Raw genomic sequence first — 230,686 nt, 5'->3', positions numbered from 1 at the left:
TGTCATGTTCGACGCTGAACATGGCTTCGCCCTGTTTCAGTTCGACACCGCGCCGGCCCTTTTCGTAGTGCACCGCGACGACGCTGCGGCTGTTGAGGTCCATCATCGAACCGTCGGGCAAGGCCACCTGGCGATGCTCGCCCAGGCGAGTGCTGAACTCGGCGCTGTAGGGTTTGGTGTGATCAAGCGCGCTGAATAGTCCCAACCCCAAGGCAGCGGCGACCACGCTGGCGGCGATACCATAACGCAAGATTGCCCGGCGCTCGGGGCGCTCGACCGGCTCATCGCACAGGGCCTGCAAACGGGCCTTGGGCAACAGGTCGGTGGCGCTCCACACGCCTTGCAGCAGGTCAAATTCGTATTGGTGCTCCGGGCATTCATTGCGCCAGGCGTCGAAACGTTGGCGCTCTTCGACGCTCAACTCGGCGTCTTGCAGGCGTACAAACCATTGCGCGGCTTCGTCGCGAGAACGGTTATCCATCATGGAAGATCCTGTTTCAAGGCGGGTCATGGGGCCATCGCATCCAGGCGGTCACGCAGATGCCGCAGGGTGCGGATCATATACTTTTCCACCATGTTTTTTGAAAGCCCCAGGCGTACGGCGATTTCCTGCTGGGTGAGACCCTCGATCTTCTGCCAGATGAAAATCCTGCGGCAGTTGACGGGCAACTCGGCCAAGGCCCGCTCGATGGAGTCCGCCAACTGGATCGCGTGCATGAAATGCTCCGGGTCGCCGCTGTGAGGCGAACGCTGATCAAAGGTTTCCAGCGCCAGCGCTTCACGGCGGTCTTCGCGGCGGTAAGCGTCTACGGCGATATTGCGCGCTGTTTGATGCAGATAAGCGCGCGGTTGCTCAACCTCGGTCGAACGCGACTCGAGCACCCGCACGAAAGTGTCGTGGGCCAGATCTTCGGCCTGCTGACGGTTTTTCAGGCGACGTGTCCAGGTTCCGATCAACTCTTCGTAATGCTCGAAAAAGCCTGTTCTGCGGGGCGGCTGAGGAATCATCGCGAGAGCACTGGGGAGGCGGGGCGTGAATAGTAATGCTTCCTATTAAGTGGGGCAATTGATTCCCGGCGTGCAGGTGCCGGGTGAACTTGTGCCCCGTCGCGTCAGTCAGCAGAAAGGACTCTCATAAAACGGTGGGTGGGCGATGCAGATTTCATTGCAACAACAAGTGGCCCTGGTCACCGGCGCCAGTTCCGGCATTGGTGCTGGCGCCGCCAAGGCCCTGGCTGAAGCCGGGGCGGCCGTGGTGCTCAATTACAATTCCCAGGCGGCACCCGCCGAAGCCCTCGCCGCTCAGATCAACGCCGACGGCGGCCGAGCGGTGGCCATCGGTGGTGATGTGTCAAAAGAGGCCGACGTGGAACGCCTGTTCGCCCAGACCCTCGACGCCTTCGGCCACCTGGACATTCTGGTCGCCAACTCCGGTTTGCAAAAAGACGCCAACCTGGTGGACATGACCCTCGACGACTGGAACACCGTGATCGGCGTGAACCTCACCGGCCAGTTCCTGTGCGCCCGCGCCGCCGTGCGTATCTTCAATCGCCAAGGCGTGCGCGAAGGCGTGTCGCGAGCGGCCGGCAAAATCATTCACATGAGTTCGGTGCATCAAATCATCCCGTGGGCCGGGCACGTGAATTACGCGGCCTCAAAAGGCGGGGTCGAGATGCTGATGCGTACCCTTGCCCAGGAAGTCAGCGAGCAGCGCATACGGATCAATGGCATTGCACCGGGTGCGATTCGTACGGCGATCAACCGTGCGGCCACGGAAGGCGCGGCGCAAAAGGAGTTATTGAAGCTGATTCCTTATGGCCGGGTCGGCGACGTGGAGGACGTGGCCAATGCGGTGGTCTGGCTGGCGAGTGACGCCTCCGATTACGTGGTCGGCAGCACCCTGTTCATCGATGGCGGCATGAGCCTTTATCCGGAGTTTCGTGGCAATGGTTGATTTCAAGAACGAACCCCAAAGCGCCATTGATGCCCACGGCATCATCGGTGATATGCGCAGTGCAGCGCTGGTCAATGACACCGGCAGTATCGACTTTTTCTGCTGGCCGGAATTTGACAGCCCGTCGATCTTTTGCTCGCTGCTGGACACACCTGAGGCCGGGGCTTTCCAGCTCACTCCCGACCTGCCCAACGCCCGCCGCGAGCAAATCTACCTGCCCGACACCAACGTGCTGCAAACCCGGTGGCTGAGCGATGAGGCGGTGGTGGAAATCACCGACCTGCTGGCGGTCACCGAAGAAATCGACGACCTGCCGCTGTTGATCCGCCGGGTGCGCGTTGTCAGCGGCAAGGCCACGATCCACCTGCGCTGCGCCGTGCGTCATGACTATGCCCGCTCGGCAACGCACGCCGCGGCCGACAAGGGCGGCGTGCTGTTCACTGCCGACGGCCAGCCTGGCCTGCGCCTGGTCGGCAGCCACCCGTTAAGCCTCGACGATCATTCGGCAGTCGCCAGCTTTACCCTGACCCAGGAAGAAGGCGCCGAATTTGTATTGGGCGGCGAGGACGATCCGCGCGTGACCAACCACTGTACCGACCTGTACCTGGAGCGAACCTTGAAGTTCTGGCGCGGCTGGATCGCGCAGTCGAATTACCGCGGGCGCTGGCGCGAAATGGTCAATCGCTCGGCGCTGGCCCTCAAGCTGCTGACCTCACGCAAACACGGCGCCATCATCGCCGCCGCCACCTTCGGCCTGCCGGAAACACCCGGCGGCGAACGCAACTGGGACTACCGCTACACGTGGATCCGCGACGCCTCGTTTACCGTCTACGCGTTCATGCGCCTGGGCTTTATCGAGGAAGCCAACAGCTACATGCGCTGGCTCAAAGGCCGGGTCAGTGACTGCTGCGGCCAGCCGACCAAAATCAACATCCTCTATGGCATTGACGGTCGCCAGGAACTGCCGGAAACCGAGCTGGACCACTTCAGCGGGCATGGCGGCGCCAAGCCTGTGCGCGTCGGCAATGAGGCCTTCGACCAGATCCAGCTGGATATCTACGGCGAGCTGATGGACGCGGTGTACCTGGTTAACAAATACGGTGAAGCCATCTCCCACGAAGGCTGGAAACACACGGTGGAAGTCGCCGACCAGGTTTGCGAAATCTGGAATCAGAAGGACGTCGGCATCTGGGAAATGCGCGGCGAGCAGCATCACTTCCTGCACTCACGCCTGATGTGCTGGGTGGCGCTGGACCGCGCAATCCGCCTGGCCTCCAAGCGCTCGCTGCCCGCCCCGTTCGCACGCTGGGACCAGACACGGCAGGCGATTTATGCCGATATCTGGAGCAACTTCTGGAATGAAGAGCGCGGGCACTTCGTGCAACATATCGGCAGCACCGCCCTCGATGGCTCGATGTTGCTGATGCCGCTGGTGCGCTTCGTCGCGGCCACTGACCCACGCTGGCTGTCGACACTGGAGGCGATCCAGAAAAGCCTGGTGCGCGACGGCATGGTTTATCGCTACCGCAACGACGACAGCCAGATTGACGGCTTGCAAGGCACCGAAGGCGCGTTCGCCGCCTGCTCGTTCTGGTACGTCGAGTGCCTGGCGCGGGCCGGTCAAGTCGAAAAAGCCCACCTGGAATTCGAACAACTGCTGCGCTACGCCAACCCCCTGGGTTTGTACGCCGAGGAGTTCGACAGCCAGGCCCGGCATCTGGGCAATACACCCCAGGCGCTGAGCCACTTGGCGCTGATCAGCGCAGCGACCTTTCTGGACCGCAAACTCAGCGGGGAGAAGACCGTCTGGCAACCCTGACCGGGACGCCACCAGGGAACCCCAGCCGGTGCTGAAAAACGCCGGCCTGCTGGCTACCCATCCCGGCGAGCAAGACTATTGCCCTCAAGTACATGCCGCATCGTCATTCGGTATCGGCTAGAGTTCCAGCACCTTCGGCCACCTCGTTCGAGCGCATCATGAACACATCCGCCCCGCTACTTTACGTGCGCACTTCCATGCTCGATGTGGCCTATGAAGCCCACGGCCCCGACGACGGTGAACCGGTTATCCTGTTGCATGGTTTCCCCTACGACCCACGCGGCTACGATGACATTGCGCCGGCCCTGGCCGAGCGCGGGTGCCGGGTGTTAGTGCCCTACCTGCGTGGCTATGGCCCGACGCGGTTTATCGATGAGCAGGTGATGCGTTCCGGCCAACAGGCGGCGTTGGCCAAGGACCTGCTGGATTTCATGGATGCGCTGTCTATCCAGCGCGCGACCCTGGCGGGCTATGACTGGGGTGGGCGCGCCGCCTGTATCGTCGCGGCGCTGTGGCCGGAGCGGGTGCGTGGGTTGGTGACCGGGGATGGCTATAACATTCAGGATATCGCCCAGTCGCCCACGCCGAGCGCACCGCAGACTGAGCATAGGCTGTGGTACCAGTTCTACTTTCACACCCCGCGCGGCGTAGACGGTCTGACCGCCAATCGTCGTGAGCTCTGTGAGTTATTGTGGCAGCTGTGGTCACCGACCTGGGCCGAAGGTCCGGCTCTGTATGGCCAGACCGCGCCGTCGTTTGATAACCCGGATTTTGTCGAGGTGGTGATTCACTCCTACCGCCATCGATTCATGTACGTCCCCGGCGACCCGACGCTGGAGTTCATCGAGCGGGCCCTGGCACTGCAGCCGCCGATTTCGGTACCGAGCATTTCGTTGTGCGGCGCCGATGATGGCGTGGGCCCGGCCCCGGTTGAGGATGACGATGTGGAACATTTCACCGGCGTTTATCGGCGCGAAGTCTTGGCCGGCGTCGGTCACAATATTCCCCAGGAAGCACCGCAGGCGACTCTTGCAGCGATTTGCGAATTGCTTGATCGGACGTGACGTCAGCGTGCAGCCACGACCCTGACACTGAAGACGTTACCTTGCCCTGCCCTGGCAACAGGCCTGGGCGAAACGAATCATTTCATCTTCTGAAAGCGCCGGCGCTGAAGGCGGTGCAATAACACATCACCTGGGTTCAAACCGGTACGTTTTCATTCAGGCCGGTTGGCAGAAGCGCTCGCGATAGGCCTGGGGCGTGACGTCCAGGGCCCGCAGAAAACTGCGTCGCAGGGTCTCCTCGCAACCGAAACCACACTGCACGGCGATGCGTTTGATCGAGGCTGTGCTGTCGGCCAACTGCCGGCGCGCGGCGTCAACGCGTATCAACTCGACCGCACGCGCCGGGGTTTGCCCGGTTTCAGCGCGATAGTGGCGTACAAAACTGCGTTCGCTCATACCCGCCTGGGCCGCCAGTGTGGGAATGTTCAGATCGAGGCTGAGGTTTTCGGCGATCCAGACGTGCAAATCGGCGAAGCGACTGTCACCTTTTTGCAGGGACAAGGCCGCGCTGAATTGGGATTGGCCACCCGGACGCTTGAGAAACACCACCAGATGCCGCGCCACTTCCAGGGCAACGGCCCGGCCGAGGTCTTCCTCCACCAGGGCCAGGCACAGGTCGATGCCGGCCGTTACACCGGCAGAGGTCCACACCGCGCCTTGCTGGATGAAAATCGGGTTGGACTCCACCGTCAGCAAAGGGTATTTGCGCGCCAGTTCGTCACAGCGAGTCCAGTGGGTGGCCACCCGACAGCCATCGAGCAAGCCGCTGGCGGCCAGCAAAAAAGCGCCGGTGCATACCGAGGTCATGCGCCGGGTGTGCTGGGCTTTTTGCTTCACCCAACCCACCAACTCGGCGTCTTCGGCGGCACCGTACACACCCCAGCCACCGGCGATCACCAATGTGTCGCACGGCGTGTCGGCTGCGGGCAGAGGCTCGGCCAACAGCGCCAAGCCAGCCGAGGTAATCACCGGCGTCGTCTGCGCGGCGATCACCGAGGCCGCGTAAGGCAACGGCAAACCGCGCTGACGCGCCAGGTCGTTGGTCGAGGCGAACACCTGCAACGGCCCGGTCACGTCGAGTACCTGTGCGTTATCAAAAGCGAGTACATGGATTATTCGAGTCATGGTTGGCGTAATTGGTGGGCTTAATGGCGTATACGCCAAAGCCTAGGCCTCTAGAGTGAAGCCGTCTACCTCCCCCGTAATCGGAGCTTCACTCATGACCTTGCAGATCGGTTTTCTCTTGTTTCCCGGTATCCAGCAACTGGACCTCACCGGTCCCTATGACGTGCTGGGCTCGCTGCCGGATGTGGAGTTGCACCTGCTGTGGAAAGACCTGGCGCCGGTCACTTCCAGCACCGGGCTGGTGTTCACCCCGACCATGACCTATGCCGATTGCCCGCGCCTGGACGTGATTTGCGTGCCCGGCGGGGCCGGTGTCGGCGCGCTGATGGAGGACCCGCACACCCTCGATTTCCTCAAGGACCAGGCACAGACCGCGCGCTACGTGACCTCGGTATGCACCGGTTCGCTGGTACTCGGCGCGGCGGGTTTGCTGCGCGGTCGCAAGGCCACCACGCATTGGGCTTACCACGACCTGCTCGCTCCGCTCGGCGCGATCCCGGTGCAGGCGCGGGTGGTGCGTGACGGCAACCTGTTTACCGGTGGCGGCATCACCGCCGGGATCGACTTCGCCCTGACGCTGGCCGCCGAGTTGTACAGCGAGGACGTCGCGCAACGGGTGCAACTACAGATCGAATACGCACCGGCGCCACCCTTCGACGCGGGCAGCCCGAAAACCGCCCCCAAGCACGTTCTGGAGGAAGCCAACAAGCGCACAGCGGAGTCGCATCGGGTACGTGCCGAGGTTGTGGCACGCGCCGCTGCACGGCTGTGCTGACCTACCCTGCCCCGCTGGACGCGACATCAGCGCCCGGCCCATTAATGGGGCTTGGCGCTGCGGGTAGCGCTCGAAGAAATGGCTGAATGCGTGAAGTCGATCATTTCTTCCACGTCATCCGCCCGAGAGCGCGACCGGTAAAGTAGTCAAATGGATACAAACAAAAAATTGCGCTGATACTTTTTTAATAAAAATGCCGTGGTCGGCGCCAGCTGCCTTTTGGACAACTTTATAACAAGGCACACGATTTTTACGCGTGCGTTTGAAAGGCCGCTCATACCCGCTCGAACGCCATTTTCAGGGCACTTGGGCCGCCTTTCAAAACCCTCCTTGTCCCTCTTTCCTACCTCCATTCAAAAAAGGTTTTCCCGCACGGCAGGAAAATTCTCACATTTGTTTCTACACTCAAAATCACACCCTAGGACCGAGTGAACCGACAAGGAAAGTCAACAAAATGACACACAAAAAGACTAAACAAGGTGTCTACGGCAGCCCATCCGAAAAAAAGTCAACTTATTGACAAGGTCAGAAAAAAGGCGTTTTCTCTCACTGACAAAGCCAATAACCGGAAAACTCCTTTAGCCACTGCCCCCACGCATTTCCTTCGTTTTGGAAGGGAAAGGCTTGCGTTTTACCCAGAGTTGCCATCGTTCGCCTGCCCTCAAAAGCAGCGAACAGAAAGCCTGGAGTGCAATGAGGGATGTTTTTATGCGAGAAAAGTCGTCAGTCGTAAGCCTGTTTCTAACCCGTGCGGGTTTTGTTGAGTTCTTTGTGGTTTTCGTCAAATTGGTACACGGCCTGACTGCTATCTTGCCACCGCTGGTCCTGGTATTTTTCTTCGACACAATGGACCCCCAATTGCGCCCCCATTTCCTCGGCCTGCTGCTGTTTTTTGCAGTGCTGAGCGTGATTCTTTTCCATGCACTGGGGATCTATTCAGAAGAGTTGTTCAGCAATCGTCTGCGCCTGCGGACCAGCATCGTGGCCTGGTCCTCCGCGTTCTGCATCTTGCTGTTCATGTACCAGATCCTGCAGTTTTTCCCGCAATTGACTCCGCGCAACCTGGTGGCGTGGTACTTCGCCAGCCTCGGGCTGTTCTGCCTTGAGCGCCTGGTGATGCTGCGCCTGTATCGCAACCTGATGCGCAAAGGCAAATACCTGCAACGCACGGTGATCCTGGGCTTCACCGACACGGCCGTGCACGTCGCCGACCACCTGCAACGCAATGGCGATATCCGTTCCGGCCTGATCGGTTTCATCGACGACCGTACCGAGCGCATTCCCAAGGAATTGAGCCACCTGCCCCTACTGGGCAATACCCGCGACCTGGAAAAGCTGATTCGTGCCGAACAGGTCAACCAAGTGATGATCTGCCTGCCCTGGGCCGCCGAAAAACGCATCCACGGGCTGGTCAATCGCCTGCGCCAGATGTCGGTGAACGTGATGCTGGTGCCCGACATGGCCGCCTTGCGCTATGGCCACAGCCGCATCACCGACGTGGGCGGCATTTTGATGTTCAACACCTCGCAGTTACCGCTGCGCGGCTGGTCGCCGTTCATCAAGCGCTGTGAAGACTTGCTGCTGGCCAGCCTGGCCTTGGTGGCGCTGTCGCCGGTGATGCTGCTGACGGCGATCGCAATCAAGCTCGACTCCAAGGGCCCGGTGCTGTTTCGCCAGAACCGGTTCGGCTACAACGACAACGAGATTCGCGTGTTCAAGTTCCGCTCGATGTTCACCGACCAGAGTGACTTCACCGCCGAGCAACAGACCACCCGCAAAGACCCGCGCATCACACGTGTGGGCCGCATCATTCGCAAGACCAGCATCGACGAGCTGCCGCAGTTGTTCAATGTGCTGCTGGGCAATATGTCCATGGTCGGCCCACGCCCCCACGCCACAGCAACCAAGGCCGCGGGTATTCCGTTCGAAGTCGCGGTGAGCGAGTACAGTTCGCGGCATCGGGTCAAGCCGGGCATCACCGGCTGGGCGCAGATCAACGGCTACCGGGGTGAAACCGATACCCTGATCAAGATCCAGAAACGTGTCGAGTACGACCTGGAGTACATCTCCAAGTGGTCGGTGTGGTTTGACTTGTACATCGTCTTCATGACGGTCCCGGCCGTCCTCTCCACCAAGGAAGTCTATTGATGAATACCCTCAACGGATTAATTCCCTGCATCATTTCCGGTGGTTCGGGCACACGGCTGTGGCCGGTCTCCCGGCAGAACATGCCCAAGCCTTTCATGCGCATGCGCGATGGCCAGAGCCTGTTGCAAAAAACTTTCCAGCGCGCCGCCAAACTGCCCGGCGTGGAAAGCGTGCTCACGGTGACCAACCGCGACCTGCTGTTTCGCACCCTGGATGACTACCGCGTGGTCAACAAGGCCCACCTGCCCCTGGACCTGTTGCTGGAACCATTCGGCCGCAACACGGCGGCGGCCATTGCAGTGGCGGCGCTGCACGTGCAAGAGCATTTCGGCGACCAGGCGCAGTTGCTGGTGATGCCCGCCGACCATTTGATTCTCAATGAGGTCGCGTTCGCCGAAGCGGTCACCCAAGCCCGCGACCTGGCCGAAGCCGGCTACCTGGTCACCTTCGGCATCAAGCCCGACCACCCGGAAACCGGTTTCGGCTACATCGAAAAAGGCGAAGCACTGGGCGACGGCTTCCGGGTCAAACGCTTTGTCGAGAAACCTGACCTGGCCACCGCGCAAGGCTACCTCGACGGCGGCAAGCACCTGTGGAACGCCGGCATGTTCTGCTTCAAGGCCAGCACCCTGGTGGACGAACTCGCCGCCCACGCCCCCGACGTGCTGACAGCGGCCAAAGCGGCACTGGAACACAGCCATGACCTGCAAAACAAAACCTCGCGCCAGCGTGAACTGGACCCGGACGCTTTCGGCAGCGCGCCGGATATATCCATCGACGTGGCATTAATGGAGAAGTCCAAGCAAGTCGCGGTCGTGCCCTGCGACATTGGCTGGAGCGACATCGGTTCCTGGGAAGCGCTGCGCCAACTCACGCCCAGCGATGCGCATGGCAACCAGGTCAACGGCGAAGCGATTTTGCATGACGTACACAACTGCTACATCGACTCGCCCAAGCGCGTACTGGGCGCCGTGGGCATACACGACCTGATCATCGTCGACACCCCCGATGCGCTGCTGATCGCCGACGCCCACCGCAGCCAGGACGTGCGCTTTATTGTCGCCGAACTCAAGCGCCAGAATCATCCGGCGTACAGCCTGCACCGCACCGTCACGCGGCCGTGGGGCACCTACACCGTGCTGGAGGAAAGCAGCCGGTTCAAGATCAAGCGCATCGTGGTCAAGCCCCAGGCGTCGCTGTCGTTGCAAATGCACCATCACCGCAGTGAGCACTGGGTGGTGGTCAGCGGCGCCGCACAGATCACCAATGGCGACCGCGAATTTCTGATCAACGCCAACGAGTCGACCTACATTCCGGCCGGGCACAAGCACCGCCTGACCAACCCCGGCATCATCGACCTGGTGATGATCGAGGTACAAAGCGGCGAGTACCTGGGCGAAGACGACATCGTGCGTTTTGATGACATCTATGGGCGCGCGCCCGCAGAAGTGAAAAAGTGACATGCGCACCTCGTTGATCATCCCGACCCGCAACGCGTCCAGTCACCTGGCGCGGCTGCTGCCTGCGCTGAAAATGCAGACCCTGCAACCGGACGAGATGCTGGTAGTCGACAGCGCCTCCAGCGATGACACCGTGGCACGGTTTCGCGACTTCGGCGCCCGGGTCGAGGTGATCGACGCCCGAGACTTCAACCACGGCGGCACGCGCCGCTGGGCCAGTGAACAGGTGGACGGTGATGCGCTGATCATGATGACCCAGGACGCGATCCCCGACAGCCCCGAGACCTTTGCCAACCTGCTTGACGAATTGCAGCAAGACCCGCGCAGCGGCGTGGCGTACGGCCGGCAATTGCCACACCCCGGCGCCGGTGTGCTGGGCGCGCAGTCGCGGCATTTCAACTACCCGGCCCAGAGTCGCAGCAAGAGCATGGCCGATGCACCGCAGTTGGGCATCAAGACCTGCTTCAGCTCTGATTCGTTTTGCGTATACCGACGCAGCGCATTGCAGGCAGTCGGCGGCTTCCCCGCCGATGTGATCGGCAGCGAAGACGCCTACGTCGCTGCGCGCATGCTCCTCCAGGGCTACACAGTGCGCTACGCCGCCACCGCGCGGGTGTATCACTCCCACGATTACCGACTCATGGATGAGTTTCACCGCTACTTCGACATTGGCGTGTTCTACGGTCGCGAGCCGTGGATTCGCCAGGCCTTTGGCGACGCTGGCGGTGAAGGTAAACGCTATGTACTGGCTGAGCTCGCGGCCTTGCGCGCAGCCGGTGCATTGCACCGCGTACCCGAAGTACTGGTGCGCAGCGCGTTCAAGTTGCTCGGCTATCGGCTGGGCCATCTGGAACGCCGGCTCCCCCTCGCCGTCAAGCGGCGCATCAGCATGTTCCCCGGTTATTGGAGGTGAGCATCATGACCCACAGGAAGTCCCCCTTGATGAAAAGAACCTTGCTCGTCCTGGCCATGATGGCGTTGGCCGCCTGCAATACGCCCGCACGCATCGTCCCTCCGGACGACAAGACCATCGAAGACGGCAAGCGCGCCCTCGACCAGCTTGCACAGCTGCCAGTGGCCGTGGAACGCATCCGCGTCGGCGACCAACTGCGTATCGTACGGGATGCCGGGGAGATGCCGACCTTGTCCGCGTTCAACGTCAGCACGATCTATGAGCTGACGCTGTACACGGTGCAAACGGACGGCAAGATCAACTATCCGTTCCTGGGCCCGATCCAGGTAGCCGGTCGCCAACCCTCGGAACTGGCCAGCGAGCTGACCAAAAAGCTGGCGCCGGTGTACCGCGAGCCACGGGTGACGGTGAACATCAACCAGGCACCGGCTAACTCGGTGATCGTCGGCGGCGCGGTGAATAACCCGACTGCGGTGCAGATCGGCACGGCCAACACCCTGGAGCAAGCCATTGTCGGTGCTGGCGGGGTGAACCCATCGGGCGATGCGAGCATGGTTGCACTGCTGCGTGAAGACGCCCAGGGCGCCTATCACGCCTATTTCCTGGATTTCAGCCAATACCTCAAACCCGGCCCCAACGGGCGTAAATCGGTGCGCCTGCAACGCGGGGATGTGGTGTTCGTGCCTAAATCCAACGTGGGCGAGCGTATCCAAGGGGTGGACACCTACTTGAACCAACTGATCCCGTTCACCAAGTCGATCGGGGTTGGCTACAACTACACGCGAACCAGCAGCAGTTCCAGTAACTAAAGGAGCGACATCCCATGATCGAGATCCGTTCTTTTCGTGATCTTCTGCGCCTGTTCTTCATCTTCCGGCAAGAGTTCAAACTGGCCGCCATCGCGGCGCTGGTGATCATCCTGCTGGGTGCATTTTTGCTGCCGGCCAAGTACGAATCCACCGCTCGCCTGCTGGTCAAGCCGGGGCGTGATTCAACCTTGCCGATCGAGATCAGCAACCGCCAGGCGCTGGTGATGCCCAGCACCCAGCGCGACCCGATTGTCGACGAGGAACGCTTGCTGACCGGGCGCCCGATCGTGCGCACCGTCGCCGAGCATTATCTGGAACTTATCGAAAACGCGCCGCCACCCGCAGGCTTCTGGAAGCGCACCAAGCACTACGTCAAGGCAGGCGTGGGTGCGGTGTTCGATGGCATTCGCGTGGTACTCGAAACCGTAGGCATTGTGGAAAAAACCACGCCGGTGGAGCGCCTGGCCGCGAGCCTGGAAAAGAACTTTGAGGTCAGCCACGCCGCAGGTTCCACGGTGATGGATATCAGCTTCAGGTGGGGCGACCCGGAAATTGCCCAGGCCGTGGTCAAGGACTGGATCGAGACCTATATCACCGAACGCACCCAGGCGCTGGGTCGCAAGAGCCTGTACGCGTTCTATGAAGGCCAGGTGAATACCAGCGCCACCGAGATCAAGAGCTATAAAGAGCAGATCCTCAAGCACTTGAATGAGATCGGCGCGGCGAGCATCACCGATCGCCTGGAAGACTTGTCCGAACGCATCAACGTGCTGCGCGGCGAGACCTTCAACACCACCCGCCTGATCGCCTCGTCCGACAGTGCGCTGCAGAGCACACGCGATCAACTGAAATCCCAACCCAAGGAAGTCACCACCGTACGCCAGATCGCGCTGAACCCGCAGCAGCAGGATTTGCGTCGCCTGCTGAACCAGAAGCTGCTGGAAAAAGCCGACATGATGCGCACCTACACCGACAACGCGCCGCCGGTCAAAGCCCTGGATGCGTCGATTCGTGCGATGCAAGCCCAGGTCGCCAGTGAAAGCAACACGGTGCAATCCTCCGAAAACCGTGCGCCAAACACCCTGGAAATCCACCTGCAGCGCGTGCTGCTGGACGAGTCGAGCAACAACCTGGCGCTGCGCACCCAGCTTGTACAGCAGCAAAAACAACTGCTGAACCTCGAAGCCCAACGCAAAGACGCCATGGAGATCGAACCGGAACTGGCGCGTCTCGCGCGCGAGCTGAGCGCTACCGAACGCAACTACGCGCTGTACGTGGACAACCTGGAAAAATCACGCATCGACCGTGAACTGGACAAGAGCCAGATCAGCAATATTGCGGTGATCGAAGAAGCCACCCTGAACCCGGGCCGCATCTTCCCGAAAACCCTGGTGATGCTGCTACTGGCGATTCCGTTTGCCATCGTCGTCGGTTTGCTGGTGATCTACCTGTGCTACCTGCTGGACCAGCGCATTCATGACGGCGGCCTGGTGGAGCGCAAGTTCGGTCTGCCACTGTGGACCACGTTGCCGGAGCTGGACACGAGCACTGCGCAAAGTACCAACGCGTTCAATGCGAGTATTTACCGGCTGTACGGGTTGCTGCAGTTGGACCGTATTGCCGAGCGAGGCATGACTCTGGGGCTGACCTCGGCACGTCATGGTGAAGGGGTGACCTTCGTGGTCGAGCAACTGCGCCAATTGCTGCAGGAAAACGGCATTGCCGTGCGGGTCGGCGGCGTGGAACCTGCTGCACCTGGCGAACTGGTGCTGCTGGATGCCTCCGCTCTGCTGGATAACCGCGATGCCTTTATCAACCTGCGCCGTGCCGACTTGATCGCCTTGGTGGTGGAAGCACAGAAAAGCACGGTGCCGGTGGTGGAACACGCGCTGTCGATCCTCAACACGGCGTTCGGCAAGGTGGATGGCATCATCATCAACCGACGCAAATTCGAAGTGCCGGCCAAGGTGCTTAAAACGATCGCCAAGTACCGAGGAGCGTTCTGATGCGCATCGCCTTGCTTGCGCCTTTGCCACCGGAAAAAAATGGGATCGCCGACTATGCGAACCATTTCAAGACGGCATTGGAACAGCTGGGCGTGACGGTGGCGACACCGTTGAGCGGCGCGGAAGGCACTACCGAAGCAATCAAGCAGGCTATCGCCGCATTCGACTGGCACAGCGTGGACCTGGTCCACGCCGAACTGGGTGGCGGCCGGCTCGGGGAGTTCCTGGCCCTGCGCGAGTTGCGCAAGGCTTACCCCAGGCTGCCGCTGACCGCCACCGTGCATGATCCGGAACGCATGGTGTGGCGGCGCGAGCACCTGCCCTTCCCGCTGAACCTGCTGCAACGTTTGCCCAGCCCATTGCCGCAGGCGGCCGTGGTGCTGGCCGATCCACTCACCTTGCGCGAAGAACGCCATGTTGCCCAAGGCCTGACGCGGCTGATTACCCTCACCCGCCTCGGCGCCGACTGCCTGAGCCAGCGCATGCACCTGCCGGCCGGCAAAGTGGCAGTTATCAACCACGCCAACCTGGCGATTGCACCAGCACCCTTGCCGCCGCTGGACACCTTGCACTTGCTGTATTTCGGCTTTATCTACCGTGGCAAAGGCATTGAAGACCTGTTGCAGGCCCTGGCCGATGTCTTCAAGCACGCCCCCGAATTGCGTGACCGTGTGCGCCTGACCCTGGCCGGTGGCACGGCCGCCGAAATGGCGTTTGGCGCGGGCGGCAACTACCTGGAGCAGTTGAACAGCCAGATCGCCGAACTCGGCCTGGCGGGCTCCATCGACTGGCGGCTGAACTTGCCGGCCAGCGAGATTGCCCAAACCATCCAGGCGCACCATGTGATGGTGCTGCCGTACCGCGAGTCGAAGAAGCTCGGCCTGCTCGGGCGCCAACGCGGCACCAGCGGCGCACTGTCCTGGGCCGCCGCATGTGGGCGCGGGGCTATTACGTCGGATGCGCGGGCGTTTGCCGAAGAAGTCGCCAGCGGCAATGGCGCGATCTATCCCCAAGGCGATGTGACAGCGTTGAGCGAACAACTCTTGCGCCTGGCGCGCGCACCGACATTGGCGCGCGAATGGGCCGAGCGTGCCGGGGAAATTGGGCGTGAACGCCTGTGGCCGTTGACCGCGCAGAAGTTCAAGCTACTTTTCGAGCAGGCGATTGCGGGAGCCCCTTATGGCGCGTAAACGGGCTTATCTCGCTATCCTCGCGGTGGTTGCCGCACTCGGCCTGACTGCCTTTATGTGGGGGCGCCAGGCCGACGCCGAGAACCATGTCCTCAAGGGCAACAAGGTGGTGGTGTGGAAGGACTTCCTGGGGGTGAACGCGCAGTTCCTTTGGTTCAGCCCCACGCTGTATCAGTTGCAGATCGACCGCCTCAAGGCCTTGGGCCTGCAATGGGTACGCCTGGATTTGCATTGGGATCAACTGGAACCAGCAGAGGGCCAGTATCAGATCGCAACCCTCGATCAGTTGGTGGGCAACCTGCAAGCCAACCAGCTCAAATCGGTGTTTTACCTGGTGGGCTCGGCGCCCTTCATCACCACCGCACCGGCCGGCGCGCCGTATCAGGACCAGTATCCGCCCAAGGACCCGAACGTCTTCGCCAACCGCATGGCACTGCTGTCGCAACGCTACCCCAGCGTGGATGCCTGGCAGGTCTGGAATGAGCCCAACTTGCTGGGGTTTTGGCGCCCGGCAGCTGACCCGGCAGGCTACGCCAGCCTGTTGACCGCCACCGCCGCGGCATTGCGAACTGTGGATGCGAACAAACCCGTGGTGGCTGCCGGCATGGCGTTCTTCAGCGAAATGCCCAATGGCCAGACCATGCTCGCGGCCCTCGGCGCGCTGGGTGTGACGAGCTTGAACACGGTCATTTCCTATCACCCTTACACCCAACTGCCCGAAGGCAACGACCCGGCGAACCTGGACTTTATCGCCAAGACCACCGCACTCAACCAGACCCTGCGCGCCGGCGGTGTAAAAACCCTGTGGAGCACCGAATGGGGCTGGTCGAATTACCCTGGGCCGAAAGACGCCCAGGACCTCATTACCTTGCAGGGCCAGGCCGATTACGTGGTGCGCCGCGTGGCGCTGATGAGCGCGATGGATTTCGACAAGATCTTCCTGTTCACCCTGAGCGACCTGGATCAACGCGCCAGCGTGCGCGACCAGTCTTACGGTTTACTCGACATCGACGCCAACCCCAAGCCGGTCTACACCGCCTTGAAGAATTTCCTCGACGTGAGTGGGCCACAACTCACGCCCGGCGACCCTCCCGCTGCCGACCAATTGCCCGACGGCCTGTTCAGCATCGGCTGGACCCGCGCCGATGGCCACAAGCTGTGGTTTTTCTGGTCGGCCCAGGGCGGTAACGCACACTTGCCCAACCTCACCAGCGCCACCCTGTACGACCCGTTGCGCGGCACGCAAACGCCGGTGAGTGGCACGAATGGGCTGACCGTTCCGGTCAAGTCGAACCTGCAAATTCTGTTATGGGATTGAAGCCCGCCATGCGCATTTTATGGATCCTGCCCTACTCGCCCTGGCCCGCCACCAGCGGCGGCAAGACGCGCCAGTTCCACCTGCTGCGCAGCCTGGCTGCGCGTGGGCATCGGATCACCTTGCTGCTGCATGACAAGCACCCGGTGTCGCTGACTGACCGCCAGGTGCTGGAAGCCTTCCTCGAGCAATTGATCGTACTGCCACGCCGCCCGCTGCGCAGCCTGAAAACCCTGGTGGCCGGGCTGTTTGCGCCCTACCCGCTGCTGGCCAGTGTGAATGGCTTGTCGGGCGCGCTGCAGGACACTTTCAATCAATTGCTCAAAGAGCACTGGGACGTGGTGCAGATCGAGCACACGTATGCCTTCCAGCCTTATGAAGACGCCCTGGCACGCAAATCCCAGCCTTTCGTGCTGACGGAGCACAATGTTGAATCGGCGCTGGGCGCGGCCACTTACGATCGCCTGCCGCGGTGGGCGCTGCCGTTCATTCGCTACGATCAATGGCGCTACGCGCGCTGGGAACGCCGCGTGATGCGCCAGGCCGCGCAGGTGGTGGCGGTCACCGAAAGCGATGCACAGGTGCTGACCAGGATCGCCGGCAAACCGGTGCCGGTAGTCGTCAATGGCGTGGACTGTGATCACTTTGCCGCCGCTCACCCCGACCCATCGGCGCGCCGAGTGTTGTTCCTCGGCAACTATGAATATGCGCCCAATGTGGACGCCATCGAATGGGCCCTGGATGAAATCCTGCCCAGGGTCTGGGAGCACTGCCCGGATGCGCGCATGAGTGTGTGCGGTTTCGGCATGCCCGACAGTTGGCGTGAACGCTGGAAGGACCCGCGTATCGAGTGGCAAGGGTTTGTGCCGAACCTGTTGAACCTGCAGTCGAGCTGTTCGGTGTTTCTGGCGCCCTTGCGCCATGGCGGCGGTTCCAAATTGAAAGTGCTGGAAGCGCTGGCTGCCGGGTTGCCTTTGGCGAGCACCGAACAAGGCGTGTCGGGCCTGGATCTGGTGGAGGGCCTGGATTACCTCGGCGGGCAAACCGCCGACAGCCTGGCGGACGCCGTGGTACGCCTGCTGCAATTTCCCGAAGCCGCCACGCCGATGGGTGAAGCGGGCCGTGCTTATGTGCGCCGGGCCCACGACTGGAGTGTCGCCGCCAGCCAACTGGAGCAGGTGTATGCAAGCCTGTCGCCGCTCAGTCAAAAGGAACCCGCATGCGTGTAGGCCTGGATTACCGCACCGTCGGCACCTCACCGCAATCGGGGATCAGTCGCCAGGTGTACGCGCTGGAAAATGCCCTGCGCGCGCTGCCGGATGTCGAGCTGGAACGGTTCACTGTGGCCCCCCTCGGCGATGAAACCCGCTTGCAGGCCCACTGCCCGACCTGGGGCTGCGCGAAGACGGCCATGCACCAACCGCAGAATCGCCTGCGGTTCGAGGCTGGTTTTCTGCCACGCGCGTTACGTGAGCAGCACATCGACCTGTACATCAGCACGTTCAATATGGGCCTTCCGCTCCCCCCCAAGCCGAAGGGTTTGCGTACCGTGGTGCTGTTGCATGACCTGTTCCAGATCACCCTGAACAACTACCACGCCAACCGTTTGAAGGCGCTGATCTACAAGACCAGCGATCGACTCTCGATCGCCTATGCAGTGCACAGCGCAGATCGGGTATGGACGCCCTCGCAGTACAGCGCCGATGAAACCGCGCGGCTGTTTCCCAAGGCGGCGGGCAAGATTCGCGTATTGCCTAATCAAGTGGAGGGTTTTGTCGAACTGGCTGCTGACCTGTCGGCGCACCAGTTGCCGGAACATTACTGGCTGCTGGTCGGCACCCGTGAGTTGCGCAAGAACGTGCCGTTTCTGGTGGACGCCTGGCAGCAGGCACGTCGCCTGTCTCCCGCCGTACCCGAGTTGGTGCTGGTAGGCAGCCTCGAACATCTGCCCGAAGCCCAGCGCAGCCTGCCGGGTATTCGCGCCCTGAGCGGTGTGTCAGATGCTCAATTGCATGGGCTGTACCGCAAGGCCTCGCGCCTGTGGCAGCCGTCCTATGCTGAGGGTTTTGGCTTACCGGTCATTGAAGCCCTCAGCGTCGGCACGCCGGTGGCGGTGGCCAGCGGCACGTCGCTGGATGAAATCACGCCGCCTTCGGCCCCGCGCTTTTCGCCCAGCGACGCACCCGCGCTGGTGCAATTGATGGTCGAGCTGGTGGGGCGCCCTACCGAAGATTCTCCCGAACAACGCAAGCTGTGGGCACAACGTTTCAACCACCAGGCTTATCGTCGACGTCTGGCCGAACTGATCGAGGAATTGAAATGAGACTCCCCCTGGCAAGCCTCGTCGCCATCCTCTTGGGCCTGTTGTTCGGCGCACTCGCCTTGATGCTGTCACCGGCCAAGGCCTTCCTCGCCGTGATCGGTCTGGCGGCGGCGGTAACCATCCTGCGCTTCCCGTTCTGGGGCTTGTTGCTGTTCGCCGGGGTCGCGACCTTTATGCCGTATTCGACCGTCAACCTGGGCATTCGCAGTACGGTGAGCGAAGCCGTCCTCGCGCTGACCTGGGGGGCAGTGGTGTGGCACAGTTTTCTGTCGCGCGTGCCTGATACACCCCGCCTGTCACGGCGCCCCACCGACCAGGCGCTGTTGTGGCTGATGCTGTTCAGCGTGTTCCCGTTTATCGTCGGCCAGGTCAGCATCCACGCCGACAGCAGCGGCACGGCCAACTGGCTGCGCTGGTTGCTGAACCTCTCGGGCGTGTTCCTTTGCGCCAAGTTGCTGACCGGCTACAAGCAACGCGAATCGCTGGTCATCGCCCTGCTGCTGGGCACGCTGACGATGCTGGTGCTGTCGATTGCAGTGTTTGTGCGCACCCGCTCGGGGGCGGGCATTGCGCCGATCCTGGCGGTGTTCAATTACGGCAACTTCGACATGTTGAAATTCGGCCTGGAGGCGATGGCGTCGCGCATGGGCTCGCCGTGGATGCACCCGAACGCCATCGGCGGAATCATGGCGCTGCTGCTGCCCCTGGCGTTCTGCTATGGCATGACCGAACAAGGCTGGAAGCGCGCGCTGGGCCTGGGCGTGGCGTGCCTGGGCGCTGCGGCCTTGCTGCTGGCGAGTAGCCGTGGCGCGATGGTCAGCCTGGCGCTGGTGCTGATGTGGATGGCGACACGCCGTGTGCCGTACACCGGGCGTCTGTTGATGATCGGCGCCGCGCTGACGGTGGCGCTGGTGATGGCTTATCCACCGTTGCAGGACCGCCTGGCGACGATCTTTTCGTCGGACAACGCCAGTACCGAAGTGCGCGTCGATGAATACCGCATGTTCCCGCAGGCGGTGGCGGCGTATCCGTTCGGCATTGGCTTCAAGGTCGACCCACCGGTGCCGGGCACTCTGTTGCTGGGGATCTCCAACCTGTGGCTGAACCTCATCTATAAGATCGGCATTGTCGGCATGCTGCTGTTTGTCGCCGTCACCGTGCGCTGGTGGCGTGAGGCGCGCCCGGAAAAAGGCCCGATCCGCCTGACCAAGGACAACGCGCTGTGGCTGGGCAGCACTGCCGGGATTCTCTCGGCGCTGGTCAGCGGTTTGTTTGACCACTACTTCAGCTTTGCGGTGGTGATGGTGGCGCTGTTTTGGCTGATGGTGGGCCTCAATGTGCTGGAGGCGCGCCGACTGTTTCCGGCACGCCTGCCGCAGCTCAAGACCGTGGCTTACCGCAAGCCGATCCTTGACGGCGCGCGGCCTTAACCATGCTCGGTTCTGCCGTCTGGCTGACGCTTGCGACCTTGCTTGGCCTGTGCCTCGGGTTTGCCCGCGAGTGGTTGCTGGTTGCCGCCTGGGGCGCGGGCGAACGCAGCGATGCGTTCCTGATCGCGCTGTTTTTGCCCGAGGCGTTGCGCATGTCGCTGGCCGGTGGCGTATTGAGCGCCGCCGCGCTGCCGCTGTACTTGGAACGCAAGGACGCTGAACGCCTGGATTGGCTGGCGGTGCTGTTCCCGGCGCTGATGCTGATCGCGCTGGTCACCAGCCTGTTGCTGACGCTGTTGGCGCCATGGCTGGTGCAATTACTCGGGCCAGGGTTGGCGGCCAGCGCGACGGCGCTTGCCGGTAGCAACTTACAGATCGTGGCCTGGTGCGTGCCGGGGTTGATGCTGCATGCACTGTTCAGTATTCCGTTGCAGGCCAGTGAGCGGTTTGTGCTAGCGGGCCTGGGTTCGCTGCTGTTCAACCTGCCGCCGGTGACGTACCTCGCCCTGGCGGGCACCGCGACTCAACCGCACACACTCGCCTTGGCGTGTGTGGCCGGGAGTCTGTTGATGCCACTGGCACTGCTGCCGTCGATCTGGCGTCAGGGCTGGCGGCCGTGGCGCTGGCAGTTGTCGTTCACGCCGTTGCGGGAACTGGGCCAACGCATCGGGCCGTTGCTGTTAAGCAATGGTGCCAGCCAGGGGTTGGCGTTGATCGAGCGCCTGGTGGCGTCGCTGCTCGGCGAAGGCGCCGTGACGTGGGTCAACCTCGCCCGCAAGCTGATGAACCTGCCGCTGATTGCACTGATGAGCCTCAACCAAGTGTTGCTGGGCATGATGAGCCGACGCCAGGGCGATGAGCGCCTGGCCTTGCTCAAACGCGGCCTGGAAACCGCCAGCGTGCTCACGTTGCCTGCCGGCGTTGGCCTGGTGGCAGCAGCACCCAGCCTGGTGGCGTTGTTGCTGCCCAAGCAATCGGCCGACTCGCCGTTGCCGCTGCTGCTGGCGTGGTTTGCCGTGCCGCTCGTATTCGGCGCGTGGAACGCGTTGCTGGCGCGTTATGCCTACGCCGCCGGCGATACACGCCAGCCGTTGCGTTGCGAGTTGCTGGGTAGCCTGGTCAATGTGCTGTTACTCGGCGCCCTGCCCTTTGTGTTTGGCCTGGCGGGTATTCCATTGGCCGCCTTGGCGGGCGTGATTTGCACCGCATTGCTGCTGATGCAGCGCCAGTCGTTGCTCGACGCCCTGCCCTGGGCGCGGCAATGGCTGCTCAGTGCAGGGCTGATGAGCCTGGCAGCGCTGGCGCTGTTTCGAATTCAAGGCGTGTGGCTGCAACTGGGGCTGAGTACCCTGGCCGGCGCCGTGGTGTTGTTGAGTATGGGGCTATGGCTGAAGCCGTGGCGCAAGGCATGAACGAGCAATTGGGGGTGATCACTTGAAACATCGTTGGATTCAGATGGATATTGCCAAAGGCATCGGCATCCTGATGATCGTGTATGGCCACAGTTGGTTTGTCGCTAACTCGCCGGACGTGCTCTATCCGATCATCGCCTCGTTCATATTGCCGTTGTTCTTTTTCCTGTCCGGGGTGTTCTTCAAGCCCGAGCAACCTTTTGTGGAAATGGCGATACGCAAGGCCGACGGCCTGCTCAAGCCGTTTTTCTTCACCATGCTGGTGTACGTGATCGTGCGCGCGGTGTTGCGCTGGCAACCGCTGCTGCCGGATATCGGCGGTGTGCTGTACGCCTCGGTGGACACCATTCCGTGGCAGGCCCTGTGGTTTTTGCCGCATTTCTGGGTGGCGATTCTGTTCAGTTGGTTGATGCTGCGACTGATCCAGCGTCTGAAACTGTCACTGCCGGTGAGCTGCCTGCTGATAGTGGTGCAACTGTTAATCGGTATTTGGGTATTGCCGTGGTTCTGGCAAATACCGGTGACCGTCGGCGGGCACACCTGGACGCTGCCCGGCCTCCCGTTCAGCCTTGAAGTCACCTTGATCAGCAGCACCTATTTCATCTACGGCTACCTGTTGCGCGACTGGCTGCGCAGGCATGAGGGCTCGCTGCTGACGGTGGTGATTGCGGTGGCATTGTTCGCCGCAGTGTTCCTCTACAGCCACGCCACCATGGACCTGGCACAACGGCGCTACGACCACTGGTTGTGGACCAGCCTGCTGGCGGTGATCGGCGTGTACGCGTGCTGGGCATTGGCGCGGGTGCTGATGGTGTCGGCCGTCATCACGCGGGCGATGACGTATATCGGCCAGTCGACCCTGATCCTGTTGATCTTCCATGGGGAAATCCAGCACAAGACCGTCGACCTGATGGAGCGCCTGGGTCTGCATCCCTTCCTGGCCGCATGCCTGGGCCTGGTGGTGGCGGTAGTCGTGCCGTTGCTGATCGGGGAAGTGATCAAGCGAGTGGCGTTCTTGCGGTTTTTCTACTTTCCGTTTCCGGTGCGTAAAGCCCCAAAAACTTGAAAAGGCTGCGACACACTTGCAGCAGCGGACTTGCCCACGATAGCGATGGGTCATTCAAAGGTGTATTGACTGACACTGCGTCATCGCGGGCAAGCCCGCTCCCACAGGGGTTAGGTATTTTCAATCATCCAGTTGTTGCGCGGCAGGCTTGTTGCCGGGTTTTGCGGGCTTGGCCGCTTTGGCGCCCTTGGCTGGAGCAGCTGCGGCAGGCTCCGGCTCGGCAGGCGCGGCAAGGTCTTTTTCAGCCTGCGGCATCTGGTCGATCGCGCTGAAAAACGCCTTCAGATCGAGGGTATCCGGTGGCACGGTTTTCTCGACTTTCTTTTCGCCGTCCTTCCCCACCAGGATCACTTTGGTGCCGCTGCCGGCGCCCAACTTGAGGGCGCGGATCAGCGCGTTGGTTTCAGGCGGCGTGAGCTTTTTGTTGTCCTTCGCGTCCTTGGCGAACTTCTCCCCTTCGGCACCGATACTGCCGAACTTCACGGTGTAGAAGACCATGCTGCGCTCTTCAAAGGACTGCTTGTTGGCAGGCTCGTCCAGCTGTTTCTTGAGGGTGGCCAGCGTTTCGTTGCCGGAATCCAGCTCCACCACTACCAGCGGGCGGGACTTGCCCAAGTCCTGCTTGAGCGGGTTGATATCATCCGCGGCCAACAGCGGCCCCGTAAAAGCCATCAAGGTAGCCAGGGTCAGCGACCGGATGAGCATGCGCACCTCCTTTGAATTCCATGCAGGGTTCTTGAGTTTCATGTCTGCGACAGTCAAATTCAAGGATGATTCCTACACCACGTTAAGAAGCGTAGGTCAGGACGCCCGCTACGCAAGGGGTTGAGTGGGGGCAACGGTCATTGTTTCTTCTGATTGCGGAAACATTACGAGACGTCCCATTCCGGCCAATGTCGCGCAAAGACGGGCGCCACGATGGGGTCGGTGTCCACCTGCACCAGTGTCTGGGCAAAGCCTGGCGCCAAGTTGCCCAACACCTCGCGCGCCTCGTCCCAGCGCGACACCGCTGCGGCCATGATGCCCAGTGCATTCGGCACGGCGTTCGGGGCGAACAACTGGTCGGCAAACTGTTCGGCGAAGACCACCCACGCATGATGCAGATAGCGACGCGTACCGGTGATCAATTGCGCCTGCACCGCTTCATCCGCATTGCCCAGCCAGCGCTGCGGATAGTCGATGATGCCGATTGCCGAGTAGCAATTGGCAGCGATGTACAGCAGGCCACGCAGGATCTGCGCGCGGTTGCCGGCCAGCAGGTCGGAAGCGGGAAACTCCAGGCCCAGGTGGATCAGGATGGCGGCGCTTTCGGTCAGCACCTGCCCATCGGGGGTGACCAGGGTCGGTATCTGTTTGAGCGGGTTGATCCGTGCAAGGGCTTCGCTGCCCTCGCTGTAGTCCCAGGAACTGGCGTCGATCCGTCGCCACGGCACCGCGCAACGCTGCAAGGCGATTTCGATCATGCAGGAGCCGGATTCATCAATGCCGTAGAGCGTGTACATGAGTGCTTCCTCCTTATCGCAGCAGCTTGGCCTGCAAATTGGCCTTCACCTGCGACCATTCCGAATCGATGATGCTGAAGCGCACCGAGTTGCGCTTGCGCCCGTCGGGCATGATGCGTTCGTGGCGCACAATGCCTTCTTGCACGGCACCCAGACGCAGGATGGCGGCGCGGGATTTTTCGTTGAGTTCATCCGTGGTGAACTGCACCCGCACACACTCCAGCACTTCGAAGGCGTAGGTCAGCAGCAGCAATTTGGATTCGGTGTTGACCGAGGTTTTTTGCGTCGATTGCGCCAAGAAGGTATGGCCGATCTCGAGCTTGCGGTTAACCCGGTCGACCTTCCAGAAGCGTGTACTGCCGAGCACCTGGCCGCCGTCGCGACGCACAATGGCGAACGGGATCATGGTGCCGGCCTCACGCCCGGCGATGGCGAGGTCGATGTACTTGGCGACGGTTTCGGGGCCCGGCACGTGGGTAACGTTGAGGTTCCAAAGCTCGCCGTCGGCGGCAGCCTCGACCAGTGCAGCCGCATGTTCACGTTGCAGGGGTTGAAGTTCGACCGTAGTGCCGGTCAGAGTGATCTGGTTCATGGAGAGGCGCGCCGTCCGAGGGGTCTTTAGAGGCCAAGAGTGCAGGCTCTCACGGCCTCCAGGCAAGCGTTTTAGAACAGGCCCATTTGCCCGCCGACCAAGGTGCCGAAATCATCATTCACGAACGGCAGGATCGCATCGGCCACCGGCTGCAATTGACGGGTAACGTAGTGGTCGTAGTCGATGGGTGCCTGCCGCACCTCCAGCGGTTCCGGGCCGTTGACGCTGATCACGTAGCTGATCCAGCCACCCCGCTGGTACTGACGTGGGCGCCCAAGACGGTCGTTGTATTCATCCGCCAGGCGCGCAGCGCGCACATGAGGCGGGACATTGCGCTCGTAGTCATCCAGTTGACGCCGCAGGCGTTTGCGGTAGATCAGCAGGTCGTCGAGTTCGCCGCTCAACGTTCGACGCACATAGTCGCGCACATAGTCTTGATGGGGCTGGCGATGGAAGATGCGCTGGTAGAGTTCCTGCTGGAATTGCCGGGCCAGGGGCGACCAGTCGCTGCGCACGGTTTCCAGGCCTTTGTAGACCATTTCTTCGCTGCCATCGGCGCGCACGACCAAGCCGGCGTAACGCTTTTTACTGCCCTCCTCCGCGCCGCGAATGGTCGGCATGAGGAAGCGGCTGAAGTGGGTTTCGTATTGCAGTTCCAGGGCACTTTGCAGGCCGAACTCATTGAGCAAATGCGCACGCCACCACGCATTGACGTACTGCACCAATTCCTGGCCGATACGGCTGGCGTCCTCTTGGGAATGGGCGCCGCCCAGCCAAACGAAAGTGGAGTCGGTATCGCCGTAGATCACCTCATAACCCCTGGCCTCAACCAGCTCCCGTGTCTGGCGCATGATCTGGTGACCACGCAGGGTGATTGAGGACGCCAGCCGGGTGTCGAAGAACCGACAGCCGCTGGAACCGAGTACGCCATAGAACGCGTTCATGATGATTTTCAGGGCTTGGGACAGTGGCGCGTTGTGTTCGCGCTTGGCCACTTCGCGCCCTTCGGAAACGCGTGCAACGATGGACGGCAAACAGTGCCGGCTACGCGAGAAACGCGCACCGCGAAAGCCTTCCACCGATTCGCTGTCATCGGGGTGCTTGAGGCCCTCAATCAGACCGACCGGGTCAATCAGGAAACTGCGGATGATCGACGGGTAGAGGCTTTTGTAATCCAGCACCAGCACCGATTCGTAGAGGCCGGGCCGCGAGTCCATGACAAACCCGCCGGGGCTGGCCTGGGGTGGTTTGTCGCCAAGGTTCGGTGCGACAAAGCCCTGGCGGTGCATCAATGGCATGTACAGATGGGTGAACGCGGCGACGGAGCCGCCGTTGCGGTCGGCCGGCAGCCCGGTGACGCTGGCCCGTTCCAGCAGGAACTTGAGCAGCTCGGTCTTCTCGAAAATCCGCGTGACCAACTCGCAGTCCTTGAGGTTGTAGCGCGCCAGGGCGGGCTTGTCCTCGGCGAACATGCGGTTGATTTCATCCATGCGCTGGTAAGACGTGGAGATGTCCTTGCCTTCGCCAAGCAGGGTTTGCGCGACGTTTTCAAGGCTGAAGGATTCGAAACTCCAGGTAGCCGAACGCAGGGCTTCGATGCCGTCGATAATCAGGCGCCCCGCGGCTGCCGCAAAATAGTGATTGCGGCTGCCATGTTCGCGCCAGGCCATGGCTTCACCGCCACGGCCCAGCAGCAAGGGCACGTTGAGGCGCTGGGCATGTTCGTGGAGTACACGCAGGTCGAACTGCACCACATTCCAGCCGATGATCGCGTCGGGGTCATGGGTGGCGAGCCACGCGTTGAGGCGTTCGAGCAATTGGCCGCGGGTGTTGCAGTAGTCGAGCTTGAAGTCGACGGCATCGGTCTTGTTCGGCGGACCGAGCATGTATACCTGGCGCTCGCCGCAGCCTTCGAGGGCAATGGAATACAGCTCGCCCTGGGCAGTGGTCTCGATGTCCAAAGACACCAGTTTCAGCGGCGGACGGTACTCGGGCGCGGGTTTCATGTGTGCGTCGAGCAGCGTGCCATTCACGTCCGGTGTACCACCGAACCACACCGGGGCGGTGATGAAGCGCTCCATCATGTAGCGCTCGGGCGGGCGCACGTCGCCTTCGTATACATCAACTCCCGCAGCGCGCAGGCGTTTTTCCAGGTCCATCATTTGGCGGTGCTGGCGGGTGTAGAGGCCCAGGACCTGTCGATGGTGGAAATCGCACAGCTGCAACGGGCGCAACTCGATATCGCGCTCGCCCTTGAGCAGCCAATCCAGATGCTTGCGATGGGCCTCGGGGATAAACATGACCGAGGTTTGCATGGGGAGACGGATGCACCGCGGCCCGAGGTCCGTGGCCAGCCAGAAACTGACCTCCGTGCCCGCCGGGGTGTCGCGCCAATGCCGGGTCAGGACAAAACCCTGCTGTAAATCCACCGTACCGCACCTCAGGAATCGCTTTCAGGGCGTGATTCTACTCGGCATCCGGCCAAACGCGGCACGTTAACGCGCGCCCAGACTGCAATCCCACAAATTTGTTGCAGAATGTTAATAACAATCACTATCATTTGCACCGGAGTCGTATCCGCGCAGCGAGGAAGCGCAACGTTGTTGCCCTTTTCCTCACATTGACGGTTCGCCGTCAGGATCGACCATGCCCACTTGCAGCCGACTTTCTGTACCGTTTCGCCCGACCCTGCTCGCCCTTTGCTGTTCTCTGAGCCTCACCGCTCATGCTGCATCCCCAGTCACCCCGCAGGATGCGAACAACCGTCAGGACGGCAACACACTGGAATTGGGCGCCACCAACATCAATGCCGAGGCGCCTGCGCCGAACGCCCTGCCCCCGGTTTACGCTGGCGGCCAGGTTGCACGCGGTGGCCAATTGGGAGTGCTGGGCAACCAGGACATCATGGATGTGCCGTTCAGCATGTCCTCCTATACCGAGAAATTGATTCGCGACCAGCAAGCGCAAACCGTCGGCGATGTGTTGCTCAATGATGCGTCCGTGCGCCAGGCATCGGGCTACGCAAACCAGGCCCAGGCCTTCGTGATTCGCGGCTTGCCACTCAATGGCGACGATATTTCGTTCAACGGCTTGTACGGCATCCTGCCGCGCCAGATCATGTCCACCGACGCCCTGGAACGGGTTGAAGTGTTCAAGGGCCCCAATGCCTTTATCAACGGTGTCACGCCCGGCGGCTCAGGCATTGGCGGCGGCGTAAACCTGCAACCCAAGCGCGCCGATGATCTGCCGCTGCGCCGTTTCAGCACGGATATCAGCAGTGATGGGCGGATGGGTGAACACCTCGACATCGGCCAGCGCTTTGGCGAGGACAACCGCTTTGGTGCGCGGGTGAACCTGTCCCAGCGTGAAGGCGATACTGCGGTCGACGATGAGAACCAGCGTTCGAAGCTGTTCTCCGTCGGGCTGGATTACCGCGGTGATGCACTGCGTTTGTCGGGCGACTTTGTTTATCAGAAGCAGCAAGTCAATGGCGGCCGCAATACGGTGTTGCTCGGCAATGGGCTGACCCATATCCCGAACGCCCCGTCCGCCGACACCAACTACGCGCCGAACTGGGGCACCACCAGCCTTGAAGATACCTTCGGCATGTTGCGTGGCGAGTACGACCTCAACGACAACTGGACTGCCTATGTCGCTGGCGGCGCCAAGCACACCAACGAGATCGGGCGTTACTCGTCGGTCACCCTGAACGACGCATTGGGTAATGCCACCGTCAGCGGTTCGAACATCGCTCACCAGGAAGACAACACCAGCCTGATGGCCGGCCTGAACGGCAAGTTCCAGACAGGATCTGTCAGCCACAAATTGAACCTGGGCTTGACCGGCATCTGGACCCAGGCACGCAACGCGTTTGACTTTGCCTCCGGCAGCCAGGCGACCAACCTCTATAATCCAGCCGACGTGGCCGCGCCGGCCAAGGGCGGCTACACCGCCGGCAGTGACCTGAACGACCCTGGCATCACCGCCAAGACATTCGCTCGCAGCGCGGCAGTGTCAGACACCTTGGGGTTCATGGATGACCGCCTGCTGTTCACTGCCGGTCTGCGCCGCCAGGAACTGGTGGTTCAGGGCTATGCATACGGCACAGGCACGCGCACCGCCAACTACGCCAAGGGCATCACCACGCCGGTGTATGGCCTGGTATTCAAACCCTGGGACCACGTGTCGTTCTATGCCAACCACATCGAAGGCCTGGCTTCCGGGCCGACTGCACCGACCACGTTCGGCAACGCCACCGTGACCAACGCCAACCAAACCTTAGCACCGGCTCGTTCGAAACAGACCGAGGCCGGCGTCAAGCTTGATATGGGCACCTACGGGGCGACCTTGGGTGTCTACCGAATCGAGCAACCGACTCAGGGCTACTCTCAACTGAACGCAGATCAAAGCGCGACCTTTGTGTTCCAGGGCGAGCAAGTCAACAAGGGCGTAGAACTGAGCGTCTTCGGTGAGCCGGTCAGCGGCCTGCGCCTGCTGGGCGGCGCGACCGTTATTCACACTGAAGTCAACGGCACGCAAAACGGCGCCAACGACGGCAACCGTGCCATCGGCGTGCCGACGTTCCAGCTCAACGCCGGCGTGGACTGGGATGTGCCCGGCCTGCAAGGCGTGACCGTGAACGGACGTATGTTGCGCACCGGCGGCCAGTACGCCGATGCGGCCAACAACCTGAGCCTGCCGACCTGGAACCGCTTCGACGTGGGGGCTCGCTACAACTTCAAGGTGGCCCAGCGCGATGTGACGGTGGGCGCCACCGTGGAAAACGTAGCGAATACCAAGTATTGGGAGTCGGCGTTGGGCGGCTATCTGACCCAAGGTGATCCGCGAGTAGCCAAGTTATCGGCGACGGTTGATTTCTAAAACCGTTACAACCGGGTGGGCCAGCGGATTGGCGCATCGCTGACCCACCACCCGATACAGGTGCAATTGATGACTACCCACATCGACCTGAAAAAAAACCGGTCACCCGGCCAATCACCACGGTTCACGAAGACTGATTGCAACGAAGGCGGGCATCCTCGAGATGCCCGTTTGGGTCAGGCGCGACGGGCCTGGCCGAGATAGGTTTCGATGTTGCTCATTTGCTCATCCCAGCCACGGGAATTCATCTTGAACGCTTTCTGGCGTCGGGCCTCGGGCACCGCGTCAAAGCCTGATTCGACCACCCGCAGCAGGATGCCGGGCGCGCGATCCTCGATGGTGAATTCGACCAGGGTCGGCGTTTCCTTGTCGTAGGGCACGTCCTTCTCCACCGCGTAAGGATGCCACCAGAAAGAGAACAGGGTTTGTGGCAGGACGCGTTCGATCCTGGCCTTCCACACGACATGTTCGTAGCCAGGGTAGGTTATCGGCGCCTCGATGGTTTCCCCAGCGGCAAAGGTTTTACCCTTGAGGGCGATGCCGAACCAGCTGCCGAACTGCTCGGCATCGGTGAGTGCTTCCCAGACCTGTTTGCGTGAAGCGTTGAGCAGGACCTTTCGTTCGATGCGATCTAATACGTGCATAAGTCACCTCCTCCATTGACAGTAGGCGACATCGACCAATGCGCAACCTTGGGTTGTGCGCGATGATGATGACCCTATCCTTGATCCGACAATACGTTTATGACTGACCCGTTGAATGGAAGTTGCTTCTGCAAAGCAGTGCGCTATCAAATTGACAGCCTGGATATGCCCATCAGCCACTGCCATTGCGACAGCTGCCGTAAGGTGCATGCAGCCGCTTTTGTGACCACAGCCGGGGTGATGCGTGAGCACTTTCGCTGGACGCAGGGTGAAGAACTGCTGTCGGCTTTTGAGTCATCGCCGGGCAAACTCAGGCATTTCTGCTCGCGCTGCGGCTCACACCTGGTGGCAGAGCGCGGGCATCAGCCCCATGTGATTGTGCGGGTGGCGACACTGGATGATGATCCGGGCGTCCGGCCCACCTCGCACATCTGGACAGCCCATGATGTGCCCTGGCTGGCTTATGAAAGCCTGGAACAATGGGACGAGTGGAAGGCCTGACTTAGACGTGCGGGTCACCTGGCGCTTTGGCCGGCGTCGCATATTGCGGCTTCAGGTGGCCTTCTTGATCGAGCAGCCAGGCATCCATGATTTGCCGCACCACAGGGCCTGCCACGCGGCCACCGGCCTCGCCGTTCTCAATCATCACCGAGATCACGATTTTCGGGTGTTCAGCCGGCGCGAAGCCAACGAACAGGGCGTTGTCACGATGGCGCTCAAGGGTCTTGTTACGGTTGTAGCGCTCACCTTGCTTGATTGCCACCACCTGCGCGGTACCACTCTTGCCGGCAATCCGGTATTGGGCGCCAAGCGCCGCCGCACGAGCGATACCACGCGGGTCGTGCATCACCAGTTGCATGCCGTGGTTGACCTGTTCCCAATCACGCGGATCTTTCAGAACCACGTTAGGCATCGGGTTTTCGTCCACGGGCGGCACGCCATTGATGGTCTTGGCCAAGTGCGGCCGGTTCCATACACCTTTGTTGGCGATCAACGCAGTGGCCTGCGCCAGTTGCAACGGCGTGACCTGCATGTAACCCTGGCCAATGCCGAGGATTACGGTTTCGCCCGGGAACCAGGGTTGACGCCGTGTCGCACGCTTCCAGGCCTGGGAAGGCATCAAGCCGGCCGACTCTTCGAACATATCCAGTGAGACTTTTTGACCCAGACCGAATTCGGCCAGGTAGTCGTGCAGGCGGTCAATCCCCAGTTTGTGGGCCAGGTCGTAAAAGTAGGTGTCATTGGAGCGCATGATGGCCGCGTCCATGTCCACCCAGCCATCGCCGCTGTGGTTCCAGTTGCGGTATTTGTGGTCAAAATCGGGCAACTGGTAGTAACCGGGGTCGAACACTCGTGTTTGCGCGGTCACCACACCACTGTCTAGACCCGCGATGGCCACTTCCGGTTTGATCGTCGAACCGGGCGCGTAAAGCCCGCGCAGTACGCGGTTGAACAGCGGCCGATCGATGGAGTCGTGCAGCGCAGCGTATTCCTTGAAGCTGATGCCGGTGACGAACAGGTTCGGGTCAAAGCTCGGCTTGCTGACCATGGCCAGCACTTCGCCGGTTTGCGGGTCAAGGGCGACGACCGAACCACGGCGATCGCCCAAGGCTTCTTCGGCGGCTTCCTGGAGTTTGACATCGAGGCTCAGGACGATGTTTTTGCCGGGGATCGGATCGGTGTGCTTGAGCACGCGTAATACGCGGCCCTGGGCATTGGTCTCGACCTCTTCATAGCCGACATGGCCGTGCAGTTCGGACTCGTAGAAGCGCTCGATACCGGTCTTGCCGATAGACTGGGTGCCACGGTACTCCACCGAATCGAGCGCCTTGGATTCTTTTTCATTGATCCGGCCGACGTAGCCAATCGAATGGGCGAAATGCGCACCCAGCGGATAATGACGCACGAATTGCGGCTCGACGTCGACACCGGGCAGGCGGAACTCGTTAACAGCCAATACGGCGATCTGTTCTTCGGTCAATTCGTAGAACAACGTAACGGGCACGAAAGGATGGCGGGCCTGCTTCAGCGCTTTGTCGAACACCGCGCGATCTTCTGCCGGCAAATGCAGCAGGTTGACGATGGCGTCCAATTCGCCCTTAAGGTCAGTGGTGCGCTCGCGAGTGATAATTAGGTTATAGCTGGGGCGGTTGTCAGCCAGAACCACGCCATTACGGTCATAAATCAGGCCGCGAGTTGGCGTAATCGGCAATACGTGGACGCGGTTGTTTTCAGAAATCGTCGAGTGGTAGTCGTACTGCACAACCTGCAGGAAATACATGCGCCCGACCAGGGCGCAAGTAATGCCAATTACCAACAGCGCGCAGGCGAACAAACGCTTGTTGACCAGACGGTTTTCTTTTTCGTGATCCTTGATCGGTATCGGTTCAGGCATTTCTACAGCATCTCGTTGAAGAAGGTCGACGCCGCGTCCTGCGGATGACAGATCAATCCTTGTGAAAATGTGCTGCACCATACCAAAAATGCAGAAACACTTTGCATCGATTTCCCCAACGGCATGCTGTTTTGTCAGGAGAGTACAGATTTTGGCTCCAGAAAGGCCTCCAAACCGAAAGTGCCATACTCACGGCCGATGCCTGATTGTTTAAAGCCACCAAAGGGCGCACGGGGCTCGTGGGCCAGGGTGTTGATTAACACGCGACCGGCATCGATGCGAGCAGCCAACGCGTGAGCCCTCGGCAGATCGGATGACAGAATGTAAGCCTGGAGACCGTAGGGCGTGTCATTTGCAATCGCCAGCGCGTCCTCCTCGTCGCTGTAAGTGATGATCGATAGGACAGGACCGAAAATCTCCTCACGGGCAATGGTCATCTGGTTTGTGACACGACTGAATACGGTGGGCCTGACAAACCAGCCGGCACCGAGGTCATCAGGCAAACCAAGACCGCCCGCCAGTAAATGCGCGCCCTCTTCGATGCCGATCTGAATATATCGCTGAACCCGCTGCCACTGCTTGAGACTGACCATCGGGCCGATACTCGTGTCGCTGTCATTGGGGTCGCCCGCTCGGATAGCGACCATTTCCTCGACGATCAGCGCTTCTACTTCAGCCACGCGGTGGGCAGGCACAAGCATGCGGGTACCGGCAATACACGCCTGGCCACTGTTCATGAATCCGGCTTGAAGTGCCATGGGTATGGCCTTTTTCAGATCGGCATCATCGAGTATCAATACCGGCGACTTACCACCCAACTCCAGTGTGATGCGCTTCAGCGTTTGCGCCCCAGCCATCAGGATCTGTTTGCCTACAGAGGTAGAGCCAGTGAATGAGACTTTGGCAATGTCGGGGTGCGCACTCAGCACGGTGCCTACGGTTTCACCACGCCCGGTGACAATATTGAATACACCGGGTGGCAAGCCTGCCTCGTGCAGAGCGCGCGTGACAATAGATGTCTGGATGGCGCTCATTTCACTCGGCTTGATCACTGTTGTACAACCGGCCGCCAATGCTGCGGCCAGCTTGCCGCAGATGAAGCCGGCGTTACTGTTCCAAGGGGTGATGAGCCCGGCAACACCCAGTGGCTGCATCGTCACATCAGCGATGCCGATGCGTCGCGTGAAGTCGTAGTCAGCAAGCACGGCCGCCGCGTCCAGAAGCACACTTGCTGCATGCTTGGCCATCCACCGTGCACGGGATACCGGGGCGCCGTACTCCTCGATGATGGCGCCTGTAAGTTCCGTCTCTATGGCTGCGACCGCGGCATGCATACACTTCAGATAATCGACACGCGCGGATTTTGTCGTGCGTGAAAACTCGGGAAATGCCTGTTTTGCGGCGCTGACCGCGTTGTTTGCATCTTGCTCATCAGCCAGGCGAACCTGACCAATACACTGGGCGGTCGCTGGGTTGAACAGGTCAAAAAGTTCTTCGCCGTGGGGCGTAACAAATTGGCCATTGATGTAGATCTGGTCGACCTGATGCATGAAGCCTCCGAGGGCACTCAGTTGGTATGCCTTACGGTAAGCCACTATGATTGACCTGATAATCCGCACAACGCCGCATGACTTGATGAGCGATCCAGGACAATGAACACATCCGGACTGAATGAACTGGAAGCGGTGCTGGCCGTTGCGCGACATCGCAGTTTCAGGGCAGCGGCGACCGAGCTGAATGTATCGACATCAGCGCTCAGCCACTCAATCGCCACACTTGAAGCGCGGATGGGCGTTCGACTGTTTCATCGTACGACGCGAAGTGTGTCGCTGACAGAAATAGGGACAGAGTTTGTCAGCACGATCACACCCGCCCTTTCGACTATCCGTGTGGCGCTTGAACAAGCGGGCAATAGTCAGGCGGCGCCGAGTGGCACATTACGGCTTAATACTTCAGCAGGTGCCGCCAAGCAGGTAATGCCGCTGCTGCTGGAGTACATGCGGCGTTATCCGCTGATGAACGTGGATATCGTCACTGAAGGTCGGCTGGTGGATATTGTGGCTCAAGGGTTTGACGCGGGCATTCGTCTTGGCGATAGCGTTCCACAAGACATGATCGCGATTGATATCAGCCCGCCTCAGAGGTTTGCCGTATTGGGTAGCCCAGCCTACTTTGCCAGGCACCCTGCCCCTTTGAACCCTTTGGATCTAAGCGCTCATGAATGTATCCGGAGCCGGATGCCAAGTGGCTCAATCTATCGCTGGGAGTTTGAGCGCCACGGCGAAACCATTGCAGTTGACGTACGAGGCGCGCTGACACTTGATAATCCAACGTTGATGCTTCAGGCAGCCAGAGCTGGAATGGGATTGACGTATCTAACGGAATGGAATGCCTCTGTAGACCTGGCGAAGGGGACGTTGGTGCGGGCGCTCGAAGAATGGACACCCCCTTTCGACGCTTTACGCCTCTACTACTCGGGAAGACGCCATATACCGGCCGGTCTGAGAGCACTAATTGAGCTGATCAAGCAGCAAGGATTTTAGGAAAAGCCGTAGCGCTTCACTTTTCGACCGCCCAAAACAAAACCCCTGTCTGCGTTAGCAAACAGGGGTTCTGGAATTTAATCTTGACGATGACCTACTCTCACATGGGGAAACCCCACACTACCATCGGCGATGCATCGTTTCACTGCTGAGTTCGGGATGGGATCAGGTGGTTCCAATGCTCTATGGTCGTCAAGAAATTCGGGTACTGAGTCGTGACCAGATGGCCTCGCTTCAGCAAATTGGGTATGTGACAGCTTTCGGTGTTTTGTGAGATTCGAACTTTCGGTTCTATCGTCTTCACACACCGCAATCTGGTCTCTTTCGCTTTTCAGCTCGGAGCATGCAAATTGCTTGGGTGTTATATGGTCAAGCCTCACGGGCAATTAGTATTGGTTAGCTCAACGCCTCACAGCGCTTACACACCCAACCTATCAACGTCGTAGTCTTCGACGGCCCTTCAGGGGACTCAAGGTCCCAGTGAGATCTCATCTTGAGGCTAGTTTCCCGCTTAGATGCTTTCAGCGGTTATCTATTCCGAACATAGCTACCCGGCAATGCCACTGGCGTGACAACCGGAACACCAGAGGTTCGTCCACTCCGGTCCTCTCGTACTAGGAGCAGCCCCTCTCAAATCTCAAACGTCCACGGCAGATAGGGACCGAACTGTCTCACGACGTTCTAAACCCAGCTCGCGTACCACTTTAAATGGCGAACAGCCATACCCTTGGGACCGGCTTCAGCCCCAGGATGTGATGAGCCGACATCGAGGTGCCAAACACCGCCGTCGATATGAACTCTTGGGCGGTATCAGCCTGTTATCCCCGGAGTACCTTTTATCCGTTGAGCGATGGCCCTTCCATACAGAACCACCGGATCACTAAGACCTACTTTCGTACCTGCTCGACGTGTCTGTCTCGCAGTCAAGCGCGCTTTTGCCTTTATACTCTACGACCGATTTCCGACCGGTCTGAGCGCACCTTCGTACTCCTCCGTTACTCTTTAGGAGGAGACCGCCCCAGTCAAACTACCCACCATACACTGTCCTCGATCCGGATAACGGACCTGAGTTAGAACCTCAAAGTTGCCAGGGTGGTATTTCAAGGTTGGCTCCACGCGAACTGGCGTCCACGCTTCAAAGCCTCCCACCTATCCTACACAAGCAAATTCAAAGTCCAGTGCAAAGCTATAGTAAAGGTTCACGGGGTCTTTCCGTCTAGCCGCGGATACACTGCATCTTCACAGCGATTTCAATTTCACTGAGTCTCGGGTGGAGACAGCGCCGCCATCGTTACGCCATTCGTGCAGGTCGGAACTTACCCGACAAGGAATTTCGCTACCTTAGGACCGTTATAGTTACGGCCGCCGTTTACCGGGGCTTCGATCAAGAGCTTCGCGTTAGCTAACCCCATCAATTAACCTTCCGGCACCGGGCAGGCGTCACACCCTATACGTCCACTTTCGTGTTTGCAGAGTGCTGTGTTTTTAATAAACAGTCGCAGCGGCCTGGTATCTTCGACCGGCATGAGCTTACGGAGCAAGTCCTTCACCCTCACCGGCGCACCTTCTCCCGAAGTTACGGTGCCATTTTGCCTAGTTCCTTCACCCGAGTTCTCTCAAGCGCCTTGGTATTCTCTACCCAACCACCTGTGTCGGTTTGGGGTACGGTTCCTGGTTACCTGAAGCTTAGAAGCTTTTCTTGGAAGCATGGCATCAACCACTTCGTCATCTAAAAGATGACTCGTCATCAGCTCTCGGCCTTAGAATCCCGGATTTACCTAAGATTCCAGCCTACCACCTTAAACTTGGACAACCAACGCCAAGCTGGCCTAGCCTTCTCCGTCCCTCCATCGCAATAACCAGAAGTACAGGAATATTAACCTGTTTTCCATCGACTACGCTTTTCAGCCTCGCCTTAGGGACCGACTAACCCTGCGTCGATTAACGTTGCGCAGGAAACCTTGGTCTTTCGGCGTGGGTGTTTTTCACACCCATTGTCGTTACTCATGTCAGCATTCGCACTTCTGATACCTCCAGCAAGCTTCTCAACTCACCTTCACAGGCTTACAGAACGCTCCTCTACCGCATCACTTACGTGATACCCGTAGCTTCGGTGTATGGTTTGAGCCCCGTTACATCTTCCGCGCAGGCCGACTCGACTAGTGAGCTATTACGCTTTCTTTAAAGGGTGGCTGCTTCTAAGCCAACCTCCTAGCTGTCTAAGCCTTCCCACATCGTTTCCCACTTAACCATAACTTTGGGACCTTAGCTGACGGTCTGGGTTGTTTCCCTTTTCACGACGGACGTTAGCACCCGCCGTGTGTCTCCCATGCTCGGCACTTGTAGGTATTCGGAGTTTGCATCGGTTTGGTAAGTCGGGATGACCCCCTAGCCGAAACAGTGCTCTACCCCCTACAGTGATACATGAGGCGCTACCTAAATAGCTTTCGAGGAGAACCAGCTATCTCCGAGCTTGATTAGCCTTTCACTCCGATCCACAGGTCATCCGCTAACTTTTCAACGGTAGTCGGTTCGGTCCTCCAGTTAGTGTTACCCAACCTTCAACCTGCCCATGGATAGATCGCCCGGTTTCGGGTCTATTCCCAGCGACTAGACGCCCTATTAAGACTCGCTTTCGCTACGCCTCCCCTATTCGGTTAAGCTCGCCACTGAAAATAAGTCGCTGACCCATTATACAAAAGGTACGCAGTCACCCAACAAAGTGGGCTCCCACTGCTTGTACGCATACGGTTTCAGGATCTATTTCACTCCCCTCTCCGGGGTTCTTTTCGCCTTTCCCTCACGGTACTAGTTCACTATCGGTCAGTCAGTAGTATTTAGCCTTGGAGGATGGTCCCCCCATATTCAGACAAAGTTTCTCGTGCTCCGTCCTACTCGATTTCATGACTAAGAGATTTTCGCGTACAGGGCTATCACCCACTATGGCCGCACTTTCCAGAGCGTTCCGCTAATCTCAAAGCCACTTAAGGGCTAGTCCCCGTTCGCTCGCCACTACTAAGGGAATCTCGGTTGATTTCTTTTCCTCAGGGTACTTAGATGTTTCAGTTCCCCTGGTTCGCTCCATACACCTATGTATTCAGTGTAAGGTAACCATCTTATGATGGCTGGGTTCCCCCATTCAGACATCTCCGGATCAAAGTCTGTTTGCCGACTCCCCGAAGCTTTTCGCAGGCTACCACGTCTTTCATCGCCTCTGACTGCCAAGGCATCCACCGTATGCGCTTCTTCACTTGACCATATAACCCCAAGCAATCTGGTTATACTGTGAAGACAACATTCGCCGAAAATTCGATAATACTCAATTACGAGTAACTCACAAATTTTACCTTAGCCTGATCCGTTACCAGTGAAAGTAACGTTCAGTCTATCTTTCTATCACATACCCAAATTTTTAAAGAACGATCTAATCAAAGACTAGAAATCAACATTCACCACCTTAACGATGGAATGCTCATTTCTAAGCTTTCAAAACTTCAGAAGCAGTAGTGGTGGAGCCAAACGGGATCGAACCGTTGACCTCCTGCGTGCAAGGCAGGCGCTCTCCCAGCTGAGCTATGGCCCCGTATTTCTACAGGCGTTTCCCACACAAAATTGGTGGGTCTGGGCAGATTCGAACTGCCGACCTCACCCTTATCAGGGGTGCGCTCTAACCAACTGAGCTACAGACCCAATTTCGGGCTGCTTCTTATCGTCTTCTTCAATGAATCAAGCAATTCGTGTGGGAACTTATGGAGCAGCTGATGTCGTCGATTAAGGAGGTGATCCAGCCGCAGGTTCCCCTACGGCTACCTTGTTACGACTTCACCCCAGTCATGAATCACACCGTGGTAACCGTCCTCCCGAAGGTTAGACTAGCTACTTCTGGTGCAACCCACTCCCATGGTGTGACGGGCGGTGTGTACAAGGCCCGGGAACGTATTCACCGCGACATTCTGATTCGCGATTACTAGCGATTCCGACTTCACGCAGTCGAGTTGCAGACTGCGATCCGGACTACGATCGGTTTTGTGGGATTAGCTCCACCTCGCGGCTTGGCAACCCTCTGTACCGACCATTGTAGCACGTGTGTAGCCCAGGCCGTAAGGGCCATGATGACTTGACGTCATCCCCACCTTCCTCCGGTTTGTCACCGGCAGTCTCCTTAGAGTGCCCACCATTACGTGCTGGTAACTAAGGACAAGGGTTGCGCTCGTTACGGGACTTAACCCAACATCTCACGACACGAGCTGACGACAGCCATGCAGCACCTGTCTCAATGTTCCCGAAGGCACCAATCTATCTCTAGAAAGTTCATTGGATGTCAAGGCCTGGTAAGGTTCTTCGCGTTGCTTCGAATTAAACCACATGCTCCACCGCTTGTGCGGGCCCCCGTCAATTCATTTGAGTTTTAACCTTGCGGCCGTACTCCCCAGGCGGTCAACTTAATGCGTTAGCTGCGCCACTAAGAGCTCAAGGCTCCCAACGGCTAGTTGACATCGTTTACGGCGTGGACTACCAGGGTATCTAATCCTGTTTGCTCCCCACGCTTTCGCACCTCAGTGTCAGTATTAGTCCAGGTGGTCGCCTTCGCCACTGGTGTTCCTTCCTATATCTACGCATTTCACCGCTACACAGGAAATTCCACCACCCTCTACCATACTCTAGTCAGTCAGTTTTGAATGCAGTTCCCAGGTTGAGCCCGGGGATTTCACATCCAACTTAACAAACCACCTACGCGCGCTTTACGCCCAGTAATTCCGATTAACGCTTGCACCCTCTGTATTACCGCGGCTGCTGGCACAGAGTTAGCCGGTGCTTATTCTGTCGGTAACGTCAAAACACCAACGTATTAGGTTAATGCCCTTCCTCCCAACTTAAAGTGCTTTACAATCCGAAGACCTTCTTCACACACGCGGCATGGCTGGATCAGGCTTTCGCCCATTGTCCAATATTCCCCACTGCTGCCTCCCGTAGGAGTCTGGACCGTGTCTCAGTTCCAGTGTGACTGATCATCCTCTCAGACCAGTTACGGATCGTCGCCTTGGTGAGCCATTACCTCACCAACTAGCTAATCCGACCTAGGCTCATCTGATAGCGCAAGGCCCGAAGGTCCCCTGCTTTCTCCCGTAGGACGTATGCGGTATTAGCGTCCGTTTCCGAACGTTATCCCCCACTACCAGGCAGATTCCTAGGCATTACTCACCCGTCCGCCGCTCTCAAGAGAAGCAAGCTTCTCTCTACCGCTCGACTTGCATGTGTTAGGCCTGCCGCCAGCGTTCAATCTGAGCCATGATCAAACTCTTCAGTTCAAACATCTTTGGGTTTTTAAGAAACCCTAAACTTGGCTCAGCAATCGTTGGTTACATCTTTGATTTCTCGCGGAGTAACTTGTGATGCTGATAATCTTGTTGACTATCAGTCTGACTCCACAAGCACCCACACGAATTGCTTGATTCAGTTGTTAAAGAGCGGCTGGTTAAGATCTTTCGTCTCAACCGAGGCGCGCATTCTACAGCAGCCTCATTTGCTGTCAAGTGATTATTTTCAGAAGTTTTCGAAGAATTCTTCAACAACTTCAACCACTTGCGCTTCCGATCTCTCGTTAGCGGGAGGCGAATTCTACAGCGTTACACGCTGCTGTCAACACCTCTTTTTCTCCGCTTTCGACCGAGAGGATCGAAACGTTAATAGAGCCAAACAACACTGCCCTACCAACTCCTTCTGGGCTTCGATGAACTGAAGCAACTCGCTGTCGAACCCTGCGTAACTCTTTGTTTACCAAGGAGTTTTCCGTTTCGACTGCGCCGGAAGTGGGCCGAATTATAGACTTCCAGAATTTGCCGTCAACCCTTAATTTGGATTCTCTATCAAACAGTCGAAAAACCTACAAACCCCTTCTATATAGAGAGCCAAAACGAACAGCTGAGCAATATATTGCTCAAAGCAGGTCAGTTAAGCATCATACGCGTTCTGCTTCTCTACTATGACTTCGGACGAACACCCCCAATGAACACCCCACCGCGCAGCCTGGCCTCGGCATTGTTTCCAGTCGGCCTGCTGTTGATCGCCATGGCTTCCATCCAATCCGGTGCCTCGCTGGCCAAAAGCATGTTCCCCATCGTCGGCGCGCAGGGCACCACCACCCTGCGTCTGATTTTTGCCAGTGTCATCATGCTGCTTCTATTACGTCCATGGCGCGCCAAGCTGACGGCAAAGTCCCTGCGCACTGTCGTCGTCTATGGAATGGCGTTGGGCGGCATGAACTTCCTCTTCTATATGTCCTTGCGCACAGTCCCCCTGGGCATCGCGGTAGCGCTGGAATTCACAGGCCCACTCGCCGTCGCCATCTACGCCTCTCGCAGAGCTGTGGATTTTCTATGGATTGGCCTCGCGATTGCGGGCCTTCTGTTGCTGATCCCAACGGGGGAAGCCAGCAGCGGTATTGATTTGATCGGCGTCGCCTACGCACTGGGCGCAGGTGTCTGCTGGGCACTCTATATTCTGTTTGGTCAGAAGGCCGGCAACGACAACGGTGTGCAAACGGCAGCACTCGGGGTAATGATCGCCGCCTTGTTCGTTGCGCCGATCGGCATCGTGCATGCCGGTAGCGCATTACTGACGCCTGCGCTGATTCCCGTCGCCCTCGGTGTTGCCATTTTATCCACTGCCCTGCCCTATACCCTGGAAATGATCGCTCTCACCCGCCTTCCTGCCCGTACCTTTGGCGCCTTGATGAGCATCGAGCCCGCATTCGGCGCGCTCTCCGGCCTGTTTTTCCTACAAGAATACTTGTCCCTCACGCAATGGATGGCGATCACTTGCATCATTCTGGCCTCCGTCGGCGCCACGCTGACCATGCGCAATGAATCCAAACCGCTGGTACCCGCGGATTGATCCTCATCGAAGGTAGCTCTGGCATTTGCCGCTCATTTAGGCCATGTTTAGGCCGTAAGCAAATGTCTTTCATGGAGAATTTCGACACGGACAGCTGAACGCTACAATCGAGAGCGCGTAAAGCCTGCATCGAGCCTTTTTGCGAAGCGGCTATTAAGGATAGTGATGAAACGAATTTTGATACTGTTAATGGTCGTGGGCATAGCTGGCTGTGCGGCGACCTCCAAGACAGAAGTGAAACGGGGCAAAAAAGGGCTGCATATCAACTGTTCAGGCCTGTCCTCTTCCTGGGACCAGTGCTACACCAGTGCAACCAATTCATGCGGTGCCAAGGGCTACCGGGTTATCGCCAAGTCCGGTGACAACTCCGAAGAGCCGGGGGACTATCCTTTCGGCATCAATCCTGCCGGCTACACCAGCCGCAGCATGATCGTCATCTGTAAATGACCGCCCGAGCAGTCCACGTCCGACTGCTCCCCCCTTCTTAAATTTCGCCCTCAACCCGGCCATTCGCGAAGCCGCGTCTACACTCCTGCTCGACAATCGAGCCAATGGAGTTTCCATGACACACAACAAGAAAATCGTATTGGTAGTGGGTGCCGGTGATGCAACCGGTGGCGCCATTGCCAAGCGCTTTGCCCGTGAAGGTTATGTGGCCTGCGTCACCCGTCGCAGTGCCGACAAGTTGCAGCCCTTGGTGGACAGTATCCAATCGGCGGGTGGCGAAGCTCATGGCTTTGCCTGTGATGCGCGTAAAGAGGAAGACGTGATCGCATTGATCGAACAGATCGAAACCGAACTGGGGCCCATCGAAGCATTCGTCTTTAACATCGGCGCCAACGTGCCTTGCAGCATCCTGGAAGAGACCGCCCGCAAATACTTCAAGATATGGGAGATGGCCTGCTTCTCCGGTTTCCTGAATGCTCGCGAAGTCGCCAAACGTATGGTGACCCGTAACCGAGGCACCATCCTGTTCACCGGCGCCACCGCCGGGCTGCGCGGTGCGGCAGGGTTTGCCGCATTTGCCGGCGCCAAGCACGGCATACGCGCCCTCGCACAAAGCATGGCGAGAGAATTGGGCCCCAGGAATATCCATGTCGCCCATGTGGTGGTTGACGGCGCTATCGACACCGACTTCATTCGCGACAATTTTCCGCAGAAATACGCCCTGAAAGATCAGGACGGCATCCTCAATCCCGAACACATCGCCGACAACTATTGGTACCTGCACAGCCAACCACGCGACGCCTGGACCTTTGAGTTGGACCTGCGCCCCTGGAATGAACCCTGGTAGGCGCGTCTACCGCCCAATAAAGAACAACAATAAGCAGCGAGTATCGACCATGAGTAAAACCCTGGAATTCTTCTTTGACCTCGGCAGCCCGGCCACTTACCTGGCCTACACCCAACTGCCGGCTTTATGCGCCGAAACAGGTACGCAACTGGTCTATCAGCCGATGCTGTTGGGTGGCGTGTTCAAGGCCACTGGCAACGCCTCGCCAATCACCGTGCCAGCCAAAGGTCGTTACATGTTCAATGACCTGGCGCGATACGCCAAACGCTACAACGTGCCGCTCAAGTTCAACCCGCACTTCCCCATCAACACCTTGGTGCTGATGCGAGCCGTTACCGGTATACAACTACGTCAGCCAGAACGCTTCCAGGCCTTCATCGACTGCCTTTTCCGCGCCCTTTGGGTCGAAGGTTGCAACCTGGGCGATCCGGCTGGCGTGGCTGCGGTTCTGACCGAAGCAGGTTTCGACCCTGAGGAAGTGCTGGCCCTGGCCAACGATGAAAGCGTAAAAACAGCCCTCAAGGACAAAACCGAAGAAGCCATTCAGCGCGGCGTTTTCGGGGCGCCCAGCATGTTTGTAGGCAATGACATGTTCTTCGGTCAGGACCGTCTGGAATTTGTACGCGAGGCCCTAAGCTAGACGTTGATAGCCAACCGACCTTGAACGCCGCTTGCGAGCAAATCGCAAGCGGCGCTTACCGATCAAATAGCCGCGGTACGCACCTGCAGCCACTCCAACGCAGCACCGCTGAGCAATGGGCTCAAACGCTCACGCACTTCGGCGTGGTAGGCGTTGAACCACTCGCGTTCGTCCACCGTCAGCAACGATGGCTCCAGGCAACGCGTGTCGATTGGGCACAAGGTCAGCGTTTCAAACTTGAGGAACTCACCAAACTCGGTCTTGCCGGCTTCACGGTTCAATACCAGGTTCTCAATGCGTACACCCCAACGACCTGGGCGATAAGTGCCCGGCTCAATCGAAGTAATCATCCCCGGCTGCATCGCCGTCTGCGGCGCAGTGGCGGCCTGGTAGGCGATCACCTGCGGGCCTTCATGCACATTCAAGAAATAGCCTACGCCGTGACCCGTACCATGGCCGTAGTCCACACCTTCAGCCCAGATCGGCGCACGCGCAATCGAATCCAGCAACGGCGACAGAATGCCCTTGGGGAAGTGTGCACGAGACAGCGCAATCACGCCCTTGAGGACCCGCGTGCAGTCGCGTTTCTGCTCCTCACTCGGCGTGCCGATCGGCACCATCCGCGTGATATCCGTGGTGCCGCCCAGGTACTGGCCGCCCGAGTCAATCAACAGCAAACCATCGCCTTCGATCAGCGCATGCTCTTCTTCAGTGGCGTGGTAATGCGGCATCGCACCGTTGGCATTGAATGCAGCAATGGTGTTGAAACTCAGCGATACATAATCAGGGCGACGGGTGCGTGCTGCCGTCAGGTGTTCATCGATGGTCAGCTCGGTGATGCGCTCGCGGCCCAACGCACTGTCCAACCAAGCGAAGAATTCGCACAACGCCGCACCATCCTGCTCCATGGCCCGGCGGATATGCTCCGCGTCAGCCAGGCTCTTGCGGGATTTGGCCAGCGTAGTCGGGTTCAGCCCCTCGACCAGTTTGACGCCCGCGTCGAGGTTCTCCAGCAACCCGGTGGTTACACGCGCCGGATCAACTTGCAAGCTGGCACCCGACGGCACGGCACGCAGCGCATCCGCCACTTCGCTGTAGTCGCGCAAGGTCACGCCATCCTGCTCCAGTATCGCGCGCAGTTCGGCATCGACCTTGCTCAGCGCGACAAACAAAGTGGCCTGCTGCTGATTGATCAGGGCAAAGGACACGAACACCGGGTTGAACGACACATCACCGCCACGCAGGTTGAACAACCAGGCGATGTCATCCAGGGTGGCGATGAAATGCCAGTCGGCGCCCTTCTCTTTCAGGCTGGCGCGCAGGGCGCTGAGTTTTTCGCCACGGCTGACGGTGGCCTGCGGGGGCAGATGTTGATAGATCGGCTGGGCCGGCAACGCGGGGCGGTCGTGCCAGGCTTCATTCAGCACGTCGATATCGGTACGCAAGCGCGCGCCGCGCTCCGCCAGCTTGCCGCCCAGGGTACGCGCCGAGGCCACGGCCATCACCGCACCATCCACCGCCACCACACCGCCTTCCGGGGTGTGTTCGGCCAGCCATTCCAGGGGGCCGGGCTGGCCCGGTTGCAACTTCACCAGCTCGATACCACTGCCCTTGAGTTCCTTGGTCGCCTGTTCCCAGTAACGGCTGTCGGCCCAAACACCGGCGAAATCTGCGGTGACAATCAACGTCCCTACCGAGCCATAAAAGCCGGACAACCATTGCCGCCCCTGCCAGTAACCCGGCAAGTACTCGGACAAATGCGGGTCGGCCGACGGCACCAACAGGGCGTTGATGCCCTCGCGGCTCATCAGTTCGCGGGTAAGCGCCAGGCGCTGGGGAACGGTTCCATGGGTCAAAGGCTGAGTGCTCATTGTGTCTCCTGCTAACCACTAATAATTGTTATGTACTGCGCATGACAAATCAGACGGCCCAGAACGCCGGTGCACTGGCGAGTGCGGCCTTGATCAATTGCACGGCCTGGTCGATGTCCTGCTCGGTGGTGAACCGACCCAGGCTCAAGCGAATGGTGCGGCCGGCGCTACGTGCGTCATGGCCAAGGGCAAGAAGCACGTGGGACGGCGCATTGCTCGCCGAGTTGCACGCCGAGGTTGCCGAAAAGGCGATGCCTGCGCTCAATGCGGAGGAATTGAATTCACCTTCACTGAACGTGAGGCTGAGCGTATGTGGAATGCGCTGCGTAGGGCTGCCATTGAGGCGCACACCCGCTACCGACTCCAACTGATCCAACAGGCGCTGACGCAAGGCGACGATAGTGGCCTTTTCTGCTGAGAACGACGCTGCCGCCAAAGCGAACGCGGTGCCCATACCCGCAATCTGGTGTGTCGCCAGCGTGCCGGAGCGCAACCCGCCCTCGTGGCCACCGCCGTGAATCTGCGCCAACACTTTCTGCTGGGCACGAGGGCCCACGTACAACGCACCGATGCCCTTGGGGCCGTAAAGCTTGTGCGCGGAAAACGACATCAAATCCACCGGCCACTCAGCCAGGTCGATCGCTACCTTGCCCGCACCTTGCGCCGCATCCACATGCAGCAACGCACCATGCTCACGCACCCGCGCGCCAATGGCGGGGATATCGTTCAGAGTGCCCAACTCATTGTTCACGAGCATCAAGGACACCAGAAAGGTGTCTTCGCGCAGCGCTTCGCTCACCGCTTCGGCGCTGATCAGCCCTTCGGCATCCGGCACCAGGTAGGTCACGGCCACCCCGGCTTCCTGCAGTTGCCGCGCAGTGTCCAGCGTGGCTTTGTGTTCGATCTGGCTGGTGATGACATGCCCACCTGCCACACCACGCGCCTGGGCCACGCCCTTGATCGCGAGGTTGTTGGATTCAGTGGCGCCGGACGTCCAGACGATCTGCTCGGGCTGGGCACCGACCAACTCGGCCACCTGGCGGCGCGACTGTTCAACCGTTTGCCGGGCCGCTTGGCCGAACGCATGGGAACTGGACGCAGGGTTACCAAAGTTGGCATTGAAGCCCAGGCACTCGACCATCACCTGGATGACCCGCTCATCCACCGGCGTGGTGGCGGCGTAGTCGAAATACAACGGACGTTTATTCATGACGTTTAAGACTCGCAGAGCGTATTCCCAAGAGCAGCGTCTCGGGGGCATGGACCGGAACAGAGGTCGTCAGGTTTAACCGATCGAATGCCATTAAAGAAGGACCACTTTATTTAAATGTGCGTAGGAACGCTCCTGAAATTCAGCTTAACAGGCTGAAGTAACCCCATGGCAAACAAAAAGCCCGAGGTTCCTTAAGGGAATCCTCGGGCTTTTTACCGCTCGGCGCGGGCTCAACTGGGACGACCATGCAACACCACACTACGTTCAGCGTTCATTTCAGCCTGGTGATCAAAGCCGAAGGGCTTCTGCGGCTGGCCGGTCAGTGCCGCGCGCTGCTGCTGATACTCATCAAAGGACAGGCCACGACGGCCCAAGGCCTCCAAAGCCAATTGCTTGGTTTCTTCTGCGGTGTAGGGGCGCGATTCTGGTGATGGATGGGTCGCACAACCGGCGAGGACGGAGCTGACAACTATTAAGGAAACAGCCAGAAAATGGTTCATGGTGAAGGCCCTGCGAAGGAGGTTTCGAGTCAATGAACACAGGCTACTCCCGCCCGCGCACGGTGAAAAATCACCGTCCGTGATAGTCGCTATCAACCATTCAGACCCCTTCGATAGGGCGCAAGGCATATTCATTTAAGATCTATAAATATGGAAATACGTTCATTTACGGAATAACCGTAAGCCTCTATAACTGGCTGCACGCCGACTAACACTGTTCGCCACGCAACTGTTGCCCACGCAACAGTCATTCAACAAAACACCAGGCCGACAACAGCAGCTTTTTTCAGCAGTGAGCGCGCAGCCCATGTAAATCAAGGCTTCCAGCCGTTGGTACAGCTCTTGCTCAAGACGTTTCACTTCTCTTGCAATGAACCACTGTTGAAAAAGGAACTGTTCATGACCCGTCCCCTGAATGTCGTTGCCCTCTCCGGCGGAACCTGGCGCCCCTCCCGCACATTGGTGCTGACCCAAGCCGTGCTGGCCGAACTGGCGAGCCTGCTGCCGATCCAGACCACACTGATCGAACTGGGCGACATCGCCCGGCCATTGGGCGGTGCCATGTCGCGTGATGAACTGCCGGCCGAGGTCGAATCCCAACTGTTGGCCATCGAACAAGCCGACCTGCTGATCGTCGCCGCACCGGTCTATCGCGGCTCCTACCCTGGCCTGCTCAAACACCTGTTCGATCTGGTCGGCCTGAACGCGTTGATCAACACACCGGTGTTGCTCGCGGCCACCGGCGGTAGCGAACGCCACGCACTGGTCCTCGAGCACCAACTGCGCCCGCTGTTCAGCTTCTTCCAAGCGCTGACCTTGCCGATCGGCGTGTATGCCACTGAAGCTGATTTCACCGACTACCAAATAACCAGCGAGCCCTTGAAGGGCCGCATCCGCCTTGCCGCAGAACGCGCAGCGCCACTGTTTGCCGCGCACTCTCCTTCTCTGCTGAAAATCGCTTAAGGATTTGTCATGGATGTTTTTTGGTTTCTGCCAACGCACGGCGACGGTCATTACCTGGGCACCACCCAAGGGGCACGGCCGGTCACCCTCAACTATCTGAAACAAGTCGCACAAGCAGCTGACAGCCTCGGTTACTACGGCGTGTTGATTCCTACCGGCCGCTCGTGCGAAGACTCCTGGGTTATCGCCTCAGCGCTGGTACCGCTGACTGAACACCTGCGTTATCTGGTCGCCATTCGCCCGGGCATTATCTCGCCCACGGTCTCGGCGCGCATGGCCGCTACCCTGGATCGCCTGTCCAACGGCCGCTTGCTGATCAACGTGGTAACCGGCGGCGACCCCGACGAAAACCGGGGCGACGGCAGTTTCCTCGACCACAGCGAACGCTACGAAGTCTCAGACGAGTTCCTGCAGATCTGGCGCCGAGTGTTGCAGGGCGAATCGGTGGACTTCGAAGGCAAACACCTGCGCGTACAGAATGCCAAGGCCCTTTACCCATCGGTGCAGAAGCCGTATCCGCCGCTGTACTTCGGCGGTTCTTCCGACGCCGCCCACGACCTGGCCGCCGAACAGGTCGACGTATACCTGACCTGGGGCGAGCCGCCCGCCGCTGTTGCGGAAAAACTCGCGGATGTCCGCGAACGTGCCGCCCGCCACGGCCGCACCGTGAAGTTCGGCATCCGCCTGCACGTGATCGTACGCGAGACCGAAGAAGACGCCTGGAAAGCCGCCGACAAACTGATCGAGCACATCAGCGACGAAACCATCGCTGCCGCGCAAAAATCCTTCTCGCGCTTTGACTCCGAAGGCCAGCGCCGTATGGCCGCCTTGCACGACGGGCGCCGCGATAACCTGGAAATCGCCCCCAACTTGTGGGCCGGCGTCGGCCTGGTACGCGGCGGTGCCGGCACGGCACTGGTCGGTAACCCGCAGCAGGTGGCCGAGCGCATCAAAGAGTACGCCGACCTGGGCATCGAGAGTTTCATCTTCTCCGGCTACCCACACCTGGAAGAAGCCTATCGCTTTGCCGAGTTGGTGTTCCCCCTGTTGCCGGAACCCTACGCCAGCCTTGCCGGGCGTGGCGTCACCAACCTCACGGGCCCGTTTGGCGAAATGATTGCCAACGATGTGCTGCCCACAACGAAGGCCTGAGCGCGCTGAATCTGCTTTATGGGGAAGCGGGCTTGCTCGCGAATACGTCAGTTCAGTTAATTCATTTGCCATCTGACACACCGCTTTCGCGAGCAAGCCCGCTCCCACATCTGGCCTTCATTGCCAAACCGATATTGAGGAACATCGTGTGACAGCCAAACCCCACAGCGTCCTGCCATCGCCGTTGCAGACCGCCAAACTGCTGGCCGCCGAATTTGCCCTCACCGCCGTCGAGCGCGATGAGCGTGGCGGCACACCGAAAACCGAACGGGACGCCCTGCGTCAAAGCGGCCTGCTGGCCCTGAGCATTCCCACCCAATACGGTGGCCTCGGTGCACGCTGGAGCGAAACCCTGGGCATCGTTCGCGAGTTCGCCAAGGTCGACAGCTCCATCGCGCACGTCTTTGGTTTCCACCACCTGATGCTCGCCACCGTGCGCCTGTTTGCGCGTCCGGACCAATGGCAGCCCTGGTTCGAACAGACCGCACGCAAAAACTGGTTCTGGGGCAACGCCCTCAACCCGCTGGACACGCGCACGGTGGTCAAGGATTTTGGCGGCTGGCGTGAATTCTCCGGCAAGAAGAGCTTCTGCTCCGGTGCCAGCGATTCGGAAATGCTGATTGCCTCAGCCGTGGATGAAAGCGCTGGCGGCAAACTGCTGATTGCCGCCATTCCCAGCGGGCGCAGTGGCATCACCCTACATAACGACTGGAACAACATCGGCCAGCGTCAGACCGACAGCGGCAGCGCCAGCTTCGAACGGGTACGCGTCGAGGAGTCGGAATTGCTGCTCGACCCAGGCCCACTGAGCACGCCCTTCGCCTGCCTGCGCCCGCTGATCGCGCAACTGACCTTCACGCATATGTTTCTCGGCATTGCCGAGGGCGCATTTGAAGAAGCGCGCCATTACACCCTGACCGAAACCCGTTCATGGCATAAATCCTCGGCCGACAACGTGCGCCAGGACCCTTACGTCCTGCACCATTACGGCGAGTTTTGGGTAGCCTTGGAAGGCGTGCGCCTGCTGGTGGAACGCGCTGCCGAGCTGCTCGATCAGGCCTGGGCCAAAGGCCCCAACCTCAGTGAACACGAACGCGGCCAACTGGCCATTGCGATCGCCACCGCGAAAGTCGCCGCCACCCGCCAAGGCCTGGAGTTGTGCAGCCGCCTGTTTGAAGTCACCGGCGCGCGTTCCACCCACGCCTCCCTGCGCCTGGACCGCCACTGGCGCAATCTGCGCACACAAACTTTGCACGACCCGGTGGACTACAAGCTCCACGAACTCGGGGACTGGGCGCTGAACCAGTCCCTGCCGATTCCAACGTTCTACTCTTAAGAGAGGTGCCCATGCAGCTTTTAACCTTACCGCCCTCGCCCGCCCTCGCGACGTCGATTCGCGCCACGGCCCAGGTCTTCGAAGACCCGAAATCCCAGGCGCTGCTCGATCACATCCAGCAAGTGGCACCCAGCGAAGCCAGCGTGCTGATCATCGGCGAGACCGGCACCGGTAAAGAGCTGGTGGCGCGCCATATTCATAACCTCAGCGCACGGCGCAACCGGCCGTTTGTGGCGGTGAATTGCGGGGCATTTTCCGAATCGCTGGTGGAGGCCGAACTGTTCGGCCATGAAAAGGGCGCCTTTACCGGCGCGCTCAGCGCCAAGGCCGGCTGGTTCGAAGAAGCCGACGGCGGCACTTTGTTCCTGGATGAGATCGGCGACTTGCCGATGGCGATCCAGGTCAAACTGTTGCGCGTATTACAGGAACGCGAGGTGGTGCGCCTGGGTTCGCGCAAAAGCATTCCCATCGACGTGCGCGTGCTGGCAGCGACCAACGTGCAACTGGAAAAGGCGATTAATGCCGGGCACTTTCGCGAAGATCTCTACTACCGCCTCGACGTGGTCAGCCTCGAGCTCAGCCCGCTGCGCGAGCGCCCCGGCGACATCCTGCCACTGACCCGGCATTTCATCGAAGCCTACAGCCAGCGCCTGGGCTATGGCCCGATCACCATCAGCCGCGAGGCCGAACACAAGCTCAAAAGCTACAGCTGGCCGGGCAATATTCGCGAGCTGGAAAACGTGATTCACCACACCCTGCTGATCTGCCGCAACGGCGTGATCGAACGCGATGATCTGCGCCTGTCGAACCTGCGCATCGAGCGCCAGGACGACAGCCAGCACGGCAGCGATAACAGCGCAGAAGCGTTGCTGGCGCGCGCCTTTCAAAAGCTGTTCGAGGAACAGGCCGGCGCCCTGCATGAAAAGGTCGAGGATGCGTTATTGCGCGCCGCCTACCGCTTCAGCCATTACAACCAGGTGCACACCGCCAGCCTGCTGGGCCTGAGCCGCAACGTCACGCGCACACGCCTGATCAAGATCGGCGAGTTGGCGGTGAACAAACGCCGCCCTGGGGAAAACGTGCAAGGCGAGCGGATGCTGCACTTATCCATTTAGGCGACAGTGCAACGCGTTGTCATGACTGCGCTCAAAGCTGCGCAGCACCTGGAACGAACCAAAGGTCACCGCCGTGGCCTGGTGGGCGCGAATCAGCGTCCAGAAATCTTCCTCGCCGTGCTCAAAACATTCAAACGCCGCCTCACCGTCCTCGCGGGAGCGCCATTGCAGGTAATTGAGCACCCGCCGCCCGTCTTCACTGACCTGCACACTCGCATTGATAAAGCCGCCGTGGCCTTGGGCCAGGCGCTCGCTTTGGGTAGACAAGGCCGCTACCAGGGCGAACTGCTGCCGGGGCTCGATCTGAAACTCGATCAATTGAGTGAAGCTGCGACTCTTCTCTGATACCTGCATGAACACTCCCCTTTCTCTGTAAGCAGAATTTTGCGATTCGATGCCACGCAGGGTAAAACCTCTAGTTAAGTCAAGGTCAAGCATTGATTCGGAGTGTTTCATGCTCACTAAAGAACTCACCGTCGGCCAACTGGCCGCCCGCAGTGGCGTAGCGGTCACGGCTCTGCACTTCTATGAATCCAAGGGCCTGATCAAGAGCAATCGCAATGCGGGCAACCAGCGGCGCTACCCACGGGATGTGTTGCGGCGGGTGGTGGTGATCAAGATTGCCCAGCGTTTGGGGATTGCGCTGGCGACCATTGGCGAGGCATTGCAGACCTTGCCGGATGAGCGCACGCCTACGAAGCAGGATTGGGAACGTTTGTCGGCGCTGTGGCGAGAGGACCTGGACGATCGCATCAACAAGTTGTTGCTGCTGCGCGACAAACTCAGTGGGTGCATTGGGTGTGGGTGCCTGTCGTTGGACGCGTGCCCCTTGCGTAATCAGGATGATCAACTCGGGGAGCGTGGGCCGGGTGCCCATTTGCTGGAGCCCACCACCGCATCTTGACTTGGGAATGCGATCAATGTGATTTGCCAGGCTCAGAAGCCTGGGGCAATCTGGCCTTTGTAGCGCGTCAAAATGAACTGGCGCACTGCCTCGGAATTCAACGCCTTGGCCAACTTCTGAATGCCCGGGTCGTTGATATTGTCCGGTCGCGCAACCAGGTACTCGACGTACAGCGATTTACCCTTCTCCACAATCAACGCGCTGTTGGTATCGATCCCCGCTTCCAACGCGTAATTGGCAAACACAAACGCCAGGTCCACCTGGCTCACCGAGCGCGCGAGCAAGGCGCCTTCCAGCTCGCGGATTTTCAGGTGCATGGGGTTCTGCGCGATATCGCGCGGTGTGCTCAAGGTGTTGCTTGGGTCCTTGAGTTTGATCAGCCCGGCTTCATCCAGCAGCACCAGCGCGCGCCCGGTGTTGACCGGATCGTTGGGGATCGACACGGTGGCGCCGTCCTTGAGCTCAGCAATGTTTTTGATCCGCGTCGAGTAAGCACCAAACGGCTCGATATGCACACCCACCACCGGCACCAGGTCGGTGTGGCGAGTCTTGTTGTAATCATCCAGAAACGGGCGGTACTGGTAATAGTTGGCGTCGATGTTTTTCAGCGCCAATTGCTGGTTGGGCTGGATAAAATCGGTGAAGACTTTGATTTGCAAATCCACACCTTCCTTGGCCAATACCGGTTTGACGAACTCGAGGATTTCCGCGTGAGGTACAGGGGTCGCGCCCACCACCAATTTCTCGTTGGCGAACGCATTGAACGACAGGACAGCAGCCAAAATGGCCAGGGACTTTTTCATGCATGCTCCAAGGTTAGCTTTATAAGAATTAACGGCGGCTATAACGCGCTACCAAACGGTCACCCGTCATCTGCAAGGCCTGCACCAGCACCAGCAAAAGCACCACGGTGACCACCATTACGTCGGTCTGGAAACGCTGATAGCCATAGCGAATCGCCAGGTCACCGAGGCCACCGCCACCGATCACACCAGCCATGGCGGTGTAGTCCACCAGCACAATTGCGGTCACGGTCACCGCCGCCAGCAACCCGCCGCGAGCCTCCGGCAACAGCGTGTGGCGGACTACCTGCCAGGTACTGGCGCCCATGGACTGGGTTGCCTCCACCACACCGCGGTCCACCTCGCGCAACGCGGTTTCCACCAGCCGCGCAAAAAACGGGGTGCAGCCCACCACCAGCGGCGGGATGGTGCCCGGCACGCCAAGGGACGTGCCGACCAGCAACGTGGTCAGCGGGATCAACACAATCAGCAGGATGATGAACGGCAGCGACCGCAGCACGTTGACCACCACTGACAGCAACCGATACACCACCAGCGCTTCGTGCAACTGGCGCTTGCCGGTGAGAAACAGCAGTACGCCGAGCGGCAACCCCAGCAGCACGGTAAAACCCAGCGCGGCGCCGAGCATGCTCAGGGTTTCCAGGCAGGCTTGGCCGATGTCAGCCCAATAGATGTTTTTAAATAACTCGGCCATGCGTTATGACCAGTCGTGACGTGGCGGCTTGGCGCCATTGAGCAACCAGTTGCCCACCACGTGGTATTTCCAGCGCACCGGGTCGTGCAGGGTGTGCACCCGTGCGTTGCGCCAGTGGCGGTCGAAGTTGTGCTTCTTCAGCGTCGAACGAGTACCGCCAAGTTCGAACAGTTTGTTGCTGGCTTCTATAGCGATTTCAGTCGTCAACACCTTGGCCCGAGCCACGGCCAGGGACGCGTGGGCGACGTTGTCTGCATTCGGTGCCGGGCGGGCGGCGTCCAGGGCAAACCCGGCGCGTTGCAACAGGGCTTCGGCGGCTTCCAGGCGAATATCCAGGGCGCCGACCTGGATGATGGTCAGCGGGTCTTCACTGGCTTTTTGCACCCCGGCGTCGATCCACGGCCGGGCAAATTGCTGCACGAACTGCACAGTGTCGCGCAACGCGGCACGGGCAATTCCGGCGTCGATGGCGGCGGTGGTCAGTTGTGCGAAAGGACCGGCCAGAGTCGGGGAATCGTAGGATTTATGTGTAGGAAACAGATTGAAAGCCGACACCCGCAGGTTTTCCGCGAGCACGCTGCCGCTGCTGGTGGTGCGCTGGCCCATGCTGTCCCAGTCGTCGACCACCACCAGCCCTTTCGTGCCACGCTTGACGAAGGCCAGTTGCGCATTTTGCTGCTCATCCAGCGCCAACACCGCCAACCAGTGGGCGTACAGCGAACCGGTGCAGTAACCTTTGCGGCCGTTGATCACATAACCGTCGCCTTCGCGTCGAATCGTGGCCTGGATGTCCTGCACGTGCTTGCCGCCGGTTTCCGACAGCGCATTGGCAAAACGATGGCCTTGCAGCGCCAGGCCGAAGAAATGCGCCTGCTGCTCGGGCGTGCCTTGCAGGCGAATATCCTCCAGCAGGCAGTAGTGGTTCTGCGGGATCTGCCCCAGCGATGGGTCGGCCGCCGAGATAATCGCAATCACCTGGGCCAGCACCGCATAGGAGACTTGGGCGCCACCAAACTCGCGCGGCACGCTGATGCCCCACAGGCCGCTGTTGGAATACAGGTCGACCACCTCGGCGGGGACCTGGCGGGTGCGGTCGCGTTCGGCGTCCTGCTCCAGCAGCACGGCGGCGACGCGATGGGCGACGGCAATCGCCTGGGCTTCATCGCGGATCAGTTAGGCATGGGGTGCGTGAATGGGGTAATCGGCAGATACAGGCAGTACAGACATACAACGCTCTCGGGCGAATGGTTTGTCTGCTCTATTGCAGCTTCTGTGCCGTGCCCCGAAACAGCCGGCCTGGCCGCCAAACCGGGATCGAAAACCGCCTTTGGCGCAGCAATCTGCCTGTTCACTGTTGCCTGGCCAACACCTCGTCGGCTGCCCGCAAGCCGCGCGATACGTGGCCTATAGTAAACAGCCCGTACCTCCATAACCACAATCAAGGAGAACGACATGAGTGCCAAATCTATCCCCGAGGGTTATCACAGCGTTACGCCTTATATGGGCATCGACAACGCCGCCGAAGCCATCGAGTTCTACAAGAAAGCCTTTGGTGCCACGCAAGTCATGCGCCTGGACATGCCCGACGGCAAGGTCGGCCACGCCGAACTGCGCATCGGTGACTCGGCGATCATGCTGGGCTCGCCCTGCGCTGAAATGGCATTGCGCAATCCGGACGAACACACCAGTGTCGGCTTGCACCTGTATGTGAACGACGTGGATGCGCAATTCGAGCAAGCCGTTGCGGCAGGCGCCAGTGTGGTATCAGAGCCCAAGGATCAGTTCTACGGCGACCGGTCGGCGAGCGTAAAAGATCCATTCGGCCATCTTTGGTTCCTGGCCACACGCAAGGAAGACCTGACCGAAGCACAGATCCGCCAGCGCGCCGAAGCGATGTTCAAGCAAGGCTGAGATCGCGCCTGCAATACACATCAAATGTGGGCGCTGGCTTGCCTGCGATGCAGACAGCTCGGTGTTTCAGGTACATCGCGTCGATACCATCGCAGGCAAGCCAGCACCCACAGGGGTCCTCATTGCCTGAGCGATCGGGGCCGGCCGGCAGGCTCCTACACACTTCATGAACAACCCCTACACGCTTTCCCCCTTGCCCCGAACGCTGCGTGATTCCAGGATGCAGGCAATCATCACAAGGAGTCATTCCATGTTCGCCGGATTCCAAAAAGACCAGTGCCACGTCAACGGCGTGGACATCAGTTACCGCAAAGGCGGTACAGGTCCCGGTCTGCTCCTGTTGCACGGGCACCCGCAAACCCACGTCATCTGGCACAAAGTCGCCGAACAGTTGGCCGAGCATTTCACCGTGGTGGCAGCCGACCTGCGCGGCTATGGCGACAGCAGCAAGCCGCCGGCCAACGATCACCACGGTAACTACGCGAAACGGGAAATGGCCCGCGACGGCGTCGAACTGATGAAGGCCCTGGGCTTTGACACGTTCTCGGTACTGGCCCACGACCGTGGTGCCCGGGTCGCCCATCGCCTGGCGCTGGACCATCCGAACGCCGTGCAACGCATGGTGCTGTTGGATATCGCGCCAACCCTGGCGATGTACGCCCAGACCGACGAAGCTTTCGCCCGCGCCTACTGGCACTGGTTCTTCCTGATCCGCCCGGCGCCGCTGCCGGAGGCTTTGATCGAGAGCAACCCCGAGCTGTACCTGCGCAGCGTGATGGGCAGCCGCAGTGCCGGGCTCAAGCCGTTTACTGATGAAGCCTTCGCCGAATACCTGCGCTGCCTGCAACTGCCAGGTACGGCTCGCGGTATCTGCGAAGACTACCGCGCTGCCGCCGGTATCGACCTTGAGCACGACCAGGCGGATATCGACGCCGGCAACCACCTGAACCTGCCGTTGCTGGTGATGTGGGGCGCCGAAGGCACTGTCGGCCGCTGTTTCGAACCGCTTGAGGAATGGCAGAAAGTCGCCACCGATGTCCGTGGCAAAGCCCTGCCCGCCGGCCACTACATCGCCGAAGAAGTCCCTGAACTGTTGCTTGGCGAAGTCCTGACCTTCCTGCGCTGAGCCGTATGACCCCGTGACCTGACGGACCCGCCTCGCCGGCTGAAAATGTCTGCGACGGGTTCGCTTTGCCCAAAAAAAGCCCCTCGAGATAATAACAATGACAATCCGAAAACTGCTGGGAACCCTGTACGTGCAGGTGCTCATCGCTATCGCGCTGGGTGTGTTGATCGGCCACGTATGGCCGCAAATCGGTATCGACCTCAAGCCTCTTGGCGACGGGTTTATCAAGCTGATCAAGATGATCATCGGCCCGATCATCTTCTGCACCGTGGTTTCCGGCATCACCAGCATGCACGATGTGAAACAGGTCGGCCGGGTGGGTGGCAAGGCGCTGCTGTACTTCGAGATCGTCTCGACCATCGCGCTGTTGATCGGCATTCTCGCTGCGCACCTGCTGCACCCGGGCGTCGGTTTCAATATCGACGTGAAGACCCTCGACAGTTCGGCCATCGCCGGCTTTGTCGGCCAGGCGCAGCACAGTGAAGGCGTGACCGGGTTTCTGCTGAATGTCATCCCAGCGACCTTTTTCGATGCCTTCGCCAAAGGTGAAATTCTACCGGTGCTGTTTATTTCCGTGCTGTTCGGCCTCGGCCTGGTGATGGTCGGTGAGAAAGCGCGGCCGCTGGTGAGCGTCATCAACCAGGCCAGCGAGGTATTTTTCCGCATCGTGGCGATGATCAGCCGTGTAGCGCCTATCGGCGCCTTCGGCGCGATTGCTTTCACCATCGGCAAGTACGGCGTGGGCTCATTGCTACCGCTGCTGAAACTGGTCGGCACCTTCTATATCACCGCGTTGTTTTTTGTCGCGGTGGTACTGGGTAGCATCGCCCGTTACGCCGGCTTCAGCATTTTCAAGTTGATGGCTTACATCAAGTCGGAACTGCTGATCGTGCTGGGCACCAGTTCGTCGGAGTCGGCGCTGCCGCAACTGATCCAGAAACTCGAAAGCCTCGGCGCGTCCAAAGGCGTGGTGGGCATCGTGGTGCCGACCGGCTACACCTTCAACCTGGACGGCACCAACATCTATATGACGTTGGCGGTGTTGTTCCTGGCCCAGGCCACCAATATCGACCTGCCGCTGGAGCAACAACTGACGTTGCTGGCCGTGGCCATGCTCACCTCCAAAGGCGCCGGTGCGGTGGTCGGTGCAGGCTTTGTGGCATTGGCTGCGAGCCTGGCGGTGGTGCCGACTGTCCCCGTGGCGGCAATGGTGCTGATCCTTGGCGTCGACCGCTTCATGGCTGAATGCCGCTCGCTGACCAATATCATCGGCAACGCCGTCGCCACGCTGGTGGTGGCCGCCTGGGAAGGTGAGTTGGATCGCGACAAGATGGCGCCGATTGCCCTCAAACATGGCCGGCATGCGCGTGCCGCGCAAGCGAAGATCGCTGCCGAATAAGCATTCACGCCCAGGCGTGCCGGAAGGTGCGCCCATCCGGTGCTATGCTGGCGGCTCATGCCGCCACGCTTGTTTTCTGATGACTAACAAGAAAGATAACGTGCCCCTACCCGAAGACCTGCGGGTGTTCCTGACCGTGATTCGCAAGGCGGGTTTCGCTGCCGCCGCCGATGAGTTGGGCCTGTCGCCTGCGTATGTCAGCAAGCGCATCCAGATCCTCGAAACTACCCTGGCCACTCGCCTGCTGCACCGCACCAGCCGGCGCATCGCCCTGACCGAAGACGGTGAACGGGTGCAGCGCTGGGCCGTGCGCATCCTCGAAGATTTCCAGCAACTTTCCGATGAACTCTGCGACGCCCACGACAGCCCCCGTGGGCATCTGCATTTGTGCAGCAGCTTCGGCTTTGGCCGCAACCATGTGGCGCCGGCCCTGTCGTTGCTGGCCGAACAATACCCGGACCTGGAAATCCGCCTGGACCTGTTCGACCGCGTGGTGGACATCGTCAGCGAAGGCTTCGACCTGGAGATTCGTGTGGGCGATGACATTCCCGGTCAACACATCGGCCGACGCTTGGTGAGCAACCGCCGAGTGCTGTGCGCGGCGCCGGCGTACCTGAAGCGCCGGGGCACGCCGCAACAGTTGAGTGACCTGGAGCAGCACGACTGCCTGGTGCTCAAGGAGCGTGACAACGCCTTTGGCATCTGGAACCTGGAGCGTGATGGCAGCGCGCAAAGTGTTCGCGTACGCGGGCCGCTGTCCTCCAACAATGGCGAGATCGTGTTGCAGTGGGCCCTGGACGGACGCGGGGTGTTGCTGCGCTCGATGTGGGATGTGAAGCCGCTGCTCGAACAAGGCAAGCTGGTGCAGGTGCTTCACGACTACACCCAGAGTGCCAACGTGTGGGCGGTGTACCCGACGCGGTTGGCGTACTCCGGAAAATTAAGAGCGTGTGTGGAATTTTTGCAGGAGCACTTCAAGGGGTTGTCGATCTGACGCCCCGATTGGCGCTGTAACCCAGCCATAAGCCCATGACCACCAGGGCGGTCAACGGCAGCCCGTGGAACAACACGATCACTTGGGACGGTGCCCATGTCAGGTAGAACGGCCCGACCACGAGCATGCCTACGCCAAAGCCGGCCATCTGGATCAGGGTCAATAAACTGAACAGCGGCAGGCGCAGGCTATCCGGTTCACTCTGCGCGCGGGAAACCAAGGCCACCTCGGAGACCCCATCGCCCAACCCCGCCCACACCACCCACACGAGTGCCAGCCACAGTTCGCTTTGTTGGAAGGTCAGGATAAAGCCGCTGGACATCAGCGCCACACCGGCCATAAACAGGCGCTCCATGCCTTGGGTACCTCGCGTTTTCAACACTGCACTGGCCAGCCGCGCGCCCACGAACTTGCCACAGGCCCAAACCGCCAGCAGGTACCCCATCACGGTTTTTGCCGTATCGGGCGAAATGTACTGCGACAGCACCGGCCAGCCGACGTTATGCGCCGCGCTGCCAAGGGTGTCGAGCATGCTGATCAACAACATCGCCGCCAGCACCGGCGCCCCACGCAGCCCTTGGGTCAGCTCGCGCCACTCAGCCGAAAGCCCGCGATGCGCGGCGACGGCCACTGTGTACAACACACGCAATGGCAAGATCAGGCAGGCCGCCAGGATATAGGTGCCGATATTCACGGCAAACACCGCCTCGAAGCCTCCCGTGGCAATCAGCAACCCCGACAGCAAACTGCCGAACACCGCGCCGGTCGCCGCCGCCGACGTGATCCACGCATTGGTGCTCACCCGCTGCTCAAGCGCCACCCATGTCGGTAACTGGCTGTTCAGGCCAATCGCAAACAACGAATTGCACAAGCCGATGCCAAACGCGATGAAGGGCAGCACGCTGAGCTGATGCGCCGGTATCAACACCAGCAGCGGCATCAGCAGTAATGCTCGGGCAAGGTCCAGCCCGGCCAACGTGCCACGCCCGGCAAAGCGCCTGAAAAAAGGAATACCGAACAGGCTCGCAATAATCCCACCGGTGACGCGGCACGCCAGGAAAACACTGACAAACACCACGCTTTGGCTGAGCCAGTAGACGTAAGTGGACAACGCCACCATGTTGAGGAACGCGCCGAAATCCGACACCCCGCGGGCGAAGATGATCAAGCGTGCATTGCGGGTCGACCGCGTTGATTCAGGATCAACGTTCAGCACGTCCATGTCAGACACTTCCTTTTCTTATAATGAGCCGACTTCCTTGTCGGTCCCACTTAAGTCTACGGCGCCCGGTGTGTCAACCGAGCCAGGGGTTGGCCGCCAGGTGCCTGCGCTCGAACGCCTGGATCTGTTCACTGCGCTGCAAGGTGCTGCCAATCGCATCCAGGCCGAGCAGCAACGCGGTCTTGCGCAAGGTGTCGATCTGGAAGGGGATCACCTCGCCGTCCGCCAAACGAATCTGCTGCGCCTGCAGATCCACACTGATCTGCGCCTGTTCAGGCTGGCTTACAGTCTGCCCGAGCGCCTGCAGCACCGCCTCGTCCAGGGTGATCAACAACACGCCGTTACGCTGGCAGTTGTCATAGAAGATGCCGGCAAAGCGGCTGCCGATCAGCGCGCGAATACCCATTTGCTTCAAGCCCCACACCGCATGCTCACGGCTGGAGCCACAGCCGAAGTTCGGCCCGACCACCATAAAGCGCGCGCCCTGCCAGGCCGGCTGGTTGAGCACGAATGCCGGGTTGGGCTCGCCTGACGCGAGGAAGCGCAGGTCGAAGAACAACCCACGGTCGAGGCCGCTGCGGTCGATACCCTTGAGAAACTGCTTGGGCATGATCACATCGGTGTCGATATTCGCCGCAAGCATCGGCGCGGCCTTGCCGGTAACCAGGGTGAACGGTTGCAGGCTCATGCGCGGTCTCCAAAGTGACGAATATCGGTGAGGCGGCCGGTGATGGCGGCAGCGGCGACCATGGCCGGGCTCATCAGGTGAGTGCGGGCGCCGGCGCCCTGGCGGCCTTCGAAGTTGCGGTTGGTGCTGGAAGCGCAGCGGTCGCCGGGGGCCAGCACATCGTCGTTCATCGCCAGGCACATCGAGCAGCCTGACTGGCGCCATTCGAAACCAGCGTCGATAAAGATCGCCGCCAGCCCTTCGGCTTCGGCCTGGTCGCGCACTTCGGTGGAGCCGGGGACGATCATCGCCCGTACGTGGTCGGCCACGTGTTTACCGCGCACGACACTGGCGGCGTCGCGCAGGTCTTCGATGCGGGCATTGGTGCAGGAGCCGATAAACGCATGGCTGATCACGATATCGCTCAGCGGCATCCCGGCTTCCAGGCCCATGTAATTAAGCGCGCGGCGCATGTCCTGGCGCAGGATCAGGTCGCTCACGTCTTGCGGGTCGGGCACGCGGGCGCCGATGGGCGCGGCCTGGTCGGGGCTGGTGCCCCAGGTGACCATGGGTTCCAGGGTGCTGGCATCCAGGTGTACTTCTTGGTCGAACACCGCATCGGCGTCCGAATACAGTTGGCGCCAACTCACCAATGCCTGCTCCCACACCTCGCCCTTGGGCGCGCGGGGTTTGCCCTTGAGGTAGGCGAAGACTTTTTCGTCCGGTGCCATGAATGCGCCGCGCGCACCGGCTTCCACGGCCATGTTGCAGATAGTCATGCGTGCTTCGACGCTCAGTGCATCAATGGTGGAGCCGCGAAACTCGATGGCATAGCCGGTGGCGCCGGACGCGCCAATCTTGCCGATCAGCGCCATGATCACGTCCTTGGAGGTGAGGCCGCGCGCCAGTTCGCCGTCAACGGTCACGCGCATGCTTTTCAGGCGTTTGTAAACCAGGGTCTGCGAGGCCAGCAGGTGCTCGATTTCCGAAGTGCCGATACCAAAACCGAAAGCGCCCAATGCGCCATAGGTGGTGGTGTGGCTATCACCGGCGGCGATCACCATGCCCGGCAGGATAAAGCCCTGCTCCGGCGCGATCACGTGTTCGATGCCCTGGCGCTTGTCGAGGATATCCAGCAGCTCGATGCCGAAGTCCCGGCAGTTTTCCGCCAGGTACGACACCTGCCGCGCGCCGCCCGCATCGGGCATCGCCGCAATACGCGTGGGCGTGGTGGGGTTTACATGGTCAACCACTGCCAGCGCCGTGCCGGGGCGCCAAACCTTACGCCCGGCCTCGCGCAAGCCGCTGAATGCCTGGGGGCTGGTGTATTCGTTGATCACCTGGCGGTCGATGTACAGAAGGACATGGCCCTGATCGTCCAGGGGGCACACCGTATGGGAATCGATGTGTTTGTCGTAGAGGGTTCTGGCAGTCATTTTTTCTTCGGGCTCACTCAACGGTATGCCCCCATCCTACGCAGCCCCCCGGCCCCATCAATGGCACCTGGGTGATGGCTTGGAACATGTTTCGTGTTCGATCAACGCCTGAAAGCACTGCGAATGTGAACCTGAAACATTTTCTTTCATATGCGGCCTGGGGATTTCTCATCCTCATCCGTCTTAACTTAGATACAGCCCGTCGCGTCAGCAAAAGCTACGACCGGCCTTTTCCGGGCCTCCATCGCCCTCCTCCGCTCAAGACCCGTATTCACATGTCAAACGTTCACCTGTCAAAGAAGTCACGTTCAAAGCTTTGGTTTCTTGTGCACAGCTGGCTGGCGTTGCCGATCTGGTTTTTTGTACTGATCGTCTGCGTCACCGGCACCCTGGCGGTGGTCAGCCAGGAAATCGTGTGGCTGGCCAACCCGGATATCCGCGCAAGCAAGCCGTCGGATGACGCCCGGATGCTGAGCTTTGACCAGGTGATCGCCGCGATCAAACGCGAAGAGCCCCAGGTGATCGTGCAGTCGATCATCCGCCCGGACGAAACGCACTTCGCCCTCAGTGTCGACCTCAGCTACCCGGATGGGCGCTCCGTTGAGGTCTACGTCAACCCCTACACCGGAGCGATCCAGGGCATCAGCCCAGCCTTCAACTTCAAGCAATTTACCCGCGCCCTGCACGGCTGGTGGCTGGTGCCGTTCACCAATGGCTTCAGTTGGGGCTGGTACCTGGTCTCGGCGCTCGGCCTGCCGTTGCTGGCGTCACTGGTGACCGGGCTGGTGGTCTACAAGCGTTTCTGGAAGGGTTTTCTGCGACCGACCCTGCGTATCCGCCACGGCGCGCGAATCTTCTGGGGGGACTTCCACCGCCTGAGCGGGATCTGGTCAATCTGGTTTATCGCGGTGATTTCCATCACCGGCACCTGGTTTCTGATCCAGGCGATTCTGGGGGACAACCAGATTTCCATCTCCAGCGAACCGATCGTCCCGGTGATCGCCCGTGAAAAGGTGCCGTTGTCCGCGCCCGGCGTGCCGGCACCGATGATCCCACTGGACGACGCCATCGGCATTGCCACCCAACGCATTCCCGGGCTGGATGCCACATTCGTGTTCCTGCCGCTCAACGCCTATAGCCACCTGCAAATCGGCGGGCGCGGCTGGTACCCGCTGATGTTCCAGACGGCCCAACTCAACCCGTACAGCGGCGAAATCGCGGTGTCGCACTTGCTGTCCGACCGCTCGACGCTGGAGTTCGTCACCGAGTCCATGCGCCCGCTGCACACCGGCGACTTTGGTGGGCTGTGGATCAAGCTGATCTGGGCATTCTTCGGCCTGGTGCTGAGCATGATGGTGTTGAGCGGCCTGCTGATCTGGACCAAGCGCACCGCCCTGGCCACCCTCAATGCGCTCAAGCGCGAAGCCAAGACGCAACGTGCGCCGGCCGCCGCCCTCGCCATGCAGGCTGAAACCTCGGAGGCCAACTCATGAGCAAGGTCGCTCGCGCTACGCCGCCTTCGCCGCTGCGCGCTTTTTGGCTGAAATGGCGGTTCCATATCAACATCCTGCTGTTGCTGGTGCCCCTGGGGTTCATGCCCAAATACTTCGCCGACGCCGCGTTGTTTCGCGGGGATACCGGCATTGGCGAGCGGGTCGTCGGCGACGTGCAGGTCGGCCCCTGGAGCCTGAAACTCGCCGAATTCCGCAACGAAGGCCCGAGCCCGGACCCGGCCGGCCCGATGAAATTCTTCAACGCCGCCCTGTGTGACACCTGCGCCGAGCAGGTCAAGGCCACCTACCTGCGTATCGGCAAACCGCGCAGCTTGCGCGCCGCCGGGGTGATCTTCTTCGGTACGCCCTACCGCATGGGCGCCGCATTACCAGTGCCTGAACGCACGCCGGTCGACGCCGAACTGTGGGTCACCATGGAAGGCTGGGACGGCACGATGCACCAGGGTTCCATCCCGCTGAGCCAGGCCTCGCCTGCCACCATTGCCTGGCTGAACAAGCAAGGAGTTAAACCATGACGTTCAAGCGTCTGACCCGCACCGCTGCGGCGCTGTTACTTTGCGCAGGTTTCAGTACCACCGCCCTGGCGCACAACCCGATGTGCGAATGCAAGGAAATACCCGGCGAGCAGATCCAGTGCACCGGCGGTTTCTCCGACGGCAGCGGCGCCCCGGGCGTGACCCTGGACGTCATCGGCTACGACGAAACCATCCTGCTGCCCGGCAAACTCGGCCAGGACTCAACCCTGACTTTCAAGAAGCCCGCGGCCGAGTTCTATGTGCTGTTTGACGCGGGCCCCGGCCACGTCGTTGAAATCGACCAAGCGGATATCCAGCCTCAATGAGCACGACACAGGTTGTACGCCCCGCCGGTGCCGGCCACGAAACCCTCTACGTGCTCCTGCTGTGCCTGATCATCCTCGCGGTGGCCGGTTCGGTGGTGGCCCTGCACGGTGAAACTCAGGAAGTCGCGGCGCTGCCCAGCCACCAGTTGGACGCCCGTCGCGACCTCAGCGCATCCGAACAAGGCATCTATGCCGACCTGCGGGTGACCCTGGATGAAATCCAGCTGCTGCAACAGGAGCAAAGCGCCCTGCCGACGCCTGCGCAACTGGCCGAAGAAGGTTTCGCACCGTTTGCCCAGGACGCCAGTTCGGTCAGCCGTGGCGACCACCGCTGGGCGTTGCTGGCGCCTGCTGCCTATTTGGGCTTGAGCCAGACGCCGAGCACCAGCGGCTCGCTGCTGATGCGCGTGCACGGTGCCGAACCGGATATCTGGCTCAACCGCCAACCCCACCTCGCCGCCCCTTCCGACCTCACTGACCAGGCGCTGATCGCTGCCGGCTGGCAGCAGGTGGTCGCGCAATTCGATGCCGGCGTTACGCGCCAGCACCGTCACTGAACGAGAAGACCAAGTGCCCATGTCTATTTCATCTCCCTTGTTGCGCCTGTTGCTGGTTAGCCTGTTCAGCCTGATGCTGGCGCCCTTGGCAAATGCCGAGGCGGCCAAACGCCTGCGTATCGGCATCACCCTGCACCCTTACTACAGCTACGTGGCTAACATTGTCGGCGACAAGGCCGACGTGGTCCCGCTGATTCCGGCCGGCTTCAACCCGCACGCCTATGAGCCCCGCGCCGAAGACATCAAGCGCATCGGCACCCTCGACGTGATCGTGCTCAACGGCGTCGGCCATGACGATTTCGCCGACCGTATGATCGCCACCAGTGAGCGCCCGGACATCCCGGTGATCGAGGCCAACGCCAACGTGCCGTTGCTCGCCGCCACGGGCAATGCCGCGCGTGGCGCGGGCAAGGTGGTCAACCCGCACACCTTCCTGTCGATCAGCGCGTCGATTGCCCAGGTCAACAACATCGCCCGCGAGTTGGGCAAGCTTGACCCGGACAATGCCAAGGCCTACACCCAGAACGCCCGTGCCTACGGCAAACGCCTGCGCCAGATGCGCGCCGACGCCCTGGCCAAGCTGACCAGCGCACCCAACCCCGACCTGCGCGTGGCCACCGTGCACGCCGCCTACGACTACCTGCTGCGCGAGTTCGGCCTGGAAGTCACCGCCGTGGTCGAGCCCGCCCACGGCATCGAGCCAAGTCCCAGCCAGTTGAAAAAAACCATCGACGAACTGCGCGCCCTGGATGTGAAGGTGATCTTCTCGGAGATGGATTTCCCGTCCACCTACGTCGAGACCATCCAGCGTGAATCCGGGGTCAAGCTGTACCCGCTGTCGCATATCTCCTACGGCGAATACACCCCTGAAAAGTACGAAGTGGAAATGACCGGCAACCTCAACACCGTGGTGCGGGCGATTCAGGAGTCGGGGGCATGACAGCCGCGGAACAACTCAAAGTGGCCAGCATCGGCCCAACCCTCGACTTCGACAAGGTGTCGTTGACCCTGGGCCGCACGGTGATTCTTGACGCTGTCAGTTTCCAGGTAGAACCGGGCAGCATCCATGCGTTGGTCGGCCCGAACGGCGGCGGCAAAAGTTCGCTGATCAAGACCCTGCTGGGGCAAACGCCGCACCACGGTCAATTGCGCCTGCAGTGGCCAAATACGCCCGGCACCATCGGTTACGTGCCCCAGGCGCTGGAATTCGACCGCGGCTTGCCGATGACGGTGGACGATTTCATGGCCGCCATGTGTCAACGGCGCCCGGCGTTTCTGGGCCTGTCCAAACACTACGCCGCCGCGATTGGCGAGGCGCTGGAACGGGTGGGCATGCAGGACAAACGCAAACGCCGCATGGGCGCGTTGTCCGGCGGTGAGCGTCAGCGTGTCTTGCTGGCCCAGGGCCTGATCCCGGCGCCACACCTGCTGGTGCTGGATGAGCCGATGTCGGCCCTTGATGAAGCGGGCATCCAGGTATTCGAGCGACTGCTGCATGACTGGCGGCTGGCCGGGATCACCGTGCTGTGGATCGAACACGACCTGGAAGCCGTCGGCCGTCTCGCCGACCGCGTCACCGGCCTGAACCGCCGCGTGCTGTTCGACGCCACGCCCAAAGAGGCATTGACCCCGGACCGCCTGCTGACCCTGTTCTCCACCCACCCTCGGAGCTCGGCGCCATGAGTTATGAAGCGTTTCGTTTGATGGTCCAGGGCTGGGCCTCGTCCGGGTACCTGCCGGAGGCGCTGGCCTATGGGTTTGTGGTCAATGCCTTGCTCGCCGGTTTGCTGATCGGCCCGGTACTTGGCGGCCTGGGGACGCTGGTAGTGGTCAAGCGCTTTGCGTTTTTCTCCGAGGCTGTCGGGCATGCTGCACTGACCGGCGTGGCCGTGGGCATTCTGCTCGGCGAACCCTACACCGGGCCCTATGGCGCACTGTTCGGCTACTGCCTGCTGTTTGGCATTCTGCTCAATTACCTGCGCAACCGCACAGGGTTGGCGCCAGACACCTTGATCGGCGTGTTCCTGTCGGTGTCGCTGGCGTTGGGCGCGAGCCTGCTGTTGATCCTGGCAGGCAAGATCAACGTGCATATCCTGGAAAACGTGCTGTTTGGCTCGGTGTTGACGGTTAACGGCAATGACTTGCTGGTACTCGCAATTGTCGGTTCGCTGGTGATGGCCCTGGCGCTGCCACTGTACAACCGCATCATGCTGGCCAGCTTCAACCCGCAGCTGGCAGCGGTGCGCGGTGTGGCCGTGAAGACGTTGGACTACCTGTTCGTGATCCTGGTGACGCTGATTACTGTGGCGGCCGTCAAGGTGATCGGCGCCATCCTGGTGGGCGCGCTGCTGGTGATTCCGGCCGCTGCGGCGCGCCTGCTGAGCCAGTCGCTCAAGGGGTTTTTCTGGGTATCCGTGATGATTGCCACGGTCAGCACGCTGTGCGGCATCCTGTTGCCGATCATCTTCGACCTGCCCATCCCCTCCGGCGCCGCGATCATTCTGGTGGCCGGTATCGCCTTCGCTTTCGCCGCCATCGCGCGCGGCACTGTGCCCAGCCTCAAAGGGAATCTTGGATAATGCGCCCTGTCTTTCGCCCACTGGCCCTGGCCATCGCTTGTTTGCTCAGCACCTCGGCGCTGGCCGTTGACGGCCTCGACCCCAAGGAGTTCAAAGTCAACCAAGGCCTCGGCCATGCCGCCCTGACCCAAACCAAAAAAACGGTCAAGGTCCTGGCGTCGTTGCCCATCACCTACGGGCTGGCCGAGGTGCTGCTCAAGGGCACCGACGTGCAGCTTGAGCGTGCTGCGCCGGCCAACCTGCCCGGCTCGCGCCAGGTGTCCTACTTCACGGGCCGTGGCGCCCCAGCGCTGAATACCCTGGCGCAGGATGCCGACGCCGCCATCGGCCTGCGCTCGCTGTGGGCGGACGACCCGCTGTACCCGGTGGCGCGGCGCAGCAATATCCGTATCGTCGAAGTCGACGCCGCGCGCCCGGTGGACGGCGGCTTGCCAGGCATCGCCGTGCAACCGGGCAGTGCCGATGGCTTGAACAGCCAGCCCTGGCAGTCGGGCAACAATATGGGGCGCATGGCCGATGTGATGGCCGCCGACCTTGGCCGCCTGGCGCCCAACGCCAAACCGAAGATCGACGCCAACCTGGCGGCCCTCAAGCAACGCCTGCTCAAGCTCAGCGCCGACAGCGAAGCGCGGCTGGCCAAGGCGGACAACCTGAGCGTGGTCAGCCTGAGCGATCACTTCGCGTATCTGGTCAGCAGCCTGAACCTGGAAGTGGCCGGTACCGATGCACGGCCGGATGCGGACTGGACGCCACAAGCGTTGCAGGCGTTAAGTGCCCGCTTGAAGGACAGCGACGTGGCGGTGGTGCTGCATCATCGTCAGCCAAGTGAAGCGATTAAAGCGGCGGTGGCGGCAGGGGGTGCGCAACTGTTGGTATTGAATGTCGACGGAGCGGACCCGGTGGCAGAGCTGGAAACCAATGTGGATCAGGTCATTAAAACCCTGATGCCATAGGCGAGCGACTCTTCAAGTCGAGATCGATTCAAGTGTGGGGGCTGGCTTGCCTGCGATAGCAACAACGTGGTCTGTGTGATGTACCGAGGCGCCCGCATCGCAGGCAAGCCAGCTCCCACATTAAGCTCGCGGTGCATCGGCTGATGGTCAGCCAGCCCGGCACCCGACTGTCAAACCACATCGACGCCGACATGAATCGCATCATGCCGCCAAAACTCCAGGTCGCAGTCGATCAACCGCTGATGCTGGTCATAGTTCACCCGTGCGATGCGCAAGCCCGGGCTGCCCACCGACACGCGCAATGCGCCGGCGGCTTCCACCGGCAATGACGTCGGTACGATTTCGAAGCGCACGCGGCCGTAATGCAAGTCGTACTTGCGCGCATACAGCTCGGTCATTGATTGATTCAGGTCGCATTCCAGAATCCCCGGAAAATACTGCGGGTTCAGGTAGTGCTCCACATACAACACCAGGCGCCCATCAATCCTTCGGCCCCGGCAAATCTGGATCACACTCGACAGCGCCGGCAATTGCAGCCATGCACACACCGCCGCCGACGCCGGTTGCAGGCGCGCAGAAATCACCTCGGTCGACGCCACCCGCCCCTGGTCGCTGACCATCGCGTGAAAGTGGCTGCGTTGCATCAGGTTGTAAGCCAGCCGTGGCGGCGAAACAAACCACCCGCGGCGTTCCTCGCGATAAATCTGCCCTTGGGCCTCCAGTTGTAACAAGGCTTCCCGCACAGTAATTCGAGTGGTACCAAACAACTCGCTGAGCTTGCGCTCGGCGGGCAATTTACTCGCAGGCGGCAACAGGCCGTGGTCAATCTGCTCTTGCAGCGCCAGGCCGATGGAGGTCACCGCCTTGATTGCCTCATCACGCATCAACATTACCTATCTGGACTAGACCAGCACCGTTCAAGTGCACAAACCGCGCTTTATTTGGGCTTCTGCTATTGCCTGCCAGCCTAGGCATTACAGATGACCGACAGATGACAGTCCCTGTCCAGGCCCTGCACCACACCCTGCAATACATCGGCCAAGTCCAGGGCCTGCGGGTACTTGAGCATGGTCTACGCTGAGTCTGCACTGAGCGACAAAAGCGATTTAAAAACGACACAGACATGAAACTGTCATCCATCGAGCCTAGATTGGCTCAGGTATTGCTCTGACCTAGACCAAAGGGGCGATTCATCACTGATTTCTTGGGGCGCGCCGGACCTGATTTTGTGCAGGGCAAGGCGCGAGGAGCGTGGTTTGGTTGTTCCAAATAAGCGACGAGTAACGCAGCCCTGCGCAAAATCAGGCCCGGCCCTTCGGGTTGCGCCTGAAAGCCGGCCAGGCTGTGTTGCAGTCCTTGGCAAGGAAACGACCCTTACCTGCGGACTGCGCCTAGCCCGGCCGGCTTTCAGGCGCAACGCGCCACAAGAAATCAGTGATGAACCGCCCCCCCCCGCAAACGTTCTTAAAAACGCCGCGTTGAAAACGCCCAAAGGAGCTTCGGATGAAAAAGCTTTTCCTGGCATCACTGTTAGGCTCGACCATTGCCATGTGCACCGCCGCCATGGCCGCTGATACCGATCTGAAAACGCTGGAAGCCGCCGCGAAAGCGGAAGGCGCCGTCAACAGCGTCGGCATGCCCGATGACTGGGCCAACTGGAAAGGCACCTGGGAAGACCTGGCCAAGACCTATGGCCTCAAGCACATCGATACCGACATGAGCTCGGCCCAGGAAATCGCCAAGTTCGCCGCCGAAAAAGACAACGCCAGCGCCGATATCGGTGACGTCGGCGCGGCCTTCGGCCCGATCGCGGTGAAACAGGGCGTTGCGCAGCCGTACAAGCCGAGCACCTGGGCGCAAGTCCCGGATTGGGCGAAAGATAAAGACGGCAATTGGGCCCTGGCCTACACCGGCACCATCGCCTTTATCGTCAACAAAAAGCTGCTGCACGGCTCCGAAGCCCCAAAAAGCTGGGCTGACCTGAAGACCGGCAAATACAAGGTTTCCATCGGTGACGTGAGCACCGCTGCACAAGCCGCCAACGGCGTGCTCGCAGCAGCCCTGGCCAATGGTGGCGACGAGAAGAACATTCAGCCTGCCCTGCTGATGTTTGCCGAGATCGCCAAGCAAGGCCGCCTGTCACTGGCCAACCCGACCATCGCCACCATGGAAAAAGGCGAAGTGGAAGTGGGTGTGGTCTGGGACTTCAACGGCTTGAGCTATAAAGCCAAGATGGCCAACCCGGATGACTACGTCGTGCTGATCCCATCGGACGGCTCGGTGATTTCCGGCTACACCACCATCATCAACAAATACGCCAAGCACCCGAACGCCGCCAAGCTGACCCGTGAATACATCTTCAGCGACGCCGGCCAGACCAACCTGGCGCGCGGCAACGCCCGTCCGATCCGTGCCGAGCACCTGACCTTGCCTGCCGACGTCCAGGCCAAGCTGCTGCCTAACGAGCAGTACAAGAAAGTCACGCCGATCAAAGATGCCGATGCTTGGGAAAAGACCTCCAAGGCACTGCCGCAGAAGTGGCAGGAAGAAGTCATCATCAATATGCAGTAAGGCCTGAGCTGTAAACACGGTCAGTGTGGGAACTGGCTTGTGTGGGAGCCGGGCTTGCCCGCGATGCAAACGACTCGGTGTGTCATGTAAGCCGAGGTGATGCTATCGCAGGCAAGCCAGCTCCCACATAAGCAAGCGCCCACATTTGATCCGGTTCCAGGATGAAACCGAGCCAAACCAGCCGTTGCGGAGCGTCTCCCCCTATGAAGCACAACGTCATCCTTGTGGTGCTCGACGGCCTGAACTACGAGGTTGCCCGACATGCCATGGGGCATCTCCAGGCCTATATCGGCGCAGGACGCGCAGCGCTTTACAAACTGGACTGTGAACTGCCGGCTCTGTCCCGGCCGTTGTATGAATGCATCCTCACCGGCGTGCCACCGATCGACAGCGGCATCGTCCACAACAATGTCTCGCGCCTGTCCAACCAGCGCAGCATTTTCCATTACGCCACCGACGCAGGTCTCACTACAGCGGCGGCGGCTTATCACTGGCTCAGCGAGTTGTATAACCGCACGCCCTTTGTTGCCGCGCGTGATCGTCATACCGACGACAAGGCGCTGGCGATCCAGCACGGACATTTCTACTGGAATGACCACTACCCGGATTCACACCTGTTCGCCGACGCCGAAAGCCTGCGCCGCAAACACGCGCCGAATTTCCTGGTGGTACACCCGATGAACATTGATGACGCCGGCCACAAGCATGGCCTCGATACGCCGCAATACCGCAACAGCGCGCGCTCGGCCGATATCATCCTCGCCGACTACCTGCAAGGCTGGCTCGATGCCGGTTACCAGGTGTTGGTGACTGCGGACCACGGCATGAACAACGATCGCTCCCACAACGGCCTGCTGCCGGAAGAACGTGAAGTGCCGCTGTTCGTGCTGGGCTCGGCCTTCAACTTCGACCCTTCTGCCAGCCCCAAGCAAACCGAACTGTGCGGCACCGTCTGCGAACTGCTCGGCGTACCCCACGACAAACCTGTATGCCGGGAGCTGCTGAAGTGAACTCCATCATCCGTGGCAAATGGCTGGCGATCCTCTGCCTGGTACCGTTTGCGCTGTTCTTTATCGTGTTTGAAATCGCCCCGCTGGTGTGGGTGATGATCAACAGCCTGCAATCGGAGGAGTTCGGCTGGGGCCTGGCCAACTTCACCAGGATCTTCAGTTCGAAGTTCTACCTGCAGGCCATCCAGTACAGCCTGGAGATCAGCTTCTATTCCAGCGTGTTCGGCATCATCATCTCGGTGCTCGGCAGCTACTCGTTACGCCGTGTGGATGGGCCGCTGCGCAACTTCGTGACCGCCTTTGCCAACATGACCAGCAACTTTGCCGGCGTGCCCCTGGCCTTCGCGTTCATCATCCTGCTGGGTTTCAACGGCAGCATCACCATCATGCTCAAGCAGGCCGGGATCATTCAGGACTTCAACCTGTACTCCAAGACCGGGCTGATCATTCTCTATACCTACTTCCAGATTCCACTGGGCGTGCTGCTGCTTTACCCCGCCTTCGATGCGTTGCGTGAAGACTGGCGGGAGTCGGCCTCGCTGCTCGGCGCCAACGGCTGGCAGTTCTGGCGGCACATTGGTCTGCCGGTGCTCACCCCTGCCCTGCTCGGCACCTTCGTGATCCTGCTGGCCAACGCCCTTGGCGCCTATGCCACGGTGTACGCGCTGACCACCGGCAACTTCAACGTGCTGCCGATTCGCATCGCGGCAATGGTCTCCGGCGACATCTCTCTGGACCCGAACATGGCCAGTGCCCTGGCCGTGGTGCTGGTGGCGCTGATGACGGTGGTCACCGTGGTCCATCAACTGCTGCTCAAGAGGAGCTACCATGTCTCGCGCTGAAGCCGGCTCGGCCTCCCTCTACCATCGGGTAGTGGTGTATGTGTTATTCGCGATCCTGGTGTTGCCGCTGGTGGGCACCTTTGTCTACTCCATTGCCAGCAGTTGGTCGGCAACGATCTTGCCGGCCGGTTTCACCGTCAAATGGTACGTGCAGCTCTGGAGCGACCCACGCTTCCTGGCTGCCTTCGGCCAGTCGCTGCTGGTGTGCGTGGGCGCACTGATCCTGTCGGTGGTGCTGATTTTGCCGCTGCTGTTCGTGGTGCATTACCACTTCCCCAAACTCGACGCGCTGATGAACATTTTGATCCTGCTGCCCTTCGCGGTGCCGCCGGTGGTGTCATCTGTGGGCTTGCTGCAATTGTATGGCTCCGGGCCATTTGCAATGGTGGGCACGCCGTGGATTCTGATCGGCTGCTACTTCACCGTGGCTCTACCGTTCATGTACCGCGCGATCACCAACAACCTTCAAGCGATCAACCTGCGCGACCTGATGGACGCCTCGCAACTGCTGGGTGCCAGCACCTGGCAGGCGGCGATCCTGGTGGTGCTGCCAAACCTGCGCAAAGGCCTGATGGTGGCGCTGCTGCTGTCGTTCTCGTTTCTGTTCGGTGAGTTCGTGTTTGCCAATATTCTGGTGGGCACCCGCTATGAAACCCTGCAGGTCTACCTGAACAACATGCGCAACACGAGCGGCCACTTCACCAGTGCCATCGTCATTTCCTATTTCTTCTTTGTGCTGGTGCTGACCTGGGCCGCCAATATCTTGAACAAGGACAAAAGCCAATGAGCTTCGTCAGCGTCCAACACCTGCAAAAAGGCTACGCCGGCACCCCGGTGTTCAGCGACATCAACTGCGAGATCGCCAAGGGCGAGTTCGTCACCCTGCTCGGCCCGTCCGGCTGCGGCAAGTCGACCTTGCTGCGCTGCATCGCCGGGCTTACGTCGGTGGACAGTGGGAAAATTCTGCTGGATGGCCAGGACATCGTCCCCCTGAGCCCGCAGAAACGGCATATCGGCATGGTGTTCCAGAGCTATGCGCTGTTCCCCAACATGACCGTGGAACAGAACGTCGCCTTCGGCCTGCGCATGCAAAAGGTCAACGCCGACGACAGCCACAAGCGTGTGCAGGAAGTGCTGCAACTGGTGGAACTCAAGGAACTCGCCGGTCGCTACCCGCACCAGATGTCCGGCGGCCAGTGCCAGCGTGTGGCACTCGCCCGCTCCCTGGTGACCCGCCCGCGCCTGTTGCTGCTGGATGAGCCGCTGTCGGCGCTGGACGCACGGATCCGCAAGCATCTGCGCGAACAGATCCGCCAGATCCAGCGTGAACTGGGGCTGACCACGATCTTCGTGACCCATGACCAGGAAGAAGCCCTGACCATGTCGGACCGCATCTTCCTGATGAACCAGGGCAAGATTGTGCAGAGCGGCGATGCCGAGACCCTCTACACTGCGCCGGTGGATGTATTCGCCGCCGGGTTTATCGGCAACTACAACCTGCTCGACGCCGACAAGGCCAGCCAATTGCTGCAACGCCCGATCAGCGGGCGCATCGCGATTCGCCCGGAAGCCATCGAACTGAGCCGCAGCGGCGAGCTGGACGCGCTGGTGCGCAGCCACAGCCTGCTGGGCAACGTGATTCGCTACCGCGTTGAAGCGCGCGGCGTGGAGTTGGTGGTCGACGTGCTCAACCGTTCCGCCGACGACCTGCACCCGGATGGGCAGCGCCTGGCACTTTCCATCGACCCGAGTGCGTTGTGTGAAGTAGCCTGACGCAACGATTTAATTGAGAGAGCATGACGGATGGCATTGGTAATTTTTGATCTGGACGACACCTTGATCCACGGCGACTGCGCCACGCTGTGGAGCGAGCAGATGGGTCGCCTGGGCTGGGTCGACCCTGAGTCGTTCATGCGCAAGAACAACGAACTGATGGACGCCTACAGCCAGGGCAAGCTGTTGATGGAGGACTTCATGGACTTCAGCCTGGAGCCGATGATCGGGCGCACGCCGGAAGAAATCGACCACTTGGTAGAGCCATGGGTCGAGGATGTGATTGAGCCGCTGATCTACAGCGACGCCACCAAAACCATCGCCCGGCACCGCGCGAATGGCGACCGGATTCTGGTGATTTCCGCCTCGGGTACTCACTTGGTTACGCCGATTGCCGCACGTATCGGTATCGATGAAGTGCTGGGGATTGATCTGGACGTCAGCCATGGCGCTTACAGCGGCCGTACCGTGGGTGTGCTGACTTACCGTGAAGGCAAGATCACACGGTTGCTGGAATGGTTGGAGCAGGAAGGTGAATCACTGGAGGGGGCGTATTTCTACTCGGATTCGCGCAATGATTTGCCATTGCTGCTGAAGGTCGATCACCCGCAGGTGGTGAACCCGGACCCGGTGTTGCGCGAGCATGCTGAAAAAGCCGGCTGGCCGATTCATCAGTGGGTGTGACCCCAACCTCTTTGAATTGAAATCCTATCAAAATGTGGGAGGGGGCTTGCTCCCGATAGCGGTATGACAGTGAAGAATTCTTCATCTGACACACTGCGATCGCGAGCAAGCCCCCTCCCACACTTGATTGCATCTCAACTTGAGATCAGACCAAGCTCTCGTCAATCACTAACACCAATTTCCCGGAAATCTGGTTGCTCGCCAACGCGGCAAAGGCCGCCTCGGCATCCCTGATCGAGAAGGTCTTGGCCAGTTGCGGGTTCAAGCGCCCCTCTGCAAACAGCGGCCACACCTGCTGGCTCAAATCACTCAACAGGTCCGCCTTGAACTCATCGCTGCGGCTGCGCAAGGTCGAGCCGAGTAACTGGATGCGCTTGCCCAGCACCTGAGCCAAGTCGAGCTGAGCGTCACGCCCGCCCATCAAGCCAATCAACACCCAACGACCATCCAGGGCCAGCAGCTTCAGGTCCAGGGCCGCGTAGTTGCCGCCAACCGGGTCGAGGATCACATCGAACGGCCCAAAATCGCGCAGCCCTTCAATACCGTCGGTACGTACCACGCCGCCCTGAGCGCCGAGCGCCTCGCAGTAGGCCAGCCGTTCCGCCGAGCCGACACTGACCCAGCAGGGGCTGCCAAATGCCTTGCACAACTGGATTGCCGCCGAGCCCACGCCGCTGGCGCCGGCATGCAACAACACTTTTTCACCGGGTTTAAGGCCCGCCAACTGGAACAGATTCAGCCATGCCGTGCTGTACACCTCTGGCAACGCCGCGGCTTCGGCCAGCGACAAACCTTCCGGCACGGGCAGCACGTGGCGGGCGTCCACCACCACTTCTTCGGCCATGCCACCACCGGCCAGCAGCGCGCAGACGCGATCACCGACTTGCCAGGACGAACCTGCACCCACTTCGCTGATTACCCCGGAACACTCCAGGCCGAGTACATGGCTGGCACCCGGAGGGGGCGGATAGAGCCCCGCGCGCTGTAACAAATCGGCGCGATTAAGGCCAGCAGCCGCCACACGAATGCGAACTTGGCCTACATCGCAGGTAGGACTGGGCTCTTCCAACCACTCCACATGACCTTCAACGCCTTGCAATGCTTTCACAGTGCCTCCATAGTGAGTCTGGACTGAGCCCGTAGCTGTAGCGCCGGGCTTTTTGCATTATGCGACCGGATCATATGGAACCGGCTCCCTCAAAGACGGCCTAATATGCGTTATCAATTGCCCCCGCGTCGAATCAGCATGAAGCATCTGTTCCCCAGCACCGCCCTCGCTTTTTTCATTGGTCTCGGCTTCGCGTCGATGTCGACCAATACGTTCGCAGCCAATAGCTGGGACAATCTTCAGCCTGATCGCGATGAGGTGATTGCCAGCCTTAACGTTGTCGAGTTGCTAAAGCGCCATCACTACAGCAAGCCGCCGCTGGACGACGCTCGCTCGGTGATCATCTATGACAGCTACCTCAAGCTGCTGGACCCGTCGCGCAGCTACTTCCTGGCCAGCGATATCGCTGAGTTCGACAAGTGGAAGACTCAGTTCGACGACTTCCTCAAGAGTGGCGACCTGCAGCCAGCGTTCACCATCTACAAGCGTTACCTGGACCGCGTCAAAGCGCGTCTGGACTTCGCCTTGGGTGAGCTGAACAAGGGCGTCGACAAGCTCGACTTCACGCAGAAGGAAACCCTTCTGGTGGACCGCAAGGACGCACCTTGGCTGACCAGCACCGCCGCGTTGGATGACCTGTGGCGCAAACGCGTCAAGGACGAAGTGCTGCGCTTGAAGATCGCCGGCAAAGAGCCGAAGGCCATTCAAGAGCTGTTGACCAAGCGCTACAAGAATCAGTTGGCACGTCTGGACCAGACCCGTGCCGAAGACATCTTCCAGGCCTACATCAACACCTTCGCGATGTCTTACGACCCGCACACCAATTATCTGTCGCCAGATAACGCGGAAAACTTTGATATCAACATGAGTCTGTCGCTGGAAGGCATTGGTGCCGTCCTGCAAAGCGACAATGACCAGGTCAAGATCGTGCGTCTGGTACCGGCAGGTCCTGCCGACAAGACCAAGCAGGTCGCCCCGGCGGACAAGATCATCGGCGTGGCCCAGGCCGACAAAGAGATGGTCGATGTGGTCGGCTGGCGCCTGGACGAAGTGGTCAAGCTGATCCGTGGGCCGAAAGGCAGCGTGGTGCGCCTGGAAGTGATTCCGCACACCAATGCGCCGAACGACCAGACCAGCAAGATCGTGTCCATCACCCGTGAAGCGGTGAAGCTCGAAGACCAGGCTGTGCAGAAGCAAGTCCTCAACCTCAAGCAGGATGGCAAGGATTACAAACTGGGCGTGGTGGTGATCCCGGCGTTCTACCTGGACTTCAAGGCGTTCCGCGCCGGTGACCCGGACTACAAGAGCACCACCCGCGACGTTAAGAAAATCCTGACAGAGCTGCAGAAGGAAAAAGTCGACGGCGTGGTCATCGACCTGCGCAACAACGGCGGCGGCTCCCTGCAGGAAGCCACCGAGCTGACCAGCCTGTTTATCGACAAAGGCCCGACCGTGTTGGTACGCAACGCTGACGGCCGTGTCGACGTGCTCGAAGACGAGAACCCGGGCGCGTTCTACAAAGGTCCGATGGCGTTGCTGGTCAACCGCCTCTCGGCCTCGGCTTCGGAGATTTTCGCCGGCGCCATGCAGGACTACCACCGCGCGTTGATCGTCGGCGGCCAGACCTTCGGTAAAGGCACCGTGCAGACCATTCAGCCGCTGAACCATGGCGAACTGAAGCTGACCATTGCCAAGTTCTACCGGGTTTCCGGGCAGAGCACCCAGCATCAGGGCGTACTGCCGGATGTTGATTTCCCGTCGATCATCGACACCAAGGAAATCGGCGAAAGCGCGCTGCCCGAAGCGATGCCGTGGGACACCATTCGCCCTGCGATCAAACCCGCTTCGGACCCGTTCAAGCCGTACCTGACGCAGCTCAAGGCTGACCATGACGCTCGCTCCGCCAAGGATGCCGAGTTCGTGTTTATCCGCGACAAACTGGCCCTGGCCAAGAAGCTGATGGAAGAAAAAACCGTCAGCCTTAACGAAGCGGATCGCCGTGCGCAGCACACCGACATCGAGAATCAGCAGCTTGTGCTGGAAAACGCCCGCCGCAAGGCCAAGGGCGAAGACCCGCTCAAAGAGCTGAAGAAAGAAGATGAGGATGCCCTGCCGACCGAGCCTGAAAAAACCAAGCCGGAAGACGACGCCTACCTGTCCGAGACAGGCCGGGTACTGCTGGACTACCTGAAAATCAGCAAGCAGGTGGCCAAGCAGTAAATGAAGTCAATTTAATGTGAGCGCTCCCAAGAGTGTCATCATATAGACATCATTCTGTCGTGAAATGAAGGACCGCAGGCTTAATGCCTGCGGTCCTTTTTTTTGATCGAGATCGCCATGACCATGACCGAACAGCTGAATGCATTGGGTTCAATCCTGGCTCAAGGCAGTTTGCACAGCTTGTTCCAACCGATCATTTGCCTGTCCGAGCGGCGCATCCTCGGCTACGAAGCCCTCAGCCGTGGCCCGTCCAATAGCCCGCTGCACTCCCCCGTCGCCCTGTTCTCGGTAGCCAGCCATGCCGGGCGCCTCAGTGAACTGGAAATCGCCTGCCGTGAAAGCGCATGCCGGCGCTTCAGTGAACAGAAACTGCCGGGCAAACTGTTCCTGAACATCTCGCCGGAATCCCTGATGGAGACGGCGCACCAGCCGGGCCGCACGCTGCAACTGTTGCGCGACTTCGGTATCCCACCCAGCCAAGTGGTGATCGAGCTCACCGAGCAGACGCCAACCGACGATTTCGACTTGCTGCAAACCGCGCTGCATCATTACCGCAACATGGGCTTCGCCATCGCTCTGGATGACTTGGGCGCCGGCTATTCCAGCCTGCGTTTATGGTCGGAACTGCGCCCGGATTACGTGAAGATCGACCGGCATTTTATCGACGGCATCCACCAGGACGCGCTCAAGCGCGAATTCGTCGGCTCCATCTTGCAGATCGCCAGGGCATCCCGCGCCCAAGTCATTGCCGAAGGTATTGAGCTGCCCGAAGAATTGGCGGTGTTGACCGAGATGGGCGTTGACCTGGTCCAGGGCTACCTGCTCTGCCGTCCACAGGAACAGCCTCCCCAGGAAGCACGCCTGATGCTGCCCAAACAGGACAACGCCAACCTCACCCTCAGCGAAGAAAGCAGCGACCTCAGCGCCCTGCTCAACGAACAACCTGCAGTGGATCAGGACACCGCCACGGCCCTGGTCCTGGAATCCTTCCGCCGCCAGGCCAACCTCAACTCCCTGGCTGTGCTGGATGGGCGCGGCCACCCGGTCGGCATCGTGCACCGGCATTCCTTGTCGGACGCGCTGCTCAAGCCGTTCGCCACTGACCTGTTCGCGCGCAAGCCCATCAGCCGCTTGATGAGCGATGACTTTCTGGCGGTGGAGTTGAGCCAATCCCTGCAGCAAGTCAGCCGCTTGTTGACCAGCCGCGCACGCCAGCGAATTGAAGAAGATTTCATCATCACCCTCAATGGCGATTACCTCGGCCTGGGTCGGGTCATTGATGTGCTCAAGCTGATCACCGAACTGAAGATCCAACAAGCGCGTTACGCCAACCCACTGACACTGCTACCCGGCAATGTGCCGATTCAGCAATGCCTGACGCGCCTGCTGCAACAACGGCGCGAGTCGGTGATCTGCTACGTGGATATCGACAGCTTCAAGCCGTTCAACGATATCTATGGCTACGGGCGCGGGGATGAGGTGTTGCTGTGCCTGGCGCAGTGCCTGAACGACCGGGTCGACCCGAGCCGCGACTTTGTCGGGCATATCGGCGGGGATGATTTTTTGCTGGTGCTCGGCCCGCAGGATTGGCGCAAGCGGCTCAACCAGTTGCTGGATGACTTCCACACGCAATGCCGACGCTTCTATCGCGCCGAACACCTCGACGCCGGCTGCTTCGTGGCGTTGAACCGCCAGGGCGCGCGCCAGGAGTTCGCCTTGCTGTCGCTGTCGATCGGCGTGGTGCATTTGTATCCACAGGCCTGTGGACAACTGGATGCCAGCCAGTTGGCGGAGATGGCCTCACAGGCCAAGCACCACGCCAAGGATGTGGCCGGTTACAGCATTCATGTCATCGACAGCATGGACAGCCTGCCCCAGGCGCTCTAAGCCTCGGCGGATTCCGGATACTCGTATTCGAACACTCGCACCACTTCCGAGGCATGCCAGGACGCGGCGGCCACACCATCGGATGGCCCGCTGAAACGCCCCAGGCGCTCTACACACTCAAAGAAACCGGTACGCGGCAAGCGACTGGCGCCCTGGCTGATGACCAGAGAGCTGCGCAAGGGCTGCTCGGCCTTGGCGTCCAGTGCGGCCAGGTGTTCAAGGGCTGCGGCCAGCGTCTGCATCGCCGGTGTGGGGAACTGCAGGCGCTCGAGCAGCGCGCGGTAGGTCAGCAGGTGGCGCTGGCGGCGCGCCTGGTCCAGTTCGTTGAGTAACCCATCCCAGTGTTGACGACTGATTCGTAGGCTCAAGATTCATCCCTCCAACCTGCAACGCCCAATTCCCAGGCCAGGCTGCGGCGTATGGCGGCATCCGGCTGGCGTTCACCACGTTCAATCAATCCAAGATATGACGGGCTGATACCCACCGTGCGGGCCAGGGTTTCGATGGCCAGGCCCTTGGCTTCACGCAGGCCGCTCAGGTCCGCGAGCGGGCGCAGGTCCTGGTCAATCGTGATGGGTGCGGCGGGGGAAGAAGCGGCTGTGGGTTGCGGCTGACCGGCGGCTTTTAGCAGCGCCTGGTACTGGTCCCATGGCAACACCGCATACTCGGGCTCGCCATTGCGTAAAATTATCTGAATATCCATGACTGCCCCGTAGGATAACAACACTTACTAAGTAAGTTCTTTCCTTAGAAGTGTAATCCTAACAGCCCCGAAGGTCGCAGGGGATATAAGAGTCATCAGTTTTTTTGTGGGTTTTCCTGGGCCAGGAGTGCAGCCGTCGCAGGCAGTCGCTCAACCACGGCGAGTTTTTCCGGGCGCTGGGCGTCGCGCCAGGCGCGAAAAGCGCTCAGCTCGCCGTTCAAGGTCTTCATGACCCATGCCAGCACAGCGATGTCATCGAGCATGCCGAATACCGGGATAAAGTCCGGGATCGCATCAATCGGGCTGAGGAAATACATCAACCCCGCCACCACCGAGATCAGCGCCTTGGGGCTGATCGCCCGGTATTCTCCGCGCCAGTAAGCCAGGCACAGGGCCTGGAGCAATTTGAGATCATCCTTGAACTTACCCAGCCGGTTGCCCTGGTTTGAGCCTTTGGCGGCAACGGCAAACAGCAGGGTAGGTAAACGCCCACGGCCCAGCAAGCGCGCAGCCATGGGCAGGAAACGGGTGAAATTGAAAGGTGGTTTCATGCGTCACTCCAGTTCCAGGCGACATAAAAGGTTATCCACACAAATTGTGGATAACCTTGTGAACAGAGCCTGTTTTATCGGCTGAAAGCCACGGACTACAAGGCTTTCAGTCAGATCGGGCGTTTTTTGCGCACATAAAAAAAACCCAAGATTTCATTGACTTGGCGCTTCGGTGCGGCTACCCGTGCTCGAGTCTAATATCAGACTGTTTCAGATTGCAGGGGTTCGTTTGGATTTGCATCGGGTTTGACTGGCGAGGTTTTGCCATACCCCAGATACGACAACGCCCCGTCGAAACGGGGCGTCGTGTGTTCAGCTGCCGATTACTTCTTGGCAGCCGGAGCAGCAGGAGCGTCAGGGGCTTCAGCCTTGGCTGGGTCCTTGATGGCCAGCAGTTCCAGATCGAATACCAGCACGGAGTTGGCTGGAATCGCAGGGCTCGGGCTCTGCGCGCCGTAGGCCAGGTCGGACGGGATGTACAACTCGACCTTCTCGCCCACGTGCATCAGTTGCAGGCCTTCGACCCAACCCGGGATCACGCCGCTGACCGGCAGGTCAATCGGGCTACCGCGATCTACGGAGCTGTCAAAGGTAGTGCCGTTGGTGAGCTTGCCGGTGTAGTGAACAGTCACCACGTCGGTCGGCTTAGGCTGAGCGCCATCGGCCTTCTTCACGATCTTGTACTGCAGACCGGAAGCCGTGGTCACTACGCCGTCTTTCTTGGCGTTTTCTTCAAGGAATTTCTTGCCGGCGGTTGCCGACTCCTCGCTCATTTTGGTCATGCGTTCTTCAGCACGCTTCTGCAGTGCGGCAAACGCTTCAACCAGCTCGTCGTCTTTGAGCTTCTGTTCTTTCTTGCCAACGGCATCTTCGATGCCCTGGGCTACTGCTTTGGAGTCCAGGTCATCCATGCCTTCTTGAGCAAGGCTTTTGCCCATGTTCAGGCCGATGCCGTAGGAAGCTTTCTGCGCCGGGGTTTTCAGCTCTACGCTGGTCTGCGAATCACAACCCGCAAGTACCAGGCTAACCAGGGCCACCGCCGCCGCCAACCGATGCTGTTTCATGCTATTTCCTTGTTCGTGCGCCAAAAGGGCATTCGAGTAAAGTCGCGAGCTTATCAGGCGGCCACGACCAATGGCTACCGGCATCTGAGCAGGAAACTTCTGATAAGTTCACGTGTTTAAAAGCATTTTCATTCATTATGACGTTCCGCGAAGGATCGCGGACTGCCTCTAACAGCCTACTGGCCACTTGCCGCACCTGTGGCGCAATGGCATAAGAACGCTACAACTCGACAAGGATAGTTATCTTGCGCATTTTTTCCCGTGTTTTACTCCTGATACTTGCAGTACTGGGCATTGCCCTCACCGTGGTGCTCTATTACACCGCCAACCCCAAGCTGCCGGACTACGTGCCCGTGGAGCAGGTGCACTACCAGGACCAATGGAGTGCGGCTGATCGCCAGACGTATTACTTCACGCCTCAGGGCACCCAGGTAAAAGGCCTGCATTACAACTGGTTCACCGCTCTGGAACTGCCGTTTTCGGAGCAGCGTTTTGCCACGCCCGAATACCTCGCGCGCTTTGGTTTCCTGGTCGATCCCAAGCAAGTCCCTACCGCGCAGAACCCCGGCAACCTGCCGGTAGGTTTCGCCCGGCACCAGAACGCCGGCAGCAATGTTGAATACCTGGATATCACCTGCGCCGCCTGCCATACCGGCGAATTGCACTTCAAAAACCAGGCCCTGCGCATCGACGGCGGCTCGGCCCAGCATGTGCTGCCCTCCAGCGTGCCGACCCTGCGTGGCGGCAGTTTCGGCCAAGCCCTGGTGGCCAGTCTTGCCGCCACCTATTACCTGCCGTGGAAGTTCGACCGTTTCTCCCGCAGCGTGCTCGGTCACGACTATGACGAGCACAACAAGCAACAATTGCGTCAGGACTTCAAAGCGTCGCTGAACCAGTTCCTCAGCGTTGCCTGGAACGACACCCACCGCGGCCTCTACCCTACCGAAGAAGGGCCGGGGCGCACCGATGCGTTTGGCCGCATCGCCAATGCCAGCTTCGGCGACGCCATTTCAGCAGAGAATTATCGCGTCGCCAATGCGCCGGTGGACTACCCACACCTGTGGGATATCTGGACCTTCGACTGGGTGCAGTGGAACGGCTCAGCCCAGCAACCCATGGCGCGCAATATCGGTGAAGCCCTTGGCGTTGGCGCCACCCTGGATTTCTTCGACAGCGCCGGCCAGCCCCTTCAGGGCGTTGCGCGCTACCCATCGAGCGTACGGGTGCGTGACCTCAACCGAATCGAGGAGACCCTGCAACGCCTCAAACCACCCGCCTGGCCGGAAGACCTGTTCGGTGCCGTCGACAAGCCCCTCGCCGCCCAAGGCCGTGCACTGTTCGCCGAGAACTGTGCCGGCTGCCACGTGCCCGCCGTCAATCAGGTCAATGGTCGCCCGGTGCAGCAACTGAAGATGCTGCCTGTGGAATACATCGGCACCGACCCCAGCGCCGCCACTAACATCGCCGATCAGCGCTACGACCTCAGCGCCCTGCAATGGGACGCGGCGGAATTGGCCACGCTCAACGTCGAGTTGCACCCCAAGCCGAGCGCCCCGCTGGATCTGCACAAAATGTCGGTTGCCCAGGGCCTCGCCTACGTCACCGCCTTCGTCGAGGACCACGCCTACCGTGCGGCCGGCGTGACCCCGGCCGAACGCCCAAGCCTGGACGGGTTCGGCCTGCCCATTGGCGTGCGCGAGTTGCGCGCCTACAACGCGCGGCCATTGGCCGGCGTGTGGGCCACCCCGCCGTTCCTGCATAACGGCTCAGTACCCACGATCTTCCAATTGCTCTCGCCTCAGGACGAGCGCAGCACCACCTTCTACAAAGGCACGTTCAACTACGACCCGCGCCACCTGGGCTTTGAGACTGGCGCCTTCAAAAATGCCTTTGTGTTCGATACCACAATCACCGGCAACCACAACAGCGGTCACGAATTCCGTGACGGCAAGCGTGGCAATGGCGTGATCGGCCGCGCCCTGCTGCCGCAGGAACGTTGGGCGCTGCTGGAATACCTCAAAGTGCTGGGCGGCCCGCTGGAGCAACAACTGCCATGATGATCCGATCTCAATACAAGCAACCTTCGATGCTCGCACGTCTGTGGCTGCGCCTCGGCGCATTTCTGGGTAAAACCCTGTTGTGGCTGGTGGGCCTGGGACTGCTGGGCTGGCTGGTGGCAACGGCCTGGTTTGCCTGGCAACACAGTGGCCCGGTTTCACCGGACGAGCAGGTCCCGCCCGGTGAAGCGACCATGAGCCAGGGCATCATTCAGACGGCGGTGCGTATCGTCGACCAGCATCGCGAAGGCACCCGCTACCTGCGTGATGCGCACGCCAAGGCGCATGGCTGTGTGAAGGCCGAAGTCAGTGTGTTGAAGGACCTTGATCCGGCCTTGCGCCAGGGCGTTTTCGCCGAGCCGGGCAGAACCTGGCAAGCGCTGATGCGCTTGTCCAACGGCAACGCCTATCCGCAGTTCGACAGCATCCGTGATGCGCGGGGCATGGCAATCAAGCTGCTGGATGTACCGGGCAAACAGCTGATGGCGGACCAGCAAACACGCACCGAGCAAGACTTTGTGATGTTCAGCCACCCGAACTTCTTTGTCAGCGACGTAGCGGAGTACGCGCAAAACATCGGCGCCCAGGCCGATGGCAAGAAAGTCCTGGCGTTCTTCCCCAACGTCGACCCACGCAGCTGGCAGGTGCGCCACTTGTTTATCGCCCTGGCGACCCTGGCGCCGCCACCGGCCAGCCCGACGCAGACCACGTACTTTTCAGTTTCGCCCTACAAATTTGGTGCGGCGAATGCCAAGTTTCGCGTCGCACCCGATCCGCAAAACTGCCCGGACTATGTGCTGCCAAAACAGAATCAGGACCTGCCGAATTTCCTGCGCAGCGCCTTGAATCAGCAACTGTCCACCGACCGAGTGCCGGCGTGTTTTGTGTTGCAGATTCAGCGGCAGAACCCGCAGAAGTTCATGCCGATCGAAGACACCAGTATCGAATGGAAGGAAAGCGACGCGCCTTATGAAACGGTGGCCAAGGTGAACATCCCCGCGCAGGATTTCGACACGCCGGCCTTGAACCTCGCCTGCGACAACCAATCGTTCAACCCTTGGTTCGGGCTGGAGGCGCATCGACCGATTGGCGGAATCAACCGACTGCGCAAAGCGGTGTATGAGGCTATCAGCGACTATCGGCATAGTCGTAACTTGTAATCGATGGGCGCTGGCTTGCCGGCAATGCCAGCACCTCGGTGTATCAGCCACACTGAGTGGCTGCCCTCGCAGGCACGCCAACTCCCACCTCTGGACCGCGTTCGATATAAAAGATGCAGTGACCCATTTCGCGTAAAGAAGGCGTATAGATTGCCTATTCGCCATAACGATTACGTCGTCCCTATTGAGCAACTAAGGCTGCACACTTTACCGTCACTTCCTACCCCCAAAACCCGTAGGAAGTCATCGTGGAAAGTTCAACTTTAGGCATGGTCGTCCTGTCAATGATTGCGCTCTTCGGCACCGCCGCGTTTTGCTTCGAGCACCTTGCTACCCGCGGCGAGAAGAAAAAGAAAGCCAAATAAGCTGATCACTGAAATCAGCAGAACCCCAGACTTTCAAGGGATACCCCGGCATCGGGCTATCCCTTGTTTTCGTTCGTCCGCGCAAAAACCTTCTATATACCGTCTTAATACCGCCGCCTGTAATCAGTGCCCGAGCTTGATACGCCAACGCTTAACCTCGCCGGCTTATTCAACAAGGGGAGTTTCACCGTGCTTACACTGACCTTCATCTATGTCGCCAGCGGTTTATGTGCCGTCGGGCTGTTCGCTTACTTGGGCTACGCCCTCATTCGCGCCGAAAAGTTCTAGGGAGTTCGCCATGTACGACGTGATGTTCATGGGGCTTTCCCTGGTGTTTTTTGTTGCGACTGCCATGGCCATTGTTGCCATGGGCAAGATTTGAACGGAGCCACGACATGTTAAGCACTTTGCTGGAATTTGCGCTGGTCCTGGGGTTGATGACCGCGCTTGCCGTGCTGATGGGCAAGTGGCTGACCCGGGTGTTCACCGGGGCCCGCCATGCCTTGCCGGAACGTTTTACCTATCGCCTGCTGGGCGTCGACCCACTGGAAACCATGGGCTGGGCTCGCTACGGTTCGGCCCTGCTGCTGTCGAACGCGGCGATGATGCTGCTGGGCTATATCGTCCTGCGCTTGCAGGCGGTGCTGCCGATTAACCCACTGGGGTTGGCCGCGCAAACCCCGGACCTGGCGTTCAACACTGCCGCCTCCTTTATTACCAACACCAACTGGCAGGCGTACTCGGGTGAAACCAGTCTGTCAAACTTCAGCCAGATGGCCGTCATCACCTTTCTGATGTTTGTCGGCGCCACTTCAGGCGTCGTTGCCGCCGCAGGTTTTATTCGCGGATTGAGCCGCTCAAGTGCGGCCGATATCGGCAACTTCTGGGTCGACTTCACGCGCACGCTGTACCGGGTAATGCTGCCGCTGTGCGTGGGCATGGCGCTGGTGTATGTGTGGCAAGGCATGCCACAGACCTTCGCCTCCCAAGCCTTGGCCACGACGCTGGAAGGCGCGCAGCAACAGTTGATTGTCGGTGCGGTCGCCAGCTTTGAATCGATCAAGCATATCGGCACCAACGGCGGCGGTTTCTTCAGCATGAATGCTGCGCACCCGTTCGAAAACCCGACACCGCTGACCAACATCCTGCACATCCTCAGCATGCTGTTGATCCCGTCGGCGCTGACCTACACCTTCGGCAGCATGCTGCTGCAACGCCGTCAGGGCTGGGTGTTTTTCGGCACGTTCCTGGTGATGTTTATCGGCTTCCTGGCGCTGGTGTATGGCGCCGAACAGACCGGCAACCCGCTGCTGACCCAGGCCGGTGCCAACCAGACGCTGTCGATTGAGCAAAGCGGCGGCAATATGGAGGGCAAGGAACTGCGCTTCGGCATCGCCGACAGCAGCCTGTTTATCGCCACCACCACGGCGGCGACCACCGGCTCCGTCAACACCATGCATGACTCGCTGACCCCCATGGGCGGCTTCGTGCCCCTGGCGCAGATGATGCTCAACTGCGTATTTGGCGGTGACGGCGTGGGCTTCATCAACCTGATCCAGTACGCGCTGCTCACGGTGTTCCTGGTGGGCATGATGATCGGCCGCAGCCCGGAATTCCTCGGCAAGAAAATCGAGGCCCGAGAGATGAAACTGGTGATGCTCTCGGTGCTCGCACACCCGATCAGCATTCTTGGTTTCACCGCCCTCGCCGCCCTGTGGCCAGACACGATGGCCAGCCTGAACAACCTCGGCCCCCACGGTTTCAGCGAGGTGCTGTACGCCTACACCTCCGGCACCGCCAACAACGGTTCGGCCTTCGCCGGCCTGAACGCCAACACGCCGTTTTTCAACACCACCATCGGTCTTGCAATGTTGATCGGACGCTTCTTCACCATGCTGCCGATGCTCGCTGTGGCCGGCTCCCTGGCGATGAAAAAGACCGTGCCTGCCGGCGCCGGCACCATCCCTACTGCGACCCCGCTGTTCATGCTGCTGGTGGTGTTCGTGGTGCTGGTGGTCGGTGGCTTGACCTTCTTGCCGGCGCTCGCGCTCGGCCCACTGGTGGAGCAACTGCAGTTGCTGTCCGGCCAGACGTACAACTAAGGACATGTTGATGACGACTCAATCGATATTCAAAGGGCTGTTGCGCCCGGTGCTGGTTTCGGCGGTGTTTTTCATGCTGCTGACAGGGCTGGCGTACCCGGCCTTCACCACACTGGCGGCGCAACTGTTGTTCCCGTTTCAGGCGCAGGGTTCGCTGATTGAACGCGACGGGCTGGTGATCGGCTCCGCGCTGATCGGCCAGGATTTCACCAAGCCCGCGTACTTCCATGGCCGCCCGAGCATGACCCTCGGTACCGACCCGCAAGACCCGAGCAAAAGCGTTTCGCAGCCCTACAACGCAGGCGCAAGCGGCGCCAGCAACCTGGGGCCGACCAGCCAGAAACTGGTGGACCAGGTCAGCGCACGCGCCAAAGCCTATCGCCAGGACAACGGCCTGCCCGCCGACGCACCGGTACCGGTGGACGCGGTCACCGCTTCCGCATCGGGCCTGGACCCGCACATCTCGGTGGCCAACGCCCGGCTGCAACTGGCGCGGGTGGCGCGCTTGCGGCAGATCCCCGAAACCGAACTGCTGCAACTGCTCAACGACCACACCGCCGCCCGCACCCTTGGTTTGCTCGGCGAGCCACGGGTGAATGTGCTGCAACTCAACTTGGCGCTGGATGCGCGTCAGCCCTCTATTGCGGTCAGTGAGTAAGAGATGTCCCTCATGAAGAATGCTCGTTTACCCCTGTTTGATCGGCGCATCGTGCTCACTGCCGGCGTCGATGCGCTGAAGAAATTACTGCCCCAGGCCCAGTGGAAAAACCCGGTGATGTTCGTGGTGTACCTGGGCAGCATCCTCACGACCTTGCTGTGGTTCCAGTCCCTGGGTGGCAAGGGTGAAGCGCCCAGCGGCTTTATCCTCAGCATCACCTTGTGGCTGTGGTTCACCGTGCTGTTCGCCAACTTCGCCGAAGCCCTGGCCGAAGGTCGCAGCCGCGCACAGGCCGCGAGCCTGCGCGGCATGAAACGCCAGACCCTGGCCAAGTTGCTGCAGCAACCGCGTCATGGCGCAGCCTGGTTGCCGATGGAAGCCAGCTTGTTGCGCAAGGACAACGTGGTGCTGATCGAAGCCGGCGACCTGGTGCCGCTGGACGGTGTGGTGATTGAAGGCGTGGCCTCGGTGGATGAGAGCGCGATCACCGGTGAATCGGCGCCGGTGATTCGCGAGGCCGGTGGCGACTTCTCCTCGGTCACCGGCGGCACACGCGTGCTGTCCGATTGGCTGGTGGTGCGCATCAGCGTCAACCCGGGCGAATCGTTCCTGGACCGCATGATCTCGATGGTCGAATCGGCCAAGCGCCAGAAGACGCCCAACGAAGTCGCGCTGACGATTTTGCTGGTGGGCCTGACCTTGCTGTTCCTGCTGGTCATCGCCACCTTGAGCCCCTACTCGATCTTCGCCGTGGCCATGAGCGGCAGCGGCAGCGTGATCAGTGCCACGGTGTTGGTGGCGTTGCTGGTGTGCCTGATCCCCACCACCATCGGCGGCCTGCTTTCGGCCATCGGCGTGGCAGGCATGAGCCGGATGATGTCGGCCAATGTCATTGCCACCTCCGGCCGTGCCGTCGAGGCGGCAGGCGATGTGGATGTGTTGCTGCTGGACAAGACCGGCACCATCACCTTGGGCAACCGCCAGGCCAGCAGCTTTTTGCCGGCACCGGGCGTGAAGGAAGCCGAGTTGGCCGATGCCGCGCAACTGGCGTCCCTGGCCGACGAAACCCCGGAAGGTCGCAGCATCGTGGTGCTGGCCAAGCAGAAGTTCGACATCCGCGCGCGCGATATCAACGCCCTGGGCGCCAGCTTCGTGCACTTCACCGCGCAAACGCGCATGAGCGGCGTCGACCTGCCGGAAGGCCGGGCGATTCGCAAGGGCGCAGCGGATGCGATTCGCAGCCACATCGAGGCCTTGGGCGGCAGTTTCCCGGCCGCGCTGCAGGCCAAAGTCGATGAAGTGTCACGGCGTGGCAGCACACCGCTGGTGGTGTCCGACGGTGCCAAAGCCTTGGGTGTGGTTGAGCTTAAGGACGTCGTCAAAGGCGGCATCAAGGAACGCTTTGCCGAACTGCGGCGTATGGGCATCAAGACCGTGATGATCACCGGCGACAACCGCCTGACGGCCGCCGCGATTGCGGTGGAAGCCGGGGTGGATGATTTCCTCGCCGAGGCTCGCCCGGAAGACAAGTTGCAACTGATCCGCGACTACCAGGCCCAGGGCAAGCTCGTGGCCATGACCGGCGACGGCACCAACGACGCGCCGGCGCTGGCCCAGGCCGACGTAGCGGTGGCGATGAACAGCGGCACCCAGGCCGCCAAAGAGGCCGGCAACATGGTCGATCTCGACAGCAACCCGACCAAGTTGATCGAAGTGGTCGAGGTCGGCAAACAGATGCTCATGACCCGTGGCGCCCTCACCACGTTCAGCGTGGCAAATGACGTGGCCAAGTATTTCGCGATCATCCCGGCCGCGTTTGTCGCGACCTACCCACAGCTCGGCGCCTTGAACGTGATGCACCTGAGCAGCCCCAACTCGGCGATTCTCAGCGCGGTGATTTTTAACGCGCTGATCATTGTCGCGTTGATCCCCTTGGCCTTGCGCGGCGTGACTTACCGGGCCATCGGCGCGGCGGCGTTGCTCAATCGCAACCTGTTGATCTACGGCGTGGGCGGTGTGCTGGTGCCGTTCGCCGGGATCAAGTTGATCGACATGCTGCTCAGCGGGTTGGGCTTGGTGTAAGCCACACCGTCACTCAACTGTGGGAGCTGGCTTGCCAGCTCCCACCGTTAAATGTGTTGTATTCAACAGGAATGACATGCCCGCATTAAACGACGAACGCCCCGACCCCGACGCCCTATTGGCCCGGGTACAGCTGGAAGAACAGGCCGCCTTGCGCGGCAAATTGCGTATCTACTTCGGCTCAAATGCTGGGGTGGGCAAGACCTGTGCGATGCTCGCAGCGGCGCAACGCGAAGTCGCCCTGGGCCGTGACGTACTCGCCGGCGTGGTGGAAACCCATGGCCGCGCGGAAACCGCGGCGCTGCTCGATGGCCTCGAACAACTGCCGCGCGCCGCCCTGCTGCACCGCGACTTCGCGCTCAGCGAATTCGACCTCGACGCCGCCTTGCACAGGCACCCCGCCGTGGTGCTGGTGGACGAACTGGCCCACAGCAACGTGCCCGGCTCGCGTCACCCCAAACGCTGGCAAGACGTAGAAGAATTGCTCGGCGCCGGTATTGACGTGTGGACCAGCCTCAACGTCCAGCACCTGGAAAGCCTGAATGATCTGGTCAGTGGAATCATCGGCATCCGCGTGCGTGAAACCGTGCCCGATCACGTCTTCGATAACGCCCACGAAGTGGTGGTGATCGACCTGCCGCCCGATGATCTGCTGCAACGCCTCAAGGACGGCAAGGTCTACCTCGGCCCACACGCCGAACGGGCCTCAAAACATTTCTTCCGTAAGGGCAACCTGCTGGCCCTGCGTGAACTGACGCTGCGGCGCACAGCGGACCGGGTCGACACGCAGATGCGCGTATACCGCCGCGAACAGTCAATCAAAGCCTTATGGCCCGCGCGCGAACGGCTGCTGGTGGGTGTAGCGGGCGACGCGGGCGATGAGCGCCTGGTGCGCGAAGCCGCGCGCCTGGCGCAAAAACTCGAAGCGGACTGGATCGTGGTGCATGTCGCATCAGCCCAGGGCCGCGGCGCCAAGCGCTATCTGACGGCCATGAAAACCCTGACCCTGGCCAGCGAATTCGGCGCCGACACGGCAACACTGCCGGGCATGGACGTCGCCGACGCGCTGGTCGCCTGTGCCCGTGAGCACAACGCCAATCGCCTGGTGCTCGGCCACCATCCGCGCCAGGCGTGGCGGTTCTGGCATCAGTCGGTCAGCGACCGGATCAGCCGCAATCACCCGCAGATTGATCAGATCGTGATAGCCCACGGTGCAGTACCGGGGCCTGCGCCTGCCATCGAAAAACCGACACCTGCACCGGGCAGAGCCCTGGCCTATCTGTGGGCCACACTCGCCTGTTTCGCCGCCAGCGCCATTGCTGCATTGCTGCTGCAAGTGTTCGACCTGGCCAACGTCGTCATGCTGTTTTTGCTCACCGTGGTGTTGGTGGCCCTGCGTTACGGACGTGGCCCGGGCGTCTGGGCCGCGATGCTGGCGGTGCTGTGTTTCGACTTCTTTTTCGTGCAGCCGCGCTACTCGTTTACCGTCACTGACACCCAGTATTTCTTCACCTTTGCACTGATGCTCGGCATCGCCCTGATCACCGGGCAACTCACTGCGCGTCTGCGCCACGAAGCACGCACCGCCGCCGCGCGCGAACGGCGCGCCACCTCATTGGCGCGACTGGCTCGCGACCTGTCGGCGGCGCTGACGGTGGAGCAAATCAGTGAAGTCGCGCTGCGTACCTTCAGCGGTGTATTCGAAGCACGCGTCGGCCTGGCGCTGCCGGACGCCGCCGACGGCGTGCACAGCGTGGGCGCGGGCGGGTTGCCGATTGACGAGAGCATCGCCCAATGGACCTACGACCACGGCCAGGCCGCCGGTCACGGCACCGACACCTTGTCGGCGGCCAAAGGGTGTTACTTGCCGCTCAAGGCACCGATGCGCGTACGCGGCGTGCTGGTGCTGGAGCTGGCCCAGAGCGAACGCTTGAGCGATCCGCAGGAGCGCCGCCTGCTGGAAGCCTGCATGAGCCAGTTGGCGATTGCGCTGGAGCGGGTGCATTTCGTCGAAGTCGCGCAAAGCACGCTGGTGCAGATGGAAGGCGAGAAGATGCGCAACACCCTGCTCGCGGCAATATCCCACGACCTGCGTACCCCTTTGACCACCCTGATCGGTGCCGCCGACACCGCCCTGCCCCACGCCCCACCAGGCCCGCTGACCGAGTTGCTGCACGGCATCCATGAACAAGCGACGTCAATGCAGCGGCTGATCGAAAACCTGCTGGACATGGCCCGCATGCAGGAACGCGGTGTGCGCCTGAACCGGCAGTGGCATTCGCTGGAAGAAATCGTCGGCAGCGCACTGCGCCAGTTACGTGAACCTCTGGCGCAACACTGCGTGCACACCGCACTGGACCCGCGGTTGCCACTGGTGGAAATCGACGCGCTGTTGATCGAACGGGTGCTGGTCAACCTGTTGGACAACGCCGCCAAATACACCCCGCCAGGCAGCAGCATTACCGTCGCCGCCCGCTCTGCTGCGGACACCATTGTGCTGGACGTCAGCGACAACGGCCCGGGCCGGGCGCCGGCCAACTTGTTCGAACCCTTCACGCGCGGCCAGCAGGAATCATCCGTCGCTGGCATCGGCCTGGGCCTGGCACTGGCCAAACGCATCGTCGAAGCCCACGGCGGGCGCATCGAAGCCAACGCCGTTGAGGCATGCGGCATGCACTTCATCATCACTTTACCGGCAGGCACACCCCCGCCCATGGAAGCCTTATGAGCACCGCACGCATTTTGATTGTTGAAGACGAAGCCAATATCCGCCGCTTCGTCGGGATCGCCCTGCAAGATGAAGGTTTTCAGGTGTTCGAGGCCGACAGCGTCAAACGCGCGCTGATCCATGCCGCCAGCCGTCAACCGGACCTGGTGATCGTCGACCTCGGCCTGCCGGATGGCGACGGCAAACAATTGATCAGCGAACTGCGCGGTTGGTTGGCAGTGCCGATTCTGGTGTTGTCGGCGCGTGATCGCGAAGAAGAGAAAGTTGCCGCCCTGGACGCAGGTGCCGATGATTACCTGACCAAGCCGTTTGGTGTGCCCGAGTTGCTCGCACGCATCCGCGCCCAACTGCGCAGGCATGGTCAGACCGGCACCGTGGCAGCCACCAGCAAGGTCGCGTTTGGCGAGATTGAAGTCGACCTCTCGACCCACGAGGTATGGCGCCAGGGCCAGCCTGTGCATCTCACCCCCATCGAATACCGCCTGCTCTGCGCGATGATTCGCGGCCAGAGCCGGGTGCTGACCCACCGGCAATTATTGCTGGAAGTGTGGGGCCTGGATTACGTGGACCGCGCCCACTATTTGCGGGTGCACATGGCGCACTTACGGCAAAAGCTGGAAGAGGACCCGGCGCAGCCGCAGCATTTCATTACCGAGTTGCAGGTGGGGTATCGGTTGATGGGGTTGTAAAAAGGCGTTCGGCGACAAAGTCCACAAATACGCGGATTTTTGGCGAGAGATGCTGGCTCGAGGGCCACAGCGCCCAGAACTGTCCCTGGTCATCGGAGTGCCCGTCCAGCACGGTTTCCAGCTGCGCCTGCGCCAGCGCGTCCCGGGCCAGAAAGTCCGGCACGTAGGCTATGCCATGCCCATCGGTGGCGGCCATGAGCATGGCTTCCATGTTGTTCAAGGTCAGCGCAGTAGGCAGGCGTAATTGGGTGATCGCCGAGTTGGCGGACAAGGTCCATTCCATGATTTTGCCGGTGGTTGCAAAGCGATAACGCAGGCACTGATGGCGCTCAAGATCACCGAGGGTTTCCGGACGCCCGTTAGCCCGCAAGTATTTGGGTGATGCGCACAGTAAAAAGCGAAAAGGTCCGAGTTTACGGGCCATCAACGTCGAATCGGCGAGGCCGCCGCTGCGAATCACCACGTCGAAGCCCTCCTCTATCACATCCACCAGGAGGTCGTTGAAATCCAGCTCCAACTCAATCTCCGGATAGGCTTGCCTGAACGCGAGCAGGTGGGGAAAGAGGAAGCGATAGCCGATGGTGGGCAGGCTGACCCGCAATTTGCCGCGCGGGGCCTGCATGGCATGGGAAAGCATGGCGCGGGCGTCCTGCAGGTCATCGAGAATTTTCCGACAACGATCGTAGAACAATTGACCTTCGGCAGTCAGGCTGACCTTACGCGTGCTGCGGTGCAACAGCCGGACATTCAACGATGCCTCCAGCTTGACCACATTTTTGCCCACTGCCGAGGCGGAAATCCCCATCGCCCGCGCCGCGCCTGTGAAGCTGAGTGCTTCTGCGGTTTTCACGAAGGCGATCACACCACTGAGATTATCGGTCACACCATTACATCCTCATCGTCCGCTATGAACGGAATGTAGGCCTGTTTATCGGTAATTACATCCTGATTAGAGTCTTTATCTTCATAGAACGTTAGGAATGTACGCGATGAACACAGTCGAACCCGCCCATGGTCGCTATTCGATTCTGGCAGCCATTTGCCTGGCAGCCCTGGTGCTGCCCATGAGCTTTACCGGCGGCGCGGTGGCGACGCCGTTTATCGGCCAGGCATTTGCCGCCCACCCCACGCAACTGGTGTGGGTCACCAACGCGTTCATGCTCAGTTTCGGCAGTTTGTTGATGGCCGCCGGCACCCTCGCCGACCGCTATGGGCGCAAGCGCTTGTTCTTGTGGGGCATGGCGCTGTTTACCGTGGCCTCCCTGCTGCTGGCCGTGGCGCCGGGCATTCTTTGGCTGGATATAGTGCGCGGGGTGCAAGGCGTTGCGGCGGCCATTGCGTTGGCCAGTGGCTGTGCGGCGCTGGCACAGGTGTTTGATGGCCATGCCAGGACGCGTGCCTTCAGCCTGCTGGGCACTACTTTCGGCGCGGGCCTGGCGTTTGGCCCGCTGCTGTCGGGGCTGCTGATCGAACACTGGGGCTGGCGCGCGATTTTCCTGGGCACGGCATTGCTGGCGGGGCTCTCACTGCTGTTCGCCGTGCCCAACATGCGTGAGAGCCGCGACCCGCAGGCGCTGCACCTGGACGTGGCCGGCGTGCTGACCTTTTCGGCCATGCTGGTGAGCTTGACCACGGCGGTCATTCTGGCACCGGAACACGGTTGGGGCTCAGCAACTACCCGGTATCTGCTGGCGGCAGCAGCGGTGTTTTTGCTGGTATTTATTCGGGTTGAAAATCATACGAGCCAACCGATGCTCGACCTGCGGCTGTTTCGCTTTGGGCGCTTTATTGGTGTGCAGTTGCTGCCGATCGGCACCTGTTACTGCTACATCGTCCTGATCGTACTGTTACCGCTGCGGTTTATGGGTGTCGAAGGCGCCAGCGCATTTGAGGCGGGTTTAATGATGCTGGCGCTGTCCGCACCCATGCTGGTCGTACCGATTATTGCCGCAACGCTGACACGCTGGCTGTCGGCGGGCGTACTGTGCGCCGTTGGCCTGTTGATTGCGGCTGCGGGCTTGTACGGGTTGAGCCTGGCCAGGATCGGCCAGCCGTTGCAGACCGTCGCCGCACTGCTGGTCATCGGGATCGGCACGGGCTTGCCGTGGGGTTTGATGGATGGCCTGGCGATCAGTGTGGTACCCAAGGAGCGCGCGGGCATGGCGGCAGGCATTTTCAATACAACCCGAGTCGCCAGTGAAGGGGTGGCGCTGGCAATCACGGTTGCCGTGTTGAGCGCACTGGTTGCCCATCATCTGCCCGCAGGCACTGCGCAGGACGCGGCAGTGCTTGCCCAGCAGTTGGTCATGGGTGACGTCCGAGACGCCAGTGCAAACATCCCACTGGAATTGCTGCGCACAGCCTACCTTGCGGGCTTCAATACCTTGCTGCAATTGCTGGCAGGACTCACCCTGTCTACAGCGGCGGTGGTCTTTGTGTTCCTGAGCCGACGCGAAGTTGCGCCAATAGCCGTGGCGCCGACCGTTGAGTCGCTGCGCTGAATCGCAGGCAAAAAAAAGCCCGCTCAATGAGCGGGCTTCTTGTGGTGACCTGGCGTTCAGTGTTCCAGGTTACCGAATATGGCGCAGCGGACGGGACTCGAACCCGCGACCCCCGGCGTGACAGGCCGGTATTCTAACCGACTGAACTACCGCTGCGCGTAACACTTGAAGCGAATGGTGGGTGATGACGGGATCGAACCGCCGACATTCTGCTTGTAAGGCAGACGCTCTCCCAGCTGAGCTAATCACCCTTCGTTTCGGTGTGGGCGCATCATACAACAAAAAAACGTAATGTGTTGATTTAAATGCAATTTATTTAAAAAACTTCATTGCGTGATTGTTTGCCGTATTTCGGACAAAAAAAACCCGCTCAATGAGCGGGCTTTCTGTGGTGACCTGGCGTTCAGTGTTCCAGGTTACCGAATATGGCGCAGCGGACGGGACTCGAACCCGCGACCCCCGGCGTGACAGGCCGGTATTCTAACCGACTGAACTACCGCTGCGCGTAACACTTGAAACGAATGGTGGGTGATGACGGGATCGAACCGCCGACATTCTGCTTGTAAGGCAGACGCTCTCCCAGCTGAGCTAATCACCCTTCGCTTCGGTGTGGCGCGCATTCTACGGAGCGACCCTAAGTCTGGCAAGCACTTTCTTAAATCTTTTTTTTGAGGCCTTCCAATGGCTTAGGCAGGGTTGGCCTCAGCCCTGATCAAGAGAATAATGCCCCCCTTTGTATAAAGGAGAGACTCACCCCATGTGGTTCAAGAACCTGCTTATCTATCGCCTGACCCAAGATCTGCCTGTTGATGCCGAGGCGTTGGAAGCGGCAATGGCCACCAAACTGGCGCGCCCTTGTGCAAGCCAGGAGTTGACCACTTACGGTTTCGTCGCGCCTTTCGGTAAAGGTGAAGACGCTCCCCTGGTTCACGTCAGCGGTGACTTCCTGCTGATCGCCGCGCGCAAGGAAGAACGCATCCTGCCAGGTAGCGTGGTGCGTGACGCACTGAAAGAGAAAGTCGAAGAGATCGAGGCCGAGCAAATGCGCAAGGTCTATAAAAAGGAACGGGACCAGATCAAGGATGAAATCATCCAGGCCTTCCTGCCGCGTGCGTTTATTCGTCGCTCGTCGACCTTCGCCGCCATCGCGCCGAAACAGGGCCTGATCCTGGTCAACTCGGCGAGCCCGAAACGCGCCGAAGACTTGCTGTCGACCCTGCGCGAAGTGATCGGCACCCTGCCGGTACGCCCGCTGACGGTTAAAACCGCACCGACTGCGATCATGACCGACTGGGTCACCACCCAGAAACCGGCCGATGACTTCTTCGTCCTCGACGAATGCGAACTGCGCGACACCCACGAAGATGGCGGCATTGTGCGCTGCAAGCGCCAGGACCTGACCAGCGAAGAAATCCAGTTGCACCTGACCACCGGCAAAGTCGTGACCCAATTGTCCCTGGCCTGGCAGGACAAGTTGTCCTTCATGCTCGACGACAAGATGACCGTCAAGCGCCTGAAGTTCGAAGACCTGCTGCAGGATCAGGCTGAACAAGACGGCGGCGACGAAGCCCTGGGCCAACTGGACGCCAGCTTTACCCTGATGATGCTGACGTTCGGCGAGTTCCTGCCGGCGTTGGTTGAGGCACTGGGCGGCGAAGAGACGCCACAAGGCATCTAAGCCATGTGAAGATCAAAATGTGGGAGCGGGCTTGCTCGCGAATGCGCAGTGTCAGTCACTTAATAGGCTGACTGATTCACCGCATTCGCGAGCAAGCCCGCTCCCACATTTGATTGGGTTTCCAAGCAAACATCAGCACTCCCGAACTTACCTGATAACAAGGACATCCCCATGCGTGCTCTCGCCGCCTTGAGTCGCTTTGTCGGCAATACCTTCGCCTACTGGGTGCTGGTTTTCGCGGTCCTCGCCTTCCTTGAGCCCAGCTGGTTCATTGGCCTCAAAGGCGCCATCGTGCCGCTGTTGGGCCTGGTGATGTTCGGCATGGGGCTGACCTTAAAACTTGAAGATTTCGCCGAGGTCGCCCGCCACCCGTGGCGCGTCGCACTCGGCGTAGTCGCGCACTTTGTGATCATGCCGGGCGTGGCCTGGTTGCTGTGCCAGGCGTTCCACCTGCCGCCGGAAATTGCCGTCGGCGTGATTCTGGTCGGCTGCTGCCCAAGCGGCACGTCGTCCAACGTGATGACTTGGCTGGCGCGGGGCGACCTGGCGCTGTCGGTGGCAATCGCCGCCGTCACCACCCTCCTCGCCCCGCTGCTCACACCGGCGTTGATCTGGCTGCTGGCGTCGGCCTGGCTGCCGGTGTCGTTCATGGAGTTGTTCTGGTCGATCCTGCAAGTGGTGCTGCTGCCGATCGTGCTCGGCGTGGTGGCGCAACGTGTGCTCGGCGAGCGGGTCCGCCATGCCGTGGAGGTGTTGCCGCTGGTGTCGGTGGTCAGCATCGTGATCATTGTCGCGGCGGTGGTTGCGGCGAGCCAGGCGAAGATCGCCGAGTCCGGCCTGCTGATCATGGCCGTGGTGATGTTGCACAACAGCTTTGGCTACCTGCTGGGCTACTTCACCGGTCGGTTGTTCAAGCTGCCATTGGCACAGCGCAAATCGCTGGCGCTGGAAGTGGGCATGCAGAACTCCGGGCTGGGCGCCGCACTGGCCAGCGCGCACTTTTCGCCGCTGGCGGCGGTGCCGAGTGCGCTGTTCAGCGTCTGGCACAATATTTCCGGGGCTTTGCTGTCGACTTACTTCCGCAGAATGAGCGAAAAGGAAGACCGTCGCGCTTTGCAGAACACGCCAAAAACTTGATCGCCTGATCAATATTCGGCACTCTACCGAGCTTCGCGGGGACGACCTCGCGACGCTTTCAAGCGCTAATTCCGGGGACGACCCCAGCTATAGTTTGGAGGTCATCATGTCCTGGATCATTCTGTTTTTTGCCGGGCTGTTTGAAGTCGGCTGGGCGGTCGGCCTGAAGTACACCGACGGTTTCAGCAAACCGCTGCCAACGGCCCTGACCATTGCCGCCATGGCTATCAGCCTCGGCCTGCTGGGGCTGGCCATGAAGGAACTGCCGCTGGGCACCGCCTATGCCATCTGGACGGGTGTGGGCGCGGTGGGCACGGTAATCGCCGGGATTATCCTGTTTGGGGAATCCATGGCGTTGTTTCGGTTGGCGAGTGTGGCGTTGATCATTTGCGGGTTGGTAGGCCTCAAGATCAGCGCCTGAGCCACTATCGCTTTCGCGAGCAAGCGCGCTCCCACACTCAACCGCGTTCGCATGAACAACTCGGTCAACTGTGGGAGCGGGCTTGCTCGCGAAGGGGCCCTGACAGGCAACAAAAAACTACCTGACACTCCCCCGCAACACCCCTACTCGCTCCTGCAACTGCGCAGGCGTCGCCGCCTCCACCGCAACAGGCTCGCCCGCCACCAACGTGACATGCGACCAGATCCGATGAAAGAACCCCTTGTTCGGATCGCGACTGAAGAAACTCCCCCACAGCCCCTGCAACGCCATCGGAATCACCGGCACCGGTGTCTCTTCGAGAATGCGCGTCACGCCGCCACGGAAGTCATTCATCTCACCGTCGGCCGTCAATTTGCCTTCCGGAAAGATGCACACCAGCTCCCCTTCTTTCAGGTACTGGGCAATCCGCGTGAAAGCCTTTTCGTAGATCTGGATATCTTCGTTACGCCCGGCAATCGGAATCGCCCCGGCCGTACGGAAGATAAAGTTCAGCACCGGCAAACGGTAGATTTTGTAGTACATCACAAAGCGAATCGGCCGACGCACTGCGCCACCGATCAACAGCGCATCGACGAACGACACGTGGTTGCACACCAGCAAGGCTGCGCCTTCATCCGGAATCAGTTGCAGATTGCGATGCTCCACCCGGTACATGGAATGGCTGAGCAGCCAGATCATGAAACGCATGGTGAACTCGGGGACGATCCTGAAGATGTAGGTGTTGACCGCAATGTTGAGCAGCGACACCACCAGGAACAGCTCCGGGATCGACAGCTTGGCCACACTCAGCAACAGGATCGACACGATCGCCGAGACCACCATGAACAGTGCGTTGAGAATATTGTTGGCTGCGATCACCCGCGCGCGCTCGTTCTCGGCGGTGCGCGACTGAATCAGCGCATACAGCGGCACGATATAAAAGCCGCCGAACACACCCAGCCCAAGGATATCGAACAGCACCCACCACGCCTGTCCGTAACCGAGCACCGCCAGCCAATCGTTCGCCTGGACGTTCTGCGGGAAGCCGCCGGAGTGCCACCACAGCAGCAGGCCAAACACGGTCAGACCAAATGAACCGAACGGCACCAGGCCGATTTCCACCTTGCGACCTGAGAGCTTTTCGCAAAGCATCGAGCCCAGCGCGATACCCACCGAGAACACCGTGAGGATCAGCGTCACCACGGTTTCGTCGCCGTACAACCATTCCTTGGCGTAAGCCGGGATCTGCGTCAGGTAGATCGCGCCGACAAACCAGAACCACGAGTTGCCGACAATCGAGCGCGACACTGCCGGCGTCTGCCCCAGGCCCAAACGCAGGGTGGCCCAGGATTCGCTGAAAATATTCCAGTTCAGCCGCAGCTCTGGCGTAGACGCCGCCGCGCGCGGAATGCTGCGGCTGGCCAGGTAACCCAGCACCGCCACACCGACAATCGCCGTCGCCACAATCGGCGCGTAATGGGTGGACGACATCATGATCCCGGCGCCAATGGTGCCGGCCAGGATCGCCAGGAACGTGCCCATTTCCACCAGGCCGTTACCGCCCACCAGCTCATCGTCGTGCAGGGCCTGGGGCATGATCGAGTACTTGACCGGGCCGAACAGCGCCGAGTGCGTGCCCATGGCAAACAGCGCCAGCAGCATCAGTTCCAGGTGATTGAACAGGAAGCCCGTGGCGCCTACGGCCATGATCACGATCTCACCGATCTTGATCGCACGGATCAATGCGTCCTTGTTGAATTTCTCGCCAAATTGCCCGGCCAGCGCCGAGAACAGGAAAAACGGCAGGATAAACAGCAGGGCGCACAGGTTGACCCAGATGGAGCGGTCACCGTCGAGGGTGAGTTTGTAGAGAATCGCCAGGATCAGCGATTGCTTGAAGATATTGTCGTTGAAGGCGCCCAGTAACTGGGTAACGAAAAACGGCAGGAAACGCCGTGTTCGCAGCAAGGTGAATTGTGAGGGGTGGCTCATCGTCCGTGTTCCTGCGTGGCCTGAAGGCTTGGATTGTCAGGCCACGACTTTACCTAATCTCGCTTACTTATTCCCTAGCCCCGCAATGCAAGGCGAAACAAAAAGCTCACCTTTATAGGCGCCCTGCACGGTGCGCTTGGCGACGATCAGCCACATCAGCGCCAATGCCACCACCAGCACAGTGCCAAACACACTGAAGAAACCCAGGTGCAATACGCTCGCAAGCTTCAGCGTGGCCAAGGCGTAAACCCCCAATGGGAAGGTAAAACCCCACCAGCCGAGGTTGAACGGAATGCCCGCACGCAGGTACCGCAGGGTAATCAACACGGCGATCAGCATCCACCACAAGCCGAAACCCCACAGGGTGATGCCCGCCACCAGGCCAAGGCCGTTGGCCATCTCGCCGACACCGGGCAAGCCGTTGGCCGCGAAGATCGCCGGTGCATCGCCGCCCAGCAGCAGCATGCCGAGGGCGCCGGTGCCGATGGGGCCCAGCGCCAACCAGCTCGACGCAGCCATATTTGCGTGGGGCAGTTTGTGCAGGGCCATGCGCAACATCAGGATGGTCAGGATGCTGAACGCCACCGGCAGGGAAAACGCCCACAACACGTAGCTGGTCACCAGCATCACCAGTTGCGCATGGGCGTCGACCAGGTGCGGCGCCAGCAGGCCACCGCTGGCGGCAGCGACTTCGGCCGCGACCACGGGCAACAGCCACACGGCCGTCATCTGGTCGATGCTGTGTTCCTGGCGGGTGAACATCATGAACGGGATCAGTACACCGCAAGCCAGGGCCATCGCCACATCCAACCACCACATCGCTTCAGCCAACGGTATGACATCGCTGCCCCAGCGTGGCAGGCCGAACAGCAGCAAGCCATTGAGAATCGTCGCCAGGCCCATCGGGATGGTGCCGAAGAACATCGAAACCGTGGAGTGCCCGAAAATCCGCCGCGCCTCGTTGAAGAACATCACCCAACGGGCGGCATACAAGAGGCTGAACAGGACAAACAGGCCAATGGTGAACATCCAAAGCCCTTCGGCAATGGCGTGCAAGCCGGGCACACTGACGGGCAATTGGGCCAAGGCCAACGCCAGCACGCCGGTGCCCATGGTCGCGGCAAACCAGTTGGGGGTGAACTGGCGAATCACTTCCCGAGGACGGGTCAAGTGACTGAAGGGTTTATAGCTGATGCTATTGGAGCAGGTCATGATGGTAATCCTCTTCCTCGCATGAGGTTGAAACCATCATAGAACCTGAACGAATATCTATATAACGGGTAATATCTCTAACTGTTATCTGTTTTACCGATATAGCGATATTTCCTATACCGCAGTTCTGGCTCGCCCCGAATCCTGCAACATCAAACCGACCAGCGCACTGAGGGCCAGCACAATCAGCACGGCGCCGTAGCCATCGGTGGTGGCGATGAGGCCAAACACCCGGCTAAGGTTACCCGCCAACAGCGCCGGCACGCAGAACGCCAGGTAGCTCAATACGTAAAACGCAGACATCAAGCCCGCCCGTTCATGGGGCAGCGCCAACCCCACGATACTGCGCACACTGCCCATGAACCCGCCGCCGAAACCCAAGCCTGCGATGACACTGGCGACAAAAAACAGCCACAGACTGGCACTCTGCACGGCGACCAGCAGCAACGCCACACCCGCCGCCAACAAGACCGCCGACAGCCGCATGATCTTGTCTGCCGCACGCGCGCGCAGGCTGTAAATCATTACCGCGCCACTCAGGGTTACGACTGCCACCAGTCCGCCGCCAATCAGGTGCGAGGTCGAACCGGTCGCAGCCCGCACGAGCGAAGGGGCCAGGGATGAAAAGAACCCGCCCAGCGACCACACCGCCACATTCAGCGGCATCGCCAGCCACAAGGCACGGCGCGCTTGCTCCGGCACATGCAGGGTCGGCGCCAACGACTTCAAGGCACCGGGTATGCGGCTGACGGTTTCGGGCAAGCGTAAAATGCAGACCACCTGAAGAGCCATCAACCCCAGCAGTGTGAAGTAAACCAATTGAGTCGGGCGTGGTGCGAATTCCACGAGCAAGCCGCTGCCCAGGCCGCCACTGGCCATGCCCAGGAGTGGCGCCAGGCTATTGAGCATTGGGCCGCGCAAACGGTCGGTGTCCAGCAGCGTGGCACTCAGCACCGCCGTTGCCGTGCCTGTCGCGAAACCTTGCAACGCGCGGGCGGCAATCAAGTAGGCGGTGCTGTCAGCGTTGATAAACAGCAGCATCGCCAGCATATTCAGGATCAGTGCGACGAAGATCACCGGCTTGCGCCCCAGGTAATCCGACAGCGAACCCACGGTCAATAACGCCGCTAACAGGCTCACCGCGTAAACGCCGAAAATCACCGTCAGCATGGCCGCGGAGAAATGCAGGCTGTCCTGGTAAACCTGATACAGCGGAGTAGGCGCGCTGGACGCAGCGAGGAAGGTCAACATTGTGATGACCAGGAACGCCAGGCTGGAACGTTGAGACATGACGCTAGACATAAGCACACTCCGCTAAAGCTAATATTTTGCTTTTGCGGAGTGTGCTACTGGCAAGCGCTTAAAGCAAATTCTTTGTGTTAAGGTTTTACGCATGGCGATAAAAGAAGGCCTCCGCCCGGGAGGCCGTAGTGCCCGGGTACAAGAATCAGTGCATAACGCCGCGCGCGAACTGCTGGAGGCCCATGAGCGTTCCAGCGTTACCGTGCCGATGATTGCTGCGCGCGCGGGCGTGACGCCCTCGACGATCTACCGGCGCTGGGGCGACCTTTCCGTGCTGCTGGCTGATGTGGCCCTGGCCCGTATGCGCCCGGACAGCGAGCCGGCCAACACCGGCACCCTTCGCGGTGACCTGCACGCCTGGGCCGAGCAATACCTGGATGAAATGAGCTCAGAACCGGGTCGCAACATGATGCGTGACGTGCAGTGCAGCGTGACCCCGGGGTACTGCGTCAGCATCCTGAGCGGGCAGCTGCAGACGATTGTCGATCGCTACCAAGGCGCCACACCACCGCCGCCGAGCGTGGACCATCTGATCAACCTGCTGGCGGCGCCGACGGTGTTTCGCATTCTGTTCTCAACCGCACCGTTGACGGTACAAGAGCTGCACGCGCTGATTGAGTTGGCACTGAACGCCTGAAGATCCTGCACAAAACCCAATGTGGGAGGGGGCTTGCTCCCGATGAGGATGGACCAGTCACTGAATAGGTTGACTGACCCACTGCCATCGGGAGCAAGCCCCCTCCCACATTTTTTATCCGTGTGTGATCGCAGCTTACGTACGCATCCCGCGCCCGCTCACCAGCAACCGCGCACAACTGACATACAGCACCACGGTGGCCACCAGCATGAAGGTGATCGCCACGCTGATCTTGATATCCGATACGCCCAGGATGCCGTAGCGGAAGGCGTTGACCATGTGCAACACCGGGTTGGCCAGCGACACGGTCTGCCAGAACGGCGGCAGCAAGGTGATGGAGTAGAACACCCCGCCCAGATAGGTCAGCGGCGTCAGCACGAACGTCGGGATAATCGAAATATCATCGAAATTGCGCGCAAATACGGCGTTGATAAACCCCAGCAGCGAGAAGATCGTCGCCGTCAGTACGACCACCAGCAGGGTGACCCCAAGGTGATGCACCTGCAGGTGGGTGAAGAACAATGACAGCAAGGTCACGATCACGCCGACCATCAAGCCACGCAGCACGCCACCCAGGGTGTAGCCGATCAGAATGGTGTGGGGCGACACCGGCGACACCATCAGTTCTTCGATGGAGCGCTGGAACTTGCTGCCGAAGAAACTGGAGACCACATTGCCGTAGGAGTTGGTGATCACCGACATCATGATCAGGCCCGGCACGATGTACTCCATGTACGTGAAGCCACCCATGTCGCCGATCTGGCGGCCGATCAGGTTACCGAAGATCACGAAGTACAGGACCATGGTGATCGCCGGCGGCAGCAGCGTCTGCGGCCAGATCCGGGTAAAGCGCTTCACCTCGCGGTAAACGATGGTCTGCAGCGCGACAATATTGGGTTGCAGTTCGGAACTCATACCGCCACCTTCGCCAGATTTTTCTCCACCAGGGACACGAACAACTCCTCAAGGCGATTGGTTTTATTACGCAGGCTCAGCACTTCAATGTTCTGGGCCGCCAACTGGGTGAACAGCGCAGTGATGCCCATGGCCTTGTCCACCTGGACTTCCAGGGTGTGGTCGTCCACCAGGCGGCTCGGGTAGCCGAGCAGTTGCGGCGCCACCGACAGGTTGTTTTTCAGGTCAAGCAGGAAGGTTTCCACATGCAACTGGCCCAGCAGGTTACGCATGCTGGTGTTCTCGACGATGGTGCCGTGGTCGATGATGCCGATGTTGCGGCACAGTTGCTCAGCCTCTTCCAGATAATGGGTGGTGAGGATGATGGTGATGCCCTTCTCGTTCAGCTCGGTGAGGAAGGCCCACATCGATCGACGCAGTTCAATGTCCACGCCCGCGGTCGGCTCATCGAGGATCAGCAGGCGCGGCTCATGCACCAGCGCGCGGGCGATCATCAGGCGGCGCTTCATGCCGCCGGACAACGAGCGCGAAGGCACGTCACGCTTGTCCCACAGGCCCAGCTGAGTGAGGTACTGCTCGGCGCGTTCCTTGGCGATTTTAGCCGGGATGCCGTAGTAGCCCGCCTGAGTTACAACGATGTCGAAGGTCTTTTCGAACTGGTTGAAGTTGAACTCCTGGGGCACCACGCCGATGGAACGTTTGAGCGCCGCCGGGGATTTGTCCAGGTCATGCCCAAAGATATTCACCGTGCCGCTGGTCTTGTTGACCAGGGTCGAGAGGATACCAATGGTGGTGGATTTGCCGGCACCGTTGGGGCCGAGCAAGGCGAAAAAGTCACCTTCGGCAACGTCCAGATCGATACCACTCAGGGCCTGGAAACCGTTGCCGTAGGTTTTGGTTAGCTGCCGGATGGACAGAGCGGAACTCATATCGGAATACGCACCAAAGAAGGGAATAGAAAGAATAGATGAGGGCGCGGCCCAGGTAGTTCAACGGCGGCGCATGACAGGCATGGTGCTTGCCTGCGCCGCACAAGTACAGTCACCCGTATTAATAGTAGGTATTAAGTCAACGCAGTCATCACGGCTTTGCGGTAGGCCGGGCGTTCCTTAAGGCGCTGGTACCAGGCCTCTAGATGGGGCATTGCAGGCCGTTCGATAGGCATTTCAAACCAGGCGTAGATAAAGCTGCCCAAGGGGATGTCGCCCATGCCGATCGCAGTGCCAGACAGGTAAGGTTGCGTCGCCAGCGTTTTGTCCACGGTGCTCAAGGCATCGATACAGGCCTGGCGCCCGGCATTGATGCTGTCCCAGTTCTGCTTGTCTGCGGGAGTGCGCAGGATGCCCCAGAACACGGCCTTGAATGGCTCAGCGAGGGTCGAAGTGGTCCAGTCCATCCATTTTTCGGCATTGGCCCGCGCTTTCAGGTCGCTCGGGTACCAGCTCGACGCCTGCTTGGCGCAGAGGTAACGCACGATGGTGTTGGACTCCCACAGCACAAAGTCGCCATCTTCGATCATCGGCACCCGGCCATTGGGGTTCAGCGCTCGGTATTGCGGCGTGTCGACCACACCAAAAGCCCCGCCCGCATCAATCGCTTCATAGTCCAGGCCGAGTTCCTCGGCGCACCAGAGTGCTTTCCTGACGTTTGATGAATTTTTACGACCCCAGATTTTCAGCATGACCGCGCCTTATCGTGAATGAACATGGCTTGATGAACGCAGCAGCATACGCCGCTTCACGCGCGGCTTAAATCGGAGTGCATGTCAGCCAACACGATCGGCATATCCTCGGCAAACAGGTGCGGGTAACACTGCTGAATATGAGCGAAGAAAAACGCCTCGGGCACGTCGGAAAACTGCCCGTGGTCCAGCACATATTCCATCGAGCGCTGCCCCTGGCGATTGAACGCGTGAAACACACTGTCGTTAATGCCATCGAATTCCAGCGGTGGCACATCGAACACGTCGCACAGTTGCTGATTAAACGCCGGCGTAGCCTTGACCCAACGGCCGCGCAGGTAAAACTCTGTATAGCCGTGCATGGCGAACACATCACTTTTGAGCAACGCGATCAGGCGTGGCGTCGACAGGTGATTGCGCACGTCCGCCAGACCGATGCGCGCCGGTATACCGCAGTGACGGGCACAGGCGGCAAGCAAGGTGGCCTTGGGCACACAGTAACTTTCACCGGCCGCCAAGGCGAAGCTGGCGCGCAAGGTGCCTGGGTCGCGGCTGAAGGTGTAAGGGTTGTAGCGAATCGCCTCACGTACGGCGTAATAAAGACTGACTGCCTGGTCACGTAAATCCGCACTGGGACCACGGTGTTTTTCGGCGAACTCCACCACCGCAGGGTGGTCACTATCGATGAAGCGGCTGGGATTCAGGTACGTATCCATGAGCTTTATCTCCGAAGGAAGCCTGGAGTGTAACGACAGGTCTGCCGTGGAGATAACGACGATTCGGCCAAATGTCGGGGCCTGGTGATGGTGCTCCCAGTACAACTCGTTACACCCTGATCACCGCGCTTTTTCGGATGCCGACTAAGCTCCATGGTGGTTTCGCCCCTGGTTTCACGGAGGATTGAATATGCTGTTGTTGTGGATACTGGTTCTGGTGGTCGGCATTGCCTACCTGGCACACCGCCGCACCGCGCCCCTGCCCGCCCTGGGCGTGGTCGCCGTTTACCTGTTGGCGATGGGCGCCTGGAGCCACGCACCGGGTTGGCTGCTGCTGATCTTCTGGGTGTTGACCGCCGTCGTCGCCGTGCCCTTGCTGCTGCCCGACCTGCGCCGCCAATACTTCACCAAGCCGCTGTTCAGCTGGTTTCAGAAAGTCCTGCCGCCGATGTCCGAGACCGAGCGCGACGCGATTGATGCCGGCACCGTGTGGTGGGACGGCGAACTGTTCAGTGGTCGCCCTGACTGGGACAAGTTGCTGGCCTACCCCAAGGCGCAACTGACCGAAGAAGAGCAGGCGTTCATCGACGGCCCCACCGAAGAGCTCTGTGCGATGGTCAGCGACTGGGAGATCGGCCAGGCCATGGACCTGCCGCCCGCCGCCTGGGAACACATCAAGACCCATGGCTTCTTCGCGCTGATCATTCCCAAGGAATACGGCGGCAAGGGTTTCTCTGCCTACGCCCACTCCCAGGTTGCAATGAAACTCGCCACCCGCAGCGGCGACCTGGCATCCACCGTAATGGTGCCCAACTCCCTCGGCCCGGCCGAACTGCTGCTGCATTACGGCACCGATGAGCAGCGCAACCACTACCTGCCCCGCCTGGCCCGTGGCGATGATATCCCGTGCTTTGCGCTGACTGGCCCACTGGCCGGCTCCGACGCCGGCGCCATGCCCGACACCGGCGTGATCTGCAAAGGTGAATGGGAAGGCCAGGAAACCCTCGGCCTGCGCCTGAACTGGGAAAAACGCTACATCACCCTCGGCCCGGTGGCGACGTTGCTCGGCCTGGCCTTCAAGGCCCATGACCCGGATCACCTGCTGGGCGACAAAGAAGACCTGGGCATCAGCCTGGCGCTGATCCCGACCGACACCCCCGGCGTGGAAATCGGCCGTCGTCACCTGCCCCTGGGCGCCGCCTTCATGAACGGCCCCAACTCGGGCAAAGACGTGTTCATCCCCCTGGAATTCCTCATCGGTGGCCAGGAAATGCTCGGCAAGGGCTGGATGATGTTGATGAACTGCCTGTCGGTGGGCCGCTCGATCTCACTGCCCGCTGTCGGCACCGGCGCTGCCAAGTTCACCAGCCTGGTGACGGGGCAATATGCCCAGGTGCGTGAACAGTTCAACGTACCGCTGTCGGCCTTCGAAGGTATTCAGGAAGCCCTTGCGCGCATCGGCGGCAACGCCTGGCTGATGGACAGTGCGCGCATGCTCACCGCCAACGCCGTGGACCTGGGGGAGAAACCCTCGGTGCTGTCGGCGATCCTCAAATACCACCTCACCGAACGCGGCCGCGAGTGCATCAGCCACGCCATGGATGTACACGGCGGCAAGGGCATCATCATGGGCCCGAACAACTACCTGGGGCGCAACTGGCAAGGCGCGCCGATCTTCATCACCGTGGAAGGCGCGAATATCCTCTCGCGCAACCTGATGATCTTTGGTCAGGGCGCGATTCGCTGCCATCCGTTCGTGCTCAAGGAAATGGCCCTGGCCGGTCGTGAAGACCATGACCAAGCGCTGAAGGAGTTCGATGGCCTGCTGATGCAACATATCGGTTTTGCCGTGAGCAATGCCGCCAGCACGCTGGTGCTGAACCTGGGCGTTGGCCACTTTGAGAAAGCCCCGGGCAACCGCTTGAGCCAGGGTTACTTCCGCGCGCTGAACCGTCAGGCCGCAGCATTCGCCCTGCTCGCCGACCTGAGCATGATGTTGCTGGGCGGTGAATTGAAACGTCGCGAACGCCTGTCGGCGCGCCTGGGCGATGTGCTGAGCCATATGTATTTGGCGTCGGCGGCGCTCAAGCGTTATCACGACCTGGATTCGCCGGACCATCTGGAGCCGCTGTTCGCCTGGGCCATGGAAGAAAGCCTCGGCGAGTCGGAGCGTGCGCTGGATGAACTGCTGAGCAACTTCCCGAACAAGGTGCTCGGCTGCCTGCTGCGGGTTATCGTGTTCCCGTTCGGGCGTCGTCATACCGGGCCGTCCGATGCACTGGACGCTGAAGTGGCTGCGGTGATCGGTCGCGCCAAAGGCGACCCGACCCTCGAGGAGTTGCTGGCCGGCTGCTATCGCCCGCAATCGGCGGAAGATCCTGTCGGCGCCCTGCAACATGCCTACGACCTGCTCGGCGCCAGCCATCCGCTGCAGAAAAAACTGCATGCCGCGTTGAAAAGCGGCCAGGTCAAACCGACTGCCGGCGAGCATGCCATCGATGCCGCCCTGCACGCCGGGGTGCTGCAACCGGCCGAAGCGCAAACCCTGCGCGATGCCGAAGCAGCGCGGCGCAAGGTGATCGACGTGGATGATTTCAGCAAGGAAGAGCTGACCCAGGCTGAGGGTAAGGTCCGCTGATACCAGCGGTCATATAAAAACGGGCGCGAGAGGCATATACTCTCGCGCCCGTTTTTGCTTTAGAGGACTTATCTCGTGTCCAACGTCGTTGCCGATCATCTCGTCTTGCTCGACCACTTGCGCAGCATCCTGGTTGCCGTCGGCGAAGCCGAACAGGTGCCCGAGGAAAGCCACACTTTGTTCATGGAGCGTTTCGACGAGTTGCGCGCCCTGCTGCCGATCGATCCGATCGAAAGCCAATACCTGGGCCAGGACCTGATGAGCCAGGTCATCCTGCGCTACCCGCAAATTGCCCACCTGGTGCCGCGCGACCTGCTGTGGTTTTTCGGTGGTGACTGCCTGCACTTCATGCCGGACGACGAACTGGACCTTTACCAGGCCCTGGAAGAACGTCGCTTTGAAGCCGAACAGAACGACGAACCGTTCGACTGGAACCAGGAAAAGCAACTGTTGGCAATGCCGCAAGACCAGAGCACCCACTGATCTCGGCTGACACACTGTTTTTCTGTGGAAGCTGGCTTGCCTGCGATGCAGGCGACTCGGTCGGTCGTTCAAACCGAGGCGATGTCATCGCAGGCAAGCCAGCTCCCACACAAGCCAGCACCCGCCACTACCGTCGGCGCAATGTCGGCTCACGCGCCATACACTCCACCAGATAATCAATAAACACCCGTAGCTTCGGCGGCAGATACCGTGTGGGCGAATGCAGCAACCACGCCTCGCCATGGTAGGACGCAATAAAATCCCACTCCGGTAATACCTGCACCAAACGCCCCTCTTCCAAAGCATGGCGCGCGGTGAAATACGGCAAACTGCCAACCCCCACATGCTGCAACACCGCATCCAGCCGCACCCCGGTGTGGTTCGCCGCATACCGCCCGCGCACGCCCACCGTCACCGCCTTGCCACCCTGGCGGAATTTCCAGCGTGAATCGCCCGGTGTTTCACCGAGGTAGATGCAACTGTGCTCCAGCAAGTCATGGGGATGGCCTGGCGTGCCATGCTCGGCCAGGTACTGCGGCGTCGCACACAACAAGTGTTCAATGGGCAACAACTGGCGGCCGACCAATCCGGGCGGTGGGCTATCGGTGATGCGGATGCTCAGGTCGACATTGTCGTCGATCAGGTCGACATGCCGATCCTCAAGGATCAGCTGTACATCGACCTTGGGATAGCGCCGTAAGAACTCCGGCATATGCGGGTGCACCACAAACCGCCCGACAGCCTTGGGTACGCTGACCCGCACCAGGCCCTCGGCTTCATGGGTGAACTGGCCGCTGACTTCCATCACCGAACGCGCCGCGTTGACCATCTCCTGGCAGCGCTTGAACACCTCTTCACCGCCCTCGCTCAAGCGTAACTTGCGTGTGGTGCGTTGCAGCAAGCGCGTGGCCAGGGCTTGCTCCAGGCGCGAGATACTGCGACTTACCGCCGAGGGTGAAACGCTCAGTTGCCGCGCGGCTTCGGAAAAGCTGCCGGTTTCCACCACTTTGACGAAAATCGCCATTTCACCCAGCAACGGCAAAGGAAGATTGATGCTCATCACGCACAGGTCCATTGATATTTGAATGGATTATCACTCATCAGCGCACTATTTATACTGCCCACAGAACCTTGATGCGGATGTAGATAATGACCGAGCGCCTGTTTTTTACCCACGACCACCTGACGGCCGAGCTTGAAGTGCTGAGTTGTACCCCGCACGAAGGCCAGTTTGCCGTCACGTTGCAATCAACGATTTTTCATCCTCAAGGTGGCGGGCAACCGTTTGACACCGGCTGGCTCGGCGACAGCCAGGTCGTGCGTGTCACCCAGGAAGCCGACCGCGTGCTGCATTTTGTCAGCCAGCCCGTGGAACTCGGCCCGATCACCGCGCGAGTCGATGCGCAACGCCGCTCCCTTTACACGCGCCTGCACTCCGCGGGGCACTTGATTGGCAATGCCGGTGAAAGCCTGGGTTGGATGCCGATCAAGGCTCATCACTGGCCGGGCGAATGCAAAATCACCTTTATCCGCGGGCAAGCGGCGCAGGCCATAGACGCCGAGACGCTCCAGGCTCAAATCAACCAATGGATCGCCGCTGACTACCCGCGCCACATGGTCCTGGAAGACGGCACCCGTGAAGTGGGCTTTGGCGAATTGCCCGCCTACGCCTGTGGCGGTACACATGTGCAGGCCTTGAGCGAGTTGGGCCAGGTGACGATCCTCGGCCTGTCGGAGAAAAAAGGCGCGCTGTCAGTGCGCTATAGCCTGGATTAAAGCGCAATCGCCCCCGGCCGACCCGGCTCCACCACAAACGACTTAAGCGTCGACACGGTGGCCTGTGGGTCACGCGGGTCGGTAATCACGCGAAAGTGGGTGAGCATGCTCGAAGCCTCCAGCTCCACCGACACATAGCCGCGTTGTCGACTGTCGAAGAACTTTACATGCGGGTTGAGCGGCAGGATCTGGCTGAACGCCTCAAAGGGCGGGCCATCGGAGGTCACTGAGCTGCCGACGAATTCGGTGGCCACAATCTGCGAGTCCGGGTTGTTGGCGTCGGCATGCAGGTCGGTGGTCCAGAACGAATGGATATCACCGCCCCAGAACACCGGGTTCTTTACCTGATGACGCTCGATGGACGCCAGCATGCGTGAGCGGTTCGCCATGTAGCCGTCCCAGCCGTCTGTCCAGTGGCCCATCTGGTGGCTGGTCAAATCGCGCTGGATCAGTGGCGCTACCAGCAAGTCCTGAGCGATCACATTCCACTGCGCCTTCGACTGCGCAAACCCCTGGTCAAGCCAGGTTTCCTGCTGCCAGCCGAGCATCGTGCGACGGGGGTCGCGCAGGTCGGCGCAAGTGTTGGCAGCAATGTGCCCCTGATGACTGCCATTGGCCTGGATGCAGGGTTGTTCGGAGCGGTACTGTCGGCCATCCAACACATGGAAACGCGCCAGCCGGCCGTAGTCCAGGCGTCGGTAAACGCGCATGTCCGGACCTTTGGGCAGGCTGCTGGCGCGCAGCGGCATGTGTTCGTAAAAGGCCTGGTACGCCGCAGCCCGTTGCTGGAGAAATTGCGTTACTGGAATCTTCGGGTCCTGGGACCAACGGTTGGCGTAGTCGTTCTGCACCTCGTGATCATCCCAGGTCGCCACGCTCGGCGCTGCGGCGTGCAGGGCCTGCAAGTCCGGGTCGGTTTTGTACAGCGCATAACGGTTGCGGTAGTCGCTCAAGCTCACGGCATTACCGCTGCCATGGGGGCGAATGATCTTGCCTGAGTCCGCAGCAAGGGAACTGTCGTAGATGTAGTCGCCAAGGAAAAACACCAGGTCGGGTTGCTCCGCCGCCAAGTGGCGATAAGCACTGAAGTAACCGCGTTCCCAATGCGAGCAGGAGACAAACCCCAGCCGTGCCGACGCCATGGCCTGCAGCGGCGGCGTCGTGCGCGCCTGGCCCACCGCGCTCTGTGCGCCGAGGCCTTCGAACTGGTACCAATACGGCCTGCCCGCCTCCAGCCCCGCCACCTCGACATGCACCGAATGGGCGAAATGTTCGGTTGCCATGACCTCACCCTGTTTCACGATGCGCTGCATCGCCGCATCGCTGGCCACCCGCCAACGCACCGGCACGGCGCGGCTCAAGCCACCCCGCCCATCCGCTGCGTTAAACCACGGTGCCAGGCGCGTCCAGATCACAAAACCATCCGGCAGCGGGTCACCGGATGCCACGCCAAGGGTAAACGGATAATCAACCCCGGCACTGCGCGCAAAGGGGCTGAGAATCGAAAACGCGGTGGCGATGGCAAGACCACTGAGTACCCGCCGCCGATCATGGTCCACTGCACCAGTCACACTCGGCGCTCCCAGTCACCGCGTACGGTGGCGAAGCCGAGTAAGTCCTCATACACGCCGTTCTTGAGAAACGCTTGGCGCATACAGCCCTCATAACGCAGGCCGATTTTCTCCATGACCCGCGCCGATTCCTTATTGCGGCCAAAACACTGGCTGCCCACCCGCTGCAACCCCAGTTCGGCAAACCCGAAATCCATCACCGCGCTCGCCGCTTCAGCCGCATAACCCTGGTTGCGACAGTGCGCCGCCACCCAGCCACCCAACTGCCCATAGTGATGACGAGGGTTAAGTCGCAGGCTGACGATGCCGATCAACACACCGGTTTCACGTACATGCATACCCAGGCTCAACAACTCACCCGCGCGGTATTTTTCGGCGTTCCCGGCAATAAACCCCTGCGCCGTTTCCAGGGTGTAGGGCGACGGGATATTCGCCGTGTTGTCGGCGATTTTCGGCCCGTTGGCGAGGTGGAACAGTGTCTCGGCCTGGTCCATTTCCAGCGCCCGCAATAGGAGCCGCGGTGTGGATATATGAGGCAATGCAGTGAACATACGAGCGGGCTCTCGAGATAAATTCTTCAAGGATGTACGCCCTTCGTGTCAATTTCATTACGTCATAAAACTGCAAGGTTAAACGCCTGTAAGACGCGTCCTAGAGCCTTTAAAACGTAAATTAATGTTAACCATTCGGTCATTTTTGACTGTTAGCGTGTCGCCCCTAATTCAATTACGGGGTAACAGAATGAGAACCTGGGATGAGCCCAAGAAACGCAAGGCGCACATTGAGTTGATCCCAATGATCGACGTGATGATGTTCCTCCTGGTGTTTTTCGTACTGGTGAGCTTGAACGTGATTCCGGCACTCGGCATGAAGACTCAATTGCCCAGCGCGAGCAGCTCACAACAACTCAAGCCGCAGAACAAATTCATCCTGACCCTGGGTCTGGAAGGCCAGTTGCAGCTCGACGGCAAGGACCTCGCGGTCGACGCTCTGGTGCCGGCACTGAAGGCGGCAGAAAAGCCTGATACCAAATCGACAATCATCGTCAACAGCGACAAAGGTGTGGAGGTTTCGCGCCTGGTGGAAGTCATGGACACCCTGCGCCTGGGTGGCTTTACCTCCGTGTCCATCGCCACGCGTAAGTCCTGATCATGTATGTACTGTTTCGTACGCGTCGGCTGCTGGGCAGTGTCCCGGCCCTGATCGCCCTGGTGCTGATTGCACTGGGTATCCAGTCCCAACCCCTGAAAATCCAGCCGCAGTACGACGAGTCGGCGGTTGAACTGGCCTTGGTCGAGCCGGAGCCCGAAGTGGTTCCCGAACCCGTGGTGGAGCAAGAGCCGCCACCGCCGGTCATCGAGGATGAAGAGGCCGAACCGGCCCCGCCGCCGCCACCGCCCAAGCCATTGCCAAAACCTGAACCCAAGCCCAAGCCGATCCCCAAGCCCAAGCCCATCGTTGCTGCCAAGCCAACACCCACGCCGACGCCGACGCAGGCACCTGCGGTTGCGGCGAAGCCGGTACAGGCTGCCGTCGCACCGACGCCTGCCCCGCCCGCCCCGCCGGCGCCGCCCAAAGTGGATGGCCAGGCGCTGGAAGGCGGCTACCTCAAGGGGCTGCGCAACGAACTGGACACTTACAAGCAATACCCCACCGGGCGCCAGGCGTCCCTCGAACGCCCCAGTGGCGAGGTGGTGGTCTGGTTGATGGTGGATCGACAAGGCCGCGTCCTGGACGCCGGGATTCAGACCCCGGCGCCCAGCATGCTGCTCAATCGGGCCGCTACCAATAGCCTGCGCCGCATCAAGCAGGTCAAACCGTTCCCCGAACAAGCCTTCGGTGGACGTAACGAGCAACGCTTCACCGCCACCTTCAACTACAGCGTGCAATAAGCACCCGACACCAGGACGACAGTGATGAGGTTCACCCGCATTCATCTGGCACTCGTTGCCGCTACGAGCATGACCCACGGAGTGGTCATGGCAGATACCAGCGACAGTGACGTCGGCACGATTGGAGTACAGGGCAAGGCAACCGCGGGGGGCGGTTACATGGTCCAGGAAGAGAGCGCCAAGGGCCGCTCGACCATCACCAAGGAAGCGTTGGACAAACAGACTGCCACCGGCAACGCCATCGACAAGCTCAAGTACACGCCAGGGCTGAACATCTCCAGCGAGGACAACACCGGCCTTTCGGGCTTTCGCTTCACCATGCGCGGGATGAACTCCGACCAGGTGGGTATGTCGGTCGATGGCATGCCGATCAACGACTCCGGCAACTACGCGCTGTATTCCAACCTGCTGGGCGACCCGGAAAACATCGACCAGATTTTTGTCACCCAGGGCTCATCGGAAGCCGACGGCCCGCACATCGGCTCCAGCGGCGGCAACATCGGTATCGTGACGATTCGTCCGACCAAGGAAACCGGAGCCTTCGTCAAACAGGTGGTGGGCAGCAACGCCACCCGCAAGACGTTTGCCCGACTCAACACCGGTGAAGTCAACGGCCTGAGCAACTGGCTGTCGGCCTCCCATACCGAAGGCCAGATGTGGCGCGGCTCGGGTGCCGTACGGGCTGACAAGGTGGAGTGGAACAGCTTCTTCGACGCCGGCAACGGCAACACGGCCAACCTGATCCTCAAATACCACGAGCAAGACAACAACAGTTACAGCCAGTTGACCAAGGCGCAGTTCCAGCAATACGGCCGCAAATACGACCCGTACCCGGCGACGCCGGCGGTGGGCTCCAACGGCAAAGTCAGCAGCTACTACGACCTGGCGCAGAACCCGTTCCAGACCTTTACCGCCGTCCTCAACACCCAATACAAGTTGCGCGACAACCTGTCCCTCTCGGTGATCCCGTATTACTACTACGGCAACGGCAGCGGCGTAGGCTCCTCCGCCTATGCGCTGAACAGCAGCTCGAACAAGGGTGGCGTTTTCGACCTCGGCAACCTGCCGACGGCGGCCCAATACAACGCCGACGGCTCCGCCACCACGGGCGTCTACTACCGTCCTTCGCGCACTCAGACCTGGCGCCCCGGCATCACCACCAAACTGAACTGGGACCTGGGCGACCACAGCCTGCAATTCGGCTACTGGTACGAACGCGCCCGCCAAAGCCAGACCCAACCGTTCATTGCCCTCAAGAACAGCGGCAAGCCAAGCGACACCTGGCCGGACGGCAGTTCCGTGGTCGATGCGAACGGCAACACCGTACAAGGTCGCGACCGCTACACCGTGACGCCTGCGCAAAAAGTCTGGACCCAGGACACCTGGTACATCAACTCGGACTGGACGCTGATCGCTGGCATTGCCTACATGAACGTCGAGCGTGAAGGCACCAACCACGGCAGCCTCACCGAACAACCGGGCAAAGCCAACCAGACCTACAACAAGTTGCTGCCCAACGCCGGCCTCAAATACCAGCTCGACGAGCGTGACCAGTTGTTCTACAGCCTGTCGCGCAACATGCGTATTCCGCAGAACTACGTGCTGTACGACAAAGGCGTCGGCTCCCTTGACGCCAAGCCGGAACTGAGCTGGAACCAGGAACTGGGCTGGCGCTACACCGGCGAAGACACCACCCTCGCCGCCACCCTGTTCTATATGCAGTTCAAGAATCGCCAGCTCACCTCCCTGGACAGCAACGGTGATTCGGCCGACATCAACGCCGGCACCGTCATCAACAAAGGCCTGGAACTGGAGTGGAGCGGCAAGCTGCCCAACCACTTCAACTACTACACGTCCTACACCTACACCAGCTCCAAGCAGCAGGATGACCTGACCGTCTTCAACGCCGGCAAGCCCATCGTGCTGCCCACCAGCGGCAAGCAGTTCGCCAACGTGCCGACCAACATGCTGGCGGCCAACCTCGGCTATGACGACGGGCGCTTCTACGGCACGTTCGGCGGCAAGTTCACCAGCAAGCTCTACGGCGACCTGACCAACGACGAAGCCATTTCCGCGCGCACCATTTTCAACCTCGGCGCCGGTATCTACCTGCCGGTCGACAAGAAAGTGGTCAAGGACGCAACCCTGCGCCTGAACGTCGACAACCTGTTCGACAAGAAGTACCTAGACGGCGTGTACACCACCAAGACCAACTCGGCGACCTACAGCGGTTTCCGCGATGGCGACCCGGCTTACATCGTGGGCCTGGACCGTACCGTCACGGTTTCCCTGGAAGCGAATTTCTGATTATTCACCTGAGAGGACAACACTCATGGACATGGACCTGCTTCACCAAATCACCTTTTATGTGATGTATGCCGCGATGGCGATTGCGATTTTCATCACCATCGAACGTGGCATCTACTTCGCCTACGTACGCCGCCAGGCGCGGGCCTTGACCGAAGCGCTGGGCGCCAGCGTGCACAGCGAACGCGACCTGCCACAAGCGCTGACCCGTCGTGACAGCCTGCCGCTGAACATGGTGCTGCCGATCCTGGCGCAGAAGGCGTCCCATGGTTCGCGCAAAGACCTGGACGACGAAATCGAAACCCAGTACCTGAAGACCCGCGCACCGCTGTCGCGCAGCCTGTGGATCATCGAAACCATCACCACCGCCGCGCCGTTGCTGGGCCTGTTGGGCACCATCCTTGGCATCATCGACACCTTCAAGGCACTGGCCAGTGCCGGCGTGTCCGACCCAGGCCAGATTTCCGGTGGTATCGGCACGGCCTTGTTCGCCACGGGCTTGGGTATCGCCATCGCACTGTTCTGCGTGGTGTTCCACAACTTCTTCCAGGACAGCCTGGAGCGCATCAACGACCAGCTGAAAATCCTGCTGATCCGCGCCGCCACCGGGGCCCGTGTACAGGGCGAAGTGCCGCACCTGGTGCCGACCCCGTTGCACACCCGCACCGCATGACCTGCAGGGCGTGCGCAGCAGGCGCCCGCCCTTCTTTTTGCCTGCCGAGACTCCTATGTCCCTATCGCTGAAGTTGCGTATCGCAGGCCTCACCGGCCTACTCCTCAGTCCGCTTGCCCAAGCGGACTTTTCGATTCCCGGGTTTGAACTGGTGCACACCGTGCCGGTGGACACCGCATTGGGCACCGCCGATTTGCGCCAGCCTGGCCCGGTGTGGATCGAGTTGTTTGACGGTGCGAAAAGCACCCTTGATATCGGCCAGTTCTACGCGGCCGACCATCCCGGCTCGGTGATGGACAAGGTCATCGAACACCTGGAAGCTGCCGGCAAACGCGGGGTGAAAATTCGCTTTTTGCTCGAAGAAAAAGGCATTCGGCTGTCGGAAGCGTCCACCCTGGAACGCTTGCGGGCGATCCCCAACCTGACCTTCCGCGTGCTGTCGTACGGGCAACTGAGCGGTGGGATCATCCACGCCAAATACATGGTGGTGGACGGCAAGCAGGCGTTTGTCGGCAGCCAGAACTTCGATTGGCGCTCGCTGGAACATATCCACGAGACCGGGCTGCGCATCAGCGATGCCACCGTGGTTAGCCAGGTTCAGGCGATCTTCAATCAGGACTGGCAAGCCCAGGCCGCCCTGGCAGATAAACAACCGGTGCCACTGCCTGCCGCAAGCCAGGCACCTGCGCGCACCGGCAACTATCTGGTGGCCAGCCCGCAACGCTACAACCCGCCGGGCGTGGGCGATTCACAGCTGGAACTGCCGCGCCTGCTGAGCGAAGCCAAGAAAGAAGTGCGTGTGCAACTGCTCGACTACGCGCCGCTGTCCTACGGACCGGACAGGACCCGTCCGTATTACGCGGTGATCGACAACGCCGTACGTGCTGCGGCAGCGCGAGGGGTGGCGGTCAAGCTGATGGTGTCCAACTGGAACACCGACAAGCTGGAACTGCCCTACCTCAAAAGCCTGGCCGTGCTGCCCAATGTAGAGATCAAAATCGTCACCCTGCCCGAGGCCGAGCAAGGGTTTATCCCTTATGCGCGGGTGATCCACAGCAAGACGATGGAAATCGACGGGCAAGTTGCATGGGTCGGCACCAGCAACTGGCTGGGCGGGTACCTGGATAACTCGCGCAACCTGGAAGTGGTGATGCACGACACGGCGATGGCCAAGCGTGTAGGAGAGCTCCATGAACAGTTGTGGGACGGGCCCTATGCCAAGCCATTGGATGTAGCGGCACAGTATCCGGACCCTCATCCTGGCAAGCCTTGATGTGAAACGTGCGTCAACACCCGCCACACCACTGTGGGAGCGGGCTTGCCTGCGATAGCGATGCACCCGTCACCGCCGGCTTCGACTGACACACCGCCTTCGCGAGCACGCCCGCGCCCACATTTGGATCTCTACAGTCCCGGCATTTAAGTACGACATTTCCCACACCAAGGTCTCCCTCTCCCGACCTTGGTGATGGTAGTGTGTGGAAATGTTTCTGACTTATTGATCAGAAACTCCTTACTTACTACCTGCAAAGGAATGCCTCCAGCAATGCACTTTCCCCTTAAAAAACTGGTTGCCGCCACCCTGTTCGCCGCCAGCCTCTCGGCCGTCGCCACACCGGCATTTGCCAACATCACCGCCGAACAGAGCGCGACAATTCTGAAGAGTTTCAACGAAACATCGGTCACCGATTTTCGTGGTTTCCTCGGCACCCTGGCCAAGGGCGACCTGGCGAAAACCGATGACGTCGGGCCGGCCATCAATGCCTTCCTGGCCAATAAAACCCTGACCGCCGACCAGCAAAATGAAATCAATCGCCTGCTGGGTATTTACACGCGAGTGAAATACGGCAAAGCAGCCCTCGAAACCCTGCGCGAGCTGGTGGAAATCCCGACCTTCAACGTCGACGGCCTGCCGCAGTACAAGAACCCGGAGTTCCTCAAGATCGCCGACAAGATTCAGAGCCTGGCCAAGGCCTTCAACCTGAACTTCCGGAACATCGACAACCGCGTGTACGAAATCTCCCTGGAAGGCAGCGGCGATGAAGTGGTCGGCATTCACGCCCACGCTGACGTGGTACCGGTGACGCCGGAAAACTGGGTGCTCAAGGACGGCACCAAACTCGACCCATTCAAGGTCACGCTGATCGGCGATCGCATGTATGGTCGCGGCACTGAAGATGACAAAAACGGCATCGTAGTGGCCATGTATGCAATGAAGGTCATCAAGGAAGAGAAGCTGCCGCTGGCGCGCAACTTCAAGCTGCTGGTGGACACCACCGAGGAAACGTCCGGCGACGCGATTCCTTACTACTTCGAACATAACCCAACGCCCAAATACAACCTGGCGCTGGACGGCGGCTACCCGGTGGTGATTGCCGAGAAAGGCTACGGCACCGTCATGGCGACGTTCCCGGTGCGCAAGGGTGAAGGCAAAGGCGCGGAAATCATCGCGATGACCGGCGGCATGGCCACCAATCAGATTCCGTCGGTGTCGGTGGCCACCCTGGTCAGCGACACGCCCGCAGAACTTGCCGCCAGCCTGCAAAAAGCTGGCGCGGAATACGCCAAGCGTAATGGCGGCGACTTTGAGGTCAACGCCAAGGTCGATGGCAAGCAGGTCAAACTGACGGTCACCGGCGTGTCCGCTCACTCGTCCGAACCGCAATCGGGCGTCAACCCGGTTGCACGCATGTTGGAGCTGATCCACAGCATCGACGGCAAGATCGCCCTCAAGCACAACCACATCACTGATGCCGCACGTTACGCCGCTGACAACTGGGGCCTGGATTACCTGGGTGGCAAACTGGGCGTCGGCTTCTCCGATGCGTTCATGGGGCCGCTGACCACCTCGCTGACCTTTGTCGGTCTGGATGACAAAGCCTTCAAGCTGGCGGTGAACCTGCGCGTACCAAAGGGCAAATCCCCGGCCGTGCTCAAGGCCGAAATTGCCGACAAACTCAGCGCCTGGGACAAGCAAACCAACGTGGCCGTGAACTTCACCTACTCAGTCGCCGAGCCGATGTACCGCAACCCTGAAGGTGAATGGGTGAAGGCCTTGTTGGCCGTGGCCAGCGAAAACCTGGGCATGGAACACAAGTTCGGCACTTCGGCCGGCGCCACCTCCGTGCATGAACTGCCCAATGGCGTGCAATTCGGCCTGGCGCGGCCGGAGGTCAAATACACCGGGCATACGGACGGTGAATTCAAGACGGTCGACCAGTTCCTGCTGGACCTGCAGATTGTCACTGAAATGATGGGACGTGTCGGGCAATTGCCGAAGCTCTGATTGGCAAAGCACCGGCTGTCGCCGTCATCACAACAACGCCGATCATCACTGATCGGCGTTGTTGTTATTGCGGCCCTGTAAACGACCCAAAAGGCATTCAGTACAGTGCAGGGCCTACTGCATCGGCTCGTTCACGGGTTTTCCTGTGGGGTTCAAGCACTGCAATGCCAGCGGGCGCGGGTCACCGTCGAGCAGGAGCGGTTCTTAATCCTCACCCAACTTCTGGGTGAAGCGAGAGGTCGCGGACTCATCCCACCACATCGAACAACGGCAGCGCCAGGTACAGCTTGATCACCACCGCATTGGTGATATCGATAAAGAACGCACCCACCATCGGCACGACCAGAAAGGCGATTGGCGACGGGCCGAAGCGTTGCGTCACCGCCTGCATATTGGCAATCGCAGTGGGCGTGGCGCCCAAACCGAAGCCGCAGTGCCCTGCCGCCAGCACCGCTGCGTCGTAGTGACTGCCCATGACCCGGAACGTCACAAAAATCGCAAACAGGGCCATCATCAACGCCTGTGCCGCCAACAGGATGAAAATCGGCAGCGCCAGCGCCGCCAGGTCCCAGAGTTTGAGCGACATCAAGGCCATCGCCAGGAACAACGACAGGCTGACATTACCCAGCACCGACACTTCACGCTCAAACACTTGGTGCCAGCCCAGCGCCGACAAGCCGTTGCGCACTACCACTGCAACGAACAGCACACACACAAAAGTCGGCAGCTCGAATGCCGTACCTTGAATCAAACCACTCAAAAACGTACCGACCTGCAGACTGATCGCCAGGAGCGCAAGCGTCTCAATAAAGGAGAATGGGGTAATCAAGCGCTCCTGATCGGGCTGCTCAAAGCCTTGCGGCAGGCGCGGTTGAGAATGCTCAACACCCGGCACGCGTACACGCTTGATCAGCAAGCGCGCGACCGGGCCACCAATCAAGCCACCCAGTACCAAGCCAAACGTCGCCGACGCGATCGCCAACTCAGACGCGGACGCCACGCCATACTTCTCACTGAACACTCCCGCCCATGCGGCTCCGGTGCCGTGCCCACCCGACAACGTGACAGAGCCGGCAAGCAAGCCCATGAGCGGGTCGAGCCCGAGCGCCGTGGCCAGGGCGATGCCCATGGCGTTCTGCACAACCAGCAGGGCAGTCACGACCAACAGGAAGAGACCCAACACCCGTCCGCCTTTTTTCAGGCTGGCAAAGTCCGCATTCAGGCCAATGGTGGCAAAAAACGCCAACATTAATGGCGCTTGCAATGACGCATCGAATCGAACCTCGACCCCCGTCAGTGCGCGCAACAACACAAGCAACGCGGCAATCAACAGGCCACCGGCGACCGGCTCCGGAATACTGTAGGCACGTAAAAAGCCGATTCGGGCCACCAGCCAGCGCCCCAGTAACAGCACCAGCGAGGCGGCGACCAAGGTTGAATAGAAATCGAGTTGGAACATCCGGGCAGCTCTCTGAAGTGAACACGCAGAACGGGCTGGCCAGAGTAGAGACAACGGAACAGGTACACACCCACCCGATATCAAATACAGATTATTCCTACGCGCTTCACTACACGCCCTACACACGATGTGTTTCCGTGGATAAAAATCAACACACACAAAAACGCCGATCATCACTGATCGGCGTTTTCGTTAAATATGGAGCGGGAAACGAGACTCGAACTCGCGACCCCGACCTTGGCAAGGTCGTGCTCTACCAACTGAGCTATTCCCGCAAATGGCGTCCCCTAGGGGACTCGAACCCCTGTTACCGCCGTGAAAGGGCGGTGTCCTAGGCCACTAGACGAAGGGGACACGCTACTGAAACACATGGTGTGTATTTCAGTGCCCAGAGGCCTCATCCGAAGACTTGGTCCTGGTTTCACTCAGTGCCGCCCGAAAGCCACACTGCTTGTAAATTGGAGCGGGAAACGAGACTCGAACTCGCGACCCCGACCTTGGCAAGGTCGTGCTCTACCAACTGAGCTATTCCCGCATATGGCGTCCCCTAGGGGACTCGAACCCCTGTTACCGCCGTGAAAGGGCGGTGTCCTAGGCCACTAGACGAAGGGGACACACGTACAACATTCACTCCCTACCGCATTTCGCTGTGTGCTTTACGCTGTAAGTGGCGCGCATTCTATGGATGGATTGAAAGGTCGTCAACCCCCAAGGATAAATTTATTTAAATCAATGACTTCGCCCTGCTTTCCAGGCCTTTGCGGGCAATCTGCCCGTCCGGGCTTTGACGCCTATATTCTGGCGCCCGACAAGGCGCTATAGTTCGCCTCAGCAAATGATGGCAATGTGCATCTATCCAGCGCGCCTTTACCTATATAGAAGAAACTACCTGGGCAACTGGTCGAACAATCCTATCCGCCGGATGGCCCAGTCACTACACTCCACAACAAACCCTATAAAGAGGTCACACCGGTGACACCACTCATGATCACCCTGCTGGTAGTAGCCGGGATCGTAATACTGATCGCCATTGGCTACATGAACCACATGGTGGAAAACAACAAACTGGAAAAGAAACGCACCGAGATCGAACTCAACGATCGGCTGCGTCGTTGCGGTGAAATTACCGAGACCTTCCCCGGCCAGTTGATGACTCCGAAGCTCAAGCTGTTGCTGACCCGCCTGGAGCTCAACGTCAACCAGCGTCTGTTGAACCTCAACAAGTCCAGCGCGCCGCTCAAGGCCCGTATCGCTGAGTTGAATGCGCTGATCGGCCAGGGCGAATCGATTCCGGTGGCCAACCCGCCGGCGCCGATCCAGACCGAAGCCAAGGCCAAGGATGTGCGTTTCCTGTTGGAAGCCCTCCACGGTCAAGTCACCCGTGCCGCCCAGGACGGATTCCTGCCGACCAACGAGGCCAAGCACTGGATCAAGGAAATTCGCCATATTCTCGTGCTGCTGCACATCGAGTTCTTCAACAACCTCGGCCAGCACGCCCTGCAACAAGGCCAGCCTGGCCAGGCACGCCTGGCGTTCGAGCGTGGCGTACAGTACCTGCGCAAACAGCCGGAGCCGGTACTCTATAGCGCGCAGTTGCAATTGCTGGAGAATCAACTGGCCCGCGCCAACTCTACGGTGCTGACCAACAGCGCGCCCGCCGAGGATGAAGTCAACGAGTTGACCGAAGGCCTGAAAGTAGTCGATGCCGACGCAGAGTGGAAAAAGAAAGCCATCTACGACTGATCGCCCTGCCTCGCATGTGGCGAGCTACTCGCCACATGCCATCACTTTGCATCTATCCGCACGGCCCCGACTAGCGTAAAAAAGTGCCCCTCACTCCGTGAAGTTAGAGGCCTGCTATGCCTGTTGCCGTGATTGATGGACAACCGCTGCACTATGTCGACCAGGGCACCGGCCCGGTCGTCCTCCTTGGCTCGAGCTACCTGTGGGACCGCGACATGTGGGCACCGCAGATTGAAGCCTTGTCGCAACAATACCGCGTCATCGTCCCCGAGCTGTGGGGCCACGGTGAGTCAGGCCCGCTACCGGCCCAGACCCACTCCCTGGATGACCTGGCGCGCCAGGCCCTGGCCCTGCTGGACCAACTGGACATTGCACAGGTCAACCTGGTGGGCCTGTCGGTCGGTGGCATGTGGGGCGCACGCCTGGCATTACGGGCACCTGAGCGCATCAACAGCCTGATATTGATGGACACCTACCTGGGCGCCGAGCCCGAGACCACGCGTCAGTACTATTTCTCGCTGTTCAAGATGATCGAAGACGCTGGCGCCATCCCGGAGCCGTTGCTGGATGTGGTCGCCCCGATCTTCTTCAGACCGGGGATCGATCGTGAGTCGGCGCTGTATCAGGATTTCCGCAAGGCCCTGAAAGCGCTTACCAAGGAGCGGCTGCTGCAGAGCATCGTGCCCCTGGGGCGCCTGATCTTCAGCCGCGCCGACGTATTGGATCAACTGCCACAGCTGGACGCAGAGACTACCCTGGTGATGTGCGGCGAACAGGACAAGCCTCGTCCACCCGCCGAATCCCAGGAAATGGCCGAGCTGATCGGCTGCAGCCTGATCCTGATTCCAGAGGCCGGGCATATCTCTGCCCGGGAAAATCCGGACTTCGTCAGCGAAGCGCTGCTGACCTTCCTCGCCAACAACGCCTGATCGCTACTGCGCCCTTTGATCGCGGCCAACACGGCACGATCAAAGGCGGAAGTGCCCCACCATGCCCTTAAGCTCAGCCCCCAATTGCGCCAGTTGAATGCTCGACGCGGCGTTACCTTGCATGCTCAACGCCGATTGATCGGCGCTCGCGCGAATGCTGGTGACGCTGCGATTGATCTCCTCAGCCACCGAGCTTTGTTCTTCGGCCGCCGCCGCAATCTGCTGGTTCATCTGTTGGATCAATGACACTGCGGCGGCGATGCTGCCCAACGCACTCTCGGTCTCCAGGGCATCACTGACGGCCAGCTTCACCAATTCGCCACTCTGCTGAATCTGCTGTACCGATGACTGCGCCGCACTGCGCAAGGTGCTGACCAGCCGCTCGATCTCCTCGGTCGACTGCTGAGTGCGCTTGGCCAGCGCCCTCACCTCATCAGCAACCACCGCAAAGCCTCGGCCTTGCTCGCCTGCACGGGCGGCTTCGATCGCAGCGTTTAGAGCAAGCAGATTGGTCTGCTCGGCCACGCTTTTGATCACGCTCAACACGGTGCCGATGTTCTGGATTTCCGCACTCAGGCTCTCGATACTGGCGCTGGCACTGGTGCTCGACGTTGCAAGCAATTCAATGCGCTGCAGGCTCTGGCGCACCACATGCTGACCGCTTTCGACCTTGTCATCGGCGGTCTGCGCGGCTTGCGCGGCCTCTTCGGCGTTGCGCGCCACATCATGCACCGTGGCCGTCATCTGGTTCATCGCCGTGGCGACTTGCTCGGTCTCTTCCTTCTGGCTGCTGACTTCAACATTGGTTTGCTCGGTGACGCTGGACAGGGAATGCGCCGAGCTGGCCAATTGCTCAATCCCCGCCTGCAAGCCGCTGACCATCTGGCTCAGGCCATTGCCCATCTGCTGCATCGCCTGCATCAACTGGCCGATCTCATCACGACGGCTGACTTCCATCCGCCCACTCAGGTCCCCGGCGGCAATCTGCTGGGCCACGGTGATCACACTGCGCAGGGGCGCGACGATCAACCGGGTGATCACCCACGCCGCAATCAACCCCACCAACAGTGCCAGGGCTGAGGAACCGATGATCAGCAACGCGCTTTTTTTCAACTGCGCCTGCATCGACTGATCTTCGGCGGCGTACGCCTGGTTGACCCGGCTGACCACTTGATCGGCGCGGTCATGCAACTGCTTGTAGACGACTTTTTCCTGAGCCAGCAACCCGGTGTATTCGCCGAGTTTTTCGCTGAACGCGGCAATATGCCCGGACACTTCGTTGAGCACGGTCTGGTAACCCGCATCCTTGACCGACGTTTTCAACTGTTCGACCTGAGCCAGCGCCTGGTCGGCCTGCTTGATCCTGCCTTGCTCGGCATTGTCGGCATCCGCCTTGCGGCTCTGATCCAGGCGCACCCGCGCTTCATTCATGGCTTGCAGCATCAACCGCGACACCTGGCTGACCTGCCCCGCCTGCGCGATAAACTCGGCGCCGTCCTTACCCTGGCTTTCCTTGAGGCCATAGGCCCCATCATCGGCCAAACCGGCCTGCAATACGTCGAGGTTATTGGCCACACTGGACACCGACCAACTGGCCATCTCCAGGGCCAGGTCCTTGGTCTGGGTCAACTCGACAAACTCATCGAACGCCTTGCGATAGGCGGCCAACGCCTGCTCAACATCGCTCATCACCGGTACATTGGCGGCGGACTGGGCTTTTAACGTGGCCGCCAGGGCCGCCAGCGCATCGACGCTTTCATGCAGGGCATCGACAGCTTTGGGGTCAACGTGCAACGCATAGTCCTGCTCGATCAAGCGCACCTTGAGCAAGCCACTGTTGAGCGAAGACATCGCCTTGAGGCCTTCAAACCGCTGCCCCACAGTTTGCAGGGACCATACGCCAATGGCCGCTACCAGCGCGGTCAGCAGCAGCACCAGGGTGAAGCCCAAGCCTAGTTTTTTCGCCATACCGAGGTTGGCAAAACGTCGTTGCACGGCCGAAATCATTGCACTTGAATCCTCTTGCAATGGCAGATGCCATCAAGCCTGGTTTCCATGCTGGGAGATTCGCAACGACGAGCTACCGGCACAAGACGTTGGCGCCACAATAATGGCAAAAAGCTACATGCTCGTCGTTTTCAGAATGGTCGAGGTCGATCTTGCAGGCCCCATGGCGCGGAACAACGCCAGCGCGCGCTGATCATCAGCATAGGCCACATTGATGCGCAGCCAGTCACTTGCTTCACCTTTTGGATTAAACAGCGCACCGGGCGACAACAAGACGCCGAGTCGCCGGGCACAGGCCTGCAACCGTGAAGGATCGCCCACGCCAGGCCGCGCCCACACAAACATACCGCCGGCAGGCACAACAAACACTTCCCACTCCTCATCCTCCAGCACCTGCAGGGTCGCGGCCATTTGCGTGTTCAAGCGCTTGCGCAGGCGCTGCACCCACTTGCGGTAAGTGCCATTGGCCAGCAACGTGGCGACGACCGCTTCGGCAAAACGCGAGGTGCCGATGCCGGTCAGCGTCTTGAGGCTGGCCATTTGCGCAATGATCGCCGCGCCGGCACTGACGTAACCCACGCGCAACGCACTGCTGAGGGTCTTGGAAAAGCTCGAGACATAGATCACCCGGTCATCGTGGGGCAACGCCGACAGCCGCGTGCAACTGGCGTGCTGCAAGTCGCCATAGACGTCCTCTTCAATGATCAGGAAGTCTTCGCTACGCGCCAGTTGCAGCAAACGCTCGGCTATCGCACGGCACAGGCTGGTACCGGTGGGGTTGTGGTACAGGCAATTGATGAACAGGCACCGGGGGCGATGGCTTTGCAGCAGCGTCTCGAGCACCGGGATATCCGGGCCGCCCACGGTGCGAGGGACTTCCAGCAACGTGACGCCGTGGCGCTCCAACTGCCGATAGAGGTTGGCATAGCCCGGCGTCTCGACCACTACCGTGTCGCCGGCCTTGAGCAGTGTGCGTATCAACAGGTCCTGGGCGTGGCCGGCGCCGTGGGTCGTAAGGATGCAATCGAGGCGAGTGGCGACTTTTATCTGGGTCAGCCGCTTGAGCAGTTGCTCACGCAACGCCGGCAGCCCCAGTGGCGTGCTGTAGTTGAAGAGGCCGGCGGTGTCGGTACGGCTGATTTCGCGTACCGCGTAGCAGAGGTCGTCGCTTTCACGCCACGCGTCCGGCAACCAGCCGCATCCCAGTTTCAATTCGCCCAACGGGCCTTCGACGAAGGCGCCCCACGCCAGTTCCGCCCCCTCGTACCAGTGGCTTTCAAGGGAAACAGGCGGCTGGGCCACCACAAATCCCGAGCCCTGCCTTGAGGCCAATAACCCCTGGGCCACCATTCGCTCGAATGCCTCGATCACGCTGGACTGGCTAAGCAGGTTATCGAGGGCCACTTGCCGGATGGACGGCAAGCGCGTGCCGGGGCTCGCGCCGCTTTTGCGTATCCATTGCGCCACCGCGCTGACGATTTGCTGCACCACCGGTACAAGGGCTTGTCGATCGATCCCTAAATCCATGAGCCACTCACTTCAACTGTCTGTTATTCAACCCCAAACAGTTAAGCACAGAAGCCCGCTCATGCCGGCCGCCAACCTTTATTAAAGTATTGATTTTATTGACTTATTTACCTACTGATACACATTCTGACGAGGCCTTGTGCCAGCCATGGAAACGCCCCACAGCGTCCCTGGCCTTTTCGAAGAGTGCGCGACCTTGAGTCCTAGATAGCCGTCGCGCCGCCATCCACTGCCAACGCTTGGCCAGTGGTAAATGCGGCCCCATCACTGCACAGGTACAGCACAGCGCTGGCGATTTCCTCAACTTTGCCAATACGCCCGACCGGGTGCATGGCGGCGGCAAATTCCGCCTTGCGCGGGTCAGCTTCATAGGCACGACGGAACATGTCAGTGTCGATCACCGCAGGGCAGACTGCGTTCACACGAATTTTTTTCTTCGCGTACTCAATGGCTGCCGACTTGGTCAGACCGATCACGGCATGCTTGGACGCGGCATAGATGCTCATCTTCGGTGCAGCACCCAACCCCGCCACCGACGCAGTGTTGACGATCGCCCCGCCGCCCTGGGCCAGCAACAGCGGTAACTGATACTTCATGCACAACCACACGCCCTTGACGTTGACGCCCATGATTGCATCGAACTCGTCCAGTGTGCCGTCGGCCAACTTGCCCTTCTCGATCTCGATCCCGGCGTTGTTGAAGGCATAGTCAAGGCGCCCATAAGCGGCGACGGTCTGCGCCATCAATTGCTGCACATCCGCGTCCAGGGTGACGTTGCAGCGCACGAACAGCGCCTCGCCACCCGACTGTTGGATCAACGCAACCGTGCCCTCGCCGCCCGCCACGTCCAGGTCGGCGACCACAACCTTCAAGCCTTCTGCGGCGAACGCCAGCGCGGTAGCGCGGCCAATACCGGCGGCGGCGCCGGTCACCAGGGCGACCTGGCCGGAAAACGTCATGCTCATGGGGGATGTCCTATGGAAGAAATAGCCGTGAGACGAGTCTAGCCAACGGCGCGGCGGGCGCGTCAGCACTATCAGAAGGCCGGTGGGTGCTGCATGAATCGCAGTGATAAGACCGCACGACTCACTATCATCCAAGTCTATCGGCAGGCATTCGCCCCCCTCTAATAACCTTGCCCCCAGACCGTTCAGGGTCTATCACTCAAGGTCCACTTCTTGAAGAGCTCTTGCCATGACTGCCCAGACCAACCGCCAGTTCCTGCTCGCCAAACGCCCGGTCGGGGCGGCCACGCGGGAAACCTTCACCTACCAGGAAGTGCCAGTCGGCACGCCTGGAGACGGGCAAGTGCTGGTGCACAACGAATACCTGTCGCTGGACCCGGCCATGCGTGGCTGGATGAATGAGGGCAAGTCGTACATTCCGCCGGTAGGCATTGGTGAAGTAATGCGGGCGTTGGGCGTAGGCAAGGTGATTGCTTCGAACAATCCGAAATTTTCGGTCGGCGATTATGTAAATGGCGCGCTGGGCGTACAGGATTATTTCCTTGGCGAGCCACGGGGTTTCTACAAGGTCGACCCTAAACTCGCCCCACTGCCCCGTTACCTGTCAGCCCTCGGCATGACAGGCATGACCGCCTACTTCGCCCTGCTCGATACCGGCGCCCCCAAGGCCGGCGAAACCGTGGTGATTTCCGGCGCCGCCGGTGCGGTCGGCAGCATTGCCGGGCAGATTGCCAAGATCAAAGGCTGCCGCGTGGTGGGCATCGCCGGGGGAGCCGACAAGTGCAAGTTCCTGGTGGATGAACTGGGCTTCGACGCAGCCATCGACTACAAAAACGAAGACGTACCCGCCGCCCTCAAGCGCGAATGCCCCAAAGGCGTGGACGTGTATTTCGATAACGTCGGCGGCGATATTCTCGACGCTGTGCTCAGCCGTCTGGCATTGAAGGCGCGCGTGGTGATCTGCGGTGCGATCAGCCAGTACAACAATAAAGAAGCTGTGAAAGGCCCGGCCAACTATTTGTCGTTGCTGGTCAATCGCGCGCGCATGGAAGGCTTTGTGGTGATGGACCATGCGGCGAACTTTGCTGCGGCCGGCCAGGAAATGGCCGGCTGGATGGCGCAGGGCAAGCTCAAGAGCAAGGAAGACATTGTCGAGGGGCTGGAGACGTTCCCGGAGACGTTGATGAAGCTGTTCAACGGCGAGAACTTTGGGAAGTTGGTGTTGAAGGTCAGCTGACAGACCACGAAACCGGGTGTGGGCAGGTCAATGTGGGAGCTGGCTTGCCTGCGATAGCCTCAACTCAATATCACTGTAGGACCGAGTTGCCTGCATCGCGGGCAAGCCCGGCTCCCACAGTTGACCGCAAACCGGTCAGGCGATTTCGGCAACCACTGCCGCCAGCGCCTTCGCCGGGTCCGCCGCCTGGCTGATCGGGCGACCGATCACCAGGTAGTCAGAACCTGCATCCAGTGCCTGGCGCGGCGTCAGAATACGACGCTGGTCGTCCTGCGCACTGCCCGCCGGACGAATCCCCGGGGTCACCAGTTGCAGCGACGGGTGAGCCGTCTTCAAAGCCTTGGCTTCCAGTGCCGAGCACACCAGACCATCAAGGCCGGCCTTCTGCGCCAGGGCCGCCAGGCGCAATACTTGCTCCTGAGGCTCGATATCCAGGCCGATACCGGCCAGGTCTTCGCGCTCCATGCTGGTCAGCACGGTGACACCAATCAACAGCGGTTTGGGGCCGCTGCGCTGCTCCAGCACTTCGCGGCAGGCGGTCATCATGCGCAGGCCGCCGGAGCAGTGCACATTGACCATCCACACGCCCATTTCGGCAGCGGCCTTGACCGCCATGGCCGTGGTGTTGGGGATGTCATGGAATTTCAGGTCGAGGAATACTTCGAAGCCTTTGTCACGCAACGTACCGACGATTTCCGCGGCGCAACTGGTGAACAGTTCCTTGCCGACTTTGACCCGGCAAAGCTTCGGGTCCAACTGGTCAGCCAGCTTCAGTGCGGCGTCACGAGTGGGGTAATCCAGGGCGACGATGATAGGAGTCTGGCAGACGGACATTGGAATGGGCTCTCAGGCAAGTCGAAATCGGCGCGGATTGTAGCGCAAGCAGCGCCGTTGCGGGATCCGATGATCGGTAAATACTGTTCAACCACGCTACAGCCGCCATTCAGGTCAATTGTGTCAGAACTGATACATTCACGACATGCCCCCAACACGCGCCGCCTCTAGCCTCGCGCACATGACCGCCCGTCCAGCACTTACAGCCGTGGAGCTGGGCGCCTATGCTGACAGCAACAACCCAGGCAGATGATCGCACTATGCATACCCCTACCGTCTCTGTAAATGAAGAGCAAAAAGGCGCGGTGCTCGCCGAAGACAAGCGCTGGAATACCCGTGCGCTGATCGTCGACGACGATGTACCGATTCGTGAGCTGCTGATCGATTACCTGGCGCGCTTCAATATTTTCGCCGTCGGCGTGACCGACGGCGCCGCCATGCGCCTGGCCATGCAAGCCGAAACCTTTGATGTGGTGGTGCTCGACCTGATGCTGCCGGGCGAAGACGGCCTGTCGCTGTGTCGCTGGCTGCGCACTGAGTCGGACATCCCGATCCTGATGCTCACCGCCCGTTGCGAGCCCACCGATCGCATTATCGGCCTGGAACTGGGCGCCGATGACTACATGTCCAAACCGTTCGAACCCCGTGAACTGGTAGCACGCATCCAGACCATCCTGCGCCGAGTGCGCGATGACCGCACCGAACAACGGGCCAACATCCGGTTCGACAACTGGCGCCTCAACAGCGTATTGCGCCAACTGGTGGCCGACGACGGGCTGGTAGTGCCGCTGTCCAACGCCGAGTTTCGGCTGTTGTGGGTGTTTATCGAACGTCCACGTCGCGTGCTGAGCCGCGAACAGTTGCTGGATGCCGCCCGTGGTCGTTCCATCGAAGCGTTTGACCGCAGCATCGACCTGCTGGTCTCGCGCCTGCGCCAAAAGCTGGGGGATGACCCCAAAGCACCGCAATTGATCAAGACCGTACGTGGCGAAGGCTACCTGTTCGACGCTCGAGACATCGGCTGATGCGCGCCACCTTCAATACGCTGTTCGGAAGGCTGTTCGGCGTACTGCTGGTGGCCATTGTGCTGGCCCATGTGCTGGCGTTCTTTTGGTTTCACCACTATGGCCCGCCGCCGCCACCGCCTCAGGAAACCTTTGTCGAGCAGCCGGACGGCACCATGACGCCGCTGCCCCGGCATCATCGCCCGTGGTTTGGTGGCCCCGTGGTGCCGCTGACGTTTCAGTTTATCTCGCTGATCATCGCCGCCTGGTACGGCGCCAAACTGTTGAGCCGGCCGATCCAGCGCCTGAGCGCCGCCGCCGAGCGCTTAAGCCTCGACCTCGACAGCCCGCCGCTCAACGAGTCCGGGCCGCGTGAGGCACGCCAGGCGGCGTCGACCTTCAACCTGATGCAAAAGCGCATCCGCGAACAGGTCAGCCAGCGCGCGCGCATGCTCGGCGCCGTCTCCCATGACCTGCGCACCCCGCTGTCACGCCTTAAGCTGCGCCTGGAGCAGATCGAAGACACCAAGCTGCAAGGCCAGATGCGCCAGGACCTGGACGACATGATCGGCATGCTCGATTCCACCCTGAGCTACCTGCACGAACAACGCACCAGCGAAACCCGGCATTGGCTCGACGTACAGGCGTTGGTGGAGTCTCTGAGTGAAAACGCCCAGGACCAAGGCGCTGACGTGCAATTTTCCGGCACCTGCGTGCCTTTGCAGGTGCAGCCGATGGCCCTGCGTTCATGCCTCAATAACCTCATCGATAACGCCCTGCGCTATGCCGGTACGGCGCGCATAGAACTGACCGACAGCCGCGAAGCCCTGGTCATCCGTGTCATCGACCACGGGCCCGGGATTGCAGCGGATAAACGTGAGGCGGTGTTCGAGCCGTTCTTTCGTCTGGAAGGCTCACGCAACCGCAACTCCGGTGGCGTCGGCCTCGGCATGACGATTTCCAAGGAAGCGGTGGAACGCCTCGGCGGCCGCCTGAGCCTGGAGGAAACCCCAGGCGGCGGCTTGACGGCGGTGATGTGGCTGCCCCGCGCTTAAGAGCGCCACATTAGCCCTCACCCCGTCTTTACAGTGGTTTGTCTTCGCGGCGAACTTGGGCCTGGGTCGCACTCCAATCGGTCAACAGGCTGTAGGCCACCGCCAGCAACGTCGGGCCGATAAACAGGCCAATAAAGCCAAAGGCGATCAACCCGCCGAACACGCCCAACAGCACGATCACCAGCGGCAAGTTGCCGCCTCGGCTGATCAGGTACGGCTTGAGTACGTTGTCCACGCCGCTGATGATGAACGTGCCCCATACACCGAGGAAAACTGCGTAAGTGTAATCGCCCTTCCAGGCCAGCCAGGCCGTGGCCGGTATCCACACCAGCGGTGGCCCCATGGGGATCAGGCTGAGCAGGAAGGTGACGATGCCCAGCACCAGCGCGCCCGGCACGCCGGCGATCAGGAAACCGATCAGCGCCAGCAGGGCCTGGGCGGCCGCCGTACCGATCACGCCGTTGACCACGCGCTGCACGGTACCGGCCACCAGTTCGATATAGTAACCGGCGCGCTCGCCAATCAAACGCTCCAGCAAGCGATGCACGAACAGCGCCAGGCGTGGCCCGTCGCGATAGAAAAAGAACACGAACACCAGGCTCAGGGTCAGTTCGAGGATGCCGCCACCAATCTGCGCACTGCGCGCCAGCAGCCAGTTGCCGACCTGCCCCAGGTACGGCTTGATGCTGACCATCAGCGCCGCGCCCTGCTGGTCGATGCTGTCCCACGTCGCCACTAAACGCTCGCCGACAAAGGGGATCGAGCCCAGCCAGGTGGGCGCGGCAGGCAAGCCATCGACCTGGATATCCTTGATCAGGCCCACGGCGTCACGCACATGGTCTGCCAGGTTGAACCCCAGCCAAACCAGCGGCACCGCCACCAGCAACATCCAGCATAAGGTCAGGATGCCTGCCGCCAGAGATTCCCGGCCGCCCAGCCAGCGAGTCAGCAAACGCATCAGCGGCCAGCTGGCGAACGCCAGCACCGCGCCCCAGAACAGCGCCGACCAGAATGGCGCCATCACCCAGAAGCTGGCACCAAACAACACCAGCAGCAGGATTTGCACCAGTAGGCGATCGTTATTGAGCATCGGGTATCTCGAGAAAAAGGCTGTAGGAAGAGAGCTTAGGCGAGCGGCGCGGGTCCGCTCGCCTGATAACGGTCAGCGTATCAGATGCAGGTGCAAACCCTTAGCGTCACCGGTGCCGGTTTCCATGCGGGCGGCGCGTACGCCGCTGTCGATCAAGCCTTGGCGCCAGGCTTCGGCCGTCGGCCCGGTCAAACTGACGCGCAAGGTGGCGTCAAGGTTCAAGCCGCGCGAAATCAGGGTCAACCAGGTGGCATCAGGCTCGGCGCCCAGCGCCGGAAAATCCAGCTCGCCCGTACTTTTCAACTCACGCAGCAAGGTCGCGGAGGTGGGCAGCAAGTCCCCCAGCGGCGCGCTGGCATCGAGTTGCTCCACATGCAGATAAGCGCGACGGTTGCCGCGGGTGATGCCGTACAACGCCACCAGGGAGTTGTCCTGCGGTGCGGCCAGGCGCAACAGCAGGTATTCCTGCTGGCCATCGGCGCCGACCAGCTTGGCGTTGCCGAATACTTCATTGGCCCACAGGCTGCTTTCGCCGCAATCGCGGGCCTGGCACCAGAACAACAGCTGCGCGCCCTTGGCCTGCAACGCTTCGCGCGTCTCGGTAAACGCGGCGCTGGACGTGTGCTCGGCGGGCAGTTCATAGGTGATGGCAGTGGCTTGACCGCGCGCCGTGGCCTGGCCTTCATAGCGCAGCTGGCCGCTGATCTTGCGGATCGCACCCATGGGGTAGATGCGTTCCTTTTCTTCTGCGGGGCGGTAATCGACGATTTGCGCATCGACCTGGCGGGACACGGCCGGTAAATCCTGGCTACCCGGCACGTCGGCGGCGAACACCAAGGGGCTGAAACAGCACAGCCCGAAGGCACGGATACATCCTTTACGCAGGCTCATCGGATCAATAAGCCCTGGCCATCGGAGGTTGCTGCTGTTTTAAGAGCGGTGTTCACATCGTTCATGGTTGACTCCCTTTCAATCCGCCCAGCCTCGGCAGTTGACCCCGCCAAGTCAAGGCGTGGAGAAGAACCGATTGAAACAGTCTGCAACAAGGATCGCGCCAGGCTCATCATTAAGGTGTAAATGATGGCCTCCCGGCAGCGTGTTCACCGTAAAGGGTAGCTGAGAAAGCAATTCGGGATGTTTCGCCAGCATGCCATCAGCGGCGACCACCAACTGCGTAGGACACGCCACACGCCGCACGAAAGCCATCGCCTGTTCATCGGTCAGGCGCATCGGCGAGGCCAGGGTCAGACGGCTGTCAGTACGCCAGGTATAACCGCCCGGCACCGGCATCAAACCGCGCTGGGCCAGCAGTTCGGCGGCTTCACGGCTGACTGCCACAACGCCTTTCATCCGTGCTTCAACCGCCCGATCAAGGGTGCTGTAAACCGGCTTGCGCTTGTTCTGCAGGCTCAATTGCGCCTGTAGCGCCATGCCCAGCCGCTCCGCCGCGTTCTCGCCAGCGGCGGTCGGCGGGATTACACCGTCGATCAAACCCAGGTGCGTCACACGCTCCGGCAAAGCGCCCGCCAACACCAACGACACGATAGCGCCGAGGGAGTGGCCAAGTAATGCAAAACGTTTCCAGCCCAGTTGTTCGGCGACTTGCAGCACGTCAAAGACATAATCCCACAAGGCATAACCCGCCCCGGCAGGACGATGCGCCGAGTGCCCATGGCCGGCCATGTCCAGCGCGACGATGCGCAAGCCCTGCAGCTTCGGCGCCAGCCGCGCAAAGCTGTTGGCGTTGTCCAGCCAGCCGTGCAGGGCAATCACCGGCAAGCCGTCTTCGGGACCAAACAGGTGCGCTGCCAACTCGATGTGCGGCAGGCTCAGGCGCACTTCCTCGACCGGCGCACTCATGCGCAACTGCGCTCGCGGGCTTGCCAACGGGAGAACAGGTTCTTGATCAAGGTCGCAGTGTCCTGAGGGCGTTCAAGGGGGAACATATGGCCACCGGGCATGGTGAGCATTTCGCCCATGGGCAGGCGGTCGACGCCGCTGGCATGGTGCCGCATCACCACCCGGCTCTGGCGGCCGCGCACCACCGCCAGCGGCACCTTCAATTGGCGAACCTGGCCGGGACTGGTGTGGGGCACGCCGCGGTAGATGCTGATTTCGGTGGCGGGGTCAAAGCGCAGGCGCAGGCGATCGCCCACTTGTTGCAGGCCATGTTGCAGGTAGGCGTCAAAGCATTCCGGGTCGAAGCCGCGAAACAGGGTCTTGCCGGCGAAGTAACTGCGCGCGGCGTCGAGATCGGTGAACTCTTCACGCCGGCCCAAGGTGCGCCCGGCAGGGGTCAGGCGGTCGATAAAACCAAAGCGCTTGGCGGCGCGGATTACCCAGCGGTCGGCGCGGGTCAGCACCGGCGAATCCAGCATCACCACACCGCGATACAGCTGTGGGCAGCGCATGGCCGCGTGCAAATGCAACACGCCGCCCAGGGAGTGGCCCACGCCCCACACCGGCTCCGGCTGCAGCTCCAGGTGGTGGATCAACTCATCCACCAGGTTCTGCCAGTTGTCGTCCACCGGAAACCTGGGGTCGTGGCCGTGCTGCGGCAGGTGAGCCACTGCATATTCCGGGGCCAGGGCGGCAAACAACTTGCCGTAAGTGGCCGAAGGGAAGCCATTGGCGTGGGCAAAAAACACGTGCTGCGACATACAAAATCCATCAACAAAAACAAGAGTTGATTGTCACCATGCCTGGCCTTTACAGCAATGACTGTAACCGCCAGGAATGATGACACTCACGCCACGCCTATCGTGCTGGCGGGCTCTCGCCCAAAGGCACCACGGCCATGGTCAGGCGCGATACACAGCTGGCCTTGCCATCGTCGCTGCTCAGGCGAATATCCCAGACTTGAGTGGTACGACCGATATGAATCGCCCGCGCCACTGCCGTCACCCGACCGCTGCGCACACCCCGCAGGTGGTTGGCATTGACCTCAAGGCCCACGCAATAGAACTTGCTGGCATCAATACACAGATAAGCCGCCATGGAGCCGACGCTTTCCGCCAACACCACCGAAGCACCGCCGTGCAACAGGCCATAAGGCTGATGAGTGCGATGGTCGACCACCATGCTGGCGGTCAGTGACTCGTCGTCGAAACGTTCGAAACGAATATCCAGCAATTCACCGATGGTGTTTTTCTGGATGGCGTTGAGTTGCTCGATATCGGGTTGGGTGCGCCACAGGCTCATGCAATTGTCCTTATTGGTTTTATTACGTGCCTAATCCTGCCACAGAATGGATTCGGTGCGCTCGCTCCAGGCCTGGAACTGTGCGCCGTAGGTCGATTCGATCACCGTGCGTTTGATCTTCAGGGTCGGCGTCAGAAAGCCGTTTTCCACCGCCCAACTGTCTTTCACCACCACCAGTTGGCGCAGACGTTCGTGTTTGTCCAGGCTCAGGTTGACGTGTTCCAGCCAGCGCTCGAGGCTACTGTGCAGTGCTTGTCGGTCCTGGCCCGCAGCCGACAGCACACATAAGCCCATCGGCGCGGTCAGGCCATCTCCGACCACGCACACCTGTTCGATCCGCGCATGCTCGGCCAGGCGGTTTTCGATCGGCGCAGGGGCGACGTATTTGCCCTTGCTGGTCTTGAAGATTTCCTTGAGTCGCCCGGTCAGGCGCAAGCGGCCATCGGTGTCCTGCTCGCCCTTGTCGCCGGTGCGCAGGAAGCCGTCATCGGTCAGGGTCTCAGCGGTTTTCTGCGGGTCCTTGAAGTAGCCGAGCATGGTCGCGCCGCTGCGCACTTGCACTTCTCCTGACGCGTCGATGCGCACTTCAACACCGGGGCACGGCCGGCCGATCCAGCCGAGTGTCTGCTGGCCGGGGCGACACACGTGCGAATAGCCGCAACTTTCGGTCATGCCATACACCTCCAACACGTCCAGCCCCAGGCGCTGATACCACCGCAGCAAGCCCTCGGGAACAGGCGCCGCACCAGACAACGCAATGCGCAGCGCATCCAGGCCCAAACCCGCCAGGACTTCATGGCCGACGCGTTTGCCGATAAACGGCAGGCGCAGCAGGGTGTCGAGGCGCTGTTGCGGGATCTTGCTGTAGACACCCATCTGAAATTTGGTCCAGATGCGCGGCACACCAAACAGCGCCGTCGGCCGTGCCCGGCGCAAGTCTGCAAGAAAAGTATCCAGGCTCTCCGCGAAAAACACCGTTTGCCCGGTGTAGATCGAGGCCAGTTCGACAAACATCCGCTCCGCCACATGGCACAACGGCAGGTAGGACAGCAGCCGATCGCCCTCCCCCAACCCAAATAATTGAGTGCCTTGCGTGGCGGCAAAACCCAGGGCGCCGAAGGTCTGCATCACGCCTTTGGGCAAGCCGGTGGTGCCGGAGGTGTAGACGATGGTGGCCAGGCTTGAGGCAGCGGGCGTGGGGTTGTCTTGGATCGGTGAACAGGCTTGCAGGTCTGACCAGCTGAAATCAAAGTCACCGGCCGGGCACAGTGGCAGGCTGATCGTCGGCAGACCGGCCGGGATACCGGCGACCATCGCCGGCCAGTCGTCCAACTTGCCGATCAACGCCAGTGCCGCCTCGGAATGCGTCAACACATGGGCGACCGAGTCGGCAGTGAGGTTGGGGTACAACGGCACGGAGACATGCCCGGCCATCCAGATTGCCAGGTCGGCGATGATCCAGTGCGCGCAGTTTTTCGAGATCAGGGCAATGTGCGAGCCCTGGGGCAACTCCCGGGCACGCAGCCACTGCGCAGCGCAACGGGCCTGGTGACCGACCTCGCCCCAGGTGAGGGTCTGCACCGCCCCGCCGCCGATGGGCTGTACGAGAAAGGGCTTGCGCGGGTGCCGCGCTTCACGTTCGTAGAAGACCTGCAACGGCAAACGAAAAGCGACAGGCATGGGACGCGCTCCTTTGTGATCCGATGATAGCCAACCAAGCACTTGCTTGGTTGACTATATAGCACACAAAACAGCGATGACTTTTCCTACGGGTTCTTCACACCCACCAGGCTCATCAGCCCTGCCAGTGGAAAATCCCCCTCCAACTCCGCCAGGCTGGCGGTGTGCATCGGTTGTGGCTGACGCAGATGGCCATGCTGCAAAAAGCTGATCAGGCTGCCTACCAATGGCTGGTGACTGACCAGCAGCACGTTGTCATCAGTGTCGAGCTTGTCCAGCACCTGCAGCGGGTTGCTCTCCGGCGTCAGCCACGGCACCGTGCGGATTTGCGGCTCGAAGCCCAACGCGTCACGCACCAGATGGGCAGTCTGCTGGGCGCGTACATACGGGCTGGCGATGATGGCACTGATCGGCTGGCCGATCAGGTGCGCGGCACTGCGCAACACTTCGCCACGGCCATGCTCGGTGAGGTTGCGCTCGGCGTCGGTGCGCGCGTGCCCTTCGGCTTCACCGTGACGCAAAATCCACAGCTTCACAGCTTTGGCTCTTCATCACGCACCGGGTGCGGCGCCGGCGGTACGCTGTGGGCGGCTTCGCCCTCCGGTGCGCGCGGGGTCGGCCAGTCGGCGAACGGCCAGGGTTTTTGTTCAGTATGGAAGCTGCCAAAACGGCCGATCTGCGCCAGGAACTGGCTGAGACTGTCGCCAACGTTCATCAGGCCCAGGTTCGGCGCGCCGTAGATCAGGCGATAGACCAACTGCACCACCACCAGCGCACCGAGCAGGAACTGCGCCACTTGCCACACCAGCGCAAAGACCAGCATCCACAGGATACGCAGGAGGATGGACTCGTATTGGGGGGCTGCTTTTGGATCGTTCATGGCGCGTTCCTCAGTTGAAACCACTGGTGGAAATGAAGTCGACATCGGTTTTCGGTTCAGCGCGCATCAGCAACTCGATGACCTGATTCAAGGTGCGCCCTTCAAACAGGATCGCGTGCAGCCCGGCGACCAGCGGCATGTACACGCCGACTTCCTGAGCCTTGGCCTTCAACACTTTAAGCGTGTTGACGCCCTCGGCAACCTCACCCAGGCGGGTGACCGCGTCTTCCAGGCTAAGACCCTGGCCCAGCGCGAAACCGACCTGGTAGTTGCGGCTTTTCGGCGACGAGCAGGTCACGATCAAGTCGCCCACGCCCGCCAGCCCCAGGAACGTCATCGGGTTGGCGCCCTGATTGACCGCAAAGCGGGTCATTTCAGCCAAGGCGCGGGTGATCAGCATGCTCTTGGTGTTTTCACCCATGCCCAAGGCCACCGCCATGCCGGCAATGATCGCGTAGACGTTTTTCAGTGCTCCGCCCAACTCCACGCCAAAACGATCGCTGCTGGCATACACGCGGAACGTGCGGCCATGCAGCACGGCCTGGACGCGCTCGCACAGCGCTTCGTCTTCACTGGCGACCACGGTGGCCGTCAGTGCGTGCTCGGCGACTTCCCGTGCCAGGTTCGGCCCGGACAGCACGCCAATGCGCGCCTGGGGAGCGATCTCGGCAAGGATTTCGCTCATCAGCTTGAACGTGTGCGCCTCGATGCCCTTGGTCAGGCTGACCAGCAGCTTGCCCGCCAGGCGCTCGGCGTGGGGCGCCAGCACCGAGCGCAAAGCGCTGGACGGCAGCGCGACGAAGCACAGGTCGCAGTCAGTGAGCGTTGCCAACAGGTCCGTGACCGGCTCGACCGCCGGATGAATCTTGATGCCTTTAAGGTAACGGGGGTTTTCCCGATGGACGCGGATGGCCTCGGCCTGCTCGGGATCGCGCATCCACTGGCGCACCGCATGGCCGTTTTCAGCCAGCAGATTAGCCACGGCGGTACCAAAACTTCCGCCTCCCAGGACCGCAATTGGGCGCTGTTCAGTCATATGCAATCCGTTAATCCATACCAGTGGCGATGGCGGCATTATACGGGGCGACTTGCTGGCGGCCAGCCCCCGCGTCAATTCAAGCGCATGTCGGAAAATGCCACACTTGTGTGAAGTAATTGCAAAGTCCACGACTGGCAAATGGCCCCACCTCAGTTAACATGGGCGGCTATTCGTAATTATCAAGGCCGTGCCGTGTATCTGGGCCCTCCTCCTCGCTCATCTCTGTTGTGGATGTTGCCGTTGACACTGTCGTGCAGTGCAACGGCGCTGGCTGATGACCTGTTCCTCGACAGCCAGCCGCTGCCGCAGGTGCTGACGGCCACACGCCTCAAGCAATCGGCGGCGGCGGTGCCCGGCAGCATGACAGTGATCGACAGCGAGCTGATCAAGGCCAGCGGCGCACGGGACATCGCCGAGCTGCTGCGGCTGGTGCCGGGGATGATGGTCGGCTACACCACCGGCAATCAGGCGGCAGTGAACTACCACGGCACCAGCGCCAGCGATGCACGGCGCATGCAAGTGTTGATCGACGGGCGTTCGGTGTATCGCGCGGGCCTGGCGACGGTGGACTGGAGCGATATTCCGGTCGCCATGGAGGATATCGAGCGCATCGAGGTATTCCGTGGCCCCAACACCGTCAGTTACGGCGCTAATGCACTCATGGCGGTGGTCAACATCCTCACGCGCTCACCGGCCAACAGCCACGGCTCGCGGGTCAAAGTCATCCGTGGCGAGCGCGGGATCAACGACTTCTACGCCAGCCAGGGCGTTGGTTGGGAAACCGGCGACTTGCGCCTTTCGATGTCGGGGCAACAGGACGATGGTTTTGACAGCGACGCGGTCGGTGCTGACCGCCGTGACGGTCGGCGCCTCAACCGTTTCAGCCTCGCCGTCAGCCAGACACTGAACGCGCAGCAGAGCATCGACTGGCAATTTGACGCCAAGGAAGGGACCAATCAGCGCCCCTATACCTACGCCCCGGTATTCGCCGGGATTACCGAAGGCGGTACTAATTCCGATGTCGTCGCCAAGGACTATGCCGGGTCAATGCGCTGGAACGTTGAGTTCAACCCCGAGCACAGTTTGTACATTCAGGGCTCGGCCCAGCAATGGGACCGTCAGCAAGTCTGGAAGGCCTGTGACGCCAAGGTGTCGTTCAGCCCGGAATTGACCCGGCTATGGCAGTTGAACCCCAACTATGCCGAACAACTGGCCCGTCATATGGACCGCTACACACCAGGCAGCCCGCCACCTGGCAGCAGCGCCGAGCAGGCGCTGGCCGATGAAGTGCTAAAACAATGGGGCAACGACGGCAAAAACCCGGTCTGCGGCGACATCGACCAAAGCACTCGCGAAAGCCGCTACGACCTGGAGATTCAGGACACCCTGAGCCTGTCCGACAGCCTGCGCCTGGTCAGCGGCATGAACTACCGCTACGACCGCGCCGATTCCGACACTTACTTCAACGGCACCCTGGACGACACCACCTGGCGCTTGTTCGGCCACCTGGAATGGCGCGCCAGCGAACACTGGCTGCTGCAAGGCGGCGCCATGTATGAAGACACCTACTTAAGTGGCAACTCGCTGACGCCACGGGTGGCGGTCAATTATCTGATCAACCCGCGCCACGGCCTGCGGGCGGTGTACTCCGAGGCAATTCGCTCGCCGGACATGTTCGAGAACAACGTCAACTGGAGCTACCGCGTCACCAATCTGAGTTCCCCGGCCTACGGGCAGAATTCCGGGCAATATTTTGTGGTAACGCGAGGCCCGGGCAACCTCGATAAAGAGTTGATGCGCTCGCGAGAGCTGGGCTACAACGGTTTCTTTGCCGACCTCGGGCTCAATGTCGACGTGAAACTGTTCTATGACGAAATCACCGACATGATCAGTTCGCCGCTGCGCAATAACCAGTACATTGCCAGCAACGCCAACAGCGCGCGGTTTACCGGTGCCGAGTCGCAATTTGACTGGCGCATGAGCAGCGCCGACCGTCTGCGACTCACCTATGCTTACGTCGATGCCACCTCCAGCAACCCGCTGGACAAGGCACAAACTGCCCGCAACAGTGGCTCGGCCGGTTGGTTGCGCGAATGGGGCCACGGCTGGTCCAGTGCGCTGTTCTACTATGGCGACGATGCACTCAACCAATATCGCTTCGAACGGGTCGACCTGCGGGTGGCCAAGCGCATTGCCTTGGGCAAAGCCAATGTGGAGCTGGCCGGCATGTTGCAACAACGCCTCGATAACCAGCCCACCACCTGGGCCGACAACAATTACGACAGTCGCCACGTCCTCTACTTCAGCGCGGAGTTAGAGTTCTGACATGGGCGATCAGTCACGGATGACCCTCCATTTCTTATCCAGGCTCTGGCGGCGTGGTGTGCTGCTGGCGTGCCTGCTGCTGGGCGCGCCGGCGTGGGGTGCGGACATCCTGCTGACTGCCGCCGAAGACGGTGCCGGCGTACAAGCCTTTACCCAGGCCCTCGCCCGGCAGCGCCCCGAAGACCATGTGACCTTTACCCCGCTCAAAGACCTGCCCGCCCCGAGCCAGTTGCCTGCCAGCACCCGCCTGATCCTGCTGGACCTGCCCGGTCTCGACTGGCGCCTGCAGGACACTCAGGGTCCGCCGACCCTGGTGTTGCGCATCAGCCGCCTACAAGCTCGCCAACGCCTGGGCACCGCTCAGCCGGCGAAAATCAGCCTGCTGTGGAGCGACCCGCCACTGGCACGCCAGTTGAACCTGATTGCCAACATCCTGCCCCAGGCTCGACGCATCGGCGTGCTCTACGGCGCCGACAGTGAATTCCTGCTGCGCGAATTGGCCCAATACGCCGCGCCCATGGGGCTGGAGATCGTGCCGCAGCTCTGGGACAACATCAGTGACAGCCGCCCGCTGCAAAACCTGCTCAAGAACAGCGATGTGCTGCTCGGCCTCGACGACCCACGGCTGTACAACCCGAAAACCGTGAAGAACCTGTTGCTCAGCAGCTACTCCCAGCAACTGCCCCTGGTGGGCCCCAACGCCGGGTTCGTCAAGGCGGGCAGCCTGGCCAGCACCTACAGCGACCAGGCCGACTGGCTCGATGTGCTCGATCGGCTGCTGGACCACTCGCCGGCCAGTTGGCCGCGCACCTTGTACCCGGAACACTTCAAAGTCGTGGGCAACCCGCAAGTCGCGCGCTCACTGGGGATCGAACAGGTTGACGAAGCCGCCGTCGCCGCCCGATTGGCCGAAGGAGAAAAACGTCCATGACCTTGCGTCGTCGTTGGGACATCAACACCCGCACCCAGCTCATCACGCTGGGCCCGGCGCTGTTGCTGACCTTGCTGTTGATCAGCTTCTTTACGTTCGTACGTATCCAGGACCTGCGCCAGGAACTCGACCATACCGGCCAACTGATCGCCAACCAATTGGCCCCGGCCACCGAGTACGGGGTTATTTCCGGCAACAACGACGTGCTTGAAAGCCTGCTGCGGGCAACCCTGGCCACGCCCCATGTGCGCTTCCTGGAGATTCAGGACAGCAGCGAAAACATTCTGGTGTATGTCGAACAGCCGTCGGAAAAGCACGACCGTTCGCTGTCGGTGAAAGTGTTCCAGGCACCCATCCGCCTGCAACATATCCAGCTGGGCAATGATTTTTTCCAGGACAACCTTAATGAGCCCAGGACGCGGCGCCCGGATTACCTGGGCCGGGTGATCGTCGGCATGTCCAACGACGCGTTCAGCCAGCGCCAACAGGAAATTCTGTTCAAGGCCGGCATCCTCGCCCTGTTTGCCCTGCTCTTCACCTTCCTGCTGGCACGGCGCCTCGCCGCCAGCCTGTCGCAGCCGATCAGCGCCATGGGCCATGCGGTGAAGGCCATCCAGCAAGGCGACTACAAGACGCCGCTGCCGATCGTCGATGACTCGGAGCTGGGCGACTTGTCGCGTCATATCAACAACCTCGCCGAAGGCCTCAACCAGGCCAGCCGCGAGCAGCATCAGGCCATGGCCCAACTGATCCAGACCCGCGAAGAGGCCGAGCGGGCGAACAATGCCAAGTCGGACTTCCTGGCGATGATGAGCCACGAGCTGCGCACGCCCATGAACGGCGTGCTGGGTATGTTGCAGTTGCTGGAAACCACCGAGATGACCGAGGAGCAGACCGAGTACGCCGCACTGGCGTCAGAGTCCACGGAGCATTTGCTCAAGGTGATTAACGACATCCTCGACTTCTCGCGCATCGAACGCGCCGCACTCGAGCTGGAAAATATCCCGTTCAACCTCGCAGACCTGATCAGCAGTTGCGCGCAGGCCTTCCAGCACAGCGCCCAGCAGCGCGGGTTAACACTGGAGTTGCCGATTCCGCCGGGCATGGACTCACTGCGGGTGCAGGGCGACCCGACGCGTATCCGGCAGATCCTGGTGAACCTGATCGGCAACGCGCTCAAGTTCACTGAACACGGCACCGTGACCGTCGAACCCCATTGGCAAACCCTCGACCATGAACTGGTGTGGTTCACCTGCACCGTGCGCGACAGCGGCATCGGGATTTCCGCTGAACGCCTGGAGTTGATGTTCGACGCGTTCCAGCAGGCCGACAGCTCCATTTCAAGACGTTACGGCGGCACCGGCCTGGGCCTGCCCATTGCCCGTACGCTGGCTGAACGCATGGGCGGCACACTGCGCGCCCAAAGCGAAGAGGGCCGCGGCTCGGTGTTTACCCTGGAAATTCCACTGGCCATCGACCAGCACAGCCTGCCTGCGATCGCGCAGGACCGCGAAGGCAAAACCGGCGCAGGCGACGGTCGCCATGTGTTGCTGGTGGAAGACAACCCGGTCAATCGCACCGTGGTCGAAGCCATGCTGCGCAGCCTGGGGTTTGAAGTGAGCCTGGCCACCGATGGCGCCGAGGCAATCCGAAGCGCCGAGAGCCTGATATTTACGGCAATCCTGATGGACTGCCGCTTGCCATTGATCGACGGCTACGAAGCCACGAGGCAGATTCGCCAGCTGCCAGGCTGCGCCGACCTGCCGATCATTGCCCTGACGGCCAACGCTTTGCAGGGTGATCGCGAAGCTTGCCTGGCAGCGGGAATGAACGATTACCTGGCTAAGCCGTTCAAACGCACGGATTTGCAGCAAATCCTGCAGCGCTGGGTGCAATAGCGCCGCGCCATCAACCAACTGCGACTGGCGTGAAAGACGAAAGTGCGGCAGTCTTAGGCACCCAAACGGGCCGATAAACAGGCTCGGTTTAAAATTTCAGTGAACAAGTGTACATTGAGTGCCTTGACGCTGTGACTTTCACTACAACGCAATAGTCTATGTGTAGGCTGCCGATATGAGGCATGAACGCTTCATTCGGTTCGGGAAGATTTGCCCTACCCTGCCGCATGGGATTATTGAGGAGCTCGCATGACCAAACAAAACGCCTTTACTCGGGAAGACCTGCTGCGCTGCAGTCGCGGTGAGCTGTTCGGCCCAGGTAACGCGCAACTGCCCGCCCCGAACATGCTGATGGTGGATCGCATCACCCATATCAGCGAAGAAGGTGGCAAGTACGGCAAAGGTGAATTGGTCGCCGAGCTGGATATCACCCCTGACCTGTGGTTCTTCGCCTGCCATTTCGAAGGTGACCCTGTCATGCCGGGCTGCCTGGGCCTCGACGCCATGTGGCAACTGGTTGGCTTCTACCTGGGCTGGCAAGGCCTGCCGGGCCGCGGTCGTGCCCTGGGTTCGGGCGAAGTGAAGTTCTTTGGCCAAGTCTTGCCGACCGCCAAGAAAGTCACTTACAACATTCACATCAAGCGCGTCCTCAAGGGCAAGCTGAACCTGGCCATCGCCGACGGTTCGGTGACTGTCGACGGTCGCGAGATCTATACTGCCGAAGGCCTTCGGGTCGGCGTATTCACTTCCACTGACAACTTTTAAGGGTTATCCGCATGCGCCGCGTCGTTATCACTGGTCTGGGCATCGTTTCTTGCCTGGGCAATGACAAAGAGACCGTCACCGCTAACCTGCGTGCAAGTCGCCCTGGCATCCGCTTTAACCCGGAATATGCCGAAATGGGTCTGCGTAGCCAGGTTTCCGGCTCCATCGACCTGCCCCTCGAAGAACTGATCGATCGCAAGATCTATCGCTTCGTCGGCCACGCTGCCGCTTACGCTTACCTGGCCATGAAAGACGCCATTGCCGATTCCGGCCTGAGCGAAGACCAGGTATCGAACGTACGCACCGGCCTGATCGCCGGCTCCGGCGGCGCATCCACCCTGAACCAGATGGAAGCGCTGGACATCCTGCGCGAAAAAGGCGTGAAACGCGTTGGCCCGTACCGTGTAACGCGGACCATGGGCAGCACTGTTTCGGCCTGCCTGGCCACGCCGTTCCAGATCAAGGGTGTGAACTACTCGATCTCCTCCGCCTGCGCCACCAGTGCTCACTGCATCGGTACTGCGGTTGAGCAGATCCAACTGGGCAAACAAGACATCGTGTTCGCCGGTGGCGGTGAAGAAGAGCATTGGAGCCAGTCGTTCCTGTTCGACGCCATGGGCGCCCTGTCCACCCAGTACAACGAAACCCCGGAAAAGGCCTCCCGCGCCTACGACGCCAAGCGTGACGGTTTCGTCATCGCCGGCGGTGGCGGCATGGTCGTGGTCGAGGAGCTGGAACACGCCCTGGCCCGTGGTGCGAAGATCTACGCGGAAATCGTCGGCTACGGCGCCACTTCCGACGGCTACGACATGGTTGCGCCAAGCGGTGAAGGCGCCATCCGTTGCATGCAGATGGCCATGTCCACCGTTGACACCCCAATCGACTACCTGAACACCCACGGCACGTCGACTCCGGTCGGCGACGCCAAGGAAATGGAAGGTGTGCGTGCGGTATTCGGCGATAAGGCTCCGGCCATCAGCTCTACCAAGAGCCTGTCCGGTCACTCCCTGGGCGCCGCCGGCGTTCACGAAGCGATCTACTGCCTGCTGATGATGGAAGGCAACTTCATGGCCGGTTCGGCCAACATCGAAGAGATCGACCCGGTCGTTGCCGATATGCCGATCCTGACCAAGACCGTTGAAAACGTCAAAATCGACACCGTGATGAGCAACAGCTTCGGCTTCGGTGGCACCAACGCCACCCTGGTACTGAAACGCTGGCAGGGCAAGTAAGCCCCGCAGGTTGATCATGTAAAAAAGCCCCGACTGGTTCGGGGCTTTTTTATGGGCAACTGAAAAGGTGAGACCGAGTCGCCCGCATTGCAGCATAGGTATCTACACATCTTTTTTTACGGGTTGAGTGCTGTGGTTGTCGGGGGGCGCTGAGTACATATCCGTTGTTTGGGTCACGGCTGACATGGGTTCCGCCCTTACGGCGGGTCACTTTGGAAAAGCCCCAAGTCCACCAAAAGGCTCTTGCCGGTATGACTCACCCACATGGGTTACAAATCAGTTCACGCACATAGGTAACAGTTATTAACTGGCAGGGTCGATTTTGTGAGGATCTGACCATGCCCCGTCGCGGCTAAACCGGCGTCCTGCCGGCGTGGTTAACGGGGCGCCTAAGATCAAAATCAACAGCAGATCAAAATCAAAAGCAGAGCACGGCGGCCTGGTAGCCGACCTGATCTTGGAAGCTGAACCCCATCAAATGTGGGAGCGGGCTTGCTCGCGAAAGCGGTGTGTCAGTTACAAATAAGTTGACTGACACACCGCATTCGCGAGCAAGTCGAATCGTCGCACCGCCGCTCCCACATTTGGAACTCATTTCATCCGGTAAAAGTGGTGTTGCTGTGCTGTTGCCATGCTTTTGCTTCAACCACTCAGGTCGGCTACCAGGCCGCCGTGCTCTGCTGTTGATCTGCTGTTGATCTTGATCTGACAGGCCCCGTTAACCACGATGGCCGAACGCAGGCTTGAATCCGTGGGCAACCCGGCAGGACGCCGGGTTAGCCGCACTGGGCCAAGGATGGCCCATTGCGGCGGCCCACGGATTCAAGCCGGAGTGCGGGCATGCCGAGCCCAGGCGAGGCACCGAGTGGTGGGGCAAAGCGTTTTTTGGTTACTTTTTTAGGCGCTTTGTAAAAAAGTGACCCGCCGTAAGGGCGGAACCCTAAGCAGCCGTTACCGCAGCAACGGATATGTCCTCAATCTACCTAACCCCTCACAGGCTCAAAGCAACACAAAGAGTTGCGTAGATACCCATGCGTATCGCAGGCAAGCCAGCGCCCACATGCTGAATTGTGAACACAGTCAAATGTGGGGGCCAGCTTGCCTGCGATTGAATAACCGCGGTCTTGCGCCCTACACCGAAAACCGCGCCACCATCGTGTTCAGATCCACCGCCAACCGCGACAGCTCCTGGCTCGCCGCACTGGTCTGATTGGCGCCGGTCGACGTCTGATGCGCCAGATCACGAATATTCATCAAGTTGCGATCCACTTCCCGCGCCACCGCCGCCTGCTGCTCCGAGGCACTGGCAATCACCAGGTTGCGCTCGTTGATCAGGGTAAATGCCGACGCAATTTCTTCCAGCGCCGTGCCCGCCGACTTGGCGATATCCAGCGTGGAGCGCGCCCGGGTATTGCTCTGCTGCATCGAACTGACGGCCTGATCGGTGCCCTGCTGAATGCCGCTGATCATCAGCTCAATTTCCTGGGTCGACTGTTGCGTGCGATGGGCCAAGGCCCGCACCTCATCCGCCACCACGGCAAAACCGCGCCCGGCATCCCCGGCCCGCGCCGCTTCGATCGCGGCATTCAGCGCCAGCAGGTTAGTCTGTTCGGCAATCGAGCGAATCACGTCCAGCACCTTGCTGATGCCATAGACCTTTTGCGCCAATTCTTCGACCTGAGTGGCATTGGCGGTCACGTCCGTGGCCAACGCCTCAATCGACTCCACTGTCTGGTGCACCTGAGCACGCCCGCGCTGGGCGATGCGGTCGGACTCGCGCGACGCCTGCGACGTGGCCACCGCGTTGCTCGCCACTTCTTCCACCGCCGCTGTCATCTGGTTGACCGCCGTGGCGGCCTGTTCGATTTCCTGGTTCTGCTGGTGCAGGCCACGGGTCGCGTCCTCAGTGACGCAACTGAGTTCTTCGGAAGCCGAAGCCAACTGGTTAGAGGATTCGCCAATACGCCGGATGGTGTCGCGCAGATTTTCCTGCATGCCCTTGAGCGCCTGCTGCAAGCGCGCCGGCTCATCATTGCCGGTCACGTTGATCTCACCGGTCAGGTCGCCACTGGCGACGCCCTGCGCGACTTTCAGTGACTGTGCCAACGGCAGCACGATGCTGCGGGTCAGCCACACCGCCAACCCAATGGTAATCAGCGCCGTGAGCACGATCATGCCGACCACCCAGGTACGCGATTGAGTGAACACGCTTTGCGCCAGGCTTGCGGCCAGGTTGGCATTGGTTTTGTTCAAAATGACCAGATCATGCAGAGTGCCGGCCATCTGATCGGCCAGTTGATTCATCTCACCGTTGACGATCTTGATCGCATCGTCCAACTGGTTGGCCTTGGAGAGCGTCATCACCTGCTCTTGGCGTTGCAGGTATTGCTGCTCTTCGGTCTTGAAACGATCAAACAGCGTGCGTTCTTCGGGCAGGACGATCAGCCCCTCGTAAAGTGTCTGGGCGTGGGACATGCCATTTTTCAGATCGGTCAGTTTTTGCTCGTTCTGCGCCAGCGCCTGCGGATCACGGTTGACCACCAACCGCAGGGTCAGCGCGCGAACCCTTAACAGATCCTGGCTCATATCCCCCACCGCCATCACGCTGGGCAGCCAGTTGTTCTCCACCTGGTCCGACTGCTGGCGCATGTTGGCCATCTGCAGCAGTGCGAAGCCGCCCAAGGCGAACACCATCAACGCCAACACGCCAAAGCCCAAGCCGGCGCGGGGAGCGATATTCAGACTACGGATACTCATTGCCTGGTTCCTTCCAAATGCGCTGCATCCACCTGCAGCGGGTCTCCTGAAAGCTATCGGCCCTTCAGCCAAATTGCGTAAGACGAAAACGCGATATCAATGTGCCTGCTCATCGCGAGCGTGTTTCGGCAGAATGGCCAGGAAGTTATCGCGCGCAACCTTACGGGCCACGTCCTCCGGCAGCGCGCCCAGGAAAGGATCAAAGCGGCGCATTTCCTTACCGAGCTTATTGAAGCGCCCTACAACGTCCGAACCCAACATGAAGCGCTCAGGGAAGCGTTCAACCAGCTTTAACCATTGCGCGTGGGGCTTACCTGCCTCATCCAGCAAGTACGGCGTGAGCATGCTCCAAGAGAGGTCGATGTACAGATTGGGATAGGCTTGCAACATACGGCTCAAGGTAGGGAGCAAGAAGTCCATCTGTACCTGATGGCGATGGATCTCTTTACTGGTACCCGCATGCGCCCAGATAAAACGCGTGTGCGGGTGGTTGCGCAGCGATGTCTCCACCTCCGGCAGGTACAGTGGGTTGCGTTCGCGCTTGGAGGTGATGTTGGAGTGCAGCATCACCGGCAAATCGTTTTCGGCGGCGAGGTGATAGACGTGCGTCATGGCTTCATTGTTGGCCCGCGGGGTGTCACCTGCCGTCAAGGCCGTCAGGTCGTCGTGCCGTGTGAACACTTCACCAATGCCCTGCCAGAGCCCTGGGTTGAGGTCGAGCATGCGTTGGATATGCGCCGCCGAGTTCTTGTCGTTAGGGTTAAAGCCGGACAAAAACGGATGAAAATGCTGACGCTGCTCAGGGGTGAGTGTGTTCACCGCTGCAGCGACGATCACGTCGGTGGCGCTGTACCAATAGGCATCGGCATCGTCACCCGCGTAGTAACGCGGGCGCTTGGGTTCGTCTTCGTGCCATTTCTTGGCCACAGGAATGCCAGAAATCATCACATGCTCGATGCGATTATCCGCCATGGCCTTAAGCAGCGTGTCCATGCCTGCCGTTTCCTGGAAGAAGTCGACGTAATGCAGGTGCGCATCGCTGTAGGCATATTCGCGGGCCTGCACGACGAGGCTACTGGCAGCGAGCAACAGGGCAAGACTGAGGCGGGTCCAGGGCACGGTAAAATCTCATAGGGGTGAATTGCGGTAGACCTTGCGCGATGCAAACGGGTTCACCGGCAAAAAACGCGGAACACCCCAGTGCCAGCATGTTCTATAACTGCATGACCTTCATCCTGCCAATCTGTGAGGTTTACCATGCCTGTTACCGTCAACACCCTGAACCACGACAACTTTCGCCACAGTGTGAATATCAATAACCACGAACTGTTCACCGATTTGCCCAAAAGCCTGGGCGGCGACGACTCGGCACCCTCCCCCCACGATTATTTCGATGCTGCCCTGGCCTCGTGCAAGGCGCTGACCGTCAAACTGTATGCCCAGAAAAAAGACATTCCCCTCACCGGCGTCACCGTGGAAGTCACCCACGACAGCACCGAGGAGCAAAAAGGCAAATACACGCTCAACGTCAAGTTAACCCTCAAGGGCGTGCTCACCGATGAACAGCGCGACGAGTTGCACCGCGTGGCTGATCGCTGCCCCGTGCATAAACTGATGACCACCGCAGAAGTCACCATCGAGACGAAACTGTCCGAAGGCGCTTTCAGCCAGTAGCGCCATCCACCCGTCGAGCGGGTTATGCTCAGGGCCATCTAACCCGCTCAGACAGGGACGCACCATGACCACCCTCACCGTGATCCGCCCGCGCGCGGAAGATGTCGAAGGCCAGCCGATCCTGCGCCCGTTGCCGTCGCGCGAATGCCGCAGCGTCGGGCCTTTTGTGTTCTTCGACCACATGCTGCTGACGCGTTATGCGCCGGGCACCGGCATGAATATCCGCCAGCACCCGCATATCGGGCTGTCGACGCTCACTTATCTATTCGAAGGTGCCTTGCAGCACAAAGACAGCCTCGGCTCGGACCAGTTGGTGCAAGCCGGCGACGTCAGCTGGATGACGGCCGGCAGTGCGATTGCCCACGTCGAACGCACGCCCGAGGCGATCAAGGCTGAAGGTTTCAGCCTGCATGGCCTGCAAGTGTGGCTGGCCTCACCCAAAGACCACGAACACGGGCCTGGGCATTACAGCCATCACTCGGCGGCGACCCTGCCAGTCAGTGACAACCTGGGCGTGCAGATTCGTCTGATCGCCGGTAGCGGCTTCTGTCTCAAATCACCGGTGCCGGTGCTGTCGCCTACGTTGTATGCCGAGGTGCAGATGCAGACGGCCACGACGCTGTTGATCCCGGATGAGCACGAGGAACGGGCGGTGTATGTACTGGAGGGTGAGGCGCAGTTGGACGGCGAGGTCTTGGCAGTGAACAGCCTGGTGGTGCTGCCTGCCGGGCAGGCAATGACGCTGTTTGCTGAAAGCGATTGCCACCTGATGGTGTTTGGCGGTGCGCCACTGGATGGGCCACGGCGGATCAACTGGAATTTTGTGGCGAGCGATCCGGCCATGATCGAACAGGCGCGGCAGCGTTGGGCGGCTGGTGATTGGCCGACGGTGCCGGGAGAGTCTGAAAGGATTGAGTTGCCTGTCAGATAGCTATCGCAGGCAAGCCAGCTCCCACATTTAACCGTGTTCACCAATCAAAATGTGGGAGCGGGCTTGCTCGCGAAGAGGCCGGCACAGGCGCTAAAGATTTAGCCCTTGAACACTTCATCCAACAAGTTATGCATCGAATGGAACGCCCGCGCAGCGGTCTTCGCGTCGTACATCATCTTGCCCGGCACATTGGCATGCGGGTCAGTGAAGGAATGCACCGCACCGCCGTAGCTCAGCAACTGCCAATCCACACCGGCCGCGTTCATTTCATCTTCAAACGCCGGCAACTGTTCCTTGGGCACCAAGGGGTCGGAAGCGCCGTGCAGTACCAGCACTGAACCTGTGATGTTTTTCGCATCCGCCGGGTTCGGCGTATCGAGCGTGCCGTGGAACGACACGGCGGCCTTCAACGCTGCGCCGGTACGCGCCAGCTCCAGGGAGCAGCAACCGCCGAAGCAGAAACCAAAGGTCGCCAACTTCGAGGTATCGACAGCGGCTTCGGTCTGGCCTTGCAGTTGCTCAAAGGCTGCCTGCATACGCTTGTTCAGCAATGGGCGGTCATTTTTCAACGGCATCATTGCCGCGCCCGCTTCATCGCCATTCGATGGGCGTACGGTTTGCCCGTACAGGTCGGCGATCAGCACCACGTAGCCCTTGGCGGCGACGCTTTTGGCAATGTCTTCGGCACCCGCACTCACACCCATCCAGTTCGGTGCCATCAACAGACCCGGCAGCGGGCCCTTATGGCTGGCATCGAATGCCAGGCGGCTTTCATAAGACTGGCCATCAATCTGATAGACCACGGAACGCACAGTGACTTGGCTCATCATTTACTCCAGTTGAGGTGCACTAGAACGAAAAAACCCGCCGAAGCGGGTTTTTCTACAACGGTGTTAAACCGACAGTTCAACCAACAGCTTGTTCAGTCGGCGCACGTAGGCGGCCGGGTCTTTCAAGCTGTCGCCAGCGGCCAGGGCCGCCTGGTCGAAGAGGATGTGCGACAAGTCGCCAAAACGCTCTTCGCTTTGCTCGCCGTCGAGTTTCTCGATCAGCGGGTGAGCCGGGTTGAATTCGAAGATCGGCTTGGAGTCCGGAACCTTCTGACCGCTCGCTTCCAGGATCTGACGCATCTGCATGCCCAGGTCCTGCTCGCCGATGGCCAGAATCGCCGGGGAGTCGGTCAGACGGTGCGAAACCCGCACTTCGCTGACAGCATCGCCCAGAGCGGTCTTGATCCGCTCAACCAGGCCTTCTTTGGCCTTGGCGACTTCTTCGGCTTCCTTCTTCTCTTCTTCGGAGTCCAGGTTACCCAGGTCCAGGTCGCCACGGGCCACGTCGACGAAGGTTTTGCCGTCGAACTCGCTGAGGTAGCTCATCAGCCACTCATCGATACGGTCGGTCAACAGCAGCACTTCGATGCCTTTCTTGCGGAAGACTTCCAGGTGCGGGCTGTTCTTGACCTGAGCGTAGGTTTCGCCGGTCAGGTAGTAGATCTTGTCCTGACCTTCCTTGGCGCGTGCCAGGTACTCGGCCAGCGACACAACCTGCTCACCGTCTTCACCTTGGGTAGACGCAAAACGCAGCAGGCCGGCGATTTTTTCCTTGTTGGCAAAATCTTCCGCCGGGCCTTCTTTCATGACCTGACCGAAGTTTTTCCAGAAGCCCTTGTATTGCTCAGGCTCGTTCTTCGCCAGTTTTTCCAGCATGTCGAGCACGCGCTTGGTCAGCGCCGACTTCATGGAGTCGATGATCGGGTCTTTCTGCAGGATTTCCCGCGACACGTTCAGCGACAGGTCGTTGGAGTCGACCACGCCTTTGATAAAGCGCAGGTACAGCGGCAGGAAGGACTCTGCCTGGTCCATCACGAACACGCGCTGCACGTACAGCTTCAGGCCTTTTGGCGCTTCACGCTGGTACAGGTCGAACGGAGCACGGGCCGGTACGTAGAGCAGCGAGCTGTATTCCAGCTTGCCTTCGACCTTGTTGTGGCTCCAGCTCAGCGGGTTTTCGTAGTCGTGAGCGATGTGCTTGTAAAACTCCTGGTATTCCTCGTCTTTGACTTCAGTACGAGGACGCGTCCACAAGGCGCTGGCACGGTTGACCACTTCCCATTCCTGGGCAGGCTGCTCTTCGCCTTCGGCAGCAGCTTGCTCTTTCGGCAACTCGATCGGCAGCGCGATGTGGTCGGAGTATTTCTTGATGATATTGCGCAGGCGCCAGCCATCGGCGAACTCATCTTCAGCCGCTTTCAGGTGCAGCACGATGCGGGTACCACGGTCAGCCTTGTCGAGGGTGGCGATTTCGAACTCGCCCTCACCTTTGGAAGACCAGTGCACACCTTCGCTGGCGGCGAGGCCGGCGCGGCGGCTGAACACTTCAACCTTGTCAGCAACGATAAAGGCCGAGTAAAAGCCCACACCGAATTGACCGATCAGGTGCGAATCCTTTTTCTGATCGCCCGACAGGTTCTTCATGAAATCTGCGGTGCCGGATTTGGCGATGGTACCCAGATGGGTGATCGCGTCTTCACGGCTCATGCCGATACCGTTGTCTTCGAGGGTGACGGTCTTGGCGTCCTTGTCGAAGCTCACACGGATTTTCAGTTCGGCGCCACCTTCCAGCAATTCAGGCTTGGACAGGGCTTCGAAACGTAATTTGTCGACAGCGTCAGAGGCGTTCGAGATCAATTCGCGAAGGAAGATTTCCTTGTTGGAATACAGCGAATGGATCATGAGGTGCAGCAGTTGCTTCACCTCGGTCTGGAAGCCCAGGGTTTCCTTTTGAGTTTCCACACTCATGGTCATCAAACTCCAATTGGATGGCAGTGGCCGCGCCCTTAAGGGTTGGCGGCGGGTTGTCATCAAAGTTGGGGGCTAAGACCAGGATTTCAAGGGCGCGCTGTTTCCTCAATCTTGAAATGTGCGCGAGCGGTGGCAATCGGTTCGGCCGGGGTGCTTTGCCAGGCAGTGATTGCCACATTGGCGACGCGCCGGCCCTGGCGCCACACCTGGCATTTGGCGTAAGTGTCACGAAACTGGCCGGCGCGCAGGTAATCCAGGGAAAAATCGATGATTTTCGGCAGGCCCGGCGCGCCGGTAAATACCAGCAGGTGCAGCGCCGCCGACAGCTCCATAAACCCGGCAATCACCCCACCGTGCAGCGCCGGCAATATGGGGTTACCAATGTTGTCCTTGTTGGCCGGCAGACGAAACAGCAATTCATCCCCCAACCTTGTGCATTCAATGCCAATCAGCTTGGCGTAGGGGACCAGGTCGAGCAGCGCCTCGTAGTTACCCCGGTGATGGGCCTGTTCGAGGCGGGTCTTGAATCGATGTGTCATGCCTGCTCTCCCTTGAGGGTGCTGCCCAGCCCGTGCGTGCCCTTGAGGCGCTTGCCCATGCGCATGAACGTGCCGACCACGTGGGCGATGGGCTGCTGCGGATCATCCTGGTAGGCGAAGCCGCGGGTGAAGATCACGTCGGTGGTCACCCGATAGCATTGGGCGAAGCCGTACACGGGCTTGTGCGGTTCGGCCGGATGCATGTAGTCGACACGCAGGTCGAGCGTCGGGCACACCTCGAACTCCGGCAAGACACACAGCGTGGCCATGCCGCAGGCAGTGTCCATCAAGGAGGTCAGCGCGCCGCCGTGAATCACGCCGGTTTGAGGATCGCCGACGATGCTCGGGCTGTAAGGCAGGACCAGCGTCATGCCCTCCTCGCTGGCAGCATGGACGGTGATGCCTAATACCTGGCAGTGGCGCAGCGCCGAAACAAAGCGTGTGGCACGCGCTAACAAGGGATTTTCGGTCATGTGTTCAGACTCTTATTAGTGTCGATTAGAGGCGTCCGGGGGCAAGGGCAAAAGTTCCTTGAGCGTCACGTTTTATATATCTTTGAAACAAAAGGAACTAATGCTGGCCGTCTAAGCTCGAAAGGCCAGTAGATATCTTCACTAAGGAGAAACACCCCATGCGCAAGACTTTAGCTATTTCCATGATGCTGGCTGCTGCCCTCGGCCTCGCTGCCTGCGATAAGAAATCCGAAGACAAAGCCCAAGATGCCCAAGCGCATTCTGAGCAAGCTCAGAAGGACATGGCGAAAGCACAGGATAAAGTGAACGACGCTGCAAAAGAAAACGCCGATGCTGCCAAAGCTCAGGCTGATGCGAACGCTGAAAAAGCAAAAGAAGACGGTACCGCTACTCCAGTAGCACCTGCCAAGCCTTAATAGCCTGGCAATTGCTGCAAAAAGAAAGCCCGCTTACATAGCGGGCTTTACTTTGTCTGCTGTTTTTCCAGCGCCGAAAAGTTTAATTAACCTTGGCGCCACGCGTTAAGACACGGCTTCTTTAGCCGGCTCCGTCACCGGCATATCGGTTGGCGTGTAGACCATGACCTGCAGTACGTCGGAATGAAACTCGCGGCGATACAGCACCAACACTACCCCGCTGCTCATCAACATGAATAACCACGGGCTGACAAACCAGGCCAGCATGGTCATGCCAAAGTAATAAGCACGCAGGCCAAAGTTGAACTGGTTGGCCGCCATGGAAATCACCCGCGCTGCCCGCAGGGCGAACGCGTTGCGCTCCTGCTCCGACACATGCCGTTCACCAATCATCGGCGCCGACCCCACCAGCACCGCGGCGAAGTTGTATTGGCGCATGCACCAGCTGAAGGTGAAAAACGCATAGACGAACACCAGTGCCAGGCACAGCAGCTTGATTTCCGACATGCCCTGGGACGCCTGTTGCACCATGGGAATGTCCGCCAGCAACGATACCGCACGCTCGGAAGCACCCAGCACTGTCAGGATACCGGCGAGGATGATCAAGGTACTGGATGCGAAGAACGAGGCATTGCGCTCCAGGTTACCGATCACGCTGGCATCGGCGATACGGTTATCGCGCAGCAACATGCGGCGCATCCAGTCTTCACGATACAGATGCAGCACGCTGGCCAGGCACGCAGTGTCACGGGCCTTCCACGTGGCGTATCGGGTGTAACCGCCCCAGCACAATACGAACCAGAGGGCAGCAAGCAGGTGGATCTGATTGGTTTCAACGAACGACATGCGGGGGCCTTTTGCTCGGTGTACGGATATTAATGCGATCTAAATGTGGGAGCGGGCTTGCTCGCGAACGCGGTGTGTCAGTCTCCTGGTGCATTACTGATCCACCGCGTTCGCGAGCAAGCCCGCTCCCACACTGACCGTATTCCACACTTTAGGGGTTGTGGTCTCACACACAAAAAAATGCCCCGTATCGATTGATACGGGGCATTTCAGTACAGCGTGAAACCGCGGGTTAGGCGATGGCTTCGCTGCGTTTGCCAAGCATGCGGTCAACCACTACGGCAACGACCAGCGTCATCACCGCCGGCACCAGCCACGCCAGGCCTTGCTCGCTCAGCGGCAGATGTGCCAACTGCGCAGGCATCCAATCCGCCAGGCCCGCGCCCTTGAGCGCATCAATGCAACCAAAGATGAACGACACCAGCATGACCGGGCCGACGATGCGGCCCTGCTCAAGCCAGAAATCTTTGCAGAAGCTCAGGGCCACCAGCACGATGCACGGCGGGTAGATCGCCGTGAGTACCGGGATCGAGAAGGCAATCAGCTTGGTCAGGCCCAGGTTGGACACAAACAGCGAGAACAGTGCGAGGATCACTACCAGCGTCTTGTAGGACAGCGGCAGGACTTTGCTGAAGTACTCGGCACACGCGCAGGTCAGGCCAACAGCGGTGACCAGGCACGCCAGAGAGATCAGCACAGCGAGGAAGCCACTGCCCAGGGAGCCGAACGTGTGTTGCACGTAAGCATGCAGCACGGCAGCGCCATTGCTTGCACCGGCGGCCACGGCATGGCTGCCCGACCCCAGACGGAACAGGCTGATGTACACCAGGGCCAGGCCCACGCCGGCAATCAGCCCGGCGATGATCGCGTAGCGGGTGATCAGCTGTGGCGATTCAACGCCACGAGAACGGATGGCATTGACGATGACGATACCGAATACCAGCGCGCCGAGGGTATCCATGGTCAGGTAACCATTGATGAAGCCCTGGGAGAACGGTGCGGCAACGTATTCCGGCGTCGCGACGCCCACGTCACCGGCCGGCAAGGCAAACGCGGCGATGCCGAGAATAGCCAGGGCGATGATTTTCAGCGGCGCCAGGAAGCGACCTACGGTATCCAGCAGTCGGCCCGGGTAGAGGGAAACAAAGAACACCACCAGGAAATACACCGAGCTGTAGAGGAACAGCGCCAATGGGCTTTCGCCGGTCAGCGGCGCCAGGCCCACTTCAAACGAAACGGTCGCAGTGCGCGGAGTGGCGAACAATGGCCCTACCGCCAGATACGCCGCCGCCGCGAGCAGGCCGCCGGCGATCTTGCCGATCGGGCTGCTCAACGCGTCCATACCGCCGCCGACCTTGGCCAGGGCGATCACGGTGACCACCGGCAGACCGACCGCGGTGATCAGGAAGCCCAGCGCTGCCATCCAGACGTGAGGCCCGGACTGCAAACCAACGATAGGCGGGAAGATGATGTTGCCGGCGCCCACGAACAGGGCGAAGGTCATAAAGCCTAACGCCAGGACATCCTGGCTTTTCAACACTTTCATTTAAGGAAATACCACACTACTGAATCGGAATTTAGAGAGGGATTCCCTGTGGATGAGGGAACTGCTGCCGGTCCTGATGGGGACCGACCGGTCTAGCGCGCAGCTTCCTTTTGGGATGCGGACGCATAAAGAGGCGGCTAGAGTACAGAATTAGGCCGACAAACGCACTGTTGCGGGGCGAACTGTCCGATAAGCGACATCACAATGTCGCGTTTTCATACTTAATTTTGACAATACAACCCCATGTGGGAGCTGGCTTGCCTGCGATGCGGGCGACTCGGTCCATCAGGTAAACCGAGTCGATGCTATTGCAGGCAAGCCAGCTCCCACATGTGAACGGGGCATCCAATCTGATGAGCAATACCCAGAACGCACAAAGGCCACCCGAAGGTGGCCTTTGCTTGGTAAAGCGTCAGCTAAGCGCGAGGCTTACTTGACAGCCCAACCGGTCAGCTCGGACAAAGCCTTGCCGATGTCTGCCAGCGAACGCACGGTTTTAACGCCTGCGTCTTCCAGGGCAGCAAACTTCTCGTCTGCTGTGCCTTTGCCGCCGGAGATGATTGCGCCAGCATGGCCCATGCGCTTGCCAGCAGGGGCAGTCACACCAGCGATGTAGGAAACAACCGGCTTGGTCACGTGTGCCTTGATGTAGGCAGCCGCTTCTTCTTCAGCCGAACCGCCGATCTCACCGATCATGACGATCGCTTCGGTCTTCGGGTCTTCCTGGAACAGTTTCAGGATGTCGATGAAGTTCGAGCCTGGGATCGGGTCACCGCCGATGCCGACGCAAGTCGACTGGCCGAAACCGGCGTCAGTCGTTTGCTTGACAGCTTCGTAGGTCAGGGTGCCGGAACGGGAAACGATACCGACTTTGCCTGGCAAGTGAATGTGACCAGGCATGATGCCGATCTTGCATTCGCCTGGAGTGATCACGCCTGGGCAGTTAGGGCCGATCAGGACTACGCCCAGCTCGTCACACTTAACTTTAGCGTCCAGCATGTCCAGGGTAGGAATGCCTTCGGTGATGCAAACGATCAGCTTGATGCCGCCGAATGCCGCTTCCAGGATCGAGTCTTTGCAGAAAGGAGCTGGAACGTAGATCACGCTGGCGGTGGCGCCAGTGGCAGCTACAGCGTCTTTCACGGTGTTGAACACTGGCAGACCCAGGTGCTCGGTGCCGCCCTTACCAGGAGTAACGCCACCCACCATCTTGGTGCCGTATTCGATGGCTTGCTGGGTGTGGAAACTACCTTGCGAACCGGTAATACCCTGGCAGATAACTTTGGTGTCTTTATTGATCAGGACGCTCATTATTTGCCCTCCGCAGCTTTGACAACTTGTTGAGCAGCGTCGGTCAGGCTGGTAGCCGCGATGATGTTCAAACCGCTTTCTGCCAGTACTTTAGCGCCCAGTTCAGCGTTGTTACCTTCAAGGCGAACAACAACCGGGATTTTAACGCCGACTTCTTTCACTGCACCGATGATGCCTTCGGCAATCATGTCGCAACGAACGATGCCGCCGAAGATGTTGACCAATACTGCAGCGACGTTAGTGTCGGACAGGATGATCTTGAAGGCTTCGGTAACGCGTTCTTTGGTAGCACCGCCGCCCACGTCGAGGAAGTTGGCTGGTTTGCCGCCATGCAGGTTGACGATGTCCATGGTACCCATGGCCAGGCCAGCACCGTTGACCATGCAACCGATGTTACCTTCCAGGGCTACGTAGTTCAGTTCGAACTTGGCAGCGTGCGCTTCGCGCGGATCGTCTTGCGACGGATCGTGGAAAGTTTTCAGCTTAGGCTGACGGTACATGGCGTTGGCGTCGATGTTGATCTTGGCGTCGAGGCAGTGCAGATCGCCGTCAGCCTTGATCACCAGCGGGTTCACTTCCAGCAGGGCCAGATCGTGATCCTGGAACAGTTTGGCCAGACCTACGAAGATCTTGGCGAACTGGGCAACTTGCTTGCCTTCCAGACCCAGCTGGAAAGCCAGTTCGCGACCCTGGAATGGCTGAGCGCCAACCAGTGGATCGATAGTGGCTTTCAGAATTTTTTCTGGAGTGTCGTGAGCGATCTTCTCGATGTCCACGCCACCTTCGGTGGAAGCCATGAACACGATGCGACGGCTCGAACGGTCAACGACAGCGCCCAGGTACAGCTCTTTAGCGATATCAGTGCACGATTCAACCAGGATCTTGGTGACTGGTTGGCCATTGGCATCAGTCTGGTAAGTCACCAGACGCTTGCCCAGCCACTGCTGTGCGAAGGCCTTGGCGTCTTCTTTGCTGCGAACCAGCTTAACGCCGCCCGCTTTACCGCGACCACCAGCGTGGACCTGGGCTTTGACAACCCACTCGGTACCACCGATTTTGTCGCAAGCTTCTGCTGCTGCTTCCGGGGTGTCTACTGCGTAGCCCTGGGATACTGGCAGGCCGTATTCAGCGAACAGCTGCTTACCCTGATACTCGTGAAGATTCATGCTTTTTACCGTCTTCGTTAGGTACTGCGCATTCGGCGCTGCGCTCATTATGAGTGCCGCGCCACCTGTGACTGCTGCTTGCGCAACTTGCGGGGCTCAAGGCCCGTAAAGCTGCGCAAGACTGCGTCCAGCGGACATTCCGCGGTGAGTCTTGCGCGCAAGGCTCACGACGGGCAACCGCCGTGGTTTCTTATTATCTCGCTTAGCGCTTCTTGCGGTTGGCGATGTGGATGGCGCCGCCATTCACTGCCAACGCTGCTTCGTGCAACGCTTCGGACAGGGTCGGATGGGAGAAGACCATCATGCCCAGGTCCTCGGCACTGGTGCCGAATTCCATACCGATCGCGCCTTGCTGAACCAGTTCTGCAGCGCTCGGGCCAATCACGTGGACGCCCAATACGCGGTCAGTCTTGGCATCAGCGATGACTTTGACAAAACCACCGGTGTCGTTGGCTGCCATGGCACGGCCAGAAGCGGCAAACGGGAAGGTGCCGACGTTAACTTCAACGCCTTCAGCTTTCAACTGCTGTTCGTTCTTGCCGACCCATGCAATTTCCGGGTGGGTGTAGATAACCGATGGGATCAGGTCGTAGTTCATCTGGGTTTTGTGGCCCTTGATGCGCTCGACAACCATGATGCCTTCTTCGGAAGCCTTGTGCGCCAGCATCATGCCGCGAACCACGTCGCCAATGGCGTACACGCCAGGAACGGTGGTAGCGCAGTGATCGTCAACGTGGATGAAACCACGCTCGTCGATGTTCACGCCGCTGTCGGAAGCCAACAGGTCAGCTGTGACTGGACGGCGACCAACGGCAACAATCAGCTTGTCGAAAGTGATGGTCTGTTCGCCATCCTTGTCGGTGTAGGTCACGACAACTTCTTCGCCGTTAACCTTCGAGCCGGTCACGCGAGCACCCAGCTTGATGTCCAGACCTTGTTTGGTCAGGGTTTTGTAGGCTTCTTTGGACACCGCAGTGTCGGCAGCCAGCAGGAACGTGTCCAGGGCTTCCAGAACGGTCACTTCGGAACCCAGACGCGACCATACCGAACCCAGTTCCAGACCGATTACGCCAGCGCCGATCACGCCCAAACGCTTGGGAACCGCTTGGAATTCCAGGGCGCCGGTCGAATCAACGATCACGTTCTGGTCAACTGGAGCCGGTGGAATGTCGATTGGGCGCGAGCCTGGAGCCAGGATCACGTTTTCGGCTTCGATGACTTCTACCGAACCGTCTGGCTTGGTGATTTCAACTTTCTTGCCGGCCAGCAGTTTGCCGTGGCCTTGCAGGGAAGTCACACCGTTGGCCTTGAACAAGGTCGCAACGCCGGAAGTCAGGCCTTTAACGATGTTGGCTTTACGGCCGACCATTGCTGGCACGTCCATGGTCACGCCAGCGTGGTTGATGCCGTGGATCGCGAAACCGTCTTGGGCTTCGTGGAATTTCCAGGAGCTGTCCAGCAGCGCCTTGGAAGGAATGCAACCGACGTTCAGGCAAGTACCGCCCAGCGCCAGTTTGCCTTCCTTGTCGGTGTATTTTTCGATGCAAGCAGTCGAGAGGCCCAGTTGTGCGGCCTTGATGGCGGCAACGTAGCCGCCAGGACCTGCACCAATCACTACGACGTCAAATTTCTGTGTCATGAAAATAGATCCTCTATTAGCTCGGAGCGTCAAGCTTCAAGCTTCAAGCTGCAAGCCAAACTGCGTTTACTTGCAGCTTGTAGCTCACAACTTGAAGCTGCCTCAATCAAATATCCAGCAGCAGACGAGCCGGGTCTTCCAGCAGGTTCTTGATGGTCACCAGGAAAGTCACGGCTTCTTTACCATCGATCAGGCGGTGATCGTAAGACAGTGCCAGGTACATCATTGGGCGGATCACGACTTGGCCGTTGATGGCCATCGGACGCTGGATGATGTTGTGCATGCCCAGGATCGCAGCTTGTGGCGGGTTGACGATCGGGGTCGACATCATCGAACCGAAGGTACCACCGTTGGTGATGGTGAAGGTACCACCGGTCATCTCGTCGATGGTCAGCTTGCCGTCACGGGCTTTCTTGCCGAAGCCAGCGATGCCGCCTTCGATTTCAGCCAGGCTCATCAGCTCGGCGTTACGCAGAACCGGTACGACCAGGCCACGGTCGCTGGACACGGCAACGCCGACGTCGGCATAACCGTGGTAAACGATGTCGCTGCCGTCGATGGAAGCGTTGACTGCCGGGAAGCGTTTCAGCGCTTCGGTGGCCGCTTTCACGAAGAACGACATGAAGCCCAGGCGCACGCCATTGTGGGACTTCTCGAACAGGTCCTTGTACTTCGAACGCAGGGCCATGACTTCAGTCATGTCGACTTCGTTGAAAGTGGTCAGCATCGCCATGTTCGACTGTGCTTCAACCAGACGCTTGGCCACGGTGGCACGTACACGAGTCATCGGTACGCGCTTCTCGGTGCGGTCGCCAGCAGCGAACACAGGCGCAGCGGCAGCTGGAGCAGCAGCCTTGGCAGGTGCGGCGGCCGGAGCGTTTTTCTTGGCTTCAACGGCAGCAACCACGTCTTCCTTGGTCACACGGCCGTCTTTGCCGGTGCCTTTGATGGAAGCCAGATTGATGCCGTTTTCTTCGGCCAGCTGACGCGCAGCCGGTGCAGCGATTGGATCTTCGCCAGCGGCAGCTGGAGCAGCGGCTGGAGCGGAAGCAGCAGCAGCAGGTGCAGCAGCGGCCGGAGCAGGTGCAGCAGCGCCGCCTGCTTCGATCGAGCCCAGGATCTGGTTCGACAGGACGGTAGCGCCCTCTTCAGCAACGATCGCGCCCAGCACGCCGTCAGCTTCGGCCAACACTTCCAGAACGACTTTGTCGGTCTCGATGTCGACGATCAGGTCATCACGCTTTACAGCGTCGCCTGGTTTCTTGTGCCAGGTGGCAACGGTGCCATCGGCAACCGATTCCGGGAATGACGGGGCTTTGATTTCGATAGCCATTATCTGTGGGTCCTTAAAATTCGGTTTCAGTCAGCGCGAAGGCGTTAAACAGTGAAAGCATCTTGCAGCAGTTTTTCCTGCTGCTCGGCGTGCATCGACGCATAACCACACGCAGGTGCAGCAGAAGCATCACGACCGGCATACTCAAGGCCAAGGCCTGTCTTGTGGTTGCCGATGCTGCGACGCAAATGATGCTGGCTGCTGTACCAAGCGCCCTGGTTCATCGGTTCTTCCTGGCACCACACCGCATGGGTGAGGTTGGTGTAAGGCGCGATGGCCTCCATCAGGTCGTCTTCCGGGAACGGGTAAAGCTGCTCGATACGCACGATGGCGATGTCTTCGCGGCCTTCGGCACGGCGTTTTTCCAGCAAGTCGTAGTAAACCTTGCCGCTGCACAGGATCAGGCGAGTGACCTTGGCTGCGTCCAGGGTGTCGATTTCTGGAATAACGGTCTGGAACGAACCGTCGGCCAGATCTTCCAGGGTCGAGATGGCCAATTTGTGACGCAACAGCGACTTCGGAGTCAGCACTACCAGCGGCTTGCGCAGCGGGCGGATCACCTGACGACGCAGCAAGTGGTAGATCTGGGCCGGGGTAGTCGGCACGCACACCTGGATGTTGTGCTCGGCGCACAGCTGCAGGTAACGCTCCAGACGGGCCGAAGAGTGCTCCGGACCCTGACCTTCATAACCGTGTGGCAGCAGCATGGTCAGACCGCACAGACGGCCCCACTTGTGCTCACCGCTGGTGATGAACTGGTCAATAACCACTTGGGCACCGTTGGCGAAGTCGCCGAACTGGGCTTCCCAGATCACCAGCGCCTGAGGCGTGGTGGTGGAGTAACCGTATTCGAACGCCAGTACGGCTTCTTCGGACAGGAACGAATCGAACAGGTCGAAACGTGGCTGGCCTTCGTAAAGGTGTTGCAGCGGAATGTAGGTGCCCGCGTCTTTCTGGTTGTGCAATACCGCGTGACGGTGCGAGAACGTACCACGGCCGATATCCTGGCCGGTCATGCGGATCGGGTGACCTTCGAACGCCAGGGTCGCGTACGCCATGGTTTCGGCGTAACCCCAGTTGATCGGCAGGCCGCCGGCTTGCATCTTCTGACGGTCTTCGTAGATCTTCGCAACCTGGCGCTGCACAACGAAGCCTTCTGGAATTTCCAGCAGCTTGGCAGACAGTTCCTGCAAGGTTTTCAGATCGAACGAGGTGTCGTGACGCGCAGTCCAGGCGTGGCCCAGGTACGGACGCCAGTCAACGAACAGCTCTTTGTTCGGCTCTTTAACCAGGCTTTTTACGACATGCAGACCGTTGTCCAGCGCGTTGCGGTATTCATCGACTTTCGCCTGAACACGCGCATCGTCAACCACGCCGGCCTTGGTCAGGCTTTCAGCGTACAGCTCACGGGTGGTGCGCTGCTTGGCGATTTGCTGGTACATCAACGGCTGGGTGCCGCTAGGCTCATCCGCTTCGTTGTGACCGCGACGGCGGTAGCAAACCAGGTCGATCACCACGTCACGCTTGAACTGCATGCGGTAGTCGATAGCGAGCTGGGTCACGAACAACACGGCTTCCGGATCATCACCATTCACATGGAGGATCGGCGCCTGGATCATCTTGGCAACGTCGGTGGCGTACTCGGTAGAGCGCGCGTCCAGCGGGTTGCTGATGGTGAAGCCAACCTGGTTGTTGATGACGATGTGAACCGTACCGCCAGTCTTAAAGCCGCGAGTCTGCGACATCTGGAACGTTTCCAGAACCACGCCTTGGCCGGCGAATGCCGCGTCACCGTGGATGGAAATCGGCAGGACCTTTTCACCGGTGGCATCGTTACGACGATCCTGACGAGCACGGACCGAACCCTCGACCACTGGGGAAACGATTTCCAGGTGGGATGGGTTGAACGCCATGGCCAGGTGAACTTCACCGCCGGTGGTCATCACGTTGGACGAGAAGCCCTGGTGGTATTTAACGTCACCGGAACCCAGTTCGACCTTCTTCTTGCCTTCGAACTCGTCGAACAGCTCGCGCGGGTTCTTGCCGAAGGTATTGACCAACACGTTCAGGCGACCACGGTGAGCCATGCCGATCACGACTTCCTTGGTGCCATAGGAACCGGAACGCTGGATCAGCTCGTCGAGCATTGGAATGAGGCTCTCGCCGCCTTCCAGGCCAAAACGCTTGGTGCCCGGGTATTTGGTGCCCAGGTATTTCTCGAGACCTTCAGCTGCGGTCACGCGCTCGAGCAGGTGGCTGCGTACGTCGGCGGACAGCACCGGACGGCCACGCACACCTTCCAGGCGATGCTGGAACCAGTGGCGTTGCTCGGAATCGGTGATATGCGTGAACTCAGCGCCGATGGTGCGGCAATATGTCTGCTGCAACGCTTCGTGAATTTCGCGTAGGCTCGCTTCCTCTTTGCCGATGAACAGGTCGCCGGCACGGAAGGTCGTATCAAGATCGGCATTGGTCAAGCCGTAATGATTGATCGACAGGTCAGCAGGTGCAGGACGCTGCCAGAGCCCCAGCGGGTCAAGCTGGGCCGCCTGGTGGCCACGCATCCGGTAAGCCTGGATCAGTCGCAATACTTCAACTTGCTTCTTCTCATGCTCGCTGCTCACGCTCCCGGCGGAAACCGGCTGAGCGCGGCGCTGGTTCTTTGCCAGCAGCACAAACTGATCGCGAATTGTTGCGTGCGATACATCGGTGGCAGCGTTGCCGTCTGAAGACAACGTCTGAAATTTGGTGCGCCATTCTTCTGGCACAGCGTTAGGGTCGTGCAGGTAGAGCTCATAAAGCTCTTCCACATAGGCAGCGTTACCACCTGAAAGATAGCCGCTGTTCCACATGCGCTGCATCACGCTTTCTTGCATGCTTGGTCACCCTCGATTTGGGGACACCACCGGCGGAAACACCGAGTTTGCTTGCAAAAGGCCAAGTGCAGCGACCAAAACAAGCCACTTAGGATCACGCTGATAGTTCGGGTACCAACCCGAATGCCCCTGCTTGTCTCATTTCTTCAAAATAAGAGCCGCGGCTTTGTAAGTCGCTGCTCAAGTTAAAACTACGGCGCCGGTTGAAGCCTGCGCCGTAGCATTTACGGGCACAACGGTCCTGCTTTGTTACAACGTCAGTTACACGCCGCTTTGCAGCAGCATGTTACGGATGTGACCAATGGCCTTAGTCGGGTTCAGGCCTTTAGGACATACGTTGACGCAGTTCATGATCCCGCGGCAGCGGAATACGCTGAACGGGTCATCCAGCGAAGCCAGACGCTCGGACGTCTTGGTGTCACGGCTGTCTGCCAGGAAGCGGTACGCTTGCAGCAGAGCGGCTGGACCCAGGAACTTGTCCGGGTTCCACCAGAAGGACGGGCACGAGGTCGAGCAGCAAGCGCACAGGATGCACTCGTACAGACCGTCGAGCTTTTCACGCTCTTCAGGGGACTGCAGACGCTCGATGGCCGGAGCCGGCGTGTCGTTCTGCAGGAACGGCTTAACTTTCTCGTATTGCTTGTAGAAGATGCTCATATCGACGACCAGGTCACGGATAACCGGCAAACCTGGCAGAGGACGAACGATCAGCTTGTTGCCTTTGACGACGGCGGACAGCGGCGTAATGCACGCCAGGCCGTTTTTGCCGTTGATGTTCATGCCGTCGGAACCGCACACACCTTCACGGCAAGAGCGACGATAGGAGAAACCTTCGTCCTGCTCTTTGATCAGTGCCAATACATCCAGCACCATCAGGTCTTTACCACCGGTATCGACCTGGAATTCCTGCATGAACGGCGCAGCGTCCTGATCAGGGTTGTAGCGGTAAACACTGACTTTCAACATGGCAGCCACCCTTAGTAAGTCCGAATCTTCGGTTCAAAGGTCGGAACTGTCTTCGGCGAGAAGTTCACGGCACGCTTGGTTACGCGCTTGTCACCCGGGAAGTACAGGGTGTGGCACAACCAGTTTTCGTCGTCGCGATCTTCAAAGTCTTCACGAGCGTGAGCACCACGGGATTCTTTACGAACCTCGGCGGCGATCGCAGTCGCTTCAGCCACTTCCAACAGGTTTTGCAGCTCAAGTGCTTCGATACGAGCGGTGTTGAACGCCTGGCTCTTATCGTTGATCTTGACGTTGGCAATACGCTTGCGCAGATCGGCCAGCTGGGCGATACCCTTCTGCATGTATTCGCCAGTACGGAATACACCGAAGTAGTTCTGCATGCAGTTTTGCAGCTCGCGACGCAGGGTAGCTACGTCTTCACCATCGGTACGCTCGTTCAGAGCGTTCAGGCGCGCCAGGGCGGCCTCGATATTGGCGTCGGTAGCGTCATCGTATTCGATGCCGTCGGTCAGGGCTTTTTCCAGGTGCAGGCCGGCCGCGCGGCCGAACACCACCAGGTCGAGCAGCGAGTTGCCGCCCAGACGGTTGGCACCGTGAACCGATACGCATGCCACTTCGCCTACCGCGAACAGGCCATGAATGATCTCGTCCACGCCTTCAGCGTTCTGAGTGATCGCCTGGCCATGAATGTTGGTCGGAACACCGCCCATCATATAGTGGCAAGTCGGAACAACCGGAACCGGAGCAACCACCGGGTCAACGTGAGCAAAAGTCTTGGACAGCTCACAGATACCTGGCAGGCGGCTGTGCAGCACTTCTTCGCCCAGGTGATCGAGCTTCAGCAGTACGTGGTCGCCATTCGGGCCACAGCCATTGCCAGCGATGATTTCTTTAACCATCGAACGGGCAACAACGTCACGACCGGCAAGGTCTTTCGCGTTCGGAGCATAACGCTCCATGAAACGCTCGCCGTGCTTGTTGATCAGGTAACCACCTTCACCACGGCAACCTTCGGTAACCAGTACGCCCGCGCCGGCGATACCGGTCGGGTGGAACTGCCACATTTCGATGTCTTGTACCGGCACGCCCGCACGCAGTGCCATGCCGACGCCGTCACCGGTGTTGATCAGGGCATTGGTGGTCGAAGCGTAGATACGACCTGCACCGCCAGTCGCCAGAACAGTTGCCTTGGCGCGGATGTAGGTGGTTTCACCGGTTTCGATGCAGATGGCAATCACGCCGACGAATGCGCCGTCCTGGTTTTTGACCAGGTCAACAGCGTAGTACTCGTTCAGGAACGTAGTGCCGGCTTTCAGGTTGCCCTGATAAAGGGTATGCAGCAGCGCATGACCGGTACGGTCGGACGCGGCGCACGTACGGGCAGCCTGGCCGCCTTTACCGTAATCTTTCGACTGGCCGCCGAATGGACGCTGGTAGATACGACCTTGCTCGGTACGCGAGAACGGCAGGCCCATGTGGTCCAGCTCGAACACGGCAGCCGGGCCTTCCTGACACATGTATTCGATAGCGTCCTGGTCACCGATGTAGTCGGAACCCTTGACGGTATCGTACATGTGCCAGCGCCAGTCATCGTTCGGATCGGCGGAGGCGATGGCGCAGGTGATGCCACCCTGGGCTGAAACAGTGTGCGAACGCGTCGGGAACACCTTGGTGATCACGGCAGTCTTGTGACCACCCTGAGCCAGCTGCAGCGCTGCGCGCATGCCAGCACCGCCGCCACCAATGATGATGGCGTCGAAGGAAATAGTTGGAATGTTAGCCATGACTCAGATACCCCAAAGAATCTGCACACCCCAGACGAAGTAAGCGAACATCGCGACGCCGCATACTGCCTGGAAGAGGAAACGTACTGCAGTCGCGGACTTGCCCAGCGCCATCGGCGTCAGGTAGTCGGTCGCGATGGTCCACATGCCGACCCAGGCGTGAGCGCCCAGGGCTACAAGTGCCAGCAGACTGAAGATTCGCATCGCATTGTGGGAAAACAGGCCGTGCCATTGCTCATAGCCAATGCCCGGGTTTGCGACGAGGTATCCGATCAGGAAAATGAAATAAGCCGCGAGAACGACCGCAGACACACGCTGCGCCATCCAGTCATAGAGGCCTGAACGCGATAGGTTCGTAACGCTGGTTACCATATCCAAACTCCTGCCAGAACGATCAGCGCCACGGAAATGGCGATGATGATTTTCGAGCCCAGGCGGCCGCCTTCCAGCGTCTCACCGATGCCCATATCCATGATCAAGTGGCGCACGCCGGCTACCAGGTGATAAAGCAGAGCGGACAGGAGGCCCCATGCTACGAACTTGGCCAGCGGGCTGGTCAAGCATGCCTTCACCTCGGCGTATCCTTCCTCGGAACCCAGGGATTTGCTCAATGCATAAAGCATGATGCCCAAGCCCAGGAACAGGATGATGCCGGAAACACGGTGCAGGAACGACGTAACGCCGGTGATGGGGAGTTTGATGGTCCTTAGGTCTAGGTTTACAGGTCGTTGGCTATTCACGGCTTTTTTTCACACTGAAGAGCCCCTAACAATCAGGGCAAAGTTGTTGGGGAGTGCACTGGTCAGGTAAGCACCACCCAGGGAGTGCGACCCCCAATGAAAGCAAGCCCAAAAGCCCTTGGCGGTCGGTGGCCGAGTATAGACAGTTAGGCTACTAATGACAACGCGCACACCTCACCCTAATAGCTGATTGCGCTGGCGGGATAAAAGGCGTAAATGGCAGTCAATTTCGACGAAAAAGTACGGTTAAAGCCTTCTGGAGCAAGACTTTAGGCAAATTGACATCTGAATTTATCTCACTATAGTGGTGCGGGCCCTGCGTGGGGGGTCTGTCTGATGATTTGAAGCATAAATAGGAGGCCACATGGCTGACAAAAAAGCGCAGTTGATCATCGAGGGCGCAGCCCCCGTCGAGCTGCCCATTTTAACCGGCACCGTTGGTCCCGATGTTATCGACGTACGGGGCCTGACGGCCACGGGCCGTTTCACTTTCGACCCAGGCTTCATGTCGACCGCCTCTTGCGAGTCGAAGATCACCTATATCGACGGCGACAATGGCATTCTGCTGCACCGGGGCTACCCGATCGAGCAACTGGCTGAGAAGTCGGACTATCTGGAAACCTGCTACCTGCTGCTAAACGGCGAATTGCCAACAGCCGAGCAGAAAGCCCAGTTCGTCAGCACCGTGAAGAACCACACCATGGTTCACGAGCAGTTGAAGACCTTCTTCAACGGCTTCCGTCGCGACGCCCACCCGATGGCCGTCATGTGCGGCGTAGTCGGCGCCCTGTCGGCCTTCTATCACGACTCCCTGGACATCAATAACCCGCAGCATCGCGAAATCTCCGCGATCCGCCTGGTTGCCAAGATGCCAACCCTGGCCGCAATGGTTTACAAGTACTCCATGGGCCAGCCCATGATGTACCCGCGCAACGACCTGACGTACGCGGAAAACTTCCTGCACATGATGTTCAACACCCCGTGCGAGATCAAACCGATCAGCCCGGTGCTGGCCAAGGCGATGGACCGGATTTTCATCCTCCACGCCGACCACGAGCAGAACGCCTCCACCTCTACCGTACGTCTGGCCGGCTCTTCGGGTGCCAACCCGTTCGCCTGTATCGCCGCCGGTATCGCCGCACTGTGGGGCCCTGCCCACGGCGGTGCGAACGAAGCCGTGTTGACCATGCTGGATGAAATCGGCGATGTCTCGAACATCGACACGTTCATCGCCAAGGCCAAGGACAAGAACGATCCGTTCAAGCTGATGGGCTTCGGTCACCGCGTCTACAAGAACCGTGACCCACGCGCCACCGTGATGAAGCAGACCTGCGACGAAGTGTTGAAGGAACTGGGCATCAAGAACGATCCGCAACTCGAACTGGCCATGCGCCTGGAAGAGATCGCCCTGACCGACCCGTACTTCATCGAGCGCTCGCTGTACCCGAACGTCGACTTCTACTCGGGGATCATCCTCAAGGCGATCGGCATTCCAACCAGCATGTTCACCGTGATCTTCGCCCTGGCCCGTACTGTAGGCTGGATCTCCCACTGGAAAGAAATGCTCTCCAGCCCGTACAAGATTGGCCGCCCGCGCCAGCTGTACACCGGCTACGAGTCGCGTGACATCACCAAGCTGGAAGATCGGCACTAAATCCCAGCCAAATAAAACGGCCTCTTTATGAGGCCGTTTTTTTTGGCTGGGATTTAGTGAGCTGCAAGCTTCAAGCTGTTAGCTACAAGCAAAAAAATACCCCTGCCTCACGACAGGGGTATTTCTCTATACAACACTGCTTCTAACTTGCAGCTTGTAGCTTAAAGCTTGCAACTGCCTCAATGATTCACCGCCCCACTCGCCCCCAGGCCCGTTTGCGAACGCACAAACTGCGGGAAGTACAGTGCACGCTCCTTCTCTGCCGCCGCCGACTTGTCGGTGATGGAGAAGAACCAGATACCGACGAACGCGATGATCATCGAGAACAGCGCCGGGTACTCGTACGGGAAGATGGCTTTTTCGTGGTGCAGGATCGAGACCCAGATGGTCGGGCCAAGGATCATCAGGCCGACGGCACTGATCAAGCCCAGCCAGCCGCCAATCATCGCGCCACGGGTGGTGAGGTTTTTCCAGTACATGGAAAGCAGCAGTACCGGGAAGTTACAGCTGGCCGCAATGGAGAACGCCAGGCCGACCATGAACGCAATGTTCTGGCTTTCGAACAGGATACCCAGGCCGATTGCCAGCACCGCCAGGGCGATGGTGGTGATCTTCGACACGCGAATCTCATCCTTTTCGTTGGCCTTGCCTTTCTTGATCACGCTGGCATACAGGTCATGGGACACCGCCGAAGCGCCCGCCAGGGTCAAACCGGCAACCACCGCCAGGATGGTGGCAAATGCCACAGCCGAGATGAAGCCCAGGAAGATACTGCCGCCCACCGCGTTGGCCAGGTGCACCGCCGCCATGTTGTTACCGCCCAGCAAGGCGCCTGCCGCATCCTTGAACGCCGGGTTGGTGCTGACCAACAGGATCGCGCCGAAGCCGATGATAAAGGTCAGGATGTAGAAGTAGCCGATGAAGCCCGTGGCATACAGCACGCTCTTACGAGCTTCCTTGGCGTCGCTTACGGTGAAGAAGCGCATCAGGATGTGCGGCAGGCCTGCGGTGCCGAACATCAGCGCCAGCCCCAAGGAGAATGCAGAGATCGGATCTTTCACCAGGCCGCCGGGACTCATGATCGCTTCACCTTTAGGGTGAACCTTGATCGCCTCGGAAAACAGCATGTTGAAGTCGAAGTTGACGTGCTTCATCACCATCAGCGCCATGAACGAGGCGCCGGACAGCAGCAGGACCGCCTTGATGATCTGCACCCATGTGGTCGCCAGCATGCCGCCGAACAGCACGTACATGCACATCAGGATGCCCACCAGGATCACCGCCACATGGTAATCGAGGCCGAACAGCAACTGGATCAGCTTGCCCGCGCCAACCATCTGCGCGATCAGGTAGAACGCCACCACCACCAGCGAGCCACAGGCCGACAGGCTGCGGATCTGGGTTTGCCCCAGGCGATAGGACGCTACGTCGGCAAAGGTGTACTTGCCCAGGTTACGCAGGCGTTCGGCGATCAGGAACAGAATGATCGGCCAGCCCACCAGGAAGCCGATCGAGTAGATCAGGCCATCGTAGCCGGAGGTGAACACCAGCGCGGAAATCCCCAGGAAGGACGCCGCCGACATGTAGTCGCCAGCAATCGCCAGGCCGTTCTGGAAACCGGTGATCTTGCCGCCGGCCGCATAGTAGTCGGCGGCCGATTTGTTGCGCTTGGATGCCCAGTAGGTGATGCACAGGGTCGCGCCGACGAAGGCGACGAACATCAGGATCGCCGGGATATTCAGCGGTTGTTTATGCACTTCGCCGGTCAATGCTTCCGCCGCCCAAACGGCAGGCGCAAAGACCGAAGCGCCGAGTACAGCCAATAGACGACGGATCATTGCGCAGCCTCCTTGAGAATCGCATTGTTCAGGTCGTCAAATTCGCCGTTGGCGCGTCGTACGTAAATCGCAGTCAGGACAAAGGCCGAAACAATCAGCCCGACCCCAATCGGGATTCCCCAGGTGATGGACGAGCCGGGACTGATCTTGGCCCCCAGTATTTGCGGCCCATAGGCAATCAGAAGAATGAAAGCGGAGTAAAGCCCTAGCATGATCGCCGAGAGAATCCAGGCGAACCTTTCCCTTTTTCTCACCAGCTCCTTGAAACGCGGGCTGTTTTGAATCGAGAGGTAAATGCTGTCGTTCATTGTTTTTATCCTCGCAGCACAGCTTTTTTATTATTGGAACGTATCCACTGTATGCGGCTGCAGAACAGGTTCCAGACGACCTTAGTATTAGAACGACATGAGGGTTCGCGCCAACTTTGAACTGATTAAAGTGACAGCTTTTCTCCCGTAAATGACAAAGCCCGTCTGACGAAAACGCCAGACGGGCTTGCAAGGTGCTATTTAGACGCTTCGGGGGTTATTTACCGATCCACTCGGCGACACGCTCAGGGTGCTTGGCAACCCAGTCCTTGGCCGCCGCATCAGGCTTGGCACCCTCTTGAATCGCGAGCATGACTTCGCCGATTTCGTCCTTGGAGGCCCACTGGAATTTCTTCAGGAAGGCGGCGACTTCCGGCGCTTTCTTCTCCAGGCCCTTGCTGCCGATGCTGTTGACGGTTTCAGCAGCACCATAAATCCCTTTTGGATCGTCCAGGAAACGCAGTTTCCACTTGGCGAACATCCAGTGTGGCACCCAACCGGTCACCGCAATGGATTCCTGCTTGTCTTCGGCACGGGTCAGCTCGGCGATCATCGCAGCGCCCGAACTGGCTTGCAGCTTGTAATCCAGGCCATAGGCCTTGATGGCTTCGTCGGTCTTGAGCATTACGCCTGAACCGGCATCAATGCCGACGATCTTGTTCTTGAAGGTGGTGTCGGTCTTGAGGTCTTCGATGGACTTGGCCTTGACGTACTCCGGCACGATCAAGCCAATTTTCGCATCCTTGAAGTTAGGCCCGTAGTCGACCACCTTGTCCTTGTTCTTGGCCCAGTATTCACCGTGGGTCACGGGCAGCCAGGCGGAAAGCATGGCGTCGAGTTTGCCGGTAGCTACGCCCTGCCACATGATCCCGGTGGCGACGGCTTGCAGTTTCACGTCATAACCGAGCTTTTCCTTGATCACCTCTGCCGCCACGTGAGTGGTGGCAACGCTGTCGGACCAGCCGTCTACATAGCCGATGCTCAGGGTTTTGCTGTCGGCGCTGGCCAGTGTGGAGCCCATCGCAACTACCAGAGTGGCAGCTGCGCCCAAGAGTCGTCGCATCTTCATAGTACTTCCCCGAAAGTGCTGCGCCCGACGGATGCCGAGCGACGTCAACCTGTTGTTATGTGGTGCACCGCGCCCCCTTCACGCGCATCGATCCGGCGGCACAGACATCAGTGGAGTGCTGACACTTCGATCATCAACCTGCCGGGGGCTTGGACCTGCTCTGACTGCGACCTCAGGCAAGCAAGAAACGACATCACATCGCCAGCAGCCCGGTTTGCAGGACATGCTGCCAAAATCCCGCCCGAACTTTGCATGTCTAAATCATGCTGCCCCACTGGGACGGGCCAAATCCGGGTAAGATGCGCGCCTTTGCTCCCCCAGATAAGCTGACCATGCCCGCGACTGCCCGCTTCCCTGCCCTGCCCTATTTTTTCGCCATGATCCTCGGCGTGCTTGCCCTTGTCGGCTATTGGTATGGCCTCGGCCGGCCGGTGGTGTTGCCGGATGTGGCCAGCGCCAGCCACAAAATGCAATGTGCGTCCTACACGCCATTCGACAAAGACCAATCGCCGTTCGATCAGCCGTTCAAGCTGCGTCCCGAGCGCATGGACGCCGACCTGGCCTTGCTGGCCACCCGCTTTGAATGCATTCGCACCTACTCCATGACCGGTTTGGAAGCCCTGCCGGGCATGGCGCGCAAACATGGATTGAAGTTAATGGCCGGCGCCTGGGTCAGCAGTGACCCGGTTGCCACCGAAAAAGAAATCGACGAGTTGATCGCGGCGGCCAACGCCAACCCCGACGTGGTCACCTCGGTCATCGTCGGCAACGAAGCCCTGCTGCGCAAAGAAGTCACCGCCAAGCAACTGGTGACGCTGATCCATAAAGTCAAAAGTCAGATCAAACAGCCGGTCACCTATGCCGATGTCTGGGAATTCTGGCTGCAACACCCGGAAATTGCCCCGGCCGTGGATTTCCTGACCATTCACCTGCTGCCGTACTGGGAAGATGACCCGTCCGGCATCGACCAGGCGCTCAAGCACGTGGGTGATGTGCGCCAGACCTTCGGCAACAAGTTCGCGCCAAAAGACGTGCTGATCGGCGAGACCGGCTGGCCCAGCGAAGGTCGCCAGCGCGAAACCGCCGTGCCGAGCCGGGTCAACGAAGCCAAGTTCATGCGTGGTTTTGTGGCCATGGCCGAGGCCAACGGTTGGCGCTATAACCTGATCGAAGCCTTTGACCAGCCATGGAAGCGCGCCAGTGAAGGCGCGGTCGGCGGTTATTGGGGGCTGTTTGACGCCGACCGCCAGGACAAGGGCATCCTCGCAGGGCCGGTGAGCAATGTGCCGTACTGGCCGCTGTGGTTGGGCGTGGGCGGGATTATCCTGTTGGGTACCTTGGCCCTCGGCGGGCGCGTTCGCAGCACTCGCGCAGCGCTAATGCTGCCACTGCTCGGAGCGGTCGCCGCCTGCTCAATCGGCATCTGGGCCGAACTGACCCGCGTAACCGCACGCTTCAACGATGAATGGGTGTGGGCAGGCTTGCTGGTCGTGCTGAACCTGCTGGTGCTGGCCCATGCCGCGCTGGCCCTGAGTGCGCGGGACGGTTGGCGCGAACGGGCTTTCAACTGGCTGGAGCAACGCGCAGGCTGGCTGGTGGCAATCGCCGGCTTTGCCGGAGCGGTGATGATGCTCGCACTGGTATTTGACCCGCGGTATCGCAGCTTCCCAAGTGCGGCACTGGTGTTGCCGGCCTTGGTGTACCTGGTTCGCCCGGTAACGGGGCCACGCCGGGAGATCGCGCTGCTGGCCTTCATTATCGGTGCCGGCATTGCGCCGCAGCTCTACCGTGAAGGTCTGCTGAACCAGCAGGCGTGGGGTTGGGCGGTGGTCAGCGTGATGATGGTTGTAGCGTTATGGCGTTGCTTGCGGGTGCGTAGGGCTTAAGACCGCTTTTGCAGCGTTGCGACGATTCGGCAAGCCAGCGCCCACATTTGATCGAGTGCATCCCTGGAATGCGCTCTAATGTGGGAGCTGGCTTGTCGGACCGCCGAACCGCTGCGATGCAGACACCTCGGTACATCAGGGATACCCAACTGATGCCATCGCAGGCAAGCCAGCTCCCACATTGACCGAGTACAGCCTGAAGAGCCGCACACTCTCTGCCTGATGTACTGAGTTCCAAATGTGGGAGCGGCGGTGCGGCGATTCGACTTGCTCGCGAATACGCTGGGTCAGTCACCAGATGCATCAACTGACACTATCCGAGTTCAGTTTCCAAGATCAGGTCGGCTGGAAGGCCGCTTCAGCTTTGCTTTTGATCTAACCACTCAGGTCGGCTACCAGGCCGCCGTGCTCTGCTTTTGATCTTGATCTGCTGTTGATCCTAGGCGCCCCGTTAACCACGCTGGCCGAACGCAGGTATTACGGAGCGGGTAAACCGGCAGGACGCCGGTTTACCCGCGACGGGGCAGGGACGGCCCGTCGCGGCGGCCCGCTTCGTGATGCCGGAGTGAGGGCACACCGAGCCTAGGCGAGGTGCCGAGTGGTGGGGCAAGAGCCCTTTGCTTACTTTGGGGCTTTTCCAAAGTGAGTCGCCGTAAGGGCGAAACCAATGTCAGCCGTGACCCAAACAACGGATATGTACTCAGCGCCCCCCCGACAACCACAGCACTCAACCCGTAAAAAAAGATGTGAGATACCTATGCTGCGATGAGGCCCTGTCAGGCAACGCGAGGCTTCCTGACCAACCGCAACCCGGCAATCACCACCGCAAACACCGCAAACGTGGTGTTGTACAAGGCCAGCGCCGGCAAGCCGAACACCATTGCCAAAACTGCCAAGCCCCACCCCGCTCGACCCGGCACAAAGAACGCCAGCACCGACGCGATCAACGCCGCCCAGCCCAACACCTTGAAGTGGATCATCAACCCCAGGTTCGAACGCAACTGGCATTCCCAGCGACTGGCCTCATCAACGCAGATACCCACCCACCGGCCATCCTCCATAAAACCGTAACGGGCGCCATAACTGGCGGCCAACCATAACGGCAGGGCAATAAGCAGCAGGATCAGTGGCAAACGACGGGACATGGGGCACTCCGATAGGCAAAAACGCCGCTCAGCTTAATGCGCCGGCTGCCGTTAGCAAGGCGCATACACACAATTAGTGTCCATCAATGCGTGGCAACGTGTATCTTCTGGCTGCTATAACCCCGATTCCGACGTTTTTTTCCGACTTTTCGTGCCGAAGGCTGGCACTTCGGTGGCAACGCGGTGGTCATAGCCTGCGAACTTCATTCAGCCCGTTTCCTCTTAGGGATTAAGTCATGCTCCGTTCCTTGCGCTGTGCTGCCTTACTCGGCAGCCTTTTTTTGAGTGCGTCAGCACTGGCCGTCGACATCGACCAGGCCACCTATGGCTTCCCTTTGACCAACCCGTTCGAAGCGACCATCGCCACCACCCCGCCTGACCTTCGGCCCAAATTGCCGACCAACGATGAGATCAACCAGTCTGACTACACCCTGAACATGCGCCCAGAGCGCGAGTTCAGCCTGCCGGACAATTTCTGGGCGGTGAAGAAACTCACCTACCGCATCGCCAAACAAGACCACGCCGCGCCGTTGATCTTCCTGATCGCGGGCACCGGTGCGCGGTTTGACAGCAGCATCAACGAATACCTGAAAAAGCTGTATTACCAGGCCGGCTACCACGTGGTGCAGTTGTCGTCGCCCACCAGCTTCGACTTCATCAGCGCCGCCTCGCGCTTCGCCACTCCGGGTATCACCCAGGAAGACGCCGAAGACATGTACCGCGTGATGCAAGCCGTGCGCGCGCAGAACGCCTCGCTGCCAGTGACCGACTTCTACCTCACCGGCTACAGCCTGGGCGCCCTGGATGCTGCGTTTGTCAGCAAGCTGGACGAGACCCGCCGCAGCTTCAACTTCAAGAAAGTGCTGCTGCTCAACCCGCCGGTCAACCTCTACACCTCGATCACCAACCTCGACAAGCTGGTACAGACCGAGGTCAAGGGCATCAACAACACCACCACCTTCTATGAGCTGGTACTGGCCAAGCTGACCCGCTACTTCCAGCAAAAAGGCTACATCGACCTCAATGACGCCCTGCTCTACGACTTCCAGAACTCCAAGCAGCACCTGACCAACGAACAGATGGCGATGCTGATCGGCACCTCGTTCCGCTTCTCGGCGGCCGACATTGCCTTTACCTCGGACCTGATCAACCGCCGTGGCCTGATCATCCCGCCCAAATACCCGATCACCGAAGGCACCAGCCTCACGCCGTTCCTCAAGCGTGCGCTGCAATGCGACTTCGACTGCTACCTCACCGAACAAGTGATCCCGATGTGGCGCGCACGCTCCGACGGCGGCAGCCTGCTGCAACTGGTCGACCAGGTCAGCCTCTATGCGCTCAAGGACTACCTGCACGACAGCCCGAAAATCGCGGTGATGCACAACGCCGACGACGTGATTCTCGGCCCTGGCGACCTCGGTTTCCTGCGTAAAACCTTCGGCGATCGCTTGACCGTCTACCCGCTGGGCGGCCACTGCGGCAACCTCAATTACCGCGTCAACGCCGACGCCATGCTGGAGTTCTTCCGTGGCTAAATATCTTCTGCTGCTCGCTGCCCTGATGTGCGCGGGCGTCGCCAATGCCGACAACAGCAAGGCCCACGAACCGGTCAAGGTTGACGCTGACGGCTTCAAGGAGCCGCTGACCAAGCTCAAGTTCAACCCGGGCCTGGACCAGCGCGAGTTCGAGCGTTCGTCGCTCACCGCGCTCAATGTCTACGACCCACTGGAGTCGTGGAACCGCCGCGTGTACCACTTCAACTACCGCTTCGACCAATGGGTGTTCCTGCCGGTGGTTGACGGTTATCGCTATGTCACGCCGAGCTTCCTGCGCACCGGCGTCAGCAACTTCTTCAACAACCTGGGCGACGTGCCCAACCTGTTGAACAGCCTGCTGCAACTCAAGGGCCACCGCTCCCTGGAAACCACCGGGCGCCTGCTGCTCAACACCACCATCGGCGTCGCCGGCCTGTGGGACCCGGCTACCGCCATGGGACTGCCACGCCAGAGCGAAGACTTCGGCCAGACCCTGGGTTTCTACGGCGTGCCCGGCGGCGCGTACCTGGTGCTGCCGATCTTCGGCCCATCGAACCTGCGCGACACCACCGGCCTGATCGTCGACTACGGCGCGGAAACCGAGGTCAACTTCCTCAACGTGTCCAAGGTCAGCGAAAACCACCCGGAAATCTGGGCCCTGCGCGCCGTCGACAAGCGCTACCAGACCAGCTTCCGCTACGGTCAGATGAACTCGCCGTTCGAGTATGAAAAGGTGCGCTACATCTACACCGAATCGCGCAAGTTGCAGATCGCCGAGTAACACTCGTTGCAGGAGCTGGCTCGCCAGCTCCTGCAATCAGACGCCCCGCTGACACCACTTCTGCCACGTAAACCGCAACTGCAGCACCGCCGCCCTGGCCATATCTCGATCCTGCTCCGTCAACATCGACGACCGCTCAAGCACGTCCAACAGCGCAGTGCTTGGCGCATCCAGCACCGATGCCTGCGTCACGCCAGGCCCACCCTGCTTGAGCACAACCGCCAACTGCCGCAGATAATCATCGCGCACACGGGCCAACGCGCCTTGGCTGCCCGATAAACTCGCGCGCAACTCCAGCAACTCATCGCCCACATCCAGCCCCAGCAACCCATTGTCCCAATGGGTATGACGCTCGGCAGGCAAGGTTTGGCTGTAGCGCGACAGGCGAATCAAGCGATCGGCCATACGCCCGCCAAACCAGCTTTCGGCCTGCTCCAAGGGGCGTGACGTCAGCTGCGCCAAGTCAAACAATGAGGCCTTGAACATCCGCCGATAATGGCGCTCGCCCGGGTTGAGCTGGATCAGGCGAAACACCACTACCGCAATGCCGACGCCCACCAGCGTGGCGATGGCCTTGTTGAGGAAGGCGGCGATGTCGTAGGTCATCAGGTTGCTCGGCCCGACGTTATTGACGAAGAAAATGCAAAACGCCGAGGCGCTGGCTGCCAGTTTTACCCGGCTCATGCACAGCGAGGCGAAGAACAACGGCACACCCAGCGCCACACATAACAGCGGGAAAGCGTCAAACCCGGGCAACACCGCAAAGCGCACAAAACCGGCCACTGGGATCGACAGCGCGATACCCTTGAGAAAATTCAGACTCGACGCCGAGGGATTCTCCCGCGCGGCAAACAGGCTCAACACGACGCCGCTGATCGACACCGCGCCCAGGCCCGAGGGCCAGGCCGTGAACACCCAGAACGCTGCGACCGCCAGGAACGCCAAGGCACTGCGCAAGCCGCCGAGTACGCCCTGCTCGATATCCCGATGCCAGGACATGGCCCCCGGCGCGCCCGGTGGCACCCTGCCCGTCTCGATAGCCTCCAGGGTCAGCGCCCCCACGTTCACCAAACGCAGGACCTGGGCCAACTGCACCAGGCAAAAGTGCGCGTCTGGGCTTAGACCTGGATCGGCAAGCGCCGAAATAAGGCGACGCGACAGTTCAGGCAGCGCCTCTTGCCGCTCTTGCTGCAATGTGGCGGCCACGTCTTCCACCCATGTCGTAACAAGGGACGCGTCATCCAGCATCATCCGTTGCCGGGCCACGCCGCGTGCCGCGCGCAACAAGCCGAGTAAATCGCGACTGAGCACCCGCAACGCCTGGGAGCGGCGCCGGCCCTTGGGGCCTTCAAACCAGGCATGGTCGCGCTGGGCGTCCACCGCCACCAAACGGCCCAGCGCCTCCAGCAAGCCCTTGCGCTGATCCGTCCCCAGCAGCTCCGACGCCGCTGCGCGCATTCCCGCCTGCCAGGCGGCGCGTCCTTGAACCGCGAGGGTCTGCTCAACCCGGCGCGGCCATAAGATCGTGCTGGCGATAGACGCGCAGAGGATCCCCAGGCTGATTTCCTGGCAGCGCGCCACCGCCTCATCGAACACGCCCAGCGGCGCGGCGGTCGCGGGCAAGGCAATAATGGCCGTGGTGTAGCCCGCCAACACAAAGCCATAAGAGGCGTGATTACGCAGCAGCGAAGCCCCCGTGGTGCAGAATGCCAGCCACAACGCCATGCACAGCAGGAACAGCAACGGCGCCTGGCCGAAAACCCCGATCATTACGACCGAAGCCAGGGCGCCTACAAACGTGCCCAGCAGCCGATAGGCGCCCTTGGCCAAGACCATGCCGCTGGTGGATTGGCCGACGATAAACACCGTGGTCAAAGCCCATTGTGGCTGCTGCAGGTCAAAGCAAAAAGCCAGATACAACGCGACCCCGCCGGCGATCATGTTGCGCAAGGCAAACAGCAGATCGACCCGCGAAGGCGCCAGGGTGGCTTGCCAGAAATCCGGGAGTTGAAACGTGGAAGACTTCATTCAATGAGCACATAGATAGCAAGCTAATGATTAGTATCGTATCTATATTCCTGCACATTGCCAATCGCGCGTCGCCTGGCTTTTGATTTTGATTTCGAACGCAACCACTCGTCGTATCCTCCAGGCTTCGGCCGACGGCCCTGCCTCATCGTGAGGTTTCAACAGCTGGAAAGCGGCCACCAAAAACCTTGCAAAAGCCATCACTTAGCCATACTTCGCACGCATGAGTGACGGCCGTCAAAATACAGCCTCTAAAGGCTCACTCCTAAACGCTATAACTGTTCCGGCCAAGCAAGCGAATTGGTTGAGCGTGTTCATTGCCAATACCCGGCATTAAACCTATAACTCCCCTACCTCTTTTTCAGAGGCCATACCTCGAATAACCGAGGCACTAAAAACCGATTTAAAACAGCCAAGCATGTTTCATCCGTGGTGAACTTTCGCGACCCTGACGGACAGCCATCCGTGATGGAGTCGCGTCAAACAGTTAGTGACTGCTTTCATAAGGAAATGACGAAATGAAAACACTTAGCGCCCTGCCCGCCCACGTCAAAGACGTCCGCTTATTCTCCGAACAACTGAAAGAAGCCCATAGTTTCTTTGGCGACACACACCTCAAGGATATTCAACTTAAGGACGCCGATAACCCCTACGCCGATACCGATGGGCTGATTGAGTTTATTATCGGCAACGAGTTGATCGAAGACCCGGAGGTCATGAAAAAGATCAGCGAGCTGAAAAAATACTTGATCGGCATGACCTCTGTCGTCACCAATTACGTGCAGCGCAAGGCCGAAGCCGAGGGGGAGCAGTACAAAACCGACGTGGCGCTCTGGAGCCTGGCGCTGTCAAAACTACCGCTGATGGGCCCGAGCAAAATCGATGAGCAATCCTATTCACGGCATATACGCGGGGTCAGTATTGCCGCCGACTTCGTCAACTTCATATTGGACATCGTCGCCTCGCAAGGCACCAGTGCCCTGAAGAGTTTTGAGAAGTTTATGGCCAAGCAGGGAGACGCCTTGCGTTTCGGCGTCGAAAACAACAAAGACTTCTACAAAACCATTACCGTGGGTGTTTCCGTCGAAGTGTTCAAGGTGGGCACCAACATCGTCTATATTCCAAAAATCAAACAGTACCGCGTCAACTTTGATAGAAACAACTCGAAATTCTCATCCGCCTGCGCCAGTGCCGAGTTTGTCGACATCAACTTCTCCTATAAATACGGCGCCAACGTATTTGATTATGAAGCGCTTGAAGACCCTGCGATCAAAAAAGACTTCGAAGAGTTTCTGCGCAAACAACGTAAATCCCAAATTGAAGAAGCGTCAACGTTCTTCGATGATGATTTCCCGGTAAAAAAACCAACCTCTACGCTTGCCAGCAAAGCAGGCTAGTTATCTGAGGCACGCTGCAACAGCGCAACGGCCAATGAGGGCTGAGACCTTCATTGGCCGTCTTGGTCATTACTGCGCAGTTTGCCATCCCCCGCCCAGGCTCTGGATCAACGCCACACTCCCCTGACTCAACTGCCCTTGGGTATCGCGCAAATTCTGCTCTGCCTGCAACAACACCAGCTGTTGGGTCAGCACTGTCTCCCGGCTGACCGTCCCCGCACGCAACTGCGCTTCCTGGCTCCCAAACAGCTGCTGATTGCGCTGGTAGACCTGCTGGAAGGCATCTGCCTGGGTTTGCAGATGATTAATCGCGGACAGATTGTCTTCGACGTTCTGCAAAGCACTCAGCACCGTCCCGCGATAATTCGCGGCGATCTGATCGTAGCTGGCCTCAGCCTGTTTGACCGCCGCCTCCCGCGCACCGCCATCAAAAATCGTCTCGGCCAACGCAGGCCCCAGGGTCCAGATCCGATTAGGCAAGGAGAACAACCCACCCAAGGCACTGCCGCGATAGCCCACCTCGGCCGTCAGGTCCAGGGAAGGAAAGAACGCCGCTTCGGCCACGCCGATCCTGGCATTGGCCGACGCCGCCGAGCGTTCTGCCGCAACCACATCCGGGCGCCGTTGCAGCAAGGTCGAAGGCAAGGTCAACGGCGGCCGCGGCACCACAAAGGTGAAATCCGTGCGCGGTGCCACGCTGAACTCGCTGGGCGCCACACCCACCAGCACCGCCAGTGCATGCTCATATTGCTCGCGGTCACGCAACGACGTCTGCAAACCGGCAATCGAGGTGGTAAGTTGGTCCTGAGCCACCAGCAATTGGTCATTGGTGGCGACGCCCTGAGTGAACTGCGCCTGGATCATGTCGAGCAGTTGCTGGTTGATCGTCTGCTGCTGTTGCAACAGACGCACGTCGATGTCCATCTGGCGTAGCGCCAGATAATTGCTCGCCACGCTGGAGCTGATGGACAACCGCACCCCCGCCAGCAATGCATCCGATTGCTGGGCCGTGGCCTGGCTCGACTCAATACCTCGGCGCACCAGGCCCCACAGGTCCGGCTCCCAGCTGGCGGTCAGGGTGGCGCTGACACTGTTTTGCACGCCTCCCGTGGTCGTGCCGGACGTGGTGCTGGTGCCCGAGCCGCTGCCGCTGCCGCTCGACCCGCGTGAACCCGACAACCCGACGCCAACCGTCGGCCACAACCCGGCGCGACTCGAGGCCACTTGCGCCTGCGCCAATCGGTAGGCCGCTTCGGCCGCAATGATCGACTGGTTGGCCTTGGCCGAGCGCGCCACCAGGTCATTCAGTACCGGGTCCTGATAGGCCAGCCACCACTGGCTGTCCATTGCGCCCCGAGGGTTGGAAACCGCACGTTGCCACTGCGCGCCTTCCTTGAACGACTGCGGCAGCGCCATGGCAGGTTTCTGGTAATCCGGCCCGACCATGCAACCGCCCAGCATCAGGCCAACCAACAACACACTGAATCTGAATTTCATGACCTTGCTTCCTTGTGCCGTCCCAGGCGTTGAGACGCCCGGTCGAGCCAGAGGTAAATCACCGGGGTGGTGTAAAGCGTGAGCACTTGGCTGAACAACAGCCCACCAATAATCGAAATCCCCAAGGGCCGACGCAATTCCGAACCGTAGCCCGAGCCGAGTACCAGCGGCAGCGCGCCGAGAATCGCCGCCAGCGTCGTCATCATGATCGGTCGGAAGCGAATCAGGCAGGCGCGACGAATCGCTTCCTTGGCGCTGAGGCCGAACTCACGCCGTTCTGTGATCGCGAAATCGATCATCATGATCGCGTTCTTCTTCACGATGCCGATCAACAGAATCACCCCCACCAGCGCGATGATCGACAACTCGGTGCCGGTCAGCAGCAGAGCAATCAACGCGCCGACGCCCGCCGAGGGCAAGGTGGAAAGGATGGTCAGCGGGTGCATCAGGTTTTCATAAAGAATGCCCAAGACGATGTACACCGAGAGCAATGCGGCGACGATCAACAGCGGCTCACTGGCCACCGAGGACTGGAAGACCTGGGCCGTGCCGGCAAACTGGCCGGTGACGCTGGCCGGCATGCGCAGCTGTTTAACCGCGTCCTCCACCAGTGCAGTGGCCTGGCCGATCGACGTGCCGGGGGCCAGGTTGAACGAGACGGTCACCGCTGGAAAGGTGCCTTGGTGGCTGATGGAAATCGCCGTGCGCGAGACGCTGTTATCCGCCAGTGCGGACAGCGGCACCAAGGTGGTTTGCCGGGTCAGGTTCGGCGCCACGGTGGTGCCTTTGGCCGCCACTGCCGCGCTGCCTGTGGGCACATAAATACCCTTGAGGGCCGAAGGGTCGTTCCAGTACTCCGGCGCGATTTCCATCACCACATGGTATTGGTTGGCGGCGCGGTAAAGGGTCGAGACCTGGCGCTGGCCGAACGCGTCATAGAGCGTCTGGTCCACCGCCGACATGCCCACGCCAAGCCGCGCGGCCGTGTCGCGGTTGATGGTCACATTGGCCAGCAGGCTGTTGTCCTGCTGGTCGGTATTGAGATCGGTCAACTGCGGCAGTTTGTGCAACACCTCCACCACCTTGGGCACCCACTCATCCAGGGATTGCTGATCGTCGGCAGTCAGGGTGTATTGGTACTGTGCACCGCTTTGTCGACCGCCCACGGTGATGTCCTGGGCAGCCTGCAAAAACAGCTTGGTCCCGGGCAAGTCGCCCAGGCTGTGGCGGATCTGCCCGATCACGTCGGTGGCGCTGTCTTTGCGCTGGTCGATCGGCTTGAGCAGCACGAACAACTGCGCACTGTTGACCGCTCCACCCCCGCCGCCACCGCCGCCGACAAACCCGGCCGCGGTTTCAACATTGGGGTTTTGCATCACCTTGTGGTTGATCGCGGTGAAGTCCTTTTGCATCGCCCCGTAGGAAATGCTCTGCGCGGCAATGATGCTGCCTTGCAGGCGCCCGGTGTCTTCCTGGGGAAAGAAGCCCTTGGGCACCAGCACGTACAACACGCCCGCGAGCACGATCACCAACACCGTGACCAGGCCCATCAGGATCGAGTGATCGATCACCCAGCCCAGGGTGCGGTCATAAAACCGGTGAAAGCGTGAGTCCGGGTGTTCGTCGCCCTCGCGAATCTCCTTGGGCGCGCGCAACAGCACGCTGGCCAACATGGGCGTCACGGTCAGCGAGATCACCATCGAGATGACGATGGCCACCGAGAGTGACACCGAGAACTCGCGAAACAACCGCCCGACGATCCCGCCCATCAGCAATAACGGGATGAACACCGCGACCAGTGACACGCTGATGGTCAACACTGTGAACCCGACTTCCTGCGCCCCTGCCAGCGCGGCTTCCACCCGCGTCTTGCCGCGCTCCAGGTGACGCATGATGTTTTCCACCACCACGATGGCATCGTCGACCACGAAGCCGGTGGAAATGGTCAGCGCCATCAGCGACAGGTTATTGAGGCTGTAGCCGAGGAAGTACATTGCGCCAAACGTGCCGAGCAACGACAACGGCACCACCACGGCGGGCACCAGCGTGCTGCGCCAGTCACGGAAGAAGCCGAAGGTCACCAGGGTCACCAGCAGGATCGAGGCCAGCAAGGTCACTTCCACGTCATGCAACGACGCACGAATGGTGGTGGTGCGGTCCATCAGCAGGCTGAGCTTGATCGATGCCGGGATCGAGCTTTGCAGAAACGGCAGCGAGGCTTTCACCGCATCCACCGTGTCGATTACGTTGGCGCCCGGCTGCTTGAACACCACCAGCAGCACTGCCGGCTTGCCGTTGGACAAACCGAAGTTGCGCAGGTCCTGCACGTCTTCGCGCACGTAGCCCAGGTCGGAAATGTGGATCAGGTCGCCGTTGTGCGCCTTGACCACCAGCGGCCCGTAATCATTGCTGTCGAGCAACTGGTCATTGGCACCAATGCCATAGGAGCGATCACCCACCGCCACATTGCCCTTGGGCAGGTTGGCGTTGGACGCGCTGATCACCTGGCGCACCTGCTCCAGGCTGACCCCGTACTGGTTGAGCCGGTCCGGGTTCAGCTCCACACGCACCGCCGGCAGCGCGCCGCCGCCCACGGTTACATCGCCGACGCCGGTGGTCTGCAACAAGCGTTGCTCGAGCACTGTCGAGGCCGCGTCGTACATCTGCCCCGGCGTGGCGCTGTCGGAGGTCAGGCTGATGATCAGGATTGGCGAATCCGCCGGGTTGACCTTGCGGTAGGTCGGGTTGCCGGACAAGTCACTGGGCAGGTTGCTGCGTGCGGCGTTGATCGCCGCCTGCACATCCCGCGCCGCGCCGTCGATGTCGCGGCTGAGGTCGAACTGCATCGTGATGCGCGTTGAGCCCAGGCTGCTGGCCGAGGTCATTTGCGTGACCCCGGCGATCTGCCCGAACTGGCGCTCCAACGGCGTAGCTACGGAGCTGGCCACGGTGGTCGGGTCGGCGCCGGGCAGCGAGGCGCTGACACTGATGGTCGGGAAGTCCACTTCCGGCAGTGGCGCCACCGGCAGCAGGTTAAAGGCCAGCACCCCAAACAAGGCCAGCCCGGCCGCCAGCAGCGTGGTGGCAATGGGCCGATGGATAAACGGCGCGCTGAGGTTCATCGCATCAATCCACGGCAACCGGGCGGCGACTGAAACGCTGCTCCAGCCCGTGCATCGCGAGGAAGATCACCGGCGTGGAAAACAGCGTGAGCAACTGGCTGAGCAACAGGCCGCCGATGATCGCAATGCCCAAGGGGTGGCGCAGCTCCGAGCCAATCCCGGTGCCCAACGCCAGCGGCACCGCACCAAACAACGACGCCATGCTGGTCATCAGGATCGGCCGAAACCGCAGCTCCGCCGCCTGGCGAATCGCCTCCACCGGGCTCAAGCCGCCTTCGCGCAACAGCTCAAGCGCGAAGTCGACCATCATGATGCCGTTTTTCATGACGATGCCGATCAGCAACACAATGCCGATCAAGCCAATGATGTCGAACTGCGTACCGGTCAGCAACAACGCCAGCAAGGCGCCAAGTGCCGCCGACAGCAGGGTCGAGAGGATGGTCACCGGGTGCACGAAGCTCTCGTACAGAATGCCCAGCATCAGGTACACCACCACGATGGCCGCCAACACCAGGAACACCTGGTTGGACAACGACGCCTGGAACGTCGCCGCGGCGCCTTCGAGGTTGGCTTGCACCGACAGCGGCAGGCCGACGCTGGCTTCAATGTCCTGCAACCTCGTCACAGCCGCGCCCAGCGTCTGCCCGGGGGCGAGGTTGAACGACACATCCGCATAGGGAAACTGCCCCAGCCGGTTGATGGTGACCGGCGAGCGCACCACCTCCAGGGTCGCCATGCTCGACAGCGGCGCCACGCCGCCTGTGGGAATGTCCACGTACAAACCGGTGAGCAAATCCGGCAAGTTGCGCGGTGGGTGGTCGGTGGCGATCACCACGTGGTACTGGTTGAGCTGGGTATAGATGGTCGACACCTGGCGCTGGCCGAACGCGTCATACAGCACATCGTCGATGGCCTGCGGCGTAATACCCAGCCGCGAGGCGGTGGCGCGGTCGAAGGTCAGCTTGATCTGGTTGCCGAACTGCATGGCCTGGCTTTGCACGTCGGCGAACATCGGGTCGTGTTTGATCGCGGTGAGCAGCTTGGTGGTCCACTGCTCCAATTCAGCCGGGTCGGTGGCTTGCAGGCCAAGGCGGTAGCTGGTGGTGGACACGGTGGCGTCCAGAGTCAGGTCCTGCACCGAGTGCAAATACAGGCGAATACCGGCGTCATCGGCGTTGGCATCCGCCAGCCGGCGGATCACGTCGGTGGCGCTGTCACGCTCGCCACGCGGCTTGAGGTTGATCAGCAAATTGCCCTGGTTGATGGTCGGGTTGGTCTGGTCGATGCCGACGAACGACGACAGGCTTTGCACTGCCGGGTCCTTGAGAATGCGTGCAGCAAGGCGTTGCTGTTCGACTTGCATCTGCTGGAACGAGACGGTCGGCGACGCCTGGGAAATGCCCTGGATCAAGCCGGTATCCTGGTCGGGAAAAAAGCCCTTGGGCATGATCACCAACGTGAACAGGGTCAGCGCCGCAGTCAGCACTACCGAAATCAGCGTCAAGGTGCGGTGCGCCAAGACCCAATCCAGGCCGCGCACATAATGGCTATTGATGCGGTCGAAGAAATCCGCGCGGCGCTCCTCATGCCTGGACTTGAGCATGCGCGCGCACATCATCGGCGTCAGCGTCAGGGAGATAAAGGCCGAGATCACGATGGTCACCGCCACGGTCATGGCGAATTCACGGAACAGTCGCCCGACCACGTCGCCCATGAACAGCAGCGGAATCATCACCGCAATCAGCGCGATGGACAGCGAGATGATGGTGAAGCCGATCTGTTCCGCGCCTTTGAGCGCCGCTTGCAGCGGGGTGTCACCGGCCTCCAGGTAGCGGGTGATGTTTTCGATCATGACGATGGCGTCGTCCACCACAAACCCGATGGCGATGGTCAATGCCATCAGCGTCAGGTTGTTGAGGGAAAAGCCCAGGGTATAGGCCACCGCCAACGTGCCGATCAGCGTCAACGGGATGGTCACCGCAGGAATGATCGTGGCCGGGACATTACGCAGGAAGATGAAAATCACGATCACCACCAGCAGGATCGCCAGCCCCAGCTCGTACTGCACATCGGTGACCGAGGCACGAATAGTCTGGGTGCGGTCGGTCAGCACGGCGACCTTTAACGTGCCCGGCAGGCTGGCGCGCAACGTGGGCAGCAATTGCTGCACACGGTCGACCACGTCGATCACGTTGGCGCCTGGCTGACGCTGGATATTCAAGACGATCGACGCGGTGTCGTTGGTCCACGCGGCCTGGCGCGGGTTCTCCGGGCCTTGGGTGGAACTGGCGATCTGCGACAGGCGAATCGGTGCGCCATTTTTGTAGGCGATCACCAGGTCGCGGTATTCCTCCGCCGATTGCAGCTGGTCGTTGGCACCGATGGAATACGCCTGGAATTTGCCGTCGATATTGCCTTTGGCCTGGTTAACGTTCGCCGTGCCGAGGGAGGTGCGCAGGTCATCCAGGGACAGGCCGAGGCTGTTCAGCGCCGAGGTATTGGCCTCGACCCGCACCGCCGGGCGTTGGCCGCCGCTGATGGTGACCAGGCCGACGCCGGTGATCTGCGAGATTTTCTGCGCCAGGCGCGTGTCGGCCAGGTCTTCGACCTTGGTCAGCGGCAATACATCGGAGGTCAACGACAGGGTCAGCACCGGCGCATCCGCCGGGTTGACCTTGCTGTACACCGGCGGGTACGGCAGGTTCGCCGGCAGGAAGGTGCCCGCCGCATTGATCGCCGCCTGCACTTCCTGTTCGGCCACGTCCAACGACAGTGACAAGTCAAATTGCAAAGTTACTACCGAAGCGCCGTCGGAGCTGGTCGAGTTCATCGACTTGAGCCCGGGCATCTCGCCGAGCTGGCGCTCCAGCGGCGCGGTGATCGAGGAACTGACCACGTCCGGGCTGGCGCCGGGGTATTGGGTGAACACCTGGATGGTCGGGTAATCCACCTCCGGCAACGCCGACACCGACAGCAAGTGGTAGCCCAACAGGCCCAGCAGCAACACCGCGACCATCATCAGCGTGGTGGCGACCGGGCGTTCGATAAAGGGCCGCGAAATGTTCATGCTCGGCAGCTCCTCACTGGGCGACGACCTTCACCGCCGAGCCATCGTCCAGTTTGTCGGCGCCCTCGGTGATGACCTGCTCCCCGGCTTTGACGCCATTGTCGAGCACCGCCGAAACGTCCCCGGTGGACGGGCCGGTCTTGATCGTGCGCAGGCTGGCCTTGTCGCCGTTGATCACAAACACGAAATCCCCCTTGCTGCCATGCTGGATAGCGCGGGTGGGCACCACAGCGATCTGGCGCAAGGTGTCGGCCTTGAGCCGCGCGTTGACGAACTGGTTGGGAAACAGTGCCGTACCCGAATCATCGAACTGCGCCTTGACCTTGATCGTGCCGGTGCTGGTGTCCACCTGGTTGTCCAGGGCCAGCAACGTGCCGGTGGCGAGCAGGGATTTTTTGTTGCGGTCGTAAGCCAGCACCGTGACGCTGCCATGGGCCAGCGCCTGGTTGATCGCGCCCAGGTCGTCCTCGGGCACGGCAAACACCACGGTCGCCGGGTTCATCTGGGTGATGACCACGATGCCGGTGGTGCTGGCGGTGGTCACATAGTTGCCGGGGTCGACCAGGCGCAAACCGACCACGCCATCCACCGGCGAGGTGATGGTGCAGTAGCTCAATTGCACGTCGAGGTTTTGCACATTGCCTTGGTCGGCGGCGACGGTGCCCTGTTGCTGCTGAACCAGCGAGGCCTGGGTATCGAGGGTTTGCTGGCTGGTTGAGCCGGCCTTGACCAGGTCGCGATAACGCGCCAGGTCGCGCTGGGCGTTGCTCAATACAGCCTGGTCATGAGCCAGGGTGCCCTTGGCCACCGCCAGTTGCGCCTTGAGTGCTCGGTCGTCGATACGGGCGATGACCTGGCCTTTGCTGACGTGCTGACCTTCCTTGAACGCCACGCTGCTGAGAATGCCATCGACCTGGGTCACCACCGTGACACTGCGGGTGGGGGTGACGGTGCCGAGGGCGTCGATGTACACCGGCACATCCTGCAAGGCCACCGGCACGACTGCGACCGGCTCGCCGGGGGACGGTGGCTTGCCTTTATGGCCGCCGCCAAAGTAGTGCATACCCAGGCCAATCAACAGCGCGACCAGCAACAACACGCCAACTGCCCAGGCGAACGTACGTCGTCTGCTTTTCTCCACGGTTTCTCACTCGAACGCCGAATACTGGACGGGACGACCGGCAAAATAACCCTGTCGTTGACCTGAACTCTAGCAGTGCGCCCGGGCTATGCCTGTACTGCCGTGAATACGTTCAGCATCAAGACAGACAAAGTCAGCTGCAACGCCCCATGTACAAGGGGTACGGCGAGATTCTTGAGCGCCGCGCAAGGCCGGTGCTACCATGCCCGACCGCCTGTCTTGGCAAGGATATTCCTGGTTTATGAGCACCATTCGCGAGCGCAATAAAGAAATGATCCTGCGGGCGGCGAGCGAGGAGTTTGCCGACAAGGGCTTCGCCGCGACCAAAACCAGTGATATCGCCGCCAAGGCCGGGCTGCCAAAGCCCAACGTCTATTACTACTTCAAGTCCAAGGACAACCTCTACCGCGAGGTGCTCGAAAGTATTATCGAGCCGATCCTGGCCGCGTCCACACCGTTCAATCCGCAGGGCGAACCTTCGGTGGTGTTGAGCAACTACATCCGCTCGAAAATCCGCATCTCCCGCGACCTGCCGTTTGCCTCCAAGGTATTCGCCAGCGAAATCATGCACGGCGCCCCGCACCTCACCGCCGACCAGGTCGAACAGCTCAACGCCCAGGCCAAGCACAATATCGATTGCATCCAAAGCTGGGTGGATCGCGGCTTGATCGCCGCCATTGACCCCAATCACTTGATGTTCAGCATCTGGGCGGCGACGCAGACGTATGCGGATTTTGACTGGCAAATTTCAGCAGTGACCGGGAAAGCCAAGCTGGATGACGCCGACTACGAGGCGGCGGCGCAGACGATTATTCGGTTGGTGCTGAAGGGGTGTGAGCCGGATTGAGACACCGAGGTGCCAGTGCCATTCGCGAGCAAGCCCGCTCCCACATTTGATCTGCGCCAGACATAATTTGTCGGAACGCCACAAATCCCCTGTGGGAGCGGGCTTGCTCGCGAAAGCGCCCTCCCAGACACATCCTGCCAAAAGCCTGACGGTCAGCACCGGCCGCCGAGATCTAGCCTCTCAGAAACCTACCTGAAGAGAGGCCAAGGAATGCCTGATTTAGCTACTTCACATCGCCTGCGCGTCGGGCGGTTCAGCGAACCGAACCGTATCTATCTGATCACTACCAACACCCACGACCGCATACCGATATTCAATGACTTTCATCTGGGTCGCTTGGTGGTCTGGCAATTCAGGCTCGCTCAATACCAAAGGCTGGCAAACTCCCTGGCATGGGTGGTGATGCCAGATCATTTTCACTGGCTGATCGAACTGCAGAAGGGCTCGCTGGGGGACCTAATGTGCCAGGTGAAATCCAAAAGCACCCGAACAGTGAACGGCGTTACTGGACGCAAAGGCAGGCTTTGGCAAACCAGCTTTCATGATCGTGCACTGCGCAAGGAAGACGACTTGGTGAAAATGGCCAGGTATGTGGTGGCCAATCCGCTGCGGGCTGGTTTGGTGAAGCGGATTGGCGACTATCCGTTGTGGGATGCGGTTTGGGTATAGAGCCGAGACCGAGCCGCCGCCTTCGCGAGCAAGCCCGCTCCCACATTTGACCGTGCCCACAAATGTAAATATGTGAACCCTATCAAATGTGGGAGCGGGCTTGCTCGCGAAGAGGCCGTTACAGTCACCGAATAATCAGGCAGACACCCCCGCATCCGCCAACAACCCCACCCCCTCAATTGCCGTAATCGCGCACTGCTCATCAATATCCGACGTGTCCCCGCTGATCCCGATCGCCCCGAGCACCACGCCCTCCTGATCCCGAATCAACACCCCGCCCGGCGCGGGCACTACGCTGCCCTGCCCCAGGCTGTTCAACGCCGCGATAAACGCCGGGCGCTGCTGCGCGTCCAGTGCCAGCAAACGTGAGCCCTTGCCCAGGGCAATCGCGCCCCAGGCCTTGCCAATGGCGATTTGCGGGCGCAGCAGGCTGGCGCCGTCTTCGCGCTGCAGGGTGACCAAGTGTCCGCCGCTGTCGAGCACCGCAATGGTGAGCGGCGCGGCTGAAATGGTGCGGCCTGCGGTGATGGCCTGACCGGCCAGGTTGACTGCGATTTTCAAGGTTAAAGCGCTCATAGCTGCCGTCCTTATCTTGTTATGGGTAAAGCGGTGGAGGTCTGATTGATCAGAAGCTCGATCAAACAAATAGAACACAATGACATTTGGTTTTGTATACAATATTTTCGCACAAAGGCCCCATACGTCGAAAAAAGCCGTTCCGACGAACGCAAAGGTCAGTGAATGAAATGGATTGACCTGCGCCGCTCGCCATGAATACACTTTGAACAGACACCACTTGTATACAATTACAAAACGCAAGAGGCACCAAAACCATGAGCAAAATGAGAGCAATCGAAGCCGCTGTCCTGGTGATGCGCCGTGAAGGGGTCGACACCGCCTTCGGTATCCCGGGCGCCGCGATCAACCCGCTGTATTCGGCCTTGCAGAAGGTCGGTGGCATCGATCACGTCCTTGCTCGCCACGTTGAAGGCGCCTCGCACATGGCCGAGGGCTACACTCGCACCAAGGCTGGCAACATCGGCGTGTGCATCGGCACTTCGGGCCCGGCGGGCACCGACATGGTCACCGGCCTGTACAGCGCCTCGGCCGACTCGATCCCGATTCTCTGCATCACCGGCCAAGCCCCGCGTGCACGCATGCACAAGGAAGATTTCCAGGCGGTCGATATCACCAGCATCGTCAAGCCGGTGACCAAGTGGGCGACGACCGTCCTCGAACCCGGCCAGGTGCCCTACGCGTTCCAGAAAGCCTTCTATGAAATGCGCTCCGGCCGCCCAGGCCCGGTGCTGATCGACCTGCCGTTCGACGTGCAGATGGCCGAGATCGAATTCGACATCGACGCCTACCAGCCACTGCCGCTCGCCAAGCCATTGGCCACGCGCATCCAGGTCGAAAAAGCCCTGGCGCTGCTGGACCAGGCTGAACGCCCCTTGCTGGTCAGCGGGGGTGGCGTGATCAACGCCGACGCCAGCGAACTGCTGGTGGAGTTCGCCGAACTGACCGGCATCCCGGTGATCCCGACCCTGATGGGCTGGGGCACGATCCCGGACGACCACCCGCTGATGGTGGGCATGGTCGGCCTGCAGACCTCGCACCGTTATGGCAACGCGACCATGCTCAAGTCGGACGTGGTGCTGGGCATCGGTAACCGCTGGGCCAACCGCCACACCGGTTCGGTGGAGGTGTACACCGAAGGGCGAAAATTCATTCACGTGGACATCGAGCCGACGCAAATCGGCCGCGTGTTCACGCCGGACCTGGGCATCGTCTCCGACGCCGGTTCCGCACTGACGATGTTCATTGAAGTGGCCCGCGAGTGGAAAGCCGCCGGCAAGCTCAAGGACCGCAGTGCCTGGCTGCATGACTGCCAGCAGCGCAAGGCCACCCTGCACCGCAAGACCCACTTCGACAACGTGCCGGTCAAGCCGCAACGGGTGTACGAAGAGATGAACCAGGTGTTCGGCAAAGACACGTGCTACGTCAGCACCATCGGGCTGTCGCAGATTGCCGGCGCGCAATTCCTGCACGTCTACAAGCCGCGCCACTGGATCAACTGCGGCCAGGCCGGCCCGCTCGGCTGGACCATTCCAGCAGCACTCGGCGTGGTCAAGGCTGACCCGAGCCGCAAGGTGGTGGCGTTGTCCGGCGACTATGACTTCCAGTTCATGATCGAAGAACTGGCCGTGGGCGCGCAGTTCAAGCTGCCGTACATCCACGTGGTGGTGAACAACTCCTACCTGGGTTTGATCCGCCAGGCCCAGCGCGGTTTTGAAATGGACTACTGCGTGCAGCTGTCCTTCGACAACCTCAACGCTCCGGAACTCAACGGTTATGGCGTGGACCACGTCGCCGTCGCCGAAGGCCTGGGTTGCAAGGCCCTGCGGGTGTTCGAGCCGGGGCAGATCCAGCCGGCTTTACGCAAGGCCCAGGAAATGATCGAAGAATTCAAGGTTCCGGTGATCGTTGAGATTATTCTGGAACGCGTGACCAATATTTCCATGGGCACCGAGATCAACGCCGTCAACGAATTCGAAGATCTGGCACTGGTTGGCAACGATGCGCCGACCGCCATTTCCCTGCTCGACTAAGGAGAACCCTATGCCGCGTTTTGCCGCCAACCTGTCCATGCTGTTTACCGAACAGGACTTTCTTGCCCGTTTCAAAGCGGCTGCCGATGCTGGCTTTCAAGGTGTCGAGTACCTGTTCCCGTACGAATTCAGCTCCGCCGAGATCAAGGCGCAGCTGGACGCCAACGGCCTGACCCAAGTGCTGTTCAACCTGCCGGCCGGTGACTGGGCCAAGGGCGAACGCGGCCTGGCGTGTCACCCGGACCGCGTCGAAGAGTTCCGTGCCGGGGTCAAGCTCGCCATCGCCTACGCCCAGGTGCTCGGCAACACGCAGATCAACTGCCTGGCGGGCATCCGTCCGCAGGGCGTTGACGACGAGACCCTGGAAAAAACCTTTGTCGCCAACCTCAAGTACGCCGCCGACAAGCTGCAAGCGGTGGGCATCAAACTGGTGATGGAAGCGATCAATACCCGCGATATCCCGGGCTTCTACCTGAACAACACTGCGCAGGCCCTGTCGATTCGCGAGCAGGTGGGCAGCGCCAACCTGTTCCTGCAATACGACATCTACCACATGCAAATCATGGAAGGTGACTTGGCTCGGACCATGGCTGCGCACCTGGGTGAAATCAACCACATCCAGCTGGCCGACAACCCGGGCCGCAACGAGCCGGGGACCGGTGAGATCAACTACCGCTTCCTGTTCGAGCATTTGGACCGCATCGGTTATTCGGGTTGGGTTGGCTGCGAATACAAGCCGCTGACCACCACCGAAGCAGGCCTTGGCTGGCTCAAAACCCACAACGCCATCTAACAGACACACCACAGAACAATGTGGGAGCTGGCTTGCCTGCGATGCAGACACCGCGGTGTCCCCGGCATAACCCGTTGATGCCATCGCAGGCAAGCCAGCTCCCACAGTAGATCTTCGGTGTTTGGCAGACCCGAGACAGGCCTGCCCATCTAATAACAAGAGGATTTTGATCATGGCTAAAATCGGATTTATCGGCACCGGCATCATGGGCCAACCCATGGCCGCCAACCTGCAGAAAGCAGGTCACCAACTGTTCCTGTCCGAACACCACGGCAAGGCCCCGCAAGCGCTGATCGACGCCGGCGCCGTGGCCCTGGCCAGCCCGCAGCAAGTGGCGCAGGAAGCCGAATTCATCATCGTGATGGTGCCGGATACCCCACAGGTCGATGACGTGCTGTTCCGTGCCGACGGTGTCGCCGCCGGGTTGTCGCCGAACAAGGTGGTGATCGACATGAGTTCGATCTCCCCCACCGCCACCAAGGCCTTCGCCGCCAAGATCAACCAGACCGGCGCGCACTACCTCGACGCCCCCGTATCCGGTGGTGAAGTCGGCGCCAAGGGCGGCACCTTGAGCATCATGGTCGGTGGCGAACCGCAGACGTTTGAACGCGCCCTGCCGCTGTTCCAGAGCATGGGCAAGAACATCACGCTGGTCGGCGGCAATGGCGATGGCCAGACCGCCAAAGTGGCCAACCAGATCATCGTCGCACTGAACATCCAGGCCGTGGCCGAAGCGCTGCTGTTCGCCTCGAAAAACGGCGCCGATCCGGCCAAGGTGCGGGAAGCGCTGATGGGTGGCTTTGCTTCCTCGAAGATCCTCGAAGTGCACGGCGAGCGGATGATCAAGGGCACTTTCGATCCGGGCTTTCGCATCAACCTGCACCAGAAGGATTTGAACCTGGCGCTGGCCGGTGCCAAGGAGCTGGGAATCAACCTGCCAAACACCGCCGGTACGCAGCAGGTGTTCAGCACCTGCACGGCGATTGGCGGCGGCAATTGGGACCACTCCGCGCTGATCAAGGGCCTGGAGCATATGGCCAACTTTTCGATTCGCGATAAATAAGCCACACCGCTCGCACCTTTGAAATGCGGTCGAATGTGGGAGCGGGCTTGCTCGCGAAAGCGGTAGGTCAGTCAGCATGGATGTTGAATGAAAGACAGCATTCGCGAGCAAGCCCGCTCCCACCTTTGATTGCATTCCAAGTCTGAAATTGATCCATCTCTAATAACAAAAATCCCCGGGAGCCCGCTTATGTCGGTCGATCCGCAACACCTGCTTCGCGAGCTGTTTGCCACAGCCATCGACGCCGCCCACCCCCGGCATGTCCTTGAACCTTATCTGCCCGCTGACCGCAGCGGCCGTGTGATCGTGATCGGCGCCGGCAAAGCCGCGGCCGCCATGGCACTCGTCGTCGAGAACTGCTGGCAAGGCGAAGTCACCGGCCTGGTGGTCACCCGCTACGGCCACGGCGCGCCGTGCAAAAAAATCGAAGTGGTCGAAGCCGCCCACCCGGTGCCGGATGCCGCCGGCCTGGCGGTGGCCAAGCGCGTACTGGAACTGATCAGCAACCTGGGCGAAGACGACCGCGTGATTTTCCTGCTGTCCGGCGGTGGCTCGGCCTTGCTGGCCCTGCCCGCCGAAGGCATCACCCTGGCCGACAAGCAAGCCATCAACAAAGCGCTGCTTAAATCCGGCGCGACCATTGGCGAGATGAATTGCGTGCGCAAACACCTCTCGGCCATCAAGGGCGGCCGATTGGCCAAGGCCGCATGGCCAGCGACGGTGTACACCTACGCGATTTCCGACGTGCCGGGCGACCAGGCCACCGTCATCGCTTCCGGCCCCACCGTCGGCGACCCGAGCACGTCGCAACAAGCCCTGGCGATTCTCAAGCGCTACGGCATCGACGCGCCCGCCTCGGTGCGCAGCTGGTTGCAGAACCCGGCTTCGGAAACCGTCAAACCCGGCGACCCGGTGCTGGCCCGCAGTCACTTCCAGTTAATCGCCCGCCCGCAGCAATCCCTGGAAGCGGTGGCGGTGAAAGTACGCCAGGCCGGGTTCAGCCCGCTGATCCTCGGCGACCTCGAAGGCGAAGCGCGGGACGTGGCCAAGGTGCACGCCGGTATTGCTCGGCAGATCGTGCAGCATGGCCAGCCATTGGCGGCGCCGTGCGTGATTCTGTCCGGCGGTGAAACCACCGTCACCGTGCGCGGCAATGGCCGTGGCGGGCGCAACGCCGAATTCCTGCTCAGCCTGACCGACAGCCTCAAAGGCCTGCCCGGCGTGTACGCCCTGGCCGGTGACACCGACGGCATCGACGGTTCGGAAGACAACGCCGGCGCGATCATGACCCCGACCAGCTACGCCCGCGCCGAGGCCTTGGGCCTGTCGGCCAGTGACGAACTGGACAACAACAATGGCTACGGCTATTTCGCCGCGCTCGACGGTTTGATCGTTACCGAGCCGACCCGCACCAACGTCAATGACTTCCGCGCCATCCTGATTCTTGAGACTGCCAACCATGACGCCTGACAAGAAGGTCAAAATCCTCGCCACCTTGGGCCCGGCCACCGACGGTATCGATGACATCCGCGAGCTGGTGGAAGCCGGGGTGAATATCTTCCGCCTCAACTTCAGCCACGGCGACCACGCCGATCACGCCCAGCGCTACCAGTGGATTCGCCAAGTGGAGCGCCAGCTGAATTACCCGCTGGGCATTCTGATGGACCTGCAAGGGCCGAAGCTGCGGGTCGGGCGCTTTGCCGAGGGCAAGGTGCAACTGGTGCGCGGCCAGGCCCTGCGCCTGGACCTGGACCCGACACCCGGCGATCAGTGCCGGGTCAACCTGCCGCACCCGGAAATCATTGCAGCGCTGGAGCCGGGCATGGACCTGCTGCTGGACGACGGCAAGTTGCGTCTGCGCGTCATCACCAAACATGCCGAGGCCATCGACACCACCGTGCTGAATGGCGGCGAACTGTCTGACCGCAAAGGCGTGAATGTCCCACAAGCCCTGTTGGAACTCAGCCCATTGACCGCCAAAGACCGCCGCGACCTGAGCTTCGGCCTGGAGCTGGGCGTGGACTGGGTGGCACTGTCATTCGTGCAACGCCCGGAAGATATCCGCGAGGCCCGCGAGTTGATCGGCGACAAGGCATTTTTGATGGCCAAGATCGAGAAACCCTCAGCCGTGCTACGCCTGCAGGAAATCGCCGAACTGAGCGACGCGATCATGGTGGCCAGAGGCGACCTAGGTGTTGAAGTGCCCGCCGAAAGCGTGCCGCAAATCCAGAAAGACATCATCAGCACCTGTCGCCAATTGGGCAAGCCGGTGGTCGTGGCCACGCAGATGCTCGAATCCATGCGTTTTTCCCCGGCGCCGACCCGCGCCGAAGTGACGGATGTGGCCAATGCGGTGGCCGAAGGTGCGGACGCGGTGATGCTTTCGGCGGAAACCGCCTCGGGCGAATACCCGCTGGAAGCCGTGCAGATGATGAGCAAAATCATCCGCCAGGTGGAAAACGGCCCGGATTACCAGACGCAACTGGACGTGAGCCGGCCCAAGGCCGATGCCACGGTGTCGGACGCGATCAGCTGCGCGATCCGGCGTATCAGCAGCATCCTGCCGGTGGCGGTGCTGGTGAACTACAGCGAGTCCGGCAGCTCCAGCCTGCGCGCGGCGCGGGAACGGCCGGTGGCACCGATCCTCAACCTTACGCCGAACCTGTCCACGGCCCGCCGTTTGAGCGTGGCGTGGGGCGTGCATTCGGTGGTCAATGATCGGCTGCGCCAGGTGGACGAGGTGTGTTCCACCGCGCTGGAAATTGCCCAGGCCCAAGGGATGGCGCAGCGCGGGGATACGCTGGTGATTACCGCGGGAGTGCCGTTTGGGCAGCCGGGGTCGACCAACTCGCTGCGCATCGAGACGTTGATTTAGCACCTGTAAGGGCCTCATCGCGGGCAAGCCCGACTCCCACATTTTGATGTGCAATACATTCAAATGTGGGAGCTGGCTTGCCTGCGATTGGGGGCGACTCGGTCTCACTGACTAAACCACCATGCACAACCCAACCTGCCCAGACTGGGCCGAAGCCCTGCTCAATGGCTTCAGCCAGATCTTCCTGCAGCGCCAGCCGCTGTGCGGCCTGCTGTGCCTGCTGGCCATCCTGATCGGCGCCCCGGCCTTGTTTGGCGGGGCGTTGTTGGGTGGCCTGGCGGGGTTGCTCACGGCCCAGCGCCGGGGCTATCCCAAAGCTGAACGTCAGGCCGGCCTTTATAGCTATAACGGTGTGCTGCTGGGCTTGTTGATCAGCCAGCATTTCGCCTGGTCGGCCTTGTTGCCGCCGCTGATCCTGGCGTGCGGCGGCCTGAGCGCAATGCTCACACGGCAATGGTTGAAACACGCCACGCAAGCGGATGACTTGCCCGCCTATACCGCGCCTTTTGTCGGCCTCGCCTGGTTGCTGCTGGGCACAGTGCCTGCAGGCACCTTAACCTTGAGCGAACCCGACACCCTCGGCGTGCTCACTGCGCCCTTCACCGGGCTCGCGCAAATCATGCTGCTGGACCAGCCACTGGCCGGCGCCCTGATTGCGTTTGGGCTGTTGCTGGCCGACCGTAGTGCCGCGCTGTGGGCGCTGATCGGTGCCGCCAGCGGCGTGCTGATCGCCCTGCTGATGGGCGAAACCAGCAGCGCCCTTCTCGGCCTGCACAGCTATAACCCAGCATTGGCCGCGCTGGCGTTGAGCCAGACGCGCCGCCAGCCTTGGTTGCCGCTGCTCGGCATCGGCCTGGCAATTACGCTCACGCCGGGGTTCAGCGCCCTGCAACTGCCGGCGCTGACCGCGCCGTTTATCCTCGCCTGCTGGCTGGTACGCGCCAGCCAGCGATTGTTCAAAGCCCGCGTGGACAGCCCGTTCGAATCCCCCTAGGCTTGCCCGATATTCGATTTAGGCGGGTTTTATGGACAGTAACAACGACTGGCGTCAGCGCCTCTACGTCATGGTTTTCCAAAGCGATACAGCGGCCGGGCGCCGCTTTGACGGCATTTTGTTGCTGATCATCCTCGCCAGCATTGTGATCGTGATGCTCGACAGCATCGACCAGGTTCACCAGAACTACGCGAATCTGCTGGCCTATATCGAGTGGGGCTTCACGGTGATCTTCGCCATCGAGTACGGCTTGCGCCTGTATTGCTCGCCCAAGCCGTTGCGCTACGCCTTCAGTTTTTATGGGCTGGTGGATTTGCTCGCCATCGTGCCCGGCATTCTCGCGCTGTATTACAGCGATGCGCAGTACCTGCTGATCATCCGCATCATTCGGATGCTGCGGATTTTCCGCGTGCTCAAGCTCAGCCCGTATCTCAAGCAAGCCAACTACTTGATGGCGGCGCTGCGCGGCAGCAAGCAGAAGATCGTGGTGTTCCTGCTGAGCGTGTGCACCCTGGTCACGGTGTTCGGCACCTTGATGTACGTGATTGAAGGCCCGGAACACGGGTTTACCAGCATTCCCAAGGGCATCTATTGGGCAATCGTGACCCTTACCACCGTGGGCTTTGGCGACATCGTGCCGAAGACCCCGCTGGGCCAGGTGATTTCATCGCTGGTGATGATCACGGGTTATTCGATCATCGCCGTGCCCACCGGGATTTTCACCGCCGAGCTGGCAAGTGCCATGCGCGGTGAACAACTGCAACACGATTGCCCGGTGTGCAAAAAAGACAGCCACGAGCCCAACGCGGCGTTTTGCTCACGCTGTGGCAGTAACTTGTTTCATAAAGTGGAATAAGCAAAGTTCGTTTTAATCTTTAAACGTCTATGCGGGCCCGGCTATAGTCGATGGCAAATTGCCCCCACTCAATCAACAACCTTCTCGAACAACAAGGAATGAGCAGTGAAAAAACTTGTTAGCGCGTCTCTCCTGGCCGCCGGCCTTGCCCTGGCGGGCGCCGTTCAGGCCGCCCCCGTCACGCTGCTCAACGTCTCGTATGACGTCATGCGCGACTTTTACAAGGACTACAACGCCGCCTTCCAGAAGCACTGGGAAGCCGAGCACCCGAACGACAAGCTGACCTTGCAAATGTCCTTCGGCGGCTCCAGCAAACAAGCCCGTTCAGTGATCGACGGCCTGCCGGCTGATGTCATCACCATGAACATGGCCACCGACATCAACGCCCTGGCGGACAACGGCAAACTGGTGCCGGACAACTGGGTGACCCGCCTGCCGAACAACAGCGCGCCGTTCACCTCCGCCACGGTGTTTATCGTGCGCAAAGGCAACCCCAAGGCCCTGAAAGACTGGCCGGACCTGCTCAAGGATGGCGTGCAAGTGATCGTGCCCAACCCGAAAACCTCGGGTAACGGCCGCTACACCTACCTGTCGGCCTGGGGTTATGTGCTGAAGAACGGCGGTGACGAAGACAAGGCGAAGAAGTTCGTCGGCGAGTTGTTCAAGCACGCACCCGTGCTGGACACCGGCGGCCGTGCCGCCACCACCACGTTCATGACCAACCAGATCGGCGACGTGCTGGTGACCTTTGAGAACGAAGCGGAAATGATCGCCCGTGAATTCGGCCGTGATCAGTTCGAAGTGATCTACCCAAGCGTCTCTGCCGAGGCTGAGCCGCCGGTTTCCGTGGTGGACAAGGTTGTCGAGAAGAAAGGCACCCGCGTCGCCGCCGAGGACTACCTGAAATACCTGTGGTCGCCGGAAGGTCAGGAAATCGCGGCCAACAACTACCTGCGCCCGCGTGACCCACAGGTGCTGGCCAAGTACACCGACCGTTTCCCGAAAGTCGACTTCCTGTCGGTCGAGAAGACCTTTGGTGACTGGCGCACCGTGCAGAAGACCCACTTCAATGATGGTGGGGTGTTTGACCAGATCTATTCCGGTCAGTAATAACTGAACAAACACGGTAAAAAAGTGGGAGCGGGCTTGCTCGCGAAAGCGGTGGTTCAGTCAATTGATTCGGTGACTGACACTCCGCCTTCGCGAGCAAGCCCGCTCCCACATTGGGCTCTCTGCCAGCCAGTTACATCGGCGGCGTCACGCCATCCTTGCCGGCAGAAATCGCCTGGGCGGTGATCGTCCCATCCGCCGCTTGCGCCGCAAACAACACCACCTTCACTCCCGGTTTAAGCAAGCTGCGATCCCCCGGCTCCAGGTTGACGATCGGCACATCATCCGGCACCACAATCTTCTGCTCGCCGCCTTTGTATTTTACGGTCAGGGTGCGCCCATGGCTGACCACCAGGTCACCGACGGTGCCGTTGGTCATGCTGCTGCCTTCTTTCAAGTCAAACGCGCGGTGCCCGTCGCCCGTGCCGGCCATGGCCGGTGGAAATACGTGAACTTCCAGGGCCGTGAGGGTGCCGTCGGCGTTGGGCATGGCAGCGGAACCGATGTAGCTGCCGGGCTTGATCTCATCGATCTTGGCCAGGGTGACGGCGCGTACCTGGGTGGCCTTGGTCAGGTGCACGGTGACGTCCTCACCGCTGCTGACCTTGACGTGCATCGCGTCGCCGTCCATCGCGGTGATGGCGCCGCGCACACCGACACGTGGGGCCTCAGCGGCATTGGCCAAGCCAATCGCCATGGCCGCGGCGAGGGTTGAAGCCATGAGCATCTTGTTCAACGTGATCTTAATGAACGTGGATTTCCTGTTTCGGCAGTTGTGGCTGAATGTATCATTGGCGTTCGACCCGAAAGTTAACGTTTCAGTCATTAATTTCCGGCATGAGTGATATCACTGCCAGCGCTCTACTCCGGCCGCGGCGATGTCTTTACTCTCGCACGCCTTCTTCCTTCGCTTTAACGAGAACGCCATGAACGCTACCCCACCCGCTGCGAGCACCATGACCCGAGGCATGGTGATGTTGTTTGCGTTCTGTTGCGGCGCCATTGTGGCCAACATCTACTATGCCCAACCGATCATCGAATTGATTGCGCCGGACATCGGCCTGACCCCGGCGATGGCCAGCCTGATTGTGTCGCTGACGCAAATCGGCTACGCGCTTGGCCTGTTCTTCCTGGTGCCGCTGGGCGACCTGCTGGAAAACCGCAAGCTGATGATTGCCACCACCGTGCTGGCCATCGCCAGCCTGTTGGGCGCAGCGTTTACCGAGCAACCGAATCTGTTCCTGCTGGTGTCACTGCTGATCGGTTTCAGTTCCGTCTCGGTGCAAATTCTGATTCCGCTGGCCGCGCACCTGGCGCCTGCCGAGTCCCGTGGCCGTGTGGTCGGCAGCATCATGGGCGGGCTGCTGCTCGGTATCCTGCTGGCACGGCCGGTGTCCAGCGTCGTGGCCGACCATTTCGGCTGGCGTGCGATGTTCATGGCTGCAGCCGCGTTGATGGCGTTTATCAGCGTGGTCCTGTTGCTGACCATCCCCAAACGTCAACCCGACCACAGTGCCAGCTACGGCCAACTGCTGCGCTCACTCGGCACCCTGCTGCGCCAGCAACCGGTATTGCGCCAACGGGCGTTTTATCAGGGCTGCATGTTCGCCACGTTCAGCCTGTTCTGGACGGCTGCCCCGTTGGAACTGGCGCGTAATCACGGCCTGAGCCAAAGCGAGATCGCGCTGTTTGCCCTGGTCGGTGCCCTGGGCGCTATTGCCGCCCCCATCGCCGGGCGCCTCGCCGACGCCGGCCACACGCACCGCGCCTCGCTGCTGGCCATGCTGTTTGCTGCGTTGAGCTTCCTGCCAGCCTTGGTGCACCCGCTGTACAGCGTGATTGGCCTGGCGGTGACCGGTGTGGTCCTGGACTTCTGCGTGCAGATGAACATGGTCCTCGGCCAGCGCGCCATCTACGCCCTCGACGCCAACAGCCGTAGCCGCCTGAACGCGCTGTACATGACCAGCATCTTCATCGGCGGCGCGTTTGGCTCGGCGATTGCCAGCAGCGTGTATGAACACGGCGGCTGGTTGGGCGTGATGCTGGTGGGCAGTGCGTTCCCACTGGTGGCGTTGTTGCGGTTTTTGAGTACCTCGCGGCAGACCGCAGTCGCGACCGCCTGAGTATTCCTAAGAACGCACCAACTTCTCCAACGCCGCATCCGCCAGAAATGACGAGCGGCTTTTGACCTTGTGCTCGCGCACATAGCGGTCGATGCGCTGAATGACATAACCGGGCAAGGTCACATTGACCTTCTCGGTCTTGCCCAGATAGGGCGAGATGTCCAACTCCAGCATGCCCCAGCCCATCCCCGCGTAGTCTTCGTGGGCATGATGATGGGCCACTGAGGTTGGCATCGGAATCACGCCCCCCTCTGCCGCGATCTCTTGCAGCATGATGTGCGCGACTTCCACAGCGGCGTTGTACGCCTCTTCAAAACTGTCCCCGGCGGTGACAGCACCTGGAATATCGGGGATCTGAATACCGGTGGCGGTGAAGTCATCGCCCCATTCGATACAGATTGGGTATTGCATGAGTGCTCTCCTTAAAACTGAAACAGCCCGGCGCGCTTCCTGATACTTCTGACCGTGCCCAACGGCAGGTCCTTCTTGGGGTGCGGCACCGGGATCGTGTACGGGCTATAGCGGTGAGTGAAAATGTGATGACTGCCCGTGACCCTATCCAGCACCCAGCCCGCCTCTTGCAGCGCCTTGATCAATAACCTGCTTTGCACCCCAGCCTTCTTGGCTCGGCCTGAATAAAAGTAACCCTAGAGTTATCTTTACTCAAGCACAGATTGCGTAAGTCTGACTGGCGGTTGTTTTACGGGATATTGAACCCATGTGGTTTTACCCCTGTGTAGAAAGGTTACTGGCTTAGCGCCGCCGCGTGAAACCTGGGGATACGGCCGTTAAGTGACGGCCAGTAGCTGAACCGGCCAGCGCCGGCCAGCAAGCCAGGCTGACGATGCAACAAGGCCGATACGGCCTGCGAGGCAATGCTCAGCGCGAGGCGTTGGCCAGGGCACTGATGGCGCCCCGAACCAAAACTGAAGAGGCGCCGGTGCGCGCGCTCAAGCTCAAAGCTGTCGGGATTCGGGTTTGCCTCAACGTCCCGATTGGCACACGCCAACAGCACCAAAATGCTATCCCCCGCTGCAAGGACACGGTTGCCAATCGTGCAGTCCTCGGCGACGAATCGTCGTGTGTTTTGCACCGGCGAGTCGTAGCGGGCGACCTCCTCCACCAGTGACAGTGCGAGGGCTGGCGTGTGCAGAATCCGATCCACCAGATCAGGCCGCCGAGCGAGCATGACCAGCGAATTACCGATCAAGCCGGCGGTGGCTTCGCAGGTCTGCGACAGCAGCCCGATCAGGTTGGCAGTCAATACATCAGCGTCTTGCCAATCGCCGCTACGCAGGTGGGCCAGCAGCGCTGTTTCTTCCAGCAGGTCACTGAACATCTGCCGCAGCCGAGACGCGCCGGCATCCGCTTTAAGCAATTGGGGTTCACTGCTCAGCGGTGAAAGGCAGGCGACGAAGTCCCGCGTGAGCCCGGCGACAGACGCCAACTGCTGCGCCTGAAACCCCAACAGCGCCGCAACCACCGAGACAGGTAAGCTGAACATCAGGGTGTCGAGGTTACCCATGCTGTCGATGAGCTGCCCGACCACGTCTGCGATGGGTTGCGCGCCCACACCCGCCAGCGCAGGTTCAACCGCCGCTCTCGGGCATCGATGAGCCTGCCCCTCGTTCATACGCATTAATCGCGCAAAAACCTGGCCTGCCGCACCTTGTGCAAGGCTCTTGGGCACCGGCTCGTTAAGCGGGCGCACGCGACAGTCGGGGTGCGCCAGCACCGCCTCGACCGTGCTGGCGCGGCTGGCGATCCATAGGCCAAGATCGGCATCGAACATCAATTCAGGGTTACGCCGAAGGCCTGCGTAATACGGATAGGGATCAACATGGGTGGCAGCTTGCAACGGTGTCATCCGGGACGTCCTGTACTCAAAGAAAGCGTTACTATCAGCCCTCCCACACGGCAATGATTCGCTCAGGAACGAACTATGCACGCCCATGACGATGACGCGGCGCTCTCACACGTCGCAGGTGCGATTGCGGAACCTGCGCGGACAAAAATGCTCTGCGCGCTGATGGATGGCCATGCGCGCACCAGCACCGAGATGGCGGCGATTGCCGGGGTCAGCACCTCCACCGCCAGCGCCCACCTGGCCAGGCTCAAGCACGATGGCTTGCTCACGCTGCACAGCCAGGGACGCCATCGCTATTACAGCCTGGCCGGCCCCCATGTAGCCCAGGCTATCGAGGGCTTGATGGTGATCAGCCGCACGACCACCACGGCGTTCGTCTCGACCACGCCCAGTCGTTTACAGTTCGCACGTACCTGTTACGACCACATGGCGGGCACACTGGCCGTGCAACTGCATGACCACTTCATCGCGTCCCGTTGGCTGGTTGGCGACGGCACCTACCAGCTCACTGCGCTCGGCGAAACAGCGATGATAGAACTCGGGGTTGATACCGCCGCACTGCGCGCACAGCGCCGGCGCTTTGCCTGTGCCTGCCTGGACTGGAGCATGCGCCGCCCACACCTGGCCGGTGCGTTGGGCGCAGCATTTTTGCAGTGCGTTATCCGCCGTGAATGGGTGACCCAGGACCTGGACAGTCGGGCGCTGGGGTTGACGGCCAAGGGGCGCAAGGCCTTCACCGCCCGATTTGGAATAAAGACCTGCGAACAATAAAGCGCCCACAGGCTATGCGGTGTTCAAACAATTCGGCCATCCCCTGCCACCGTCACATGCCACGGCAACTCGCGCCGAAGCGCCGCCCTTCGCCTTCCAGCAGATAACCCAAGGTCAGCGTTGAGTGTTGCAACGGCAACGCGCTGACGCTCAGTTCACCAAACCGCTCGAGTGCCCGTGGTCGAGACAGCACAGCAGACGCTCGACCGTGTGCTCCAGCGGGCCGGAGTTATCCAGCACGAACAACCCCGCGCCATGACCGGCAATCAGCTCGGCGGTGAACCGCGCGTTGCGCGCCAAACGTTCTTCGATGTCCGTCAGGGACTCACGCCCGCGCGCGACCAGGCGCTGGCGCAGTACGGCCTGATCAACCGTCAACAGCAATACCAGCACCGTCGGGTAGCGCTCGCGGGTTTGCGCCAGGTGCGCGCGCGAGCCATTGACCAGCACGTCGTCCCCTGCCGCCAGCCACTCGTCGATGCCTTTGGGAATGCCATAGGACAACCCATTGGCTTGCCAACTGAGGGCAAAGGCGCCCTCGGCCTGCATCGCGGCAAACTGCTCCGGGCTGACGCCCTGCGCCGCTTCGCCCACAGCTTCCGCCGAGCGTGTAATCACCCGGCGCACAATCCGACAACCGCGCTCGCCCAGCCGTGGGCGTGCGGCATCCAGCAGGCTGTCCTTGCCCGAACCCGATGGCCCGATGAGATAGATCAACCTGCCTGCCATCAACATCCTCTCTTTGCTTGTCGCCAGACTTGTTGCATGCGGGACTGAGCTCTATTTCGTTGACGGGGAATTAAGAATACAGATAACAAACTCTGGGGAGTTTCGCGACTTTTCCTACGATCTCTGTGGTGTGCAGTTGGTGGATCAAGCGCTGAATCGGGAGTATCCCGTGGCTTGATGGCAAGCCAGCTCCCACAGTGAGTGGGTGTACATCAGGGAATATCTTGCACGAGGGTGGAGCAGGCCTAAATGTCAGATCAGAAGAAGATCAAAACGGTGGGAGCGGGCTTGCTCGCGAAGGCGGTGGGTCAGTGATTGATAGGCTGGCTGACACTGCGCTTTCGCGAGCAAGCCCGCTCCCACATTTGATCTCCGGTGTTTGGATAAATACATTTCAAGGCCATAAAAAAGGCGACCCGAAGGTCGCCTTTTGTCATTGCGCGTATTGCTTGCTCAACCCCGGCGGCACGCCGTGCACGTCGGTCTCTTCCCACGGGCCGTTCGGGCTGATGGCGCGGCTCCAGCCGTTGCTCCAGCGGTAGTAGGTGCGCTGGCGGTAGAAGGTGTCGGGCTGTTCGTCCAGCACATACACCTGCATCGTGCCGTCCCAGTGGCTGGCGGCGCCCGGTGGCGGGGCGAAGGTCGGCGATTTGCTCGGCAGCGGCTTCGGCGGTGGCGTTACCGGGCCGGAAGGTTTGGTGCTTGGTTGAGTCGACGGGCCCGACGGTGGGATGGTCGGGCCGGTGGGCGCGGGAGGTGGCCGGTGGACCGCACAAGCGCTCAAGCCGAGTACCAGGCTGAGCAGGGTGATACGTGCAAGAGCGGTCATAGGCGTTTCCTCGATTTACTTGTCCGGACTGTCGATGGTCAGCGTCTGCAAGGCAGTGGTGCTGCTGGCCAAGGGTTGGCTGCGGCCGATCCATTCGCCAGTGGTCGGTTGACCGGCCCGGGATATGCGCGCAACCAGTTGGACTTCGGGGAAGTTCGACAGTTTCAACTGCGGCATCATCGCGTCAGCATCGCCCAGTTCGACAGTGACCGGCAGTTCGGCAACGGTGACGCGCTTGGCGGCCAACGGCGCCGGCGGACCGTTTACGGCACGGGCGAAGATGAACACGCTATCGGTTGGCAAGGCTTTGGCCTTCACCTCGGCAGACAGGTCCACACGCACTTTCATCACGGTTTTTTGCGCAACGGTACCGCCGCTTTCCTTGAGCTTCTCCGCCGCGCGGTCGATGCCGCCTTGCAGGGCGACACGTGAATTATCTGCCGGTGGCAATTGCGCCAACAGGCGGTTCCAGTAGTCGATTGCCTCTTGGTAGCGCTGACCTTCAAAGGCGGCAATGCCAAGCAAACCAAGGCTGGTAACTTCCTTCGGGTCCAGCTTCAAGGCTTCATCAGTCAACGCCTGCACCTTGGGCGACCATTGCTTGTTGTCGGCAAAGTACTGCGCCTGGGCCCACTGGCCGAGCAGTTCCGGCTGACGACCGGCCAACGCCACGGTGCGTTCGAAGACTTTCGCCGCATCGGCCGAGCGGTCCTGAGCCATATAGGCGCGGCCGAGGAAGTACAGGCCTTCCGGCGAGTCCGGCTGGGCAGCGGCGGCACGCTCCAGACGCTGGGTCATGTCTTGCATGGACACCGGCGGCTGGGAGAATTCGCGGGTCAGTTCGACCTTGTCGCTTGCCCCGTAATGCAGGTACAGCGCAACGCCCAGCACCGGCACCAGGAAAGCCGCCAGAAACGGCAGCGGTTTGCCCAGGCGCGATTCGCGGGGCTTTTCTACGCCTTCGGTGTCGGCCAGCAGCTCGCGGGCCGCTTCGGCGCGGCCGGTGTCGAGTTGCACGGCATTCAGCACGCCTTCGTCCTGCTGCACTTGCAGCTCGGCGACGCGTTCCTGGTAGAGCGCCACGTTCAGCGCGGTGCGATCCTCTTCACGCTGGGCGCGGCGGCCGCGCAATACAGGGATTAACAGGAAACTCAGGGCAATCAGGAGCAGCAACCCTGCTGCGAGCCAAAAATCAATCATCAGTCTTGGTGTCCAGCAATTGGTCGAGGCGCTTGCGCTCTTCGGGGGATAGTGCGTCGGACCCATCGGTGGGTGCGGCGCGACGACGGCGGACAATCACGGCCATGACCACCACGCCGGCCAGCAACAGCCCGGCGGGGCCGAACCAGAGCAGTGCGGTCTTGCCGTTGAGGGCCGGTTTGTAGCGCACGAAATCACCGTAGCGGTCGACCATGAAGTCGATGATCTGCTGGTTGTCCTTGCCCTCGCCCAGCATGCGGAAGATCTCTTTGCGCAAGTCGGCGGCGATGGGCGCGTTGGAGTCGGCGATGTCCTGGTTCTGACACTTGGGGCAGCGCAGTTCCTTGGTCAGTTCGCGAAACCGCTCGCGGTCACCGTCCTTGGCGAATTCGTAGGTGTCGATGGCGGCGTGGGCCACGCCGGCCAATCCCAGCGCCAGCACCGCAGCAGCTAACAGACGCTTCATGGCTGGGCCTCATCGACCAGCGCCTGGTACTTGGCGGCCAATTGCTCGCGCCAGACCACTTCATCGATCACGCCGACGTATTTGTCGCGGATCACGCCCTTGGCATCGATAAAGAAGGTTTCCGGGGCGCCATATACGCCAAGGTTCAAACCGAGGTTGCCGTCTTCATCGCGAATGTCCAATTGATAAGGGTTGTGGAACTCCGCCAGCCACTTCAAGGCCGCCGCATTGTCGTCCTTGTAGTTGATGCCGTAGATCACCACGCCCTTCTCGGCCAATTTGTTCAGCACCGGGTGTTCGACGCGGCACGAGATGCACCAGGTCGCCCACACGTTGACCAGCGCCGGTTTGCCCAACAGGTCGGCCTGGGTCAGGGTCTTGTCACCCTGCACGGTCTTCAGGCTGAACGCCGGGAAGGGCTTGCCGATCATCGCCGAGGGCAACTCGGCCGGGTCCAGGTACAGCCCGCGATACAGGAACACTGCCACCACCAAAAAGGCCGCCAGCGGTAACACCATCAACCAACGCTTCATGCCGCCGCTCCTGAAAGGCCGAGGGCTTCGCGCACCCGGCTCTTGACCTTGACCCGATAACGCCGGTCCAGCGCGGCCAGCAAACCACCAAAACCGGTGAGCAAACCGCCGAACCAGATCCAGCGCACGAACGGTTTGACGTGCACACGCACCGCCCAGGCGCCGTCGCCCAGCGGTTCACCCAGCGCCACATAGAGGTCGCGGGTGAAACCGGCGTCGATCCCGGCTTCGGTCATCATTGAGCTCTGCACGGTGTACAGACGTTTTTCCGGATGCAACACGGCCACTTCCTTGCCGTTGCGCACTACACGGATGGTGCCTTTGTCGGAGGTAAAGTTAGGGCCTTCGAAGTGCTTGGCGCCTTCGAAGATGAAGTGGTAGCCGGCCAGGTCCATGGACTCGCCGGGTGCCAGGCGCAGGTCGCGCTCGGCGCTGTTCTGGCTGGAGAGCACCACGCCCAGAGCGCACACGGCAATGCCGATGTGGGCGATTTGCATGCCCCAATAGCTGCGGGTCAAGGTTGGCAAGCCTTTGATCAGGCCTTTGTGACGGGTCTTGTCGACAATATCGCGCACGCCGGCCAGTAACACCCAGGCGGCGAGCAGGAAGGTGGCGAGCACCGCCCAGTTGAAATCGCCGTAAGCGAACCCGGCGATCACCGCCAGGGCCACGCTGCCCAACAGCACTGGCATCAGCATGCCGGCCAGCCATTTCACCGGGGTGTCTTTCCAGCGCACCAGCATGCCGACCGCCATGACCACCATCAACAGGCCCATCAATGGAATAAACAGCGCGTTGAAATACGGCGGGCCAACGGACAACTTGGCGCCGCTCAAGGCATCCAGCACCAGCGGGTAAAGGGTGCCAAGCAGAATCATCGACGCGGCCACCACCAGCACCAGGTTATTGCCCAGCAGCAGGGTCTCCCGCGACCACAGGTTGAAACCGACCTGGCTCTTGACCACCGGCGCGCGCAGGGCGAACAGGGTAAGTGAGCCGCCGACTACAAACAGCAGGAAGATCAGGATGAATACGCCGCGCTCAGGGTCGGACGCAAACGCATGCACCGACGTCAGCACGCCCGAACGCACGAGGAAGGTGCCGAGCAGGCTGAGGGAAAACGCCGCGATGGCCAGCAACACGGTCCAGCTCTTGAACACGCCGCGCTTTTCGGTGACGGCCAGCGAGTGAATCAGCGCCGTACCGACCAGCCATGGCATGAACGAGGCGTTTTCCACCGGGTCCCAGAACCACCAGCCGCCCCAGCCGAGTTCGTAATAGGCCCACCATGACCCCAAGGTGATACCAATACCGAGGAAGGCCCAGGCGACGATGGTCCACGGCCGCGACCAGCGCGCCCAAGCGGCATCGAGGCGCCCGCCGAGCAAGGCGGCGATGGCGAAGGCGAAGGCCACCGAGAAACCGACGTAACCCATGTAGAGCATCGGCGGGTGCACGATCAGGCCGATGTCCTGCAGCAGCGGGTTGAGATCATGCCCGTCTACCGGGATCTGCGGCAGGATGCGGCTGAACGGGTTGGAGGTCATGATCAGGAACAGCAGGAAGCCGATGCTGATCATGCCCATCACCGCCAACACCCGCGCCAGCATGACTTGTGGCAATTGGCGCGAGAACACCGACACGGCGAAGGTCCAGCCACCGAGGATCAACGCCCACAGCAGCAACGAGCCTTCGTGGGCGCCCCACACGGCGCTGAACTTGTAGTACCAAGGCAGCGCGCTGTTGGAGTTATTGGCCACATAGGCGACGGAAAAGTCGTCGGTCATAAAAGCGTAGGTCAGGCAACCGAACGCGAACACCAGGAAGGCAAACTGGCCCCAGGCGGCCGGCTGGGCCAGGCTCATCCACAGGCGGTCGCCGCGCCAGGCACCGAGCAACGGCACCACGGCCTGGACGACGGCAAAGCACAGGGCGAGGATCATCGCCAACTGACCCAGCTCCGGAATAAACAGTGCAGATGTCATGGCTTAACCCTCCTTGGCAGGCTGTGAAGTTGCGCCTGGGGCGGATTGGCCGCTGTCTTTGAGCGCCTTGGTAACTTCCGGCGGCATGTATTTCTCATCGTGCTTGGCCAGCACTTCATCGGCGACGACTACGCCCTCAGCGTTGAGCTTGCCCAGGGCGACGATGCCCTGGCCCTCGCGGAACAGGTCCGGGAGGATGCCGCGATAGGTAATGGTGACGGCCTTGTTGAAGTCGGTGACCACGAAGGTCACGTCCAGAGAATCGCCGGAACGCTTCAGCGAGCCCTTCTCTACCATGCCGCCGGCGCGAATGCGCGTGTCCTGCGGGGCTTCGCCATTGGCGATCTGGGTTGGGGTGTAGAACAGGTTGATGTTCTCCCGCAGGGCGCTCATCGCCAGGCCCACGGCAATACTCACGCCGGCCAGGATGGCAAGGATGATCAACAGACGCTTTCTACGCAGCGGATTCACTTTTCGGTCTCCCGGCGCAGACGACGCGCCTCTTGTTGCAGGTAACGCTTGCGGGCCAGGATCGGCGCGGCGACGTTAAGGGCCAGCACCGCCAGGCAGATGCCATAGGCCGTCCAGACATACAGGCCATGATGGCCCATGGCGAGAAAATCACTGAAAGAAGCAAAACTCATCCACGCGCTCCCAGGCAGGTTTGCACTTCGGCCTTGACCCAACTGGCGCGGGCTTCACGCTTGAGCACCTCGAGGCGCATGCGCATCAGCAGCACGGCGCCGAAGAAGCAGTAGAACCCCAGCACCATCAGCAGCAGCGGCGCCCACATTTCCACGGGCATTGCCGGTTTTTCGGTGAGGGTGAAGGTGGCGCCCTGGTGCAGGGTGTTCCACCACTCCACCGAGTACTTGATGATCGGGATGTTGATCACGCCGACGATGGCCAGTACCGCACAGGCCTTGGCGGCGCTGTCACGGTTACTGATGGCGTTGCCCAGGGCAATCAGGCCGAAGTACAGGAACAGCAGGATCAGCATCGACGTGAGACGCGCATCCCACACCCACCATGAACCCCAGGTCGGTTTGCCCCAGATCGCGCCGGTGACCAGCGCCACGGCAGTCATCCATGCGCCGATGGGGGCGGCGCATTGCAGGGCCACGTCGGCCAGCTTCATCTTCCACACAAGGCCGACGACGCCGCACACGGCCAGCATCACGTAACAGGACTGGGCCAGCATCGCGGCCGGCACGTGGATATAGATGATGCGAAAGCTGTTGCCTTGCTGGTAATCCGGCGGCGCGAAGGCCAGCCCCCAGACCAGGCCGATGCCGATCAGCAACAGGGCTGCGATGCTCAACCACGGCAGCAGCTTGCCGCTGATGCCGTAAAACCATTTGGGCGAGCCGAGCTTGTGAAACCAGGTCCAGTTCATTGCTGTTTCCATCACGGTTGTTTCTCGTCTTTGCGAGAAACTCAGGGTCTTTACTGGTTAATAACGCTTAACCAGACCTCATTATTCGCCGACGCTGATCTTCAGGCCAGCCGCTATAGCAAAGGGTGTCAGGGTTACCGCCAGGGCGGTCAGGCTGCCAAGCCACAAGAGGTAACCCGTCGCCGGCATGCCCATGAGCGCGGCTTGCAAAGCACCGCTGCCCAGGATCAACACCGGGATATACAAAGGCAGAATCAGCAGGGCCAGTAACAGGCCGCCCCGCTTCAAACCGACGGTCAACGCTGCGCCCACCGCCCCCAACAGGCTGAGCACCGGCGTACCGAGTAACAAGGAACACAGCAACACCGGCAGGCATTCGACGGGCAAGCCCAACATCATCGCCAGCAGCGGCGAGAGCAAGACTAGCGCCAAGCCGGAAAAAGCCCAGTGTGCCAGTACCTTTGCCAGTACCAGAAGTGGCAAAGGGTGCGACGAAAGGACCCACTGTTCCAGGGAACCGTCTTCGAAATCACTGCGAAACAGCCCATCCAGCGAGAGCAGGACGGACAAAAGCGCTGCCACCCACACCAGCCCCGGGGACAAGGTTTGCAACAGTTTAGTATCGGGGCCGACCGCCAACGGGAACAACGCGATGACAATAGCGAAGAACACCAGCGGATTGGCCAATTCAGCCGGGCGACGGCACAGCAATCGTGCTTCACGGGCGACCAACAGGGCAAACACACTCATAGCGACCACCGGCCCAAGTCCAGGTCACGGTAACCGGCAGGCACGTGCGTCAGACTGTGGTGAGTCGTGAGGACCACCAACCCACCCTGCTCGCAGTGCCGGGCCAGGTGTGCTTCGAGTTGAGCCACGCCTTGTTTGTCGAGGGCGGTGAACGGTTCGTCGAGAATCCACAGCGGCGGGCCGGGCAGATACAAACGGGCCAGGGCCACGCGGCGTTGCTGCCCGGCGGACAACGTATGACAGGGCACGTCTTCGAAACCCTTGAGGCCGACCGCCGCCAGGGCTTGCCAGATGGCGTCGCGGGACGCCGGATGATGCAGGGCACTGAGCCAACTGAGGTTTTCTTCGGGCGTGAGCACATCCTTGATCCCGGCGGCGTGGCCGATCCAGATAAGGTTGCGGGCGAGTTCGGTGCGTTGTTCGTTGAGCGGCTTGCCGTTGAGTCGCACCTCACCTGCCGTCGGCTGCATCAACCCGGCCAGCAAGCGCAGCAAACTGGTTTTGCCGCTGCCGTTCGGGCCGCTGATTTGCACCATGTCGCCGCCCGCCAGACGCAGTTCGAGGTGTTCGAACAGCATCCGCAGGTCGCGTTCACAGGCAAGCGCTACGGCTTCAAGAAGAGGGCTGGTCAAGAGATCGCGGGCCTTTACGGTTCAAGTCGGCGGTGCAGCGGCCGTTATAGAGAGATGCACAATAACGGCTTTGGCGACCGATTTTAGAGAGCTGGATCAAATAGTTGTGAGGTTTTTACCGCTCTCTTTGCAGACGGGCGGCATTATACATGTGATGCCCTACTCTAAAGAGGGCAATTTCCCCAGAGACGACGCGCACGATGACCGGTGAGATCAACCTTCCTACGCTGCCTCCTGCCCCGGCCACCGGGCCAGCCCCGCTGCCCCCTACCGGTGAGTTGCTCAAACTGCTGGAGCCGCAGACCGGCTTGATCGACCCTGGGAAAACTGTAAACGCCGAGGTGATTGCGCTTAAACAAGGCGGCGACGCGTTTCAACTGTTGCTCAAGTTGACCCTCGAAGGCGGCCGCCAGACCCTGGTGCAAGCCAGCAGCGCGCAACCATTGCCGCTGGGCAGCAACGTGGCGGTGAGCCAGACGCCGACAGGCAACCTGACCATTACCTTGCAGCAAGCCTTGAGTGCCAATGTGGCCGCCCTCACCCGTATCGACACCACGCAAATGCCGGAAGGCACGCTGTTGCAGGCCAAGGTGCTGACCACCCAGATGCTGCCGCAGGGCGCGACGCAACCGGCGATCTATCGCTCGCTGGTGACAGTGCTCAATAACGCCCTCGCCGGGACGACGCTGACCCTGGAAAGCCCGCAGCCACTAAGGGTCGGCAGTTTACTCAGCGCCGTGGTGCAGAATGCGCAAACCTTGAATTTCGTGCCGTTAAGCGGGCTTAAGGATCAATTGGCCGTCGCGCAACAGCTCTCGACCCAGCAAAGCCGCCAGGGTTCGCTGGACGTGGTCTTTACTGCCTTGCAAAACTTGCCCGCTGATGACAGCACCTCCACCGACCTGCGCGCCGCCGCCGCGCGTTTGCTGGCGGCCCTGCCAGACCTGGCACAAGTCAGCAATCCCAAGGTCCTGGCGCAATTGGTCCAGAACAGCGGCGCGTTTCTTGAAGCCAAGTTGTTGGTCGGGCAAAACCCGCAAATTCCCCCGCTGGACATGAAAGGCGCACTGCTGCGCCTGGTCGCCGAGCTGGTGCCGGCCCTGCCCACCGGCACCAACCTCAACGCCATCCTCGCCGCCAATACCCTGGCCCAGGTGCTGCCGAACTTCGTGCGCAACCCGCTGAGTACGCTCGGCCAGATCAGCGCCCGGCAAGCACCCGCTGGGTTTCCGCTGCCGGATCGGTTGATGCAGCGCCTGGAAGGCGAAAGCGACCTGGAAAACCTGCTGCGCCTGGCAGCCGGGGCGATTTCACGCTTGCAGAGCCACCAGCTGTCGAGCCTGGAGCAGACCGGCACCACGGCCGACGGCCGGCTGCAGACCACCTGGCAGTTGGAAATCCCCATGCGCACCTTGCAGGACATCGTGCCATTGCAGGTCAAGTTCCAGCGCGAAGAACCCACGCCGGACAAGGACCAGCCCGAGCGCAAAGACAAAAAAGACCCCAAGCAGATGCTCTGGCGCGTCGAGCTGGCGTTCGACATGGAGCCGCTCGGGCCGCTGCAGGTTCAGGCGCAACTGACACAGGGCAAACTGTCCAGCCAGTTGTGGGCGACTCGGCCCTTTACCGCCAGTTTGATCGAAAGCCACTTGGGCAACTTACGCGAGCGCCTGGTGACCTCGGGTCTCAATGTCGGCGACCTGGATTGCCACCTCGGCACCCCGCCACGCGGGCCACGCACCGGACTGGAGCAACGCTGGGTGGATGAAACCGCATGAAAAACTCAACCCCACCGCGCCAGGCGATTGCCCTCAAGTATGACGGCCAGCAAGCACCGACCCTGACAGCCAAGGGCGACGATGCCCTGGCCGAAGCCATTTTGAAGTTGGCGCGGGAAAATGAAGTGCCGATCTATGAGAACGCGGAGCTGGTGAAGCTGCTGGCGCGCATGGAATTGGGGGACAGTATCCCGGAGGAGTTGTACCGCACGGTGGCGGAGATCATTGCGTTTGCCTGGACGTTGAAAGGCAAGTTCCCGGTGGGGTATGACCCGAATGCCGAGCCGGTGGAGCGGGATGTGACGGAGCGTGGCGACGATTACTGAAAAGTCTCAGAGATACACAATCCAAAATGTGGGAGCTGGCTTGCCTGCGATAGCGGTACACCTGCTCCAGATAAGCAAGCTGACACATCGCCATCGCAGGCAAGCCAGCTCCCACATTTAGCTCTCTATTGTTAGTTCAGGACTTCACTCAGGGGGATGAAGTTGACTCGATCCCCCAATGCCAACGTCGTTCCCTCCAACACCTCCACAAACCCCTCGGCCCACGCCGCGCTGCGCAGCACGCCGGAACTCTGGTTGCGGTAGATGATTGCTTTGCCCTGCTCGATACGCCCGCGCAGATACTCGCGGCGATTGCCCGGCTTGGGCCAGGTGAAGCCCACCGGCACTTCGAAACGCAGCGGCGCCACGTCCTGCACACCTTGGCGGCGCAGCAGATAAGGGCGGGCCAGCAGCGCGAAGGTCACCAGAGTCGAGGCCGGGTTGCCCGGCAGGCCGATCACCGGCACGCCACGAAAATGGCCGAAGGTCAGCGGTTTTCCCGGTTTGATCGCCAGCTTCCACAAGGCCAGCTCACCCTCTTCGCGCAGGGCGATGCCGAGGAAGTCCGCCTCGCCCACCGACACGCCACCGGTCGACAGAATCAAGTCGACACTGCCCAAATCGGCCAGGCGTGTGCGGGTTTTTTCCAGATCATCCGGCAGAATCCCGGCATCGATCACTTCACAGCCCATCCGCGCAAGCCAGCTGCACAGCACACGGCGATTGCTGTTGTAGATTTGCCCCGGGCCCAGCGGCAAGCCCGGCTCGATCAGCTCGTCACCGGTGGACAGCACGGCCACGCGCACGCGGCGCACCACACTCAGGCGGTCATGGCCGAGGGACGCAGCCAGGCCCAGCTCGATCGGGCCGAGCCGGGTGCCGGCGGTTAATACACACTCGCCGACGGTGGTTTCCTGGCCTTGGGGGCGGATGTTCTGGTTGACCTGCAAGGGTTCGGAGAAGCCCACGCGTTCGTCGGCGTGGACCACGGCGTTTTCCTGCATCTCTACACAGTCCGCACCTTCGGGCACCGGGGCGCCGGTAAAGATGCGCGCGCAAGTGCCTTGCGCCAATGGCTGCGGCGCCTGGCCGGCGAAGATGCGCTGGCTGACGGGCAAGGGCTCGCCATTCCAGTCCGACAGCCGCAGGGCGTAGCCGTCCATGGCGCTGTTGGGCCAGGGCGGCAGATCGAGGGTGGAGATGAGGTCTTGCGCCAGCACACGGCCATCGCACTCGCCCAGAGGCAGCACGTCCTGCTCACGGATCGGCGCGGCTTCGGCCATGTCCAGCAGTTGGCGCAACGCGTCTTCCACCGGCAGCAAAGCGCCGGTTTTACCGGGCTTATCCACGGGATTCGCAGGGTTCGGCCTGCTTCAGGTGGGGAACGAAGTTGCACGGGCGATGGCGGTTATCCAGTTGCTCGGCAAGGATGCCATCCCAGCCCGTGCGCACCGCATTGGTCGATCCCGGCAGGCAACATACCAGCGTGCCATTGGCCAGGCCGGCCAGGGCGCGCGATTGCACGGTGGAGGTGCCGATATCGGCCACCGAGATCTGGCGGAACAGTTCGCCAAACCCATCGACTTGCTTGTCCAGCAGGCAGCTCACCGCTTCGGGCGTGCTGTCACGGCCGGTGAAGCCGGTGCCACCGGTGATCAGCACCACTTGCACCACGTCTTCGGCGATCCAGTGGGCGACTTGGGCGCGAATTTTGTAGAGGTCGTCCTTGAGCAGCACGCGCTCGGCCAGGTTGTGGCCGGCGGCGGTCAGGCGGTCGACGAAGACCTGGCCCGAGGTGTCGGTGTCCAGGGTGCGGGTGTCGCTGACGGTCAGTACAGCGATATTCAGGGGTACGAAGGGCGCATCAGCCTTGGCTTTCATGGCTCGGTCCGGTTGTCGAAGGAACAGCCCGATGTTATATCACAGGGCCCTATTTACCTGCCGCAGCGGAACCGCCATGTCTCTCGATTCTTCGCCCCTGCCCTGTTCGATTCTGCTGCTGGCCGGTGGCCGTGGCCAACGTATGGGCGGCCAGGACAAAGGCCTGTTGCAATGGCAGGGTCAGCCGCTGATCGCGCACTTGCAGCGCCTGACCCGGCCACTGACGGACGACCTGATTATCTCGTGCAACCGCAACCACGAGCGGTACGCGCCCTATGCCGACCAGTTGGTGAGCGACGACAACCCAGACTTCCCCGGCCCGCTGGCAGGCATCCGTGCAGGCTTGGCTGCCGCACATCATGAGCATGTGTTGATACTGCCATGTGACGTGCCGAATATAGACGTGGGACTACTCACTGACCTGCGTGAGACTGCTCGCCGCAATCCGCTGCTGCCGGTGATGGTGCGTCAGGGCGAATTCTGGGAACCCTTGATCTGCATCATCCCGACTTGCCTCCAAACCGAGGTAGAACGGGCATGGGACGCCGGTGAACGCAGCCCGCGCAAGATCCTCTTGCAACTGGGTGGCGTGGGCCTGGAATGCCAGGCGCAAGACCCGCGGCTGGCCAACCTGAACACACCGGAGCTGTTGCACCCAGGGTTCGGCGTGTCAGAATGAACCTCGCACAAGGAACTTTGTCGACGCCACGCGCGTCACAAGGTCAGCTGTTTAAAAGAATTCTTTTGGAGACACACTCATGACTCAACGGACCATCGCCGCTCTCATGCTTGCACTGGGCCTCGCCACTCTCGCCGGTTGCGCCTCGCCTACAGTGATCACCCTGAATGACGGTCGCGAAATCCAGGCCGTCGACACCCCTAAATATGACAAGGCTTCGGGCTTCTATGAGTTCGAACAACTTGACGGCAAGCAGACCCGCATCAACAAAGATCAGGTTCGCACCGTTAAAGACCTGTAAGTCTTAGGGTTTGCCAACAAGGCCCGCCTCGCGCGGGCCTTGTCGTTTCCGGGGGTTACCAGTCGAGACTGATCCGGCTGCGGAACTCGCGTTGTTCACCCGTGACCGGGTCGATAAACCGCACGCCCTGGGCCAGCAGCTTGAGTGGCTTGGCGTAGTCGTCTTCGGCGTCCTTGATCACGTCGGGGTAGAACGGGTCATTGCAGATACTCGCCCCCAGCGCGGTCATGTGCACGCGCAGCTGGTGCTTCTTGCCGGTCACGGGGAACAGGCCGTAGCGCCACAGGTCGCCATTTTTTTCGCGCACTTCCACCGCGGTTTCGGTGTTGCTGGCGCCCGGCCCTTCCTGCATGCGGAAGAACGGCTCGCCATCCACCAGGCGGCTTTTGTGCACCATGGGGAACGTCAGGTTCGGCAAGGCTGGGGCGATAGCTTCGTAGAATTTGTCGATGCGCCGCGTGGGAAATAGCTGTTGATACGTCGAACGGCTTTGCGGGTTGGCCGAGAACAGCACCAGCCCGGCCGTATGGCGGTCGATGCGATGCAAGGGAACAAGCGCGGGGTTATCCAGGCGACGAATCAGGCGGCGCAACAGGGTCTGCTCGACGTATTCGCCGGCAGGCGTTACCGGCAGAAAATGCGGCTTGTCGGCCACGACCAAATGTTCGTCGGCGTACAGGATGGTTTCCTTTACCGGGATCACCTTCTCATTCGGTACTTCACGGAAGTAATAAATGCACAGGCCTTCCTTGTAGGCCAGGCCGAGGCTGATCGGGTTGCCGTTGATGTCGAGCACACGGCCTCGGGCGATGCGGTCCAGCCAGTGTTCACGACTGATCGCCGGAAAATGCTCGCACAGGCAATCCAGCACGGTTGCCCAAGGGCCAGGTGGCAAATACAACGTGCTGGCTTGGTGCTGGGACGCGGAGAAACCGGATGTGGACATGACAATGCTCGAAGCCTGGAAAATCAGGCAGGCATTATCCCGCATGGAGCGGGATTGAGCCTAGGGCGGATCTCAGGCCTTTGCCAATTCGGCCCGCAGGATCGGCGAGGCACTGGCGGCGTCGGTAAACTCCTTGAGCCAGCGCAGCACGTCCACCGCTTCCCAACGGCCAGGATCGTAAAGCGCGTACAACAAGCCCTGGTAACCCACGACATCCAACTGCTTGTGGTAACCGGCGCGCTGGAACAAGGCCTCGATTTCGGCGAAGCAGGTATTGAAATGCACTTTGTTAAACGGCGTCTTGCCTTCCGTGACCAGGCCATCCAGGCGCAGCTCGTTCACCGCGTCGCGCACGACATCGGCGGACATGCGATTGACGCTGCTTTTCAGTTGTTCAACATTCACCACGGGCGTTCCCTCTACTCAATCACTGTACGGGCATACAGTAGCGTAATAATTGGAAACTCGCCATCGGTGACGGACATCTGTTTCACCGAGACTCAACCGTTGTGCGTCGGACGAATCCTCGACTCGAAAGGCTTTTTCAGAGATTTCCCAAGCGAGCGCTTATCTGCTGGCAATTGCTTCGTAGAAC

202 protein-coding genes, 10 tRNA genes, 3 rRNA genes and 3 pseudogenes (2 of these 218 only partly in view) are annotated in these 230,686 nt (G+C 60.3%); 104 read left to right on the top strand and 114 right to left on the bottom strand.

The window, feature by feature from the left end:
- Both A7J50_RS10545 and A7J50_RS10540 read right to left on the bottom strand, forming a co-directional pair.
- Positions 1 to 484 carry the 5' portion of a FecR family protein gene (locus A7J50_RS10545; RefSeq protein WP_064451734.1) on the bottom strand. It extends 470 nt beyond the left edge of the window, so only the first 484 of its 954 coding nucleotides appear in the window; its start codon is at positions 482 to 484; the stop codon falls past the left edge of the window.
- A gap of 23 nt (positions 485 to 507) precedes the next feature.
- Complete coding sequence (locus A7J50_RS10540; protein WP_064451733.1) at positions 508 to 1,008, bottom strand: sigma-70 family RNA polymerase sigma factor; 501 nt, start codon at positions 1,006 to 1,008, stop codon at positions 508 to 510.
- Positions 1,009 to 1,153: 145 nt separating this feature from the next.
- On the opposite strand from A7J50_RS10540, the gene A7J50_RS10535 reads away from it, so the two are divergent.
- From A7J50_RS10535 to A7J50_RS10525, 3 genes are all read left to right on the top strand, one after another.
- Entirely contained in the window at positions 1,154 to 1,954 is an 801-nt protein-coding gene (locus A7J50_RS10535; RefSeq protein WP_064451732.1) for a glucose 1-dehydrogenase, read from the top strand.
- The gene (locus tag A7J50_RS10530; protein WP_064451731.1) at positions 1,947 to 3,773 is read left to right on the top strand and encodes a glycoside hydrolase family 15 protein; all 1,827 of its coding nucleotides are present in this window, start codon (positions 1,947 to 1,949) and stop codon (positions 3,771 to 3,773) included. The genes A7J50_RS10535 and A7J50_RS10530 overlap by 8 nt, the downstream gene beginning before the upstream one ends.
- Positions 3,774 to 3,931: 158 nt before the next feature.
- A complete protein-coding gene (locus tag A7J50_RS10525) occupies positions 3,932 to 4,837 on the top strand; it encodes an alpha/beta fold hydrolase (protein ID WP_064451730.1) in 906 nt (301 codons plus the stop codon).
- Between the two features lie 156 nt (positions 4,838 to 4,993).
- On the opposite strand, the gene A7J50_RS10520 is transcribed toward A7J50_RS10525, so the two are convergent.
- Positions 4,994 to 5,962 (bottom strand): GlxA family transcriptional regulator, encoded by a 969-nt coding sequence (locus A7J50_RS10520; protein ID WP_064451729.1) that lies wholly within the window; start codon positions 5,960 to 5,962, stop codon positions 4,994 to 4,996.
- Between the two features lie 94 nt (positions 5,963 to 6,056).
- Here A7J50_RS10520 and inhA point away from each other — a divergent pair, with 94 nt between their 5' ends.
- From inhA to A7J50_RS10455, 13 genes are all read left to right on the top strand, one after another.
- Positions 6,057 to 6,737, top strand: a complete 681-nt coding sequence (inhA, locus tag A7J50_RS10515; protein WP_064451728.1) for an isonitrile hydratase — start codon at positions 6,057 to 6,059, stop codon at positions 6,735 to 6,737.
- Between the two features lie 708 nt (positions 6,738 to 7,445).
- Positions 7,446 to 8,885: an undecaprenyl-phosphate glucose phosphotransferase gene (locus A7J50_RS10510; protein WP_064451727.1), complete on the top strand. Its 1,440-nt coding sequence runs from the start codon at positions 7,446 to 7,448 to the stop codon at positions 8,883 to 8,885.
- Positions 8,885 to 10,345: a mannose-1-phosphate guanylyltransferase/mannose-6-phosphate isomerase gene (locus A7J50_RS10505; protein WP_064451726.1), complete on the top strand. Its 1,461-nt coding sequence runs from the start codon at positions 8,885 to 8,887 to the stop codon at positions 10,343 to 10,345. Before A7J50_RS10510 ends, A7J50_RS10505 begins: the two co-directional genes overlap by 1 nt.
- A gap of 1 nt (position 10,346) precedes the next feature.
- Positions 10,347 to 11,258: a glycosyltransferase family 2 protein gene (locus A7J50_RS10500; RefSeq protein WP_064451725.1), complete on the top strand. Its 912-nt coding sequence runs from the start codon at positions 10,347 to 10,349 to the stop codon at positions 11,256 to 11,258.
- 29 nt (positions 11,259 to 11,287) lie between these two features.
- Positions 11,288 to 12,067, top strand: coding sequence for a polysaccharide biosynthesis/export family protein (locus tag A7J50_RS10495; protein ID WP_064451724.1), 780 nt, complete (start codon positions 11,288 to 11,290; stop codon positions 12,065 to 12,067).
- A gap of 14 nt (positions 12,068 to 12,081) precedes the next feature.
- On the top strand, positions 12,082 to 14,073 hold the full coding sequence (locus A7J50_RS10490) for a GumC family protein (protein ID WP_064451723.1): 1,992 nt from the start codon (positions 12,082 to 12,084) through the stop codon (positions 14,071 to 14,073).
- The gene (locus A7J50_RS10485; RefSeq protein ID WP_064451722.1) at positions 14,073 to 15,263 is read left to right on the top strand and encodes a glycosyltransferase; all 1,191 of its coding nucleotides are present in this window, start codon (positions 14,073 to 14,075) and stop codon (positions 15,261 to 15,263) included. The genes A7J50_RS10490 and A7J50_RS10485 overlap by 1 nt, the downstream gene beginning before the upstream one ends.
- Positions 15,253 to 16,581 (top strand): cellulase family glycosylhydrolase, encoded by a 1,329-nt coding sequence (locus A7J50_RS10480; protein WP_064451721.1) that lies wholly within the window; start codon positions 15,253 to 15,255, stop codon positions 16,579 to 16,581. The genes A7J50_RS10485 and A7J50_RS10480 overlap by 11 nt, the downstream gene beginning before the upstream one ends.
- Positions 16,582 to 16,589: 8 nt before the next feature.
- Positions 16,590 to 17,807, top strand: a complete 1,218-nt coding sequence (locus tag A7J50_RS10475) for a glycosyltransferase family 4 protein (protein WP_064451720.1) — start codon at positions 16,590 to 16,592, stop codon at positions 17,805 to 17,807.
- A complete protein-coding gene (locus A7J50_RS10470) occupies positions 17,798 to 18,901 on the top strand; it encodes a glycosyltransferase family 4 protein (protein ID WP_064451719.1) in 1,104 nt (367 codons plus the stop codon). Before A7J50_RS10475 ends, A7J50_RS10470 begins: the two co-directional genes overlap by 10 nt.
- Complete coding sequence (locus tag A7J50_RS10465) at positions 18,898 to 20,331, top strand: O-antigen ligase family protein (RefSeq protein ID WP_064451718.1); 1,434 nt, start codon at positions 18,898 to 18,900, stop codon at positions 20,329 to 20,331. The genes A7J50_RS10470 and A7J50_RS10465 overlap by 4 nt, the downstream gene beginning before the upstream one ends.
- 2 nt (positions 20,332 to 20,333) lie before the next feature.
- A complete protein-coding gene (locus A7J50_RS10460) occupies positions 20,334 to 21,743 on the top strand; it encodes a lipid II flippase MurJ (RefSeq protein ID WP_064451717.1) in 1,410 nt (469 codons plus the stop codon).
- Positions 21,744 to 21,786: 43 nt separating this feature from the next.
- Positions 21,787 to 22,809, top strand: a complete 1,023-nt coding sequence (locus A7J50_RS10455) for an acyltransferase family protein (protein ID WP_064451716.1) — start codon at positions 21,787 to 21,789, stop codon at positions 22,807 to 22,809.
- Between the two features lie 120 nt (positions 22,810 to 22,929).
- Here the strand turns inward: A7J50_RS10455 and A7J50_RS10450 are convergent, their stop codons facing one another.
- The 4 genes from A7J50_RS10450 to A7J50_RS10435 all read right to left on the bottom strand — a co-directional run bounded on the left by A7J50_RS10450 (position 22,930) and on the right by A7J50_RS10435 (position 27,332).
- Positions 22,930 to 23,514 carry a DUF4174 domain-containing protein gene (locus A7J50_RS10450; protein ID WP_064451715.1) on the bottom strand — a complete coding sequence of 195 codons (585 nt, stop codon included), beginning with the start codon at positions 23,512 to 23,514 and terminating at the stop codon, positions 22,930 to 22,932.
- A 164-nt stretch (positions 23,515 to 23,678) separates the two neighbouring features.
- A complete protein-coding gene (locus A7J50_RS10445; protein ID WP_064451714.1) occupies positions 23,679 to 24,311 on the bottom strand; it encodes a glutathione S-transferase N-terminal domain-containing protein in 633 nt (210 codons plus the stop codon).
- Positions 24,312 to 24,324: 13 nt separating this feature from the next.
- Complete coding sequence (locus A7J50_RS10440; protein WP_064451713.1) at positions 24,325 to 24,903, bottom strand: GNAT family N-acetyltransferase; 579 nt, start codon at positions 24,901 to 24,903, stop codon at positions 24,325 to 24,327.
- A 71-nt stretch (positions 24,904 to 24,974) separates the two neighbouring features.
- Complete coding sequence (locus A7J50_RS10435; protein WP_064451712.1) at positions 24,975 to 27,332, bottom strand: DNA polymerase II; 2,358 nt, start codon at positions 27,330 to 27,332, stop codon at positions 24,975 to 24,977.
- A 217-nt stretch (positions 27,333 to 27,549) separates the two neighbouring features.
- Here A7J50_RS10435 and A7J50_RS10430 point away from each other — a divergent pair, with 217 nt between their 5' ends.
- Entirely contained in the window at positions 27,550 to 29,784 is a 2,235-nt protein-coding gene (locus A7J50_RS10430; protein WP_064451711.1) for a TonB-dependent receptor, read from the top strand.
- Between the two features lie 176 nt (positions 29,785 to 29,960).
- On the opposite strand, the gene A7J50_RS10425 is transcribed toward A7J50_RS10430, so the two are convergent.
- The gene (locus tag A7J50_RS10425; protein WP_064451710.1) at positions 29,961 to 30,428 is read right to left on the bottom strand and encodes an SRPBCC family protein; all 468 of its coding nucleotides are present in this window, start codon (positions 30,426 to 30,428) and stop codon (positions 29,961 to 29,963) included.
- 99 nt (positions 30,429 to 30,527) lie between these two features.
- Between A7J50_RS10425 and A7J50_RS10420 the strand changes: the two genes are divergently transcribed.
- Entirely contained in the window at positions 30,528 to 30,929 is a 402-nt protein-coding gene (locus A7J50_RS10420) for a GFA family protein (RefSeq protein WP_064451709.1), read from the top strand.
- 1 nt (position 30,930) lies between these two features.
- On the opposite strand, the gene mrdA is transcribed toward A7J50_RS10420, so the two are convergent.
- Both mrdA and A7J50_RS10410 read right to left on the bottom strand, forming a co-directional pair.
- Entirely contained in the window at positions 30,931 to 32,823 is a 1,893-nt protein-coding gene (gene mrdA / locus A7J50_RS10415) for a penicillin-binding protein 2 (RefSeq protein ID WP_064451708.1), read from the bottom strand.
- 134 nt (positions 32,824 to 32,957) lie between these two features.
- Positions 32,958 to 34,373: an aldehyde dehydrogenase family protein gene (locus A7J50_RS10410; RefSeq protein WP_064454897.1), complete on the bottom strand. Its 1,416-nt coding sequence runs from the start codon at positions 34,371 to 34,373 to the stop codon at positions 32,958 to 32,960.
- A gap of 102 nt (positions 34,374 to 34,475) precedes the next feature.
- Between A7J50_RS10410 and A7J50_RS10405 the strand changes: the two genes are divergently transcribed.
- Positions 34,476 to 35,366, top strand: coding sequence for a LysR family transcriptional regulator (locus A7J50_RS10405; RefSeq protein WP_064451707.1), 891 nt, complete (start codon positions 34,476 to 34,478; stop codon positions 35,364 to 35,366).
- An 81-nt stretch (positions 35,367 to 35,447) separates the two neighbouring features.
- On the opposite strand, the gene rrf is transcribed toward A7J50_RS10405, so the two are convergent.
- From rrf to A7J50_RS10380, 5 genes are all read right to left on the bottom strand, one after another.
- Positions 35,448 to 35,563, bottom strand: a 5S ribosomal RNA gene (rrf, locus tag A7J50_RS10400).
- 168 nt (positions 35,564 to 35,731) lie between these two features.
- Positions 35,732 to 38,623, bottom strand: a 23S ribosomal RNA gene (locus A7J50_RS10395).
- Between the two features lie 250 nt (positions 38,624 to 38,873).
- Positions 38,874 to 38,949: transfer RNA gene (locus A7J50_RS10390), tRNA-Ala, on the bottom strand.
- Between the two features lie 30 nt (positions 38,950 to 38,979).
- Positions 38,980 to 39,056 (bottom strand) — tRNA-Ile (locus tag A7J50_RS10385).
- Between the two features lie 82 nt (positions 39,057 to 39,138).
- Positions 39,139 to 40,675 (bottom strand): 16S ribosomal RNA (locus A7J50_RS10380).
- The 16S, 23S and 5S rRNA genes sit together here with 2 tRNA genes alongside, the layout of an rRNA operon.
- Positions 40,676 to 41,372: 697 nt before the next feature.
- Here A7J50_RS10380 and rhtA point away from each other — a divergent pair.
- The 4 genes from rhtA to A7J50_RS10360 all read left to right on the top strand — a co-directional run bounded on the left by rhtA (position 41,373) and on the right by A7J50_RS10360 (position 44,194).
- Positions 41,373 to 42,260, top strand: a complete 888-nt coding sequence (gene rhtA / locus A7J50_RS10375) for a threonine/homoserine exporter RhtA (RefSeq protein ID WP_064451706.1) — start codon at positions 41,373 to 41,375, stop codon at positions 42,258 to 42,260.
- A 165-nt stretch (positions 42,261 to 42,425) separates the two neighbouring features.
- Positions 42,426 to 42,707, top strand: a complete 282-nt coding sequence (locus tag A7J50_RS10370) for a hypothetical protein (protein WP_064451705.1) — start codon at positions 42,426 to 42,428, stop codon at positions 42,705 to 42,707.
- A gap of 115 nt (positions 42,708 to 42,822) precedes the next feature.
- Entirely contained in the window at positions 42,823 to 43,554 is a 732-nt protein-coding gene (locus A7J50_RS10365; protein ID WP_064451704.1) for an SDR family oxidoreductase, read from the top strand.
- 49 nt (positions 43,555 to 43,603) lie between these two features.
- The gene (locus A7J50_RS10360; RefSeq protein ID WP_064451703.1) at positions 43,604 to 44,194 is read left to right on the top strand and encodes a 2-hydroxychromene-2-carboxylate isomerase; all 591 of its coding nucleotides are present in this window, start codon (positions 43,604 to 43,606) and stop codon (positions 44,192 to 44,194) included.
- Between the two features lie 62 nt (positions 44,195 to 44,256).
- Here A7J50_RS10360 and A7J50_RS10355 read toward each other — a convergent pair whose 3' ends face one another.
- From A7J50_RS10355 to A7J50_RS10345, 3 genes are all read right to left on the bottom strand, one after another.
- On the bottom strand, positions 44,257 to 46,065 hold the full coding sequence (locus A7J50_RS10355; RefSeq protein ID WP_064451702.1) for an aminopeptidase P family protein: 1,809 nt from the start codon (positions 46,063 to 46,065) through the stop codon (positions 44,257 to 44,259).
- Positions 46,066 to 46,114: 49 nt separating this feature from the next.
- Positions 46,115 to 47,275, bottom strand: a complete 1,161-nt coding sequence (locus tag A7J50_RS10350; RefSeq protein ID WP_064451701.1) for a cysteine desulfurase family protein — start codon at positions 47,273 to 47,275, stop codon at positions 46,115 to 46,117.
- Positions 47,276 to 47,508: 233 nt separating this feature from the next.
- Positions 47,509 to 47,778 (bottom strand): hypothetical protein, encoded by a 270-nt coding sequence (locus A7J50_RS10345; RefSeq protein ID WP_064451700.1) that lies wholly within the window; start codon positions 47,776 to 47,778, stop codon positions 47,509 to 47,511.
- 399 nt (positions 47,779 to 48,177) lie between these two features.
- Here A7J50_RS10345 and msuE point away from each other — a divergent pair, with 399 nt between their 5' ends.
- The 4 genes from msuE to A7J50_RS10325 all read left to right on the top strand — a co-directional run bounded on the left by msuE (position 48,178) and on the right by A7J50_RS10325 (position 52,344).
- Positions 48,178 to 48,741, top strand: a complete 564-nt coding sequence (gene msuE / locus A7J50_RS10340; protein WP_064454896.1) for an FMN reductase — start codon at positions 48,178 to 48,180, stop codon at positions 48,739 to 48,741.
- Positions 48,742 to 48,750: 9 nt separating this feature from the next.
- Positions 48,751 to 49,893 carry an FMNH2-dependent alkanesulfonate monooxygenase gene (ssuD, locus tag A7J50_RS10335; protein ID WP_064451699.1) on the top strand — a complete coding sequence of 381 codons (1,143 nt, stop codon included), beginning with the start codon at positions 48,751 to 48,753 and terminating at the stop codon, positions 49,891 to 49,893.
- Positions 49,894 to 50,041: 148 nt separating this feature from the next.
- Positions 50,042 to 51,229, top strand: a complete 1,188-nt coding sequence (locus A7J50_RS10330) for an acyl-CoA dehydrogenase family protein (protein WP_064451698.1) — start codon at positions 50,042 to 50,044, stop codon at positions 51,227 to 51,229.
- Positions 51,230 to 51,240: 11 nt separating this feature from the next.
- On the top strand, positions 51,241 to 52,344 hold the full coding sequence (locus A7J50_RS10325) for a sigma-54 interaction domain-containing protein (RefSeq protein ID WP_064451697.1): 1,104 nt from the start codon (positions 51,241 to 51,243) through the stop codon (positions 52,342 to 52,344).
- Here A7J50_RS10325 and A7J50_RS10320 read toward each other — a convergent pair.
- On the bottom strand, positions 52,333 to 52,698 hold the full coding sequence (locus A7J50_RS10320; protein ID WP_064451696.1) for an antibiotic biosynthesis monooxygenase: 366 nt from the start codon (positions 52,696 to 52,698) through the stop codon (positions 52,333 to 52,335). The genes A7J50_RS10325 and A7J50_RS10320 overlap by 12 nt on opposite strands.
- Positions 52,699 to 52,798: 100 nt before the next feature.
- On the opposite strand from A7J50_RS10320, the gene soxR reads away from it, so the two are divergent.
- Positions 52,799 to 53,248, top strand: coding sequence for a redox-sensitive transcriptional activator SoxR (soxR, locus tag A7J50_RS10315; protein ID WP_064451695.1), 450 nt, complete (start codon positions 52,799 to 52,801; stop codon positions 53,246 to 53,248).
- A 32-nt stretch (positions 53,249 to 53,280) separates the two neighbouring features.
- Here the strand turns inward: soxR and A7J50_RS10310 are convergent, their stop codons facing one another.
- Genes A7J50_RS10310 through A7J50_RS10300 form a run of 3 tightly spaced genes read right to left on the bottom strand, consistent with a single transcriptional unit; the run spans position 53,281 to position 55,918 of the window.
- Positions 53,281 to 54,051 (bottom strand): MetQ/NlpA family ABC transporter substrate-binding protein, encoded by a 771-nt coding sequence (locus A7J50_RS10310; RefSeq protein WP_064451694.1) that lies wholly within the window; start codon positions 54,049 to 54,051, stop codon positions 53,281 to 53,283.
- Between the two features lie 28 nt (positions 54,052 to 54,079).
- Positions 54,080 to 54,745 carry a methionine ABC transporter permease gene (locus A7J50_RS10305; RefSeq protein ID WP_064451693.1) on the bottom strand — a complete coding sequence of 222 codons (666 nt, stop codon included), beginning with the start codon at positions 54,743 to 54,745 and terminating at the stop codon, positions 54,080 to 54,082.
- Positions 54,746 to 54,748: 3 nt separating this feature from the next.
- Entirely contained in the window at positions 54,749 to 55,918 is a 1,170-nt protein-coding gene (locus A7J50_RS10300; protein WP_237140915.1) for an SfnB family sulfur acquisition oxidoreductase, read from the bottom strand.
- A gap of 279 nt (positions 55,919 to 56,197) precedes the next feature.
- Here A7J50_RS10300 and A7J50_RS10295 point away from each other — a divergent pair, with 279 nt between their 5' ends.
- The 4 genes from A7J50_RS10295 to A7J50_RS10280 all read left to right on the top strand — a co-directional run bounded on the left by A7J50_RS10295 (position 56,198) and on the right by A7J50_RS10280 (position 60,175).
- Positions 56,198 to 56,656 carry a VOC family protein gene (locus tag A7J50_RS10295; RefSeq protein WP_064451692.1) on the top strand — a complete coding sequence of 153 codons (459 nt, stop codon included), beginning with the start codon at positions 56,198 to 56,200 and terminating at the stop codon, positions 56,654 to 56,656.
- A 250-nt stretch (positions 56,657 to 56,906) separates the two neighbouring features.
- Complete coding sequence (locus A7J50_RS10290) at positions 56,907 to 57,782, top strand: alpha/beta fold hydrolase (RefSeq protein ID WP_064451691.1); 876 nt, start codon at positions 56,907 to 56,909, stop codon at positions 57,780 to 57,782.
- Between the two features lie 97 nt (positions 57,783 to 57,879).
- Positions 57,880 to 59,181 (top strand): dicarboxylate/amino acid:cation symporter, encoded by a 1,302-nt coding sequence (locus A7J50_RS10285; RefSeq protein WP_064451690.1) that lies wholly within the window; start codon positions 57,880 to 57,882, stop codon positions 59,179 to 59,181.
- Between the two features lie 79 nt (positions 59,182 to 59,260).
- Complete coding sequence (locus A7J50_RS10280; RefSeq protein ID WP_064451689.1) at positions 59,261 to 60,175, top strand: LysR substrate-binding domain-containing protein; 915 nt, start codon at positions 59,261 to 59,263, stop codon at positions 60,173 to 60,175.
- Here A7J50_RS10280 and A7J50_RS10275 read toward each other — a convergent pair.
- The 3 genes from A7J50_RS10275 to leuC all read right to left on the bottom strand — a co-directional run bounded on the left by A7J50_RS10275 (position 60,156) and on the right by leuC (position 63,500).
- The gene (locus A7J50_RS10275; protein ID WP_064451688.1) at positions 60,156 to 61,397 is read right to left on the bottom strand and encodes an MFS transporter; all 1,242 of its coding nucleotides are present in this window, start codon (positions 61,395 to 61,397) and stop codon (positions 60,156 to 60,158) included. The two genes, A7J50_RS10280 and A7J50_RS10275, sit on opposite strands and share 20 nt — an antisense overlap.
- A 73-nt stretch (positions 61,398 to 61,470) precedes the next feature.
- Positions 61,471 to 62,085, bottom strand: coding sequence for a 3-isopropylmalate dehydratase small subunit (gene leuD, locus A7J50_RS10270; RefSeq protein ID WP_064451687.1), 615 nt, complete (start codon positions 62,083 to 62,085; stop codon positions 61,471 to 61,473).
- On the bottom strand, positions 62,082 to 63,500 hold the full coding sequence (gene leuC / locus A7J50_RS10265; protein ID WP_064451686.1) for a 3-isopropylmalate dehydratase large subunit: 1,419 nt from the start codon (positions 63,498 to 63,500) through the stop codon (positions 62,082 to 62,084). Before leuC ends, leuD begins: the two co-directional genes overlap by 4 nt.
- A 290-nt stretch (positions 63,501 to 63,790) precedes the next feature.
- Between leuC and A7J50_RS10260 the strand changes: the two genes are divergently transcribed.
- The 8 genes from A7J50_RS10260 to A7J50_RS10225 are packed head-to-tail and all read left to right on the top strand — an operon-like array spanning position 63,791 to position 69,944.
- A complete protein-coding gene (locus A7J50_RS10260) occupies positions 63,791 to 64,993 on the top strand; it encodes a PepSY-associated TM helix domain-containing protein (RefSeq protein WP_064454895.1) in 1,203 nt (400 codons plus the stop codon).
- Positions 64,990 to 65,529 carry a hypothetical protein gene (locus tag A7J50_RS10255; RefSeq protein ID WP_064451685.1) on the top strand — a complete coding sequence of 180 codons (540 nt, stop codon included), beginning with the start codon at positions 64,990 to 64,992 and terminating at the stop codon, positions 65,527 to 65,529. Before A7J50_RS10260 ends, A7J50_RS10255 begins: the two co-directional genes overlap by 4 nt.
- On the top strand, positions 65,526 to 65,855 hold the full coding sequence (locus tag A7J50_RS10250) for a hypothetical protein (protein ID WP_064451684.1): 330 nt from the start codon (positions 65,526 to 65,528) through the stop codon (positions 65,853 to 65,855). The genes A7J50_RS10255 and A7J50_RS10250 overlap by 4 nt, the downstream gene beginning before the upstream one ends.
- Positions 65,852 to 66,412, top strand: a complete 561-nt coding sequence (locus A7J50_RS10245) for a DUF6162 family protein (RefSeq protein ID WP_064451683.1) — start codon at positions 65,852 to 65,854, stop codon at positions 66,410 to 66,412. The genes A7J50_RS10250 and A7J50_RS10245 overlap by 4 nt, the downstream gene beginning before the upstream one ends.
- Before the next feature lie 19 nt (positions 66,413 to 66,431).
- Positions 66,432 to 67,352 (top strand): metal ABC transporter substrate-binding protein, encoded by a 921-nt coding sequence (locus A7J50_RS10240; RefSeq protein ID WP_053255310.1) that lies wholly within the window; start codon positions 66,432 to 66,434, stop codon positions 67,350 to 67,352.
- Positions 67,349 to 68,095 carry a metal ABC transporter ATP-binding protein gene (locus A7J50_RS10235; protein ID WP_064451682.1) on the top strand — a complete coding sequence of 249 codons (747 nt, stop codon included), beginning with the start codon at positions 67,349 to 67,351 and terminating at the stop codon, positions 68,093 to 68,095. Before A7J50_RS10240 ends, A7J50_RS10235 begins: the two co-directional genes overlap by 4 nt.
- Entirely contained in the window at positions 68,092 to 68,991 is a 900-nt protein-coding gene (locus A7J50_RS10230; protein ID WP_064451681.1) for a metal ABC transporter permease, read from the top strand. The genes A7J50_RS10235 and A7J50_RS10230 overlap by 4 nt, the downstream gene beginning before the upstream one ends.
- Positions 68,991 to 69,944, top strand: coding sequence for a metal ABC transporter substrate-binding protein (locus A7J50_RS10225; protein WP_064451680.1), 954 nt, complete (start codon positions 68,991 to 68,993; stop codon positions 69,942 to 69,944). Before A7J50_RS10230 ends, A7J50_RS10225 begins: the two co-directional genes overlap by 1 nt.
- Positions 69,945 to 70,114: 170 nt before the next feature.
- Here the strand turns inward: A7J50_RS10225 and A7J50_RS10220 are convergent, their stop codons facing one another.
- On the bottom strand, positions 70,115 to 70,828 hold the full coding sequence (locus A7J50_RS10220) for a UTRA domain-containing protein (RefSeq protein WP_064454894.1): 714 nt from the start codon (positions 70,826 to 70,828) through the stop codon (positions 70,115 to 70,117).
- 619 nt (positions 70,829 to 71,447) lie between these two features.
- Between A7J50_RS10220 and A7J50_RS10215 the strand changes: the two genes are divergently transcribed.
- The 6 genes from A7J50_RS10215 (at position 71,448) to A7J50_RS10190 (ending at position 76,824) form a co-directional block, all read left to right on the top strand.
- Entirely contained in the window at positions 71,448 to 72,515 is a 1,068-nt protein-coding gene (locus tag A7J50_RS10215; protein ID WP_064451679.1) for an ABC transporter substrate-binding protein, read from the top strand.
- A gap of 203 nt (positions 72,516 to 72,718) precedes the next feature.
- On the top strand, positions 72,719 to 73,525 hold the full coding sequence (locus A7J50_RS10210) for an alkaline phosphatase family protein (protein WP_064451678.1): 807 nt from the start codon (positions 72,719 to 72,721) through the stop codon (positions 73,523 to 73,525).
- Positions 73,522 to 74,367 (top strand): ABC transporter permease, encoded by an 846-nt coding sequence (locus A7J50_RS10205; protein ID WP_064451677.1) that lies wholly within the window; start codon positions 73,522 to 73,524, stop codon positions 74,365 to 74,367. Before A7J50_RS10210 ends, A7J50_RS10205 begins: the two co-directional genes overlap by 4 nt.
- Positions 74,354 to 75,154: an ABC transporter permease gene (locus A7J50_RS10200; protein WP_064451676.1), complete on the top strand. Its 801-nt coding sequence runs from the start codon at positions 74,354 to 74,356 to the stop codon at positions 75,152 to 75,154. The genes A7J50_RS10205 and A7J50_RS10200 overlap by 14 nt, the downstream gene beginning before the upstream one ends.
- Positions 75,151 to 76,140, top strand: a complete 990-nt coding sequence (locus A7J50_RS10195; protein WP_064451675.1) for an ABC transporter ATP-binding protein — start codon at positions 75,151 to 75,153, stop codon at positions 76,138 to 76,140. Before A7J50_RS10200 ends, A7J50_RS10195 begins: the two co-directional genes overlap by 4 nt.
- Positions 76,141 to 76,170: 30 nt before the next feature.
- Positions 76,171 to 76,824: an HAD family hydrolase gene (locus tag A7J50_RS10190; RefSeq protein WP_064451674.1), complete on the top strand. Its 654-nt coding sequence runs from the start codon at positions 76,171 to 76,173 to the stop codon at positions 76,822 to 76,824.
- A gap of 145 nt (positions 76,825 to 76,969) precedes the next feature.
- Here the strand turns inward: A7J50_RS10190 and A7J50_RS10185 are convergent, their stop codons facing one another.
- Positions 76,970 to 77,932, bottom strand: a complete 963-nt coding sequence (locus tag A7J50_RS10185; protein WP_064451673.1) for a zinc-binding dehydrogenase — start codon at positions 77,930 to 77,932, stop codon at positions 76,970 to 76,972.
- A 138-nt stretch (positions 77,933 to 78,070) separates the two neighbouring features.
- On the opposite strand from A7J50_RS10185, the gene A7J50_RS10180 reads away from it, so the two are divergent.
- Positions 78,071 to 80,152: a carboxy terminal-processing peptidase gene (locus A7J50_RS10180; protein WP_237140895.1), complete on the top strand. Its 2,082-nt coding sequence runs from the start codon at positions 78,071 to 78,073 to the stop codon at positions 80,150 to 80,152.
- Positions 80,153 to 80,269: 117 nt separating this feature from the next.
- The gene (locus tag A7J50_RS10175) at positions 80,270 to 82,039 is read left to right on the top strand and encodes a bifunctional diguanylate cyclase/phosphodiesterase (RefSeq protein WP_064454893.1); all 1,770 of its coding nucleotides are present in this window, start codon (positions 80,270 to 80,272) and stop codon (positions 82,037 to 82,039) included.
- On the opposite strand, the gene A7J50_RS10170 is transcribed toward A7J50_RS10175, so the two are convergent.
- The 4 genes from A7J50_RS10170 to A7J50_RS10155 all read right to left on the bottom strand — a co-directional run bounded on the left by A7J50_RS10170 (position 82,036) and on the right by A7J50_RS10155 (position 84,357).
- Complete coding sequence (locus A7J50_RS10170; protein ID WP_005786715.1) at positions 82,036 to 82,407, bottom strand: hypothetical protein; 372 nt, start codon at positions 82,405 to 82,407, stop codon at positions 82,036 to 82,038. The two genes, A7J50_RS10175 and A7J50_RS10170, sit on opposite strands and share 4 nt — an antisense overlap.
- Positions 82,404 to 82,742 carry a helix-turn-helix domain-containing protein gene (locus A7J50_RS10165; RefSeq protein WP_064451671.1) on the bottom strand — a complete coding sequence of 113 codons (339 nt, stop codon included), beginning with the start codon at positions 82,740 to 82,742 and terminating at the stop codon, positions 82,404 to 82,406. The genes A7J50_RS10170 and A7J50_RS10165 overlap by 4 nt, the downstream gene beginning before the upstream one ends.
- Positions 82,743 to 82,837: 95 nt before the next feature.
- Positions 82,838 to 83,293 (bottom strand): YkvA family protein, encoded by a 456-nt coding sequence (locus tag A7J50_RS10160; RefSeq protein ID WP_064451670.1) that lies wholly within the window; start codon positions 83,291 to 83,293, stop codon positions 82,838 to 82,840.
- Positions 83,294 to 83,616: 323 nt separating this feature from the next.
- Entirely contained in the window at positions 83,617 to 84,357 is a 741-nt protein-coding gene (locus tag A7J50_RS10155) for an FKBP-type peptidyl-prolyl cis-trans isomerase (RefSeq protein ID WP_064451669.1), read from the bottom strand.
- Positions 84,358 to 84,602: 245 nt separating this feature from the next.
- Here A7J50_RS10155 and A7J50_RS10150 point away from each other — a divergent pair, with 245 nt between their 5' ends.
- The 8 genes from A7J50_RS10150 to A7J50_RS10115 all read left to right on the top strand — a co-directional run bounded on the left by A7J50_RS10150 (position 84,603) and on the right by A7J50_RS10115 (position 96,198).
- Positions 84,603 to 86,414 (top strand): di-heme-cytochrome C peroxidase, encoded by a 1,812-nt coding sequence (locus tag A7J50_RS10150; protein WP_064451668.1) that lies wholly within the window; start codon positions 84,603 to 84,605, stop codon positions 86,412 to 86,414.
- Complete coding sequence (locus tag A7J50_RS10145; RefSeq protein ID WP_082895855.1) at positions 86,411 to 87,574, top strand: catalase family protein; 1,164 nt, start codon at positions 86,411 to 86,413, stop codon at positions 87,572 to 87,574. Before A7J50_RS10150 ends, A7J50_RS10145 begins: the two co-directional genes overlap by 4 nt.
- A 554-nt stretch (positions 87,575 to 88,128) precedes the next feature.
- Entirely contained in the window at positions 88,129 to 88,227 is a 99-nt protein-coding gene (kdpF, locus tag A7J50_RS10140) for a K(+)-transporting ATPase subunit F (RefSeq protein WP_053255293.1), read from the top strand.
- Positions 88,228 to 88,334: 107 nt separating this feature from the next.
- On the top strand, positions 88,335 to 90,041 hold the full coding sequence (gene kdpA, locus A7J50_RS10135; protein WP_064451667.1) for a potassium-transporting ATPase subunit KdpA: 1,707 nt from the start codon (positions 88,335 to 88,337) through the stop codon (positions 90,039 to 90,041).
- Between the two features lie 10 nt (positions 90,042 to 90,051).
- Positions 90,052 to 90,699, top strand: a complete 648-nt coding sequence (kdpC, locus tag A7J50_RS10130) for a K(+)-transporting ATPase subunit C (RefSeq protein ID WP_064451666.1) — start codon at positions 90,052 to 90,054, stop codon at positions 90,697 to 90,699.
- A gap of 12 nt (positions 90,700 to 90,711) precedes the next feature.
- On the top strand, positions 90,712 to 92,781 hold the full coding sequence (gene kdpB, locus A7J50_RS10125; RefSeq protein ID WP_156526267.1) for a potassium-transporting ATPase subunit KdpB: 2,070 nt from the start codon (positions 90,712 to 90,714) through the stop codon (positions 92,779 to 92,781).
- Between the two features lie 76 nt (positions 92,782 to 92,857).
- Positions 92,858 to 95,509 carry a sensor histidine kinase gene (locus tag A7J50_RS10120; RefSeq protein ID WP_064451664.1) on the top strand — a complete coding sequence of 884 codons (2,652 nt, stop codon included), beginning with the start codon at positions 92,858 to 92,860 and terminating at the stop codon, positions 95,507 to 95,509.
- Positions 95,506 to 96,198 carry a response regulator gene (locus A7J50_RS10115; RefSeq protein ID WP_064451663.1) on the top strand — a complete coding sequence of 231 codons (693 nt, stop codon included), beginning with the start codon at positions 95,506 to 95,508 and terminating at the stop codon, positions 96,196 to 96,198. The genes A7J50_RS10120 and A7J50_RS10115 overlap by 4 nt, the downstream gene beginning before the upstream one ends.
- On the opposite strand, the gene A7J50_RS10110 is transcribed toward A7J50_RS10115, so the two are convergent.
- Positions 96,158 to 97,081: a LysR family transcriptional regulator gene (locus tag A7J50_RS10110; RefSeq protein WP_064451662.1), complete on the bottom strand. Its 924-nt coding sequence runs from the start codon at positions 97,079 to 97,081 to the stop codon at positions 96,158 to 96,160. The genes A7J50_RS10115 and A7J50_RS10110 overlap by 41 nt on opposite strands.
- A gap of 106 nt (positions 97,082 to 97,187) precedes the next feature.
- Between A7J50_RS10110 and A7J50_RS10105 the strand changes: the two genes are divergently transcribed.
- Complete coding sequence (locus A7J50_RS10105; RefSeq protein WP_156526266.1) at positions 97,188 to 98,699, top strand: MFS transporter; 1,512 nt, start codon at positions 97,188 to 97,190, stop codon at positions 98,697 to 98,699.
- A 79-nt stretch (positions 98,700 to 98,778) separates the two neighbouring features.
- Here A7J50_RS10105 and A7J50_RS10100 read toward each other — a convergent pair.
- The 4 genes from A7J50_RS10100 to A7J50_RS10085 form a co-directional block, all read right to left on the bottom strand.
- A tRNA-Asp gene (locus A7J50_RS10100) sits at positions 98,779 to 98,855 on the bottom strand.
- A gap of 19 nt (positions 98,856 to 98,874) precedes the next feature.
- Positions 98,875 to 98,950 (bottom strand) — tRNA-Val (locus A7J50_RS10095).
- Between the two features lie 175 nt (positions 98,951 to 99,125).
- A tRNA-Asp gene (locus A7J50_RS10090) sits at positions 99,126 to 99,202 on the bottom strand.
- A gap of 19 nt (positions 99,203 to 99,221) precedes the next feature.
- Positions 99,222 to 99,297 (bottom strand) — tRNA-Val (locus A7J50_RS10085).
- A 159-nt stretch (positions 99,298 to 99,456) separates the two neighbouring features.
- On the opposite strand from A7J50_RS10085, the gene rdgC reads away from it, so the two are divergent.
- From rdgC to sugE, 3 genes are all read left to right on the top strand, one after another.
- The gene (gene rdgC, locus A7J50_RS10080) at positions 99,457 to 100,377 is read left to right on the top strand and encodes a recombination-associated protein RdgC (protein ID WP_003190130.1); all 921 of its coding nucleotides are present in this window, start codon (positions 99,457 to 99,459) and stop codon (positions 100,375 to 100,377) included.
- A gap of 171 nt (positions 100,378 to 100,548) precedes the next feature.
- Positions 100,549 to 101,514, top strand: a complete 966-nt coding sequence (locus A7J50_RS10075; protein WP_064451660.1) for a bile acid:sodium symporter family protein — start codon at positions 100,549 to 100,551, stop codon at positions 101,512 to 101,514.
- A 106-nt stretch (positions 101,515 to 101,620) separates the two neighbouring features.
- Positions 101,621 to 101,935, top strand: coding sequence for a quaternary ammonium compound efflux SMR transporter SugE (gene sugE / locus A7J50_RS10070; protein WP_017136389.1), 315 nt, complete (start codon positions 101,621 to 101,623; stop codon positions 101,933 to 101,935).
- Positions 101,936 to 102,052: 117 nt separating this feature from the next.
- Here sugE and A7J50_RS10065 read toward each other — a convergent pair whose 3' ends face one another.
- The 3 genes from A7J50_RS10065 to A7J50_RS10055 all read right to left on the bottom strand — a co-directional run bounded on the left by A7J50_RS10065 (position 102,053) and on the right by A7J50_RS10055 (position 106,441).
- Positions 102,053 to 103,927: an MFS transporter gene (locus tag A7J50_RS10065; protein WP_064451659.1), complete on the bottom strand. Its 1,875-nt coding sequence runs from the start codon at positions 103,925 to 103,927 to the stop codon at positions 102,053 to 102,055.
- A 63-nt stretch (positions 103,928 to 103,990) separates the two neighbouring features.
- Positions 103,991 to 105,139 (bottom strand): TDT family transporter, encoded by a 1,149-nt coding sequence (locus A7J50_RS10060; RefSeq protein WP_064451658.1) that lies wholly within the window; start codon positions 105,137 to 105,139, stop codon positions 103,991 to 103,993.
- Between the two features lie 114 nt (positions 105,140 to 105,253).
- On the bottom strand, positions 105,254 to 106,441 hold the full coding sequence (locus tag A7J50_RS10055) for an MFS transporter (RefSeq protein WP_064451657.1): 1,188 nt from the start codon (positions 106,439 to 106,441) through the stop codon (positions 105,254 to 105,256).
- A gap of 91 nt (positions 106,442 to 106,532) precedes the next feature.
- Between A7J50_RS10055 and A7J50_RS10050 the strand changes: the two genes are divergently transcribed.
- Positions 106,533 to 107,078, top strand: coding sequence for a TetR/AcrR family transcriptional regulator (locus A7J50_RS10050; RefSeq protein WP_064451656.1), 546 nt, complete (start codon positions 106,533 to 106,535; stop codon positions 107,076 to 107,078).
- Positions 107,079 to 107,213: 135 nt separating this feature from the next.
- Here A7J50_RS10050 and A7J50_RS10045 read toward each other — a convergent pair whose 3' ends face one another.
- From A7J50_RS10045 to A7J50_RS10030, 4 genes are all read right to left on the bottom strand, one after another.
- Positions 107,214 to 107,993 (bottom strand): ABC transporter permease, encoded by a 780-nt coding sequence (locus tag A7J50_RS10045; protein ID WP_064451655.1) that lies wholly within the window; start codon positions 107,991 to 107,993, stop codon positions 107,214 to 107,216.
- Complete coding sequence (locus A7J50_RS10040; RefSeq protein WP_064451654.1) at positions 107,990 to 108,922, bottom strand: ABC transporter ATP-binding protein; 933 nt, start codon at positions 108,920 to 108,922, stop codon at positions 107,990 to 107,992. Before A7J50_RS10040 ends, A7J50_RS10045 begins: the two co-directional genes overlap by 4 nt.
- Positions 108,923 to 109,056: 134 nt before the next feature.
- Positions 109,057 to 109,674 carry a glutathione S-transferase family protein gene (locus tag A7J50_RS10035; protein ID WP_064451653.1) on the bottom strand — a complete coding sequence of 206 codons (618 nt, stop codon included), beginning with the start codon at positions 109,672 to 109,674 and terminating at the stop codon, positions 109,057 to 109,059.
- A 56-nt stretch (positions 109,675 to 109,730) separates the two neighbouring features.
- Positions 109,731 to 110,390, bottom strand: coding sequence for a transglutaminase-like domain-containing protein (locus A7J50_RS10030; protein ID WP_064451652.1), 660 nt, complete (start codon positions 110,388 to 110,390; stop codon positions 109,731 to 109,733).
- A gap of 190 nt (positions 110,391 to 110,580) precedes the next feature.
- Here A7J50_RS10030 and A7J50_RS10025 point away from each other — a divergent pair, with 190 nt between their 5' ends.
- Positions 110,581 to 113,028, top strand: coding sequence for an acyl-CoA dehydrogenase (locus A7J50_RS10025; protein WP_064451651.1), 2,448 nt, complete (start codon positions 110,581 to 110,583; stop codon positions 113,026 to 113,028).
- Between the two features lie 75 nt (positions 113,029 to 113,103).
- Entirely contained in the window at positions 113,104 to 113,511 is a 408-nt protein-coding gene (locus A7J50_RS10020; protein ID WP_064451650.1) for a PA2817 family protein, read from the top strand.
- 127 nt (positions 113,512 to 113,638) lie between these two features.
- Here A7J50_RS10020 and A7J50_RS10015 read toward each other — a convergent pair whose 3' ends face one another.
- A complete protein-coding gene (locus A7J50_RS10015; protein WP_064454891.1) occupies positions 113,639 to 114,571 on the bottom strand; it encodes a LysR family transcriptional regulator in 933 nt (310 codons plus the stop codon).
- 89 nt (positions 114,572 to 114,660) lie between these two features.
- Between A7J50_RS10015 and A7J50_RS10010 the strand changes: the two genes are divergently transcribed.
- Complete coding sequence (locus A7J50_RS10010) at positions 114,661 to 115,287, top strand: hypothetical protein (RefSeq protein ID WP_064451649.1); 627 nt, start codon at positions 114,661 to 114,663, stop codon at positions 115,285 to 115,287.
- Here the strand turns inward: A7J50_RS10010 and A7J50_RS10005 are convergent.
- Positions 115,284 to 116,858: an alkaline phosphatase D family protein gene (locus A7J50_RS10005; RefSeq protein ID WP_064451648.1), complete on the bottom strand. Its 1,575-nt coding sequence runs from the start codon at positions 116,856 to 116,858 to the stop codon at positions 115,284 to 115,286. The two genes, A7J50_RS10010 and A7J50_RS10005, sit on opposite strands and share 4 nt — an antisense overlap.
- On the bottom strand, positions 116,855 to 117,409 hold the full coding sequence (locus A7J50_RS10000) for a GNAT family N-acetyltransferase (RefSeq protein WP_064451647.1): 555 nt from the start codon (positions 117,407 to 117,409) through the stop codon (positions 116,855 to 116,857). The genes A7J50_RS10005 and A7J50_RS10000 overlap by 4 nt, the downstream gene beginning before the upstream one ends.
- 190 nt (positions 117,410 to 117,599) lie before the next feature.
- Between A7J50_RS10000 and A7J50_RS09995 the strand changes: the two genes are divergently transcribed.
- From A7J50_RS09995 to A7J50_RS09970, 6 genes are all read left to right on the top strand, one after another.
- Entirely contained in the window at positions 117,600 to 118,007 is a 408-nt protein-coding gene (locus tag A7J50_RS09995) for an ExbD/TolR family protein (RefSeq protein WP_064451646.1), read from the top strand.
- A gap of 2 nt (positions 118,008 to 118,009) precedes the next feature.
- Positions 118,010 to 118,750: an energy transducer TonB family protein gene (locus tag A7J50_RS09990; RefSeq protein ID WP_064451645.1), complete on the top strand. Its 741-nt coding sequence runs from the start codon at positions 118,010 to 118,012 to the stop codon at positions 118,748 to 118,750.
- Between the two features lie 24 nt (positions 118,751 to 118,774).
- Positions 118,775 to 121,057, top strand: a complete 2,283-nt coding sequence (locus tag A7J50_RS09985) for a TonB-dependent receptor (RefSeq protein WP_064451644.1) — start codon at positions 118,775 to 118,777, stop codon at positions 121,055 to 121,057.
- 25 nt (positions 121,058 to 121,082) lie between these two features.
- Positions 121,083 to 121,730 (top strand): MotA/TolQ/ExbB proton channel family protein, encoded by a 648-nt coding sequence (locus tag A7J50_RS09980; RefSeq protein ID WP_064451643.1) that lies wholly within the window; start codon positions 121,083 to 121,085, stop codon positions 121,728 to 121,730.
- A 55-nt stretch (positions 121,731 to 121,785) separates the two neighbouring features.
- Positions 121,786 to 123,003, top strand: coding sequence for a phospholipase D-like domain-containing protein (locus tag A7J50_RS09975; protein WP_064451642.1), 1,218 nt, complete (start codon positions 121,786 to 121,788; stop codon positions 123,001 to 123,003).
- 273 nt (positions 123,004 to 123,276) lie between these two features.
- A complete protein-coding gene (locus A7J50_RS09970; RefSeq protein ID WP_064451641.1) occupies positions 123,277 to 125,016 on the top strand; it encodes a dipeptidase in 1,740 nt (579 codons plus the stop codon).
- Positions 125,017 to 125,263: 247 nt separating this feature from the next.
- Here the strand turns inward: A7J50_RS09970 and gltS are convergent, their stop codons facing one another.
- From gltS to A7J50_RS09945, 5 genes are all read right to left on the bottom strand, one after another.
- Positions 125,264 to 126,475 (bottom strand): sodium/glutamate symporter, encoded by a 1,212-nt coding sequence (gene gltS, locus A7J50_RS09965; RefSeq protein WP_064451640.1) that lies wholly within the window; start codon positions 126,473 to 126,475, stop codon positions 125,264 to 125,266.
- Between the two features lie 199 nt (positions 126,476 to 126,674).
- Positions 126,675 to 126,750: transfer RNA gene (locus A7J50_RS09960), tRNA-Gly, on the bottom strand.
- Between the two features lie 3 nt (positions 126,751 to 126,753).
- A tRNA-Glu gene (locus A7J50_RS09955) sits at positions 126,754 to 126,829 on the bottom strand.
- 105 nt (positions 126,830 to 126,934) lie between these two features.
- Positions 126,935 to 127,010, bottom strand: a tRNA-Gly gene (locus A7J50_RS09950).
- Positions 127,011 to 127,013: 3 nt separating this feature from the next.
- Positions 127,014 to 127,089: transfer RNA gene (locus A7J50_RS09945), tRNA-Glu, on the bottom strand.
- A gap of 358 nt (positions 127,090 to 127,447) precedes the next feature.
- Between A7J50_RS09945 and A7J50_RS09940 the strand changes: the two genes are divergently transcribed.
- Both A7J50_RS09940 and A7J50_RS09935 read left to right on the top strand, forming a co-directional pair.
- Positions 127,448 to 128,218: a hypothetical protein gene (locus A7J50_RS09940; protein ID WP_064451639.1), complete on the top strand. Its 771-nt coding sequence runs from the start codon at positions 127,448 to 127,450 to the stop codon at positions 128,216 to 128,218.
- Between the two features lie 116 nt (positions 128,219 to 128,334).
- Positions 128,335 to 129,147: an alpha/beta fold hydrolase gene (locus A7J50_RS09935; RefSeq protein ID WP_064451638.1), complete on the top strand. Its 813-nt coding sequence runs from the start codon at positions 128,335 to 128,337 to the stop codon at positions 129,145 to 129,147.
- 39 nt (positions 129,148 to 129,186) lie between these two features.
- Here A7J50_RS09935 and A7J50_RS32235 read toward each other — a convergent pair whose 3' ends face one another.
- The 4 genes and pseudogenes from A7J50_RS32235 to A7J50_RS09920 all read right to left on the bottom strand — a co-directional run bounded on the left by A7J50_RS32235 (position 129,187) and on the right by A7J50_RS09920 (position 133,646).
- On the bottom strand, positions 129,187 to 130,029 hold the full coding sequence (locus A7J50_RS32235; protein WP_410524797.1) for a methyl-accepting chemotaxis protein: 843 nt from the start codon (positions 130,027 to 130,029) through the stop codon (positions 129,187 to 129,189).
- Positions 130,030 to 130,044: 15 nt separating this feature from the next.
- Positions 130,045 to 130,272 (bottom strand): annotated as a pseudogene (locus A7J50_RS32230) (HAMP domain-containing protein); the annotation flags it as partial.
- A gap of 996 nt (positions 130,273 to 131,268) precedes the next feature.
- The gene (locus A7J50_RS09925; RefSeq protein WP_064451636.1) at positions 131,269 to 132,681 is read right to left on the bottom strand and encodes a PLP-dependent aminotransferase family protein; all 1,413 of its coding nucleotides are present in this window, start codon (positions 132,679 to 132,681) and stop codon (positions 131,269 to 131,271) included.
- A gap of 203 nt (positions 132,682 to 132,884) precedes the next feature.
- Complete coding sequence (locus A7J50_RS09920; RefSeq protein WP_064451635.1) at positions 132,885 to 133,646, bottom strand: SDR family oxidoreductase; 762 nt, start codon at positions 133,644 to 133,646, stop codon at positions 132,885 to 132,887.
- Positions 133,647 to 133,875: 229 nt separating this feature from the next.
- Between A7J50_RS09920 and A7J50_RS09915 the strand changes: the two genes are divergently transcribed.
- The gene (locus A7J50_RS09915; RefSeq protein WP_064451634.1) at positions 133,876 to 134,883 is read left to right on the top strand and encodes an NADP-dependent oxidoreductase; all 1,008 of its coding nucleotides are present in this window, start codon (positions 133,876 to 133,878) and stop codon (positions 134,881 to 134,883) included.
- 135 nt (positions 134,884 to 135,018) lie between these two features.
- On the opposite strand, the gene pyrF is transcribed toward A7J50_RS09915, so the two are convergent.
- Complete coding sequence (pyrF, locus tag A7J50_RS09910) at positions 135,019 to 135,717, bottom strand: orotidine-5'-phosphate decarboxylase (protein WP_064451633.1); 699 nt, start codon at positions 135,715 to 135,717, stop codon at positions 135,019 to 135,021.
- Between the two features lie 260 nt (positions 135,718 to 135,977).
- Between pyrF and A7J50_RS09905 the strand changes: the two genes are divergently transcribed.
- A complete protein-coding gene (locus A7J50_RS09905) occupies positions 135,978 to 136,742 on the top strand; it encodes a response regulator (protein ID WP_064451632.1) in 765 nt (254 codons plus the stop codon).
- Positions 136,742 to 137,776, top strand: a complete 1,035-nt coding sequence (locus A7J50_RS09900; protein ID WP_064451631.1) for a sensor histidine kinase — start codon at positions 136,742 to 136,744, stop codon at positions 137,774 to 137,776. The genes A7J50_RS09905 and A7J50_RS09900 overlap by 1 nt, the downstream gene beginning before the upstream one ends.
- Before the next feature lie 28 nt (positions 137,777 to 137,804).
- On the opposite strand, the gene A7J50_RS09895 is transcribed toward A7J50_RS09900, so the two are convergent.
- The 9 genes from A7J50_RS09895 to A7J50_RS09855 all read right to left on the bottom strand — a co-directional run bounded on the left by A7J50_RS09895 (position 137,805) and on the right by A7J50_RS09855 (position 145,663).
- Positions 137,805 to 138,866 (bottom strand): AI-2E family transporter, encoded by a 1,062-nt coding sequence (locus A7J50_RS09895; protein WP_064451630.1) that lies wholly within the window; start codon positions 138,864 to 138,866, stop codon positions 137,805 to 137,807.
- A gap of 72 nt (positions 138,867 to 138,938) precedes the next feature.
- Positions 138,939 to 139,757, bottom strand: a complete 819-nt coding sequence (locus tag A7J50_RS09890; RefSeq protein ID WP_064451629.1) for a DUF4892 domain-containing protein — start codon at positions 139,755 to 139,757, stop codon at positions 138,939 to 138,941.
- A gap of 114 nt (positions 139,758 to 139,871) precedes the next feature.
- Positions 139,872 to 140,726 (bottom strand): alpha/beta hydrolase, encoded by an 855-nt coding sequence (locus tag A7J50_RS09885; RefSeq protein WP_064451628.1) that lies wholly within the window; start codon positions 140,724 to 140,726, stop codon positions 139,872 to 139,874.
- A complete protein-coding gene (locus tag A7J50_RS09880; RefSeq protein WP_064451627.1) occupies positions 140,723 to 141,526 on the bottom strand; it encodes an alpha/beta fold hydrolase in 804 nt (267 codons plus the stop codon). Before A7J50_RS09880 ends, A7J50_RS09885 begins: the two co-directional genes overlap by 4 nt.
- 97 nt (positions 141,527 to 141,623) lie before the next feature.
- Positions 141,624 to 142,067: a hotdog fold thioesterase gene (locus A7J50_RS09875; protein ID WP_064451626.1), complete on the bottom strand. Its 444-nt coding sequence runs from the start codon at positions 142,065 to 142,067 to the stop codon at positions 141,624 to 141,626.
- 30 nt (positions 142,068 to 142,097) lie between these two features.
- Positions 142,098 to 143,747 (bottom strand): AMP-binding protein, encoded by a 1,650-nt coding sequence (locus A7J50_RS09870; RefSeq protein ID WP_064451625.1) that lies wholly within the window; start codon positions 143,745 to 143,747, stop codon positions 142,098 to 142,100.
- A gap of 86 nt (positions 143,748 to 143,833) precedes the next feature.
- Positions 143,834 to 144,283 carry a phosphohistidine phosphatase SixA gene (gene sixA, locus A7J50_RS09865; protein WP_064451624.1) on the bottom strand — a complete coding sequence of 150 codons (450 nt, stop codon included), beginning with the start codon at positions 144,281 to 144,283 and terminating at the stop codon, positions 143,834 to 143,836.
- Positions 144,280 to 144,627 (bottom strand): DUF4389 domain-containing protein, encoded by a 348-nt coding sequence (locus tag A7J50_RS09860; protein ID WP_064451623.1) that lies wholly within the window; start codon positions 144,625 to 144,627, stop codon positions 144,280 to 144,282. Before A7J50_RS09860 ends, sixA begins: the two co-directional genes overlap by 4 nt.
- Positions 144,628 to 144,637: 10 nt before the next feature.
- Complete coding sequence (locus A7J50_RS09855; RefSeq protein ID WP_064451622.1) at positions 144,638 to 145,663, bottom strand: NAD(P)H-dependent glycerol-3-phosphate dehydrogenase; 1,026 nt, start codon at positions 145,661 to 145,663, stop codon at positions 144,638 to 144,640.
- A 195-nt stretch (positions 145,664 to 145,858) separates the two neighbouring features.
- Here A7J50_RS09855 and A7J50_RS09850 point away from each other — a divergent pair, with 195 nt between their 5' ends.
- The 5 genes from A7J50_RS09850 to fabB all read left to right on the top strand — a co-directional run bounded on the left by A7J50_RS09850 (position 145,859) and on the right by fabB (position 152,817).
- On the top strand, positions 145,859 to 147,991 hold the full coding sequence (locus A7J50_RS09850; RefSeq protein WP_082895854.1) for a TonB-dependent receptor plug domain-containing protein: 2,133 nt from the start codon (positions 145,859 to 145,861) through the stop codon (positions 147,989 to 147,991).
- Position 147,992: 1 nt separating this feature from the next.
- Positions 147,993 to 148,922: an ABC transporter substrate-binding protein gene (locus A7J50_RS09845; protein ID WP_064451620.1), complete on the top strand. Its 930-nt coding sequence runs from the start codon at positions 147,993 to 147,995 to the stop codon at positions 148,920 to 148,922.
- Positions 148,919 to 150,820, top strand: a complete 1,902-nt coding sequence (locus A7J50_RS09840) for an ATP-binding protein (RefSeq protein ID WP_064451619.1) — start codon at positions 148,919 to 148,921, stop codon at positions 150,818 to 150,820. The genes A7J50_RS09845 and A7J50_RS09840 overlap by 4 nt, the downstream gene beginning before the upstream one ends.
- 249 nt (positions 150,821 to 151,069) lie before the next feature.
- Entirely contained in the window at positions 151,070 to 151,585 is a 516-nt protein-coding gene (gene fabA, locus A7J50_RS09835; RefSeq protein WP_032859207.1) for a 3-hydroxyacyl-[acyl-carrier-protein] dehydratase FabA, read from the top strand.
- Between the two features lie 11 nt (positions 151,586 to 151,596).
- On the top strand, positions 151,597 to 152,817 hold the full coding sequence (gene fabB / locus A7J50_RS09830; protein WP_053255243.1) for a beta-ketoacyl-ACP synthase I: 1,221 nt from the start codon (positions 151,597 to 151,599) through the stop codon (positions 152,815 to 152,817).
- Between the two features lie 1,131 nt (positions 152,818 to 153,948).
- Here fabB and A7J50_RS32225 read toward each other — a convergent pair.
- The 3 genes and pseudogenes from A7J50_RS32225 to A7J50_RS09820 form a co-directional block, all read right to left on the bottom strand.
- The gene (locus tag A7J50_RS32225; RefSeq protein WP_407017894.1) at positions 153,949 to 154,812 is read right to left on the bottom strand and encodes a methyl-accepting chemotaxis protein; all 864 of its coding nucleotides are present in this window, start codon (positions 154,810 to 154,812) and stop codon (positions 153,949 to 153,951) included.
- Positions 154,804 to 155,574: pseudogene (locus tag A7J50_RS32220) on the bottom strand (MCP four helix bundle domain-containing protein); the annotation flags it as partial. The gene A7J50_RS32225 and the pseudogene A7J50_RS32220, both read right to left, overlap by 9 nt.
- A 96-nt stretch (positions 155,575 to 155,670) precedes the next feature.
- Positions 155,671 to 156,693, bottom strand: coding sequence for an amidohydrolase family protein (locus tag A7J50_RS09820; protein WP_064451617.1), 1,023 nt, complete (start codon positions 156,691 to 156,693; stop codon positions 155,671 to 155,673).
- A 138-nt stretch (positions 156,694 to 156,831) separates the two neighbouring features.
- Here A7J50_RS09820 and A7J50_RS09815 point away from each other — a divergent pair, with 138 nt between their 5' ends.
- Both A7J50_RS09815 and A7J50_RS09810 read left to right on the top strand, forming a co-directional pair.
- Positions 156,832 to 157,248: an OsmC family protein gene (locus A7J50_RS09815; RefSeq protein ID WP_064451616.1), complete on the top strand. Its 417-nt coding sequence runs from the start codon at positions 156,832 to 156,834 to the stop codon at positions 157,246 to 157,248.
- Between the two features lie 64 nt (positions 157,249 to 157,312).
- A complete protein-coding gene (locus A7J50_RS09810) occupies positions 157,313 to 158,179 on the top strand; it encodes a pirin family protein (protein ID WP_064451615.1) in 867 nt (288 codons plus the stop codon).
- A 98-nt stretch (positions 158,180 to 158,277) separates the two neighbouring features.
- Here the strand turns inward: A7J50_RS09810 and A7J50_RS09805 are convergent, their stop codons facing one another.
- The 4 genes from A7J50_RS09805 to A7J50_RS09790 all read right to left on the bottom strand — a co-directional run bounded on the left by A7J50_RS09805 (position 158,278) and on the right by A7J50_RS09790 (position 161,992).
- Positions 158,278 to 159,006: a dienelactone hydrolase family protein gene (locus A7J50_RS09805; protein ID WP_064451614.1), complete on the bottom strand. Its 729-nt coding sequence runs from the start codon at positions 159,004 to 159,006 to the stop codon at positions 158,278 to 158,280.
- A 66-nt stretch (positions 159,007 to 159,072) separates the two neighbouring features.
- Complete coding sequence (gene htpG / locus A7J50_RS09800) at positions 159,073 to 160,977, bottom strand: molecular chaperone HtpG (protein WP_064454890.1); 1,905 nt, start codon at positions 160,975 to 160,977, stop codon at positions 159,073 to 159,075.
- A gap of 89 nt (positions 160,978 to 161,066) precedes the next feature.
- Positions 161,067 to 161,519, bottom strand: coding sequence for a PaaI family thioesterase (locus A7J50_RS09795; RefSeq protein ID WP_064451613.1), 453 nt, complete (start codon positions 161,517 to 161,519; stop codon positions 161,067 to 161,069).
- The gene (locus A7J50_RS09790) at positions 161,516 to 161,992 is read right to left on the bottom strand and encodes a PaaI family thioesterase (protein ID WP_064451612.1); all 477 of its coding nucleotides are present in this window, start codon (positions 161,990 to 161,992) and stop codon (positions 161,516 to 161,518) included. Before A7J50_RS09790 ends, A7J50_RS09795 begins: the two co-directional genes overlap by 4 nt.
- Positions 161,993 to 162,150: 158 nt before the next feature.
- Here A7J50_RS09790 and A7J50_RS09785 point away from each other — a divergent pair, with 158 nt between their 5' ends.
- Positions 162,151 to 162,408 (top strand): hypothetical protein, encoded by a 258-nt coding sequence (locus A7J50_RS09785; RefSeq protein ID WP_053255236.1) that lies wholly within the window; start codon positions 162,151 to 162,153, stop codon positions 162,406 to 162,408.
- A 105-nt stretch (positions 162,409 to 162,513) separates the two neighbouring features.
- Here the strand turns inward: A7J50_RS09785 and A7J50_RS09780 are convergent, their stop codons facing one another.
- The 11 genes from A7J50_RS09780 to sdhC all read right to left on the bottom strand — a co-directional run bounded on the left by A7J50_RS09780 (position 162,514) and on the right by sdhC (position 176,615).
- Positions 162,514 to 163,254, bottom strand: a complete 741-nt coding sequence (locus A7J50_RS09780) for a DUF599 domain-containing protein (RefSeq protein ID WP_064451611.1) — start codon at positions 163,252 to 163,254, stop codon at positions 162,514 to 162,516.
- Positions 163,255 to 163,486: 232 nt separating this feature from the next.
- Positions 163,487 to 164,800, bottom strand: coding sequence for a branched-chain amino acid transport system II carrier protein (brnQ, locus tag A7J50_RS09775; RefSeq protein ID WP_064451610.1), 1,314 nt, complete (start codon positions 164,798 to 164,800; stop codon positions 163,487 to 163,489).
- Positions 164,801 to 165,229: 429 nt separating this feature from the next.
- The gene (gene sucD, locus A7J50_RS09770; RefSeq protein WP_003210566.1) at positions 165,230 to 166,111 is read right to left on the bottom strand and encodes a succinate--CoA ligase subunit alpha; all 882 of its coding nucleotides are present in this window, start codon (positions 166,109 to 166,111) and stop codon (positions 165,230 to 165,232) included.
- Positions 166,111 to 167,277 (bottom strand): ADP-forming succinate--CoA ligase subunit beta, encoded by a 1,167-nt coding sequence (sucC, locus tag A7J50_RS09765; RefSeq protein ID WP_064451609.1) that lies wholly within the window; start codon positions 167,275 to 167,277, stop codon positions 166,111 to 166,113. The genes sucD and sucC overlap by 1 nt, the downstream gene beginning before the upstream one ends.
- A gap of 202 nt (positions 167,278 to 167,479) precedes the next feature.
- Positions 167,480 to 168,916 carry a dihydrolipoyl dehydrogenase gene (lpdA, locus tag A7J50_RS09760; RefSeq protein WP_064451608.1) on the bottom strand — a complete coding sequence of 479 codons (1,437 nt, stop codon included), beginning with the start codon at positions 168,914 to 168,916 and terminating at the stop codon, positions 167,480 to 167,482.
- A 106-nt stretch (positions 168,917 to 169,022) separates the two neighbouring features.
- Positions 169,023 to 170,249 carry a 2-oxoglutarate dehydrogenase complex dihydrolipoyllysine-residue succinyltransferase gene (gene odhB, locus A7J50_RS09755; protein ID WP_064451607.1) on the bottom strand — a complete coding sequence of 409 codons (1,227 nt, stop codon included), beginning with the start codon at positions 170,247 to 170,249 and terminating at the stop codon, positions 169,023 to 169,025.
- A gap of 44 nt (positions 170,250 to 170,293) precedes the next feature.
- Positions 170,294 to 173,125: a 2-oxoglutarate dehydrogenase E1 component gene (locus tag A7J50_RS09750; RefSeq protein WP_064451606.1), complete on the bottom strand. Its 2,832-nt coding sequence runs from the start codon at positions 173,123 to 173,125 to the stop codon at positions 170,294 to 170,296.
- Between the two features lie 261 nt (positions 173,126 to 173,386).
- On the bottom strand, positions 173,387 to 174,091 hold the full coding sequence (locus tag A7J50_RS09745; protein WP_003172807.1) for a succinate dehydrogenase iron-sulfur subunit: 705 nt from the start codon (positions 174,089 to 174,091) through the stop codon (positions 173,387 to 173,389).
- Positions 174,092 to 174,102: 11 nt separating this feature from the next.
- Complete coding sequence (sdhA, locus tag A7J50_RS09740) at positions 174,103 to 175,875, bottom strand: succinate dehydrogenase flavoprotein subunit (RefSeq protein WP_064451605.1); 1,773 nt, start codon at positions 175,873 to 175,875, stop codon at positions 174,103 to 174,105.
- A 3-nt stretch (positions 175,876 to 175,878) separates the two neighbouring features.
- Positions 175,879 to 176,247 (bottom strand): succinate dehydrogenase, hydrophobic membrane anchor protein, encoded by a 369-nt coding sequence (gene sdhD / locus A7J50_RS09735; protein ID WP_003172805.1) that lies wholly within the window; start codon positions 176,245 to 176,247, stop codon positions 175,879 to 175,881.
- A complete protein-coding gene (sdhC, locus tag A7J50_RS09730; RefSeq protein WP_064451604.1) occupies positions 176,241 to 176,615 on the bottom strand; it encodes a succinate dehydrogenase, cytochrome b556 subunit in 375 nt (124 codons plus the stop codon). Before sdhC ends, sdhD begins: the two co-directional genes overlap by 7 nt.
- A 364-nt stretch (positions 176,616 to 176,979) precedes the next feature.
- On the opposite strand from sdhC, the gene gltA reads away from it, so the two are divergent.
- Positions 176,980 to 178,269, top strand: coding sequence for a citrate synthase (gltA, locus tag A7J50_RS09725; protein WP_034137560.1), 1,290 nt, complete (start codon positions 176,980 to 176,982; stop codon positions 178,267 to 178,269).
- A gap of 179 nt (positions 178,270 to 178,448) precedes the next feature.
- On the opposite strand, the gene A7J50_RS09720 is transcribed toward gltA, so the two are convergent.
- The 3 genes from A7J50_RS09720 to A7J50_RS09710 all read right to left on the bottom strand — a co-directional run bounded on the left by A7J50_RS09720 (position 178,449) and on the right by A7J50_RS09710 (position 181,484).
- A complete protein-coding gene (locus tag A7J50_RS09720; RefSeq protein WP_064451603.1) occupies positions 178,449 to 180,107 on the bottom strand; it encodes a cation acetate symporter in 1,659 nt (552 codons plus the stop codon).
- Entirely contained in the window at positions 180,104 to 180,415 is a 312-nt protein-coding gene (locus A7J50_RS09715; RefSeq protein WP_064451602.1) for a DUF485 domain-containing protein, read from the bottom strand. The genes A7J50_RS09720 and A7J50_RS09715 overlap by 4 nt, the downstream gene beginning before the upstream one ends.
- A gap of 217 nt (positions 180,416 to 180,632) precedes the next feature.
- Positions 180,633 to 181,484, bottom strand: a complete 852-nt coding sequence (locus A7J50_RS09710) for a glycine betaine ABC transporter substrate-binding protein (protein WP_024074296.1) — start codon at positions 181,482 to 181,484, stop codon at positions 180,633 to 180,635.
- 332 nt (positions 181,485 to 181,816) lie between these two features.
- On the opposite strand from A7J50_RS09710, the gene A7J50_RS09705 reads away from it, so the two are divergent.
- A complete protein-coding gene (locus A7J50_RS09705) occupies positions 181,817 to 183,370 on the top strand; it encodes a glycosyl hydrolase family 17 protein (RefSeq protein ID WP_064451601.1) in 1,554 nt (517 codons plus the stop codon).
- Positions 183,371 to 184,146: 776 nt separating this feature from the next.
- Here the strand turns inward: A7J50_RS09705 and A7J50_RS09700 are convergent.
- Positions 184,147 to 184,515 carry a hypothetical protein gene (locus A7J50_RS09700; RefSeq protein ID WP_064451600.1) on the bottom strand — a complete coding sequence of 123 codons (369 nt, stop codon included), beginning with the start codon at positions 184,513 to 184,515 and terminating at the stop codon, positions 184,147 to 184,149.
- A 236-nt stretch (positions 184,516 to 184,751) separates the two neighbouring features.
- Between A7J50_RS09700 and A7J50_RS09695 the strand changes: the two genes are divergently transcribed.
- The gene (locus tag A7J50_RS09695; protein ID WP_064451599.1) at positions 184,752 to 186,050 is read left to right on the top strand and encodes a hypothetical protein; all 1,299 of its coding nucleotides are present in this window, start codon (positions 184,752 to 184,754) and stop codon (positions 186,048 to 186,050) included.
- Complete coding sequence (locus A7J50_RS09690; RefSeq protein WP_064451598.1) at positions 186,043 to 186,831, top strand: VacJ family lipoprotein; 789 nt, start codon at positions 186,043 to 186,045, stop codon at positions 186,829 to 186,831. The genes A7J50_RS09695 and A7J50_RS09690 overlap by 8 nt, the downstream gene beginning before the upstream one ends.
- 36 nt (positions 186,832 to 186,867) lie before the next feature.
- Here the strand turns inward: A7J50_RS09690 and A7J50_RS09685 are convergent, their stop codons facing one another.
- Positions 186,868 to 188,859: an FUSC family protein gene (locus A7J50_RS09685; protein ID WP_064451597.1), complete on the bottom strand. Its 1,992-nt coding sequence runs from the start codon at positions 188,857 to 188,859 to the stop codon at positions 186,868 to 186,870.
- A gap of 518 nt (positions 188,860 to 189,377) precedes the next feature.
- Between A7J50_RS09685 and A7J50_RS09680 the strand changes: the two genes are divergently transcribed.
- Positions 189,378 to 190,256, top strand: coding sequence for a hypothetical protein (locus A7J50_RS09680; protein ID WP_064451596.1), 879 nt, complete (start codon positions 189,378 to 189,380; stop codon positions 190,254 to 190,256).
- Positions 190,257 to 190,325: 69 nt separating this feature from the next.
- On the opposite strand, the gene A7J50_RS09675 is transcribed toward A7J50_RS09680, so the two are convergent.
- The 4 genes from A7J50_RS09675 to A7J50_RS09660 are packed head-to-tail and all read right to left on the bottom strand — an operon-like array spanning position 190,326 to position 199,083.
- A complete protein-coding gene (locus A7J50_RS09675) occupies positions 190,326 to 191,753 on the bottom strand; it encodes an efflux transporter outer membrane subunit (RefSeq protein WP_064451595.1) in 1,428 nt (475 codons plus the stop codon).
- Positions 191,750 to 194,875, bottom strand: coding sequence for an efflux RND transporter permease subunit (locus A7J50_RS09670; RefSeq protein WP_064451594.1), 3,126 nt, complete (start codon positions 194,873 to 194,875; stop codon positions 191,750 to 191,752). Before A7J50_RS09670 ends, A7J50_RS09675 begins: the two co-directional genes overlap by 4 nt.
- A 4-nt stretch (positions 194,876 to 194,879) precedes the next feature.
- Complete coding sequence (locus A7J50_RS09665) at positions 194,880 to 197,942, bottom strand: efflux RND transporter permease subunit (protein WP_064451593.1); 3,063 nt, start codon at positions 197,940 to 197,942, stop codon at positions 194,880 to 194,882.
- Between the two features lie 13 nt (positions 197,943 to 197,955).
- Complete coding sequence (locus A7J50_RS09660) at positions 197,956 to 199,083, bottom strand: efflux RND transporter periplasmic adaptor subunit (protein WP_064451592.1); 1,128 nt, start codon at positions 199,081 to 199,083, stop codon at positions 197,956 to 197,958.
- A gap of 241 nt (positions 199,084 to 199,324) precedes the next feature.
- On the opposite strand from A7J50_RS09660, the gene A7J50_RS09655 reads away from it, so the two are divergent.
- Positions 199,325 to 199,930 carry a TetR/AcrR family transcriptional regulator gene (locus tag A7J50_RS09655; RefSeq protein ID WP_064451591.1) on the top strand — a complete coding sequence of 202 codons (606 nt, stop codon included), beginning with the start codon at positions 199,325 to 199,327 and terminating at the stop codon, positions 199,928 to 199,930.
- 210 nt (positions 199,931 to 200,140) lie between these two features.
- Positions 200,141 to 200,599, top strand: coding sequence for an REP-associated tyrosine transposase (locus A7J50_RS09650; protein ID WP_064451590.1), 459 nt, complete (start codon positions 200,141 to 200,143; stop codon positions 200,597 to 200,599).
- A 135-nt stretch (positions 200,600 to 200,734) separates the two neighbouring features.
- Here A7J50_RS09650 and A7J50_RS09645 read toward each other — a convergent pair whose 3' ends face one another.
- A complete protein-coding gene (locus A7J50_RS09645) occupies positions 200,735 to 201,175 on the bottom strand; it encodes a GlcG/HbpS family heme-binding protein (protein WP_064451589.1) in 441 nt (146 codons plus the stop codon).
- Positions 201,176 to 201,432: 257 nt separating this feature from the next.
- On the opposite strand from A7J50_RS09645, the gene gcl reads away from it, so the two are divergent.
- From gcl to A7J50_RS09605, 8 genes are all read left to right on the top strand, one after another.
- On the top strand, positions 201,433 to 203,208 hold the full coding sequence (gcl, locus tag A7J50_RS09640) for a glyoxylate carboligase (protein WP_053255218.1): 1,776 nt from the start codon (positions 201,433 to 201,435) through the stop codon (positions 203,206 to 203,208).
- Positions 203,209 to 203,218: 10 nt separating this feature from the next.
- Complete coding sequence (gene hyi / locus A7J50_RS09635; protein WP_064451588.1) at positions 203,219 to 204,001, top strand: hydroxypyruvate isomerase; 783 nt, start codon at positions 203,219 to 203,221, stop codon at positions 203,999 to 204,001.
- Positions 204,002 to 204,173: 172 nt separating this feature from the next.
- Positions 204,174 to 205,064, top strand: coding sequence for a 2-hydroxy-3-oxopropionate reductase (locus A7J50_RS09630; protein ID WP_064451587.1), 891 nt, complete (start codon positions 204,174 to 204,176; stop codon positions 205,062 to 205,064).
- Positions 205,065 to 205,253: 189 nt separating this feature from the next.
- A complete protein-coding gene (locus A7J50_RS09625; protein WP_064451586.1) occupies positions 205,254 to 206,534 on the top strand; it encodes a glycerate kinase type-2 family protein in 1,281 nt (426 codons plus the stop codon).
- Positions 206,524 to 207,939 carry a pyruvate kinase gene (gene pyk, locus A7J50_RS09620; protein ID WP_064451585.1) on the top strand — a complete coding sequence of 472 codons (1,416 nt, stop codon included), beginning with the start codon at positions 206,524 to 206,526 and terminating at the stop codon, positions 207,937 to 207,939. The genes A7J50_RS09625 and pyk overlap by 11 nt, the downstream gene beginning before the upstream one ends.
- A gap of 121 nt (positions 207,940 to 208,060) precedes the next feature.
- The gene (locus A7J50_RS09615; RefSeq protein WP_064451584.1) at positions 208,061 to 208,933 is read left to right on the top strand and encodes an urea transporter; all 873 of its coding nucleotides are present in this window, start codon (positions 208,061 to 208,063) and stop codon (positions 208,931 to 208,933) included.
- A gap of 31 nt (positions 208,934 to 208,964) precedes the next feature.
- Positions 208,965 to 209,789: an ion transporter gene (locus tag A7J50_RS09610; protein WP_064451583.1), complete on the top strand. Its 825-nt coding sequence runs from the start codon at positions 208,965 to 208,967 to the stop codon at positions 209,787 to 209,789.
- Between the two features lie 105 nt (positions 209,790 to 209,894).
- Positions 209,895 to 210,899: a sulfate ABC transporter substrate-binding protein gene (locus A7J50_RS09605; RefSeq protein WP_064451582.1), complete on the top strand. Its 1,005-nt coding sequence runs from the start codon at positions 209,895 to 209,897 to the stop codon at positions 210,897 to 210,899.
- Positions 210,900 to 211,032: 133 nt separating this feature from the next.
- On the opposite strand, the gene A7J50_RS09600 is transcribed toward A7J50_RS09605, so the two are convergent.
- Positions 211,033 to 211,647, bottom strand: coding sequence for a DUF5666 domain-containing protein (locus tag A7J50_RS09600; RefSeq protein ID WP_064454889.1), 615 nt, complete (start codon positions 211,645 to 211,647; stop codon positions 211,033 to 211,035).
- 178 nt (positions 211,648 to 211,825) lie between these two features.
- Here A7J50_RS09600 and A7J50_RS09595 point away from each other — a divergent pair, with 178 nt between their 5' ends.
- A complete protein-coding gene (locus A7J50_RS09595) occupies positions 211,826 to 213,022 on the top strand; it encodes an MFS transporter (protein ID WP_082895853.1) in 1,197 nt (398 codons plus the stop codon).
- Positions 213,023 to 213,028: 6 nt separating this feature from the next.
- On the opposite strand, the gene A7J50_RS09590 is transcribed toward A7J50_RS09595, so the two are convergent.
- The 3 genes from A7J50_RS09590 to A7J50_RS09580 form a co-directional block, all read right to left on the bottom strand.
- Positions 213,029 to 213,433, bottom strand: coding sequence for a type II toxin-antitoxin system HicB family antitoxin (locus tag A7J50_RS09590; protein ID WP_064451580.1), 405 nt, complete (start codon positions 213,431 to 213,433; stop codon positions 213,029 to 213,031).
- 11 nt (positions 213,434 to 213,444) lie between these two features.
- Positions 213,445 to 213,633: a type II toxin-antitoxin system HicA family toxin gene (locus A7J50_RS09585; protein WP_064451579.1), complete on the bottom strand. Its 189-nt coding sequence runs from the start codon at positions 213,631 to 213,633 to the stop codon at positions 213,445 to 213,447.
- 134 nt (positions 213,634 to 213,767) lie between these two features.
- The gene (locus tag A7J50_RS09580) at positions 213,768 to 214,889 is read right to left on the bottom strand and encodes a cytochrome P450 (RefSeq protein ID WP_064451578.1); all 1,122 of its coding nucleotides are present in this window, start codon (positions 214,887 to 214,889) and stop codon (positions 213,768 to 213,770) included.
- A 75-nt stretch (positions 214,890 to 214,964) separates the two neighbouring features.
- On the opposite strand from A7J50_RS09580, the gene A7J50_RS09575 reads away from it, so the two are divergent.
- Entirely contained in the window at positions 214,965 to 215,660 is a 696-nt protein-coding gene (locus A7J50_RS09575) for an ArsR/SmtB family transcription factor (RefSeq protein WP_064451577.1), read from the top strand.
- A gap of 79 nt (positions 215,661 to 215,739) precedes the next feature.
- On the opposite strand, the pseudogene A7J50_RS31895 reads toward A7J50_RS09575, so the two are convergent.
- The 12 genes and pseudogenes from A7J50_RS31895 to ccmA all read right to left on the bottom strand — a co-directional run.
- Positions 215,740 to 215,826, bottom strand: a pseudogene (locus A7J50_RS31895) (phosphonate metabolism protein PhnP); the annotation flags it as partial.
- Positions 215,811 to 216,389, bottom strand: a complete 579-nt coding sequence (phnN, locus tag A7J50_RS09570; RefSeq protein WP_064454888.1) for a phosphonate metabolism protein/1,5-bisphosphokinase (PRPP-forming) PhnN — start codon at positions 216,387 to 216,389, stop codon at positions 215,811 to 215,813. The gene phnN and the pseudogene A7J50_RS31895, both read right to left, overlap by 16 nt.
- 433 nt (positions 216,390 to 216,822) lie before the next feature.
- Positions 216,823 to 217,218 (bottom strand): hypothetical protein, encoded by a 396-nt coding sequence (locus tag A7J50_RS09565; protein WP_064451576.1) that lies wholly within the window; start codon positions 217,216 to 217,218, stop codon positions 216,823 to 216,825.
- A gap of 15 nt (positions 217,219 to 217,233) precedes the next feature.
- Positions 217,234 to 218,418: a c-type cytochrome biogenesis protein CcmI gene (gene ccmI / locus A7J50_RS09560; RefSeq protein ID WP_064451575.1), complete on the bottom strand. Its 1,185-nt coding sequence runs from the start codon at positions 218,416 to 218,418 to the stop codon at positions 217,234 to 217,236.
- The gene (locus A7J50_RS09555; RefSeq protein WP_064451574.1) at positions 218,411 to 218,884 is read right to left on the bottom strand and encodes a cytochrome c-type biogenesis protein; all 474 of its coding nucleotides are present in this window, start codon (positions 218,882 to 218,884) and stop codon (positions 218,411 to 218,413) included. The genes ccmI and A7J50_RS09555 overlap by 8 nt, the downstream gene beginning before the upstream one ends.
- The gene (locus A7J50_RS09550) at positions 218,881 to 219,417 is read right to left on the bottom strand and encodes a DsbE family thiol:disulfide interchange protein (protein WP_064451573.1); all 537 of its coding nucleotides are present in this window, start codon (positions 219,415 to 219,417) and stop codon (positions 218,881 to 218,883) included. Before A7J50_RS09550 ends, A7J50_RS09555 begins: the two co-directional genes overlap by 4 nt.
- Positions 219,414 to 221,402: a heme lyase CcmF/NrfE family subunit gene (locus A7J50_RS09545; protein WP_064451572.1), complete on the bottom strand. Its 1,989-nt coding sequence runs from the start codon at positions 221,400 to 221,402 to the stop codon at positions 219,414 to 219,416. Before A7J50_RS09545 ends, A7J50_RS09550 begins: the two co-directional genes overlap by 4 nt.
- 3 nt (positions 221,403 to 221,405) lie before the next feature.
- Positions 221,406 to 221,873 (bottom strand): cytochrome c maturation protein CcmE, encoded by a 468-nt coding sequence (ccmE, locus tag A7J50_RS09540; protein WP_064451571.1) that lies wholly within the window; start codon positions 221,871 to 221,873, stop codon positions 221,406 to 221,408.
- Positions 221,870 to 222,046 carry a heme exporter protein CcmD gene (gene ccmD, locus A7J50_RS09535; RefSeq protein WP_003172771.1) on the bottom strand — a complete coding sequence of 59 codons (177 nt, stop codon included), beginning with the start codon at positions 222,044 to 222,046 and terminating at the stop codon, positions 221,870 to 221,872. The genes ccmE and ccmD overlap by 4 nt, the downstream gene beginning before the upstream one ends.
- Positions 222,043 to 222,798 carry a heme ABC transporter permease gene (locus tag A7J50_RS09530; protein ID WP_064451570.1) on the bottom strand — a complete coding sequence of 252 codons (756 nt, stop codon included), beginning with the start codon at positions 222,796 to 222,798 and terminating at the stop codon, positions 222,043 to 222,045. The genes ccmD and A7J50_RS09530 overlap by 4 nt, the downstream gene beginning before the upstream one ends.
- Positions 222,799 to 222,879: 81 nt before the next feature.
- Positions 222,880 to 223,548, bottom strand: coding sequence for a heme exporter protein CcmB (gene ccmB / locus A7J50_RS09525; RefSeq protein WP_064451569.1), 669 nt, complete (start codon positions 223,546 to 223,548; stop codon positions 222,880 to 222,882).
- The gene (gene ccmA / locus A7J50_RS09520) at positions 223,545 to 224,180 is read right to left on the bottom strand and encodes a cytochrome c biogenesis heme-transporting ATPase CcmA (RefSeq protein WP_064451568.1); all 636 of its coding nucleotides are present in this window, start codon (positions 224,178 to 224,180) and stop codon (positions 223,545 to 223,547) included. The genes ccmB and ccmA overlap by 4 nt, the downstream gene beginning before the upstream one ends.
- 200 nt (positions 224,181 to 224,380) lie before the next feature.
- Here ccmA and A7J50_RS09515 point away from each other — a divergent pair, with 200 nt between their 5' ends.
- Positions 224,381 to 225,958, top strand: a complete 1,578-nt coding sequence (locus tag A7J50_RS09515; RefSeq protein ID WP_064451567.1) for a flagellar hook-length control protein FliK — start codon at positions 224,381 to 224,383, stop codon at positions 225,956 to 225,958.
- On the top strand, positions 225,955 to 226,284 hold the full coding sequence (locus tag A7J50_RS09510; protein WP_064451566.1) for an EscU/YscU/HrcU family type III secretion system export apparatus switch protein: 330 nt from the start codon (positions 225,955 to 225,957) through the stop codon (positions 226,282 to 226,284). The genes A7J50_RS09515 and A7J50_RS09510 overlap by 4 nt, the downstream gene beginning before the upstream one ends.
- 131 nt (positions 226,285 to 226,415) lie before the next feature.
- On the opposite strand, the gene glp is transcribed toward A7J50_RS09510, so the two are convergent.
- Positions 226,416 to 227,633, bottom strand: coding sequence for a gephyrin-like molybdotransferase Glp (glp, locus tag A7J50_RS09505; protein WP_064451565.1), 1,218 nt, complete (start codon positions 227,631 to 227,633; stop codon positions 226,416 to 226,418).
- The gene (moaB, locus tag A7J50_RS09500; RefSeq protein WP_056857153.1) at positions 227,626 to 228,165 is read right to left on the bottom strand and encodes a molybdenum cofactor biosynthesis protein B; all 540 of its coding nucleotides are present in this window, start codon (positions 228,163 to 228,165) and stop codon (positions 227,626 to 227,628) included. The genes glp and moaB overlap by 8 nt, the downstream gene beginning before the upstream one ends.
- A gap of 76 nt (positions 228,166 to 228,241) precedes the next feature.
- On the opposite strand from moaB, the gene mobA reads away from it, so the two are divergent.
- Together mobA and A7J50_RS09490 are read left to right on the top strand one after the other, a co-directional pair.
- Entirely contained in the window at positions 228,242 to 228,844 is a 603-nt protein-coding gene (gene mobA, locus A7J50_RS09495) for a molybdenum cofactor guanylyltransferase MobA (RefSeq protein ID WP_064451564.1), read from the top strand.
- 79 nt (positions 228,845 to 228,923) lie between these two features.
- Positions 228,924 to 229,145 (top strand): YgdI/YgdR family lipoprotein, encoded by a 222-nt coding sequence (locus tag A7J50_RS09490; RefSeq protein WP_017136187.1) that lies wholly within the window; start codon positions 228,924 to 228,926, stop codon positions 229,143 to 229,145.
- Between the two features lie 55 nt (positions 229,146 to 229,200).
- Here the strand turns inward: A7J50_RS09490 and A7J50_RS09485 are convergent, their stop codons facing one another.
- The 3 genes from A7J50_RS09485 to A7J50_RS09475 form a co-directional block, all read right to left on the bottom strand.
- The gene (locus A7J50_RS09485; RefSeq protein WP_064454887.1) at positions 229,201 to 230,091 is read right to left on the bottom strand and encodes a pseudouridine synthase; all 891 of its coding nucleotides are present in this window, start codon (positions 230,089 to 230,091) and stop codon (positions 229,201 to 229,203) included.
- Between the two features lie 72 nt (positions 230,092 to 230,163).
- Positions 230,164 to 230,499, bottom strand: a complete 336-nt coding sequence (locus A7J50_RS09480; protein WP_016978478.1) for a hypothetical protein — start codon at positions 230,497 to 230,499, stop codon at positions 230,164 to 230,166.
- Between the two features lie 136 nt (positions 230,500 to 230,635).
- Positions 230,636 to 230,686 carry the final stretch of a LysR family transcriptional regulator gene (locus A7J50_RS09475; RefSeq protein ID WP_064451563.1) on the bottom strand. Its footprint extends 861 nt past the window's final position, so 51 of the gene's 912 nt are visible here — the last part of the coding sequence; its start codon lies beyond the right edge, outside the window — the gene reads right to left on this strand; its stop codon occupies positions 230,636 to 230,638.

The sequence above is a fragment of the Pseudomonas antarctica genome (assembly GCF_001647715.1).
Taxonomy (GTDB): Bacteria; Pseudomonadota; Gammaproteobacteria; order Pseudomonadales; family Pseudomonadaceae; genus Aquipseudomonas; species Aquipseudomonas antarctica_A.
Note: the sequence above shows the minus strand (reverse complement) of the source record. Positions and strands in the feature narration are given on the sequence as shown.

Bases quoted from the DNA above. Each gene is read 5' to 3' on its own strand.
- A7J50_RS09590 (WP_064451580.1), bottom strand. From the start codon at position 213,433: ATGCAATACCCAATCTGTATCGAATGGGGCGATGACTTCACCGCCACC.
- A7J50_RS09890 (WP_064451629.1), bottom strand. From the start codon at position 139,757: ATGAGCCTGCGTAAAGGATGTATCCGTGCCTTCGGGCTGTGCTGTTTC.
- A7J50_RS10055 (WP_064451657.1), bottom strand. From the start codon at position 106,441: ATGTCTAGCGTCATGTCTCAACGTTCCAGCCTGGCGTTCCTGGTCATC.
- A7J50_RS10155 (WP_064451669.1), bottom strand. From the start codon at position 84,357: ATGAAACAGCATCGGTTGGCGGCGGCGGTGGCCCTGGTTAGCCTGGTA.
- A7J50_RS09705 (WP_064451601.1), top strand. From the start codon at position 181,817: ATGCCCGCGACTGCCCGCTTCCCTGCCCTGCCCTATTTTTTCGCCATG.
- A7J50_RS09785 (WP_053255236.1), top strand. From the start codon at position 162,151: ATGCGCAAGACTTTAGCTATTTCCATGATGCTGGCTGCTGCCCTCGGC.
- leuD (WP_064451687.1), bottom strand. From the start codon at position 62,085: ATGAGCCTGCAACCGTTCACCCTGGTTACCGGCAAGGCCGCGCCGATG.
- A7J50_RS09875 (WP_064451626.1), bottom strand. From the start codon at position 142,067: ATGAGCCTGTGGCGCACCCAACCCGATATCGAGCAACTCAACGCCATC.
- A7J50_RS10255 (WP_064451685.1), top strand. From the start codon at position 64,990: ATGAGCAAGGTCGCTCGCGCTACGCCGCCTTCGCCGCTGCGCGCTTTT.
- A7J50_RS09715 (WP_064451602.1), bottom strand. From the start codon at position 180,415: ATGAACGACAGCATTTACCTCTCGATTCAAAACAGCCCGCGTTTCAAG.
- A7J50_RS09580 (WP_064451578.1), bottom strand. From the start codon at position 214,889: ATGACACCGTTGCAAGCTGCCACCCATGTTGATCCCTATCCGTATTAC.
- pyk (WP_064451585.1), top strand. From the start codon at position 206,524: ATGACGCCTGACAAGAAGGTCAAAATCCTCGCCACCTTGGGCCCGGCC.
- A7J50_RS09995 (WP_064451646.1), top strand. From the start codon at position 117,600: ATGAGAACCTGGGATGAGCCCAAGAAACGCAAGGCGCACATTGAGTTG.
- gcl (WP_053255218.1), top strand. From the start codon at position 201,433: ATGAGCAAAATGAGAGCAATCGAAGCCGCTGTCCTGGTGATGCGCCGT.
- A7J50_RS10285 (WP_064451690.1), top strand. From the start codon at position 57,880: ATGACAATCCGAAAACTGCTGGGAACCCTGTACGTGCAGGTGCTCATC.
- A7J50_RS09895 (WP_064451630.1), bottom strand. From the start codon at position 138,866: ATGCTCAATAACGATCGCCTACTGGTGCAAATCCTGCTGCTGGTGTTG.
- A7J50_RS09655 (WP_064451591.1), top strand. From the start codon at position 199,325: ATGAGCACCATTCGCGAGCGCAATAAAGAAATGATCCTGCGGGCGGCG.
- htpG (WP_064454890.1), bottom strand. From the start codon at position 160,977: ATGAGTGTGGAAACTCAAAAGGAAACCCTGGGCTTCCAGACCGAGGTG.
- gltS (WP_064451640.1), bottom strand. From the start codon at position 126,475: ATGTTCCAACTCGATTTCTATTCAACCTTGGTCGCCGCCTCGCTGGTG.
- rhtA (WP_064451706.1), top strand. From the start codon at position 41,373: ATGAACACCCCACCGCGCAGCCTGGCCTCGGCATTGTTTCCAGTCGGC.
- kdpA (WP_064451667.1), top strand. From the start codon at position 88,335: ATGTTAAGCACTTTGCTGGAATTTGCGCTGGTCCTGGGGTTGATGACC.
- rdgC (WP_003190130.1), top strand. From the start codon at position 99,457: ATGTGGTTCAAGAACCTGCTTATCTATCGCCTGACCCAAGATCTGCCT.
- A7J50_RS10350 (WP_064451701.1), bottom strand. From the start codon at position 47,275: ATGAATAAACGTCCGTTGTATTTCGACTACGCCGCCACCACGCCGGTG.
- A7J50_RS09845 (WP_064451620.1), top strand. From the start codon at position 147,993: ATGGGCGATCAGTCACGGATGACCCTCCATTTCTTATCCAGGCTCTGG.
- A7J50_RS10360 (WP_064451703.1), top strand. From the start codon at position 43,604: ATGAGTAAAACCCTGGAATTCTTCTTTGACCTCGGCAGCCCGGCCACT.
- A7J50_RS10490 (WP_064451723.1), top strand. From the start codon at position 12,082: ATGATCGAGATCCGTTCTTTTCGTGATCTTCTGCGCCTGTTCTTCATC.
- A7J50_RS09880 (WP_064451627.1), bottom strand. From the start codon at position 141,526: ATGTCGCAGCACGTGTTTTTTGCCCACGCCAATGGCTTCCCTTCGGCC.
- A7J50_RS09935 (WP_064451638.1), top strand. From the start codon at position 128,335: ATGCCTGTTGCCGTGATTGATGGACAACCGCTGCACTATGTCGACCAG.
- A7J50_RS09575 (WP_064451577.1), top strand. From the start codon at position 214,965: ATGCACGCCCATGACGATGACGCGGCGCTCTCACACGTCGCAGGTGCG.
- A7J50_RS10525 (WP_064451730.1), top strand. From the start codon at position 3,932: ATGAACACATCCGCCCCGCTACTTTACGTGCGCACTTCCATGCTCGAT.
- fabA (WP_032859207.1), top strand. From the start codon at position 151,070: ATGACCAAACAAAACGCCTTTACTCGGGAAGACCTGCTGCGCTGCAGT.
- A7J50_RS10040 (WP_064451654.1), bottom strand. From the start codon at position 108,922: ATGAGTTCCGCTCTGTCCATCCGGCAGCTAACCAAAACCTACGGCAAC.
- A7J50_RS10195 (WP_064451675.1), top strand. From the start codon at position 75,151: ATGAGCTTCGTCAGCGTCCAACACCTGCAAAAAGGCTACGCCGGCACC.
- sugE (WP_017136389.1), top strand. From the start codon at position 101,621: ATGTCCTGGATCATTCTGTTTTTTGCCGGGCTGTTTGAAGTCGGCTGG.
- A7J50_RS09515 (WP_064451567.1), top strand. From the start codon at position 224,381: ATGACCGGTGAGATCAACCTTCCTACGCTGCCTCCTGCCCCGGCCACC.
- A7J50_RS09970 (WP_064451641.1), top strand. From the start codon at position 123,277: ATGCACTTTCCCCTTAAAAAACTGGTTGCCGCCACCCTGTTCGCCGCC.
- inhA (WP_064451728.1), top strand. From the start codon at position 6,057: ATGACCTTGCAGATCGGTTTTCTCTTGTTTCCCGGTATCCAGCAACTG.
- A7J50_RS10470 (WP_064451719.1), top strand. From the start codon at position 17,798: ATGCGTGTAGGCCTGGATTACCGCACCGTCGGCACCTCACCGCAATCG.
- A7J50_RS10295 (WP_064451692.1), top strand. From the start codon at position 56,198: ATGAGTGCCAAATCTATCCCCGAGGGTTATCACAGCGTTACGCCTTAT.
- A7J50_RS09855 (WP_064451622.1), bottom strand. From the start codon at position 145,663: ATGACTGAACAGCGCCCAATTGCGGTCCTGGGAGGCGGAAGTTTTGGT.
- A7J50_RS10225 (WP_064451680.1), top strand. From the start codon at position 68,991: ATGCGCCCTGTCTTTCGCCCACTGGCCCTGGCCATCGCTTGTTTGCTC.
- A7J50_RS10460 (WP_064451717.1), top strand. From the start codon at position 20,334: ATGCTCGGTTCTGCCGTCTGGCTGACGCTTGCGACCTTGCTTGGCCTG.
- A7J50_RS10305 (WP_064451693.1), bottom strand. From the start codon at position 54,745: ATGGCCGAGTTATTTAAAAACATCTATTGGGCTGACATCGGCCAAGCC.
- A7J50_RS10455 (WP_064451716.1), top strand. From the start codon at position 21,787: ATGGATATTGCCAAAGGCATCGGCATCCTGATGATCGTGTATGGCCAC.
- sdhD (WP_003172805.1), bottom strand. From the start codon at position 176,247: ATGGTAACCAGCGTTACGAACCTATCGCGTTCAGGCCTCTATGACTGG.
- A7J50_RS09610 (WP_064451583.1), top strand. From the start codon at position 208,965: ATGGACAGTAACAACGACTGGCGTCAGCGCCTCTACGTCATGGTTTTC.
- sucC (WP_064451609.1), bottom strand. From the start codon at position 167,277: ATGAATCTTCACGAGTATCAGGGTAAGCAGCTGTTCGCTGAATACGGC.
- sucD (WP_003210566.1), bottom strand. From the start codon at position 166,111: ATGAGCGTCCTGATCAATAAAGACACCAAAGTTATCTGCCAGGGTATT.
- A7J50_RS10405 (WP_064451707.1), top strand. From the start codon at position 34,476: ATGAACACATCCGGACTGAATGAACTGGAAGCGGTGCTGGCCGTTGCG.
- A7J50_RS09680 (WP_064451596.1), top strand. From the start codon at position 189,378: ATGAAAACACTTAGCGCCCTGCCCGCCCACGTCAAAGACGTCCGCTTA.
- A7J50_RS09720 (WP_064451603.1), bottom strand. From the start codon at position 180,107: ATGATCCGTCGTCTATTGGCTGTACTCGGCGCTTCGGTCTTTGCGCCT.
- A7J50_RS09615 (WP_064451584.1), top strand. From the start codon at position 208,061: ATGCACAACCCAACCTGCCCAGACTGGGCCGAAGCCCTGCTCAATGGC.
- A7J50_RS10105 (WP_156526266.1), top strand. From the start codon at position 97,188: ATGAACACAGTCGAACCCGCCCATGGTCGCTATTCGATTCTGGCAGCC.
- A7J50_RS09925 (WP_064451636.1), bottom strand. From the start codon at position 132,681: ATGGATTTAGGGATCGATCGACAAGCCCTTGTACCGGTGGTGCAGCAA.
- A7J50_RS10275 (WP_064451688.1), bottom strand. From the start codon at position 61,397: ATGGACGTGCTGAACGTTGATCCTGAATCAACGCGGTCGACCCGCAAT.
- A7J50_RS10465 (WP_064451718.1), top strand. From the start codon at position 18,898: ATGAGACTCCCCCTGGCAAGCCTCGTCGCCATCCTCTTGGGCCTGTTG.
- A7J50_RS09710 (WP_024074296.1), bottom strand. From the start codon at position 181,484: ATGAAGATGCGACGACTCTTGGGCGCAGCTGCCACTCTGGTAGTTGCG.
- A7J50_RS10180 (WP_237140895.1), top strand. From the start codon at position 78,071: ATGAAGCATCTGTTCCCCAGCACCGCCCTCGCTTTTTTCATTGGTCTC.
- A7J50_RS10480 (WP_064451721.1), top strand. From the start codon at position 15,253: ATGGCGCGTAAACGGGCTTATCTCGCTATCCTCGCGGTGGTTGCCGCA.
- A7J50_RS09990 (WP_064451645.1), top strand. From the start codon at position 118,010: ATGTATGTACTGTTTCGTACGCGTCGGCTGCTGGGCAGTGTCCCGGCC.
- A7J50_RS10120 (WP_064451664.1), top strand. From the start codon at position 92,858: ATGCCCGCATTAAACGACGAACGCCCCGACCCCGACGCCCTATTGGCC.
- A7J50_RS09840 (WP_064451619.1), top strand. From the start codon at position 148,919: ATGACCTTGCGTCGTCGTTGGGACATCAACACCCGCACCCAGCTCATC.
- sdhA (WP_064451605.1), bottom strand. From the start codon at position 175,875: ATGGCTAACATTCCAACTATTTCCTTCGACGCCATCATCATTGGTGGC.
- pyrF (WP_064451633.1), bottom strand. From the start codon at position 135,717: ATGTCCGTCTGCCAGACTCCTATCATCGTCGCCCTGGATTACCCCACT.
- A7J50_RS10450 (WP_064451715.1), bottom strand. From the start codon at position 23,514: ATGCTCATCCGGTCGCTGACCCTGGCTACCTTGATGGCTTTTACGGGG.
- soxR (WP_064451695.1), top strand. From the start codon at position 52,799: ATGCTCACTAAAGAACTCACCGTCGGCCAACTGGCCGCCCGCAGTGGC.
- A7J50_RS09975 (WP_064451642.1), top strand. From the start codon at position 121,786: ATGTCCCTATCGCTGAAGTTGCGTATCGCAGGCCTCACCGGCCTACTC.
- A7J50_RS09795 (WP_064451613.1), bottom strand. From the start codon at position 161,519: ATGACACATCGATTCAAGACCCGCCTCGAACAGGCCCATCACCGGGGT.
- A7J50_RS10310 (WP_064451694.1), bottom strand. From the start codon at position 54,051: ATGAAAAAGTCCCTGGCCATTTTGGCTGCTGTCCTGTCGTTCAATGCG.
- A7J50_RS10325 (WP_064451697.1), top strand. From the start codon at position 51,241: ATGCAGCTTTTAACCTTACCGCCCTCGCCCGCCCTCGCGACGTCGATT.
- A7J50_RS09510 (WP_064451566.1), top strand. From the start codon at position 225,955: ATGAAAAACTCAACCCCACCGCGCCAGGCGATTGCCCTCAAGTATGAC.
- A7J50_RS10420 (WP_064451709.1), top strand. From the start codon at position 30,528: ATGACTGACCCGTTGAATGGAAGTTGCTTCTGCAAAGCAGTGCGCTAT.
- gltA (WP_034137560.1), top strand. From the start codon at position 176,980: ATGGCTGACAAAAAAGCGCAGTTGATCATCGAGGGCGCAGCCCCCGTC.
- A7J50_RS09695 (WP_064451599.1), top strand. From the start codon at position 184,752: ATGCTCCGTTCCTTGCGCTGTGCTGCCTTACTCGGCAGCCTTTTTTTG.
- mobA (WP_064451564.1), top strand. From the start codon at position 228,242: ATGTCTCTCGATTCTTCGCCCCTGCCCTGTTCGATTCTGCTGCTGGCC.
- A7J50_RS09625 (WP_064451586.1), top strand. From the start codon at position 205,254: ATGTCGGTCGATCCGCAACACCTGCTTCGCGAGCTGTTTGCCACAGCC.
- A7J50_RS10495 (WP_064451724.1), top strand. From the start codon at position 11,288: ATGAAAAGAACCTTGCTCGTCCTGGCCATGATGGCGTTGGCCGCCTGC.
- A7J50_RS09750 (WP_064451606.1), bottom strand. From the start codon at position 173,125: ATGCAAGAAAGCGTGATGCAGCGCATGTGGAACAGCGGCTATCTTTCA.
- A7J50_RS10160 (WP_064451670.1), bottom strand. From the start codon at position 83,293: ATGAAACCACCTTTCAATTTCACCCGTTTCCTGCCCATGGCTGCGCGC.
- A7J50_RS10540 (WP_064451733.1), bottom strand. From the start codon at position 1,008: ATGATTCCTCAGCCGCCCCGCAGAACAGGCTTTTTCGAGCATTACGAA.
- hyi (WP_064451588.1), top strand. From the start codon at position 203,219: ATGCCGCGTTTTGCCGCCAACCTGTCCATGCTGTTTACCGAACAGGAC.
- A7J50_RS09595 (WP_082895853.1), top strand. From the start codon at position 211,826: ATGAACGCTACCCCACCCGCTGCGAGCACCATGACCCGAGGCATGGTG.
- A7J50_RS10510 (WP_064451727.1), top strand. From the start codon at position 7,446: ATGCGAGAAAAGTCGTCAGTCGTAAGCCTGTTTCTAACCCGTGCGGGT.
- A7J50_RS10060 (WP_064451658.1), bottom strand. From the start codon at position 105,139: ATGACCTGCTCCAATAGCATCAGCTATAAACCCTTCAGTCACTTGACC.
- A7J50_RS10220 (WP_064454894.1), bottom strand. From the start codon at position 70,828: ATGCGTGATGAGGCAATCAAGGCGGTGACCTCCATCGGCCTGGCGCTG.
- A7J50_RS10500 (WP_064451725.1), top strand. From the start codon at position 10,347: ATGCGCACCTCGTTGATCATCCCGACCCGCAACGCGTCCAGTCACCTG.
- A7J50_RS32225 (WP_407017894.1), bottom strand. From the start codon at position 154,812: ATGCAGGAAAATCTGCGCGACACCATCCGGCGTATTGGCGAATCCTCT.
- A7J50_RS10290 (WP_064451691.1), top strand. From the start codon at position 56,907: ATGTTCGCCGGATTCCAAAAAGACCAGTGCCACGTCAACGGCGTGGAC.
- A7J50_RS09675 (WP_064451595.1), bottom strand. From the start codon at position 191,753: ATGAAATTCAGATTCAGTGTGTTGTTGGTTGGCCTGATGCTGGGCGGT.
- A7J50_RS10485 (WP_064451722.1), top strand. From the start codon at position 14,073: ATGCGCATCGCCTTGCTTGCGCCTTTGCCACCGGAAAAAAATGGGATC.
- A7J50_RS10505 (WP_064451726.1), top strand. From the start codon at position 8,885: ATGAATACCCTCAACGGATTAATTCCCTGCATCATTTCCGGTGGTTCG.
- A7J50_RS10025 (WP_064451651.1), top strand. From the start codon at position 110,581: ATGCTGTTGTTGTGGATACTGGTTCTGGTGGTCGGCATTGCCTACCTG.
- A7J50_RS10410 (WP_064454897.1), bottom strand. From the start codon at position 34,373: ATGCATCAGGTCGACCAGATCTACATCAATGGCCAATTTGTTACGCCC.
- A7J50_RS10520 (WP_064451729.1), bottom strand. From the start codon at position 5,962: ATGACTCGAATAATCCATGTACTCGCTTTTGATAACGCACAGGTACTC.
- A7J50_RS10345 (WP_064451700.1), bottom strand. From the start codon at position 47,778: ATGAACCATTTTCTGGCTGTTTCCTTAATAGTTGTCAGCTCCGTCCTC.
- A7J50_RS10535 (WP_064451732.1), top strand. From the start codon at position 1,154: ATGCAGATTTCATTGCAACAACAAGTGGCCCTGGTCACCGGCGCCAGT.
- ssuD (WP_064451699.1), top strand. From the start codon at position 48,751: ATGGATGTTTTTTGGTTTCTGCCAACGCACGGCGACGGTCATTACCTG.
- A7J50_RS09670 (WP_064451594.1), bottom strand. From the start codon at position 194,875: ATGAACCTCAGCGCGCCGTTTATCCATCGGCCCATTGCCACCACGCTG.
- A7J50_RS09815 (WP_064451616.1), top strand. From the start codon at position 156,832: ATGCCTGTTACCGTCAACACCCTGAACCACGACAACTTTCGCCACAGT.
- A7J50_RS10210 (WP_064451678.1), top strand. From the start codon at position 72,719: ATGAAGCACAACGTCATCCTTGTGGTGCTCGACGGCCTGAACTACGAG.
- A7J50_RS09985 (WP_064451644.1), top strand. From the start codon at position 118,775: ATGAGGTTCACCCGCATTCATCTGGCACTCGTTGCCGCTACGAGCATG.
- A7J50_RS10145 (WP_082895855.1), top strand. From the start codon at position 86,411: ATGATGATCCGATCTCAATACAAGCAACCTTCGATGCTCGCACGTCTG.
- phnN (WP_064454888.1), bottom strand. From the start codon at position 216,389: ATGGCAGGCAGGTTGATCTATCTCATCGGGCCATCGGGTTCGGGCAAG.
- odhB (WP_064451607.1), bottom strand. From the start codon at position 170,249: ATGGCTATCGAAATCAAAGCCCCGTCATTCCCGGAATCGGTTGCCGAT.
- A7J50_RS09885 (WP_064451628.1), bottom strand. From the start codon at position 140,726: ATGAGTGCGCCGGTCGAGGAAGTGCGCCTGAGCCTGCCGCACATCGAG.
- A7J50_RS09870 (WP_064451625.1), bottom strand. From the start codon at position 143,747: ATGCCTGTCGCTTTTCGTTTGCCGTTGCAGGTCTTCTACGAACGTGAA.
- ccmD (WP_003172771.1), bottom strand. From the start codon at position 222,046: ATGAGTTTTGCTTCTTTCAGTGATTTTCTCGCCATGGGCCATCATGGC.
- ccmI (WP_064451575.1), bottom strand. From the start codon at position 218,418: ATGATTGATTTTTGGCTCGCAGCAGGGTTGCTGCTCCTGATTGCCCTG.
- A7J50_RS09805 (WP_064451614.1), bottom strand. From the start codon at position 159,006: ATGAGCCAAGTCACTGTGCGTTCCGTGGTCTATCAGATTGATGGCCAG.
- A7J50_RS09980 (WP_064451643.1), top strand. From the start codon at position 121,083: ATGGACATGGACCTGCTTCACCAAATCACCTTTTATGTGATGTATGCC.
- kdpB (WP_156526267.1), top strand. From the start codon at position 90,712: ATGAAGAATGCTCGTTTACCCCTGTTTGATCGGCGCATCGTGCTCACT.
- A7J50_RS09630 (WP_064451587.1), top strand. From the start codon at position 204,174: ATGGCTAAAATCGGATTTATCGGCACCGGCATCATGGGCCAACCCATG.
- A7J50_RS10200 (WP_064451676.1), top strand. From the start codon at position 74,354: ATGTCTCGCGCTGAAGCCGGCTCGGCCTCCCTCTACCATCGGGTAGTG.
- A7J50_RS10175 (WP_064454893.1), top strand. From the start codon at position 80,270: ATGACCATGACCGAACAGCTGAATGCATTGGGTTCAATCCTGGCTCAA.
- A7J50_RS09550 (WP_064451573.1), bottom strand. From the start codon at position 219,417: ATGAAGCGTTGGTTGATGGTGTTACCGCTGGCGGCCTTTTTGGTGGTG.
- A7J50_RS09700 (WP_064451600.1), bottom strand. From the start codon at position 184,515: ATGTCCCGTCGTTTGCCACTGATCCTGCTGCTTATTGCCCTGCCGTTA.
- A7J50_RS10250 (WP_064451684.1), top strand. From the start codon at position 65,526: ATGACGTTCAAGCGTCTGACCCGCACCGCTGCGGCGCTGTTACTTTGC.
- A7J50_RS09920 (WP_064451635.1), bottom strand. From the start codon at position 133,646: ATGAGCATGACGTTTTCCGGCCAGGTCGCCCTGGTGACCGGCGCCGCC.
- A7J50_RS09810 (WP_064451615.1), top strand. From the start codon at position 157,313: ATGACCACCCTCACCGTGATCCGCCCGCGCGCGGAAGATGTCGAAGGC.
- A7J50_RS10050 (WP_064451656.1), top strand. From the start codon at position 106,533: ATGGCGATAAAAGAAGGCCTCCGCCCGGGAGGCCGTAGTGCCCGGGTA.
- A7J50_RS09905 (WP_064451632.1), top strand. From the start codon at position 135,978: ATGCATACCCCTACCGTCTCTGTAAATGAAGAGCAAAAAGGCGCGGTG.
- A7J50_RS10190 (WP_064451674.1), top strand. From the start codon at position 76,171: ATGGCATTGGTAATTTTTGATCTGGACGACACCTTGATCCACGGCGAC.
- lpdA (WP_064451608.1), bottom strand. From the start codon at position 168,916: ATGACACAGAAATTTGACGTCGTAGTGATTGGTGCAGGTCCTGGCGGC.
- kdpC (WP_064451666.1), top strand. From the start codon at position 90,052: ATGACGACTCAATCGATATTCAAAGGGCTGTTGCGCCCGGTGCTGGTT.
- A7J50_RS10280 (WP_064451689.1), top strand. From the start codon at position 59,261: ATGACTAACAAGAAAGATAACGTGCCCCTACCCGAAGACCTGCGGGTG.
- A7J50_RS10115 (WP_064451663.1), top strand. From the start codon at position 95,506: ATGAGCACCGCACGCATTTTGATTGTTGAAGACGAAGCCAATATCCGC.
- moaB (WP_056857153.1), bottom strand. From the start codon at position 228,165: ATGAAAGCCAAGGCTGATGCGCCCTTCGTACCCCTGAATATCGCTGTA.
- A7J50_RS10015 (WP_064454891.1), bottom strand. From the start codon at position 114,571: ATGAGCATCAATCTTCCTTTGCCGTTGCTGGGTGAAATGGCGATTTTC.
- A7J50_RS09555 (WP_064451574.1), bottom strand. From the start codon at position 218,884: ATGAAGCGTCTGTTAGCTGCTGCGGTGCTGGCGCTGGGATTGGCCGGC.
- A7J50_RS10245 (WP_064451683.1), top strand. From the start codon at position 65,852: ATGAGCACGACACAGGTTGTACGCCCCGCCGGTGCCGGCCACGAAACC.
- A7J50_RS10075 (WP_064451660.1), top strand. From the start codon at position 100,549: ATGCGTGCTCTCGCCGCCTTGAGTCGCTTTGTCGGCAATACCTTCGCC.
- A7J50_RS10440 (WP_064451713.1), bottom strand. From the start codon at position 24,903: ATGAACCAGATCACTCTGACCGGCACTACGGTCGAACTTCAACCCCTG.
- A7J50_RS10530 (WP_064451731.1), top strand. From the start codon at position 1,947: ATGGTTGATTTCAAGAACGAACCCCAAAGCGCCATTGATGCCCACGGC.
- A7J50_RS32235 (WP_410524797.1), bottom strand. From the start codon at position 130,029: ATGGTCAGCGGCTTGCAGGCGGGGATTGAGCAATTGGCCAGCTCGGCG.
- A7J50_RS09650 (WP_064451590.1), top strand. From the start codon at position 200,141: ATGCCTGATTTAGCTACTTCACATCGCCTGCGCGTCGGGCGGTTCAGC.
- A7J50_RS09665 (WP_064451593.1), bottom strand. From the start codon at position 197,942: ATGAACATTTCGCGGCCCTTTATCGAACGCCCGGTCGCCACCACGCTG.
- A7J50_RS10165 (WP_064451671.1), bottom strand. From the start codon at position 82,742: ATGGATATTCAGATAATTTTACGCAATGGCGAGCCCGAGTATGCGGTG.
- A7J50_RS09780 (WP_064451611.1), bottom strand. From the start codon at position 163,254: ATGTCGTTCGTTGAAACCAATCAGATCCACCTGCTTGCTGCCCTCTGG.
- A7J50_RS10030 (WP_064451652.1), bottom strand. From the start codon at position 110,390: ATGGATACGTACCTGAATCCCAGCCGCTTCATCGATAGTGACCACCCT.
- leuC (WP_064451686.1), bottom strand. From the start codon at position 63,500: ATGACTGCCAGAACCCTCTACGACAAACACATCGATTCCCATACGGTG.
- A7J50_RS10425 (WP_064451710.1), bottom strand. From the start codon at position 30,428: ATGCACGTATTAGATCGCATCGAACGAAAGGTCCTGCTCAACGCTTCA.
- msuE (WP_064454896.1), top strand. From the start codon at position 48,178: ATGACCCGTCCCCTGAATGTCGTTGCCCTCTCCGGCGGAACCTGGCGC.
- A7J50_RS10035 (WP_064451653.1), bottom strand. From the start codon at position 109,674: ATGCTGAAAATCTGGGGTCGTAAAAATTCATCAAACGTCAGGAAAGCA.
- A7J50_RS10475 (WP_064451720.1), top strand. From the start codon at position 16,590: ATGCGCATTTTATGGATCCTGCCCTACTCGCCCTGGCCCGCCACCAGC.
- A7J50_RS09900 (WP_064451631.1), top strand. From the start codon at position 136,742: ATGCGCGCCACCTTCAATACGCTGTTCGGAAGGCTGTTCGGCGTACTG.
- A7J50_RS09860 (WP_064451623.1), bottom strand. From the start codon at position 144,627: ATGAACGATCCAAAAGCAGCCCCCCAATACGAGTCCATCCTCCTGCGT.
- ccmB (WP_064451569.1), bottom strand. From the start codon at position 223,548: ATGAGTGTGTTTGCCCTGTTGGTCGCCCGTGAAGCACGATTGCTGTGC.
- A7J50_RS10320 (WP_064451696.1), bottom strand. From the start codon at position 52,698: ATGCAGGTATCAGAGAAGAGTCGCAGCTTCACTCAATTGATCGAGTTT.
- A7J50_RS10355 (WP_064451702.1), bottom strand. From the start codon at position 46,065: ATGAGCACTCAGCCTTTGACCCATGGAACCGTTCCCCAGCGCCTGGCG.
- A7J50_RS09545 (WP_064451572.1), bottom strand. From the start codon at position 221,402: ATGACATCTGCACTGTTTATTCCGGAGCTGGGTCAGTTGGCGATGATC.
- A7J50_RS09790 (WP_064451612.1), bottom strand. From the start codon at position 161,992: ATGACCGAAAATCCCTTGTTAGCGCGTGCCACACGCTTTGTTTCGGCG.
- A7J50_RS09530 (WP_064451570.1), bottom strand. From the start codon at position 222,798: ATGAACTGGACCTGGTTTCACAAGCTCGGCTCGCCCAAATGGTTTTAC.
- A7J50_RS10370 (WP_064451705.1), top strand. From the start codon at position 42,426: ATGAAACGAATTTTGATACTGTTAATGGTCGTGGGCATAGCTGGCTGT.
- A7J50_RS10235 (WP_064451682.1), top strand. From the start codon at position 67,349: ATGACAGCCGCGGAACAACTCAAAGTGGCCAGCATCGGCCCAACCCTC.
- A7J50_RS10230 (WP_064451681.1), top strand. From the start codon at position 68,092: ATGAGTTATGAAGCGTTTCGTTTGATGGTCCAGGGCTGGGCCTCGTCC.
- A7J50_RS09485 (WP_064454887.1), bottom strand. From the start codon at position 230,091: ATGTCCACATCCGGTTTCTCCGCGTCCCAGCACCAAGCCAGCACGTTG.
- A7J50_RS10215 (WP_064451679.1), top strand. From the start codon at position 71,448: ATGAAAAAGCTTTTCCTGGCATCACTGTTAGGCTCGACCATTGCCATG.
- A7J50_RS10065 (WP_064451659.1), bottom strand. From the start codon at position 103,927: ATGAGCCACCCCTCACAATTCACCTTGCTGCGAACACGGCGTTTCCTG.
- brnQ (WP_064451610.1), bottom strand. From the start codon at position 164,800: ATGAAAGTGTTGAAAAGCCAGGATGTCCTGGCGTTAGGCTTTATGACC.
- A7J50_RS09645 (WP_064451589.1), bottom strand. From the start codon at position 201,175: ATGAGCGCTTTAACCTTGAAAATCGCAGTCAACCTGGCCGGTCAGGCC.
- A7J50_RS10000 (WP_064451647.1), bottom strand. From the start codon at position 117,409: ATGTTCACTGCATTGCCTCATATATCCACACCGCGGCTCCTATTGCGG.
- A7J50_RS09915 (WP_064451634.1), top strand. From the start codon at position 133,876: ATGACTGCCCAGACCAACCGCCAGTTCCTGCTCGCCAAACGCCCGGTC.
- A7J50_RS10365 (WP_064451704.1), top strand. From the start codon at position 42,823: ATGACACACAACAAGAAAATCGTATTGGTAGTGGGTGCCGGTGATGCA.
- A7J50_RS09565 (WP_064451576.1), bottom strand. From the start codon at position 217,218: ATGACCGCTCTTGCACGTATCACCCTGCTCAGCCTGGTACTCGGCTTG.
- A7J50_RS10010 (WP_064451649.1), top strand. From the start codon at position 114,661: ATGACCGAGCGCCTGTTTTTTACCCACGACCACCTGACGGCCGAGCTT.
- A7J50_RS09745 (WP_003172807.1), bottom strand. From the start codon at position 174,091: ATGTTGAAAGTCAGTGTTTACCGCTACAACCCTGATCAGGACGCTGCG.
- A7J50_RS10240 (WP_053255310.1), top strand. From the start codon at position 66,432: ATGTCTATTTCATCTCCCTTGTTGCGCCTGTTGCTGGTTAGCCTGTTC.
- A7J50_RS10045 (WP_064451655.1), bottom strand. From the start codon at position 107,993: ATGAGTTCCGAACTGCAACCCAATATTGTCGCGCTGCAGACCATCGTT.
- A7J50_RS10430 (WP_064451711.1), top strand. From the start codon at position 27,550: ATGCCCACTTGCAGCCGACTTTCTGTACCGTTTCGCCCGACCCTGCTC.
- A7J50_RS09490 (WP_017136187.1), top strand. From the start codon at position 228,924: ATGACTCAACGGACCATCGCCGCTCTCATGCTTGCACTGGGCCTCGCC.
- A7J50_RS10445 (WP_064451714.1), bottom strand. From the start codon at position 24,311: ATGTACACGCTCTACGGCATTGATGAATCCGGCTCCTGCATGATCGAA.
- mrdA (WP_064451708.1), bottom strand. From the start codon at position 32,823: ATGCCTGAACCGATACCGATCAAGGATCACGAAAAAGAAAACCGTCTG.
- fabB (WP_053255243.1), top strand. From the start codon at position 151,597: ATGCGCCGCGTCGTTATCACTGGTCTGGGCATCGTTTCTTGCCTGGGC.
- A7J50_RS09685 (WP_064451597.1), bottom strand. From the start codon at position 188,859: ATGAAGTCTTCCACGTTTCAACTCCCGGATTTCTGGCAAGCCACCCTG.